The organism is Neisseria gonorrhoeae, assembly GCF_013030075.1.
Lineage (GTDB): Bacteria > Pseudomonadota > Gammaproteobacteria > Burkholderiales > Neisseriaceae > Neisseria > Neisseria gonorrhoeae.
Window position 1 is genome coordinate 913,093 of the sequence record NZ_AP023069.1, and the last position, 230,686, is coordinate 1,143,778.

212 protein-coding genes, 3 tRNA genes, 2 other RNA genes and 32 pseudogenes (2 of these 249 running past the window's edge) are annotated in these 230,686 nt (G+C 51.9%); 110 read left to right on the top strand and 139 right to left on the bottom strand.

The genetic code is table 11. The features are described from left to right. A protein-coding gene (folB, locus tag HT085_RS04685; protein ID WP_003688545.1) for a dihydroneopterin aldolase crosses the window boundary here: on the bottom strand, positions 1 to 77 show its beginning. 280 nt of this gene lie to the left of the window's left edge; 77 of the gene's 357 nt are visible here — the first part of the coding sequence; its start codon is at positions 75 to 77; the stop codon falls past the left edge of the window. 55 nt (positions 78 to 132) lie between these two features. Between folB and plsY the strand changes: the two genes are divergently transcribed. Continuing rightward, entirely contained in the window at positions 133 to 735 is a 603-nt protein-coding gene (gene plsY, locus HT085_RS04690; RefSeq protein WP_003691121.1) for a glycerol-3-phosphate 1-O-acyltransferase PlsY, read from the top strand. Between the two features lie 91 nt (positions 736 to 826). Continuing rightward, positions 827 to 1,672 (top strand): 23S rRNA (adenine(2030)-N(6))-methyltransferase RlmJ, encoded by an 846-nt coding sequence (locus HT085_RS04695; protein ID WP_003691119.1) that lies wholly within the window; start codon positions 827 to 829, stop codon positions 1,670 to 1,672. Positions 1,673 to 1,780: 108 nt separating this feature from the next. On the opposite strand, the gene HT085_RS04700 is transcribed toward HT085_RS04695, so the two are convergent. The 3 genes from HT085_RS04700 to HT085_RS04710 are packed head-to-tail and all read right to left on the bottom strand — an operon-like array spanning position 1,781 to position 2,629. Next, positions 1,781 to 2,113: an NGK_0946 family protein gene (locus HT085_RS04700; protein ID WP_003688540.1), complete on the bottom strand. Its 333-nt coding sequence runs from the start codon at positions 2,111 to 2,113 to the stop codon at positions 1,781 to 1,783. 49 nt (positions 2,114 to 2,162) lie between these two features. Further along, the gene (locus tag HT085_RS04705) at positions 2,163 to 2,411 is read right to left on the bottom strand and encodes a hypothetical protein (protein ID WP_003688538.1); all 249 of its coding nucleotides are present in this window, start codon (positions 2,409 to 2,411) and stop codon (positions 2,163 to 2,165) included. A 56-nt stretch (positions 2,412 to 2,467) separates the two neighbouring features. Further along, positions 2,468 to 2,629 carry a hypothetical protein gene (locus HT085_RS04710; protein ID WP_153707865.1) on the bottom strand — a complete coding sequence of 54 codons (162 nt, stop codon included), beginning with the start codon at positions 2,627 to 2,629 and terminating at the stop codon, positions 2,468 to 2,470. Positions 2,630 to 2,653: 24 nt separating this feature from the next. Between HT085_RS04710 and HT085_RS04715 the strand changes: the two genes are divergently transcribed. Beyond that, positions 2,654 to 3,628 (top strand): class 1 fructose-bisphosphatase, encoded by a 975-nt coding sequence (locus HT085_RS04715; RefSeq protein ID WP_003691115.1) that lies wholly within the window; start codon positions 2,654 to 2,656, stop codon positions 3,626 to 3,628. Between the two features lie 158 nt (positions 3,629 to 3,786). On the opposite strand, the gene HT085_RS04720 is transcribed toward HT085_RS04715, so the two are convergent. Continuing rightward, the gene (locus HT085_RS04720; RefSeq protein ID WP_003688536.1) at positions 3,787 to 4,005 is read right to left on the bottom strand and encodes an HP1242/YdcH family protein; all 219 of its coding nucleotides are present in this window, start codon (positions 4,003 to 4,005) and stop codon (positions 3,787 to 3,789) included. Positions 4,006 to 4,198: 193 nt separating this feature from the next. On the opposite strand from HT085_RS04720, the gene HT085_RS04725 reads away from it, so the two are divergent. From HT085_RS04725 to glyA, 5 genes and pseudogenes are all read left to right on the top strand, one after another. After that, positions 4,199 to 4,462: a glutaredoxin family protein gene (locus HT085_RS04725; RefSeq protein WP_017146830.1), complete on the top strand. Its 264-nt coding sequence runs from the start codon at positions 4,199 to 4,201 to the stop codon at positions 4,460 to 4,462. 167 nt (positions 4,463 to 4,629) lie between these two features. Continuing rightward, positions 4,630 to 6,398: pseudogene (ggt, locus tag HT085_RS04730) on the top strand (gamma-glutamyltransferase). A gap of 63 nt (positions 6,399 to 6,461) precedes the next feature. Continuing rightward, positions 6,462 to 6,626, top strand: a complete 165-nt coding sequence (locus tag HT085_RS04735) for a hypothetical protein (protein ID WP_162098495.1) — start codon at positions 6,462 to 6,464, stop codon at positions 6,624 to 6,626. Further along, a complete protein-coding gene (locus HT085_RS04740; RefSeq protein WP_003704095.1) occupies positions 6,571 to 6,813 on the top strand; it encodes a hypothetical protein in 243 nt (80 codons plus the stop codon). The genes HT085_RS04735 and HT085_RS04740 overlap by 56 nt, the downstream gene beginning before the upstream one ends. A 66-nt stretch (positions 6,814 to 6,879) precedes the next feature. Continuing rightward, a complete protein-coding gene (gene glyA, locus HT085_RS04745) occupies positions 6,880 to 8,130 on the top strand; it encodes a serine hydroxymethyltransferase (RefSeq protein WP_003691112.1) in 1,251 nt (416 codons plus the stop codon). Positions 8,131 to 8,202: 72 nt separating this feature from the next. On the opposite strand, the gene HT085_RS04750 is transcribed toward glyA, so the two are convergent. Then, positions 8,203 to 8,592 carry a helix-turn-helix domain-containing protein gene (locus tag HT085_RS04750; RefSeq protein ID WP_003688532.1) on the bottom strand — a complete coding sequence of 130 codons (390 nt, stop codon included), beginning with the start codon at positions 8,590 to 8,592 and terminating at the stop codon, positions 8,203 to 8,205. Between the two features lie 939 nt (positions 8,593 to 9,531). Here HT085_RS04750 and HT085_RS04755 point away from each other — a divergent pair. The 12 genes and pseudogenes from HT085_RS04755 (at position 9,532) to ssrA (ending at position 21,352) form a co-directional block, all read left to right on the top strand. Beyond that, the gene (locus tag HT085_RS04755; RefSeq protein ID WP_003691110.1) at positions 9,532 to 10,323 is read left to right on the top strand and encodes an outer membrane beta-barrel protein; all 792 of its coding nucleotides are present in this window, start codon (positions 9,532 to 9,534) and stop codon (positions 10,321 to 10,323) included. 150 nt (positions 10,324 to 10,473) lie between these two features. Further along, a complete protein-coding gene (locus tag HT085_RS04760) occupies positions 10,474 to 11,118 on the top strand; it encodes a DedA family protein (protein WP_003688528.1) in 645 nt (214 codons plus the stop codon). 18 nt (positions 11,119 to 11,136) lie between these two features. Beyond that, positions 11,137 to 13,047, top strand: a complete 1,911-nt coding sequence (locus HT085_RS04765; RefSeq protein ID WP_003691108.1) for an ATP-binding cassette domain-containing protein — start codon at positions 11,137 to 11,139, stop codon at positions 13,045 to 13,047. Between the two features lie 21 nt (positions 13,048 to 13,068). Continuing rightward, a pseudogene (locus HT085_RS04770) lies at positions 13,069 to 13,436 on the top strand (hypothetical protein). Between the two features lie 111 nt (positions 13,437 to 13,547). After that, positions 13,548 to 15,023, top strand: a complete 1,476-nt coding sequence (trpE, locus tag HT085_RS04775) for an anthranilate synthase component I (protein WP_010360232.1) — start codon at positions 13,548 to 13,550, stop codon at positions 15,021 to 15,023. Between the two features lie 83 nt (positions 15,024 to 15,106). Next, positions 15,107 to 16,045, top strand: coding sequence for a DNA cytosine methyltransferase (locus HT085_RS04780; RefSeq protein WP_003688521.1), 939 nt, complete (start codon positions 15,107 to 15,109; stop codon positions 16,043 to 16,045). Continuing rightward, positions 16,046 to 16,906: an NgoMIV family type II restriction endonuclease gene (locus HT085_RS04785; protein ID WP_003688519.1), complete on the top strand. Its 861-nt coding sequence runs from the start codon at positions 16,046 to 16,048 to the stop codon at positions 16,904 to 16,906. A 16-nt stretch (positions 16,907 to 16,922) separates the two neighbouring features. After that, positions 16,923 to 18,059, top strand: a complete 1,137-nt coding sequence (locus tag HT085_RS04790; protein ID WP_003691106.1) for a 5-(carboxyamino)imidazole ribonucleotide synthase — start codon at positions 16,923 to 16,925, stop codon at positions 18,057 to 18,059. Positions 18,060 to 18,105: 46 nt separating this feature from the next. Beyond that, positions 18,106 to 18,588, top strand: a complete 483-nt coding sequence (locus tag HT085_RS04795; protein WP_003688513.1) for a GNAT family N-acetyltransferase — start codon at positions 18,106 to 18,108, stop codon at positions 18,586 to 18,588. Positions 18,589 to 18,693: 105 nt separating this feature from the next. Next, positions 18,694 to 19,742, top strand: a pseudogene (locus HT085_RS04800) (sulfate ABC transporter substrate-binding protein). A gap of 579 nt (positions 19,743 to 20,321) precedes the next feature. Continuing rightward, the gene (locus HT085_RS04805; RefSeq protein ID WP_003691104.1) at positions 20,322 to 20,927 is read left to right on the top strand and encodes a Smr/MutS family protein; all 606 of its coding nucleotides are present in this window, start codon (positions 20,322 to 20,324) and stop codon (positions 20,925 to 20,927) included. A gap of 62 nt (positions 20,928 to 20,989) precedes the next feature. Next, positions 20,990 to 21,352: a transfer-messenger RNA gene (gene ssrA / locus HT085_RS04810) on the top strand. A 317-nt stretch (positions 21,353 to 21,669) separates the two neighbouring features. On the opposite strand, the gene HT085_RS12260 is transcribed toward ssrA, so the two are convergent. The 3 genes from HT085_RS12260 to HT085_RS04825 are packed head-to-tail and all read right to left on the bottom strand — an operon-like array spanning position 21,670 to position 22,785. Beyond that, positions 21,670 to 21,852, bottom strand: coding sequence for an integrase core domain-containing protein (locus tag HT085_RS12260; protein WP_017146832.1), 183 nt, complete (start codon positions 21,850 to 21,852; stop codon positions 21,670 to 21,672). A gap of 59 nt (positions 21,853 to 21,911) precedes the next feature. After that, positions 21,912 to 22,490, bottom strand: a complete 579-nt coding sequence (locus HT085_RS04820; protein WP_003688041.1) for an IS3 family transposase — start codon at positions 22,488 to 22,490, stop codon at positions 21,912 to 21,914. 4 nt (positions 22,491 to 22,494) lie between these two features. Further along, complete coding sequence (locus HT085_RS04825) at positions 22,495 to 22,785, bottom strand: helix-turn-helix domain-containing protein (protein WP_041420764.1); 291 nt, start codon at positions 22,783 to 22,785, stop codon at positions 22,495 to 22,497. 240 nt (positions 22,786 to 23,025) lie between these two features. Here HT085_RS04825 and HT085_RS11560 point away from each other — a divergent pair. Continuing rightward, positions 23,026 to 23,567 (top strand): annotated as a pseudogene (locus tag HT085_RS11560) (IS630 transposase-related protein); the annotation flags it as partial. Positions 23,568 to 23,593: 26 nt separating this feature from the next. Here the strand turns inward: HT085_RS11560 and HT085_RS04845 are convergent. The 7 genes from HT085_RS04845 to ffs form a co-directional block, all read right to left on the bottom strand. Then, a complete protein-coding gene (locus HT085_RS04845) occupies positions 23,594 to 23,764 on the bottom strand; it encodes a rubredoxin (protein ID WP_003688501.1) in 171 nt (56 codons plus the stop codon). Positions 23,765 to 23,896: 132 nt separating this feature from the next. Then, on the bottom strand, positions 23,897 to 24,979 hold the full coding sequence (locus HT085_RS04850; protein WP_003691103.1) for an acyl-CoA dehydrogenase family protein: 1,083 nt from the start codon (positions 24,977 to 24,979) through the stop codon (positions 23,897 to 23,899). A gap of 137 nt (positions 24,980 to 25,116) precedes the next feature. Beyond that, the gene (locus tag HT085_RS04855; protein WP_003691101.1) at positions 25,117 to 25,665 is read right to left on the bottom strand and encodes a carboxymuconolactone decarboxylase family protein; all 549 of its coding nucleotides are present in this window, start codon (positions 25,663 to 25,665) and stop codon (positions 25,117 to 25,119) included. A gap of 139 nt (positions 25,666 to 25,804) precedes the next feature. Further along, a complete protein-coding gene (locus HT085_RS04860; RefSeq protein ID WP_003691097.1) occupies positions 25,805 to 26,176 on the bottom strand; it encodes a DUF2628 domain-containing protein in 372 nt (123 codons plus the stop codon). 184 nt (positions 26,177 to 26,360) lie between these two features. Then, positions 26,361 to 28,052 carry a D-lactate dehydrogenase gene (dld, locus tag HT085_RS04865; protein WP_003691095.1) on the bottom strand — a complete coding sequence of 564 codons (1,692 nt, stop codon included), beginning with the start codon at positions 28,050 to 28,052 and terminating at the stop codon, positions 26,361 to 26,363. 96 nt (positions 28,053 to 28,148) lie between these two features. Then, positions 28,149 to 28,568 carry a hypothetical protein gene (locus HT085_RS04870; protein ID WP_003688487.1) on the bottom strand — a complete coding sequence of 140 codons (420 nt, stop codon included), beginning with the start codon at positions 28,566 to 28,568 and terminating at the stop codon, positions 28,149 to 28,151. A gap of 222 nt (positions 28,569 to 28,790) precedes the next feature. Next, an RNA gene (gene ffs, locus HT085_RS04875) (signal recognition particle sRNA small type) lies at positions 28,791 to 28,887 on the bottom strand. Positions 28,888 to 29,147: 260 nt separating this feature from the next. Between ffs and HT085_RS04880 the strand changes: the two genes are divergently transcribed. Continuing rightward, the gene (locus tag HT085_RS04880; protein WP_025455884.1) at positions 29,148 to 32,981 is read left to right on the top strand and encodes a DUF3683 domain-containing protein; all 3,834 of its coding nucleotides are present in this window, start codon (positions 29,148 to 29,150) and stop codon (positions 32,979 to 32,981) included. 76 nt (positions 32,982 to 33,057) lie between these two features. Continuing rightward, on the top strand, positions 33,058 to 34,059 hold the full coding sequence (locus HT085_RS04885; protein WP_003688483.1) for a tRNA dihydrouridine synthase: 1,002 nt from the start codon (positions 33,058 to 33,060) through the stop codon (positions 34,057 to 34,059). A 60-nt stretch (positions 34,060 to 34,119) separates the two neighbouring features. Here HT085_RS04885 and HT085_RS04890 read toward each other — a convergent pair whose 3' ends face one another. The 5 genes and pseudogenes from HT085_RS04890 to HT085_RS12050 all read right to left on the bottom strand — a co-directional run bounded on the left by HT085_RS04890 (position 34,120) and on the right by HT085_RS12050 (position 37,202). After that, positions 34,120 to 34,302 carry a hypothetical protein gene (locus HT085_RS04890; protein WP_003688481.1) on the bottom strand — a complete coding sequence of 61 codons (183 nt, stop codon included), beginning with the start codon at positions 34,300 to 34,302 and terminating at the stop codon, positions 34,120 to 34,122. Positions 34,303 to 34,474: 172 nt separating this feature from the next. Continuing rightward, a complete protein-coding gene (locus tag HT085_RS12045) occupies positions 34,475 to 34,606 on the bottom strand; it encodes a hypothetical protein (RefSeq protein ID WP_003691090.1) in 132 nt (43 codons plus the stop codon). A gap of 258 nt (positions 34,607 to 34,864) precedes the next feature. Continuing rightward, positions 34,865 to 36,009, bottom strand: a pseudogene (locus HT085_RS04895) (porin). Positions 36,010 to 36,333: 324 nt separating this feature from the next. After that, complete coding sequence (gene greA, locus HT085_RS04900; RefSeq protein ID WP_003688476.1) at positions 36,334 to 36,810, bottom strand: transcription elongation factor GreA; 477 nt, start codon at positions 36,808 to 36,810, stop codon at positions 36,334 to 36,336. A 263-nt stretch (positions 36,811 to 37,073) separates the two neighbouring features. Then, the gene (locus HT085_RS12050; protein ID WP_003698358.1) at positions 37,074 to 37,202 is read right to left on the bottom strand and encodes a hypothetical protein; all 129 of its coding nucleotides are present in this window, start codon (positions 37,200 to 37,202) and stop codon (positions 37,074 to 37,076) included. On the opposite strand from HT085_RS12050, the gene aroA reads away from it, so the two are divergent. Next, positions 37,201 to 38,502, top strand: a complete 1,302-nt coding sequence (gene aroA / locus HT085_RS04905) for a 3-phosphoshikimate 1-carboxyvinyltransferase (RefSeq protein ID WP_003691086.1) — start codon at positions 37,201 to 37,203, stop codon at positions 38,500 to 38,502. The two genes, HT085_RS12050 and aroA, sit on opposite strands and share 2 nt — an antisense overlap. A 77-nt stretch (positions 38,503 to 38,579) precedes the next feature. On the opposite strand, the gene HT085_RS04910 is transcribed toward aroA, so the two are convergent. The 3 genes from HT085_RS04910 to HT085_RS04920 form a co-directional block, all read right to left on the bottom strand. Further along, positions 38,580 to 39,113 (bottom strand): C40 family peptidase, encoded by a 534-nt coding sequence (locus HT085_RS04910; RefSeq protein ID WP_010358242.1) that lies wholly within the window; start codon positions 39,111 to 39,113, stop codon positions 38,580 to 38,582. Positions 39,114 to 39,169: 56 nt separating this feature from the next. After that, positions 39,170 to 40,696: a phospholipase D family protein gene (locus tag HT085_RS04915; protein WP_010358244.1), complete on the bottom strand. Its 1,527-nt coding sequence runs from the start codon at positions 40,694 to 40,696 to the stop codon at positions 39,170 to 39,172. Between the two features lie 111 nt (positions 40,697 to 40,807). After that, positions 40,808 to 42,349 (bottom strand): MDR family MFS transporter, encoded by a 1,542-nt coding sequence (locus tag HT085_RS04920; protein ID WP_003701286.1) that lies wholly within the window; start codon positions 42,347 to 42,349, stop codon positions 40,808 to 40,810. A gap of 147 nt (positions 42,350 to 42,496) precedes the next feature. Here HT085_RS04920 and HT085_RS04925 point away from each other — a divergent pair, with 147 nt between their 5' ends. Genes HT085_RS04925 through HT085_RS04935 form a run of 3 tightly spaced genes read left to right on the top strand, consistent with a single transcriptional unit; the run spans position 42,497 to position 45,425 of the window. Further along, complete coding sequence (locus tag HT085_RS04925) at positions 42,497 to 43,276, top strand: (Fe-S)-binding protein (protein WP_003688416.1); 780 nt, start codon at positions 42,497 to 42,499, stop codon at positions 43,274 to 43,276. Further along, the gene (locus HT085_RS04930) at positions 43,273 to 43,974 is read left to right on the top strand and encodes a LutC/YkgG family protein (protein WP_003688414.1); all 702 of its coding nucleotides are present in this window, start codon (positions 43,273 to 43,275) and stop codon (positions 43,972 to 43,974) included. The genes HT085_RS04925 and HT085_RS04930 overlap by 4 nt, the downstream gene beginning before the upstream one ends. After that, positions 43,971 to 45,425, top strand: coding sequence for a LutB/LldF family L-lactate oxidation iron-sulfur protein (locus HT085_RS04935; protein ID WP_003688412.1), 1,455 nt, complete (start codon positions 43,971 to 43,973; stop codon positions 45,423 to 45,425). Before HT085_RS04930 ends, HT085_RS04935 begins: the two co-directional genes overlap by 4 nt. A 148-nt stretch (positions 45,426 to 45,573) precedes the next feature. On the opposite strand, the gene fitB is transcribed toward HT085_RS04935, so the two are convergent. The 5 genes from fitB to HT085_RS04960 all read right to left on the bottom strand — a co-directional run bounded on the left by fitB (position 45,574) and on the right by HT085_RS04960 (position 47,550). Continuing rightward, on the bottom strand, positions 45,574 to 45,993 hold the full coding sequence (fitB, locus tag HT085_RS04940; protein WP_003691083.1) for a type II toxin-antitoxin system toxin FitB: 420 nt from the start codon (positions 45,991 to 45,993) through the stop codon (positions 45,574 to 45,576). After that, positions 45,993 to 46,229 carry a type II toxin-antitoxin system antitoxin FitA gene (fitA, locus tag HT085_RS04945; protein WP_003688410.1) on the bottom strand — a complete coding sequence of 79 codons (237 nt, stop codon included), beginning with the start codon at positions 46,227 to 46,229 and terminating at the stop codon, positions 45,993 to 45,995. Before fitA ends, fitB begins: the two co-directional genes overlap by 1 nt. Before the next feature lie 205 nt (positions 46,230 to 46,434). Continuing rightward, complete coding sequence (locus HT085_RS12265; RefSeq protein ID WP_017146832.1) at positions 46,435 to 46,617, bottom strand: integrase core domain-containing protein; 183 nt, start codon at positions 46,615 to 46,617, stop codon at positions 46,435 to 46,437. A gap of 59 nt (positions 46,618 to 46,676) precedes the next feature. Beyond that, positions 46,677 to 47,255: an IS3 family transposase gene (locus tag HT085_RS04955; protein ID WP_003688041.1), complete on the bottom strand. Its 579-nt coding sequence runs from the start codon at positions 47,253 to 47,255 to the stop codon at positions 46,677 to 46,679. Positions 47,256 to 47,259: 4 nt separating this feature from the next. Beyond that, positions 47,260 to 47,550, bottom strand: coding sequence for a helix-turn-helix domain-containing protein (locus tag HT085_RS04960; protein ID WP_041420764.1), 291 nt, complete (start codon positions 47,548 to 47,550; stop codon positions 47,260 to 47,262). Between the two features lie 349 nt (positions 47,551 to 47,899). Between HT085_RS04960 and HT085_RS04965 the strand changes: the two are divergent. Next, positions 47,900 to 48,295, top strand: a pseudogene (locus HT085_RS04965) (transposase); the annotation flags it as partial. Positions 48,296 to 48,668: 373 nt separating this feature from the next. On the opposite strand, the gene sucD reads toward HT085_RS04965, so the two are convergent. The 16 genes from sucD to metF form a co-directional block, all read right to left on the bottom strand. Then, complete coding sequence (gene sucD / locus HT085_RS04970; protein ID WP_002244992.1) at positions 48,669 to 49,559, bottom strand: succinate--CoA ligase subunit alpha; 891 nt, start codon at positions 49,557 to 49,559, stop codon at positions 48,669 to 48,671. Positions 49,560 to 49,569: 10 nt separating this feature from the next. Then, on the bottom strand, positions 49,570 to 50,736 hold the full coding sequence (gene sucC / locus HT085_RS04975) for an ADP-forming succinate--CoA ligase subunit beta (protein ID WP_003688408.1): 1,167 nt from the start codon (positions 50,734 to 50,736) through the stop codon (positions 49,570 to 49,572). A gap of 71 nt (positions 50,737 to 50,807) precedes the next feature. Next, on the bottom strand, positions 50,808 to 51,095 hold the full coding sequence (locus HT085_RS04980) for a hypothetical protein (protein WP_003688407.1): 288 nt from the start codon (positions 51,093 to 51,095) through the stop codon (positions 50,808 to 50,810). A 119-nt stretch (positions 51,096 to 51,214) separates the two neighbouring features. Further along, complete coding sequence (lpdA, locus tag HT085_RS04985) at positions 51,215 to 52,648, bottom strand: dihydrolipoyl dehydrogenase (protein ID WP_003691082.1); 1,434 nt, start codon at positions 52,646 to 52,648, stop codon at positions 51,215 to 51,217. Between the two features lie 260 nt (positions 52,649 to 52,908). Further along, a complete protein-coding gene (odhB, locus tag HT085_RS04990) occupies positions 52,909 to 54,090 on the bottom strand; it encodes a 2-oxoglutarate dehydrogenase complex dihydrolipoyllysine-residue succinyltransferase (protein ID WP_003691081.1) in 1,182 nt (393 codons plus the stop codon). Positions 54,091 to 54,189: 99 nt separating this feature from the next. Further along, a complete protein-coding gene (locus HT085_RS04995) occupies positions 54,190 to 57,018 on the bottom strand; it encodes a 2-oxoglutarate dehydrogenase E1 component (protein ID WP_003691080.1) in 2,829 nt (942 codons plus the stop codon). 204 nt (positions 57,019 to 57,222) lie between these two features. Then, complete coding sequence (gene gltA, locus HT085_RS05000) at positions 57,223 to 58,506, bottom strand: citrate synthase (RefSeq protein ID WP_003688402.1); 1,284 nt, start codon at positions 58,504 to 58,506, stop codon at positions 57,223 to 57,225. A 111-nt stretch (positions 58,507 to 58,617) separates the two neighbouring features. Continuing rightward, positions 58,618 to 58,866, bottom strand: a complete 249-nt coding sequence (locus tag HT085_RS05005) for an FAD assembly factor SdhE (protein WP_003688400.1) — start codon at positions 58,864 to 58,866, stop codon at positions 58,618 to 58,620. 3 nt (positions 58,867 to 58,869) lie between these two features. Then, positions 58,870 to 59,577 carry a succinate dehydrogenase iron-sulfur subunit gene (locus HT085_RS05010; protein ID WP_003688398.1) on the bottom strand — a complete coding sequence of 236 codons (708 nt, stop codon included), beginning with the start codon at positions 59,575 to 59,577 and terminating at the stop codon, positions 58,870 to 58,872. A gap of 119 nt (positions 59,578 to 59,696) precedes the next feature. Then, the gene (gene sdhA, locus HT085_RS05015; RefSeq protein WP_003688397.1) at positions 59,697 to 61,460 is read right to left on the bottom strand and encodes a succinate dehydrogenase flavoprotein subunit; all 1,764 of its coding nucleotides are present in this window, start codon (positions 61,458 to 61,460) and stop codon (positions 59,697 to 59,699) included. A 2-nt stretch (positions 61,461 to 61,462) separates the two neighbouring features. After that, positions 61,463 to 61,804, bottom strand: a complete 342-nt coding sequence (sdhD, locus tag HT085_RS05020; RefSeq protein ID WP_003688395.1) for a succinate dehydrogenase, hydrophobic membrane anchor protein — start codon at positions 61,802 to 61,804, stop codon at positions 61,463 to 61,465. Then, positions 61,798 to 62,175 (bottom strand): succinate dehydrogenase, cytochrome b556 subunit, encoded by a 378-nt coding sequence (gene sdhC / locus HT085_RS05025; RefSeq protein WP_003688393.1) that lies wholly within the window; start codon positions 62,173 to 62,175, stop codon positions 61,798 to 61,800. The genes sdhD and sdhC overlap by 7 nt, the downstream gene beginning before the upstream one ends. A 286-nt stretch (positions 62,176 to 62,461) precedes the next feature. Next, the gene (locus tag HT085_RS05035) at positions 62,462 to 63,865 is read right to left on the bottom strand and encodes a dihydrolipoyl dehydrogenase (protein WP_003688389.1); all 1,404 of its coding nucleotides are present in this window, start codon (positions 63,863 to 63,865) and stop codon (positions 62,462 to 62,464) included. Between the two features lie 248 nt (positions 63,866 to 64,113). Further along, on the bottom strand, positions 64,114 to 64,851 hold the full coding sequence (locus HT085_RS05040) for a redoxin family protein (protein ID WP_003688387.1): 738 nt from the start codon (positions 64,849 to 64,851) through the stop codon (positions 64,114 to 64,116). A 278-nt stretch (positions 64,852 to 65,129) separates the two neighbouring features. Next, positions 65,130 to 67,406 carry a 5-methyltetrahydropteroyltriglutamate--homocysteine S-methyltransferase gene (metE, locus tag HT085_RS05045; protein WP_003691078.1) on the bottom strand — a complete coding sequence of 759 codons (2,277 nt, stop codon included), beginning with the start codon at positions 67,404 to 67,406 and terminating at the stop codon, positions 65,130 to 65,132. A gap of 135 nt (positions 67,407 to 67,541) precedes the next feature. Next, complete coding sequence (metF, locus tag HT085_RS05050; RefSeq protein ID WP_025455790.1) at positions 67,542 to 68,420, bottom strand: methylenetetrahydrofolate reductase; 879 nt, start codon at positions 68,418 to 68,420, stop codon at positions 67,542 to 67,544. A 196-nt stretch (positions 68,421 to 68,616) separates the two neighbouring features. Between metF and HT085_RS05055 the strand changes: the two genes are divergently transcribed. Both HT085_RS05055 and ykgO read left to right on the top strand, forming a co-directional pair. After that, positions 68,617 to 68,892 (top strand): type B 50S ribosomal protein L31, encoded by a 276-nt coding sequence (locus HT085_RS05055; protein ID WP_003688378.1) that lies wholly within the window; start codon positions 68,617 to 68,619, stop codon positions 68,890 to 68,892. Beyond that, on the top strand, positions 68,892 to 69,017 hold the full coding sequence (ykgO, locus tag HT085_RS05060; RefSeq protein ID WP_003688377.1) for a type B 50S ribosomal protein L36: 126 nt from the start codon (positions 68,892 to 68,894) through the stop codon (positions 69,015 to 69,017). The genes HT085_RS05055 and ykgO overlap by 1 nt, the downstream gene beginning before the upstream one ends. An 85-nt stretch (positions 69,018 to 69,102) precedes the next feature. On the opposite strand, the gene HT085_RS05065 is transcribed toward ykgO, so the two are convergent. Further along, the gene (locus HT085_RS05065; RefSeq protein WP_003695121.1) at positions 69,103 to 69,321 is read right to left on the bottom strand and encodes a protein MIGRI; all 219 of its coding nucleotides are present in this window, start codon (positions 69,319 to 69,321) and stop codon (positions 69,103 to 69,105) included. Between the two features lie 142 nt (positions 69,322 to 69,463). On the opposite strand from HT085_RS05065, the gene metX reads away from it, so the two are divergent. From metX to HT085_RS05085, 3 genes and pseudogenes are all read left to right on the top strand, one after another. After that, positions 69,464 to 70,603 carry a homoserine O-succinyltransferase MetX gene (gene metX, locus HT085_RS05070; protein ID WP_003688373.1) on the top strand — a complete coding sequence of 380 codons (1,140 nt, stop codon included), beginning with the start codon at positions 69,464 to 69,466 and terminating at the stop codon, positions 70,601 to 70,603. Continuing rightward, positions 70,600 to 71,181 carry a methionine biosynthesis protein MetW gene (gene metW / locus HT085_RS05075; RefSeq protein WP_003688371.1) on the top strand — a complete coding sequence of 194 codons (582 nt, stop codon included), beginning with the start codon at positions 70,600 to 70,602 and terminating at the stop codon, positions 71,179 to 71,181. Before metX ends, metW begins: the two co-directional genes overlap by 4 nt. A gap of 116 nt (positions 71,182 to 71,297) precedes the next feature. Continuing rightward, positions 71,298 to 72,095: pseudogene (locus HT085_RS05085) on the top strand (NMB0938 family lipoprotein); the annotation flags it as partial. A gap of 178 nt (positions 72,096 to 72,273) precedes the next feature. On the opposite strand, the gene efp reads toward HT085_RS05085, so the two are convergent. The 3 genes from efp to HT085_RS05105 are packed head-to-tail and all read right to left on the bottom strand — an operon-like array spanning position 72,274 to position 74,325. Further along, positions 72,274 to 72,834: an elongation factor P gene (efp, locus tag HT085_RS05095; protein WP_002219406.1), complete on the bottom strand. Its 561-nt coding sequence runs from the start codon at positions 72,832 to 72,834 to the stop codon at positions 72,274 to 72,276. A gap of 42 nt (positions 72,835 to 72,876) precedes the next feature. Continuing rightward, positions 72,877 to 74,028 carry an elongation factor P maturation arginine rhamnosyltransferase EarP gene (earP, locus tag HT085_RS05100; RefSeq protein WP_003688367.1) on the bottom strand — a complete coding sequence of 384 codons (1,152 nt, stop codon included), beginning with the start codon at positions 74,026 to 74,028 and terminating at the stop codon, positions 72,877 to 72,879. 18 nt (positions 74,029 to 74,046) lie between these two features. Beyond that, positions 74,047 to 74,325 carry a hypothetical protein gene (locus tag HT085_RS05105; protein ID WP_025455789.1) on the bottom strand — a complete coding sequence of 93 codons (279 nt, stop codon included), beginning with the start codon at positions 74,323 to 74,325 and terminating at the stop codon, positions 74,047 to 74,049. A gap of 350 nt (positions 74,326 to 74,675) precedes the next feature. Here HT085_RS05105 and miaA point away from each other — a divergent pair, with 350 nt between their 5' ends. The 4 genes from miaA to rlmB all read left to right on the top strand — a co-directional run bounded on the left by miaA (position 74,676) and on the right by rlmB (position 77,651). Beyond that, positions 74,676 to 75,617: a tRNA (adenosine(37)-N6)-dimethylallyltransferase MiaA gene (gene miaA, locus HT085_RS05110; protein ID WP_003691073.1), complete on the top strand. Its 942-nt coding sequence runs from the start codon at positions 74,676 to 74,678 to the stop codon at positions 75,615 to 75,617. A gap of 3 nt (positions 75,618 to 75,620) precedes the next feature. Further along, the gene (gene tadA, locus HT085_RS05115) at positions 75,621 to 76,340 is read left to right on the top strand and encodes a tRNA adenosine(34) deaminase TadA (RefSeq protein WP_003691072.1); all 720 of its coding nucleotides are present in this window, start codon (positions 75,621 to 75,623) and stop codon (positions 76,338 to 76,340) included. Positions 76,341 to 76,344: 4 nt separating this feature from the next. Beyond that, on the top strand, positions 76,345 to 76,833 hold the full coding sequence (locus tag HT085_RS05120; RefSeq protein ID WP_003691071.1) for a DUF456 domain-containing protein: 489 nt from the start codon (positions 76,345 to 76,347) through the stop codon (positions 76,831 to 76,833). A 65-nt stretch (positions 76,834 to 76,898) separates the two neighbouring features. Then, complete coding sequence (gene rlmB / locus HT085_RS05125; RefSeq protein WP_003691070.1) at positions 76,899 to 77,651, top strand: 23S rRNA (guanosine(2251)-2'-O)-methyltransferase RlmB; 753 nt, start codon at positions 76,899 to 76,901, stop codon at positions 77,649 to 77,651. Positions 77,652 to 77,712: 61 nt separating this feature from the next. Here the strand turns inward: rlmB and HT085_RS05130 are convergent. Further along, positions 77,713 to 79,087, bottom strand: a pseudogene (locus tag HT085_RS05130) (nucleobase:cation symporter-2 family protein). A gap of 379 nt (positions 79,088 to 79,466) precedes the next feature. On the opposite strand from HT085_RS05130, the gene dapA reads away from it, so the two are divergent. Beyond that, positions 79,467 to 80,342, top strand: coding sequence for a 4-hydroxy-tetrahydrodipicolinate synthase (dapA, locus tag HT085_RS05135; protein WP_003691068.1), 876 nt, complete (start codon positions 79,467 to 79,469; stop codon positions 80,340 to 80,342). 8 nt (positions 80,343 to 80,350) lie between these two features. After that, a complete protein-coding gene (gene bamC, locus HT085_RS05140; protein WP_003691066.1) occupies positions 80,351 to 81,547 on the top strand; it encodes an outer membrane protein assembly factor BamC in 1,197 nt (398 codons plus the stop codon). 56 nt (positions 81,548 to 81,603) lie between these two features. On the opposite strand, the gene pip is transcribed toward bamC, so the two are convergent. Beyond that, positions 81,604 to 82,536, bottom strand: coding sequence for a prolyl aminopeptidase (pip, locus tag HT085_RS05145; protein WP_003701265.1), 933 nt, complete (start codon positions 82,534 to 82,536; stop codon positions 81,604 to 81,606). Positions 82,537 to 83,095: 559 nt separating this feature from the next. On the opposite strand from pip, the gene HT085_RS05155 reads away from it, so the two are divergent. From HT085_RS05155 to HT085_RS05170, 3 genes are all read left to right on the top strand, one after another. Next, positions 83,096 to 83,776 carry an opacity family porin gene (locus tag HT085_RS05155; RefSeq protein WP_050172606.1) on the top strand — a complete coding sequence of 227 codons (681 nt, stop codon included), beginning with the start codon at positions 83,096 to 83,098 and terminating at the stop codon, positions 83,774 to 83,776. A gap of 652 nt (positions 83,777 to 84,428) precedes the next feature. After that, on the top strand, positions 84,429 to 87,197 hold the full coding sequence (tdfH, locus tag HT085_RS05165) for a TonB-dependent zinc piracy receptor TdfH (RefSeq protein ID WP_047926489.1): 2,769 nt from the start codon (positions 84,429 to 84,431) through the stop codon (positions 87,195 to 87,197). A gap of 30 nt (positions 87,198 to 87,227) precedes the next feature. After that, the gene (locus tag HT085_RS05170; protein WP_003691062.1) at positions 87,228 to 87,443 is read left to right on the top strand and encodes a hypothetical protein; all 216 of its coding nucleotides are present in this window, start codon (positions 87,228 to 87,230) and stop codon (positions 87,441 to 87,443) included. A 377-nt stretch (positions 87,444 to 87,820) separates the two neighbouring features. On the opposite strand, the pseudogene HT085_RS05175 reads toward HT085_RS05170, so the two are convergent. The 4 genes and pseudogenes from HT085_RS05175 to HT085_RS05190 form a co-directional block, all read right to left on the bottom strand. After that, a pseudogene (locus tag HT085_RS05175) lies at positions 87,821 to 87,997 on the bottom strand (IS110 family transposase); the annotation flags it as partial. A gap of 225 nt (positions 87,998 to 88,222) precedes the next feature. Further along, positions 88,223 to 89,440, bottom strand: a complete 1,218-nt coding sequence (locus HT085_RS05180) for an aspartate kinase (RefSeq protein WP_003688344.1) — start codon at positions 89,438 to 89,440, stop codon at positions 88,223 to 88,225. Positions 89,441 to 89,641: 201 nt separating this feature from the next. Then, positions 89,642 to 90,370 (bottom strand): ribonuclease PH, encoded by a 729-nt coding sequence (gene rph, locus HT085_RS05185; protein ID WP_003688342.1) that lies wholly within the window; start codon positions 90,368 to 90,370, stop codon positions 89,642 to 89,644. Between the two features lie 81 nt (positions 90,371 to 90,451). Further along, positions 90,452 to 90,916 carry a universal stress protein gene (locus HT085_RS05190; protein WP_003688341.1) on the bottom strand — a complete coding sequence of 155 codons (465 nt, stop codon included), beginning with the start codon at positions 90,914 to 90,916 and terminating at the stop codon, positions 90,452 to 90,454. 216 nt (positions 90,917 to 91,132) lie between these two features. Here HT085_RS05190 and HT085_RS05195 point away from each other — a divergent pair, with 216 nt between their 5' ends. The 7 genes from HT085_RS05195 to HT085_RS05220 all read left to right on the top strand — a co-directional run bounded on the left by HT085_RS05195 (position 91,133) and on the right by HT085_RS05220 (position 98,319). Then, positions 91,133 to 91,909 (top strand): tRNA threonylcarbamoyladenosine dehydratase, encoded by a 777-nt coding sequence (locus HT085_RS05195; RefSeq protein WP_003688340.1) that lies wholly within the window; start codon positions 91,133 to 91,135, stop codon positions 91,907 to 91,909. Between the two features lie 3 nt (positions 91,910 to 91,912). Next, complete coding sequence (locus tag HT085_RS12055) at positions 91,913 to 92,044, top strand: hypothetical protein (protein WP_003704139.1); 132 nt, start codon at positions 91,913 to 91,915, stop codon at positions 92,042 to 92,044. Positions 92,045 to 92,153: 109 nt separating this feature from the next. Next, entirely contained in the window at positions 92,154 to 93,008 is an 855-nt protein-coding gene (locus HT085_RS05200; protein WP_003691060.1) for a segregation and condensation protein A, read from the top strand. A 40-nt stretch (positions 93,009 to 93,048) separates the two neighbouring features. After that, complete coding sequence (pncB, locus tag HT085_RS05205; RefSeq protein WP_010358295.1) at positions 93,049 to 94,257, top strand: nicotinate phosphoribosyltransferase; 1,209 nt, start codon at positions 93,049 to 93,051, stop codon at positions 94,255 to 94,257. A 91-nt stretch (positions 94,258 to 94,348) separates the two neighbouring features. Continuing rightward, complete coding sequence (gene argS / locus HT085_RS05210) at positions 94,349 to 96,067, top strand: arginine--tRNA ligase (RefSeq protein ID WP_003688336.1); 1,719 nt, start codon at positions 94,349 to 94,351, stop codon at positions 96,065 to 96,067. Positions 96,068 to 96,634: 567 nt separating this feature from the next. Continuing rightward, positions 96,635 to 98,053: a sulfatase-like hydrolase/transferase gene (locus tag HT085_RS05215; protein WP_025455788.1), complete on the top strand. Its 1,419-nt coding sequence runs from the start codon at positions 96,635 to 96,637 to the stop codon at positions 98,051 to 98,053. A gap of 5 nt (positions 98,054 to 98,058) precedes the next feature. Continuing rightward, positions 98,059 to 98,319, top strand: a complete 261-nt coding sequence (locus HT085_RS05220; protein ID WP_003691056.1) for a hypothetical protein — start codon at positions 98,059 to 98,061, stop codon at positions 98,317 to 98,319. A 186-nt stretch (positions 98,320 to 98,505) separates the two neighbouring features. Here the strand turns inward: HT085_RS05220 and HT085_RS05225 are convergent, their stop codons facing one another. The 10 genes from HT085_RS05225 to HT085_RS05265 all read right to left on the bottom strand — a co-directional run bounded on the left by HT085_RS05225 (position 98,506) and on the right by HT085_RS05265 (position 104,796). Further along, on the bottom strand, positions 98,506 to 99,252 hold the full coding sequence (locus HT085_RS05225; RefSeq protein WP_003688329.1) for an amino acid ABC transporter permease: 747 nt from the start codon (positions 99,250 to 99,252) through the stop codon (positions 98,506 to 98,508). Then, complete coding sequence (locus HT085_RS11750; protein ID WP_002212887.1) at positions 99,236 to 99,415, bottom strand: hypothetical protein; 180 nt, start codon at positions 99,413 to 99,415, stop codon at positions 99,236 to 99,238. The genes HT085_RS05225 and HT085_RS11750 overlap by 17 nt, the downstream gene beginning before the upstream one ends. A 15-nt stretch (positions 99,416 to 99,430) precedes the next feature. Then, on the bottom strand, positions 99,431 to 100,105 hold the full coding sequence (locus HT085_RS05230) for a thermonuclease family protein (RefSeq protein WP_025455787.1): 675 nt from the start codon (positions 100,103 to 100,105) through the stop codon (positions 99,431 to 99,433). A gap of 68 nt (positions 100,106 to 100,173) precedes the next feature. After that, entirely contained in the window at positions 100,174 to 100,845 is a 672-nt protein-coding gene (rpiA, locus tag HT085_RS05235; RefSeq protein ID WP_003688327.1) for a ribose-5-phosphate isomerase RpiA, read from the bottom strand. Between the two features lie 76 nt (positions 100,846 to 100,921). Then, complete coding sequence (ispF, locus tag HT085_RS05240) at positions 100,922 to 101,404, bottom strand: 2-C-methyl-D-erythritol 2,4-cyclodiphosphate synthase (protein ID WP_014581401.1); 483 nt, start codon at positions 101,402 to 101,404, stop codon at positions 100,922 to 100,924. A gap of 31 nt (positions 101,405 to 101,435) precedes the next feature. After that, positions 101,436 to 102,125: a 2-C-methyl-D-erythritol 4-phosphate cytidylyltransferase gene (ispD, locus tag HT085_RS05245; RefSeq protein WP_003691053.1), complete on the bottom strand. Its 690-nt coding sequence runs from the start codon at positions 102,123 to 102,125 to the stop codon at positions 101,436 to 101,438. Then, positions 102,122 to 102,856 carry a DNA polymerase III subunit epsilon gene (dnaQ, locus tag HT085_RS05250; protein ID WP_003688321.1) on the bottom strand — a complete coding sequence of 245 codons (735 nt, stop codon included), beginning with the start codon at positions 102,854 to 102,856 and terminating at the stop codon, positions 102,122 to 102,124. Before dnaQ ends, ispD begins: the two co-directional genes overlap by 4 nt. 155 nt (positions 102,857 to 103,011) lie before the next feature. Beyond that, positions 103,012 to 104,322: an MFS transporter gene (locus HT085_RS05255; protein WP_003691051.1), complete on the bottom strand. Its 1,311-nt coding sequence runs from the start codon at positions 104,320 to 104,322 to the stop codon at positions 103,012 to 103,014. Then, the gene (ccoS, locus tag HT085_RS05260) at positions 104,312 to 104,497 is read right to left on the bottom strand and encodes a cbb3-type cytochrome oxidase assembly protein CcoS (protein WP_003688317.1); all 186 of its coding nucleotides are present in this window, start codon (positions 104,495 to 104,497) and stop codon (positions 104,312 to 104,314) included. The genes HT085_RS05255 and ccoS overlap by 11 nt, the downstream gene beginning before the upstream one ends. Beyond that, positions 104,497 to 104,796 carry an HLGFF motif protein gene (locus HT085_RS05265; RefSeq protein WP_003688314.1) on the bottom strand — a complete coding sequence of 100 codons (300 nt, stop codon included), beginning with the start codon at positions 104,794 to 104,796 and terminating at the stop codon, positions 104,497 to 104,499. Before HT085_RS05265 ends, ccoS begins: the two co-directional genes overlap by 1 nt. Before the next feature lie 350 nt (positions 104,797 to 105,146). On the opposite strand from HT085_RS05265, the gene HT085_RS05270 reads away from it, so the two are divergent. Continuing rightward, positions 105,147 to 106,343 carry an acetate kinase gene (locus tag HT085_RS05270; protein ID WP_017146846.1) on the top strand — a complete coding sequence of 399 codons (1,197 nt, stop codon included), beginning with the start codon at positions 105,147 to 105,149 and terminating at the stop codon, positions 106,341 to 106,343. A gap of 513 nt (positions 106,344 to 106,856) precedes the next feature. Here HT085_RS05270 and HT085_RS05275 read toward each other — a convergent pair. Then, positions 106,857 to 108,698 carry a protein-disulfide reductase DsbD gene (locus tag HT085_RS05275; protein ID WP_003696987.1) on the bottom strand — a complete coding sequence of 614 codons (1,842 nt, stop codon included), beginning with the start codon at positions 108,696 to 108,698 and terminating at the stop codon, positions 106,857 to 106,859. 90 nt (positions 108,699 to 108,788) lie between these two features. Between HT085_RS05275 and HT085_RS05280 the strand changes: the two genes are divergently transcribed. Further along, a complete protein-coding gene (locus HT085_RS05280) occupies positions 108,789 to 109,259 on the top strand; it encodes a DUF1841 family protein (protein ID WP_003688307.1) in 471 nt (156 codons plus the stop codon). 72 nt (positions 109,260 to 109,331) lie between these two features. On the opposite strand, the gene hpnC is transcribed toward HT085_RS05280, so the two are convergent. Continuing rightward, entirely contained in the window at positions 109,332 to 110,144 is an 813-nt protein-coding gene (hpnC, locus tag HT085_RS05285; RefSeq protein WP_020997346.1) for a squalene synthase HpnC, read from the bottom strand. 86 nt (positions 110,145 to 110,230) lie between these two features. After that, entirely contained in the window at positions 110,231 to 110,713 is a 483-nt protein-coding gene (locus HT085_RS05290) for an FKBP-type peptidyl-prolyl cis-trans isomerase (protein WP_003688300.1), read from the bottom strand. 472 nt (positions 110,714 to 111,185) lie between these two features. On the opposite strand from HT085_RS05290, the gene HT085_RS05295 reads away from it, so the two are divergent. The 3 genes from HT085_RS05295 to HT085_RS05305 all read left to right on the top strand — a co-directional run bounded on the left by HT085_RS05295 (position 111,186) and on the right by HT085_RS05305 (position 113,305). After that, the gene (locus HT085_RS05295) at positions 111,186 to 111,482 is read left to right on the top strand and encodes a hypothetical protein (RefSeq protein ID WP_003702577.1); all 297 of its coding nucleotides are present in this window, start codon (positions 111,186 to 111,188) and stop codon (positions 111,480 to 111,482) included. A 109-nt stretch (positions 111,483 to 111,591) separates the two neighbouring features. Continuing rightward, complete coding sequence (locus HT085_RS05300; protein ID WP_003688292.1) at positions 111,592 to 112,959, top strand: FAD-binding oxidoreductase; 1,368 nt, start codon at positions 111,592 to 111,594, stop codon at positions 112,957 to 112,959. Between the two features lie 94 nt (positions 112,960 to 113,053). Further along, positions 113,054 to 113,305, top strand: a complete 252-nt coding sequence (locus tag HT085_RS05305; protein WP_228841304.1) for a hypothetical protein — start codon at positions 113,054 to 113,056, stop codon at positions 113,303 to 113,305. Here the strand turns inward: HT085_RS05305 and HT085_RS05310 are convergent. The 5 genes from HT085_RS05310 to HT085_RS05335 all read right to left on the bottom strand — a co-directional run bounded on the left by HT085_RS05310 (position 113,288) and on the right by HT085_RS05335 (position 118,349). Next, positions 113,288 to 114,631, bottom strand: coding sequence for an autotransporter outer membrane beta-barrel domain-containing protein (locus HT085_RS05310; RefSeq protein ID WP_082295938.1), 1,344 nt, complete (start codon positions 114,629 to 114,631; stop codon positions 113,288 to 113,290). The genes HT085_RS05305 and HT085_RS05310 overlap by 18 nt on opposite strands. 1,057 nt (positions 114,632 to 115,688) lie before the next feature. Then, the gene (smpB, locus tag HT085_RS05320) at positions 115,689 to 116,135 is read right to left on the bottom strand and encodes an SsrA-binding protein SmpB (protein WP_010358325.1); all 447 of its coding nucleotides are present in this window, start codon (positions 116,133 to 116,135) and stop codon (positions 115,689 to 115,691) included. 54 nt (positions 116,136 to 116,189) lie between these two features. After that, positions 116,190 to 117,200, bottom strand: a complete 1,011-nt coding sequence (gene waaF, locus HT085_RS05325) for a lipopolysaccharide heptosyltransferase II (protein WP_003691034.1) — start codon at positions 117,198 to 117,200, stop codon at positions 116,190 to 116,192. 130 nt (positions 117,201 to 117,330) lie between these two features. Beyond that, a tRNA-Asn gene (locus tag HT085_RS05330) sits at positions 117,331 to 117,406 on the bottom strand. 190 nt (positions 117,407 to 117,596) lie between these two features. Further along, positions 117,597 to 118,349 carry a methylated-DNA--[protein]-cysteine S-methyltransferase gene (locus HT085_RS05335; RefSeq protein WP_025455786.1) on the bottom strand — a complete coding sequence of 251 codons (753 nt, stop codon included), beginning with the start codon at positions 118,347 to 118,349 and terminating at the stop codon, positions 117,597 to 117,599. A 349-nt stretch (positions 118,350 to 118,698) separates the two neighbouring features. On the opposite strand from HT085_RS05335, the pseudogene HT085_RS05340 reads away from it, so the two are divergent. After that, positions 118,699 to 119,256 (top strand): annotated as a pseudogene (locus tag HT085_RS05340) (YbhB/YbcL family Raf kinase inhibitor-like protein). Here HT085_RS05340 and HT085_RS05345 read toward each other — a convergent pair. From HT085_RS05345 to HT085_RS05370, 6 genes are all read right to left on the bottom strand, one after another. After that, positions 119,234 to 120,049 carry a helix-turn-helix transcriptional regulator gene (locus HT085_RS05345; RefSeq protein ID WP_003691028.1) on the bottom strand — a complete coding sequence of 272 codons (816 nt, stop codon included), beginning with the start codon at positions 120,047 to 120,049 and terminating at the stop codon, positions 119,234 to 119,236. The pseudogene HT085_RS05340 and the gene HT085_RS05345 sit on opposite strands and share 23 nt — an antisense overlap. Before the next feature lie 419 nt (positions 120,050 to 120,468). Next, a complete protein-coding gene (gene dapE / locus HT085_RS05350; protein WP_003691026.1) occupies positions 120,469 to 121,614 on the bottom strand; it encodes a succinyl-diaminopimelate desuccinylase in 1,146 nt (381 codons plus the stop codon). Positions 121,615 to 121,726: 112 nt separating this feature from the next. Beyond that, positions 121,727 to 122,347: an HI_0552 family protein gene (locus HT085_RS05355; RefSeq protein ID WP_003691023.1), complete on the bottom strand. Its 621-nt coding sequence runs from the start codon at positions 122,345 to 122,347 to the stop codon at positions 121,727 to 121,729. Between the two features lie 33 nt (positions 122,348 to 122,380). Beyond that, complete coding sequence (locus HT085_RS05360; RefSeq protein ID WP_003688276.1) at positions 122,381 to 122,890, bottom strand: hemerythrin domain-containing protein; 510 nt, start codon at positions 122,888 to 122,890, stop codon at positions 122,381 to 122,383. Between the two features lie 94 nt (positions 122,891 to 122,984). Next, complete coding sequence (azu, locus tag HT085_RS05365) at positions 122,985 to 123,536, bottom strand: azurin (RefSeq protein ID WP_003688275.1); 552 nt, start codon at positions 123,534 to 123,536, stop codon at positions 122,985 to 122,987. Positions 123,537 to 123,818: 282 nt separating this feature from the next. Continuing rightward, positions 123,819 to 124,241 carry a DciA family protein gene (locus HT085_RS05370; RefSeq protein ID WP_003688269.1) on the bottom strand — a complete coding sequence of 141 codons (423 nt, stop codon included), beginning with the start codon at positions 124,239 to 124,241 and terminating at the stop codon, positions 123,819 to 123,821. A gap of 131 nt (positions 124,242 to 124,372) precedes the next feature. On the opposite strand from HT085_RS05370, the gene secA reads away from it, so the two are divergent. The 3 genes from secA to rpoD all read left to right on the top strand — a co-directional run bounded on the left by secA (position 124,373) and on the right by rpoD (position 131,155). Next, positions 124,373 to 127,123 carry a preprotein translocase subunit SecA gene (gene secA, locus HT085_RS05375; RefSeq protein ID WP_003688267.1) on the top strand — a complete coding sequence of 917 codons (2,751 nt, stop codon included), beginning with the start codon at positions 124,373 to 124,375 and terminating at the stop codon, positions 127,121 to 127,123. Positions 127,124 to 127,267: 144 nt separating this feature from the next. Next, positions 127,268 to 129,040, top strand: coding sequence for a DNA primase (dnaG, locus tag HT085_RS05380; RefSeq protein WP_003688265.1), 1,773 nt, complete (start codon positions 127,268 to 127,270; stop codon positions 129,038 to 129,040). A gap of 186 nt (positions 129,041 to 129,226) precedes the next feature. Then, on the top strand, positions 129,227 to 131,155 hold the full coding sequence (gene rpoD, locus HT085_RS05385) for an RNA polymerase sigma factor RpoD (RefSeq protein WP_003688264.1): 1,929 nt from the start codon (positions 129,227 to 129,229) through the stop codon (positions 131,153 to 131,155). A gap of 39 nt (positions 131,156 to 131,194) precedes the next feature. Here the strand turns inward: rpoD and HT085_RS05390 are convergent, their stop codons facing one another. From HT085_RS05390 to HT085_RS05480, 18 genes and pseudogenes are all read right to left on the bottom strand, one after another. Further along, complete coding sequence (locus HT085_RS05390; protein ID WP_080281776.1) at positions 131,195 to 131,422, bottom strand: CRISPR-associated protein Cas4; 228 nt, start codon at positions 131,420 to 131,422, stop codon at positions 131,195 to 131,197. A 135-nt stretch (positions 131,423 to 131,557) separates the two neighbouring features. Beyond that, a pseudogene (locus tag HT085_RS05395) lies at positions 131,558 to 131,878 on the bottom strand (CRISPR-associated protein Cas4); the annotation flags it as partial. Then, positions 131,839 to 132,195, bottom strand: a pseudogene (gene cas1 / locus HT085_RS05400) (CRISPR-associated endonuclease Cas1); the annotation flags it as partial. The pseudogenes cas1 and HT085_RS05395, both read right to left, overlap by 40 nt. Positions 132,196 to 132,254: 59 nt before the next feature. Continuing rightward, a complete protein-coding gene (locus HT085_RS05405; RefSeq protein WP_003688258.1) occupies positions 132,255 to 132,878 on the bottom strand; it encodes a hypothetical protein in 624 nt (207 codons plus the stop codon). A gap of 142 nt (positions 132,879 to 133,020) precedes the next feature. Beyond that, positions 133,021 to 133,380 (bottom strand): hypothetical protein, encoded by a 360-nt coding sequence (locus tag HT085_RS05410; protein WP_003691018.1) that lies wholly within the window; start codon positions 133,378 to 133,380, stop codon positions 133,021 to 133,023. Between the two features lie 115 nt (positions 133,381 to 133,495). Beyond that, positions 133,496 to 134,146, bottom strand: a complete 651-nt coding sequence (cas4, locus tag HT085_RS05415) for a CRISPR-associated protein Cas4 (RefSeq protein ID WP_003691017.1) — start codon at positions 134,144 to 134,146, stop codon at positions 133,496 to 133,498. 6 nt (positions 134,147 to 134,152) lie between these two features. After that, complete coding sequence (locus tag HT085_RS05420) at positions 134,153 to 134,521, bottom strand: hypothetical protein (RefSeq protein ID WP_003688254.1); 369 nt, start codon at positions 134,519 to 134,521, stop codon at positions 134,153 to 134,155. 26 nt (positions 134,522 to 134,547) lie between these two features. Beyond that, positions 134,548 to 135,308 (bottom strand): annotated as a pseudogene (gene cas7c, locus HT085_RS05425) (type I-C CRISPR-associated protein Cas7/Csd2); the annotation flags it as partial. Between the two features lie 19 nt (positions 135,309 to 135,327). Then, positions 135,328 to 136,614: pseudogene (gene cas8c, locus HT085_RS05440) on the bottom strand (type I-C CRISPR-associated protein Cas8c/Csd1); the annotation flags it as partial. Next, positions 136,611 to 136,790, bottom strand: a pseudogene (locus HT085_RS05445) (type I-C CRISPR-associated protein Cas5c); the annotation flags it as partial. The pseudogenes cas8c and HT085_RS05445, both read right to left, overlap by 4 nt. Next, positions 136,766 to 137,286 (bottom strand): annotated as a pseudogene (locus HT085_RS11570) (IS630 transposase-related protein); the annotation flags it as partial. The pseudogenes HT085_RS05445 and HT085_RS11570, both read right to left, overlap by 25 nt. A 162-nt stretch (positions 137,287 to 137,448) precedes the next feature. Continuing rightward, a complete protein-coding gene (locus HT085_RS05455) occupies positions 137,449 to 137,658 on the bottom strand; it encodes a TraR/DksA family transcriptional regulator (protein WP_003693377.1) in 210 nt (69 codons plus the stop codon). Continuing rightward, complete coding sequence (locus tag HT085_RS05460; RefSeq protein ID WP_010358352.1) at positions 137,651 to 137,872, bottom strand: hypothetical protein; 222 nt, start codon at positions 137,870 to 137,872, stop codon at positions 137,651 to 137,653. The genes HT085_RS05455 and HT085_RS05460 overlap by 8 nt, the downstream gene beginning before the upstream one ends. Before the next feature lie 73 nt (positions 137,873 to 137,945). After that, positions 137,946 to 138,233: a hypothetical protein gene (locus tag HT085_RS05465; RefSeq protein WP_003688246.1), complete on the bottom strand. Its 288-nt coding sequence runs from the start codon at positions 138,231 to 138,233 to the stop codon at positions 137,946 to 137,948. 119 nt (positions 138,234 to 138,352) lie between these two features. After that, a complete protein-coding gene (locus HT085_RS05470) occupies positions 138,353 to 138,991 on the bottom strand; it encodes a nucleotidyltransferase family protein (RefSeq protein WP_003691011.1) in 639 nt (212 codons plus the stop codon). Continuing rightward, on the bottom strand, positions 138,988 to 139,362 hold the full coding sequence (locus HT085_RS11495) for a nucleotidyltransferase family protein (protein WP_010358353.1): 375 nt from the start codon (positions 139,360 to 139,362) through the stop codon (positions 138,988 to 138,990). Before HT085_RS11495 ends, HT085_RS05470 begins: the two co-directional genes overlap by 4 nt. Next, positions 139,359 to 140,399: a nucleoid-associated protein gene (locus tag HT085_RS05475; protein WP_003691008.1), complete on the bottom strand. Its 1,041-nt coding sequence runs from the start codon at positions 140,397 to 140,399 to the stop codon at positions 139,359 to 139,361. Before HT085_RS05475 ends, HT085_RS11495 begins: the two co-directional genes overlap by 4 nt. Positions 140,400 to 140,632: 233 nt before the next feature. Further along, the gene (locus HT085_RS05480) at positions 140,633 to 141,013 is read right to left on the bottom strand and encodes a helix-turn-helix domain-containing protein (protein WP_003688243.1); all 381 of its coding nucleotides are present in this window, start codon (positions 141,011 to 141,013) and stop codon (positions 140,633 to 140,635) included. A gap of 271 nt (positions 141,014 to 141,284) precedes the next feature. Here HT085_RS05480 and HT085_RS05485 point away from each other — a divergent pair, with 271 nt between their 5' ends. The 4 genes and pseudogenes from HT085_RS05485 to HT085_RS05500 all read left to right on the top strand — a co-directional run bounded on the left by HT085_RS05485 (position 141,285) and on the right by HT085_RS05500 (position 144,455). Further along, the gene (locus HT085_RS05485) at positions 141,285 to 141,515 is read left to right on the top strand and encodes a helix-turn-helix domain-containing protein (protein ID WP_003691006.1); all 231 of its coding nucleotides are present in this window, start codon (positions 141,285 to 141,287) and stop codon (positions 141,513 to 141,515) included. Beyond that, on the top strand, positions 141,502 to 141,786 hold the full coding sequence (locus tag HT085_RS05490) for a winged helix-turn-helix transcriptional regulator (RefSeq protein WP_003706365.1): 285 nt from the start codon (positions 141,502 to 141,504) through the stop codon (positions 141,784 to 141,786). The genes HT085_RS05485 and HT085_RS05490 overlap by 14 nt, the downstream gene beginning before the upstream one ends. Before the next feature lie 36 nt (positions 141,787 to 141,822). After that, positions 141,823 to 142,696 (top strand): annotated as a pseudogene (locus HT085_RS05495) (hypothetical protein). Then, entirely contained in the window at positions 142,689 to 144,455 is a 1,767-nt protein-coding gene (locus HT085_RS05500) for a DDE-type integrase/transposase/recombinase (protein ID WP_003701232.1), read from the top strand. Before HT085_RS05495 ends, HT085_RS05500 begins: the two are co-directional and overlap by 8 nt. A gap of 40 nt (positions 144,456 to 144,495) precedes the next feature. Here the strand turns inward: HT085_RS05500 and HT085_RS05505 are convergent, their stop codons facing one another. Further along, positions 144,496 to 144,684, bottom strand: coding sequence for a hypothetical protein (locus HT085_RS05505; RefSeq protein ID WP_071201060.1), 189 nt, complete (start codon positions 144,682 to 144,684; stop codon positions 144,496 to 144,498). Positions 144,685 to 144,793: 109 nt separating this feature from the next. Then, positions 144,794 to 146,181: pseudogene (locus HT085_RS05510) on the bottom strand (3'-5' exonuclease). A 117-nt stretch (positions 146,182 to 146,298) separates the two neighbouring features. Between HT085_RS05510 and HT085_RS05515 the strand changes: the two are divergent. From HT085_RS05515 to HT085_RS05530, 4 genes and pseudogenes are all read left to right on the top strand, one after another. Next, positions 146,299 to 146,375: transfer RNA gene (locus HT085_RS05515), tRNA-Arg, on the top strand. Positions 146,376 to 146,392: 17 nt separating this feature from the next. Continuing rightward, positions 146,393 to 146,467: transfer RNA gene (locus HT085_RS05520), tRNA-Glu, on the top strand. Between the two features lie 162 nt (positions 146,468 to 146,629). After that, positions 146,630 to 146,746, top strand: a pseudogene (locus tag HT085_RS05525) (IS5/IS1182 family transposase); the annotation flags it as partial. Positions 146,747 to 146,903: 157 nt separating this feature from the next. After that, complete coding sequence (locus tag HT085_RS05530; RefSeq protein ID WP_003691002.1) at positions 146,904 to 148,079, top strand: NAD(P)H-dependent flavin oxidoreductase; 1,176 nt, start codon at positions 146,904 to 146,906, stop codon at positions 148,077 to 148,079. A 341-nt stretch (positions 148,080 to 148,420) separates the two neighbouring features. Here HT085_RS05530 and HT085_RS05535 read toward each other — a convergent pair whose 3' ends face one another. Both HT085_RS05535 and ccoG read right to left on the bottom strand, forming a co-directional pair. Next, the gene (locus HT085_RS05535) at positions 148,421 to 148,969 is read right to left on the bottom strand and encodes a FixH family protein (RefSeq protein WP_003688232.1); all 549 of its coding nucleotides are present in this window, start codon (positions 148,967 to 148,969) and stop codon (positions 148,421 to 148,423) included. A gap of 2 nt (positions 148,970 to 148,971) precedes the next feature. Then, complete coding sequence (gene ccoG / locus HT085_RS05540; protein WP_003688230.1) at positions 148,972 to 150,468, bottom strand: cytochrome c oxidase accessory protein CcoG; 1,497 nt, start codon at positions 150,466 to 150,468, stop codon at positions 148,972 to 148,974. A gap of 533 nt (positions 150,469 to 151,001) precedes the next feature. Between ccoG and tkt the strand changes: the two genes are divergently transcribed. Next, a complete protein-coding gene (tkt, locus tag HT085_RS05545; RefSeq protein WP_003688227.1) occupies positions 151,002 to 152,981 on the top strand; it encodes a transketolase in 1,980 nt (659 codons plus the stop codon). Positions 152,982 to 153,124: 143 nt separating this feature from the next. Continuing rightward, the gene (gene fumC / locus HT085_RS05550; protein ID WP_003691001.1) at positions 153,125 to 154,513 is read left to right on the top strand and encodes a class II fumarate hydratase; all 1,389 of its coding nucleotides are present in this window, start codon (positions 153,125 to 153,127) and stop codon (positions 154,511 to 154,513) included. A gap of 64 nt (positions 154,514 to 154,577) precedes the next feature. Here the strand turns inward: fumC and HT085_RS05555 are convergent, their stop codons facing one another. The 7 genes and pseudogenes from HT085_RS05555 to HT085_RS05585 form a co-directional block, all read right to left on the bottom strand. Continuing rightward, positions 154,578 to 155,501 carry a DMT family transporter gene (locus HT085_RS05555; protein ID WP_003695068.1) on the bottom strand — a complete coding sequence of 308 codons (924 nt, stop codon included), beginning with the start codon at positions 155,499 to 155,501 and terminating at the stop codon, positions 154,578 to 154,580. A gap of 372 nt (positions 155,502 to 155,873) precedes the next feature. After that, complete coding sequence (locus HT085_RS05560; RefSeq protein WP_003688219.1) at positions 155,874 to 156,398, bottom strand: single-stranded DNA-binding protein; 525 nt, start codon at positions 156,396 to 156,398, stop codon at positions 155,874 to 155,876. A 3-nt stretch (positions 156,399 to 156,401) separates the two neighbouring features. After that, a complete protein-coding gene (locus tag HT085_RS05565; protein WP_003688217.1) occupies positions 156,402 to 157,784 on the bottom strand; it encodes an MFS transporter in 1,383 nt (460 codons plus the stop codon). 111 nt (positions 157,785 to 157,895) lie between these two features. Then, entirely contained in the window at positions 157,896 to 158,519 is a 624-nt protein-coding gene (locus HT085_RS05570; protein ID WP_003688215.1) for a lytic transglycosylase domain-containing protein, read from the bottom strand. 501 nt (positions 158,520 to 159,020) lie between these two features. Beyond that, a pseudogene (locus tag HT085_RS05575) lies at positions 159,021 to 159,287 on the bottom strand (transposase); the annotation flags it as partial. A gap of 36 nt (positions 159,288 to 159,323) precedes the next feature. Further along, a pseudogene (locus tag HT085_RS05580) lies at positions 159,324 to 159,814 on the bottom strand (REP-associated tyrosine transposase). A gap of 363 nt (positions 159,815 to 160,177) precedes the next feature. Next, positions 160,178 to 160,870, bottom strand: coding sequence for an opacity family porin (locus HT085_RS05585; protein ID WP_244948133.1), 693 nt, complete (start codon positions 160,868 to 160,870; stop codon positions 160,178 to 160,180). A gap of 364 nt (positions 160,871 to 161,234) precedes the next feature. On the opposite strand from HT085_RS05585, the pseudogene HT085_RS05590 reads away from it, so the two are divergent. Both HT085_RS05590 and HT085_RS05595 read left to right on the top strand, forming a co-directional pair. Beyond that, positions 161,235 to 162,071, top strand: a pseudogene (locus tag HT085_RS05590) (surface lipoprotein assembly modifier); the annotation flags it as partial. Between the two features lie 162 nt (positions 162,072 to 162,233). Continuing rightward, complete coding sequence (locus HT085_RS05595) at positions 162,234 to 163,742, top strand: Ppx/GppA phosphatase family protein (RefSeq protein WP_003690989.1); 1,509 nt, start codon at positions 162,234 to 162,236, stop codon at positions 163,740 to 163,742. Between the two features lie 209 nt (positions 163,743 to 163,951). On the opposite strand, the gene HT085_RS05600 is transcribed toward HT085_RS05595, so the two are convergent. From HT085_RS05600 to trpS, 3 genes are all read right to left on the bottom strand, one after another. After that, on the bottom strand, positions 163,952 to 164,296 hold the full coding sequence (locus HT085_RS05600; RefSeq protein ID WP_010358382.1) for an Ag473 family lipoprotein: 345 nt from the start codon (positions 164,294 to 164,296) through the stop codon (positions 163,952 to 163,954). Between the two features lie 316 nt (positions 164,297 to 164,612). Next, positions 164,613 to 165,158 (bottom strand): hypothetical protein, encoded by a 546-nt coding sequence (locus tag HT085_RS05605; protein ID WP_003690987.1) that lies wholly within the window; start codon positions 165,156 to 165,158, stop codon positions 164,613 to 164,615. Between the two features lie 80 nt (positions 165,159 to 165,238). After that, a complete protein-coding gene (gene trpS / locus HT085_RS05610; protein ID WP_003690986.1) occupies positions 165,239 to 166,249 on the bottom strand; it encodes a tryptophan--tRNA ligase in 1,011 nt (336 codons plus the stop codon). Between the two features lie 259 nt (positions 166,250 to 166,508). Here trpS and clpB point away from each other — a divergent pair, with 259 nt between their 5' ends. After that, positions 166,509 to 169,088 carry an ATP-dependent chaperone ClpB gene (clpB, locus tag HT085_RS05615; RefSeq protein WP_003690985.1) on the top strand — a complete coding sequence of 860 codons (2,580 nt, stop codon included), beginning with the start codon at positions 166,509 to 166,511 and terminating at the stop codon, positions 169,086 to 169,088. A gap of 71 nt (positions 169,089 to 169,159) precedes the next feature. Here the strand turns inward: clpB and HT085_RS05620 are convergent, their stop codons facing one another. Both HT085_RS05620 and HT085_RS05625 read right to left on the bottom strand, forming a co-directional pair. Further along, on the bottom strand, positions 169,160 to 170,374 hold the full coding sequence (locus HT085_RS05620) for a pyridoxal phosphate-dependent aminotransferase (RefSeq protein WP_003690983.1): 1,215 nt from the start codon (positions 170,372 to 170,374) through the stop codon (positions 169,160 to 169,162). A gap of 88 nt (positions 170,375 to 170,462) precedes the next feature. Then, entirely contained in the window at positions 170,463 to 170,672 is a 210-nt protein-coding gene (locus tag HT085_RS05625; RefSeq protein WP_003688192.1) for a tautomerase family protein, read from the bottom strand. Positions 170,673 to 170,863: 191 nt separating this feature from the next. Here HT085_RS05625 and HT085_RS05630 point away from each other — a divergent pair, with 191 nt between their 5' ends. Further along, positions 170,864 to 171,670, top strand: coding sequence for a DUF4198 domain-containing protein (locus HT085_RS05630; RefSeq protein ID WP_003690982.1), 807 nt, complete (start codon positions 170,864 to 170,866; stop codon positions 171,668 to 171,670). Between the two features lie 59 nt (positions 171,671 to 171,729). On the opposite strand, the pseudogene HT085_RS12175 reads toward HT085_RS05630, so the two are convergent. Next, positions 171,730 to 172,949: pseudogene (locus HT085_RS12175) on the bottom strand (Glu/Leu/Phe/Val family dehydrogenase). Positions 172,950 to 173,343: 394 nt separating this feature from the next. Between HT085_RS12175 and HT085_RS05640 the strand changes: the two are divergent. The 4 genes from HT085_RS05640 (at position 173,344) to HT085_RS05655 (ending at position 175,458) form a co-directional block, all read left to right on the top strand. Continuing rightward, positions 173,344 to 174,054 carry a phosphoglycolate phosphatase gene (locus tag HT085_RS05640; RefSeq protein ID WP_003690977.1) on the top strand — a complete coding sequence of 237 codons (711 nt, stop codon included), beginning with the start codon at positions 173,344 to 173,346 and terminating at the stop codon, positions 174,052 to 174,054. Positions 174,055 to 174,126: 72 nt separating this feature from the next. After that, entirely contained in the window at positions 174,127 to 174,588 is a 462-nt protein-coding gene (gene recX / locus HT085_RS05645; protein ID WP_003688187.1) for a recombination regulator RecX, read from the top strand. A 73-nt stretch (positions 174,589 to 174,661) separates the two neighbouring features. Next, positions 174,662 to 174,823, top strand: a complete 162-nt coding sequence (locus tag HT085_RS05650) for a hypothetical protein (protein WP_025455785.1) — start codon at positions 174,662 to 174,664, stop codon at positions 174,821 to 174,823. Between the two features lie 152 nt (positions 174,824 to 174,975). Continuing rightward, positions 174,976 to 175,458 (top strand): acyl-CoA thioesterase, encoded by a 483-nt coding sequence (locus HT085_RS05655; RefSeq protein WP_003688183.1) that lies wholly within the window; start codon positions 174,976 to 174,978, stop codon positions 175,456 to 175,458. A 397-nt stretch (positions 175,459 to 175,855) separates the two neighbouring features. Here HT085_RS05655 and HT085_RS05660 read toward each other — a convergent pair whose 3' ends face one another. The 5 genes from HT085_RS05660 to HT085_RS05680 all read right to left on the bottom strand — a co-directional run bounded on the left by HT085_RS05660 (position 175,856) and on the right by HT085_RS05680 (position 181,942). Next, a complete protein-coding gene (locus tag HT085_RS05660; protein WP_020996850.1) occupies positions 175,856 to 176,869 on the bottom strand; it encodes a peptidoglycan DD-metalloendopeptidase family protein in 1,014 nt (337 codons plus the stop codon). Between the two features lie 101 nt (positions 176,870 to 176,970). Beyond that, complete coding sequence (gene surE / locus HT085_RS05665) at positions 176,971 to 177,717, bottom strand: 5'/3'-nucleotidase SurE (RefSeq protein WP_003690973.1); 747 nt, start codon at positions 177,715 to 177,717, stop codon at positions 176,971 to 176,973. A 16-nt stretch (positions 177,718 to 177,733) separates the two neighbouring features. Further along, entirely contained in the window at positions 177,734 to 179,290 is a 1,557-nt protein-coding gene (locus HT085_RS05670) for a TerC family protein (protein WP_003690972.1), read from the bottom strand. A gap of 367 nt (positions 179,291 to 179,657) precedes the next feature. Further along, complete coding sequence (locus HT085_RS05675; RefSeq protein ID WP_003688173.1) at positions 179,658 to 180,443, bottom strand: fimb protein; 786 nt, start codon at positions 180,441 to 180,443, stop codon at positions 179,658 to 179,660. 110 nt (positions 180,444 to 180,553) lie between these two features. After that, entirely contained in the window at positions 180,554 to 181,942 is a 1,389-nt protein-coding gene (locus HT085_RS05680) for an NAD-dependent succinate-semialdehyde dehydrogenase (RefSeq protein WP_025455784.1), read from the bottom strand. 331 nt (positions 181,943 to 182,273) lie between these two features. Here HT085_RS05680 and HT085_RS05685 point away from each other — a divergent pair. Beyond that, a pseudogene (locus tag HT085_RS05685) lies at positions 182,274 to 182,762 on the top strand (contact-dependent growth inhibition system immunity protein); the annotation flags it as partial. 135 nt (positions 182,763 to 182,897) lie between these two features. On the opposite strand, the gene HT085_RS05690 reads toward HT085_RS05685, so the two are convergent. After that, on the bottom strand, positions 182,898 to 183,278 hold the full coding sequence (locus HT085_RS05690; protein WP_003688168.1) for an MliC family protein: 381 nt from the start codon (positions 183,276 to 183,278) through the stop codon (positions 182,898 to 182,900). A gap of 522 nt (positions 183,279 to 183,800) precedes the next feature. Here HT085_RS05690 and HT085_RS05695 point away from each other — a divergent pair. From HT085_RS05695 to yciA, 27 genes and pseudogenes are all read left to right on the top strand, one after another. Next, a complete protein-coding gene (locus HT085_RS05695) occupies positions 183,801 to 185,882 on the top strand; it encodes a carbon starvation CstA family protein (protein ID WP_003690967.1) in 2,082 nt (693 codons plus the stop codon). Further along, positions 185,872 to 186,066, top strand: coding sequence for a YbdD/YjiX family protein (locus tag HT085_RS05700; RefSeq protein WP_003688166.1), 195 nt, complete (start codon positions 185,872 to 185,874; stop codon positions 186,064 to 186,066). Before HT085_RS05695 ends, HT085_RS05700 begins: the two co-directional genes overlap by 11 nt. A 107-nt stretch (positions 186,067 to 186,173) precedes the next feature. Beyond that, a complete protein-coding gene (locus tag HT085_RS05705; protein WP_010361697.1) occupies positions 186,174 to 186,551 on the top strand; it encodes an IS1595 family transposase in 378 nt (125 codons plus the stop codon). Positions 186,552 to 186,620: 69 nt separating this feature from the next. Continuing rightward, positions 186,621 to 187,583: an adhesin MafA gene (mafA, locus tag HT085_RS05710; RefSeq protein ID WP_003706509.1), complete on the top strand. Its 963-nt coding sequence runs from the start codon at positions 186,621 to 186,623 to the stop codon at positions 187,581 to 187,583. Between the two features lie 39 nt (positions 187,584 to 187,622). Beyond that, complete coding sequence (gene mafB / locus HT085_RS05715) at positions 187,623 to 189,152, top strand: polymorphic toxin MafB class 3 (RefSeq protein ID WP_115067301.1); 1,530 nt, start codon at positions 187,623 to 187,625, stop codon at positions 189,150 to 189,152. Beyond that, positions 189,118 to 189,324 carry a CPCC family cysteine-rich protein gene (locus HT085_RS05720; RefSeq protein ID WP_002235294.1) on the top strand — a complete coding sequence of 69 codons (207 nt, stop codon included), beginning with the start codon at positions 189,118 to 189,120 and terminating at the stop codon, positions 189,322 to 189,324. The genes mafB (HT085_RS05715) and HT085_RS05720 overlap by 35 nt, the downstream gene beginning before the upstream one ends. Before the next feature lie 20 nt (positions 189,325 to 189,344). Then, positions 189,345 to 189,704, top strand: coding sequence for a hypothetical protein (locus HT085_RS05725; protein WP_003690962.1), 360 nt, complete (start codon positions 189,345 to 189,347; stop codon positions 189,702 to 189,704). 230 nt (positions 189,705 to 189,934) lie between these two features. Further along, positions 189,935 to 190,240 (top strand): annotated as a pseudogene (locus HT085_RS11770) (MafB family polymorphic toxin); the annotation flags it as partial. After that, positions 190,232 to 190,684, top strand: a complete 453-nt coding sequence (locus HT085_RS11775) for a hypothetical protein (RefSeq protein ID WP_003706393.1) — start codon at positions 190,232 to 190,234, stop codon at positions 190,682 to 190,684. The pseudogene HT085_RS11770 and the gene HT085_RS11775, both read left to right, overlap by 9 nt. A gap of 3 nt (positions 190,685 to 190,687) precedes the next feature. Next, positions 190,688 to 191,089: a hypothetical protein gene (locus HT085_RS05735; RefSeq protein ID WP_003688156.1), complete on the top strand. Its 402-nt coding sequence runs from the start codon at positions 190,688 to 190,690 to the stop codon at positions 191,087 to 191,089. Positions 191,090 to 191,487: 398 nt separating this feature from the next. After that, positions 191,488 to 191,832: a hypothetical protein gene (locus tag HT085_RS05740; RefSeq protein ID WP_002226827.1), complete on the top strand. Its 345-nt coding sequence runs from the start codon at positions 191,488 to 191,490 to the stop codon at positions 191,830 to 191,832. A 17-nt stretch (positions 191,833 to 191,849) separates the two neighbouring features. Beyond that, positions 191,850 to 192,743 (top strand): annotated as a pseudogene (locus tag HT085_RS05745) (MafB family polymorphic toxin); the annotation flags it as partial. A gap of 3 nt (positions 192,744 to 192,746) precedes the next feature. After that, complete coding sequence (locus tag HT085_RS05750; RefSeq protein ID WP_003690957.1) at positions 192,747 to 193,157, top strand: hypothetical protein; 411 nt, start codon at positions 192,747 to 192,749, stop codon at positions 193,155 to 193,157. 331 nt (positions 193,158 to 193,488) lie between these two features. Beyond that, positions 193,489 to 193,611 (top strand): annotated as a pseudogene (locus HT085_RS05755) (adhesin); the annotation flags it as partial. Positions 193,612 to 193,650: 39 nt separating this feature from the next. Next, complete coding sequence (mafB, locus tag HT085_RS05760; protein ID WP_106274956.1) at positions 193,651 to 195,057, top strand: polymorphic toxin MafB class 3; 1,407 nt, start codon at positions 193,651 to 193,653, stop codon at positions 195,055 to 195,057. 15 nt (positions 195,058 to 195,072) lie between these two features. After that, a complete protein-coding gene (imm40, locus tag HT085_RS05765; RefSeq protein WP_002234414.1) occupies positions 195,073 to 195,375 on the top strand; it encodes an Imm40 family immunity protein in 303 nt (100 codons plus the stop codon). An 83-nt stretch (positions 195,376 to 195,458) separates the two neighbouring features. Then, positions 195,459 to 195,797 (top strand): annotated as a pseudogene (locus tag HT085_RS11780) (MafB family polymorphic toxin); the annotation flags it as partial. Continuing rightward, entirely contained in the window at positions 195,777 to 196,070 is a 294-nt protein-coding gene (locus tag HT085_RS11785; protein ID WP_002254397.1) for a hypothetical protein, read from the top strand. The pseudogene HT085_RS11780 and the gene HT085_RS11785, both read left to right, overlap by 21 nt. Beyond that, positions 196,067 to 196,384, top strand: a complete 318-nt coding sequence (locus HT085_RS05775; RefSeq protein WP_002215112.1) for a hypothetical protein — start codon at positions 196,067 to 196,069, stop codon at positions 196,382 to 196,384. Before HT085_RS11785 ends, HT085_RS05775 begins: the two co-directional genes overlap by 4 nt. Before the next feature lie 69 nt (positions 196,385 to 196,453). After that, a pseudogene (locus HT085_RS05780) lies at positions 196,454 to 196,792 on the top strand (MafB family polymorphic toxin); the annotation flags it as partial. A gap of 67 nt (positions 196,793 to 196,859) precedes the next feature. Continuing rightward, positions 196,860 to 197,048: a hypothetical protein gene (locus tag HT085_RS05785; RefSeq protein ID WP_010358500.1), complete on the top strand. Its 189-nt coding sequence runs from the start codon at positions 196,860 to 196,862 to the stop codon at positions 197,046 to 197,048. A 2-nt stretch (positions 197,049 to 197,050) separates the two neighbouring features. Beyond that, positions 197,051 to 197,374, top strand: a complete 324-nt coding sequence (locus tag HT085_RS05790) for a hypothetical protein (protein ID WP_003688020.1) — start codon at positions 197,051 to 197,053, stop codon at positions 197,372 to 197,374. Between the two features lie 151 nt (positions 197,375 to 197,525). Then, positions 197,526 to 197,902, top strand: a pseudogene (locus HT085_RS05795) (transposase). A 109-nt stretch (positions 197,903 to 198,011) separates the two neighbouring features. Next, positions 198,012 to 201,212 (top strand): annotated as a pseudogene (nalP, locus tag HT085_RS05805) (serine endopeptidase autotransporter NalP). A gap of 380 nt (positions 201,213 to 201,592) precedes the next feature. After that, a complete protein-coding gene (locus HT085_RS12320; protein WP_257736904.1) occupies positions 201,593 to 201,724 on the top strand; it encodes a hypothetical protein in 132 nt (43 codons plus the stop codon). 22 nt (positions 201,725 to 201,746) lie between these two features. Then, a complete protein-coding gene (locus HT085_RS05810) occupies positions 201,747 to 202,433 on the top strand; it encodes an opacity family porin (RefSeq protein ID WP_483406957.1) in 687 nt (228 codons plus the stop codon). A gap of 905 nt (positions 202,434 to 203,338) precedes the next feature. Next, on the top strand, positions 203,339 to 203,785 hold the full coding sequence (gene yciA / locus HT085_RS05820) for an acyl-CoA thioester hydrolase YciA (protein ID WP_002230436.1): 447 nt from the start codon (positions 203,339 to 203,341) through the stop codon (positions 203,783 to 203,785). A gap of 50 nt (positions 203,786 to 203,835) precedes the next feature. Here yciA and HT085_RS05825 read toward each other — a convergent pair whose 3' ends face one another. After that, the gene (locus HT085_RS05825; RefSeq protein WP_003690952.1) at positions 203,836 to 204,657 is read right to left on the bottom strand and encodes an SDR family oxidoreductase; all 822 of its coding nucleotides are present in this window, start codon (positions 204,655 to 204,657) and stop codon (positions 203,836 to 203,838) included. A gap of 118 nt (positions 204,658 to 204,775) precedes the next feature. Between HT085_RS05825 and HT085_RS05830 the strand changes: the two genes are divergently transcribed. Next, a complete protein-coding gene (locus tag HT085_RS05830) occupies positions 204,776 to 205,234 on the top strand; it encodes a c-type cytochrome (RefSeq protein WP_003688008.1) in 459 nt (152 codons plus the stop codon). 142 nt (positions 205,235 to 205,376) lie between these two features. Here HT085_RS05830 and lst read toward each other — a convergent pair whose 3' ends face one another. Then, on the bottom strand, positions 205,377 to 206,513 hold the full coding sequence (lst, locus tag HT085_RS05835) for an N-acetyllactosaminide alpha-2,3-sialyltransferase (protein ID WP_003690950.1): 1,137 nt from the start codon (positions 206,511 to 206,513) through the stop codon (positions 205,377 to 205,379). Positions 206,514 to 206,615: 102 nt separating this feature from the next. Between lst and HT085_RS05840 the strand changes: the two genes are divergently transcribed. The 5 genes from HT085_RS05840 (at position 206,616) to HT085_RS05865 (ending at position 211,841) form a co-directional block, all read left to right on the top strand. Next, positions 206,616 to 206,819, top strand: a complete 204-nt coding sequence (locus HT085_RS05840; RefSeq protein ID WP_003690948.1) for a hypothetical protein — start codon at positions 206,616 to 206,618, stop codon at positions 206,817 to 206,819. Positions 206,820 to 206,885: 66 nt separating this feature from the next. Then, positions 206,886 to 209,111: an NADP-dependent isocitrate dehydrogenase gene (locus HT085_RS05845; RefSeq protein WP_003690946.1), complete on the top strand. Its 2,226-nt coding sequence runs from the start codon at positions 206,886 to 206,888 to the stop codon at positions 209,109 to 209,111. A 296-nt stretch (positions 209,112 to 209,407) separates the two neighbouring features. Further along, positions 209,408 to 209,710, top strand: a complete 303-nt coding sequence (locus tag HT085_RS05855) for a hypothetical protein (protein ID WP_003690944.1) — start codon at positions 209,408 to 209,410, stop codon at positions 209,708 to 209,710. Positions 209,711 to 210,668: 958 nt separating this feature from the next. After that, on the top strand, positions 210,669 to 210,836 hold the full coding sequence (locus HT085_RS05860) for a hypothetical protein (protein ID WP_003688002.1): 168 nt from the start codon (positions 210,669 to 210,671) through the stop codon (positions 210,834 to 210,836). 159 nt (positions 210,837 to 210,995) lie between these two features. Next, a complete protein-coding gene (locus tag HT085_RS05865; RefSeq protein ID WP_003690940.1) occupies positions 210,996 to 211,841 on the top strand; it encodes a BRO-N domain-containing protein in 846 nt (281 codons plus the stop codon). A gap of 36 nt (positions 211,842 to 211,877) precedes the next feature. Here the strand turns inward: HT085_RS05865 and HT085_RS05870 are convergent, their stop codons facing one another. From HT085_RS05870 to HT085_RS11805, 17 genes and pseudogenes are all read right to left on the bottom strand, one after another. Beyond that, positions 211,878 to 212,027 carry a hypothetical protein gene (locus tag HT085_RS05870; protein WP_003706419.1) on the bottom strand — a complete coding sequence of 50 codons (150 nt, stop codon included), beginning with the start codon at positions 212,025 to 212,027 and terminating at the stop codon, positions 211,878 to 211,880. 2 nt (positions 212,028 to 212,029) lie between these two features. Beyond that, the gene (locus HT085_RS05875; RefSeq protein ID WP_003687998.1) at positions 212,030 to 212,704 is read right to left on the bottom strand and encodes a phage adaptor protein; all 675 of its coding nucleotides are present in this window, start codon (positions 212,702 to 212,704) and stop codon (positions 212,030 to 212,032) included. Continuing rightward, positions 212,701 to 213,186 carry a hypothetical protein gene (locus HT085_RS05880; RefSeq protein WP_003687997.1) on the bottom strand — a complete coding sequence of 162 codons (486 nt, stop codon included), beginning with the start codon at positions 213,184 to 213,186 and terminating at the stop codon, positions 212,701 to 212,703. The genes HT085_RS05875 and HT085_RS05880 overlap by 4 nt, the downstream gene beginning before the upstream one ends. Positions 213,187 to 213,191: 5 nt before the next feature. Continuing rightward, positions 213,192 to 213,665 carry a hypothetical protein gene (locus HT085_RS05885; protein WP_003690936.1) on the bottom strand — a complete coding sequence of 158 codons (474 nt, stop codon included), beginning with the start codon at positions 213,663 to 213,665 and terminating at the stop codon, positions 213,192 to 213,194. Between the two features lie 54 nt (positions 213,666 to 213,719). Then, on the bottom strand, positions 213,720 to 215,015 hold the full coding sequence (locus HT085_RS05890) for a phage capsid family protein (protein WP_003690933.1): 1,296 nt from the start codon (positions 215,013 to 215,015) through the stop codon (positions 213,720 to 213,722). A 20-nt stretch (positions 215,016 to 215,035) separates the two neighbouring features. Beyond that, the gene (locus HT085_RS12325) at positions 215,036 to 215,773 is read right to left on the bottom strand and encodes a hypothetical protein (protein WP_003690932.1); all 738 of its coding nucleotides are present in this window, start codon (positions 215,771 to 215,773) and stop codon (positions 215,036 to 215,038) included. Beyond that, positions 215,698 to 222,967, bottom strand: a pseudogene (locus HT085_RS12180) (PLxRFG domain-containing protein); the annotation flags it as partial. The pseudogene HT085_RS12180 and the gene HT085_RS12325, both read right to left, overlap by 76 nt. Beyond that, complete coding sequence (locus HT085_RS05905; RefSeq protein WP_003690925.1) at positions 222,964 to 224,160, bottom strand: hypothetical protein; 1,197 nt, start codon at positions 224,158 to 224,160, stop codon at positions 222,964 to 222,966. The gene HT085_RS05905 and the pseudogene HT085_RS12180, both read right to left, overlap by 4 nt. Before the next feature lie 236 nt (positions 224,161 to 224,396). Then, positions 224,397 to 226,664 (bottom strand): portal protein, encoded by a 2,268-nt coding sequence (locus tag HT085_RS05910; RefSeq protein WP_225577699.1) that lies wholly within the window; start codon positions 226,662 to 226,664, stop codon positions 224,397 to 224,399. After that, entirely contained in the window at positions 226,649 to 227,923 is a 1,275-nt protein-coding gene (locus HT085_RS05915) for a PBSX family phage terminase large subunit (protein WP_014580143.1), read from the bottom strand. The genes HT085_RS05910 and HT085_RS05915 overlap by 16 nt, the downstream gene beginning before the upstream one ends. Continuing rightward, positions 227,904 to 228,443, bottom strand: a complete 540-nt coding sequence (locus HT085_RS11800) for a hypothetical protein (protein ID WP_003690920.1) — start codon at positions 228,441 to 228,443, stop codon at positions 227,904 to 227,906. The genes HT085_RS05915 and HT085_RS11800 overlap by 20 nt, the downstream gene beginning before the upstream one ends. After that, complete coding sequence (locus HT085_RS05930; protein WP_003690919.1) at positions 228,443 to 228,865, bottom strand: hypothetical protein; 423 nt, start codon at positions 228,863 to 228,865, stop codon at positions 228,443 to 228,445. The genes HT085_RS11800 and HT085_RS05930 overlap by 1 nt, the downstream gene beginning before the upstream one ends. A 64-nt stretch (positions 228,866 to 228,929) precedes the next feature. Beyond that, a complete protein-coding gene (locus HT085_RS05935; protein WP_003687984.1) occupies positions 228,930 to 229,448 on the bottom strand; it encodes an HNH endonuclease in 519 nt (172 codons plus the stop codon). Further along, a complete protein-coding gene (locus HT085_RS05940) occupies positions 229,439 to 229,822 on the bottom strand; it encodes a recombination protein NinB (RefSeq protein WP_003690918.1) in 384 nt (127 codons plus the stop codon). Before HT085_RS05940 ends, HT085_RS05935 begins: the two co-directional genes overlap by 10 nt. Continuing rightward, positions 229,819 to 230,124 carry a nuclease domain-containing protein gene (locus HT085_RS05945; RefSeq protein ID WP_003687981.1) on the bottom strand — a complete coding sequence of 102 codons (306 nt, stop codon included), beginning with the start codon at positions 230,122 to 230,124 and terminating at the stop codon, positions 229,819 to 229,821. Before HT085_RS05945 ends, HT085_RS05940 begins: the two co-directional genes overlap by 4 nt. Beyond that, positions 230,117 to 230,554 carry a RusA family crossover junction endodeoxyribonuclease gene (locus tag HT085_RS05950; RefSeq protein WP_017147288.1) on the bottom strand — a complete coding sequence of 146 codons (438 nt, stop codon included), beginning with the start codon at positions 230,552 to 230,554 and terminating at the stop codon, positions 230,117 to 230,119. The genes HT085_RS05945 and HT085_RS05950 overlap by 8 nt, the downstream gene beginning before the upstream one ends. Next, positions 230,545 to 230,686, bottom strand: partial view of a hypothetical protein gene (locus HT085_RS11805; RefSeq protein ID WP_003689109.1) — the 3' portion only. Its footprint extends 140 nt past the window's final position; 142 of the gene's 282 nt are visible here — the last part of the coding sequence; the start codon falls outside the window, past its right edge; its stop codon occupies positions 230,545 to 230,547. The genes HT085_RS05950 and HT085_RS11805 overlap by 10 nt, the downstream gene beginning before the upstream one ends.

Consider the following 230,686-nt stretch of genomic DNA (forward strand, 5'->3'; position numbering starts at 1 on the left):
TGCAACCGTTCGCGTTCCCAGCCGTACACGCCGATAAGCGTATCCGCCTTCATGCCGTGCAAAAAGATTTTATCCATAATCCGCCCCGTTTTTTGCTAAAATAACCGCACCATTCTAAGTAAAGTACCGCAAATGTTCAACATACCGGCCGTCGCCGTTTCCTATTTAATCGGTTCACTTTCTTTCGCCGTCATCGTTTCCAAGTATTACGGGATGGACGACCCGCGCACCTACGGATCGGGCAATCCCGGCGCGACCAATGTTTTACGCAGCGGCAAAAAAAAGGCGGCCGCGCTGACGCTCTTGGGCGATGCCGCCAAAGGTTTGGTTGCCGTTTTGCTTGCACGCGTGCTTCAAGAACCGCTCGGTTTATCCGACAGCGCAATCGCCGCCGTCGCACTCGCCGCGCTGGTCGGGCATATGTGGCCGGTGTTTTTCGGATTTAAGGGCGGCAAAGGCGTGGCAACGGCATTGGGCGTGCTTCTGGCACTCTCTCCTGCAACTGCCTTGGTCTGCGCGTTGATTTGGCTTGTGATGGCATTCGGCTTCAAAGTATCCTCCCTTGCCGCGCTGGTCGCCACAACCGCCGCCCCCCTTGCCGCACTGTTTTTTATGCCGCATACTTCTTGGATTTTCGCAACCCTCGCAATCGCCATATTGGTGTTGCTCCGCCATAAGAGCAACATCCTCAACCTGATTAAAGGCAAAGAAAGCAAAATCGGCGAAAAACGCTGATTCGGCATTTGTTTTCCATTACGTCATGCCGTCTGAAACCATGTTCCCGCGTTCAGACGGCATTTCCGCACAAACGGCTTTCATACATACCATGCTCAGTTACAGACACGCATTTCACGCCGGCAACCACGCCGATATGCTCAAACACTTCACCTTGTTTTTAGTGCTGCAATATTTCAACCGCAAAGACAAGCCCTACTGGTACATCGACACGCACGGCGGCGCGGGTTTGTACAATCTCGAAGGCAGCGAGGCGCAGAAAGTCGGCGAATACCGGCAAGGCATCGCCCTGCTCCGACAGGCGCAAAACCTGCCTGCCGAACTCTCTGACTTTGCCGCGCACATACAAAAAATCCTACCCTCGCCCGAACTTTACTGCGGCTCTCCGTGGCTGGCGCAATCGCTGATCCGCATCGGCGACAAATTGCGCCTGTTTGAGCTGCACCCTGCCGACTTTGTCCATCTGCAAAACAATATGGGCGAAGCGGGATTGGGCAAACGCGGACAAGTGTTGCGCGAAGACGGTTACAAAGGGCTGATTTCCCTGCTGCCGCCCCCGCCGCGACGCGCTGTTATTCTCATCGACCCGCCCTATGAGGAAAAACAGGACTACCGGCGTGTAACGGAAACGCTGAAAGCCGCTTTAAAACGGTTTGAGTCCGGCTGTTATCTCATTTGGTATCCCTGCCTCAGCCGCGAAGAAAGCCGCAAGCTGCCGGAAGAATTGAAAAAACTCCTGCCCGACAACTACCTTTACGCCGAACTGCACGTCCACGCGCCGAAAACCGACGGTTTCGGTATGCACGGCAGCGGAATGTTCGTGATTAATCCCCCTTACCTTTTAGCCGAACAATTGGCGGCAAACCTCCCCGCCCTGACACGGCTGCTGGCGCAAGACGAAGGCGCGCGCTACCTGTTGGACAACAAAATCCGCTGACCCCGATGCCGTCTGAAACCCTTCAGACGGCATCTTCCGTCAAACAAACAAAACCGGGCGATACACACTCCATATCGTCCGGTTCTGCATAAAACCAGTATTCAAAAATCAGAACACGCTTTTCATTACACCCACGGTACCAACCACACCGTTCAGCAGCATCAGACCACCGGCAGCCGTACCCATACCTTGACGGATTGCGTCATGCTTATTGGCACGTTTTTCACGTTCCAAAGCCAACTCCTCAGAAACATTTTTACGTTGACGGCGGTGTTGCGCCAGTTCCGCACGGCTAATTCGCGCTTCGGCACGGTTACGACCAGCCTTGATTACGGCCGAATCGTCGCCGATAGCATAGTTGGCTACAGAATTTTCAGAAGCGCAGGCAGCAAGCAAAACGGCACACACAGCAACAACGGAAATATTTTTCAAGTTTTTCATACCTGTCCTATTATCTCAAAATAAAGAAAAAACTAATCCAACTGGAGTTTTATCGGATAAAATAAATATTGGGTGAATTTTCGTTTGCCTTTTTGATGGCGCGTGCCGCATCCATCATTTCTTCCCGGCGTTCTTTACGGTATTCGGCACGCTCGGCACGCTCGCTTATCTGAATGGCACGACTTTTCGCCTGTATTTCCGCTGCAGATTCTTGAGTTACAAAACGGCGGTCTGCGTAAGTACATGCCGTCACCAACATCGCAGCCACCGACAACAAAATCAGTTTCTTCATTTTCATCTACCTATATTTAAGTTTATTTGTAAAATATGTTATCACTATATATATATATAATGTCAATATTTTTTAAAAATAAATTTGGCATCTTGTACTTCTCGATCCGCCTGCCGCGTTCCGACTTGCCCCGCGCCGTTTTTTTCCACTACAATCCCACGCGATATCCGGCGAAACGCACCAAAGGAACGCCCCGCAGCAATCTGCCGCCTTTCAGACGGCACAAACCTTTCCGAAACGAGCAAACCATGGACACACTGACCCGATTCCTCCCCGAACACCTGCAACAAAACCAACTGCCCGAAGCACTCGGCGGCGTTTTGCTGTCCGTCGTTTCCGCCTGTACCGAAATCAACGCCAAAGTCCGCCTCGGCGCACTTGCCGGCGTATTGGGTATGGCGGGCACGGGCAATATTCAGGGTGAAGACCAGAAAAAACTGGATGTTATCGCCAACAACATTATGATTGACACACTCAAAGCCAACCCTGCCGTTGCCGGTTTGGCAAGCGAGGAAGAAGACACTTTCGTAAGTGCCGGTGAAAACGGACGCTATCTCGTCCTATTCGACCCTTTAGACGGATCGTCCAATATTGATGTCAACATTTCCGTCGGTACGATTTTCTCCATTCTCGCCAAACCCGAAGGCGCATTGGCAACCGAATCATTCCTTCAAACGGGCAGACAGCAGCTTGCCGCAGGCTATGTCCTCTACGGGCCTCAAACCCAGCTCGTATTCACATTCGGACACGGCGTGTACGTATTTACACTCAATGCCGAAAACGAATTTGTGCTGACCAAAGAAAACCCGAAAGTACCCGAAAGTACCAAAGAATTCGCCATCAATATGTCTAACCGCCGCCACTGGCTACCCCCCGTTCAACAATACGTCGACGAGCTCTTGGCGGGCGAAACCGGTACGCGCGGCAAAAACTACAATATGCGCTGGGTAGCCAGTATGGTTGCCGAAATCCACCGCATCCTGATGCGCGGCGGCGTGTTCATGTATCTGCAAGACAAACGCGACCCGTCCAAACCCGGCAAACTGCGCCTGATGTACGAAGCCAACCCTATGGCCCTGATACTCGAACAGGCGGGCGCATCGGCAAGCAACGCATATCAAGCCATGCTCGATATACAGCCCGAAAGCCTGCACCAACGCGTCGCCGTCATTATGGGCAGCAGCGAAGAAGTGGATTACCTCAACCGTCTGCATTCAAAATAGGCAGAGACCGTACTGATAAAGACCGGCGGCAGCGTGAATCCGATACTGCGCCGATATTTCAAGCATACCCTCCGGAAAAACAGAAAACTGCCTTTCCGAACGATAAAAATACCGTCTGAAAAATTTTCAGACGGTATTTTAAAAATTAAAGCTCAAATTTATTTGCCCGCCGCTTTTTGCAGGATGGCGTACAACTCGTCTTTCAGTTTCAATTTGGCTTTTTTCAGCTCATCGATGGTTTCCGCACCGCTGGTAACCGGATTGTTGGCCAGACCGGTAATTTTATCGTCCAGCTCGTTATGCTCGTCGAACAGACGGGCGAAGCGGGAATTTTCCTGTTTCAATTTGGAAATCAAATCACGGTATTCTGGGAACATAATCGCTTTCCTCTCTTGGTTTACGGTTAAAAAGTCAAATTGAATCTTTACATTAATTATAACAAAGATAATATTTTTATCCAGTGTTTTGTTATACACGGCAACACCGTCCGCAGAAAACCGCCCCACCGTCCGATAAAATCGTTGACAATCTTCCGCTTTACGCATAAATTTTCAGCCCTTCCTACTGCATATGAAAGGCACGCCCCAGTTTCCCCAATGTGGATTTTCAGCGCGCGCAGTAGAGGTGCCGACCCAAATTGGCAGACCCTTTGCTTTTGTTAATATCCTAGAAAATCCAGAAATTCGCAGTACTCTACCACTCATCGCCAATTGGCCAACCTTTCCACGGCTTTGGGTTAATGGTGAGTTAATCGGTGGTAGTGATATTATCCTACAAATGTACCAATCAGGTGAGCTAAAACCACTCATTGAAGAGCATAGCCCAAAGGTCTGATTACTTAATATCTTAAAATAAATATCAAAAAAGACTGCTGATGACATTAGCGGTCTTTTTTTGATGGTCAAGATTGATAGTTTGGATTGAATTATTTAGCCATATTACATACAATAATCAGCATGCTTTGTATGAATTATCAATCAAACTCAGGCGAAGGAGTGCTTGTGGCTAAAACATATTTATTGACTGCATTGATAATGTCTATGGTAATCTCCGGATGTCAAGTCATCCATGCCAATCAAGGTAAGGTTAATACTAATTCTGCTGTCATCGCAGGTGCAGACGCTCACACGCCTGAACATGTAACGGGACTGACCGAACAAAAGCAGGTAATTGCAAGTGATTTTATAGTAGCGTCAGCCAATCCATTAGCAACACAAGCTGGCTATGATATCTTAAAGCAAGGCGGTAGCGCTGCAGATGCGATGGTGGCGGTGCAGACGACACTAAGCTTGGTAGAGCCACAGTCGTCAGGCTTGGGCGGTGGTGCATTTGTGTTGTATTGGGACAATACCGCCAAAACATTGACCACATTTGATGGGCGTGAGACGGCACCGATGCGTGCGACGCCAGAATTATTTTTGGATAAAGATGGTTAACCATTGAAATTTATGGAAGCGGTGGTCGCTCGGTAGGTACGCCTGCTATCCCTAAACTGACGGAGACAATACATCAGCGATACGGTGTATTGCCTTGGGGAAAATTATTTGATACGCCGATCCACTTGGCAAAACAAGGCTTTGAGGTGTCGCCAAGGCTTGCCATCTCGGTTGAGCAAAATCAGCAGCATTTGGCACGCTATCCAAAAACAGCCGCTTATTTTTTGCCGAATGGTGTGCCGCTACAAGCAGGCAGCTTGCTGAAAAATTTAGAATTTGCTGACAGTGTTCAGGCGTTAGCAGCTCAAGGTGCAAAAGCTCTGCATACTGGTAAATATGCCCAAAATATTGTTTCAGTTGTCCAAAATGCTAAGGATAACCCCGGTCAATTATCCTTGCAAAATTTATCTGATTATCAAGTGGTGGAACGCCCGCCTGTTTGTGTGACTTATCGTATTTATGAAGTATGCGGTATGGGTGCACCAAGCTCAGGTGGGATTGCTGTGGGTCAGATTTTGGGGATTTTAAATGAATTTTCACCCAATCGGGTGGGGTATGATGCTGAAGGTTTGCGTCTCTTGGGCGATGCTTCTAGGCTTGCGTTTGCGGATCGTGATGTATATTTGGGCGACCCTGATTTTGTACCAGTACCCATTCGCCAGTTGATTTCTAAAGACTACCTAAAACATCGCAGCCAGCTGCTTGAGCAGTCGGATAAGGCATTGCCTAGCGTATCTGCAGGCGATTTTATTCATGAGTGGGCGTCCTCACAAGCGATTGAGTTACCTTCTACCAGTCATATATCAATTGTGGATAAGGCGGGCAATGTGCTATCAATGACGACTTCCATTGAAAATGCGTTTGGCTCAACTTTGATGGCAAATGGCTACCTGCTGAATAATGAGCTGACAGACTTTAGTTTTGAGCCAATAAAGCAGGGCAAACAGGTCGCCAATCGTGTCGAGCCTGGCAAGAGACCACGCTCCTCAATGACACCAACCATCGTATTTAAAGCAGGCAAGCCTTATATGGCAATCGGCTCTCCAGGTGGTAGCCGTATCATTGGCTATGTCGCTAAGACGATTGTGGCACATAGTGACTGGAATATGGATATCCAAGATGCCATCAGTGCACCCAATTTATTAAATCGCTTTGGTAGCTATGAACTAGAAACGGGTACAACCGCCGTCCAGTGGCAACAAACATTAAATGATTTGGGCTATAAGACTGATGTGCGTGAGCTAAATTCAGGTGTTCAAGCCATTATTATCGAGCCAAGCAGGCTGGTTGGTGGTGTCGATCCACGCCGAGAAGGTCGAGTGACGGGTGATTAGAGGTGAAGCTTGTATTTTGTGAATTTGACCGCATTAAGTTAATTATTAAAATAGGGGGAAATTGTGAGTAATCAAACAAAAATACAAGCCATCAAGCAAGCTTCTGAGCAGATCTTGGCAATTTGTGAGACGCCAAACACAGCATTACAAGCCATTCATCTGATTTTAAGACATGGCGGGGCAGGAAGAATTGTCTTGGCAAGTGGTGTATCAGCGGGTTATGGCTGATAAAGATGTGGTTGGTGCTGGTTATTTGATTGATTTTGCACAAACTGCCGAAAATTTACCATTTGATGTATTGCCTTTGATTAGCCTTGTGCTAAACAAAGGTGATGAGACGCTAAAAACCGGCATGTTAAATAAATTACCTGATAATGCCAAAGAAAATTTACGCATTATGGGCTATCTGCCTTAGGTTTTGAAGTATTTTTTTATACGAAAAACGCTCATGATACCCTGATTACACAAAGGAGCCGAGAATATGTTTTCAAAAAGCGTTACCCTCGCACAATATGACCCCGATTTGGCAGCAGCCATTGCCCAAGAAGACCGACGCCAGCAAGACCACGTCGAGCTGATTGCCTCTGAAAACTACGTCAGCTGCGCCGTGATGGAGGCACAAGGTTCGCAATTGACCAACAAATACGCCGAAGGCTATCCCGCAAAACGCTACTACGGCGGCTGCGAATACGTCGATATTGTCGAACAATTGGCAATCGACCGCGTAAAAGAACTGTTTGGCGCAGCCTATGCCAACGTTCAACCGCACTCCGGTTCCCAAGCCAACCAAGCCGTATATGCTTCCGTTTTAAAACCGGGCGACACCATTTTGGGTATGTCTCTGGCGCACGGCGGACACCTGACCCACGGCGCGAGCGTTAATATTTCCGGCAAACTCTACAATGCCGTTACTTATGGCTTGGATGAAAACGAAGTCCTCGATTATGCCGAAGTCGAACGCCTCGCGCTCGAACACAAACCCAAAATGATTGTGGCGGGCGCGTCTGCCTACGCGTTGCAAATCGACTGGGCAAAATTCCGCGAAATCGCCGATAAAGTCGGCGCATACCTCTTTGTCGACATGGCGCACTATGCCGGACTGGTTGCCGGCGGCGAATATCCTAACCCCGTGCCATTCTGCGACTTCGTAACCACTACCACCCACAAAACCCTACGCGGCCCTCGCGGCGGTGTGATTTTGTGCCGTGACAATACCCACGAAAAAGCGCTGAACTCTTCCATCTTCCCAAGCCTGCAAGGCGGTCCGTTGATGCACGTTATCGCCGCCAAAGCCGTAGCGTTTAAAGAAGCGTTGCAACCCGAGTTCAAACAATACGCAAAACAAGTGAAAATCAATGCTGCCGTCATGGCGGAAGAGTTGGTTAAACGCGGTTTGCGCATCGTTTCCGGCCGCACCGAAAGCCACGTTTTCCTCGTCGACCTGCAACCGATGAAAATCACCGGCAAAGCCGCCGAAGCCGCTTTGGGCAAAGCGCACATCACCGTCAACAAAAACGCCATCCCGAACGATCCGGAAAAACCGTTCGTTACCTCCGGCATCCGCATCGGTTCCGCCGCCATGACCACTCGCGGCTTTAACGAAACCGACGCTCGCGTATTGTCGAACTTGGTTGCCGATGTATTGGCTAATCCCGAAGACGAAGCCAACCTCGCCAAAGTCCGCGGACAAGTGACTGCCTTGTGCGACAAATACCCCGTTTACGGAAACTAAACGCCCGATGTTTCCATACAAAATGCCGTCTGAACATTTTCCAGACGGCATTTTTTGTTTTCGGTAACATTGCTATTTTTTCTCTTCCAGCAAAATGACCAACTTTTTCAATACTGCGATTTCACTATCTTTCTGCCTGATCAATTCATCCTTTGCATCCAGCAGCGACCTCAATTTTTCATTTTCAAACACCAGCATTTCATCAGAGCCGATAATATTATGATGGTTATTGGTATTGTCGCCGATAGAGAAGAAAAACGATCGGTTCTGCTCCGCCAGCAGCTCAACCACATCGATATTGAAAATCTGGGCAATCTGGCGCAGCTTGTCGAGATTGATACCGCTTTTCCCGCGTTCTATTTTCGAATACCCGTTAACCGACATTTCCAATTTTTCCGCCATCTCTTCCTGCGTCCACTGATTGACTTCCCTTAACGTCCGAATCTTGTCATGCACTTCCATCCTGCCCTCCAAGGTTAATTTTCACCACTCAAACAACCGTAACCGGTATCTTCAGTTGATGGTCGGATATTTTAAAAATAAATAATATAACACAATAGTATTTTGATAAAAATTTACCTAACGAGGTACAGACATGTATTCAGAAAACAAGCCTAAACGCACCGTAAAAATGAAAAAATACTGGCAGCCTGCACCCTTTCCCTGTCCCTTTCTGCCTGTACTTCGACTCAAGTAACTTCTTTTGTCGAGGGACTCTCCGAGGGACTCGTAGATGTCAGCGAAGCCTTTATCACAACAAAGGCAGAATCATATTCTGCCCCGTCTCTTCAGGATAAGCAAATTTTCATAAATCGCGTCTCAGAACGAGCACAAAAAAATTACAAAGAAAGAAGGAAAAAGAAAGAAGCAGACTTACTAAATTCAGCATCGTCATTAAATGAATCAACATCAGAAGCCCTATCTGCCCTTAAAAACGCTATCGTAATTCCTAAACGCCCTAAACGCTCCTTGGGCAAAAAATATAAAAACGGTTTTCATCCTGTAAATACGTGTGCGGATGTGGAAGCTCGGTGGGCAAACGGAGCAATGAGAGATGTTAGGGACATAGAAAGGCTAATAAGCCGAAACGTCCCTTTACGTCGTATCGGAGACGCCATTCAAAACATGTGCATGGAAACCAATGTGTCCATTAGGATGTATCGCCAGGAGTGCCGTTCAGAATCGTCAGATTTTTATGACGAAATGCTTGAGCATCACGAGAATTTCATAGGATCCTCCAAATCATTCGCATCATCACTTCTTCCCCTTAGCGTTACAAACTTTACAACAGACATGGCGTGTACTCCCGAATTTTAATCTAATCACACTCCACAACTCCCTATCAATATAACTGCTACTTCTCTGAGTAGTATCAACCAACCCTTAACAAAGGACTAAAAAATGAAAAAAGCACTGCTTGCACTGACTATTGCCGCCATCTCCGGTACTGCTATGGCCCAGTTGCCCGACTTTCTGGGTAAAGGCGAATATACCGTCCGTACAGACATCTCCAAACAAACGCTGAAAAATGCCGATTTGAAAGAAAAACACAAAGTACAAAAAAACATCGGTTTCCGTGCCGATATGCCGTTTGACGATATTCACCACGGCATGCGTTTCGAAGTATCACACAGCCGAGACAAAAAAGACATGTACGTTGTGACCGAAAGTACTACTAAACCATTCGGCAAAGACGTTAAAGAAAAACGCACCGACGTGTATGCCGGTTACACCTACACTCAACCGCTCAGTGAAGCCACCAAACTGCGTGCCGGTTTAGGTTTGGGCTATGAAAAATACAAAGATGCGGTAGCTAATGAGAAAGGAACAGTCAGCACCGAGCGCGAAGCCTTCTATACCAAAGCGCACGCCGACCTGACTTCCGATTTGGGCGGCGGCTGGTATCTGAATCCTTGGGCAGAGGTTAAGGTTGACCTGGACGCCAAATTGAAACACAACGCAACTGTAGCCGGTGCCTCAGCCGACATTAACGCAAAAACACGCGGATGGGGCGTGGGCGTAGGTGCGAATATCGGCAAACAAATTACCGATACCGTCGGCATCGAAGCCGGCCCGTTCTACAAACACCGTCACTTCAAAGCATCCGGCAGCTTCGTTTTGGACGGCGGGAACATCCGAGTCGATCCTACCAAAATCAACGAATACGGTGTTCGTGTCGGCGTGAAATTCTAATCGCGGCGATATGCCCCAGACACAAAACCGCAAGCCTTTTGGTTTGCGGTTTTTGATGTTGTAGCAGACCCTAATACCGTCTGAAACTTTTCAGACGGCATTTTTCCAATCGGTTAAAATACCGCCTCGACATTGTGTTTTGGAAAACCCGTGCTTGCTTCTGTGATTGATTTTATCCTGCATATCGACCAACACCTGCTCAGCCTGTCGGCGCAATACGGTGTGTGGATTTATGCGATTCTGTTTTTGATTGTTTTTTGCGAAACCGGTCTGATTGTTACGCCCTTCCTGCCCGGCGATTCGCTCTTGTTTGCCGCCGGCGGGATTGCCGCGCTGGGCGGTATGGATATTCATTTGATGGTTGCATTATTAAGCCTTGCCGCCATACTCGGCGACGCGCTCAATTTTACCGTCGGCAAATATTTCGGCGGCAGGCTGTTCGCCAACCCCGATTCTAAAATCTTCCGGTGCGAATACCTCGGCAAAACCCGCCGTTTTTACGAAAAACACGGCGGCAAAACGATTATCATCGCGCGCTTCGTGCCCATCGTCCGCACCTTCGCCCCCTTCGTCGCCGGTATGGGAAAAATGCACTATGCCAAATTTATCCGCTACAACATCATCGGCGGCTTGTTGTGGGTTATCTTGTTTTCTTACGCGGGCTATTTCTTTGCCAACTTCCCCGTCGTAAAAAACAATCTGGGCTTGGTGATGGGCGGCATCATTATTGTTTCCGTCCTGCCCGGCATCATCGAAATCGCCCGCGCCAAACTTGCGGCAAAATCCGAACGTTAATTGTTGGAAATTGACATTATGAATATATTATCCGTAGAAAACGCTTCCTTTGCCGTCGGACATGTCGCCCTGCTCGACAAAACGTCCTTCCAACTCGACAGCGGCGAAAAAGTCGGCTTGATCGGACGCAACGGCGCAGGCAAGTCTTCGTTTTTAAAAATCCTCACCGGCGTGCAAAAACTCGACGACGGGCAGATTATTGTTCAAAACAATCTCAAAATCGTTTATGTGCCGCAGGAGTCCTTTTTTGATAAGGACGCAACCGTATTTGATACTGTTGCCGAAGGTTTGGGCGAAATTCGCGATTTATTGCGCCGTTATCATCATGTCAGCCATGAGTTGGAAAATGGTTCGAGTGAGCTCTTATTGAAAGAGCTTAACGAATTGCAACTTGAAATCGAAGCGAAGGACGGTTGGAAACTGGATGCGGCAGTCAAGCAGACTTTGGGGGAACTCGGTTTGCCGGAAAACGAAAAAATCGGCAACCTTTCCGGCGGTCAGAAAAAACGCGTCGCCTTAGCGCAGGCTTGGGTACAGAAGCCCGATGTATTGTTACTGGACGAACCGACCAACCATTTGGATATCGACGCGATTATTTGGTTGGAAAACCTGCTCAAAGCGTTTGAAGGCAGCTTGGTCGTGATTACCCACGACCGCCGTTTTTTGGACAATATCGCCACGCGCATTGTCGAACTCGATCGCGGTATTTTGCGCTCCTATCCCGGCTCGTTCTCCAAATACAGCGAGAAAAAAGCGCAAGAGTTGGCGGTTGAAGCCGAACACAACCGCCTCTTCGACAAATTCCACGCGCAGGAAGAGGCGTGGATACGCAAAGGCATCGAAGCGCGCCGTACCCGCAACGAAGGCCGCGTGCGCCGTTTGGAAGAACTGCGCCGCCAGCGTGCCGAACGCCGCAATGTACAAGGACAGGTCAACTTCAAACTCGACAGCGGCAAGAAAAGCGGCAAAATCATCGCCGAACTGGAACACGCTTCGTTTGCCTATGACGACAAAGTTATCATGGATAAATTTTCCGCCATCTTGCAGCGCGGCGACAAAATCGGCTTAATCGGCCCAAACGGTATCGGCAAAACCACCTTCCTTAAGCTGATTTTGGGCGAATTGCAGCCGACCTACGGCAGAATCCGTATCGGCAGCAAGCAGGAAGTCGCCTATTTCGACCAGTTCCGCAGCGCCTTGAATGAAAACGATACTGTGTTTTACACGCTCGGACAGGGCAACGATTACGTCGAAGTCGGCGGCAAGAAAAAGCATGTGATGAGCTATTTGGAAGATTTCCTGTTCCCCCCTGCCCGCGCGCAAAGTCCTGTTTCTTCACTCTCCGGCGGCGAACGCAACCGCCTTTTGCTGGCAAAACTCTTTACTCGTCCCGCCAATATTTTGGTTTTGGACGAACCGACCAACGACTTGGACATCGACACCCAAGAATTGCTTGAAGATCTGTTGCGCGATTACCAAGGCACGGTCTTCCTCGTCTCGCACGACCGTATGTTCCTCGACAATGTAATTACCCAAAGCATTGTTTTCGAAGGACAAGGCCGTCTGAAAGAATACATCGGCGGCTATCAGGACTATATCGACGCAAAATCGCGGGAAAATAAAATTCAGACGGCATCCGCACCCAAAGCATCCGATGTCGAACCCGCCAAAGAAAAACCCAAAGCCAACCGTACGGTCAAACTTTCCTACAAAGAACAGCGCGAACTCGACGCCCTGCCCGACGAAATCGCCGCCTTGGAAACCGAACAGGCAGAAATCAACGCGCAGCTTTCCGATCCCGGAATTTTCAAAGATTACGAAAAAGCAGGAGCATTGCAAAACCGCGCCGAAGAAATCGAAATGCTGCTTTTGGAAAAGCTGGAACGCTGGGAGCTGCTGGAAACCAAACAGAACGGCAATGCCGTCTGAAATCAAACAGGAAGAAAAAAAATGTTCAAACGACCTGAAGAAATCATCGTCCTGATACTTGCCGTCCTCTGGATTGCCGGTACGTATTTTCTCGCCGCCCTGTTTGGAGCGGATGCTTATACCGTGTTAAAAATCACTGCCCTTACCCTGCTTTGGTCTGCCGCATCATTCCTCCTTTGGCAAAAAAAAACCTCAGCCGGCATATCTGGCCGCTGCTGCTCGGCTGCCTGACTGCCTGTTGGTGGCCGTATCTGAATCAATCGGTCGCACCCGGTTCTTTACCTTGGCATGCATCATGGACGTTCAAAACCATCTTAGCCCTGATTCCCGCAACCGCAGGTTATCTGTTTAAATGGAAACAATACCGGCAGCGCAAAACAAAGCCGTAAGCCCGTCTTTTTTCAGACGCCATCTCCGGTCAGACTGTCAACAATTCCGATAAAATGTTATACTCGCGCCCGTTGCCGCGCCGTCCGAAACCGCCTTTTGGGAAAGCAGAAATGATCAGCAAACAAGAATACCAAGCCCAAGCCGCCCAAGGCTACAACCGCATCCCGCTCGTGCAAGAACTCCTTGCCGACTTGGATACGCCGCTTTCCCTCTATCTCAAACTCGCCAACCGCCCCTATACCTACCTGCTCGAATCCGTTGTCGGCGGCGAACGTTTCGGCCGCTATTCCTTTATCGGCCTGCCTTGCAGCCACTATCTCAAAGCCGGCGGCAAACACGTCGATGTTTATCAAAACGGCGAAATCGTCGAACAATACGACGGCAATCCGCTACCCTTTATCGAAGCTTTCCACAACCGTTTCAAAACACCCGAAATCCCAAGCCTGCCGCGCTTTACCGGCGGCTTGGTCGGCTACTTCGGTTACGAAACCGTCTACAATTTCGAACACTTCGCCCACCGCCTGAAAAACACCGCCAAAGCCAACCCGCTCGGCACGCCCGATATTTTGCTGATGCTGTCGCAAGAGTTGGCGGTAATCGACAATTTGAGCGGCAAAATCCACCTCATCGTTTATGCTGATCCCTCGCAGCCCGACAGCTACGAACGCGCCCGCGAACGCCTCGAAGACATCCGCACCCAGTTGCGCCAAAGCTGCGCCATCCCACTTTCCCTCGGCAGCAAACAAACCCAAGCAGTCAGCGAGTTCGGCGAAGAACCTTTCAAAGCCTGCGTCGATAAAATCAAAGACTACATTTTCGCAGGCGACTGTATGCAGGTCGTCCCCAGCCAACGCATGAGCATGGAATTTACCGACAATCCGCTTGCCCTCTACCGCGCCCTGCGCACGCTCAACCCTTCGCCTTACCTCTTTTACTACGATTTCGGCGATTTCCACATCGTCGGTTCCTCGCCCGAAATCCTCGTCCGCCGCGAACGCGACGACGTCATCGTCCGCCCCATCGCCGGCACGCGCCTGCGCGGCAAAACCCCCGCCGAAGACCTTGCCAACGAACAAGATTTGTTAAGCGACGCCAAAGAAATCGCCGAACACGTTATGCTTATCGATTTGGGGCGCAACGATGTCGGACGCATCAGCAAAACAGGCGAAGTCAAAGTCACCGACAAAATGGTGATTGAAAAATACTCCCATGTGATGCACATCGTTTCCAACGTCGAAGGCTGTCTGAAAGAGGGCGTTACCAATATGGACATCCTCGCCGCCACCTTCCCTGCCGGCACACTCTCCGGCGCGCCAAAAGTCCGCGCGATGGAAATCATCGAAGAAATCGAACCGGAGAAACGCGGCATCTACGGCGGCGCCGTCGGCGTATGGGGCTTCAACAACGATATGGATTTGGCAATCGCCATCCGCACCGCCGTGATTAAAAACAATACCCTCTTCATCCAAAGCGGCGCGGGCGTGGTTGCCGACTCCGACCCAACTTCCGAATGGCAGGAAACTCAAAACAAAGCCCGCGCAGTGGTTCGGGCGGCGCAGATGGTGCAGGAAGGGTTGGATAAATAAATTTCAGACAACCTTCGCAGATGAAAAGAAGGTCGTCTGAAAATCACAAAACAACATCAGAGATACTTACATAAAAAATCACAATGCAATTCACATCATTAGAAATTTGTGCCGGAGCAGGCGGACAGGCTTTGGGCTTAGAAAGGGCAGGCTTTTCCCATGTTGCGTTAATCGAAATCGAACCGTCGGCTTGTCAAACCCTACGTTTAAACCGTCCTGATTGGAACGTTATTGAAGGAGATGTCCGCTTGTTTCAGGGCGAAGGATATGACGGTATTGATTTATTGGCCGGCGGCGTGCCTTGCCCTCCTTTTTCCAAAGCTGGAAAACAACTGGGAAAAGATGATGAACGCGATTTATTCCCTGAGGCTATTCGTCTAGCTAAGGAAACTGACCCTAAAGCCATCATGTTAGAAAATGTGCGGGGGTTACTTGACCCAAAATTTGAAAATTATCGCAACCATATTACAGAACAATTTGCCAAGTTGGGTTACCTTGGACAATGGAAACTACTTTATGCTGCCGATTACGGAGTATCGCAACTCAGACCCAGGGTTTTATTTGTTGCGTTGAAAAACGAATACACCAATTTTTTCAAATGGCCTGAACCAAATTCGGAACAACCGAAAACCGTTGGAGAACTGCTTTTTGACTTAATGTCAGAAAATAACTGGCAGGGGGCGCATAACTGGCGTTTGAAGGCCGCGCAGATTGCACCGACCTTGGTCGGCGGTTCAAAAAAACACGGCGGTGCTGACTTGGGGCCTACACGATCCAAACGCGCATGGGCGGAGTTGGGTGTGGATGGTTCAGGTTTGTGGGATAGTGCGCCGCCTGAAGACTTTTCGGGAATGCCTAGATTGACTGTCCGAATGACGGCGCGTATCCAAGGATTTCCTGATAACTGGCAATTTTTTGGTAAAAAAACGCCTATGTACCGCCAAATCGGCAACGCTTTTCCCCCGCCGGTAGCCGAAGCGGTGGGCAGGCAGATTATCAAAGCCTTAAAAAAGGAAAATTGAATGAATCCGCTTTTTACCCAAGAACGCAGGATTTTCCATAAGAAATTATTGGATGGCAATATTCTTGCAACCAACAATAGAGGCGTAGTCAGCAATGCGGATGGGAGCAATACCCGAAGTTTCAATATAGCCAAGGGGATTGCCGACTTACTGCATTCGGAAACGGTTTCGGAAAGATTACCCGGTCAGACATCGGGAAATGCTTTTGAAGCAATATGCAGTGAGTTTGTCCAATCTGCTTTTGAGAAATTGCAGCATATCAGACCCGGCGACTGGAATGTTAAGCAGGTCGGTTCTCGCAACCGTCTGGAAATCGCACGTTATCAGCAATACGCACATCTGACAGCCTTAGCCAAGGCTGCCGAAGAAAACCCCGAATTGGCTGCCGCCTTGGGCAGTGATTACACCATTACTCCCGATATTATCGTTACCAGAAATTTGATTGCAGATGCAGAAATCAACCGTAATGAATTTTTAGTTGATGAAAATATTGCCACATATGCCAGTTTGCGTGCGGGTAATGGCAATATGCCGCTGCTCCACGCCAGTATCTCTTGTAAATGGACGATTCGCAGCGACAGGGCTCAAAATGCCCGTTCTGAAGGATTGAATTTGGTTAGAAACAGAAAAGGCAGACTGCCGCACATTGTTGTCGTAACGGCAGAACCAACGCCAAGCCGCATTTCATCTATTGCCTTGGGTACAGGGGAAATAGATTGCGTTTACCATTTTGCCTTATATGAGCTGGAACAAATTTTACAATCATTGAATTATGAAGACGCTTTGGATTTGTTTTACATCATGGTCAATGGTAAACGATTAAAAGATATTTCCGACCTTCCCTTAGATTTGGCAGTTTAAACAGAATTATTCCACTATGAACACACCCCCCATCCTTCCTCCCGCCATGCTCGGCATCCTCGGCGGCGGACAATTAGGCAGAATGTTTGCCGTTGCCGCTAAAACCATGGGCTACAAAGTAACCGTTCTCGATCCCGACCCGAATGCGCCGGCGGCGGAATTTGCCGACCGCCATTTGTGCGCGCCGTTTGACGACCGGGCCGCGTTGGACGAATTGGCAAAATGCGCGGCGGTTACGACCGAATTTGAAAACGTCAATGCCGACGCGATGCGCTCTCTGGCAAAGCATACCAACGTTTCCCCCAGCGGCGACTGCGTGTCCATTGCACAAAACCGCATTCAGGAAAAAGCGCGGATACGCAAAGCAGGCTTGCAAACCGCGCCGTATCAGGCGGTTTGCAAGGCCGAAGACATTACTGAAGCAAGCGCGCAATTTTTGCCCGGCATCCTGAAAACGGCTACGTTGGGCTACGACGGCAAAGGTCAAATCCGCGTCAAAACGTTGGACGAACTCAAAGCCGCGTTTGCCGAACACGGCGGCGTGGATTGCGTTTTGGAAAAAATGGTGGACTTGCGCGGCGAGATTTCCGTGATCGTATGCCGTCTGAACGATGAAAACGTGCAAACCTTCGACCCCGCCGAAAACATCCACGAAAACGGCATCTTGGCTTATTCCATCGTCCCCGCGCGGCTGAGTGCCGACGTGCAGCAACAGGCGCGGCAGACGGCGCAACGCTTGGCGGACGAATTGGATTATGTCGGCGTATTGGCGGTAGAAATGTTTGTTGTCGGCGACACACATGAATTGCTCGTCAATGAAACCGCCCCGCGCACGCACAATTCCGGCCACCATACGATAGATGCCTGCGCCGCAGACCAGTTCCAACAGCAGGTACGCATTATGTGCAACCTGCCGCCCGCCGACACCAAATTATTATCCCCTTGCTGTATGGCGAATATTTTGGGCGACGTTTGGCAGGAAGATGGCGGCGAACCGGATTGGCTGCCGTTGCAAAGCCGGCCGAATGCACACCTGCACCTATACGGAAAAAAAACCGCACAGAAAGGTCGGAAAATGGGACACTTTACCGTTTTGACCACCGATTCGGACACCGCATTTCAAGAAGCAAAAAAACTGCATCAGTCCCTATAATCCGACCAACGGCACAGATGCCGTCTGAAGCCGCCGACATACCGCCATGAGCCTGCTGACACTGTTACGCCCCGCCACCGTGCAAGACTGCAAAGACATCTTCAAAGTCCACCTGCACTCCGTCCAATACACCTGCATCCTCAGCTACAACGAACACGCCCTAAAAGTATGGGAAGGCTTGTTAAACACAGAAAGCTACCTGCCGACCATTTCCGATCCCGACAAAGCACTTTGGGTTGCCGAATACAAAGGCAACATACAGGGATTTTTCCAAATCGACTGCCAAGAAGCACAACTCGATGCGCTTTACGTCCACCCCCTGTTCCACAATCTCGGACTGGGCACTGCCCTGCTCCGTCAGGCAGAAACCATCGCCCACAAATCCGGTTTGAGCTTTCTGAAACTCTACGCATCTCTCAACTCCGTCCCGTTTTACCTTCTCAACCGCTACGAATCGCTCGGTTCGGCAGTATTGCAGCTTGACCCCAGCATCAAAATCAAATGCGAACTGATGCGCAAACACCTCTAATCCCGCCTTATAACCAAAACTGATAATCTTCAAATCAAACATTATTTCCACAAGCGCAGACAGCCGTATAAAGTTGCCCCATCTACCAACCGACAGGACAAGCATATGAAAACCTACGCACAGGCACTCTATACCGCAGCCCTGCTTACCGCCTGCAGCCCCGCAGCCGATTCAAACCATCCGTCCGGACAAAATGCCCCGGCCAATACCGAATCCGACGGAAAAAACATTACCCTGCTCAATGCCTCATACGATGTGGCACGGTATTTTTACAAAGAATACAACCACTTATTTATCAAAGCATACCAATCCGAACACCCCGGCACATCCGTCAGCATCCAACAATCCCACGGCGGCTTCAGCAAACAGGCATTATCCGTAGCCAACGGCCTTCAAGCCGATGTCGTAACCATGAACCAATCTTCCGACATCGACCTGCTCGAAAAAAAGGACTGGTAGAAAAAGGCTGGCAACAAGCCCTCCCCGATCACGCCGCACCCTACACCAGCACTATGGTTTTCCTTGTCCGAAAAAACAACCCCAAACAGATCCGCGATTGGAACGACCTTGCCAAAGACGGCGCTAACATCGTCATCGCCAAGACCTCGGGCAACGGACGCTACGCCTTCCTCGGCGCATACGGTTACGGTCTGAAAGCCAACAACGGCAACGAGCAGGAAGCCCAAAAACTCGTCGCATCCATCCTCAAAAACACACCCGTTTTTGAAAACGGCGGACGCGCCGCCGCCACCACCTTCACACAACGCAACATCGGCGACGTACTCATCACTTTTGAAAACGAAGCCAACTACGTCAGCAAAAAACTGACCCAAGGACAGTTTGAAATCGTCTATCCGAGCTACACCATTTCCGCCGAAAGCCCCGTTGCCGTCGTCAACAGCGTCGTCGCGAAAAAAGGCACGCAAAAAACCGCCCGCGCCTATCTCGAATACCTTTGGAGCGAACCGGCGCAAGAACTCGCCGCCTCACTCTACCTGCGTCCCCGCAACCCCGAAGTATTGGCACGACACAAAGCCGACTTCCCCGACTTAGACACCTTCCCTCCCGAAGAAAAATTCGGCGGATGGGACAACATCATGAAAACCTACTTCGCCGACGGCGGCGTATTCGACCGCCTGACCGCACAAAAATGACCATTATGCCGTCTGAACCGCCTTTCAGACGGCATTTCACACATCAAAACAGAAAACCGCACCCAAAATCATCATCACAAGACACAACGGCAAACCGGATACAAAACCCAACACCGCCGCCAAAATGCCGTCTGAAGCCGTCGGCGCAACCATCCTTATCTGGGGCGCGCCTCATCAAAGGGGCGCATAACTTTCCTTAACCATCCCTTTTGACAGCCAAATAAACAGTGCTTTTGCCTGTCAGAAACAAAACCAATATTTTGCGGTTCGTATCGGAACATTTATAAAACATCAGATTTCCGTGTTTCGCGTTTCCGGCAATTCAAGATTAGCAAAACCATTAACCTGCTTCGCAAGGCAGGTTTTTAAAACTTTATCAGGCGTTCGAGCATATCGGTTCGACCGACCCGCATTTCCGGCAATCAACACTGCCGACGGTTGCCGCATTTCTTTTTGATATACAATCACACTTTCAAAAAACATACGACGGCAACAAAATCATCCTCCCCCCGCTTGGCAAACATCCGGCAAATTAAAACCCCGCCCGAAACAGCCATCGGACAAATAACAGGAAAAAATATGAATACCGACTTCCAAAAGATCCTCAAACAACTGGGCAAACAGGCCAAAAAAGAAGCGGCAGAAAAACAGGAATCCGAAAAAAACAAGCAAAAACAAGAACATGATTTAGATTTTTCACAAGCAGTCGGACAAGTCTCCCCATTAAAAAACCGGCAGCAATATTATGCGCAGTCCGACAAAACCCCCATCAAAGCCCGTCCCAAAGACAACCGCACCGACGAAGAAAACTACTTCTACATAGGCAGCACATACAACGACCCACCCGCCAGCTTCTGCAAAAACGGACAGGGAAAAAACGACATCCAACGCCTGAAAAACGGATACTATCCCGTCGTTACCGATGTCGACCTGCACGGCTACACCCAAGAAGAAGCACAAAAAGTCCTCAACGAATTCATCGCATTCACCCAAAAACGCGGCGTATGCGGCGAAATCATCCACGGCAGCGGATTAGGTTCCAAAGGCTACAAACCCGTTCTGAAAAACATGACCCGAAACTGGCTGATGCAACACCCCGACGTACTCGCCTACGTCGAACCCCGGGAAGGCAACGACGGCTGCGTCCGCATCCTGCTCAAACGCAAATTAAGGCAGCAAGACTGACAAATTTCTCCGACAGACTTGGCAGCACCGCACAATATCCGTATAATTTGCAAACCATTTCTGGGGGCGACCTTGGTTTCGACGGGGGTTGCGAAGCAGATGCGGGCATACCGGGGTCTCAGATTCCCGTAAAACACTGAATTCAAATAGTCGCAAACGACGAAACTTACGCTTTAGCCGCTTAAGGCTAGCCGTTGCAGCAGTCGGTCAATGGGCTGTGTGGCGAAAGCCACCGCAACGTCATCTTACATTGACTGGTTTCCAGCCGGGTTACTTGGCAGGAAATAAGACTTAAGGTAACTGGTTTCCAAAAGGCCTGTTGGTCGGCATGATGGAAATAAGATTTTCAAATAGACACAACTAAGTATGTAGAACGCTTTGTAGAGGACTTTCGGACGGGGGTTCGATTCCCCCCGCCTCCACCATGCCCTATTTTCAGCAGTATCCTGCAACACAAAAAATCCTTGAACTTCAAAAGTTTCAAGGCTTTTTTATTGCCTTGAATATGATGGCGTATGCTTGAGTTTTCGCAATTTATGGGGTAACTTTTGGGGTAACTTTTCAGGAATCACCCTAAAAAATATCTTAAAAATACAAAAGCCATCACGCATTTTTTAAAAAGGTTACCCAAAACTTAAATGAAGCCTTTATTTATAAGGCTTGCAGCTTTCCAAACAAGTTACCCCCAAACGGATAAAAAATGCCGAAGCTGAACTGCACCCCAAAAAGTCGGACAGTTTAATCAAGCGGCTTTCAGGGACTGAATTCTGTACTGAACAGGGCTCAGTCCTTTTAATTTCAACTTGATTCTATCGTTGTTGTAGTAACGGATATATTCGTGCAGTGCCGCTTCCGATTCGGTAACGGAATCATATTTGCACGTATGGAAACATTCCGATTTCAACGTTCCGAAGAAACTTTCCATTGCCGCATTGTCCAAGCAGTTTCCCTTGCGGGACAGACTCTGAACCAGACCGTTGCCTTTCAACTGCTTTTGATAAAAAACATCTGATATTGCCAACCTTGATCCGAATGCAGCATCGGCTTTTCAGACGGCCCCGGTTTCTCCGGCGCACCTTTCAGTATCTCGCCGGCCAAATCGAAAGTCGGGCGGGTTTGAATACGGTAACTGACGATTTCCCCGTTAAACAAATCCATAATCGGAGAAAGGTATATCTTTTCTCCGCCTACATCGAACTCGGTAACGTCCGTTACCCATTTCTCATTCGGCTTTTCTGAATGGAAACAGCGTTGCAGGATGTTCGGCGCAACTTTGCCGACTTCTCCTTTGAACGAGCGGTATTTGCGCCGCCGTATCACTGCCTTCAGCCCCGTCTTCGCCATCAGACGGCTGACTTTCTTGTGATTGACCGGTATTCCTGCGTGACGGATGGCTGCCGCAATCCTCCGGTAGCCGTATCTTCCCTTATATCGTTGATAAATATCATGGATATGTCGTTTCAAATCGGCATATTTGCCTTCTGCCGATTGGACGGCCAATTGGTAATAGAAGGTGCTGCGTGGCAGTCCGACAATCCCCAACAGCAGTTCAACGGATGGCATTTCCTTAACCCTGCGACGAGTTGCGTTCTTTCTGCCGCACTTCTTTCAAGGCATCGAGCTTTTTTAGGACAGCCGCTTCCGCTTTAAGGTAAGCCAATTCCGCAAACAGTTCTTCCTTGGTTTTCAGATAGTCGGCTTTTTTCGTTTGCGGCGGATACTGTTTTTTCACGGGCTTTCTTCCTTTGGGTTTGGGCTTTAAACCGTTAATACCATTCAAACGGTAGAGGCGCAACCATTGCGGCAAAACGGAGCAGTCGGGCAGATTCAGTTGGTCTGCGGCAGCTTTTTGGGACATTCCCTGCCCCGTCACCGGGCGGATTGCCTCAAGTTTGTATTCGACCGAATATTTTGTCGTATGCTTTCTGCGTTTGATGCCGCTTTCACCGTGTAATCTGTATCTTGCCACCCATTTGCGTACCAATGAATCGGAAATGGAAAAATATAGTGAATTAACAAAAATCAGGACAAGGCGGCGGACCGCAGGCAGTACAAATGGTACGGAACCGGTTCGCCCGGTGCTTCATTACCTTAGGGAATCGTTCCCTTTGGGCCGGGGCGGGGCAACGCCGTACCGGTTTTTGTTAATCCGCTATATTACGGACAATGCAAAAACACCGGCCAAACCGCAGCAACGTTTAACTTGTCAAGAAACACGCTTTACCTGCGGATTCGCCTTAAAAAACAAACAGGCAGCCTAAAACATCAAGTTACCGGCCTAAATGCCGCCAAATCGGATAGGCAAAAACCGGCTCGATATGTCGGGCGGCATCCGGATGCCTGTCTGCATGAAATCGCCAAACATTTTGATTGTACGGCAGCCGCCGTTTGCCATGCGCCCAAACAGATGCGGATGGCGCGCAAAAAAAGACCGCCGCTTACAAAGGACAAGACCCGGCCAAAGTAACGCATTATTTGACACGGCCGGCCGGATTTTCCGACTGCCAACGTGTTTGTCCGGATGAAACAGGATTCGACCGCCGCCTGTTCCGCCCCTATGCCCGCAGCCTGAAAGGGCAAATGGCGAAAGCGCGGATAAGTGGGAAAAGATACCGGCGCTTATCTGCGGAACACGCCGAGGGATTTTCCAAGGGGTGCGGCTGCCGCTATATCACGAAATCCAACAGGTAGAAATCTTCTTTGCCCACGCCGCATTCGGGGCATTTCCAGTCGTCGGGGATGTCTTCAAACTTTGTCCCGGGGGCGATGCCGTGTTCCGGGTCGCCGAGTTCTTCATCGTAAATCCAGCCGCAGGGGCCGCACATATATTGAGCCATTTGTGTTTCCTTGTTTGTACCGTGCTTTTTTGCAGCGGGCCGCCGGGGTTTGGTTCGGATGCCGTCTGAAGCGTGCCGCCGCATCTGTCCCGCCTTGGGCGGTTTGTGCTTCAGACGGCATTTTCCGCCTGTTTATTTTGCGGCTTCGATTGCTGCTATTTCTTTGCAGAGGTGTTTGATTGCGGGGGTTACGATGGCGACAAACATCGCTTCGCCGACGCGCCTTTGGGCGGGACTCCGCATCAGGTAGCCTTTCGCGCCGGAATGCAGGGCGGCGGATTGCGCAGCGGCAAGGGCCAGTACGGCGGCGGCTTCGCGCAGCTTGAGGGTGGCGAGGTTGTCGGGCGTGTTATCCCACGCCAATCCGGCGAGCCGTTCGGTTTCTGCCCACGCGCCGTCCAGCCTTGCTTTGAGGCTGTCGTAGCCGTCGTCGAGATAGCTGTTGACTTCTGCATTGACGATGTTGGCGAGGCGGATGATGCCGAGGCTGCCGTCTATCACGCCCGCGCCGATGCCGATTTGCAGGAGGATAAAGCCTGCTTTGATGCTTTGGATGTAGCCGGCAAACTGTTCGGGCGCGGCGATGATGTCTTCGTCGGGGATAAATACGTCTTTGAAGTTCAGGCTGAAGGTGCGCGTGCCTTCGAGGGCGCAAAATTCGGGGCAGTTTTGCAGGCTTACGCCTTCCCTTTGCCCGCCTGTGATGAACATGACGTAGCCGCCGCCGATTTGGGCGGTATTCGCCCAAATGTGGTCTTCGCCGATGTTGGACACCCACGGCAGCGCGCCGTTGACTTTGTAACCACCGTCCACGCACTCGGCTTGAAGGTTGTGTTTTTCAATGCCGGCAAGGTGTTTGACGGTATTGGACATTCCGGTGCCCGCCAATACTTTGCCTTGCAGGATGTCGGCGAGGTATTTGTCTTTGACGGCTTGGTTGGGCGTTTGGTGCAGATACCACGCGCAAGCCGCCTGACACCACGCGCTGAAGGAGGTCGCGCCGCATTCTTTGCCGATTTCGCGCAAGACGGCGATTCGTGTTGCCAAGCCTAAGCCGTTGCCGCCTTCGGCTTCTATACCGACTGCGCCGATTGCGCCGAGTTCGCGCATAAATGCTTCGGGGTAGTATCCTTTGCGGTCGATGTCGTCGACGAGGGGTTTGAGCTTGGTTTTGACGAGTTCGGCAACGTTGGCAAGCAGGGTTTGGGCGTTCATCTTTGTTCCTTAAGGTTTTTGGGGGGAAATCGGGGGCACGCCTGATGCGCGGCTGCTTTTCCCGCCGCTTGGGCGGCTTGTTTTTGTTTGAGGGGGTGTTTTTGAAAAACCGCCTGCATTCAGGCGGTTTTGTTTGCTTAGGCGTATGCCTGCAATTTGGGGTTGATTTCGGTTTGGGCGAGGTTGTTGGCGTAGTTGCACAAAGTTGCCAAGGCTACGCCCATTACGACTTCGACTGCCTGCTGCCGGTTGTAGCCCGCATCGAAAAATGCTTTGAGTTCGTCGTCGGATACTGCGCCTTTTTTCGCCATTACGGCTTGGGTGAAGGCGGCAAGCGCGCCGAGTTTGGCATCGTCAAATTCACCTGCCGCCAAAGCGCGGGCGGCATTGAGGGATTGCTCGGACAGGAGTTTTTTCAGGGTTGCGAGTTTGGTGTGCCCTGCCACGCAGAAGCCGCATTGGTTGGTGCGTGCGGCAATGATCCGGATGACTTCGACTTCGCCGGCGGTCAGGCTGTTGGCGGCGTTGAGCTTGCCGACTTCTTGGTAAAACGCCAAGGCTTCGGGGGCGTTTGCCAATACGCCGATGAGGTTGGGGATAAAGCCGTTGTTTTTGGGTACGGCCTCTACGCGCGGTTTGGCGGCTTCGGGGGCGGTTTCGAGGGTGTGTACGGTTAAACGTGCCATTTTCTTTCCTTGTTCGCAAATATTGGGGACGGGCGCATGGTACGCATTTCGGAACGGAATAGGAAAGACTGTGCCACAAACAAAAAGTTATAAGAAATGCCGCCTGAAGCCTTTCAGACGGCATTGCCGGGAAACACGCCTACCCGCCCCCGCGTCCGAAATATTGCGCCAATGCGGCTTGGGGGTTGGCGGCTTCGACTGTTTCGGGCAATTCGGTATAGCCGCGCGATAAAAGGTGGCGTGCATAAAGGCTGTTGCCCTTTGCGCCGAACCAGACGGAAACCGCCAAGCCCAATACGTTAAACGCCGAGTCTGTGGCGGGCGTGTCGCCGTAAACCAGTTGGGCAAACACCGCCAACACGAATATCGCGCCCGTCATCCCCAGCCCCAAACCCCACATTCTTTTGAAACACGCCCACAGCGTGCCGAACAAAAGACCCGGCCATGACCAGCCTTGTTTGACGGCTTGGGGCGGCAGGGCGGGATGGGTGTAGATTTTGTATGGTTTCATCGTGTTTCCTTTTCGGTTGAAACCCCGCCCTTTGGGGCGGTAGGATCAGACTTTATTTGTGAGACGCGCGCCCGTGTGCAGACATACGGCTTGAACATGCCCGTCGGGGAAGACAGATCCGACAATGCCGTCTGAACGGTGTTTTGCCTTCAGACGGCATTGCCTGCCTTCAAAGCGGACGCGCTTATTCCGCCCAGTTTTTCTTTTTGCTGGTTTTGCCGATACCCGGGTTGAAGCTGTTGGTCGGGTCGAGTTTGCGGTAAAACTGTTTGAGCGCGGGCTTGGCTTCATACAAATGGCCGACGTTGTGTTCGGCGGGATATTGCGCGCCGCGTTGGTCTAAGAGATGCAGCATTTCGTGTTCCAACGCCATACAGCCGTTGCCTTTTTTGATGATGTAATCCTGATGGAAAACGTGGCACATAAAATGCCCGTAATACAATTTATGGATGATTTTATTGTCGATTTCCGGCGGCAGTTTTTCAAACCAGTCGCGGTCGTCGCGGCGCAGGGCGATATCCAGCGCGACCAAGTCCTCCACTTCGTCGTCGTGCACGGAACGGTAGCGGATAGCGGCGGAAGCGACGGCGAAACGGTGCAGCATCGCGGCTTGGGTTTCTTCGGCGTTGCACTCGAAAAACGCGCCGCCGTGGTGTGAAAAATATTCTTTTAAGAACGCGCGCGCCTCATCCACGCCTTTTCCGCCCATTTTCAGAATCAGGTGGTGTTCGTATTTGTCGCGGTAATCGCGCATGGATTTGGGCAGGTGGTCGGGCAGGAATTTGCTGACGAACTGCATTGCCTTGTCGGAAAAATGTTTGGGCAGGAAGCTGACTTTTTTGCCGAACCTGTCCACGCGCGCCTTCAAGTCAAATAATTTCGGCAGTTGGTGCGTACCGAATTTTTTGATGACGTAGAACGTGTCTTTGCCGTACACGTCGGCAATGTCGAAAGCGTGGCGGTGGATGTATTCGCCGGAAACGGGCAGGCTTTCAAATTCGCCCAAGGCGGCGCGGCGGATGTCGGTCAGCTCGTTGATGTCGTTCGTGCCGATGTAGAACACGGCGGTTTGTTTTTCTTGCGGGAAGGTGTCCAAACGGACGGCAAAAACCATCAGCTTGCCCGCGCAGCCCGAGGCTTCGTAATGGCGGGCGGGGTCGGCATTGAAACGCGCGGCGGTCGGTTCGTCCACTTGGCGGACGTGTTCGCAATAGGCGTGGTCATGTCCTTTGCCCGCGTCTTGTTTGATGTCTTTTTTCTGATAATGATGACCTTGCAGGTTGGTCAGGATTTCTTCGGGCGTGTCGCCCAAGTCTATGCCCAAGTGGTTGACCAGTTCCAACCTGCCCTCTTCGTTGATTTGGGCGAACAACGCCATTTCGGTGTAGGCCGGGCCGCGCTGTACCAACGCGCCGCCGGAGTTGTTGCACACGCCGCCTAAAACGGACGCGCCGATGCAAGAAGAGCCGATGACCGAATGCGGTTCTCGTCCCAAAGGTTTCAGCAGCAGTTCAAGCTGGTTCAGGGTCGAGCCGGGCAGGCAGACGACTTGTTCGTTGTTGTTGATGGTTTGGATGATGTTCATCCGCATGGTGTTCACAATCACGATGTCGCGGTCGTAATCGTTGCCGTCGGGGGTCGAGCCGCCGGTCAGTCCGGTATTCGCCGCCTGCGTAATCACAATCACGTCCGCTTCGACGCAGGCCTGCAGAATTTTCCACATTTCCAAAATGCTTCCCGGGCGCACCACCGCCAACGCCTTGCCTTCGCCGAAACGGTAGCCTTGGCGGTATTGTTCGGTTTTCGCGGGGTCGGTGATGATGTATTTTTCGCCTACGGTTTGGGTCAGGCTGCTGATTAATTGCGAGGCGTTCATAACACTCTCCTATCGGGATAAGCGGCGGCGCAAATCCCGGTACGCCGCCGTATGTTCAATTTGGATATTTTGGTGCGGCAAGTTGCACGCTGCAAATTATTTTTGGTTAAAGAAATAATGTAATTTAATATTTTTGGCATTTGCCGCGTTTTCCAAATCGGCCTTGTCGCTTTCGCTATCGCCCGTCATATAGACACTGACATTATTTCCGACTTTCTTTGCATGGTTTAAGGAATAAAGTGCGGTCGCCTTATTAAACATTTGGCTGCCTCCCGCCACGCCGACGTTGATATTGTCCGCGCCGAGCATTTCAATCATATTTGATGCCGAAGGCGATCCGGATGTTTTAATCATTCCGACAGCCACCGCATCGGAAAGCGGGTTATTCGTCGCGGGAACCTGCACGACAACAGAGCGTTCTCCCTGCGGCATTTCAACCATCAACCGGCCGACATTGACACCTGTTGAACAAGCTGCAAGCATACCGGTGAGGGTTATCATTAGAAGTTTTTTCATTTGCCTACTCCTTTAGTCTTTAATCAAACCGCCCTGTTCGTCATATAACTTGAAATTGAACCATACTTCCATTTTTATGAAGCCGGTTCTTCATTGGCCTGTATGGATACATTGTAATGATGCGTTATGGCAAAGTAAAGGAAATGCCGTCTGAACGGCTTTCAGACGGCATCGGTGCGATACGGGAACGCCGGAACATCGAAGCTCCGGCGTTTCAAATAGGGCGGCGGACCAAACCCCCGGCACTGGCGCATCGGAGTGGGCTGCTGGCTTCCGCCCCTGACCCGGTGTTCCGATTTGCCATGCGGGGAGACCCGCCTCGGAGAAACGGCATTATAACGGGTTTTCTGAAAAACTCAACCGTTTTGATACGGTCATACGCCGGAAACACCGCCTAAAATTTATATTTGATAATATTGTCAACAATTTCTCAAAGCGTTATTTTGTTTCTATAAGGGTATTGCCTGTTTCGGCATTGAAAAATATCAAAAATTGAACTACATTATCGCCTTTTCAAACCCGGCTGAAACCGACTTTTCAAACGGCATTCAAATAAAAACTGCCAAACACGGACACACTATGACCACGACTACCGCCCCGCAGCGTATTCGGGAAATCCCCTACAACTATACTTCCTACACCGACCGCGAAATCGTCATCCGCCTGCTGGGCGACGAGGCGTGGCACATTCTACAGGACTTGCGCGGACAGCGCAAAACCGGGCGTTCGGCACGGATGCTGTTTGAAGTGTTGGGCGATATTTGGGTGGTCGTACGCAATCCGTATCTGGTCGATGATTTGCTGGAGCATCCGAAACGCCGCGCCGCGCTGGTGCGGGAAATGCGCCACAGGTTGAACGAAATCCGCAAACGCCGCGACGATAATCAGCAAGCGGATGTGTTGATTGCGGCGGCGGAAAAGGGAGTGGAGCTTTTTGACGGCAGCTTTGACGAAACGCGCCAAAAGCGGCGGCAGATTTTGGAGCGTTTGAGCAAAATCACCAAGCCGCACAATATTATGTTTGACGGGCTGGCGCGGGTAACACACGTTACCGATGCGACCGACTGGCGCGTCGAATATCCGTTTGTCGTCGTCAATCCCGACACGGAGGCGGAAGTCGCGCCTTTGGTGCGCGCCTTAATCGAGCTGGACTTAGTTATTATCCCGCGCGGCGGCGGTACGGGTTATACCGGCGGCGCGGTACCTTTGGACGCAAACAGCGCAGTCATCAATACCGAAAAACTCGACAAGCATCGCAGCGTCGAATACGTTGAGCTGGCAGGCTTGTACGGCAGACATCCGATTATCCGGTGCGGCGCGGGCGTGGTTACGCGGCGGGTGGAAGAAACCGCGCATCAGGCGGGCTTGGTGTTCGCCGTCGATCCGACTTCCGCCGACGCGTCCTGCGTGGGTGGTAATGTGGCGATGAATGCGGGCGGTAAAAAAGCCGTATTGTGGGGTACTGCCTTGGACAACCTCGCCTACTGGAACATGGTTAACCCTCAAGGCGAATGGCTGCGTATCGAACGCGTGCGCCACAATTTCGGCAAAATCCACGACGAAGAAACTGCCGTGTTCGACGTGCACACGCTGGATTCAGACGGCATCAACATCGTTAAAACCGAACGCTTGGAAATCCCCGGACACAAATTCCGCAAAGTCGGTTTGGGCAAAGACGTTACCGACAAATTTTTGAGCGGACTGCCCGGCGTGCAGAAAGAAGGTACGGACGGCATCATTACCGGCGTTGCCTTCGTATTGCACAAAATGCCGAAATACACGCGCACCGTGTGTATGGAGTTTTTCGGCACGGCCGCCACCGCCACGCCTTCTATCGTCGAAATCCGCGATTTTCTGCTCGCACACGACAGCGTGCGGCTGGCGGGTTTGGAGCATTTGGACTGGCGTTATGTCCGCGCCGTCGGCTACGCCACCAAAGCGGCGGGCAAAGGACGACCGAAAATGGTCTTGCTGGCGGACGTGGTTTCAGACGACGAAGCCGCCGTAGAGGCAGCCGCCGAACACATCTGCGAACTTGCCCGCGCCCGTGACGGCGAAGGCTTTATCGCCGTATCGCCCGAAGCGCGCAAAACCTTTTGGCTCGACCGCAGCCGCACCGCCGCCATCGCCAAACACACCAACGCCTTTAAAATCAACGAAGACGTGGTGATTCCGCTGGAGCGGCTGGGCGAGTATTCGGACGGCATCGAACGCATCAACATCGAGCTTTCCATCCAAAACAAACTCAAACTCTGTGCCGCTTTGGAGCAATATCTTTCGGGCAAACTCCCCATCGACAAAATGGGCACCGACCTGCCGACCGCCGAACTGTTGGGCGAACGCGGCAAACACGCCCTCGCCCACGTTGCCGCCGTCAAAGCGCGTTGGGACTGGCTGCTCGCCCATTTGGATGCGCCGCTTGCCGACTACAAATCACGCTACGGTACAGCCGTCCACGCCGCGCCCGAAGCCAAAGACGATGAAAGCTGCTTCACCGCCTTCCGCGATTTCCGCCTGCGCGTGTCTGTCAAAGCAGACGTAATGAAGCCGCTTGCCGAAATCTTCAGCGGCAAAACCGATACCAAAATTATCCAAGGCTTGGGCAAAATCCACGCCAAAACCGTACGCAGCCGCGTCTTTGTCGCCCTGCATATGCATGCCGGCGACGGTAACGTCCACACCAATATTCCGGTCAACTCAGACGATGCCGAAATGCTTCAGACGGCCTACCGTTCTGTGGAACGCATTATGAAAATCGCCCGTTCGCTCGGCGGCGTGATTTCCGGCGAACACGGCATCGGCATCACCAAGCTCGAATTCCTCACCGATGAAGATTTGCAACCGTTTTGGAACTACAAAAACCAAGTCGACCCCAAGCACACCTTCAACCGCCACAAACTGATGAAAGGTTCGGACTTACGCAACGCCTACACGCCGTCTTTCGAGCTGTTGGGCGCGGAATCGCTGATTATGGAAAAATCAGACCTCGGCACGATTGCCGATTCCGTCAAAGACTGCCTGCGCTGCGGCAAATGTAAACCCGTCTGCTCCACCCACGTTCCGCGCGCCAACCTGCTGTACAGCCCGCGCAACAAAATCCTCGGCGTGGGTTTGCTGACCGAGGCCTTCTTATACGAAGAACAAACCCGGCGCGGCGTTTCCGTCAAACATTTTGAAGAACTGATGGACATCGGCGACCACTGCACCGTGTGCCACCGCTGCGTCAAACCCTGCCCCGTCAACATCGACTTCGGCGACGTTACCGTAGCCGTCCGCAACTACCTTGCCGATTCCGGCCACAAACGCTTTGCGCCTGCGGCTTCAATGGGTATGGCGTTTTTGAACGCCACCGGTCCGAAAACCATCAAAGCCCTGCGCGCCGCGATGATACAGACCGGCTTCCCCGCGCAGAACTTTGCCTACAAAATCGGCAAGCTTCTTCCGATCGGCACGAAAAAGCAAAAAGCCGAACCCAAGGCAACCGTCGGCAAAGCCCCGATTAAAGAACAGGTTATCCATTTCATCAACCGCCCACTGCCCAAAAGCGTACCCGCCAAAACACCGCGCTCCTTATTGGGCATCGAAGACGGCAAAAGCATCCCCATCATCCACAACCCCGCCGCGCCCGAAGATGCCGAAGCCGTGTTCTACTTCCCCGGCTGCGGTTCGGAGCGTTTGTTCAGCCAAATCGGACTCGCCGTCCAAGCCATGCTCTGGCACGTCGGCGTACAAACCGTCCTGCCGCCCGGCTATATGTGTTGCGGCTATCCGCAAGACGCTGGCGGCAACAAGGCAAAAGCCGAAGAAATGAGCACCAACAACCGCGTCGCCTTCCACCGTATGGCGAACACCCTCAACTACCTCGACATCAAAACCGTCGTCGTCAGTTGCGGCACTTGTTACGACCAGCTTGAAAAATACCGCTTCGAGGAAATCTTCCCCGGCTGCCGCATCATCGACATCCACGAATACCTGCTCGAAAAAGGCGTGAAACTCGACGGCGTGAAAGGTCAGCAATACCTCTACCACGACCCCTGCCACACCCCGATTAAAACCATGAACGCCACCCAAATGGCCAGCAGCCTGATGGGGCAGAAAGTCGTTTTAAGCGACCGCTGCTGCGGCGAATCCGGTATGTTCGCCGTCAAACGCCCCGACATCGCCACACAGGTCAAGTTCCGCAAACAAGAGGAAATCGAGAAAAACCTCAAAGAGCTGCCGCAGGGCGAACCCGTCAAAATGCTGACCTCCTGCCCCGCCTGCCTGCAAGGACTGAGCCGCTATTCCGACGACAACAATATGCCTGCCGACTACATCGTCATTGAAATGGCGAAACACATCCTCGGCGAAAACTGGCTGGATGAGTTTGTAAAAAAAGCCAACAACGGCGGCGTAGAGAAAGTGTTGCTATAACAACGGACACGGAAATGCCGTCTGAACGCCGAAAGCCTTCAGACGGCATTGTTTGAATCAAATACCTACCCGAATCATGATTGACGGACAAACAACCGAACCCAAACAAAAAACCAGAATCATACCAGCCCCCATGCGGGGGCTGGTAGACGATGTGATGCGCGACCTGCTGACACGTATCGGCGGCTACGACGAATGCGTCAGCGAATTTGTACGCATTACCCATACCGTGCATTCACGATCCATATGGTTAAAATATGTCCCCGAAATCGCCAACGGAAACAAAACGTTTTCCGGCACGCCCTGCACCGTCCAACTTCTGGGCAGCGATGCGGACAATATGGCGGCAAACGCATTGGAAGCCGTCCGATTCGGCGCGGACAAAATCGATTTGAACTTCGGCTGCCCCGCGCCCACCGTCAACAAACACAAAGGCGGCGCAATTCTTCTGAAAGAGCCGGAACTGATATTCCACATCGTCAAAACGCTGCGCGGACGTTTGCCTGCACATATTCCGCTGACGGGGAAAATGCGGCTAGGCTATGAAGACAAAAGCCCTGCTTTGGAATGCGCCTGTGCGATTGCCGAAGGGGGCGCGTGCGGACTGACCGTGCACGCGCGCACCAAAGCCGAGGGCTACGAACCCCCGGCGCATTGGGAATGGATAAGGAAAATCCACGATACCGTCAATATTCCCGTTACCGCCAACGGCGACGTTTTCAGCCTGCAGGACTATATCGGCATCAAAACAATCAGCGGCTGCAACAGCGTGATGCTCGGTCGCGGTGCGGTCATCCGCCCCGATTTGGCGCGCCAAATCAAGCAATACGAGAACGGCGGACCGGTCAAAGACACGGATTTTGCCGAAGTTTCCACATGGATAGGGCAGTTTTTCGAGCTGTGCCTGACAAAAGAGGCAAACAACAAATACCCGATCGCCCGTCTTAAGCAATGGCTGGGCATGATGAAAAAAACGTTCGACCCGGCGCAAACGCTGTTCGACCGCGTCCGAACGGTTAAAGATGCGGATGAAGTGCGCCGAATCCTGAACGCATTTGAGCATGAGATGGATGTTTGATGTCTCCCGCGCTTCAAAGCAAATGCCGTCTGAAAACCTTTCAGACGGCATTTGTTATCTTTATTGCCGTTTTTCCCCTGCTTTCGGTGTATTTTTGTTTTTCAGTTTCGCCCCCAAACCCAAACGTTTTTCATAATCCGATTGCGGGGTATCGTCTTCCTGCATACCGAACGCGCCGGCATTGACCCACAGCGACAGCAGCGCGACGACAAAGGCGCAAAAGCCGATTACATACCAAAACATTGCCCCTCCAAATTTGTTAAAATCATATCAAATACAGTGCCGAATTTATCACAAGCGCACGAGCAAATAAATCTTCTGACCGCAGTATTTCATTCATTTACCTTGAAAACAAAAAAGGGCACCTGAAAATTTTGCGAAACTTTTCAGATGCCCTGCTTTGCCGAAAAACGTATCAGCCGCAGCAACCGCCTTCGCCGTGTCCGCCTTTTTTGTCGTTATCGACAATGGGCAGTTCGACTTTTTCGTTTGGTTTTTCTGCATTTTCGGGCCGGTCGTTGAGTTTGATTTTCGCGGTTTCGCTCATTTCCTTACCTCATTTGGAAAACGGTTTGAAAGATTCATAAATATAGCATGTTTAATCCGAATCTGAAAAGGGAAGCCGTATGCGAAATCCCGTCTGAAGCCCAATCAGGGCTTCAGACGGGATTTGCTATCTTTATTGCCGCTTTTCTTCCGTATCCGGATTTTTGTTTGGGGCTGAAGCAGATTGGCAGTCAGATTGCAATCGAAGAATGAAGGCAAGCCATCAAAAACAAAGCTATCCGCTTCACCGCCCCGATATTTAGAATTTGTGGCGCAGACCAACGGAGGCGGCATTAATTTGAGTGTAGTTGCCGATGCCGGTATTTCGTTTCAGCCAAGCGGCAGACATGATGGCGGAAGTGCGCTTGGAAAAATCGTAATCGACACCGGCGATGATTTGATCATAGCTGGTATGTTCGCGTTTCTGACTGCGTTCGACAAAGTCGAAACCATGGGCATAGCTGATGCGCGGGACTGTATTACCGAAGCGGTAGGAAGCAGTGGCGGCAATTTCGGTCGTACTGTTTTTGGTTTTGTCGGCATTTTCAGACAAATCCAACTGAGCCGCCAAGGCGAGATTCAAGCCGCCTTCCCCATAGCCGCCCGTCAGGCGGTGTACCTGATGGTTTTTCAATGGATCGGTATCACTCGCTCTGCCGAGCAAGAACAAAAAGAAAGCATCATGCCCCTCATTGGCGTGTTTCGCATATTTAAGGGCATAATTTCCGAAAAAGCCGCCATTTTTGTAATTCAGACCGGCATAATACACATCCGACCCCGGCTTGCCGACAACAGCCGGAACTGGTTTCATCTGATTACTTTCCAGCGTGAAAGTAGCAGGCGTATAGGCGGACTTGCTGTTTTGACTCGGAACAAATTGAATGCTGCCGCTGAAACCGGAAAATCCGGGGGAATCGTAACGCACGGAAACCGGCATACCGTCGTGGCGTTTGAAAATACCCAATTGCGAAGCCACATTATTATTGCTGTCCCAAGGATCAATGGCTTTGCTGGCATCGCCAAACGGATTCGCAACGCGACCGGCGAGCGCCGTGCCGAATTCGCCTGCCAAGCCGATAAAGGATTCCCTGTTACCCCAACGGGTCGCGCCGCCGCCGGCAACGGATACGTCTTGCTCGAGCTGCCAAACAGCCTTCAGCCCGCCGCCCAAATCCCCACCCCCTTAAAGCCGATAAACGAGCCGAAATCACTGACTTTCGTCCTGATGCGGCTTTTGGCCTTAGTAACTGTATTGCCCGTTTGACCTTCTGAGGGTGGCTCGGTCAACTGCAGCCGGATGTTCCTGCCTTCCACACCAGCTTTGACTTCGCCGTACAGGCTGACATCGGCAACTGCCGCAAACGGCAGTGCGGACAATACGAGGGCGGTAAGTTTTTTTCGCATATCGGCTTCCTTTTGTAAATTTGCTAAAAACATCGGGCAAACACCCAATCAGTCTCCAATTACCCCCCGAAAAAAAAACCATTTTTCGGAACAAATTTCGGGTAAATTTTGGAATTTTTATTTTGAAAAATAATATTTCAATATAAAACAATAAATTAACTTTTTTGAAAATGTTGCTTTCCCGCAACATGATTTAAATACAGACCTTGTCAAAGCCGATGCGGCGCAGACCCGGATGCCGTCTCGTTTTTTAAAACACCATAAAAAAACACACGCGGTACTTTAATTTCCTGCGTGTGTCGAGTGTATCGAAATCAAGCCGAATCAAATATACCGGACTTCGATAATATCGTATTCGCGTACGCCGCCCGGTGCCTGAACTTCCGCCGTATCCCCTTCTTCCTTGCCGATCAGGGCGCGGGCAATCGGAGAGCCGACATAGATTTTGCCCTGTTTGATGTCGGCTTCGTCTTCGCCGACAATTTGATAGGTAACGTGTTCTTCCGTTTCCAAATCTTCCAGCGTAACCGTCGTACCGAACACGATTTTGCCTTCGGCGTGGATTTCGGCCGGATTGATGATGTGGGCAACGGAAAGTTTGTGTTCCAACTCGGAAATGCGGCCCTCGATAAAACCTTGGCGTTCTTTGGCGGCTTCGTATTCGGCGTTTTCGGACAAATCGCCGTGCGATCTGGCTTCGGCAATCGCTTCGATCACTTCGGGACGCGCCACGCTTTTGAGCTGCTGCAATTCCTGTTTCAGCAATTCCGCACCGCGTACGGTCAGGGGGATTTTTTGCATCGGTCTTTTTCTCCATATTCCGGCACACCGGTTTGCGGCGGCAAGCATACCGCGTACCGTCTTGTTTTGTGCGTCCGGATATTAAAATAAAAATACAAGCCGCCCGGAAAATCGGCGGCTTGTCTGTCGTTGAACAGCGGCTATTCTACCAAATTCTATGAAATTGGCAATCGTGCCGTGCCGCCGGCAGACGCGCTATGTCCGCAACAAAAGCCGAAAATATGCCGGCAAAAAAATTTTAGAAACAAAAAATTTAAAAAAAATCAATTTTCGGCATAAAAAACCAAATTCACGTACTTTAAAACCGAAAATGCCAAACCTGAGATTTTCCAGACGGCATTTGCACCAGTATAATGCAGGCTGTTTTTATCTTTATATTTACGTTTTGCCATGACCGAATCCGTCCGCCTCCCCGCCGCCTCGCTCAAACCTTCCACCGTCGCCCTGCCCGGCTCCAAAAGCATCAGCAACCGCACCCTGCTGCTCGCCGCCCTGTCCGACAATGTTTGCGAAATCCATTCCCTGCTCAAATCCGACGATACCGACCGTATGCTCGAAGCACTCGATAAACTCGGCGTTCAAATCGAACATCTTGCCGAAGGCCGTCTGAAAGTACACGGCACGGGCGGACGCTTCCCCAACCGCTCTGCCGATTTGTTTTTGGGCAACGCGGGCACGGCGTTCCGTCCGCTGACCGCCGCGCTGGCCGTTTTGGGCGGCGATTATCATCTGCACGGCGTGCCTCGTATGCACGAACGCCCCATCGGCGATTTGGTCGATGCGTTGCGGATTGCCGGCGCCGATGTCGAATATCTCGGCAACGAACACTATCCGCCGCTTCATATCGGCAAACGTCAAGACTGCGGCGAGCGCGTGATTCCTATTAAAGGCAATGTGTCCAGCCAGTTTCTGACCGCCCTTTTGATGGCGTTGCCGCTGACCGGGCAGGCGTTTGAAATCCGTATGGTCGGCGAGTTGATTTCCAAGCCCTATATCGACATTACTTTGAAACTGATGGCGCAATTCGGCGTACAGGTTGCCAATGAAGGCTACCGCGTTTTCAAAATCCCTGCCGATGCGCACTATCACGCACCCGAACACTTGCACGTCGAAGGCGATGCCTCCGGCGCGTCCTACTTCCTCGCAGCCGGTTTGATTGCCGCCACGCCCGTCCGCGTTACCGGCATCGGCGCAAACAGCATACAGGGCGATGTCGCCTTTGCCCGCGAACTGGAAAAAATCGGTGCGGACGTGGTTTGGGGCGAAAACTTCGTCGAAGTCTCGCGCCCGAAAGGACGCGCCGTCCAAGCCTTTGATTTGGATGCGAACCATATCCCCGATGCCGCGATGACCCTCGCCATCGTCGCGCTTGCCACAAGGCAAACCTGCACGCTTCGCAACATCGGTTCGTGGCGCGTTAAGGAAACCGACCGCATCGCCGCAATGGCGAACGAGTTGCGCAAACTCGGTGCAAAAGTCGTCGAAGAAGCCGAAGCGATTCACATTACCCCGCCCGAAACGCCGACACCCGATGCCGTCATCGACACTTACGACGACCACCGCATGGCGATGTGTTTCTCGCTGATTTCGCTGTTGGGAGTACCCGTCGTCATCAACGACCCGAAATGCACCCATAAAACCTTCCCGACTTATTTTGAAGTGTTCTCATCACTGACCGAAACAGCGGAATAAGGCGGAAAAATGCCGTCTGAAACCCGAAAACAGGGCTTCAGACGGCATTTTGCCGCGATTCCGGCGCGGCGGGCGGCTCATTCTGTAAAAAACGTATGCGCTCCAAGGTAGTTTTTGGCGTAAAACGGTGTGGAGAGTTTTTCGGTTTTGATGGTTTTGCCGCTGCCGGGGGCATGGATGAATTCGCCGTTGCCGATGTAGAGTCCGACGTGTGAGTAGCGGTGTGCGCCGCCGGTGTTGAAGAATACGAGGTCGCCGGCCTTGAGGCGGCTGTCGGGGATTTTGCGGCTTGCCGCCGCCATGTCGCGGGCGGTGCGCGGCAGCTTGACGTTGAGGGCGTTTTTGTAAACGAATTGAATCATGCCGCTGCAGTCGAAGCCGGTTGCGGTGCTGCTGCCGCCCCATTTGTAGGGCGTGCCGATGAGTCCGAGGCTGTGGAGCATGAGTTCCTGCGAGCCTTGTGTGCGGCCGATGTGGCTGATGCGGACGGCTTGGATTTGCCGGACTGTCTGTTTGGGTTTCGGTTGGCGGTGTTTGCCGGAGGTCGTGCCGCATGAGGCGAGGAGCAGTGCGCCGAGACAGAGGAAAAGGGTTTTGTCGGGGGAAAACATGGTTTTTTCCTTTGCGGGTTCGGATATGCCGTCTGAAGGTGTTTCAGACGGCATTTCTATAATAAACCTTCGATGGGCAGCAGGGATAGGATTTTTGCGGCGATGCGTTTCCAAAGTTTGGCTTCGGGTTCGTTCGGGTAGGTTTTTCGGGTGGCGGGATCGTGCCATTGCAGGCGGTTGTGTTTGTCGAGGGTAACGCGGTAGGCGTATTCGGGTGTGGTATCGGCGAGGGTGCGCTCCATCTGTTCTGCGATTTTGGGGCTTTCGATGACGACGCCCATTTCGGTATTGAGCCGTGCGGAACGGGGGTCGAGGTTGAATGAGCCGATGAAGATGCGTTTGCCGTCCACAATGAAGGTTTTGGCATGCAGGCTGGTTACGGAGCTGCCGGTCAGGCCTTTGTCTTTTGTGGCGGGGACGGCATGGTTGGGTTGCAGCTCGTAGAGTTTGATGCCGGCTTTGAGCAGCGGTTTTCGGTATTTGACGTAGCCGGAATGGACGGCGGCAACGTCGGTCGCCTGTAGCGAGTTGGTCAGGACGGTAACGTCTATGCCGTCCTGCACCAGTTTTGCCAGTGCGTCTGTGCCGGATTTTGTAGGGACGAAATAGGGTGAAACCAGATAGACGCTTTTTTCGGGCTGTTTGAGCGCGTCTTGCAGCCTCCCGGCAATCGGCGGTTTGCGGCGGTCGCGGTCGAGTCCTTTTGCAGGGTTGTCGCTGATCAGGCGGGTTTGGACGCTCTGCCAGTCGATGCGTCCCGTCTGTATTTTTTGGTAGAGGGGCGACTGTTCGACGGTTTCGCGGTAGCGCAGGAGCGCGTGTCTGGATGTTTCGTCGTTGTATCCGAGTGCTTGAAGACCCTTGCCGATGTTGCCGCTGCGGATGATGCGCGTGGCGTTGTGGGCGGAATGGCTTGCCCAGTAGCGGTCGAAGTCGTGCGATACTTCGCCGACGACGCTGCCGGTGGCGAGGATGTCCAGGTCGGCGAAAACGGTGTCCTCACCGACTTTGAAGTATTCGTCGCCGATATTGCGTCCGCCGAGTATGGTGGCGCGGTTGTCGGCGGTAAAGGATTTGTTGTGCATGCGGCGGTTGAGGCGGGGGAAGTCGGTCAGGTAGCCGAGTGCGCGCCATTTGCGTAGGACGAAGGGGTTGAACAGGCGCACTTCGATATTGGGATGGCTGTCGAGGGCGAGCAGGAGATCGTCCAACCCGCGCGTGTTGTTGTCGTCCAACAGCAGGCGTACGCGCACGCCGCGTTCTGCGGCAAGGTACATGAGGTTGAACAGCAGCCTGCCGGAAATGTCGTTGCGCCAAATGTAGTATTGCAAATCGAGGCTGTGTTCGGCAGATTCGATAAGGGCGGCGCGGGCGGCAAAGGCTTCGTGGGGGTCGTCGAGCAGGTAGATGTCGGATAGCCCGTTGTTATGAGGGGTGTGCCGGATTTGCAGGATGTTGTCCAGGAGGACAGGTTTGGAAGTATTGAAATGACGGCTTTCCGTCCGTTCTTCCAGTGGGGGCAACCATGAAGAACATGAACAGAGAAGGAGGCATAAAAGGGAAATGAGGCTGCGTGTTTTCATCGGGGATATAGTTTCAGACGGCATTGCCTGTATTTTGGGGTCTGTATGCATTGAAATGAAGCATCATAATCTAAAGGTTGGAATGGGTAAAAGTTTTGTCGGGATGCGGGGTTAAGGCCGCGTGCCTCTTGTCAGGTTTGCACCGTCTGAAACGTGCAGACGCTTAAAAACCAACGACGAGGCAAGGGTGATGCCGCCGATACTGAGCAGGGTCATACGGAAGGCGAAATGCAGGCCTGAAGAAGCCGGTATCAGAAATGTCCAGTTTTTAAGGATTAATGCGCCGGCAACAATGCCCACGCTGATGGCAAGCTGTTGGTTGACCGCCATCAGGCTGTTGCCGCTGCCGGTCTGTTGCGGGCGCAAATCGGCGAGGGTCAGTGTGTTCATGGCAGAAAACTGTAGGGAGTTGCATGCGCCGATCGCCAGCGAGAGGAAAATCCAAATCCACAGCGGCGAGTTTCCGTCAGGCAGGGCGAGCAGCATGATGAAGGCGGCAAGCAGCTTGGTGTTCCAAAGCAGTACCGTGCGGTAGCCGAAACGTTTCATGAGCGGTGCAATCAGCGGTTTGACCAGCAGCGAAGACAGGGCGACGGGTGCGACCAGCCAGCCCGACAGGCTTGCGCCGAAGCCGAAAGCGACTTGAAACATCAGGGGCATCAGAAAAGGAATCGAGCTGATGCCGAGACGGCTGAACAGATTGCCCGCCAGTCCCAAACGGAAGGTGCGTATCAGAAACAGGTCGGCGGAATAAATCGGTTTGGACGCGGTTTTCATATGTCGGAAATAACGGCGTGCAAACAGCAGTCCGCCGCACAGCGGTAACAGTGCAAAATACGGAGGCAGCGCGTGCGACAGGCTTTCTGCCGCAAGCAGCAGCAGGCAGGCGGCAACGGAAAAGGTCAGATAGCCTTTGAAATCCAGAGCGGTATCGTTGCCTTTGACATCGGGCATGATGTTGCGTCCCAATATGAAACCCAGCAGACCGATGGGCAGGTTGAGCAGGAAAATCCAGTGCCACGAAGCGTATTCGACCAGATAACCGCCCGCCAGAGGTCCCAACGCAGGGCCGATCAGTGCAGGCATGACCGCATAATTGATGGCGTTGAGCAGCTTCGATTTTTCATATACACGCAAGATGGTCAGACGCGGTATCGGAACCAGCATCGAACCGCCGATCCCCTGAACGACACGGGAAAGCGTCAATTCAAACAGCGAACCCGATGCGGCGCACAATGCCGATCCGAGCATAAAAACGGCAATCGAACCGAAAAAGACTTTTTTCGTTCCGAACTTGTCCGCCAAATAACTGCTCAAAGGAATCAGCAGGGCAACCGTCAGCGTATAGGCAACGACTGCCTGTTGCATATCCGGAGGCGATTCGTTCAGGTCGGCGGCAATTTCGGGCAGTGCGGTATTTAAAATGGTCGCATCCAACATCTGCATAAAAATGGCAATTGCCAGCAGAAGCGGCAGCCAAGGGGATGGTGCGCGGGCGGACAGGGTGTTTTTTTCCATAGGGTGATTGTACCCCATCCTTGTGCCGTTATTGTTTTCAGATGCTGTCTGAATGCCGGCAGAGTCGGCATCCTGAATGTTCACAAGCAAACGAATCGGCATTGCATTGTAATGATAATTATTATCGAAAATCATCAGAGTAAGGTACAGTAAGCGTTATGGGGCAGTTTGTAAGAAAAACCGGATTATTTTTTAAAATTAGACTTGACCCGCAACGGTCAATTACTTAAAGTAAACGCTTACCTTTCTACAGAAAAAACGGGTTTCCCGTTATCAAAAAATATGAGCGCAACCATTCCCCCAAAAATCATCCGATACGACAGCAATCCGACAGATGTCTATTTTTTCGGCACTTGCGTCCTTGATCTTTTTATGCCCGAAGCAGGCATGGATGCCATTGCCCTAATCGAGCAGCAGGGCATACGCGTCCATTTCCCGATGGCGCAAAGCTGCTGCGGTCAGCCTGCCTATTCATCCGGCCATCCGACCGAAGCCTTCGATGTCGCCAAAGCGCAACTCGACCTTTTCCCCGAAAACTGGCCGATTGTCGTACCGTCCGGCTCATGCGGCGGCATGATGAAACATCACTGGCCTACCCTGTTTAAAAATACAGAATACGAATCCAAAGCGGTTGATTGTGCCAACCGTATCATTGAGTTTACTCATTTCTTGCTTGCCATCGGCTACAAGCCTGAAGACAAAGGCGAGCCAGTCAAAGTCGCCGTTCACACTTCCTGTGCCGCCCGCCGAGAAATGAATGTCCATCTTTCAGGCTGGCAGTTGATTGACGGTATGGAAAACGTCGAACGCATCGTCCACGACCACGAAAGCGAGTGTTGCGGCTTCGGCGGCACATTCTCCGTCAAACAAGCCGATATTTCCGGCGCGATGGTAACCGACAAAGTTGCCGCGCTGAAAGAAACCGGCGCAACCGAAATCATCAGCGCGGACTGCGGCTGTATGATGAACATCGGAGGCAAAATCGCCAAGGACGAGCCGGATATGCCGCGTCCGAAGCATATCGCATCCTTCTTGTTGGAACGCACCGGAGGCAAAGTATGAGCGCGCGCGAAAATATTTTGGCAAAACTGAAAAAAGCCGGCGCATTGCCGATGGAAGAGCCTGCGGTTTTTGATTATTACCGCGAAAAGGGCGTTTCTTGGGACAGCGAAGCCGAGCGTCTGAAACATTGGGCTGCCGCCATGCGCGCGGTCAAAACCGAAATCTATTGGGTGACGAAAAGCAATTGGATGCAGGTTTTCCGCGAAGCGGCAGAAGGCAAGGGTTTAAAAAACATCCTGCTGCCCTTGGCGACCGAACACGGACAAATTGCCCGTGCCGCATTGGCGGGCAGCAATATCGACCCGATTGCCTTCGAGCGCGAAATCGATACTTGGAAAACCGAGTTTTTCACGAACATCGATGCAGGCTTCAGCGGCGCGCAATGCGGCATCGCCCGCACCGGCACGCTGATGCTGTTTTCCAGCCCTGAAGAACCGCGTACTTTGAGCCTCGTTCCGCCCGTGCATTTCTGCCTGTTCGATACGTCCAAGATGTACAACGAGTTTCACAACGCCGTCGAAGGCGAAAAACTGGTGGAAAACGGTATGCCGACCAATGTATTCCTGATTTCCGGCCCGTCCAAAACCGCAGACATCCAGTTGACGCTCGCTTACGGTGCGCACGGTCCGCGTGATTTGGTCATCCTCGCCATTTTGCCCGACCACATTTCCCCTGCCGATTTGGAGGAAAACGCATGACTACGCAAACCATCAAGTTCCACATGAAGCCGGAAACTTTCAAACAAAACGCCGCAATTTCCCTTCAAGACAAGCCCTTGCGTAAAAGCCTGCGTACCGCGATGGATATGCTGATGACCAAGCGCAAAGCCGTTTTGACCGACGAAGAAGAGTTGCAAAGCCTGCGCGATTTGTGCGAACACATCCGTCAGCGTTCCCTCTCCAAATTACCCGCGCTGCTGGAGCAGTTGGAAGAAAACCTGACTAAGTTGGGCGTGAAAGTACACTGGGCGGAAACCCCTGCCGAAGCCTGCCAAATTATCCACGACATCATCACAGCCAAAAACGGCAAGCTGATGGTCAAAGGCAAATCCATGGTCAGCGAAGAAATCGAGCTGAACCATTATCTTGAAGCAAAAGGCATTAAGGCGGTGGAAAGCGACTTGGGCGAGTTTATCGTCCAAATGGCAGGCGAAAAACCGACCCATATCGTGATGCCCGCAATCCATAAAACCAAAGAACAGGTCAGCGAACTGTTCCACCAAAACCTCGGCACACCGCTTACAGACGACGTGGACCAACTGACCGGATTCGCCCGCAAAGCCCTGCGCGATATTTACAGCACTGCCGATGTCGGCTTGAGCGGCGTAAACTTCGCCGTTGCCGAAACGGGCACGCTGTGTCTGGTCGAAAACGAAGGCAACGGCCGCTTGAGTACTACCGTTCCGCCCGTACATATCGTCATTACGGGTATTGAAAAAGTTGTCGCCAAGCTGTCTGATGTTCCGCCTTTGTACAGTCTGCTGCCGCGTTCCGCCATCGGTCAGAACATTACCACTTATTTCAATATGATTACCGGCCCGCGCCGCAGTGAAGAATTAGACGGTCCGCAGGAAATGCACTTGGTTTTGCTCGACAACGGCCGCAGCCAAGCTTATGCCGAAGACCAAATGCGCCGCACCCTGCAATGTATCCGTTGCGGCGCGTGTATGAACCATTGCCCGGTTTATACACGCATCGGCGGCGCGGCATACGGCACAACCTATCCCGGTCCGATTGGCGAGATTATTTCCCCGCACCTGTTGGGTCTTGATGCCACCCGCGACCTGCCGACTGCCTGCACGATGTGCGGCGCGTGCGTGGAAGTTTGTCCGGTACGCATCCCGATTACCGAACAAATGCAACGTTTGCGCGTTGAAGCACAACGTTCGCCGACCGAAACCGTGCCGCACCCCATCCGAGGGCAAGGCGCATCGCATACCTTCGGCGAACAAATGGCGTGGCGCACATTCAACGGTATTTTCAGCGGTAGCAAAACCTACCGCGCCTTCGGTTGGGCAGCCACCAAGTTCCGCAATCTGACCCCGCGCAAACAGTTGGGTTGGACGCAAAACCGCGTACCGATGAAACCGGCGAAGAAAACCCTGCACGAACTGATGGCGGAAAAAATGCGCCAAAAAGAACAGGCATAAAAAGTTGTTCGCAAAAATACCGTCTGAAACCCGAAAACAGGGCTTCAGACGGCCTGAAAAGCAGCCTGAACGCGCAAAAATAAATAATGAAACGGAATGCTAAGACGCTTTCAGGCAGCCTGACATTAAGGCTGCTTAAAAGCGTCTTTTAATCGTGCCACGGATTGAACACCGCGACATCGGCCGCAAAAAATGAGCCGGTATCACGCGTAGCAACTGTCAAACTGTGCTGTTTTGCAGTGGCGGCAATATAGCCGTCTGCGGCAGCAATCTCTTTGCCATGTGTTTTGGCATAGGAACGAATTTGCGCATAGATTGCGGCAACCGGTTCATCAAAAGGCAGAATCCGCCCCGCAAATAAAGGCAAAATGGATTGTTCCAAACGTTCGTGCAGCACATTCTTTTTCTTGCCATTGAGCAACAACGCCACACCCAAACGCAATTCTGCAACAGTAATGGCAGACAAATACACATCTTCCAATATCAAACTATCCAACCATGCCACCACACGTTCATTGGGTTGTGGGCGCAAAGGTTCGGAAATCACATTCGTGTCCAGCAAAATCATCACAAAGAAACCTCGTTATCAGTATTACGACCGCGTACGTCTTCCAGCTCAACACCTCCGATTTCCTGCCCTATTGATGCCAACATTGACCCCAAACGTACAGTTTGTTGTGCTTTGGCGATGTTATCCAAAATTAAGCGGATTTCTGCTTCGGTACTGCGCCCTGCGGCTCGCGCACGGAATTTGATTGCGTTGTGCGTGGCCTCGGATAAATTTCTAATCACAACAGAAGCCATTGCCTTTCCTTCCTGAAAAAAGTTTTTCAAATGCTATCAAAATAAAAAAAATGATAGCAATCTATTTTTTAACGCCTGCGGATGCCTGAAAATTCAGGTGGCCGCAGGCGTTTTTTTACATCTAAAAAAACGTCTCCCCTCCCTCTTTCTGATAAATAAAAAACAGTCGCTCTTGAACTGCACCCCAAAAAGTCGGACAGTTTAATCAAGCGGCTTTCAGGGACTGAATTCTGTACTGAACAGGGCTCAGTCCTTTTAATTTCAACTTGATTCTATCGTTGTTGTAGTAACGGATATATTCGTGCAGTGCCGCTTCCGATTCGGTAACGGAATCATATTTGCACGTATGGAAACATTCCGATTTCAACGTTCCGAAGAAACTTTCCATTGCCGCATTGTCCAAGCAGTTTCCCTTGCGGGACAGACTCTGAACCAGACCGTTGCCTTTCAACTGCTTTTGATAAAAAACATCTGATATTGCCAACCTTGATCCGAATGCAGCATCGGCTTTTCAGACGGCCCCGGTTTCTCCGGCGCACCTTTCAGTATCTCGCCGGCCAAATCGAAAGTCGGGCGGGTTTGAATACGGTAACTGACGATTTCCCCGTTAAACAAATCCATAATCGGAGAAAGGTATATCTTTTCTCCGCCTACATCGAACTCGGTAACGTCCGTTACCCATTTCTCATTCGGCTTTTCTGAATGGAAACAGCGTTGCAGGATGTTCGGCGCAACTTTGCCGACTTCTCCTTTGAACGAGCGGTATTTGCGCCGCCGTATCACTGCCTTCAGCCCCGTCTTCGCCATCAGACGGCTGACTTTCTTGTGATTGACCGGTATTCCTGCGTGACGGATGGCTGCCGCAATCCTCCGGTAGCCGTATCTTCCCTTATATCGTTGATAAATATCATGGATATGTCGTTTCAAATCGGCATATTTGCCTTCTGCCGATTGGACGGCCAATTGGTAATAGAAGGTGCTGCGTGGCAGTCCGACAATCCCCAACAGCAGTTCAACGGATGGCATTTCCTTAACCCTGCGACGAGTTGCGTTCTTTCTGCCGCACTTCTTTCAAGGCATCGAGCTTTTTTAGGACAGCCGCTTCCGCTTTAAGGTAAGCCAATTCCGCAAACAGTTCTTCCTTGGTTTTCAGATAGTCGGCTTTTTTCGTTTGCGGCGGATACTGTTTTTTCACGGGCTTTCTTCCTTTGGGTTTGGGCTTTAAACCGTTAATACCATTCAAACGGTAGAGGCGCAACCATTGCGGCAAAACGGAGCAGTCGGGCAGATTCAGTTGGTCTGCGGCAGCTTTTTGGGACATTCCCTGCCCCGTCACCGGGCGGATTGCCTCAAGTTTGTATTCGACCGAATATTTTGTCGTATGCTTTCTGCGTTTGATGCCGCTTTCACCGTGTAATCTGTATCTTGCCACCCATTTGCGTACCAATGAATCGGAAATGGAAAAATATAGTGAATTAACAAAAATCAGGACAAGGCGGCGGGCCGCAGGCAGTACAAATGGTACGGAACCGATCCGCCCGGCGCTCCATCACCTTAGGGAATCGTTCCCTTTGAGCCGGGGCGGGGCAACGCCGTACCGGTTTTTGTTAATTCACTATATATAGAAGGTATATATCCTAGTAGGCGTAATGGCAGCTATTACAAAATGTCTGCATCAGGTTCACGAAACGCAAGTCGAAAGCGTCAAACAACTGATTGCCCGTTTTGACCGGCTGATTGACGAATCGGACAAACAAATCGACAACCACACCCGCACGCATTTTGACGGCAAAGCCCAAGTGGCGGAGCAAATCAAAGGCATCGGTTCGATAACGACGGCTACGCTGATGGCGATGCTGCCCGAATTGGGGCGGCTGTCGCACAAACGGATAGCGGGTTTGGTCGGCATTGCCCCGCACCCGAGGGAGAGCGGGGAAACCAAATTCAAAAGCCGCTGCTTCGGCGGAAGGTCTGCGGTGCGTAAGGCGCTGTATATGGCTGCCGCGGCAGCGACACGTTTTGAACCGCTTATTCGGGATTTCCACCAACGCCTGCTGTATAGCGGATTAACAAAAACCGGTACGGCGTTGCCCCGCCCCGGCTCAAAGGGAACGATTCCCTAAGGTGATGAAGCACCGGGCGGATCGGTTCCGTACCATTTGTACCGTCTGCGGCTCGCCGCCTTGTCCTGATTTTTGTTAATCCGCTATGGTTTAAAGCTTTGTTTCTTAAGTCCGCAGAGTATGCCATGGTTAGACCTTCAACGTTGAGTGTTGTACTATTTTGTTTTTAATCCACTATATTCTGACTGCCTCAAAGGGCAAAAATAATGTGAGTATGTTGAGGCTGCCTCTTTTTGAAATGACAAACAAAATGCCGTCTGAAACCCGATTTCCGGTTTCAGACGGCATTTGATGTTCAATCAGTTGTCAAACCTGATTATGCCAAACCTTTTGCTTTCAACACTTCCAGCATCGTCGTGCCCAACTCGGCAGGGCTGCGGGTGTAGGCGATACCGGCTTTTTCAAACGCGGCGAATTTTTCTTCGGCAGTACCTTTACCGCCGGAGATAATCGCACCGGCGTGGCCCATGCGTTTGCCTTTAGGAGCGGTAACACCGGCGATGTAACCGACAACAGGTTTGGTTACGTTGGATTGGATGTATTCGGCTGCTTCTTCTTCCGCAGTACCACCGATTTCACCAATCATGATGATGGCATCGGTATCTGGGTCTTCTTGGAAGAGTTTCAGTGCGTCGATTTGGTTCATACCAGGAATCGGGTCGCCGCCGATACCGATACAGGTTGATTGACCCAAGCCCAGTTTGGTGGTTTGTGCCACGGCTTCGTAAGTCAATGTACCGGAACGGGAAATAATACCGATGCGGCCCGGAGTGTGGATGTGGCCCGGCATAATGCCGATTTTGCACTCGCCCGGAGTAATCACGCCCGGGCAGTTAGGGCCGACCAAACGGGTACCGTTGCCGTTGGTTTCCAAGTAACGTTTGGCTTTGAGCATGTCCAGAGTTGGAACGCCTTCGGTAATCACAACGACCAAGCCTACGCCTGAATCAACGGCTTCAACGATAGAATCCAACACAAACGGAGCGGGAACGTAAATCACGGATGCGTCAGCGCCGGTTTCTTTAACGGCTTCTTTCATGGTGTTGAATACAGGCAGGTCTAGGTGGGTTTGACCGCCTTTGCCTGGGGTAACGCCGCCGACAACTTTAGTGCCGTAAGCCAGAGCTTGTTCGGAGTGGAAAGTACCGTTTTTACCGGTGAAACCTTGAACCAATACTTTGGTGTCTTTATTAATCAATACGCTCATTCTTTTCTCCTTAGGCGTTTACGGCTGCAACAATTTTTTCGGCTGCGTCATTCAGACCGTCTGCAGAAGTCAGTTTCAGACCTGATTCGTTCAGGATTTTCGCGCCGAGTTCGGCGTTGTTGCCTTCCAAACGAACAACGACAGGAACGTTGACGTTGATTTCTTTAACGGCTGCCACGATGGCTTCCGCAATCATGTCGCAACGTACGATACCGCCGAAGATGTTGATCAATACGCCTTTAACGGATTTGTCTTCCAAAATCAGTTTGAACGCTTCAACCACGCGGTCTTTGGTTGCGCCGCCGCCAACGTCCAAGAAGTTGGCAGGTTGGCCGCCTTTGAGTTTGATGATGTCCATGGTGGCCATCGCCAAACCGGCACCGTTAACCATACAGCCGATATTACCTTCCAGGGCAACATAGTTCAGGTCGAATTCAGAAGCTTTCAGTTCACGTTCGTTTTCTTGAGATTTGTCGCGCAATTCAGCGATTTTTGGCAGGCGGTAGAGCGCGTTGCTGTCGATGCCGATTTTGCCGTCCACGCAAGCCAGTGCGCCGTTTTCGCGAACTGCCAGCGGGTTGACTTCAAACAGGGCGAAGTCGTTTTCGACAAACGCTTTGTACGCGCCGGTCATCAGTTTGGCGAACTCGTTGATTTGTTTGTCTTTCAAGCCCAGTTGGAAGGCAACTTCGCGAGCTTGGCAAGGTTGCAGGCCGACCAGCGGATCAACGGTTACTTTGAAGATTTTTTCTGGAGTTTCAGCAGCAACTTTTTCGATTTCCACGCCGCCTTCGGTAGAAGCCATGAATGTAACGCGGCGGGTAGAACGGTCAACCACTGCGCCCAAGTACAGCTCGGTTTGAACAGGATACATGTCTTCGCAAACCAAAACGCTGTTGACAGGTTGGCCGTTGGCATCGGTTTGGTAAGTTACCAAGTTGGTGCCAATCAGGCTTTCAGCCACTTCTTTGGCTTTTTCGCGGCTTTTAACGACTTTTACGCCGCCCGCTTTACCGCGGCCGCCGGCGTGTACCTGTGCTTTGACAACAGCGAATTTGCCGCCCAATTTGTCGTAAGCTGCAGCGGCTTCTTCGCCGTTGTGCGCCAAAATACCGCCTTGTACGGGCAAACCGTAGCTAGCCAGCAGTTCTTTAGCCTGATACTCGTGTAAATTCATGGATTTCTCCTTAAGGTGAGTGGGTTTTAGGAATCGCCCTGCGGCCAATCCCATATTTTCAGACGGTCCTACTATTTACTGAAGGGCAACCACATCCGCGCCAGCAGATACATGACTGCACCGCCTCCCCCGAGAATAAAAAAGACGATGCCTTTTTTACGCGAATTCGGACAGAGCAGATAAACGGCAAGGCTGAAACTGATAAACAACAATGCCACGCGCCAAACCAATTCTTTATCTTTGAAACGGTTGAGCGTATAAGTTTCGGTCATCATCACATACATCTGCCACAATGCGGCCATACACATGCTGATGATGCCCATCGGTATAAAGAAAATACCGACTATTTCTTTGTTCATAATGAATGTAAATGCTGTTTGTCTGACGGAATTATAAATCAGAAAACGAAGCTCTCGGAACATTCAATTTGCCGGAGGCCTTAAGGCCGTCTGAAAATTTCAGACGGCCTTAATGTCTATCAACCGTGCAAAGCGCGTTTGTCGGCCGCCAATGCAGCTTCGTGAACCACTTCGGACAAGGTTGGGTGGGCATGGATAATACGGGCGATATCTTCGCTGCTGGCGAAGAATTCGAGCGCAGTCACGCCTTCGGTAACCAATTCGCTGACAACCGGGCCGATCATGTGTACGCCCAAGATACGGTCGGTTTTGGCATCTGCCAACACTTTAACCGTACCTTTGGCTTTGCCCATTGCCAATGCACGGCCGTTTGCACCGAAACCTGAAGTACCTTTTTTGTACTCCACGCCTTCGGCTTTGAGCTGCTCTTCGGTTTTACCCACCCAAGCGATTTCAGGGTCGGTGTAAATCACAAACGGTACGTTGTTGAAGTCGATATGCGGTTTTTGACCGGCAATGCGCTCGGCAACGGCAACGCCTTCGTCGCTGGCTTTGTGTGCCAACATCGGGCCGCGAACCACGTCGCCGATTGCCCATACGTTAGGCAGGTTGGTACGGCATTCGCCATCCACTTTGATAAAGCCGCGCTCGTCTTTTTCCAAGCCTACGGCTTCCGCGTTCAGGCCTTTGGTGTTTGGAATACGGCCGATGGCAACGATCAGTTTGTCGAATACTTCGGTTTTGGCTTCGCCGGCAGCAGTTTCGTAAGCAACGGAAACACCTTTGCCTTCAGACTTGATGTCGCCGATTTTCGCACCCAATTCGATGCTCAGACCTTGCTCTTTGGTGAAGTATTTGAAGGCTTCTTTGGCGATTTGTTGGTCGGCGGCAGCCAGGAAGGTCGGCGCGGCTTCAAGAATGGTAACTTCCGCACCCACGCGGTTCCATACGGAACCCATTTCCAAACCAATCACACCGGAACCGATTACGCCGAGTTTGGCAGGTACTTCGGTCAGGTTCAATGCGCCTTCGTTGTCCAATACGTTCACGTTGTCGATAGCGACTTGCGGCAACGGACGCGGTACGGAACCGGTTGCTACGATGACGTGTTTGGCTTCGATAACGGTTTTCTCGCCTTTGTTATCGACTTCAATTTGGTAAGCATCGCCATTTTTACCGGCAAAGGAAGCAGTACCGAACAGGCTGGTTACTTTGTTTTTTTGGAACAGGAATTTCACGCCGCCGGTCAGTTTGGTCACGATGGCATCTTTGCGCTCAATCATTTTGGCCGCGTCAAATTTTACGTCGCCGACAGTGATACCGTGTTCGGCAAAATCGTGTTGCGCAGCGTGGAAATGTTCGCTGGATTGCAACAGGGCTTTAGAAGGGATACAGCCTACGTTCAAGCAAGTACCGCCCAATGCAGGGGCATTGCCTGCTTTGTTAACGCCTGCATCGACACAGGCAGTTTTGAAACCCAGTTGTGCGGCACGGATGGCGGCAACGTATCCGCCCGGACCTGCACCAATCACTACTACATCATATTGAGACATCGTGTCATCCTTTGCTTTTAGCAGTATCTCAAAATAAAAACGATACTTTTCGTTTCTTTTTTTATTTTGAATGACTGCGTTTTGATGGTTTTAAGAAAAAGCCGTCTGAAAGTCCATATCTGCCGATTCATTCGAATCAAATGTTTCAGACGGCCTCAATCGTTCGTTGAGCCTATTGTAGCACGATACTACATTACGCTACATCTAAATAAAAATTCAGACGGCCTTTTCATTAACAAATAAAAAGCCGTCTGAAACGATTACAGATCCAACAACAGGCGGACCGGGTCTTCCAACGCGTCTTTAATGGCTACCAAGGTCAATACAGCTTCGCGGCCGTCAATGATACGGTGGTCGTAAGACAGAGCCAGATACATCATTGGACGGACAACAACTTGGCCGTTTTCAACCACAGCGCGCTCTTTAGTGGCATGCATACCCAAAATCGCAGATTGAGGCGGGTTGATGATCGGGGTGGACATCATAGAACCGAAAGTACCGCCGTTGGTAATACTGAATGTACCGCCGGTCAGGTCTTCGATAGCGATTTTGCCGTCTTTGGCTTTTTTCGCGTAATCAACAATTGCTTGTTCGATGTCGGCAATGCTCATTTGGTCGGCATCGCGCAGGATTGGTACAACCAAACCGCGTGGGCTGCCAATTGCGATACCGATGTCGAAGTAGCCGTGGTACACAATGTCTTTGCCGTCAACAGAAGCATTCACAACCGGGTATTTTTTCAGGGCTGTAACAGCGGCTTTAACGAAGAAGGACATAAAGCCCAGTTTTACGCCATGTTCTTTCTCGAATTTTTCTTTGTACTTCGCACGCAAGTCCATGATCGGTTTCATGTTGACTTCGTTGAATGTAGTCAGAATGGCGTTTTCTTGTTGAGAAGCCAAGAGGCGTTCTGCAACACGGGCACGCAGGCGGCTCATTGGTACGCGTTCTTCAGGACGTGCGCCGGCAGGAAGTGCAACGGCAGGGGCCACGGCTGCGGCAGGTTTGGCAGCGGCATTTTGTACGTCTTCTTTCAATACGCGACCGTCACGGCCGGAACCTTGCAATACGTTCACGTCAACACCGGTCTCGGCAGCCAGTTTTGCAGCGGCAGGCATGGCGGCGTTGTTTTGTGCAGCAGCAGGAACGGCAGCCGGGGCAGCTTCGGCAGGAGCGGCTGCAGGTGCTTCAGCAGCGACAGTAGCAGCTGTATCGATACGGGCCAAAACTTGGTCGGCAACAACGGTTTCACCGTCTTGCGCTACGATTTCAACCAATACGCCGGCTTGTGGAGAAGGTACTTCCAAAACCACTTTGTCCGTTTCGATATCGATCAGGATTTCGTCACGGGCAACTGCTTCGCCAACTTTTTTCTTCCATTCCAAGAGTGTGCCTTCAGATACGCTTTCAGACAGCATAGGTACTTTTACATCAATAATCATTTTGTGTCTCCAATGGCCCTTTCAGACGGCCTGTTGTGTGTTTTTAATTCTGCATATGGGCATTCCGCCTGAGCAGACTCAGACGGAATGCTACTTGGTTTATAACGCCAAAGCGTCTTCAACCAATTGTTTCAATTGAGCAATGTGTTTGCTTGAGTAGCCCACTGCAGGCGATGCGCTGCTTGGACGGCCGGCATAAGACAGTTTTTGCTCTTCGCTGATAACGTCTTCGATGCGGTGGCGGATTTGGTAGAACGCGCCTTGGTTTTTCGGCTCTTCTTGCGCCCAAACCACAGATTTTGCGTTCGGATATTTCGCCAGTTCGGCTTTAACCTCGTCGTATGGGAACGGATACAGCTGCTCAACGCGGACGATAGCGACATCATCTTCCAGTTTACGTTCGGCTCGACCGGCTTCCAAGTCATAGTAAACCTGACCGGCACACAATACCACGCGTTTCACGCTGTCGTTGCTTGCGCGTTCGGCGGTATCACCAATAACCGGACGGAAAGTCGAACCTTCGGTGAAGTTTTCCAGCGGGCTCATTGCACCTTTGAAGCGCAACAGGCGTTTGGACATGAAAATCACCAGCGGTTTGCGGTATGAACCCAAGACTTGGCGTTGCAAGAGATGGAACATTTGCGACGCTTCAGACGGCATGATGACTTGCATATTGTTCTCAGAACACAGTTGCAACCAACGTTCTACGCGTGCAGAAGAGTGTTCAGGGCCTTGACCGTCGTAGCCGTGCGGCAGGATGGTGGTCAGACCGCACAAGCGACCCCACTTGGTTTCGCCTGAAGACAGGAATTGATCAATAGTTACTTGCGCGCCGTTGGCGAAGTCACCGAATTGAGCTTCCCAAATGGTCAGCTTGTCAGGAGCGGAGCAGGCAAAGCCGTACTCGAACGCCATCACGGCTTCTTCGTTCAAGATAGAGTCGATAACCAGGAACTCGCCCAAGCCTTCGCCCATGTTGCGAAGAGGAACATAAGTACCGTCGTCCCATTTTTCGCGTTTTTGATCGTGCAGAACGGCATGACGGTGTGAGAATGTACCGCGGCCGGAGTCCTCACCGGAGATACGCACGCCATGACCTTTGGTCAGCAGGCTTGCGTATGCGAGGGTTTCGGCCATACCCCAGTCGATGGCTTGTTTGCCGGATGCCATGGCTTTACGCGCTTCGATCACACGTTTTGCAGTCGGATGCAGGGCAAAGCCTTCCGGCACAGCGGTGAATTTCTCAGTAAGACGCTCAATGTCGGCGGCAGGCAAACCGGTTTCGATTTTTTCGCGCCAATCTTTACCTTGGTATTTGCTCCAGTCGATTTGTGTGCGTTGGAAGTTGCTCAACGTTGTTTGCTCAACATGTTCGCCTTTGTCCAAAGCATCACGGTAGGCTTGGATGTAACCGTCGGCCTCAACTTGAGTTACCACGCCTTCGGCAATCAGTTGCTCGGTGTACAAAGCACGCGCACCCGGATGTTGCGATACTTTTTTGTACATCATCGGTTGGGTCAAAGTCGGATCATCGCCCTCGTTGTGACCCCATTTACGGTAGCAGACAACGTCGATTACGATGTCTTTATGGAATTTTTTGCGGTAATCCAAAGCGGCTTGAATGGCAAAGCAAACGCGTTCGGGATCATCGCCGTTCACATGGATAACCGGAGCGGAAACCATTTTTGCGATATCGGTACAGTGTACGGTTGAACGGGTATCGCGGATATCGGAAGTGGTAAAGCCGATTTGGTTGTTGATGACGATATGGACCGTACCGCCTGTGGTATAACCGCGCGTTTTAGACAGGTTGAATGTTGCTTGGTTGACACCCAAACCGATAAATGCGGAATCGCCGTGAATCAATACCGGCAAGACTTTATCGCGGCCGTTTTCGCCCAAACGTTTTTGTTTGGCGCGTGCAGAACCTTCCACTACCGGATTGACGATTTCCAAGTGTGACGGGTTGAACGCCAAAGAAACGTGCATCGGGCCGTGAGGGGTGGCAATATCGGAGCTGAAGCCCATATGGTATTTCACGTCGCCACTAGGCAGTTTGATTTCGGCACGGCCTTCAAATTCGGCAAACAAATCGCCGGGTTTTTTGCCCAAAATGTTCACCAAAACATTCAGACGGCCACGGTGCGCCATACCGATGATGACTTCTTCCACGCCGTCCTTACCGGCGTTTTGAATCAGGTAGTTCAAACCGGCAATCGCGCTTTCGCCGCCTTCGACACCGAAACGTTTCTGACCGACATATTTGGTATGCAGATAACGTTCCAAAGTCTCGGCAGCGGTCATCTCTTTCAAGATACGGCGTTTTTGATCGGCATTGTAATGCGGTGTGGACAATACGCTTTCAAAATAGTTGCGTACCCAACGGCGCTCTTCGGTATTGGGAATATAGATATATTCCAATGCGATGTGGCCGCAGTAGGTTTGTTTGAGGTTGCTGATGATTTGGGACAAGGGCAGTTTGCCGCGATTGGCAAAATCACCCTCGCCCATATTGAATCGAAGCGCCATATCGGCATCTGACAGACCGTGGAATTTCGGATCGAGGGCTTCAATATCGCGCGGAGGGATACGTTTGAGCGGATCAAGTTGGGCCGCACCCACGCCTTGGATACGATAGGCAGAAATCAGCCGTAAAACGCTGACTTGCTTTTTCAGCATTGCCTCATCCGCACCGCCCGCAACGGCAGATGCAATTTTCTTTTTCGCCAAAGTAACAAATGATTCGCGAATCGGTGTGTGTGCGACATCGACAGCAACCGTCCCCGGCTGTTTGCTCAAATCGGTGAAATACTGCTTCCATTTTTCATCAACCGCATCGGGGTTTTCCAAAAAAGCCTCGTACAATTCCTCAATGTAGGGTGCGTTCGAACCGAACAGATAAGAGAAATTGAGTTTTTCGTCCATCATGGCGTGCGCTCTTTTCTTTAAAATATAAACAAAGGGTAGAAGTCCGCGTCCTGACGGCTGAACTGATGCCGTCTGAAAAGACATTTTATTCTACCCTATTTTAAACCGGATTGCTTGTCTTGATTTCATCCGACTACAATCAGACGGATTCAGGAAACAATCCGGTTCTCTGATATTGCCTGTTTGACAATATATTAATGTATGTTACCTCTCGCCTGCCGGCACATAATCGCGGCGTTCCGAACCGGTATAAAGCTGGCGCGGGCGGCCGATTTTCAGCGAAGGATCGCTAATCATCTCGTGCCAGTGCGAAATCCAGCCCACGCTGCGCGACAGGGCGAAGATGACGGTAAACATTTCGGTCGGGATGCCCAGCGCGGACAGGACGATGCCGGAATAGAAATCGACATTGGGATACAGTTTGCGTTCGATAAAGAACGGGTCTTTCAGCGCAATCTGTTCCAATTCCATCGCCAGTTTGAATTTCGGACTGTCTTCCAAGCCCAATTCCTTCAAAACTTCATAGCAGGTTTCGCGCATAATGCTGGCACGCGGATCCATATTGCGGTATACCCGGTGTCCGAAGCCCATCAGGCGGTATTTGCGCTGTTTCACGCCTTCCATGTATGCGGCAACATTGGACACATCGCCGATTTCATCCAGCATTTTCAACACGGCTTCGTTCGCACCGCCGTGCGAAGCACCCCACAGGCAGGCGATACCGGCAGCAATACAGGCAAACGGGTTCGCACCCGAAGAGCCTGCCAGACGGACGGTTGAAGTTGAGGCGTTTTGCTCGTGGTCGGCATGCAAAATAAAGATGCGGTCGAGTGCGCGTGCCAAAACGGGATTAGGTTTGTAGTCTTCACACGGTGTGGCAAACATCATATGAAGGAAGTTTTCGGAATAAGAAAGATTATTCTTCGGATAATTGAACGGCAGACCGTTTGAATAGCGGTAACACATTGCCGCAATGGTCGGAATTTTGGAAATAAGGCGGTAAATCGCGATTTTGCGGTGTTCGGGATTAGTAATGTCCAAGCTGTCTTGGTAGAACGCAGACAGCGCGCCGACCACGCCGACCATCATCGCCATCGGATGCGCGTCGCGGCGGAAACCCCGGAAGAACCAAGTCAGCTGTTCATGCACCATCGTGTGGCGGCGGACTGTATTGTCAAATTCTGCCTTTTGCTCGGGAGTCGGCAGTTCGCCGTAAATCAACAGGTAGCAGACTTCCAAATAATCGGACTTTTCGGCCAGCTGCTCGATGGGGTATCCGCGATAATAAAGCAAGCCTTGATCGCCGTCGATGTAAGTAATTTTAGACTCACAGCTTGCGGTTGAAACAAATCCGGGGTCGAAGGCAAACAAACCTGTATTTTTTGTCAGCCCCCGAATGTCAACCACATCATGCCCGATGCTGGCTTCCAATACCGGCAGCTCCAAACCTGCCCGACCCGGTACGTTGAGTTTGATTGATTTGGACATATTATCGCTCCTTTGCAAGTTATAACCCACGTTACTGCATCCGCAGCACGTTCTTTGCTTTCAGACGGCCTTTGCATTTTGAAATCTGCCCTCAGACAAATTTCAGATGCCTCATGCCCGTCTGATTTTTTCAAGCATCGGGATAAGGTGCCCTTTGTCCGTTTCCGAATGCCCGTGAATCAAGGCAAGCAATTCTTGATCTTGAAATTCAAGGATTTCGGAAAACTCGGACAGCTCTTTATCGCTCAAATGCTCGAATTCTTTTTCCATAAACCTGCCGAAGATTAAATCTAGTTCCAACAATCCCCGGCGGGTTTGAAAACGGATTTTCCGTTTGGCAATGTCGTCAAAAACCATCATTTCTTAAACAACCCGTTTCAACATAATCTCTTTAATCTTACCGATGGCCCGGGTCGGATTCAAGTGTTTGGGACATACGTCCACGCAGTTCATAATGGTGTGGCAGCGGAACAAACGGTACGGATCGTTCAAATTATCCAAACGCTCATTAGTGATGGTATCTCGGCTGTCCGCAATGAAGCGGTAGGCGTTCAGCAAGCCGGACGGACCGACGAATTTGTCGGGATTCCACCAGAATGACGGACAGGCGGTCGAACAGCAGGCGCACAAAATACATTCGTACAAACCATCCAACTCTTTGCGCTCTTCCTGAGTTTGCAGACGCTCTTTGTCCGCATCAATCGGATTGTCGTTAACAACATAAGGTTTGACGGAATGGTATTGTTTGAAGAACTGGGTCATATCCACAATCAGGTCGCGGATGACGGGCAGACCGGGCAGCGGGCGGATTTTGACAGGCTGTTTCAAGCTGCGTAAATCGGTCAGACACGCCAAGCCGTTTTTGCCGTTGATGTTCATACCGTCCGATCCGCAAATCCCTTCGCGGCAGGAGCGGCGGAAAGACAAGGTATCGTCTTGTGCTTTCAGGCGTACCAAAGCGTCCAAAAGTTTCACGTCGGTCGGTTCCAATTCCAACTCGTAACGCTGCATATAAGGCTTGGCATCAACGTCCGGGTTGTAACGGTAAATTTCAAAACTCATTTTTTCCATGAGAAGTGTTCCTTTTCTCATCAACTGCCCAATGATTTTGTATTATAAATTCAAGCAGTTCAATGTGGGTATGGTTAGGTTTCAGACGACCTTTGAGGCGAAGACCGTCTGAAAACGCATCAATAAACGCGTTTGGCCGGTTTGATGTATTCCACGCTCAAAGGCTTGGTGTGTACCGGTTTGTAAGACAAGGTATTGGTGTCCGAATGATACAGGGTGTGTTTCATCCAATTTTCGTCATCGCGCTCAGGATGGTCGTCTGAAGCGTGCGCACCGCGTGATTCTTTACGTGCTTCGGCAGACACCAAAGTCGCTTTCGCCACTTCAATCAGGTTATCCAATTCCAAAGCTTCGATACGCGCGGTATTCCACACTTTGCTCTTGTCTTTGATTTCGGTACGTTTCACACGCTCGGCAATCGCCATGATTTCTTGAACGCCTTTGCTCAGAATCTCATCGGTACGGAACACGCCGGCGTGCAGTTGTACGGAGCGTTGCAGTTCGCGACGCAATGCATCAACGTTTTCACCATCGGTTTGACTGTCCAAACGCTCGATACGTTGGCGGGTCAACTCACCGGCATTAGCAGGCAGAGGTTTCCAATCGCTTTGCTCTTTGATGAATTTAATCATGCTGTCACCGGCAGCTTTGCCGAACACCACCAAGTCCAGCAGGGAGTTCGTACCCAAACGGTTCGCACCGTGTACGGAAGCACAGGCGCACTCACCTGCGGCATACAGGCCTTTTACAGGTACTTCGTACTCGTCGCCTTGCGGAACAACAACTTCACCGTGATAATTGGTCGGAATGCCGCCCATCATATAGTGGGTAGTCGGCACAACCGGAATCGGGTCTTTAATCGGATCGATACCGGCAAACTGAATGGAAATCTCGCGGATGCCCGGCAGTTTTTCCATAATTTTTTCTGCACCGATATGGTCGATTTTCAGTAAGACGTGGTCTTTGTTTTTACCACAGCCGCGACCTTCATAGATTTCCATCGCCATCGCGCGTGAAACCACGTCGCGAGAAGCCAAGTCTTTTACGGTCGGCGCATAGCGTTCCATAAAGCGTTCGCCGTCGGCGTTCAACAGAATACCGCCCTCGCCGCGTACGCCTTCGGTAATCAACACGCCCGCACCCGCCACGCCGGTCGGGTGGAATTGCCAGAATTCCATATCTTCCAACGGAATGCCCGCACGGGCGCAAATGCCCAAACCGTCACCGGTATTCATATAAGCATTGGTAGAAGAAGCATAAATACGACCGCCGCCACCGGTAGCAAACATCACGGCCTTGGCGTGGAAAATATAAACTTCGCCCGTTTCCATTTCCATGGCGGTTACGCCGACGACATCGCCGTTTTCATCACGAATCAAATCTTGCGCCGTCCATTCCACAAAGAATTGTGTATTGGCACGGACGTTTTGTTGGTACAAAGTATGCAACATCGCATGACCGGTACGGTCGGCAACCGCACATGCACGTTCTACCGCACGTTTACCATGTTCGGCAGTATGTCCGCCGAAAGGACGCTGATAAATTTTGCCGCTTTCAACGCGGTCAAAAGGCATACCCATGTGTTCCAACTCAATCACCGCTTCAGGCGCAGCGCGACACATAAACTCAATCGCATCTTGGTCACCCAGCCAGTCGGAACCTTTCACGGTATCGTACATGTGCCAGTCCCAACGGTCCTCCTGCACATTACCCAGAGAGGCGGAAATACCGCCCTGCGCCGCTACGGTATGCGAGCGGGTCGGGAACACTTTAGACAAAACGGCACAATTCAAACCGGATTTGGATAATTGGAGGGCTGCACGTAAACCTGCACCGCCACCGCCGACAATCACGGCATCAAACTTGCGAACAGGAAAACCCATACTTACCCCCAAATCACTTTAACTGAATACACGAGGCAGCCGACCAGCCAGACAATGGTGGCAACCTGCAAAAACAAACGCACGCCGAAGGGTTTGATATAGTCCATCCACAAATCGCGGATACCCACCCAAGCGTGCAAGAATACGGCGATAAAGCTCACTTGGGTAAATACTTTTACCCAAGCTTGACTAAAAAATGCCTGCCATGCCGGATATTCTTTAGGCAGGGCAAATAGAACCACTAAAAGTGCAACGGTATAAATCAACATAATAACCGCAGTCGCACGCTGCATTACCCAATCGCGCAAACCGTAATGGGCACCGGTCAATTTACGTTCTACCATAACAACGCTCCCAAAACGACAGTCAAAACCAATGCAGAAGCAAATACGGCTTTAGCGGTATTGCGCGCAGTATTCAGCTCAAGGCCTTTGTGCGCATCCAAAAATAAAAAGCGGATACCGGCGAGAGAATGGTGCAGATAAGCCCACAATATACCGATTAAAACCAGCTTGACCAAAGGATGGGAAACAATGGCACGGTAAGTTTCAAATGCAGACTCTTGACTCAGGGTACCGGACAGAAAATACAGCAGGAAAGGCAGCATAATAAACAGCCCGACCCCGCTAATGCGGTGAAGGATGGAAACTATCCCGGGTATCGGCAGACGGATGTTCGGCAAATCCAGATAAACAGGACGCAGTTTGACAGACATAGTCAATTCCTCTGTAGTTATATATCGACTCAAAAACCGTAAACCCATTGCTACACTGGGTTACATCAACGTTAATTTACCTGTTTTATCCCATTTTGAACAGTGTATTTTAAAAACAAACTGATAGATTTTGACAAACACGCGTGGAAACAGCAGATTAAAAGAAAGATTTTTAGTTTTGCCGCTCCCTTCCCGACACGGTATCAGCATCCGACCCCCAACCCCATCCCCAAAAATAAAATGCCGTCTGAAAAAAATTTCAGGCGGCATTGTTTTGCCATATCGGTCAGGCTTTCAATTTCGCATCGGCATCGCGCAACGCGGTACGCAGACCTTCCTCGATAACAGGATGGTAGAACGGCATATCCAGCATTTGCGGAACGGTCATCTTCATTTGATGCGCCCATGCCAACAAGTGAGCCAAATGTTCGGCGGCAGGGCCTACGATTTCCGCGCCGATAAAGCGGCCGGTGGCTTTTTCGGCATACAGGCGCATATGGCCTTTGTTTACCAGCATCACGCGGCTGCGACCTTGATTTTTGAACGATACTTCGCCGATGACAAATTCGTCGGCTTGGTATTGCGCGGCAACCTGCGCGTATTTCAAACCGACAAAGCCGATTTGCGGACTGGTAAACACCACGCCAATGGTGCTGCGGCGCAAACCGCTGCCGATATTCGGGTAGCGGCCCGCGTTATCGCCGGCAATCTTACCTTGGTCGGCGGCTTCATGCAGCAGGGGCAGTTGGTTGGACGCGTCGCCCGCAATAAAGATATGCGGAATGCTGGTCTGCATGGTCAGCGGATCGGCAACGGGTACGCCGCGCGCGTCTTTGTCGATATTGATGTTTTCCAAACCGATATTGTCAACGTTCGGACGGCGACCTACGGCTGCCAACATATATTCGGCAACAAATACGCCTTTTTCGCCATCCTGCTCCCAATGGACTTCTACATTGCCGTCTGCGTCGAGTTTGACCTCGGTTTTAGCATCCAGATGCAGTTTCAATTCTTCTCCGAACACGGCTTTCGCCTCGTCTGAAACAACGGGGTCGGAAATGCCGCCGATGATTCCGCCCAAACCGAAAATTTCAACTTTCACACCCAAACGGTGCAATGCCTGACCCAGTTCCAAACCGATAACGCCCGGCCCGAACACGGCAACGCGCTTAGGCAGCGTATCCCACGAGAAAACGTCGTCGTTGATAATCAAACGGTCGCCCAAAGACTGCCACTGCGGCAGGATGACGGGACGCGAACCGGTAGCAATCACGAAACTTTTTGCCGCAATTTGGATATGGTCGTCGATTTGGACGGTATGCTCGTCGATGAATTTAGCCGAGCCCATGATGCGCTTGTCGGCAGGCCATTCTTCCACATCGGTAACGACAAAGCCGACAAAACGGTCGCGCTCGGATTTGACGCGCCGCATAACCTCTTCTCCGTTGACGACGATGCTGTCTTTGTCCAAATGCACGCCGAAGGGGTCGGTATGCAATGCGTGGTGACGCGCTTCTGCGGCGGCAATCAAGAGTTTGGAAGGCATACAGCCCACGCGCGCGCAGGTTGTGCCGAACACATTGTTTTCAATCAGGTAAACATTATCCGAATGTAAACGGGCATTGCGAAACGCACCCATACCGGCAGTACCGCCGCCGATTACGACGATATCCGCTTGAATTTTTTTCATAATCTTTGTCCTTCCGTTTTCGTCTGAAACATTGCCGACACAGAACATATCGGTTTCAGACAGCATTTAAATATCTTCCCAATCAAAAACATTATTCAGATAAATAAAAACAAAATTTCGATTGAGTGCGACAATATCCAAATCTTCTTGTAAATATAGAGTTATTCGGAGCGGCAGTATAGAACCGCCCGAATAACTCTATCCGGTATATCAGACAGTTTAATCAAACTGCCTTAAGCAAACAGCTATCAGTTTTTAGCCAAGTAAGCTTCCAAATCTTCGCTGCCGCCGATGTATTTGCCGCCGATGAAGACTTGAGGGGCAGTCATCTTGCCGGTAATAGCGCGAACGGAAGTAACGGTTGCATCTTTGCCCAATACGATTTCTTCGTAAGACAAACCTTTGTCTTGCAAAGCTTGTTTGACTTTGGCACAGAATTGGCAACCTGGTTTAGTGAAAATTGCCACAGACTCTTGAGCCTTCCAATCGGGAGCAACGAATTTCAGCATAGTATCTGCATCGGATACTTTGAAAGGATCGCCCGGTTCTTCAGGTTCGATGAACATTTTTTCAACCACGCCGTCGTTAACCAGCATGGAGTAACGCCAAGAGCGTTTGCCGAAGCCCAAGTCTTCTTTACCGACCAGCATACCCATACCTTCGGTAAATTCGCCGTTGCCGTCAGGAATCATGTAGATGTTGTCTGATTCTTCTTCGGCAGCCCAAGCGTTCATTACGAAAGTATCGTTTACAGATACGCAGCAGATTGCGTCAACGCCGTTTTCTTTGAACGCGCCGAATAATTCGTTGTAACGCGGCAGGTGTGAAGAAGAACAAGTCGGGGTAAATGCACCGGGCAGGGAGAATACGACTACTTTTTTGCCTTTGAACAAATCATCGGTAGACACATCTTTCCAAGTGTCGCCGACGCGGGTGCGGAATACTACGGAAGGTACTTTTTGACCGGTACGATCTTGCAAAGCCATTTTGAGCTCCTTAATAGATTGGTTTGAGAAATAATTGTGAATCGCCGCGCATTCTACCCCATGCAAAATGATTTGTATAATTTATAGTTTAAATAATATAAATTATTTAAAACTATCAAATACAACTCCGATTTGCCTGTTCCCCACATATAAAGCCGAATTAGAGAAAAACAAGCTGCAATGAAAAGATTTTCCGGCAACTGCTCCCCTGCGCCGCAACTCAGGACAAAATGCCGTCTGAAAGGCTTTCAGACGGCATTTGTTCATACGGTCTCGGCTTATTTCGCCAATTCGGCACGCAGTTTGCGGGTTACGTTCATCATTACTTGAAGCTGTTCCAGAGTTTCTTTCCAGCCGCGTGTTTTCAGGCCGCAGTCCGGGTTAACCCACAGACGCTCAACCGGAACAACCTCAATGGCTTTGCGCAACAGGTGTTCCACTTCGGCTTCTGTCGGTACGCGCGGGCTGTGGATGTCGTAAACGCCCGGGCCGATGTCGTTCGGGTATTTGAATTCGCCGAACGCAGCCAAGAGTTCCATGTCGGAACGTGAAGTCTCAATGGTGATCACGTCCGCATCCATTGCAGCAATCGCAGGCAGGATGTCGTTGAACTCAGAGTAGCACATATGAGTGTGGATTTGAGTGCTGTCTTCGCAACCTGCAGAGGATAGGCGGAAGGATTCGCCCGCCCAGTTCAGGTAGGCATCCCAATCGGCACGTTTCAAAGGAAGACCTTCGCGGATGGCAGGTTCGTCAATTTGGATGACTTTAATGCCGGCTTTTTCCAGATCCAATACTTCGTCGTTCAGAGCCAGTGCGATTTGTTTGCACACGGTAGCGCGCGGAATATCGTTGCGGACGAAAGACCATTGCAGAATGGTTACAGGACCGGTCAACATACCTTTCATCGGGCGTTTGGTCAGGTTTTGTGCGTAAGTAGACCAAGCGACAGTCATAGCTTCAGGACGGCTTACGTCACCGAAGATGATAGGTGGTTTAACGCAGCGTGAGCCGTAGCTTTGCACCCAGCCGTATTGGGTGAATGCAAAACCGCTCAACAGTTCGCCGAAGTATTCGACCATGTCGTTACGCTCGGCTTCGCCGTGCACCAGTACGTCCAAGTCCAGTTTTTCTTGCTCTTCAACCACCAAGGCGATTTCTTTTTTCATTGCGGCTTCGTAATCGGAGGCAGACAGTTCGCCTTTTTTGAAGGCTGCGCGTGCTTGGCGGATTTCGGTAGTTTGCGGGAAAGAACCAATGTTGGTCGTCGGCAGCAGAGGCAGGTTCAACCATGCTTGTTGCGCTTTGATACGGTCGGCAAACGGTGATTTGCGTTGGCCTGCGTTGACAGGCAGGTCGGCCAAGCGTTTGGCAACGTCTGCACGGTGGATTTCACTGCTGTTGGCACGGGAGTCGGCAGCAGCTTGGCTGGCGGCCAGTTCTTCGGCAACAGAATCACGGCCTTCATTCAATGCGGCTTTCAGAACACGCAATTCTTGGGTTTTTTGCAGAGTGAATGCCAACCAAGAGTACAGGTCGGGTTTGTTGGCTTTCAGTTTTTCTTCGATTGACAAGTCAAACGGAGTGTGCAGCAGCGAGCAAGAGCTGGAAATCCACAAACGCTCGCCCAGTTTGGCTTGCAGAGGCCCGACGGTTTCCAAAACTTTGTTCAGGTTGGCGCGCCAAATGTTGCGGCCGTCAATCACGCCGGCAGACAGGACTTTGTCGTAGCCGGCGAACGCGTCCAGTTGCTCGGGTGCGCGTACCAAGTCGATGTGCAGGCCGTCAACAGGCAGGGATTTCAACAATGCGGCGTGTTCGGCAACAGAACCGAAGTAAGTGCCCAACAGGATTTTGGCGCTTACTTTGTTCAAAGTAGCGTAAACGTCTTTGTATGCTTCTACCCATTCTTTAGGCAGATCGACAGCCAAAGCAGGCTCGTCGATTTGAATCCACTCGGCACCGGCTTCAACCAAAGCAGTCAGGATTTCAACGTAAACAGGCAACAGTTTAGGCAACAGGCTCAGACGGTCGAATTCAACGGAGCCTTTTTCTTTACCCACCCACAGGAAAGTCAAAGGACCGACAACGGTCGGTTTGGCTTTCAAGCCCAAAGTTTGGGCTTCTTGCAGTTGTTGAACGTAGTGTTTGGCGTTGGCTTTGAATTCGGTATCGGCATGGAATTCAGGCACCAGGTAGTGGTAGTTGGTGTCGAACCATTTGGTCATTTCGATGGCGAATTGGTCTTTGTTGCCGCGCGCCAGTTGGAAGAATTGTTCCAAAGGCAGGTTTTGGCTATCGAAGCCGAAACGGGCGGGAATCGCGCCGGTGGCAACTTGCAGGTCGAGGATGTGATCGTAGAAAGTGAAATCACCTACAGCAACGTAATCAGCGTTGGCAGCAGCTTGGTGTTTCCAGTTTTTCTCGCGCAGGTCTTTGGCAACGTCGAGCAGCTCTTGTTCACTGATCTCTTTGCGCCAGTATTTTTCTTGGGCGAATTTCAATTCACGGAAGGCGCCGACACGCGGGAAGCCTGAGAAATGTAATGTTGTCATGTTGAACTCTCCAGTTGGATTTTGTAAGGACCGGTTCAATCCGAATCGGCCGGTATTGTAAATCAGAATGGCTCGGATAGGGCGGCGTTTTGCTTTTCAGACGGCCTCGGATGCTGTCTGAAGCCGTTTTCGGCTTTAAGGGCGCGCGCCTAAAATATGGCAGATGGCGTAAGTCAGCTCGCTGCGGTTGAGCGTGTAGAAGTGGAAATCTTTCACGCCTTCGCGGGACAGGACTTTAACCATATCGATGGCGATACTGGCGGCGACGAGGTTGCGCGTGCCTTGGTCGTCGTCCAAGCCTTCATACATTTGCGACAGCCATTTCGGGATTTTGACGTTGGTTACTTGTGCCATTTTGCCGAGTTGCTTGAAGTTGGTAACAGGCAGGATGCCGGGAACGATTTCGACGTCGATGCCCAACATCACGCAGCGGTCGCGGAAGCGCAGGTAGCGTTCCACATCGAAGAAGAATTGGGTGATGACGTGGTTCGCGCCCGCATCGATTTTGCGCTTCAGATTAATCAGGTCGGCTTGTGCGGATTTCGCTTCGGGATGTACTTCGGGGTATGCCGCTACAGAGATGTCGAAGTCGGCGACGGAGCGTAATAGCTTAACCAAGTCTTCGGCGTAAAACGGTTTTTTCTCATAACCGGCCGGCTCGTCGCCACGCAGGGCAACGATGCGGCGGATACCGCTGTCCCAATAGTCTTTGGCGATTTGGCGCAATTCGTCGTAGGATGCATCGATGCCGGTCAGGTGCGGAGCTGCTTCCAAACCGGTTTCCTGTTTGATGCGTTTGACGATGCCGTGCGTGCGGTCGCGTTCGCCGGAGTTTGCGCCGTAAGTTACGGATACGAACTTGGGATGCAGGGTTTGCAGACGGTGGATGGAATCCCACAGCATCGTTTCCATTTGTTCGTTTTTCGGCGGGAAAAATTCAAACGAAACGTTGATGTTGCCTTTCAAATCGGAAAGGCTGTTGTTTAACGCATTGATTTCTTTTGCATAATTTATCTGCATACCTTCGTTATCTTTTACATGATGTTTCAGGCGGTATGATAAGGTTGCACCGAATATGAGTCAATTTCAAAATTTTCAGGTTTATGATGAAAATTTTTAATATTTAGCAAAAACTATACGCTTTTCTTGTACAAGCCTTCTAAATTATGATAAAGTTTGTTATGTTATAACACTTCAATCAAGGCAATATATGAAACCGAATATTCATCCTGACAATTATCGAACCGTCCTTTTTTTCGACAGCAGTGCCAATGAAGGCTGGCTGATTCGTTCTTGCGCCGGAACGCACGGAAAAACAATGGTTTGGACAGACGGCAAAGAATATCCGCTCTTTTCCTTAGATACTTCCTCTTCCTCACATCCCGTCTATACCGGCAAACAGCGTAACGTCAATACCGAAGGCCGTGCCAGCAAGTTCAACCAACGTTTCCAATCCGTCATGTCATCGTTTAGAAAGGACAAATAATGCAGGTTCTGTCTTCGCTCAAAACCGCCAAACAACGCCACCGCGACTGCCAAATCGTCAGACGCAGGGGCAAAGTGTACGTCATCTGCAAAAGCAATCCGCGTTTTAAATCGCGCCAACGCTGACCCCCTGCCCTTCCTGCTTCGGTTGTAAAGCCCCTCCTACCGCAAGCCCTTTTCAAATATGCCGTCTGAAACAGAAAAATGCGTTTCAGACGGCATTTTTCCGTCGATACGAATCCGGAATGTGTTTGAAATACAGCATAAACAGATACCAAAACAGCGTCGCGGCGGCTGCACCGAGCAGTACCCATGCGCTGATTTCGGCGACTTCGCGCAGGACACGTTTCTGCCTGCGGCTAAAGAGGCGGTTGATAATCAGCGCGGCAAGTGCGAAAAAGAAAAAAATACGGAAAAGTCTGCCTATCATGTCGGGAAGCGAAAAGTATGGTTCGGGCGCGGCGGCATGGGAAAGGATGTTTCAGCGCGTCAGGCTGCTTGTCCGACCGTGTCAAAAAGTCATGCCGTTTGCGATATAATAACGCTTTTCGCCGCATTTGTTGGAACAGGATATGAGTCAAAATACCTCGGTGGGCATTGTAACGCCCCAAAAAATTCCGTTTGAAATGCCGCTGGTTTTGGAAAACGGTAAAACTTTGCCGCGTTTCGATCTGATGATTGAAACCTACGGCGAGCTGAATGCTGAAAAAAACAATGCGGTTTTAATCTGCCACGCGCTGTCGGGCAACCATCACGTTGCGGGCAGGCATTCGGCGGAGGATAAATATACGGGCTGGTGGGACAATATGGTCGGTCCCGGAAAACCGATTGATACGGAACGTTTTTTCGTGGTCGGGTTGAACAATCTGGGCGGCTGCGACGGCAGCAGCGGGCCTTTGTCGATCAATCCTGAAACGGGCAGGGAATACGGCGCGGATTTTCCGATGGTTACGGTGAAGGACTGGGTAAAATCACAAGCCGCGCTTGCCGATTATCTCGGCATCGAACAATGGGCGGCGGTTGTCGGCGGCAGCTTGGGCGGCATGCAGGCTTTGCAGTGGGCGATTTCCTATCCCGAACGTGTGCGCCACGCCTTGGTGATTGCGTCTGCGCCGAAACTGTCCACGCAAAATATCGCGTTTAATGATGTAGCACGTCAGGCGATTTTGACCGACCCCGATTTCAATGAAGGACATTACCGCAGCCACAACACCGTTCCCGCGCGCGGTTTGCGGATTGCCCGTATGATGGGACACATTACGTATCTTGCCGAAGACGGTTTGGGCAAAAAATTCGGACGCGATTTGCGTTCCAACGGCTATCAATACGGCTATAGCGTTGAATTTGAAGTAGAATCCTATCTCCGCTATCAAGGCGACAAATTCGTCGGGCGGTTTGATGCTAATACATATTTGCTGATGACCAAAGCTTTGGACTATTTCGATCCGGCGGCGGATTTCGGCAACAGCCTGACCCGCGCCGTGCAGGATGTGCAGGCAAAATTCTTTGTCGCCAGCTTCAGCACCGACTGGCGTTTCGCGCCCGAACGTTCGCACGAACTGGTCAAGGCACTGATTGCCGCCCAAAAATCCGTGCAGTATATCGAAGTCAAGTCCGCACACGGGCACGATGCCTTTTTAATGGAAGACGAAGCCTATATGCGCGCCGTAACGGCTTATATGAACAATGTTGACAAGGATTGCCGATTATGAACCTGCGCGATGATTTGCAACTGATTTACGACCGGATACCCGAAGGCAGCCGCGTCTTAGACTTGGGCTGCGGCGACGGCGAATTGCTGGCGGCTTTGGCGGAACACAAAAAATGCAGCGGCTACGGCATCGAAATCGACACCGACAACGTGATTGCTGCGATGTCGCGCGGCGTAAATGTTATCCAAGCCGATTTGGAAGAAGGGTTGACCGCATTCAACGATCAAAGTTTTGATGTGATTGTTTTGAGCCAAACCATCCAAGCGATGCAGAATACCGAAAAAATCCTGCGCTGCCTGATGCGCCTCGCCAAACAGGCAATCGTCAGTTTCCCGAATTTCGGCTACTGGCGCAACCGCGTCCAAATCGCACTCGGCGGACATATGCCGGTTTCCGAACGTATGCCCTACCATTGGTACGACACGCCCAATATCCATTGGTGCACGCTCAAAGACTTTGATTTGTTGTGCGCCAAAAACAATATCCGCGTCCTCGAACGCGCCGTGATGACGGGCAACAGACAGGTCAAACATTTCCCCAACCTTTTGGGCAGCCTTGCGTTTTACCGCGTCGGGTAAGACAGGTTGAAAACCTTGTCGGCAATAACGGGTTTCTCGGTTCTATTAACAACAGTCCGTCTGAAAAATGAAACGGCAGGTTTTCAGACGGCCTTTTCAATATTGGAAACAATAGAATGAAAAACAAAACGTCATCACTTCCCTTATGGCTTGCCGCAATCATGCTGGCCGCGCGTTCCCCGAGCAAAGAAGATAAAACGAAAGAAAACGGCGCATCCGCCGCTTCGTCTTCCGCGTCCCAATCCGATTTGCAACCGGCCGCATCCGCCCCTGATAACGTCAAGCAGGCAGAAAGCGCGCCACTGTGAAATTGCACCGGCCTGCACCCCGCCGCCGGCATTGGCGATCTCATACAGCAAATCGCCGAACACATCGACTCGGACTGTCTGTTTGCCCTTTCCCATAACGAACTGGAAACCCGTTTCGGCTTACCCGGCGGCGGCTATGACAACATACAGCGGCTGCTGTTTCCCGACATCCGCCCTGAAGATCCCGACTACCATCAGAAAATCATACAGGCAATTGAAGACTTGCGTTACGGAACGCGCACCATCAGCCGGCAGGCACAAGATGCCATGATGGAACAGGAACGCCGCCTCCGAGAAGCGACGCTGCTGCTGACACAAGGCAGTCAAGAAACCCGCGGACAAGGCGAGGAACCGAAACGCGCACGTTATTTTGAAGTTTCGGCAACATCTGCCTATTTGAACCGGCACAACAACGGACTCGGCGGCAATTTCCAATACATCGGCCAATTGCCCGGCTATCTGAAAATACACGGAGAAATGCTTGAAAACCAATCACTCTTCCGGCTGTCCAACCGTGAACGCAATCCCGACAAACCGTTTTTAGACATCCATTTTGACGAAAATGGCAAAATCACGCGTATTGTCGTTTACGAAAAAAATATCTATAGTGGATTAACAAAAATCAGGACAAGGCGACGAAGCCGAAGACAGTACAGATAGTACGGCAAGGCGAGGCAACGCTGTACTGGTTTAAATTTAATCCACTATACTTCAATCCAAACACGGGGCGAATATAAAAAATGCCGTCTGAAAGCCTTTCAGACGGCATTTTTCAAGTAGGATATCAGGCGCGTTTGCGGAATTCGCCGGTACGGGTATCGATTTCGACTTTGTCGCCGTTTTCGATGTAAGACATCACTTGGATTTCGGTGCCGCCGACCAGACGCGCGGTTTTCATCACTTTGCCGGAAGTATCGCCTTTGACGGCAGGCTCGGTGTACTCGACTTCGCGCACGATGATGGTGGGCAGTTCGACAGAAATGGGATTGCCTTCATAGAAGGTAACTTCGCATTGGTCTTCCATACCGTCAACGATGAATTTCAACGCGTCGCCGATGTTGTCGGCTTCGATTTCGTATTGGTTGAATTCTTCGTCCATAAAGACGTACATCGGGTCGGCAAAATAGCTGTACGTACAGTTTTTGCGGGACAGGATGACCACGTCGAATTTGTCGTCGGCTTTGTAAATGGTTTCGGAAGCAGCGCCGGTCAGCAGGTTTTTCAGTTTCATGCTGACTTTGGCGGAAGAGCGGCCGCCTTTGATGTATTCGGTTTTTTGAACGACCATAGGATCGTTGCCGACCATAAATACATTGCCGGCGCGCAGTTCTTGTGCTGTTTTCATTGTGATTTTCCAATCAAATCGGTTGTCGTAAAACGCGCTATTCTAGCGTATTTTTTGATGCTTTGAAACAAAGGCGGCGAGTTTTTCGGATGCGGAAGGCTGCCCGAAAAGATAACGGCTCCAATCCTCCGCGCCTTGCCGCCAGCCGTTTTGATGTTGTTGCAGGGTTTGCCAACATTCGAGGCGTTGTGTTGCGGATAAAGCCTCTCCGCCGTTGAGGTCGTCCGAAAGGAGGCGGTGCACCGATGCGGTTTCGGGCGTGTAGAAGCCGTATGCCTTATCCCAAAAGGCGTGGAGTTTGTCGAGATGGACGTTTTCATCTTGCGGGTAGATGTGCCAAAAGAAAGGTTTTCCGGCAAGCTGGGTACGCACGAAACTGTCTTCGCCGCGTATCACGGCGCAGTCGGCGAGGTGCAGCAATTTGTCGAAGTCCTGTTGCGGCACGAACGGGATTTTGACAAGGCGGACGGATGCCGTCTGAAAGACACCGCCGTCATTTTGCAGGGCGTTTTGCGGAATAACGCCGCTTTGTTTGAGGCTGTCGATAATTTGCGCCCCCGCCAGCAGTAGGGTCATCAGGCTGCCTGCCTGTTGCCACATGTCCAGCCACTTTGCCCAAACATCGCCCCGATAGCCGAAAAGCAGCCATTCGGGGGCGTTTTTTTCGGGCAACACCAGCCGCCGGCGCAGGGCTTCGGTATCGAAACGGACGGCTTCGCGGTAATCGCGTTCGCGTATCAACCCGCCGCTTTTTTCGCTGAAACCCATAAACCAAAAATATTTTTGAACGCCCTCCTGCGGCGAAGGCATCAGGTGCAGCCTTTCATTGCTTTCCTCCGCGCTCAAATATTCCCAATTCAGCCAAAGCGGTTTGTGTCGGCGGATGATGTTCAGCACATTTTCGGGCAGGTCGCAGGCAAAAGTTTCGATAACGGCATCGGGAACGGGCGCGGTATCAATGTCTGCCGCATCGGAATGCCAAGTGCGGACATGAATATCCTGATGAACGAAGGGAACATCGGGCAAATCGGGACAAAGCGCGCGCAAGGCGGACACGTCGTCCGTCCACAAATGCACCTGCCAACCGAGTTCGCGGTGCAAAACACGGGCGAGCCGCCACGAAACGCCGATGTCGCCGAAATTGTCGATGACCTTGCAAAAAATCCAACAGACAGGAAAAGCGTATGTATTCATAACCATCGGGAAAACAAGCTAAAACGCGCCGAAATAGTGGAACAAATACACAACCAGCAAAACAATCGGAATAAACAGAAACATGGTTTGACGTTTCAAATCAAACCCTTGTTTAAGATGATGCTTGATGGTTTCAAAGAGGACGAATTTAAACAAAAACGTCGCTTCGCAGGCAAGGATGATGCCGTTGATCAGATGCTGGGGTTTGTCTTCGGGCGGATTGGCGGCGAAAACGGCAAGCGTCGCCAAGGGGATGAGGCAGACGGCGAGCCAGCGGACAAGCAGGTTTCGGGACATTGCAAGGCTTTCAAAAAAGCAAAACGCCATTATCGCCTCAAGAACGCACCTTGTCTAACGGACGCGCCGGAGATGCCGTCTGAAGCCTTGCCGCCGGAAAACGCCGCACCGCCGAACCTTTAAATATACCCGGGACGGGCGTTCCCCGAGAAATCGGACGCTGCCGCCGATGCCTGCGGACAAGGCGGCATCGGGCGCGGGCATATTGAAAACCCGACGCATCGGTTTGAACGCATTTTATAAAGGCGTACGGCAAACCCGCCCCTTGCCGTCGGCGTGCTTCCGCAAAGCAAAATATAAGGGCGGCGCGCTTTCCGCTATAATCCGCATTTTTCCAAACCTGAAACATTATGCCGACCCCGAAAGCCTTTACCCTGCTCGGGCCGACCGCCTGCGGCAAAACCGCGCTCGCCCTCAAAATCGCCGAAACCCTTCCGGTCGAAATCATCAGCCTCGATTCTGCACTGCTCTATACCGGTATGGACATCGGCACGGCGAAACCGTCCGCCTCCGAACGCGCCTTTGTCCCGCACCACCTTATCGACATCATTACGCCCGTTCAGACATACAGTGCCGCCCGTTTTGTCGAAGACTGCACGCGTCTGACCGGCGAAATCACGGCGCGTGGGAAATGTCCGCTGATTGTCGGCGGCACAATGATGTATTTCCGCGCCCTGACCCAAGGTTTGAACGATTTGCCCGAAGCCGATGCCTGCCTGCGTGCCGACTTGGACGAACAAAAACAGATGTACGGTTTGGATTTCCTCTACCGCACCCTGCAAAAAGTCGACCCTGAAACAGCATGCCGTCTGAAACCGAACGACAGCCAGCGCATCGGACGCGCCCTTGAAGTCTATTACCTGACCGGCAGGCCGATGAGCGCGCACCTGAACGGACAGCCCGAACACACCCTGCCCTTCGAACTCTACACCGCCGCCCTGATTCCCGAAAACCGCGCCCGACTGCACGAAAACATCGCCCTGCGTTTCCACCTGATGCTTGAACAGGGCTTTATCGGCGAAGTAGAAAACCTGCGCCGCCGCTATCCCGGCCTGACCGCCGACTCCCCCGCCATCCGCTGCGTCGGCTACCGTCAGGCGTGGGAACACCTCGACGGTGCAACCGACAGACAAACCTTCATCGAAAAAGGCATTGCCGCCACGCGCCAACTTGCCAAACGCCAACTGACTTGGTTACGCAAAACACCTTTAGACTGCGTTGCCGACCCGTTTTCAGACGGCACTTCAGGCACGCGCCTGATTGAGGCGGCAAAACGGTTTTTCGGCGAATAAACCATGCTGGCCACGCCGCCGCTCGCCCCCAAAACCGTCGCCGCCCTGCACAGGCTCGGTATCCGTACGCTCGAAGAACTGCGGCAAAACGGTTCGGTCAAAGCCTTTCTGCTGCTCAAAGCATCGGGTTTGACCCTCACGAAAAGCACGCTGTGGCAACTCGAGTCGCTGCTGAACGGCACGCCGCCGCAAGAAATGTCCCAAGCGCATAAAGACTGCCTGCTTGCCGAGTTGAAAAACCATCCGCCCGTCGCCGCCTTTCCGCCGCAGGAAGAAATGGGATACTTCATGCGCGAAGCACTGCGCCAAGCAGAACAATCCGCCGCCGACGGCGAAATACCCGTCGGGGCAGTCATCGTTTCAGACGGCAAAATCATCGCATCGGCACACAACACCTGCATTGCCGACTGCAATGTCAGCCGACACGCCGAAATCAACGCCTTGGCACAGGCAGGCAGCGAAATGCAAAACTACCGCCTTGACGGATGCGACATCTACATCACCCTCGAACCCTGCGCCATGTGCGCGTCCGCACTGATACAGGCACGAATCAGGCGCGTGATCTACGGTGCGGCAGAACCCAAAACCGGCGCGGCAGGCAGCATCGTCAACCTGTTTGCCGACAAACGCCTCAATACGCACACCGCCATACGGGGCGGAATCCTGCAAGAAGAATGCCGCGCCGTATTAAGCCGTTTTTTCCAAAACAAAAGAAAAGGTTGAACCCATGACCGCCCTACTCGTCATCCTCGCCCTCGCCCTGATAGCCGTCGGCACGGCAGGCATCGTCTATCCCGCCCTGCCCGGCTTGGCATTGATGTTTGCCGGAACATGGCTGCTTGCCTATGCCGGCGGCTATCAAATCTACGGCGCAGGCATCTTGTGGACGGTCGGACTCATCAGCCTTGGCGGCATACTGGCGGACTATATGGCAGGCATGTTGGGGGTAAAATACACTGGGGCAGGCAAACTCGCCGTCCGAGGTGCATTGGCCGGCAGCATCATCGGCATATTTTTCTCCCTGCCCGGGCTGATACTCGGCCCCTTTATCGGCGCGGCGGCAGGCGAACTGATCGATCGGCGCAATATGCTTCAGGCAGGTAAAGCGGGCTTGGGTACGCTGTTGGGGCTTGTCGTGGGCACGGCGTTCAAAATCGGCTGCGCCGTATCCATCTTGCTTATCCTGTTGGTGAAATACATCGCCTACCTGTTTTAACCCCTTCAGACGGCATACCGGCAAATTGCTATAATGCCGTCTGAAACCTTTTGACAAACACCATTATGGCAAACCAAAGACCCATCTACGGCTTCCACGCCGTCAACGCCCGATTGTGGCAAAACCCCAAATCGATTACCGAACTCTATATCCAAGAAGGCAAATCCGACGCACGCACGCGCGAAGTGCTGGAAAAGGCGGCAAACGAAAACATCCGCGTATATTTTGCCGATGCCGACCGCCTCAACGCCATCAGCAAAGGCGCGCGCCATCAGGGCGTGGTCGGATTTATCGATGCCTCCAAAAACCACGTCCACCTCGAAGACGTATTGGAAAACTTGAGCGAACCGCCGCTGCTGCTGATACTCGACGGCATCACCGATCCGCACAACCTCGGCGCGTGCCTGCGTACCGCCGACGCAATGGGCGTACACGCCGTCATCGCGCCGAAAGACAAAAGCGCGGGACTGAACGCCACCGTCAGCAAAGTCGCCTGCGGCGCGGCGGAAACCGTCCCCTACATCACCGTAACCAACCTCGCCCGCACCCTGCGCGAATTGAAAGAATACGGCATCTGGATTATCGGCACCGACATAGGCGGCAACGCCGACCTTTACCATTGCAATCTGCCCGACAGCGCGGCATGGGTGATGGGCAACGAAGGCGACGGTATGCGCCGCCTCACGCGCGAACATTGCGACATGCTGGTGTCCATACCCATGTTCGGCACGGTCGAAAGCATGAACGTCTCCGTGTCCGCAGGAATGGTATTAAGCGAAACCCGCCGGCAACGCGTATTGAAAAACAAAAAAGCGTAAGCCTCAAAAACAATGCCGTCTGAAACAGGGATTCCGTTTCAGACGGCATTCGTTTTCAAAATCAGTGTTCCAAATGGTCGGTATCAAACTTGACCGCCGCCTCGGTTTTATCTTCCGGCAAGACCAAATTCAGCAAGACTGCCGTAATGCCGCCGCCGGAAATAGAGTTTTGGAACAAGACGGGCAGGTTTTTAAACACTTCCGGCTCAAACCCCACGCCCAAGCCCAAACCGACCAACGTTGCCGCAATCACCGCCTCGCGCCTGCGGATGCCGTGGCCGACCAAAATCCGCACGCCCGCAATCGCAATCAGGCCGAACATCAAAACCATCGCGCCGCCCAACACCGGACTCGGAATCGTCGTAAACGCGCGTCCGACAACGGGGAACAGACCCAACAGCACCAAAATCACGGCAATATATTTGCCCACGTGGCGCGAAGCCACTCCGGTCATCTGAATCACGCCGTTGTTTTGCGCAAACGTCGTCAGCGGCAGCGAACCCAAAGCCGTCGCAATCACCGATACCAAGCCGTCAGCCAACACGCCGCCGCGCAGGCGTTTGGTGTATTCTTCGCCTTCAATCGGCTGGTCGGACACCATTGCCGTTGCCGTCAAATCGCCGACCGCCTCAAACACGCCCAACAAGAAAATCGCACCCGCCGCAATAAATGCGTGCCAGTCAAAAGCAAAACCATATTTAAACGGTACGGGCAGCGTAACCGGCGGCAGGTTTTGCAGTGCGGAAAAATCCACCTTGCCCAAAAACAGCGCGACAATGTAGCCGGCAATCAGACCGACCGCAATGCCGCTCATCCGCAGCAGCGGATTTTTCATGCAGTTGAACACCAGCACAATCAGCAGCACCAGCGAAGCCAGCCCCAAGTTTTCCATCGAGCCGAACGTGCCGTCCGCCTTCGCGCCGAAGCCGCCGCCGAAATCGGCAATACCGACGTGTACCAAACTCAGACCAATCAGCATCACGACCACGCCGCTGACCGTCGGCGTAATCACTTTTTTCAAATACGGCAAAAGCCACGCCGAGAAACACACCAAAAACGCACCGGCAAACGATACGCCCAAGAGCGTCGAAACCATCGCCCCCTCACTCAAACCGCCCTCTTTCATCCCCGCGCCGAGCGCAATCATGACGGTAACGCTGGATGGACAGCATCCCCGAGCCGACCGGCCCGAAGCGGTTGACCTGCAAATAAGTGCCGATGCCGGAAGCCACCATCGCCATCGACACGAGATACGCCGTCATTTCCACCGGTAGTTCCAGCGCGCCGCCCACAATCAGCGCGGGCGTAATCATCGGCACGAAAATCGCCAAAAGATGGGTAACCGCGCTCAAGAGCGCATTACCGAACGGTGGCCTGTCTTCCAAACCGTACACCAAATCAGGCGAATCCGCCTGTTTTTTCATTGTTTCAGCCATTGGAGTCTTTCTATCCGTTGCCAAACGTTAAAAAATTTTAAGAACGAAATTGTAACGAATCAAAGATTCCTTATCAATTCAAATCCTCATGTGCAAAAACACCACCGGTTGTCCGAATTCAAATTTCTTTGAATTTCCACACCGGACAGTCCTTCATTTCCAGAGAGCCTTCATGCGCTTAACACATTTTAATCCTCAACGGCGCATCCACTGCTTAAACCCAATAATTTCATGATTATAAAAAAAATATTATTTATTAAGATATGATGGGACTTAAGCCTTGGAACCAACCGTGCGGCCGATATGTTTCACACAAACAACAAAGTAAGCTACAATCCGAAGCATAATCGACCTCACTCAATGAATAAAAGGTTTCCGTATGTTACAAGGTAGCTTGGTTGCCCTGATTACCCCGATGAATCAAGACGGCAGCATCCATTACGACCAACTCCGCCAATTAATCGACTGGCACATCGAAAACGGCACGGACGGCATCGTCGCTGTCGGCACGACAGGCGAATCCGCCACCCTCTCCGTCGAAGAACATTTAAGCGTAATCGAAGAAACGGTCAAACACGTTGCCAAACGCGTCCCCGTCATCGCCGGCACAGGGGCGAACAACACCGTCGAAGCCATCGCCCTTTCCCAAGCCGCCGAAAAAGCCGGCGCGGACTACACCCTCTCCGTCGTCCCCTATTACAACAAACCTTCCCAAGAAGGCATGTACCGCCATTTCAAAGCCGTTGCCGAAGCCGCCGCGGTTCCGATGATACTCTACAACGTGCCCGGCAGAACCGTCGTCAGCATGAACAACGAAACCATCCTGCGCCTTGCCGAAATCCCCAACATCGTCGGCGTTAAAGAAGCAAGCGGCAACGTCGGCAGCAACATCGAACTCATCAACCGCGCGCCCGAAGGCTTCGTCGTCCTTTCCGGCGACGACCACACCGCCCTGCCGTTCATGCTCTGCGGCGGACACGGCGTTATTACCGTAGCCGCCAACGCCGCCCCGAAACTCTTTGCCGATATGTGCCGTGCCGCGCTGCAAGGCGACATTGCCCTTGCACGCGAACTCAACGACCGGCTGATTCCGATTTACGACACCATGTTCTGCGAACCCAGCCCCGCCGCACCGAAATGGGCGGTATCCGCCTTGGGCAGATGCGGACCGCACGTCCGCCTGCCGCTCGTTCCGCTGACGGAAGGCGGACAGGTAAAAGTCCGCGCCGCCCTGAAAGCCTCAGGACAACTTTAAATATAGCCATGCCGTCCGAACCGTTCGGACGGCATAACATGACAAACACTTTAATATCCATGAAACAGGATGACACGATGACCCATATCAAACCCGTCATTGCCGCGCTCGCACTCATCGGGCTTGCCGCCTGCTCCGGCAGCAAAACCGAACAGCCCAAGCTCGACTACCAAAGCCGGTCGCACCGCCTGATCAAACTCGAAGTCCCGCCTGATTTGAACAACCCCGACCAAGGCAACCTCTACCGCCTGCCTGCCGGTTCGGGAGCCGTCCGCGCCAGCGATTTGGAAAAACGCCGCACACCCGCCGTCCAACAGCCAGCCGATGCCGAAGTATTGAAAAGCGTCAAAGGCGTCCGCCTCGAGCGCGACGGCAGCCAACGCTGGCTTGTCGTTGACGGCAAATCCCCCGCCGAAATCTGGCCGCTTCTGAAAGCCTTTTGGCAGGAAAACGGCTTCGACATCGAATCCGAAGAACCCGCCATCGGACAAATGGAAACCGAGTGGGCGGAAAACCGTGCCAAAATCCCCCAAGACAGCTTGCGCCGCCTATTCGACACAGTCGGTTTGGGCGGCATCTACTCCACCGGCGAGCGCGACAAATTCATCGTCCGTATCGAACAGGGCAAAAACGGCGTTTCCGACATCTTCTTCGCCCACAAAGCGATGAAAGAAGTGTATGGCGACAAAAACAAAGACACGACCATGTGGCAGCCTTCCGCTTCCGACCCCAACCTTGAGGCCGCTTTCCTGACGCGCTTTATGCAATATTTGGGCGTTGACGGACGGCAGGCGGAAAACGCATTGGCAAAAAAACCGACCCTTCCCGCCGCCAACGAAATGGCGCGTATCGAAGGCAAAAGCCTGATTGTCTTTGGCGACTACGGCAGAAACTGGCGGCGCACCGGCCTTGCCCTCGACCGCATCGGACTGACCGTCGTCGGTCAAAACACCGAACGCCACGCCTTCCTGGTTCAAAAAGCCCCGAACGAAAGCAATGCAGTTACCGAACAAAAACCGGGGCTGTTCAAACGCCTACTGGGCAAAGGCAAAGCGGAGAAACCTGCCGAACAGCCGGAACTGATTGTCTATGCCGAGCCTGTCGCCGACGGTTCGCGCATCGTCCTGCTCAACAAAGACGGCAGCGCATATGCCGGCAAAGACGCATCCGCACTGTTAGGCAAACTCCATTCCGAACTGCGTTAAACCGTTCAAAACAAAAGCAGCTTCCAAACAGAAGCTGCTTTTTTGTGCGGAACTTTTTACAACAAACGGGGCAAAATATCCTCAACCGCCTGAACCAACGCATCCGCCAAAGGCGGATCGAACGCACAATGCCCCGCCTGGACCACCCTCAATTCCGCTTCGGGAAAGGCTTTCGACAGCTCCCACGCACTCTGCATAGGCGTACACAAATCATACCGCCCCTGCACGATAACGGTCGGGATATGCCGTATTTTGCCGATATTGTTCAAAATCGCCTTATCACCCTGCAACCAACCGCCGTTGACAAAATAATGGTTTTCCAAACGCGCGATTGCCAGTGAGGCATAAGCATCTTCATCCACTCCCTCCGGCTCGAAACGAATCAGATAGCTTTCCCAATCCGCCCAAGCCTTCGCGGCAGACAGGCACACTTCTTCATCTTGATGAAACAGCAACCCGTGATACGCCTCAATCAGCCGGCTCCGCCGATTTTCAGCAATCGGCGCGACAAATTTTTGCCATTGTTCCGGATAAATCCGGCTCACGCCGCCCGCCTCGTTCAGCCACGCCGTTTCAGACGGCCTGCACAAAAATATCCCGCGCAACACCAATCCCTTTACCCGTTCGGGATGGGTTTGGGCATAAGCCAGCGACAAAGTGCTGCCCCACGAACCGCCGAACACCAGCCATTTCCCGATACCCAGCATTTCACGGACTTTTTCAATATCCGCCACCAAATCCCAAGTCGTATTGTCTTCCGCACAAGCATACGGGTGCGAACGTCCGCAACCGCGCTGGTCGATGATGACGATGCGGAACACATCAGGATTGAAAAAACCCCGACATTCAGGCGAAGCCCCCGCGCCCGGCCCGCCGTGTAAAAAAATGACCGGCACACCGTCGGGATTGCCCGACTCTTCCCAATAAATTTGATGAATTTCAGACACCTGCAAGTATCCGCTATGAAAAGGCTGTTTTATTTCATACATCATCTTCTCCCATATTGCTTCTGACAATCCGAACATCCCGACACGCGACATCCCGCACGAAACACAAGCCGCCCCGAAAGGCAAATGCCGAAAAATCGCGATAAAAACCATCAATCGGAAAATATTGCATAAACAGGCGAAAATATATCATTGAAAAGAAAACCCATACAATGTCTGACAGAAACAAGCCGCTTTGCCATTGTTTCCTAACAGTTAAACCCCGCCCTTCAAGGCGGCGGGGCAGGGCTTGATTCAAAATGGCGCAAGCCCCTGCCCTCAAATCCAACACGCAGGATTAAACCATAATAGCGGCTTTCTTATTATTTCTTATTGAAACACCGCCCGGAACCCGATATAATCCGCCTTTCAACATCAGTGAAAATCTTTTTTTAACCGGTCAAACCGAATAAGGAGCCGAAAATGAATCCAGCCCGCAAAAAACCTTCTCTTCTCTTCTCTTCTCTTCTCTTCTCTTCTCTTCTCTTCTCTTCTCTTCTCTTCTCTTCTCTTCCCTTCCGCAGCGCAGGCGGCAAGTGAAGGCAATGGCCGCGGCCCGTATGTGCAGGCGGATTTAGCCTACGCCGCCGAACGCATTACCCACGATTATCCGGAACCAACCGGTACAAAAAAAGGCACAATAAGCACGGTAAGCGATTATTTCAGAAACATCCGTACGCATTCCGTCCACCCCAGGGTGTCGGTCGGCTACGACTTCGGCGGCTGGAGGATAGCGGCAGATTACGCCCGTTACAGAAAATGGAACAACAATAAATATTCCGTCAACATAGAAAGGGTGCAAGAAGCCCATAGCAACAGGATAGACCTGAAGGCGGAAAATCAGGAAAACGGTACGTTCCACGCCGTCTCCTCGCTCGGTTTGTCCGCCGTTTACGATTTCAAACTCAACGATAAATTCAAACCCTATATCGGTGCGCGCGTCGCCTACGGACACGTCAGACACAGCATCGATTCGACCAAAAAAACAACAAAGATTCTTACCTCCTTCTATGGTGTTGCCACAAAACCTACAACTTATGATATTGGTCCAAAGACGCAAGACGCCCATCAAGAAAGCAACAGCATCCGCCGCGTGGGTCTCGGCGTCATCGCCGGCGTCGGTTTCGACATCACGCCCAAGCTGACCCTGGACACCGGCTACCGCTACCACTATTGGGGACGCCTGGAAAACACCCGCTTCAAAACCCACGAAGCCTCGTTGGGCGTGCGCTACCGCTTCTGATTCCCCGATACCGATGCCGTCTGAACCTTCAGACGGCATTTTTGACGCACCTGCCGTTTACGGGCGCGGGGCGGGCGCAGTAAAATACCCGAACCGTCATTCCCGACAACACCGTAATCTCGAAACCCGTCATTCCCGCGCAGGCGGAAATCCGGACCCCCGACGCGGCGGGAATCTATCGGAAATGACTGAAACCCCGCGTCCTAGATTCCCACTTCCGTGGGAATGACGGTTCGGTTGCGTAGGGCCGGGTGGTCGAAAGGGCGGATTCGATGGATTCGATGAAAACGGTAGACATGTTGGGTTGATGGGAATGGCGGACTGAAGCCCACCGATTCATCGACTCCAACGTTTACGATGCTTCCAACGGTTTCAGACGGCATTTTTTACACAATTCCCGCCATTTTCCATCATTCCCGACAACACCGCAATCTCGAAACCCGTCATTCCCGCGCAGGCGGGAATCCGGACCCCTGACGCGGCGGGAATCTATCGGAAATAACTGAAACCCCGCGTCCTAGATTCCCACTTCCGTGGGAATGACGGTTCGGTTGCGTAGGGCCGGGTGGTCGAAAGGGCGGATTCGATGGATTCGATGGATTCGATGAAAACGGTAGACATGTTGGATTGATTGTTTATTGTTGAGGAAAATATAAGATCTTCTTTCCGGTTGAAGCCGATTTGTTTTTATCTTATGGGTGTTATGCTATATCATCATAGTTATGCAGAAGATGCAGGGCGCGCGGGCAGCGAGGCGCAGATACAGGTTTTGGAAGACGTGCACGTCAAGGCGAAGCGCGTACCGAAAGACAAAAAAGTGTTTACCGATGCGCGTGCCGTATCGACCCGTCAGGATGTGTTCAAATCCAGCGAAAACCTCGACAACATCGTACGCAGCATACCCGGTGCGTTTACACAGCAAGATAAAAGCTCGGGCATTGTGTCTTTGAATATTCGCGGCGACAGCGGGTTCGGGCGGGTCAATACGATGGTGGACGGCATCACGCAGACCTTTTATTCGACTTCTACCGATGCGGGCAGGGCAGGCGGTTCATCTCAATTCGGTGCATCTGTCGACAGCAATTTTATTGCCGGACTGGATGTCGTCAAAGGCAGCTTCAGCGGCTCGGCAGGCATCAACAGCCTTGCCGGTTCGGCGAATCTGCGGACTTTAGGCGTGGATGACGTCGTTCAGGGCAATAATACCTACGGCCTGCTGCTAAAAGGTCTGACCGGCACCAATTCAAACAAAGGCAATGCGATGGCGGCGATAGGTGCGCGCAAATGGCTGGAAAGCGGAGCATCTGTCGGTGTGCTTTACGGGCACAGCAGGCGCGGCGTGGCGCAAAATTACCGCGTGGGCGGCGGCGGGCAGCACATCGGAAATTTTGGCGCGGAATATCTGGAACGGCGCAAGCAGCGATATTTTGTACAAGAAGGCGGGTTGAAATTCAATTCCAACAGCGGAAAATGGGAGCGGGATTTCCAAAGGCCGTACTGGAAAACCAAGTGGTATCAAAAATACAATGACCCCCAAGAACTGCAAAAATACATCGAAGGTCATGACAAAAGCTGGCGGGAAAACCTGGCGCCGCAATACGACATCACCCCCATCGATCCGTCCGGCCTGAAGCAGCAGTCGGCAGGTAATCTGTTTAAATTGGAATACGACGGCGTATTCAATAAATACACGGCGCAATTTCGCGATTTAAACACCAGAATCGGCAGCCGCAAAATCATCAACCGCAATTATCAATTCAATTACGGTTTGTCTTTGAACCCGTATACCAACCTCAATCTGACCGCAGCCTACAATTCGGGCAGGCAGAAATATCCGAAAGGGTCGAAGTTTACAGGCTGGGGGCTTTTAAAGGATTTTGAAACCTACAACAACGCGAAAATCCTCGACCTCAACAACACCGCCACCTTCCGGCTGCCCCGCGAAACCGAGTTGCAAACCACTTTGGGCTTCAATTATTTCCACAACGAATACGGCAAAAACCGCTTTCCTGAAGAATTGGGGCTGTTTTTCGACGGTCCGGATCAGGACAACGGGCTTTATTCCTATTTGGGGCGGTTTAAGGGCGATAAAGGGCTGCTGCCCCAAAAATCAACCATCGTCCAACCGGCCGGCAGTCAATATTTCAACACGTTCTACTTCGATGCCGCGCTCAAAAAAGACATTTACCGCTTAAACTACAGCACCAATGCAATCAACTACCGTTTCGGCGGCGAATATACGGGCTATTACGGCTCGGAAAACGAATTTAAGCGGGCATTCGGAGAAAACTCGCCGGCATACAAGGAACATTGCGACCCGAGCTGCGGGCTTTATGAACCCGTATTGAAAAAATACGGCAAAAAGCGCGCCAACAACCATTCGGTCAGCATTAGTGCGGACTTCGGCGATTATTTCATGCCGTTCGCCGGCTATTCGCGCACACACCGTATGCCCAACATCCAAGAAATGTATTTTTCCCAAATCGGCGACTCCGGCGTTCACACCGCCTTAAAACCAGAGCGCGCAAACACTTGGCAATTTGGCTTCAATACCTATAAAAAAGGATTGTTAAAACAAGATGATATATTAGGATTGAAACTGGTCGGCTACCGCAGCCGCATTGACAACTACATCCACAACGTTTACGGGAAATGGTGGGATTTGAACGGGGATATTCCGAGCTGGGTCGGCAGCACCGGGCTTGCCTACACCATCCGACACCGCAATTTCAAAGACAAAGTGCACAAACACGGTTTTGAGCTGGAGCTGAATTACGATTATGGGCGTTTTTTCACCAACCTTTCTTACGCCTATCAAAAAAGCACGCAACCGACCAATTTCAGCGATGCGAGCGAATCGCCCAACAATGCCTCCAAAGAAGACCAACTCAAACAAGGTTATGGGCTGAGCAGGGTTTCCGCCCTGCCGCGAGATTACGGACGTTTGGAAGTCGGTACGCGCTGGTTGGGCAACAAACTGACTTTGGGCGGCGCGATGCGCTATTTCGGCAAGAGCATCCGCGCGACGGCTGAAGAACGCTATATCGACGGCACCAACGGGGGAAATACCAGCAATGTCCGGCAACTGGGCAAGCGTTCCATCAAACAAACCGAAACCCTTGCCCGACAGCCTTTGATTTTTGATTTTTACGCCGCTTACGAGCCGAAGAAAAACCTTATTTTCCGCGCCGAAGTCAAAAACCTGTTCGACAGGCGTTATATCGATCCGCTCGATGCGGGCAATGATGCGGCAACGCAGCGTTATTACAGCTCGTTCGACCCGAAAGACAAGGACGAAGACGTAACGTGTAATGCTGATAAAACGTTGTGCAACGGCAAATACGGCGGCACAAGCAAAAGCGTATTGACCAATTTCGCACGCGGACGCACCTTCTTGATGACGATGAGCTACAAGTTTTAAAGGCAGCCCGCGTTTTGTGGAAAAACTGCAATGCCGTCTGAAAGCCCTTCAGACGGCATTTGTTTCCCCAAACGCATCATCCTGCCGCAAGCCTATGCCAATCCGTTTTATCGCATCGGCAACTCAAAGAAAAATCCATTTCATTCCCACGCAGGGAAGCCGGTTTTTGATTTCGGTTATTTTTGGTTGTTTCGGGTAATTTATGAGTCGTCATTCCCGCAAAAGCGGGAATCAGTTTTTTTATAGTGGATTAACAAAAACAGGTACGGCGTTGCCTCGCCTTGCCGTACTATTTGTACTGTCTGCAGCTTCGTCGCCTTGTCCTGATTTTTGTTAATCCACTATAAATTTCAGCCATTTCCGATAAATTCCTGTGGCTTTAGCTTTCCGGATTCCCACTTTCGTGAGAATGGCGGCGGAGAGGTTTCTGTTTTTCCGATAAATCCCACAACCTAAAATCTCATCATTACCGCGCAGATGATATGTTGCCCGTCAACACCAAATAAAAATAAAACCGTAATAAATTGATTTATGTTGTTATTTTTTATTTACTGTATGCAAATGCACGGTTACAAAGATATATTTGCATAACTGTTTAATTTTATTGAATTTTATTGATTCAATCAGTGTCTTTCCGCATCGTAAGGCTGCCCGGTTTTAACAATGTAATAGGCGGGCTTCGCCAGTTTGCGCATGATGGCAACGATGATTACCATCTTTGGCTTACCCGCTTTTTTCAGATTATTTATTAATTTCGGAAATGCGTTAAAACGGTAAGCACAAAGGGCGGGCATATACAGCGGGAATCCGTTTTTTGAGTTTCGCTTAAGTTCAATAAATCCTGAAACTTTAATCTCGCCGTGAAAATGAATTTTCTATTTCAATTTGTCATATATAGTTAATTTTTTTAGGGTATTTTATTTTTTGTTCCAAAGTCAAAATATGCCGTCCGAACGTTCGGGCGGCAGACAAAACGGCACTGCCCGATAAAGGCAGTGCCGTTGTCCGTTTTAAACCGTGAAACATCAGCCCAAATCAAAGGCTTTATGCAATACCCTGGTTGCCAGTTCCATGTATTTTTCGTCAATCAATACGGAAACTTTGATTTCGGAGGTGGAAATCATTTGGATGTTGATGCCCTCTTCGGCGAGCGTGCGGAAGATTTTGGCGGCTACGCCGACGTGCGAACGCATACCCAAACCGACTGCGGAGACTTTGCACACGGTGTCGTCGCCGTCGATAGAAGCTGCGCCGATACTGTCTTTACGTTCCGACAGGATTTCCAAAGTCTGTTTGTAATCGCCGCGCGGTACGGTGAAAGAAAAATCGGTTGTGCCTTCGCTGCCGACATTTTGGATAATCATATCGACTTCGATGTTGGCATCTGCGACCGCGCCCAAAATCTGATAGGCGACGCCGGGCTTATCGGGCACACCGCGCACGTTGATGCGGGCTTGGTTTTTATCGAATGCGATACCGGTTACGGCAGCTCTTTCCATGTTGTCGTCCTCTTCAAAGGTAATTAAGGTGCCGTTGCCGCCGTCTTGCAGGCTGCTCAGTACGCGCAGGCGCACTTTGTATTTTCCGGCGAATTCTACTGAACGGATTTGCAAAACTTTCGAACCGAGGCTGGCCAGTTCGATCATTTCTTCAAATGTAACCGTATCCATACGGCGCGCTTCGGGTACGACGCGGGGGTCGGTGGTGTAAACGCCGTCTACGTCGGTATAGATTTGGCATTCGTCCGCTTTGAGGGCTGCGGCAAGCGCAACGGCGGAAGTGTCGGAACCGCCGCGTCCTAGCGTGGAAATATTGCCTTCACTGCTGATGCCTTGGAAGCCGGCAACGATGACGACTTTGCCGGCGGCGAGGTCGGCGCGCATTTTTTCGTCATCAATGCTTTCTATGCGGGCTTTGGTGTGGGCGGTATCGGTTTTGAGGGAGACCTGCCAGCCTGTGTAGCTTTTGGCATCCACGCCGATATCCTTCAATGCCATTGCCAAAAGGCCGATGGTTACTTGTTCGCCGGTAGCTAAGACGACGTCCAGCTCGCGCGGATCGGGATGCTCCTGCATTTCGTGCGCCAACGCAACCAGACGGTTGGTTTCGCCGCTCATGGCGGATACGACGACGACGATATCGTGTCCTTCGGCGCGGGCTTTAGCGACACGTTTGGCCACGTTTTTAATGCGCTCGGGCGAGCCTACGGATGTGCCGCCGTATTTATGTACGATTAACGCCATGTTTCATGCTTTCTTGTGTGGGATTGGTCGGGCAGCATGGTTTGCTGGAAAAGCGGCTATTATTACTATTTTTTACATGAAGTTCAAGAACGGACTGCGCTTTCCCGCCTGCCGTTTGACAGCGGTCAGCGAAAAACCTGTTCTTTCAGATTTTTGACAAAATGCCGTCTGAACGGTTTTCAGACGGCATACGGACAGTAATTAAGCAACGGACAACGCATTTTGCTGATAACGCAGCAGTTCGCCTATGCCTTTTTGCGCCAGTGCAACCAGTTTGCCCAACTCGTCCAAACTGAATGGCGCGCCTTCCGCCGTTCCCTGTATTTCGATGATTTTCCCCGATGCGGTCATGACGATGTTCACATCACTGTCGCAGCCGGAGTCTTCGGGATAATCCAAATCCAAAAGCGGCACGCCGTTCACTACGCCCGCTGATACGGCGGCAACAGCTTCAAGGATGGGGTTTTCACTCAAAATGCCGTCTGAAACCAGTTTGCCGACGGCGATTTGCAGCGCGACAAACGCACCGGTAATCGAAGCCGTACGCGTGCCGCCGTCCGCCTGAATCACATCGCAATCAATCAGGATTTGTCGTTCGCCGAGTTTTTCCATATCCACGACCGCGCGCAGCGAACGCCCGATCAAGCGTTGGATTTCTTGTGTGCGTCCCGACTGTTTGCCCGCCGAAGCTTCGCGGCGCATACGCAAAGCGGTTGAGGCAGGCAGCATACCGTATTCCGCCGTTACCCAGCCTTGGTTTTTGCCGTGCAGAAACGGTGGGGCATTTTCGTCCACGGAAGCGGTACAAATCACTTTGGTATTACCGCATTCAATAAGGCACGAACCGTCCGTATGCGGCAGGAAATGAGGGGTGATTTTGATATCGCGCAGGCTGTCGGCGGCGCGTGAGGTGCGGATATAATCAGGCATACTGCCCTCCCGTTAAAAACAGATAAATTAAAAAGCCTTAAATATGAAAAATCACATTTAAGGCCTTCAAACTGAAAATTTCTACGCCTCTTCGGCTTTGCTACGGATAATCAAAAGCGGCAGGTGGCTTTGGCGCATTACCGTTTCGGCGAAACTGCCCATCAAAAGGTGCATCAGCCCGGTGCGCCCGTGCGTGCCCAACACCAGCAGGCCGGCACCGTTTTCATCGGCATAATCGACCAAATCCTGCGCCATTTCGCGCGCACCCTTATTGGCAACCAGCAGGTGTTTGACGGTATTTCCCACACCCAGTTCCCGGGCGGTGCGCTCGGCGGCATCCAAAACCTCGTTGCCTTGCGCGACGGCGGCGGCCTCGTAACTTTCGTGTTGCAAAAATTCGGGGGCGAGCGCCATATATTCGGCAGGGTTGGCAACGTGTACCAAAGTCAGACGCGCACCGTTGACCCCGGCAAGCTCGGCGGCGTGTTTCAGGGCATTGATGGACGTTTCACTGCCGTCAACGGCAACGACCAGATGTTTGTACATATCGTATTCTCCTTTTGCACCGTCTCACGGTGCCGTCTCTTCAGGTTTGCGCAAAGGCAGTCTGCGCCGTTTCATTATAGACCCGCCGTCGGGCTTTATACAACAGCCGAACAGCCTGACTGCTTTCCAGTATAATATGCCGCTTTCGTGCAGTCAGGCATTTTTTGCCGGCTTTCGTTCACTTTTTGATTTGACGCAATCTTGCAGGATTCGACCATGTCCGACAACGCTTTGACCTCTTCGCGACGCTTCGGCGGCATCGCCAGACTCTACGGAGACTCTGCCTTGACGCACTTTTCACAGGCACACGTCTGCGTGGTCGGCGTGGGCGGGGTCGGCTCGTGGGCGGTCGAGGCTTTGGCGCGCACGGGCATCGGGCGTTTGACTTTGATTGATTTGGACAACGTTGCCGAATCGAATGTCAACCGCCAGCTGCACGCCCTGACCGGCGACTTCGGCAAAGCAAAAGTTACCGCCTTGCGCGAACGTATTACACAAATCAATCCGCAATGCGAAGTATTTGAAATTGAAGATTTCGTTACCGAAGACAATTTGCCGGAATACTTCGGAAAAGGTTTTGATTTCGTCATCGACGCGATCGACCAAGTGCGCGTCAAAGCGGCAATGGCGGCTTATTTTGTGGAACGCAAACAACCGTTTGTCCTCAGCGGCGGCGCGGGCGGACAGAAAAATCCCGCCCTGATTCAAACCGCCGATTTAAGCCGCGTAACCCACGACCCGCTGCTTGCCAACCTGCGCTACACCTTGCGGAAACGCTACGGCTTCAGCCGCGATACTAAGGAAAAAATGCGCGTGCCGTGCGTGTATTCGACCGAAAATATCATGCCGCCGCAATCGGGCGCAGCGTGTTCTGCCGATGCCGCGCCGCAGGGCTTGTCATGCGCCGGCTATGGCGCAAGTATGCTCGTTACCGCTTCGTTCGGACTGTATTGCGCACAGGCGGCGGTGGAACACATCGCGGGCAAAAAATAAGCAATGCCGTCTGAAACAGGATTCAGACGGCATTTGAACAAACGCGGCAATCAAGCTGTCGGTTCAGAAAAACCAACATCGGCACGCCTAAAACCGTATTCACAATCTACTCCTTTTCAAAATATTTGCATTTAAAAGCCGTTATAATGCCGTCCGAACATCTGCCCGACCACATTATGCGTGAATGCCGGCAGATTGTTTTCTTTTGTAAACTTATATTAAAATTCACTTACCAATTCACGCCATGCCGCCCATCCCTGCCCTATCCGCACCATCCGAGCACACTGTCGCATGGGTATTCGGCCAACCCGTTACCGATTTGCCGCAGGATTTGTTTATCCCGCCCGACGCGTTGAAAATCGTGTTGGGCAGCTTCCAAGGCCCTTTGGATCTGCTGCTCTACCTTATCCGCAAGCAGAACATCGATGTTCTCGATATTCCGATGGTGGAAATTACCGGGCAGTATCTGCACTATATTGCCCAAATGGAAGCCTATCAGTTTGATTTGGCGGCGGAATATCTTTTGATGGCGGCAATGCTGATTGAAATCAAATCGCGCCTGCTGCTGCCGCGTACCGAAGCCGTCGAAGACGAAGAGGCCGACCCGCGTGCCGAGTTGGTGCGCCGTCTGCTTGCCTACGAGCAAATGAAACTGGCGGCGCAGGGTTTGGACGCGCTGCCGCGTGCGGGACGGGATTTCGCGTGGGCTTACCTGCCGCTGGAAATTGCAGCCGAGACGAAGCTGCCCGAGGTTTACATCGCCGATTTGATGCAGGCATGGTTGGGCATTCTTTCTCGGGCAAAACATACGCGCAGCCACGAAGTAATCCAAGAAACCCTTTCCGTGCGCGCGCAAATGACGGCAATCCTGCGCCGTTTGAACGAACACGGGATATGCAGGTTTCACGCCCTGTTCAATCCCGAACAGGGCGCGGCTTACGTGATCGTCAACTTCATCGCCCTGTTGGAGCTTGCCAAAGAAGGATTGGTCGGAATCGTACAGGAAGACGGTTTCGGAGAAATCCGAATCAGCCTCAATCATGAGGGGGCGCATTCAGACGGCATTTTCGGCACACGGGGCGGGCGCGATGTGTTCTAATACGCCCCAAGCCGCCACCAGAAATCGGGAGACACGCCATATGACCGGCATCATACATTCGCTGCTCGACACTGACCTCTACAAATTCACTATGCTGCAAGTAGTCCTGCACCAGTTTCCGCAGACGCACAGCCTTTACGAATTCCGCTGCCGCAACGTCTCGACCGTCTATCCGCTTGCCGACATCAGGGAAGACTTGGAAGCCGAACTCGACGCGCTCTGCCGGCTGCGCTTCACCCACGACGAACTCGGCTATCTGCGCTCCCTGCGTTTCATCAAAAGCGACTTTGTCGATTATCTCGAACTCTTCCAGCTCCAACGCCGCTTTGTCGAAGTCGGCACAGACGATAAAGGCCGTCTGAACATCCGTATCGAAGGCCCGATGATACAGGCGATGTTTTTTGAAATCTTCATCCTCGCCATTGTCAACGAACTTTACTTCCGCCGGCTGGAAACCCCTGCCGTTATCGAAGAAGGCGAACGCCGGCTTCAAGCCAAAGCCGCGCGCCTGAAAGAAATCGCCGCCGCACAGAATCCGGACGAACCGCCCTTCCTGATTTCCGACTTCGGCACGCGCCGCCGCTACAAGCTCGCGTGGCAGGAACACGTCATCCGCACCCTGCTCGAAGCCGCCCCAAGCATCGTGCGCGGCACAAGCAACGTTTACCTCGCCAAAAAACTCGGCATCACCCCCATCGGCACCATGGCGCACGAATTCCTCCAAGCCTTCCAAGCCCTCGACGTGCGCCTGCGTAATTTCCAAAAGGCCGCGCTCGAAAGCTGGGTGCACGAATACCGGGGCGATTTGGGCGTCGCCCTGACCGACGTGGTCGGTATGGATGCCTTCCTGCGCGATTTCGACCTCTATTTCGCCAAACTCTTCGACGGGCTGCGCCACGACAGCGGCGACCCTTACGTTTGGGGCGACAAAGCCTACGCCCACTATCAAAAGCTCAAAATCGACAGCCGCACCAAAATGCTGACCTTCTCCGACGGGCTGGACATCGAACGCTCTTGGGCATTGCACCAATATTTCAAAGGCCGCTTCAAAACCGGCTTCGGCATCGGCACCAACCTCACCAACGATATGGGGCATACGCCCTTGAATATCGTGTTGAAACTGGTCGAATGCAACGGGCAGTCCGTCGCCAAGCTCTCCGACTCGCCGGGCAAAACCATGACCAACAACAGCACCTTCCTCGCCTACCTGCGCCAAGTGTTCGGCATACCCGAACCTAGAACGCCGTAAACCGGCAGAAAAAGCGTACAATTCCTGTTTCCGCCGCATAAAATCTTTTAAAATACCGCCTGATTTGAATTTAACCGAAAGACCGAACTTCATGAACCTACATCAAACCGTCGAACACGAAGCCGCCGCCGCCTTTGCCGCCGCAGGCATCGCCGGCAGCCCCGTTGTCTTGCAGCCGACCAAAAATGCCGAACACGGCGATTTCCAAATCAACGGCGTGATGGGTGCGGCGAAAAAAGCCAAACAAAATCCGCGCGAACTGGCGCAAAAGGTCGCCGACGCATTGGCGGGCAACGCCGTCATCGAAAGCGCGGAAGTGGCCGGACCCGGCTTTATCAACCTGCGCCTGCGCCACGAATTTCTCGCTCAAAACATTCATGCGGCTTTGAACGACGCGCGTTTCGGCGTAGCGAAAACTGCCCAACCGCAAACCGTCGTTATCGACTATTCTTCGCCTAATCTGGCGAAGGAAATGCACGTCGGCCATCTGCGCTCCAGCATCATTGGCGACAGCATTTCACGCGTGTTGGAATTTACGGGCAACACCGTCATCCGCCAAAACCATGTCGGCGACTGGGGTACGCAGTTCGGCATGTTGGTCGCTTATTTGGTCGAGCAGCAAAAAGACAATGCCGCGTTCGAGCTGGCGGATTTGGAGCAGTTTTACCGCGCCGCCAAAGTACGTTTTGACGAAGACCCTGCCTTTGCCGACACCGCGCGCGAATACGTTGTGAAGCTGCAAGGCGGCGATGAAACCGTGTTGGCATTGTGGAAACAGTTTGTCGATATTTCGCTCTCGCACGCCCAAGCCGTTTACGACACGCTGGGCTTGAAGCTGCGCCCCGAAGATGTGGCGGGCGAATCGAAATACAACGACGATTTGCAGCCCGTAGCCGATGATTTGGTTCAAAAAGGCCTGGCGGTTGAGGACGACGGCGCGAAAGTCGTGTTCTTGGACGAGTTCAAAAACAAAGAGGGCGAACCCGCCGCATTTATCGTGCAAAAACAAGGCGGCGGCTTCCTTTATGCTTCCACCGATTTGGCGTGCCTGCGCTACCGCATAGGCCGTCTGAAAGCCGGCCGCCTGCTGTACGTCGTCGACCACCGCCAAGCCCTGCACTTCGAGCAACTCTTTACCACTTCCCGCAAAGCAGGCTATCTGCCTGAAAATGCAAAAGCCGAGTTTATCGGCTTCGGCACCATGATGGGCAAAGACGGCAAACCGTTCAAAACGCGCAGCGGCGACACCGTAAAACTGGTTGACCTGCTGACCGAAGCCGTCGAGCGCGCCACCGCTTTGGTGAAAGAAAAAAATCCCGAATTGGGCGCGGATGAAGCCGCCAAAATCGGCAAGACCGTCGGCATCGGCGCAGTCAAATACGCCGATTTAAGCAAAAACCGCACCAGCGATTATGTGTTCGACTGGGACGCCATGCTCTCATTTGAAGGCAACACCGCCCCCTACCTGCAATACGCCTACACCCGCGTGCAAAGCGTGTTCCGCAAAGCCGGAGAATGGGACGCAACCGCACCGACCGTTTTGACCGAACCACTGGAAAAACAGCTTGCCGCCGAGCTTCTGAAATTTGAAAACGTGCTGCAAAGCGTGGCGGACACCGCGTATCCGCACTACCTCGCCGCCTACCTTTACCAAGCCGCCACCCTGTTCAGCCGCTTCTACGAAGCTTGCCCGATTTTGAAAGCCGAAGGCGCAAGCCGCAACAGCCGCCTGCAACTGGCAAAACTCACCGGCAACACGCTGAAACAAGGCTTGGATTTGCTGGGCATCGATGTGTTGGACGTAATGTAAAACCGCACCGCCCGATTGCGGACAACAGCCCTGCAATCAACCGGCGGACCATCCTCATCCGAATCTGAAAAAAGCGGCGCGATACACCGTATCCGCCGCCCCTCCCAAAATGCGAAACAGACAAACGCCAAGCAAGCAAGCAAGCAAGCAAGCAAGCAAGCAAGCAAGCAAGCAAAAAATTATAACCCCCCTTCCTGCCGACGCACGCACTTTCCGCGCGGCTTATTCCCCTTTTCCCGCCCCTCAAACCCGCCTTTTCTTCAGGCAGGGTTTCAGCCCGCCTCCTTTCCCTGTTTTCCTTCCCTCAACACGCGTGCGCGCCCCTGCCGCACCGTGCCGCGCTTTTGCGCCCGGACGGCATCGTTCCGCCATCCGGTTCTCTGTTTCAAATACCCCTGTTTCAGAAAGAAATGCAGATGTTTCAACACACAGGACGACATATAAAGTACCGCCCTATGTGTCGTCCTGATTTGGAAGGGGTTGCGCCCCTTCCTAAATATAGTCTGATCCTGCCGCCCCGAAGGACAGATGTCCGAGTGGCGGGGTTTCAACCGAAAAGGAAATACGATGAATATTCACGCCCTGCTCTCCGAACAATGGACGCTGCCGCCATTCCTGCCGAAACGGCTGCTGCTGTCCCTGCTGATACTGCTGGTCCCCAATGCGGTGTTTTGGGTTTTGGCACTGCTGACCGCCACCGCCCGCCCGATTGTCAATTTGGACTACCTTCCCGCCGCGCTGCTGATCGCCCTGCCTTGGCGTTTCGTCAAAATTGCCGGCGTATTGGCGTTTTGGCCGGCGGTTTTGTTTGACGGGCTGATGATGGTGATCCAACTCTTCCCTTTTATGGACCTCATCGGCGCCATCAACCTCGTCCCCTTCATCCTGACCGCCCCCGCCCCTTATCAGATAATGACCGGGCTGTTGCTGCTGTATATGCTGGCGATGCCGTTTGTGTTGCAAAAAGCCGCCGTCAAAACCGACTTCCGACACATTGCCGTCTGTGCCGCCGTTGTGGCGGCAGCCGGCTATTTCACCGGCCATTTGAGTTACTACGACCGGGGGCGGATGGCCAATATCTTCGGCGCAAACAACTTCTATTACGCCAAAAGTCAGGCGATGCTCTACACCGTCAGCCAGAATGCCGACTTTATTACCGCCGGCCTGGTCGACCCCGTCTTCCTCCCCTTGGGCAATCAGCAGCGTGCCGCCACGCGGCTGAGTGAGCCGAAATCTCAAAAAATCCTCTTTATCGTCGCCGAATCTTGGGGGCTGCCGGGCAATCCCGAGCTTCAAAACGCCACTTTTGCCAAACTGCTGGCGCAAAAAGACCGTTTTTCGGTTTGGGAAAGCGGCAGTTTTCCCTTCATCGGCGCGACGGTCGAAGGCGAAATGCGCGAATTGTGCGCCTACGGCGGTTTGCGCGGGTTCGCACTGCGCCGCGCGCCCGACGAAAAATTTGCCCGCTGCCTCCCCAACCGTTTGAAACAAGAAGGTTACGCCACCTTTGCGATGCACGGCGCGGGTAGTTCGCTTTACGACCGCTTCAGCTGGTATCCGAGGGCGGGCTTTCAAAAAATCAAAACCGCCGAAAACCTGATCGGTAAAAAAACCTGCGCCATTTTCGGCGGCGTGTGCGACAGCGAGCTGTTCGGCGAAGTGTCGGCATTTTTCAAAAAACACGACAAGGGACTGTTTTACTGGATGACGCTGACCAGCCACGCCGACTATCCCGAATCCGACATTTTCAACCACAGGCTCAAATGCACCGAATACGGCCTGCCCGCCGAAACCGACCTCTGCCGCAATTTCAGCCTGCACACCCAATTCTTCGACCAACTGGCGGATTTGATCCGACGCCCCGAAATGAAAGGCACGGAAGTCATCATCGTCGGCGACCATCCGCCGCCCGTCGGCAACCTCAATGAAACCTTCCGCTACCTCAAACAGGGACACGTCGCCTGGCTGCACTTCAAAATCAAATAACAACAATGCCGTCTGAACGCACCAACAGCCTTCAGACGGCATTTTGCAGACAGACCGACCTCCTCAGGCCCACTTTTTTCATCATCTCCGATAAATTGCTTTGTAAGAATCCAAAAATCCAAAATCACAGGAAGTTATCAAAAAAACAGAAACCATCCGCCGTCGTTCCCGCGAAAGCGGGAATCCAGACCCGGAAACCGCAGAAATTTATCGGAAAAACCGAAACTCGAAAACAACGGACAGAATTCCCGCCTGCGCAGGAATGACGGCTCATACATCACCCAAAAAAAATTGAAACCAAACAGCTGGGATTCCCTCTTGCGTGAGGCTGACAGATGCCGTCTGAAAGACTTTCAGACGGCATAGGGCGTTTTCTCTTTGAATTTAAATTTTGCCACAAAAAAGCCGCCCCAAATGAATACCCGGGCAGCTTTTTGTTGATATGACTCCAATCAGCGGTGTTGCGGATTGTAACGTTTTTCCAAACGCAGGAATATCCAGCCTAAGAAAGTCGTCATCAACAGATAAATCAGGGCGGCGGTGTAAAGCGGTTCTTCATAAACCGAATACCGGCCCGTAATCGTATTCTGAACATACGCCAACTCCGCCACAGCAATGACCGACAGCAGCGAGCTGTCTTTCAAGAGCGTGATGAACTCGCTCGCCAAAGGCGGCAGCATACGGCGCAATGCCTGCGGCAGAATCACATAGCGCATCGCCTGCGGATAGGTCAGTCCCAAAGAACACGCCGCCTCCATCTGTCCTTTGTCTATAGACTGGATGCCCGCGCGGAAAATCTCACAGATATACGCCCCCGAGTTGGCGATCAGTGCCAAAGAACCGGCAATCAGCGGCCCGTATCCGCGACGCAGCGCGATTGCCGCCTCGCCGCTGACCAAAATGCCGTCTGAAGGATGGACGAAAAACGGAAACCACACATACGCCCAAATCACAATCTGCACAAACAGCGGCGTACCCCGGAACAGGGTAACGTACAGCAGCGAAACCTTACGCAACGCCCACGCCAGCACGCGCATCGGCGCACCGGCTTTTTCCAAGTGAATCAGGCGCGCCAACGCCAACAACAGACCCAATACCGAACCGCCCGCCGTCGCCACGACCGTCAGCCCCAAGGTCGTCAGTGCGCCGTAAAGAAACATCCAGCGGTATTCGTAAATAATGTCAAAACGAAAATCCATAAACCGTCCGTATCAAAAACCGGCGGAACTGCCGCCGTTGCAAAATAATCCGCCATTTTACCGTAAAAACCGCCGCCTGAACTTTTTTATCGCGGCAGACGGCGGTTGCGCGTCTCCGCAAAAATGCAGGGCGCGCGGTTTTCAGACGGCATTTGCCGTTCAAGGCCGTGCGGTGTCTTTACCAAATGCCCAACCATTCGCCCACGGAATCCATCCAATCCTTATTGCCCCCGCCGCTCCTGCCTGCCCGGCGGTACGCCCACGGCGCTTGCGGATTTTTAGCTTTCCACAATCCTTTGCGTTCCCTTTCCGCCTGAATTTGAGCGTCGGCATAGTCGGCAAAATCCGCCTTATCCTGCTGTTCTTTAGCATAACTTTTATAATGCCACGCCGCCCCGTCCTGCACCTGCATCAGGTTCAAATCGGTTTTGCCGGCGGATACCTGCGCCACTTCGCGCTGATAGCGGTCGGTTTCAAACACACGTACACTGACTTTCCTACCCTCCGCCGCCGCGCGCAGGTTGTCGCGCGAACGTGTACCGTAAGCCTGTTTCATCTCCGGTGCGTCGATATACGCCATCCGAATTTTATGTTTCGCGCCGTCGCCGTCGATGACGTGAAGGGTATCGCCGTCATAGACTTTGGACACCGTGCCTGTGTAGCTGTGGCCGGATTTCGCCGATGCCCGGCGGCGAACGGGTGTTTCGTACCTACCCGCACTCTCCTCTACACCCAATTCATTCAGTACGGCAATACCGGTACGGACAAGCTCGCTGTCGTATCCCGTATAACCCAACGCGCCCAAAAGCGACAGGGCGACGGGAAGCCATTTCATGATTTTTTTAATCTGCATATTTTTCAAATGCCGATGCCGTCTGAACATCTCTGAACCGGATTTCAGACGGCATCTTAACGTCAGGATTACCCTTGGCAGGGATAGATGACTTTCGCACCCTCTTCCGTCCCCAAAATCAACACATCGGCGGCATCGCGGGCGAATATGCCGTTTTCGAGTACGCCGGTGATTTTGTTGATTTCATCTTCCATCGTCAGCGGCTGATCGATATTCAAGCCGTGGACATCGACGATTTGGTTGCCGTAAAACGTGGTGTAGCCGATACGCAGTTCGGGCTGTCCGCCCATGGCAAGCAGTTTGCGCGAAACAAGGGAGCGCGCGCTTTCGACGGCTTCCACGGGCAGTGGGAATTTGCCCAGCCGGGAAACATATTTGCTTTCGTCCGCAATGCAGACGAATTTTTCTGATGCGCTGGCGACGATTTTTTCGTTGAGGTGCGCGCCGCCGCCGCCCTTAATCATTTGCAGGGCGTGGTTCACTTCGTCCGCACCGTCGATATAGACCGCCAAACCGGACACTTCGTTCAGGGACACGACGGGAATGTCGTACCGGGCAAGCAGTTCGCCGGATTTTTTGGAGGTTGAAACCGCGCCTTTGATTTTTTTACCGCTTTTGCCCAAGGCTTCGATGAAGAAATTGATGGTCGAACCGGTACCGATGCCGATGTATTCGTTTTCGGGTACGAATTCGACTGCTTTTTCGGCGGCGATGCGCTTGAGTTCGTCTTGTGTCGTCATATTTTTATCCTTTGGGAAACCGTATCAACAAACAGCCGCCATCTTAACATTTTTTTGCACGTCCTGCCCGCCGCGTTCAAATCCGTACCAGCAATACCGCCGCCTGCGCCTCTATGCCTTCCATCCGCCCGAGATAGCCGAGTTTTTCGTTGGTTTTGCCTTTGATATTGACGCACGAAATATCGATACCCAAATCGGCGGCGATGTTGGCACGCATTTGCGGAATGTGCGGTGCGAGTTTGGGTTTCTGTGCAATCACGGTCGTATCGACATTGACCGCCTGCCAACCCTGCGCCTGAACGCTTTGATACGCCGCACGCAAAAGGACGCGGCTGTCCGCATCTTTGAACTCTGCGGCGGTGTCGGGAAAATGGCTGCCGATGTCGCCCAAACCTGCCGCACCGAGCAGCGCGTCGGTAACGGCGTGCAGCAGCGCGTCGGCATCGGAATGCCCGAGCAGCCCTTTTTCAAATGGGATTTCAACTCCGCCAAGTATCAGCTTTCTGCCTTCGATCAATTGGTGGACATCGTAGCCCTGTCCGATACGGATATTCGTCATCGTTTGTGTTCCTGATGTTTTGAATTGAATTTCAGACGGCATTGAGCAGCAGCCTGACGATGTATGCGTCCTGCGGCTGCGTCAGTTTCAAATTGCGCGCGTCGCCCTGTATCAGTAGCGGACGCACACCCAGTTTTTCCACGGCGGACGCTTCATCGGTAATGCCGTCCAAGTTTTCCGCAGCCAATGCGCGGTGCAGCAAACCCGCTTGAAAAAGCTGCGGCGTTTGCGCCTGCCAAAGCCCCGAACGGTCGACAGTTGCACTGATTTGTCCGCTTTCTGCGCGCTTGAGCGTATCGGCAACGGGAACTGCCAAAATCCCGCCTTCGGCGGCGTTGCCCGCCTGTTCTATCAACCGCGTCAGAGCTTCAGACGGCAGGCAGCAGCGGGCGGCATCGTGTACCAGAATATTGTCGGTTTCCGCCGCCAAACCGGTTTCCAACAGTTTTGCCACACCGTTGCGGACAGTTTCGGCGCGGGTCTGTCCACCGTTTTTCCACACCCGAACCTGTGGAAATGCCGTCTGAACCTTATCGGCAAACGTGTCTTCGGGCGAGACGACAACGACGGTCAAATCGACGGCCTCATGCCGTTCAAAAATCCCAAGTACATGTTCTAAAACGGTTTTGCTTCCGATTTCGACATATTGCTTGGGTTTGTCCGCACCGAAACGCACCCCGATGCCGGCGGCGGGAATCAGCGCGATATTTTTGCGTTTCATGCGTTTTCCCCGCCGTTTTCAGACGGCACGGCTTCCTTACGCCAAATACAGGCTTCGCCCAAGCCGTCAAGATATTCTTCGTGCGCCGCCAGTTCGGCTTCATCCGCCTTAATCACTTTCAGTTTGGCACCGAGTTTCATTTCGGCAGATGCAACAGGTTTGGCTGTCGGTTCTTCCTCCTCGGTCTCCCCCATCAAGTCGAATTGCCGCCGCGTCATCGCCAGATAGACTTCGCCCAAAAGTTCGCAGTCGATCAATGCGCCGTGCAGGACGCGCTTGCTGCGGTCGACGGAAAAACGGTTGCACAGGGCATCCAGACTGGCTTTCTGCCCGGGGAACATTTCGCGCGCCATCGCCAGGGTATCGGTAACGGTGCAGCCGAGTTCCTCGACGGTCGGCAGCCCCATCCGGCGGAACTCCATATTGAGGAAGCCCACATCGAATTTGGCATTGTGGATAATCAGTTCCGCACCGCGCAGAAAATCGGCAATCTGCCTGCCGACCTCTGCAAACGGCGGCGCGTTTTTCTCTTCCAAAACCTGTATCGTCAAGCCGTGGACGCGTGCCGCCTCTTCGGGCATATCGCGCTCGGGGTGGACATAGAGGTGCAGGTTTTTGTCGGTCATTTGGCGGTTGACCATTTCCAGACCGGCAAACTCGACCAGACGGTCGCCGCCGTCGGCATACAGGCCGGTGGTTTCGGTATCGAGGATGATTTGGCGTGTCATCATATCGGTGTCTTTCTTCTGTCTTCGTAAATTGATTATTTTTTAAGCAATGTATTTTTCTGTTTTCATTTCAATGCACAAACCCACTTATTCACAGTGTGTTCACAACATTGGGCAGGCGGATTGTGTATTTTGGGGACAATTTTTTCAGACGGCATTCAAGGTTTTTTCCTGATTGCCGCCGCGCCTAAAAACCGCCTTTCGCGCTTAATCAAAAATACCGCCAACGGAATATTGCCCAAGGCGACAATCAGATACAGCAGGGAAATGCTGTCAAACAAAAACAGCAATACCGCGCTCAAAACGGCGGCGGAAACCATAAAGATGCCGTTAACGATATTGTTGGCGGCAACGGCGCGGGCGCGGAAAGTCTCGCTGCTGGCGGTTTGCAGCCAGGTATAGAGCGGAACGGAGAAAAATCCGCCGAAAAAGCCGATCAGCGTCATCACCGCCATCACGGAGTATGCCCATCCTTGCGATAAAAACCAAAAAATGCCGTTCAGCCCTTCAAAACGGTGTCCGTGCGTCAGCCACACCAAAACCAGGCCGCAAACCGTCAAACCCAACGCACCAACCGTTACCCAAGCCAACATCAGCCGTTCCCTGCCGAACTTGGCACACAGTACCGAACCGGCGGCAATACCGATGGAAAACAAAGCAAGCATCAGGTTAAAAACATTATCGTTGCCGCCCAAATGGATTTGGGTAAAGGTCGGCAGTTGCGTGGTATAAACCGCGCCGACAAACCAAAACCACGAGATGCCGATAATGGCGGTAAAAACGGGATTGTGCCGCACCGTTTCACGCAGCAGGGATTTTGTACCACGGACAATATTCCACTCGATTTGGGTATCGGCAGCCTTGGCGGGTACGGACGGCATAAACAGGCTGCCGGCCGTTCCTCCGACGGCGACCAGCAAAACCAGTATCCCGACAATATAAGGCGGCGCGCCGGCAACCGCCGTTCCCAAAATCTGACCAAACAGGATGGCGACAAACGTACCGGATTCAATCAGGCTGTTGCCCATCATCAGCTCGTTGTCGTCGAGATAATCGGGCAGAATGGCATATTTAAGCGGGCCGAACAGCGTCGATTGCGCGCCCATGCAAAACAGGCAGAGCAAGAGCAGCGGGGCTGACCGGATATAAAACCCGTATGCCGCCACCGCCATAATGATGATTTCCAGCACCTTGACCCAACGCGCCAAAACGGCCTTGTCGAATTTGTTACCCAACTGCCCCGACAGCGCGGAAAACAGGAAATACGGCAAAATAAACAGCAGTGCGCCCAAGTTCAACATCTGTCCGGCAGGCAGAACGCCGTTTTGCCCCAAACCGTAAAACCCGATCATCACAAACAGCGCGGTTTTGAACACATTGTCATTGAACGCGCCGAGAAACTGCGTAGCGAAAAGAGGCCCGAAACGGCGGCTTTTAACCAGTCCCAAACCGCCTTTTTTAGCGTCCATCGTTTTCCTTCTCTTTTTCAATCAGTTTACTTGTCGAATCATCATCCATCAAAATGCGGTGCGCCGGTCCTTCCAAATCGTCAAACTGTCCGTTTTTGCCCGACCACCAGAAAAACCAGCCGATGACAAATGCCAAAATAATGCTGATGGGCACCAGAATAAACATACTTTCCATCACATATTCCCTATCAAATCGTTCAAAACAAAAGTCTGCCCTGACACGGTCAGATATTCGTTACGCAAAGTTCCGACGGGGGCTTCGTCAAAAAACAGCTCGATACGGTCTTTGACCACGCGCCAATATTGGGGAATTTCCGTCTGACCGAACGGCGACAGGACATGGTTGCCCGTCCCATCTTCCAATTTAACGGCAAAACGCCCGCTCTGCAGCCGTGCTTCCGATTCGTCGTCGGCAAGAAGGATGAAAAAGCCTATATGCCGTCCCGATTGGTCATGAATACTGAAATAATGCATAAATTCCCCACCCGCCTTTTTTCAGAGGGCATCAACTAAAAACAGGGCGAATGTACCAGTTTGGACGGGAAAAATGCAAAGAAATTCTCCCTCCCCCAGCCGAAAACACCGGCAAACCGCATATCCCCCTTTTTTCCGTCAAAATACCCGACTTCCGCCATTTTCACGCAAACGCCCGATTAAGCCAAGCAATTGCAAAGATTTTTTGCTAGAATAGCCTGCTTCTTTTATCAACCGTTTCAGACGGCTCCACTACTTTCCCGTCAAGGAAAGCAAAGCGGATTCGGCACGAATCCGATTAGTATCCGTGTCCGATTCCAATGCCGTCTGAAACTTTCCGGAGTAAGAAAATGTCCCAAAAATTGATCTTGGTTTTGAACTGCGGCAGCTCGTCCCTCAAAGGCGCGGTCCTGGATAACGGCAGCGGCGAAGTCCTGCTGAGCTGCCTTGCCGAAAAACTCAACCTGCCCGATGCCTACATTACATTCAAAGTAAACGGCGAAAAACACAAAGTCGATCTGTCCGCACACCCCGACCACACCGGCGCGGTCGAAGCCCTGATGGAAGAACTCGAAGCCCACGGCCTCGACAGCCGCATCGGCGCCATCGGCCACCGCGTCGTCAGCGGCGGCGAACTGTACAACGAATCCATCCTCGTTGACGACGAAGTCATCGCCGGCATCGAAAAATGCATCCCGCTGGCTCCTCTGCACAATCCCGCCCACCTCTTGGGCCTGCGTGCCGCGCAAAGCATTTTCAAAGGCCTGCCCAACGTCGTCGTATTCGATACCTCCTTCCACCAAACCATGCCCGAAGTCGCCTACAAATACGCCGTTCCGCAGGAGTTGTATGAAAAATACGGCCTGCGCCGCTACGGCGCGCACGGTACCAGCTACCGCTTCGTTGCCGACGAAACCGCGCACTTCCTCGGCAAAGACAAAAAAGACCTGCGTATGGTCATTGCCCACTTGGGCAACGGCGCATCCATCACCGCCGTCGCCAACGGAGAATCGCGCGACACCAGTATGGGCCTGACCCCGCTGGAAGGGCTGGTAATGGGTACGCGCAGCGGCGACATCGATCCTTCCGTATTCGGCTTCCTCGCCGAAAACGCCAATATGACCATTGCCCAAATCACCGACATGCTGAACAAAAAATCCGGCCTGCTCGGCATTTCCGGCCTGTCCAACGACTGCCGCACCATTGAAGAAGAAGCCGCCAAGGGGCATAAAGGCGCGAAATTGGCCTTGGATATGTTTATCTACCGCCTTGCCAAATACATCGGCAGTATGGCGGTTGCCGCAGGCGGCTTGGACGCACTGGTCTTTACCGGCGGTATCGGCGAAAACTCCGACATCATCCGCGAACGCGTAATCGGCTACTTGGGCTTCCTCGGTCTGAACATCGACCAAGAAGCCAACCTGAAAGCCCGCTTCGGCAACGCCGGCGTGATTACCACTGCCGACAGCAAAGCCGTTGCCGTGGTCATTCCGACCAACGAAGAGCTGATGATTGCCCACGATACCGCCCGTTTGAGCGGTCTGTAAGGTTTTATCCTCACGCGAACTGCCTCCGGAAACGGAGGCAGTTTTTTTATAGTGGATTAAATTTAAACCGGTACAGCGTTGCCTCGCCTTGCCGTACTATTTGTACTGTCTGCGGCTTCGTCGCCTTGTCCTGATTTTTGTTAATCCACTATATCCGGCTTTCCATGCTTAAACAGCACTACCTCTTTTCAGACATTGACGGTTGCAGCCGCCTACCTGAACCTTAATGATTGACTATTTTTTAATCATGTTATTATTTTCCATAAAATACATGGCATTAAGATGTTTTTCCACAAAAGATACACACACCGGCAAACACCGGCTGTGTTTATCTTTTCTTATGCCTATTTTTTAATCATCGTATTTTTATCTTTTAATTTCAATACGCAAACCGACTTATACACACGGTTTTCACATCTTTGGACTGCTTCCGTGTGTATAGCGGATATTGCCGTTTTCCTGTCTGACAAAAATGCCGTCTGAGAACTTCAGACGGCATTTGAAACATCGGAATCAGCGGTTTTGTTCATACCACTCGATAAACTTGTCTGCTTTGACAAAACCCAGCAGCGGCTCGCTGCGGCTGCCGTCGGCGCGGACGACAAACACGCCCGGCGGCCCGAACAGACCGTATTCTTTCAACAACGCCTGATGTTCGGGCGTGTTGGCGGTTACGTCGATCTGGAAAAAGCGTTCCATATCGACTGCCTGATGCACTTCCGGCTGATTGAGCGTGTAAACCGCCATTTCTTTGCAGGAAATGCACCAGTCGGCATAAAAATCCAAAACGACAGGTTTGTCGGGATGTTCTTTCAACGCCGTATCCATCGCTGCCTTCAGCGCGGCAGTATCGGCAAACATTTTGCCGTGTTCCGAAAATTTGCCTGCTTCGGCCGGCGGATTGAGGGTCAAGAAATGGTGCAGCGCGGTCGTTTTGCCGTTTGCGCCCTGCCAGCCGAACCACGCGCCGCCTATCAGCAATATGCTGCCCAATGCGAATGCCACAGCTTTCGGACGGCGTTTCTGCCTGCGTCCGTTGACCAGCAGCATAAAGGCAGGAACCAGCATCAGCAGCGTGTACAGCGCGACGACGAGATAATAGGGCAAATGCGGCGTGGCGAGGTAAACGGCGACGGCAAGCAGGATAAAGCCGAAAGCGTATTTGACGGCATTCATCCAATCGCCCGCCTTAGGCAGGATATGTCCTCCGAACGTGCCGATGGCAATCAGCGGCACGCCGGTGCCCAACGCCAAAGTGTAAAGTGCCAAACCGCCCAAAACCGCATCGCCCGTCTGACCGATATAGCCCAAGGCAAACGCCAGCGGCGGGGCGACGCACGGTCCGACAATCAGTGCGGACAGAATGCCCATAATAAAGACGGAAACGATTTTACCGCCGGAGAGCCTGCTGCTCTGGTTTTGGAAATATGACTGTACGGCGTTGGGAAGCTGGATGTTGAACAGCCCGAACATAGACAGCGCCAAGACGACCATCAAAGCCGATGCCGCCAACACGACCCAAGCCTGCTGCAACCATACGGTCAGCAGCGCGCCCGTCAGTCCGGCAACAATGCCGACCAGCGTATAAGTCAGAGCCAAACCCTGAACATAAACGACGGACAGCACAAACGCCCGCGCCTTGCCCGCCTTTTTGTCACCGACCACGATACTGGACACAATCGGCAGCAGGGGATACATACAAGCGGTAAAACTCAGGCCCAAACCGGCGAGAAAAAACGCCAAAAGATTGGCGTTGAGCGTATCCCAAGACAGCTTGAAACGGCCGTCGCCGCCCTCGTCCCCCTTCGGGGGCGGCAACGCCCCGCTGCCGTTTTGAGAGGAAGGCTGCAAAAAACGGTCTTTGGCGGATGCCGGTTCGTCGGTTTGCGGATGGTAAGTGCCGTTGCCGGAAATATCAAACTCGGTATCCACGGGCGGATAGCACACGCCGGCTTCGGCACAGCCCTGATAGGTCAAAACCAATTTATACGGTTCGCCGACAGCCTTTGCATAAGGAAAGGCAACCTGCGCCTCGTGATGGTGAACCGTCTGCCTGCCGAAAAACTCGTCTTCCTTCTCTTCGCCCTTACTGAAAGAAGGCTGTCCCAACAAATCCGCCGGATCGGTCTTGCCGACGATTTTCGCCTGATACATATAGTATCCGTCGGCAATCCTGAAACGGACGTTCACGCCGTCGTCGGCAACAGTAAGCTCCGGCACGAATGCCTTTTCCGGCGGCAGCAGATCGTTCGCATCCAGCGCGAAAGCCCGTCCGCACAACATCAAAAATACGGCGAACAGGCAAATCAGTTTTTTCATAATCGAATCCGTTTCAGACAAATAATTTGTCCGCATTATAAATGGTAAGGTTGACGGTAGGATTTAATTTATGTAAAACCCGCCATTATCCGAACCTATTTCCATAAACATCTTATCGGACCCGCCATGTACGATGTCAATACCCACGATGTCCGCCGCTTTTTCGCCCGCGTGTGGCAGCAGCGGCTCAATCCGCTGCAATTGGGCGCGTTGGAACAGAAAGCCCTCCGCATTGTCGAAGCCCATCCCGAATACCACCGTTATCTCGAACGCATCGAAGACCATCTGGACACCGACTGGCTGCCCGAAAACGGCGAAAGCAACCCCTTCCTGCATATGTCGCTGCATTTGTCCGTCCAAGAACAGGCGGGCATAGACCAGCCGCACGGCATACGCGCCATCCACGACACCCTGTGCGCCAAACGCGGCTGGCCGGAAGCCGAACACGAAATGATGGAGGCACTGGCGGAAACACTGTGGACGGCGCAACGCTACGGCACCGGTTTGGATGTCAATTTCTACATGACCCGACTGCGCAAACTCATCGGCTTGGGTGCAGAGGATCAAGCCAGGTTAAACCCGCATGAAATCGCCTGACCATACCGACCGCCTGCAAAATGCCGTCTGAAGCGGAACAACCCCTTTCAGACGGCATTCATTTTCCCCCAATCATTTCCACAACGCGCGTTTCAACATAATCAACCAATCCTTCTTATCCAAAACGGGGCGTTGTGCAAACACATCGTATCGGCACGCGTCCAGTTTCTGCAAAATCAACTGCGCCCCCAACACAATCATACGGAGTTCCAAACCGATACGCCCTTTCAATTCGCGCGCCAAAGGCGAACCCGCCTTCAGCATACGGAATGCACGCCGGCACTCATACGCCATCAGCCGCTGAAACGCCGCATCCGCCCGTCCTGCTGCGATCTGTTCCTCAGAAACACCGAATTTCAACAAATCGTCCTGCGGGATATAAACCCTGCCCTTTTGCCAATCCACAGCTACATCCTGCCAAAAATTCACCAGTTGCAAAGCCGTACAAATACCGTCGCTTTGCGCTACGCACACCGCATCCGTTTTCCCGTATAAAGCCAGCATAATGCGTCCGACAGGGTTGGCGGAACGCCGGCAATAATCGGTCAGATCGCCGAAATGCGCGTACCGCGTTTTAACCACATCCTGCGAAAACGCCGAGAGCAGATCATAAAACGGCTGCAAATCCAAACCGAACGGCACAACCGCCTCGGCATCCAATCGTGCAATCAAAGGATGCGCCGACCGGCCGCCCGATGCCAACACGTCCAACTCGCGCCGCAAACCCTCCAACCCCGACAACCTGGCTTCAGACGGCATACTGCCCTCGTCCGCCATATCGTCCGCCGTCCGTGCAAACGCATACACCGCATGAACCGGCTTCCTCAACCTGCGCGGCAAAACCAGCGAACCGACGGGAAAATTCTCATAATGCCCAACCGACATACCTTCTCCATCCATCAAACAAAATGCCGTCTGAAACGGAACAAACCCTTTTCAGACGGCATCAGATACCTCCAAGCTGCCGGCAATCAGTGGTGGTAATGACCGTGCGAACCGTGGACATGACCGTGTGCGATTTCCTCATCGGATGCATCGCGCACGCTTTCAACCGTAGCTTTAAAGCGGATTTTCATGCCTGCCAAAGGATGGTTGCCGTCCACCACCGCCTTGCCGTCGGCAACATCGGTTACACGATAGACGACAACATCGCCGGTTTCAGGATCGTCGGCTTCAAACATCATGCCGACTTCGACTTCAACAGGGAACGCGCCCGCATCTTCAATACGGACCAACTCCGAATCCTGCTCGCCGAACGCATCGTCGGACGAAAGCGCCACATCGACCGTATCGCCGGCATCCTTACCGTGCAACGCCTCTTCCACCAAAGGGAAAATGCCGTCGTAACCGCCGTGCAGATACGCAATCGGTTCTTCGGTTTTATCCAAAAGCTGATTGTTGGCATCATACATCTCATAATGCAGCGAAACCACGGAATTTTTTGCAATAGCCATATTTGTCCTTTCAGGAACAGCAGATTGATTACAGGCGCATTCTAACACAACCGCCGCGCCGGCCGATTACCGTTAACCTGTTCATAAACTGTACGGCACATATTTCAATGTAAATTTTTGTTATTTTATTGCAGTGTAAATTTTTTACAACACTCTCAAAAACCATTCCGACCCATCTGCCGACTTCCCCAATCTGCCTTAATAAATCATACAAGATACTGAATTATATTAATCTCTATAATATTTATCCCTATCGGATTTTTAACAGCAAAACCGTTTTACAGGATTTATCAATCCGCCCGCCAGAAAACTTTTCATTCAAACCTTTTTCCCATCTGTACGACATTGCAATCCCTTATTCCATGGTGCATAATTACGCAAATTCAGCGATGAATTTCCAACCCGGTTTGTAGTATGGTCGAAAAAGACCTATTTGTTTCAATAATTTAAATTGATTTTAAAGGTTACTAAAATGAAAAAATCCCTGTTTGCCGCTGCTTTGTTGTCTTTGGCTTTGGCTGCCTGCGGCGGAGAAAAAGCCGCTGAAGCTCCTGCTGCTGAGGCTTCCTCTACCGAGGCACCTGCTGCCGAAGCACCTGCCGCCGAAGCACCTGCCGCCGAAGCTCCCGCCGCCGAAGCACCTGCCGCCGAAGCTCCCGCTGCTGAAGCTCCTGCCGCCGAAGCTGCTGCTACCGAAGCACCTGCCGCCGAAGCTGCTGCTACCGAAGCACCTGCCGCTGAAGCTCCTGCTGCCGAAGCTGCAAAATAAGCATTTTCCGCTTGCAAAAAAGCAGGATACGTTCAGTATCCTGCTTTTTTGATTTTTCAGACGGCATCAGATTCCCTTCCTCAATCTTCTCCCTACCCTTCCGACAAACATGCCTGACCTTCATACCGAATTTTCCCGACTCCTGCCGGCAGATGAAATTGCCGAACCTTCTCCGACGCTTTTAAAAGATCAGCGCAACCGCTTTACGTCTGCACCAGACATCATTTTGCAGCCGCGCAGCGTTGAAAGCGTGCAAACCATTATGCGTTTTTGTTACGAACACCGCATTCCGGTTACGCCGCAAGGCGGCAATACCGGTTTGTGCGGCGCGGCAGTATCGGAAAACGGCGTATTGCTGAACCTTTCCAAACTCAACCGCATCCGCAGCATCAATTTGTCAGACAACTGCATAACCGTCGAAGCAGGTTCCGTACTCCAAACCGTCCAACAGGCAGCCGAAGCCTCAAACAGGCTGTTCCCACTCAGTCTCGCCAGCGAAGGCTCGTGCCAAATCGGCGGCAACATCGCCTGCAATGCCGGAGGTTTGAACGTATTGCGTTACGGCACGATGCGCGACCTGGTTATCGGTTTGGAAGTCGTCCTCCCCAACGGCGAACTGGTTTCCCATCTCCATCCCCTGCATAAAAACACCACCGGCTACGACCTGCGCCATCTGTTTATCGGCAGCGAAGGCACACTGGGCATCATCACTGCCGCCACGCTCAAGCTTTTTGCCCGTCCCTCGGACAAGGCAACGGCATGGGTCGGCATTCCCGACATCGAATCCGCCGTCCGCCTGCTGACCGAAACCCAAGCGCACTTTGCCGAACGCTTATGCAGTTTTGAACTGATCGGCCGTTTTGCCGCCGAGTTGTCTTCCGAATTCAGCAAACTCCCCCTGCCGACACATTCAGAATGGCATATTTTACTTGAGTTGACCGACTCATTACCCGACAGCAATCTTGATGATCGGCTTGTCGAATTTCTTTATAAAAAAGGATTTACCGACAGCGTATTGGCGCAAAGCGAACAAGAACGTATCCATATGTGGGCGTTGCGCGAAAACATCTCCGCCTCCCAACGCAAACTGGGCACCAGCATCAAACACGATATTGCCGTTCCTATCGGGCGCGTTGCCGACTTTGTCCGCCGGTGCGCCAAAGATTTGGAACAGAATTTTAAAGGCATACAAATCGTCTGCTTCGGACATCTGGGCGACGGCAGCCTGCACTACAATACTTTTCCGCCCGAAATCCTCAGCAATGAAGTTTACCGTTACGAAAACGACATCAACAGCACAGTCTATCGCAACGTCCTTGCCCGCAACGGCACGATTGCCGCCGAACACGGCATAGGTATCATCAAAAAACAATGGCTGCCCGCTGTCCGCACGCCCTCTGAAATTGCCCTGATGAAAAGCATCAAACAACACCTTGATCCATATAACATTATGAATCCTGGCAAACTGCTTCCGTAACCGGCATTTCTGATTTGCATACACAACAAAGAAAAGGACAATAGATCCGATTGTCGGTTTAGCGCGAGCTCGTGGACGTGGCGAGTTAGACCGTATTGAGCAAATGGATTTAGATTTTTTCCATCGCACTCGAGCACGCTATTTAGAATTAGTAAAAGATAATCCAAAAGCAGTCGTAATTAATGCAGAGCAGACTATTGAACTTGTTCAAGCTGAAATTGAAAGTGCGGTAAAAATTGGTGGAAATTACACGAAAAATGACCGCACTTTTAAAATAATAAAATCGGCAGTGAATTTCCCTGCCGATTTTATTTTGTTACAATTTAACTTAAAACGTCCACTGTAAATTCAACGCACCTTGTTTAGCGTGATGATGTTTGCTTGTTTGGCGGTTGAATGAGGCTTGCAAGGTTAAGTGAGATTTGATTTTCGCTGCTACACCTAATTGAGTTTCAATTACCGTCTTATTGTTTATCACTCGACGATCCCCGTCTATTTCCACACCGAAAGGTTTTTGTTGGTAGATTGAATTGACAGCAACAAATGGTTGGAAAGTGACGCCATTAGTGAAAGCAAATTGCGCTTTAGCTTGAACGCCCACTCGGCTTTGTAATTGGCGGGAGCCAAGCAAATTCACTTGGGCATTTTCGCTATCGCTGAATTTTCCGTTTACCCCCAAATAAGTCAATTGCGCCTGTGGTTGTAGGTAAACACGAAGGCTGTTGCCCTTTTTAGTGAAGTGTTCCGCCAATAACGCATTGTAACCCGCTTCAATTGAGGCAGTAATACCTTTTGAAGTAAAACGTTCTGTAGCATATTCAGTGTTAATGCGGTGGCGGAAACGTTGATATTGCATCCAGCTATCAACATACGCACCTGTCTGTTTGTCCTGAAGCTGATGCCAAGTGGCGTAAACGCCCGCACCAAAGCCTTTCACATTTCCCGTTGTAAGATTGTCTGTATCCGGATTGCGGAAAGTGCTGCGTTGTTCTGCTTGTCCGCCCATTAAGCCAATAGAAAGTTGATTACTTTCGTTTTGCCATGTGAACACCTCGCCGCCGAGTTGCACACCTTTTCGATAGCCTTCTACAGGTGCTGTTTTGCCTTGCACCCATTGGTTGGAATGTCCGTCAATCACACGCAACCACAAGCCTTTGCGTGGTAAAGTGCGGTCGAAAATATCACTGTTTTTGTCGTTCAAACGCAAGGCGAATAAGGTATTGGCGGCTTGAGCCTGTTGTGCATAAATCGCAATATCATCGCGTTCTTGCACTTTGGTAAAAAAGCCCTCTGGGCGTTGTTGTAAAGAGAGCGTATAAATTCCCTTTCGGTATTTACTGGAAAGTCTAAAGGCATCTTTATCTGCGGTGTCATTTACTTTGACAATTTGATGCCCGTCTAGGTGTTTCAAATTATCCAACGCTTTTCCCTCAAAAATAATATCTGATGTGCCAGTTATATTTTTTTCAAAAGTTAAAACTGGTATTTCAGGGACTTTATCTTTTAGATCGTAAGCAAAACGAAAACGAGCTCCGCCAGCATAATCTTCTTTTACGAGTAAACTTTCATTTTTAGTGTTGAAACGAATTTCAGCATTTTTTGTTATTAAATAATCAATATTAGAGTTCCAACGGGGTTCCCATAGAGAATTTGTTAATTCTAATGCTCCCAAATCAATCGTTTGTCCGATAACGTGCGAGTTGTCTGTAACCTCAATATAGTGGAATGGATCTAAACCAGCATATAGATGCTCTTGCCAACCAGTAAGCTTATTAAGTGTTGGGCGAAGCCATTCGATATAATTACCTACAGATAAAATTTCGCTGTTGATATGGCTATTTTTTATTTGTGATGCTAAGGCGAAAATATCGCTCTTTATTAATATTGGGCCATAGTTTCCGAAGGATGAAATTTTACAATTATCATTATTGGAATTCTCAGTATTTACACAGTCCTTAAAATATTGCCGGAGTGGTTTTTCTTCTTCCCCATTTCTTTTTTCAACCCCGAAACCTCGGGCGAAGCCAACAAGGTAATCTTCAGTGTATTCCTTGTCATAAAAAGAAATCTTTTTTGAGTTGTTGATGTTTTCGAATGGATCGAAAGGATGTTTAGGGAATAATGCGGGAATGTTTGGATAAGTTCGCCCGTTACTTTTTATGTGATAAGTTTCTTCTTTCCAATATTCACTATTTCTATCGCGGAGTTTTTTTTAAGCGGATAATTTCATCATCAGTGAGCTTGGTTTTGTCGTAAACATAATCAACAGCCAAAAGCGGAGAGGTATTAAAGAATAGAAAAAAATAGACTTATAATAAATGATTTTTTAAACTTCTGCTTGCTTGCTTCGAGTTTCATAATAAATTTTCCTTTGTCAAGTAAAAATAAATAGGGCGTGGATTTTAGCATAAAACTGAACAAAAAATGTCATTTAGTTCAAATTTTCTCTATTTATTTCTTATTTATTAAAAGTAAACGTTTGCTTTTTGCTATTTTGTCAAGCCGGTTTGAAAATGTGTATAATTGCCCTCGTTATTTACAAAAATTTCAGGAAAAATGACCGCACTTTACCCTTGGCTAATGCCAATTTATCATCAAATTGCTCAAACCTTTGACGAAGGTTTGGGGCATCATGCCGTGCTGATTAAAGCGGATGCTGGTTTAGGTGTAGAACGTTTACGCATCAGGCGGCAGCCTTGCCCGTACCGTCTGAAGCATTGTTTCCACAATCAGCGCGTATGCTTAATCAACCGCTGTTTCTCGCGTTTCCAGTCGGCTTCCTTCATACTTTGTCGTTTATCGTGCTGTTTCTTACCTTTTGCCAAACCGATTTCCATCTTGATTTTTCCGCGTGAAAAATGCAAATCCAGCGGCACGATGGTGTAACCTGCACGTTCGGTTTTTCCGATTAACTTATTGATTTCCGACTGTTTTAATAACAGTTTGCGCGGACGTACGGCATCCGGTTTGATGTGTGTCGAAGCCGTAGGCAAAGCCGTAATATGGCAGCCGACCAGATAAAACGCATCTTTTTTCCAATAGATATAACTCTCTTTAAGCTGTACGCGCGCGGCGCGGATTGCTTTGACTTCCCAGCCTTCCAAGACCAAACCGGCTTCAATCCGGTCTTCAATGAAAAAATCGTGAAATGCTTTTTTATTGTTCGCAATAGCCATAAACATCCTATCAATATCCGCCGTCAGACGGTATAAATCCGAAAACAGAAGCCATCATACCGCCTCTTCAACCGCCTGCACAATCTTCTCGGGATACAGCCTGTTGAGGCAGTCGGTATGCCCCAACGGGCATTCACGTTTGAAACAGGGCGAACATTCCAAGTGCAGGCTGACGATTTTCGCCCTGTCGCTCAAAGGCGGCGTATGCGTCGGGCTGGAAGAACCGTAAACCGCCACTACCTTCCTGCCCAAAGCAGCCGCCAAATGCATCAGCCCGCTGTCGTTGCACACGACCGTGTCCGCCAACGACAGCAAATCCATTGCCTGCGACAAATCGGTTTTGCCGCACAAATTGACACACATGCCGTCTGAAAGGCAGTTGATTTCTTCGGCGATTTCATTATCTTTTTGCGAACCGAACAACCAAACCTGCCAACCCGCCTCCGAATAGTGTTTGCCCAACTCGGCAAAATGCCTTGCCGGCCAACGCTTTGCCGGCCCGAATTCCGCACCCGGGCAAAAAGCCAGAACAGGCTTTCCAAGATTCAAACCGAAAGTTTCAATAGAAATTTCCCGCCGCCGTTCATCAATGGAAAACTCGGGGAATCCCGAATGCCCGTCAAAATCTTCCTGACTCTGATGCGCGAGAGCCGTATATCGGTCCACCATCAAAGGCAGACGTTCCTTATCCAGCCTGCGTATATCGTTCAACAGAAAATAACGGCTTTCGCCGACATAACCCGTTCTTTTTCCGATGCCCGTTGCCAGCGCGATGACTGCCGACTTCAAAGAACCCGGCAACACGATAACCCTGTCGTATCCGCGCCGTCCCAACTCCCTGCCGACCCGCCAACGGCGTTTCAGCTCCAACGCACCGTGTCCGAACGGATTTTCAAGAATCTCATTCACTTCCGGCATACGCTCGAACACCGCCATCGACCACTTCGGTGCGAACACATCAATCGTGCAACCGGGATGAAGTTTCTTCAAACGGCGGAACAAGGGCTGGGTCATCACGCAGTCGCCTATCCAACTGGGAGAAATAATCAGGATTTTGATAGACATAAAACGAAACCGAAATCAGACAGGCAGAATTTTACCGCGAAACCGTTGGAAAACCTATCTCGCCGCATTCCGAGCGCCGGACGTGCAAATGTGAAAAAGCCCGAACATTCAAGTTTGGGCTTCAAAATTCTGGCTCCCCGACCTGGGCTCGAACCAGGGACCTGCGGATTAACAGTCCGTCGCTCTACCGACTGAGCTATCGGGGAATGGGGCGTATTATAGCGTCCGGAAAAAATGTGTCAATCCTTAATTTTGGAAAAATGGGCGACAAAACGACAAGCATATGAATCAGAAAGACATTAAGACCGATGCCTTAAAAGGATTGCCGTTGTATGAATTTTCACAGCCGTCATCACACCATATTTAAGCCCGATGAGCCGTTCTGCATTTCCCCGCTTAAAACAATGCCGTCTGAACTTCGCCGCGTTCCAAAGCCAGTAAAAACTGTTTGCGGTTCAACCCGCCCGCGTAGCCGGTCAGTTTGCCGTCGCTGCCAATGACGCGGTGGCAGGGAATCATGACAGACACCTTGTTCTGCCCGTTGGCGGCGGCAACGGCGCGGACGGCTTTGGGGTTGCCCAAACGCTGCGCCTGCTCCTTATAACTGCGCGTTTCGCCGTAAGGAATCGCCAAAAGCACGTCCCACGCCTGTTTTTGAAACGCCGTACCAATCATTTCCAAGGGCGTGGCAAAGGTTTTCAGACGGCATTGGAAATACAAATCCAATTCCTGACGCAAAAATTGCATCCGCCCGTCTTCCCGAAACACAAACCGTCCGCGCAAGGCTTTTTGGACGGCGGCAATTTCCTGTTCCAAATACTTCTGTCCGACAAACTCCAGCAGGCACAATCCCTTAACGCCGAACACCGCCAACATCTCGCCCAAAGGCGTGGCAATGGCGGCACACACCAGCTCGTTCAAGCTGTCGGGATAACGTAATTCCAACAGACGGATGGCGCGGCGGATACGGACATATTCTTCAGGCGCGTAGCCGATATTGTCCCAAAAATCCCGCTCGAACTGCCCGGCTTCGCATTCCGTCAGATTGGGATACGGCATAACGCCGCACTCAAAAACCCGGGTTTCGAGGCAATGGCGGATTTCATCCCATTTTGACGGCAGATTGTTTAAGGAAGGCAGGGTAATCATTCGTTTGCTCCGTATCCCTATCATAAATTTGACGGCGAAATCCCCGATTTCCGCCATTCCCGCACGCCGGTACAGGAACAGGCTGCGGCGGAAACCTTGAGGGTCTGGTTGCGGCAATGCCTAAATATACAATATTTCCAAAGCATCAGGGAAAGGAATGTTTCAACACACAGGACGACACATAAAGCGTCGCCCTATGAAAAATTTCAGACGGCCTTCAAAGGGTCGTCTGAAACCACGATTTTTGCATTTGCGCATTCCGGCACATCATCCAACCGTTTCGGCACATTCCTGCCGCCGTTGACAGCCTATAATGAATCCGCTTATTCATCAAGCAAAGGAATCATCTATGCAAACCCGCATCCTCTCCGCCGTACTGCTGGCTTTTTCAACCGCTGCCTTTGCCGGGGGCGCATTCACGCTGCAATTCGACAACCCGTCCGAAGACGGCGGCTTCACGCAAAACCAGCTTTTGAGCGCGCCTTACGGCTTCGGCTGTTCGGGCGGCAATGCTTCGCCCGCGCTGTCGTGGAAAAACCCGCCCGCAGGGACAAAAAGTTTCGTCCTGACCGTTTACGATAAAGACGCGCCGATCGGTCTGGACCGGATGCACTGGGTGGTCGCCGACATTCCCGCCGATGTCCGCCGCCTGCCCGCAGGCATTACCGCACAATGAGGCAGGCCGCCCAAAGGCGCGCTGCAAACCCGCACGGACTTCGGCGCGCCGGGCTACGGCGGCGCGTGTCCTCCCGAAGGCAGGAAACACCGCTACGAATTCACGCTTACCGCGCTGAAAGTCGCCAAGCTGCCGAACATCACCGCCGAATCCACACCCGTGCTGGTCGGTTTCTCCACTAAGGCAAACAGCTTGGGCGAAGCGAAATTCACGGTCGAACACCGACGCTGACCTGCCCCGTGCGCCGATATGCCGCCGGCTCCGCTTCCGAGCGGACCACCGACGGTACGCAACCGAACAGCTCTTTGAAGCGCGCGCTGAAACGGGACGGGCAGTCATAGCCAACCGCGCCGGCAATCTGCGCTACCGACCATTGCGTAACCTGCAACAGCGTCAGCGCGCGCATCATGCGTACATCCGTCAGCAGCGTACGGAAATTCGTGTCCTGCCGCGCCAACCGCCGCCGCAACGCGGCCTCGCTGCAATTAAGCCGCTGCGCCAGCATTGCCGACGACCAGTCCGCAGCCATATCGGCAGTAATCAGTTTGCGGATTTGCCGCATCAGGTTGACGCCTCCGTACACGGCAAAACCGATGCCGTCATGCTGCAACCACGCCAACACGCCGCAAAGCGCGGCCTCCGCCGCATTGTGCGGCACTTCTTCATCCGCCAGTACCGCAGCCGCATAATCAAACGCCGCGCCCATACGCCCGGGGTGCGGCAGCTTCACCGCATCGCACACTGCCTGCGCCGTCCCGTATTGTGCGGCGAACCTTTCTACGGTTTCCTGTTCGAAAGCAATCCATTGCGCCTGATAGAGGCCGTCTGAATCGGGAATATTGATGACGTCAAACGTCTGCCCGCCTGCCAAGCCGACAGCCTCACCCGCCGCAATCCTCAATTCGCGCCCCGCCCACCGCAGCTTCTTGCATCCGCGCCGCACGATAACCACGGTCGGTTCATATACCGCCACGCTGCGGTACAAGGCGGTATGATGTTGCACGATGCCGCCTAAAGCACCCAATCGTTCACGCGTATGAAAGTAATTTGACGGCACGGTTATATTCCTCAATGTTTCAACACACAGGGCCGCACATAAGGCGCAGCCCTGTTTACCCTGATTTGGAAGGGGTTACTTCCCAAAAAATAAACCAAAATTCTACTGCCCTGAAGGGCAGGGTTTCAACCATATTCCGTCGGTGTGCCTGCAACTTAGCTCCCTCCCCTGTGGGGAGGGTCGGAGGGAGGGTAAAACGTGGCAGATACAGACAATATTTCCGTTGCCGTCCCAATGCCCTCTCCCTAACCCTCTCCCACGGGAGAGGGAATGGATTACCGTTCAAATAAATCGCTCTACATAAAAATCAATGCGTTATCTCAAACTCATGTTGGGTCTAATCAGATTGTCGGACATCCATATCCGACAACCAGCCCATCTTCTTTTCAGACGGCCTTTTCAGCCAACAACCGCGCCAATATCCTCTCATACACCGCCGACAGCTTCGGAATATCGTCCAGCCGCACATTTTCGTTGATTTGGTGGATGGTGGCATTGGACGGGCCTAATTCGATGAGTTCTTTCGCAATGGCTTTAATGAAGCGTCCGTCCGAAGTGCCGCCGGTGGTGGACAATTCGGCCTCAACGCCGCAGGTTTCGGCAATGGCGGTGCGTGCCACGTCGGTCAGTTTGCCCGCGTGGGTCAGGAAGGGCTGTCCCGAACACGACCACTGCAAATCGTATTGCACGCCGTGTTTGTCCAAAATGGCGTGGACGCGTTGTTTCAGCCCTGTTTCGGTGGACTCTGTGGAGAAGCGGAAATTGAATTTGACGTTCAGCTCGCCCGGAATGACGTTGGTCGCGCCTGTGCCGCCGTTGATATTGGAAATTTGAAAGCTGGTCGGCGGGAAGTATTCGTTGCCTTCGTCCCAAACTTCCTGCGTCAACTCTAACAAGGCCGGGGCAAAAGTATGCACGGGATTCACCGCCAAATGCGGATAGGCGATATGCCCTTGCTTGCCTTTGACGGTCAGATTGCCCGACAGCGAACCGCGCCGGCCGTTTTTAATCATATCGCCCAATTTGTCCACGGCGGTCGGTTCGCCGACGATGCAGTAGTCAATCAACTCTCCGCGTGCTTTCAACACATCGACGACTTTGGTCGTGCCGTCCAGTGCATCGCCCTCTTCGTCGGAAGTAATCAAGAGTGCAATGCTGCCTTGATGGTCGGGATGTTCGGCAACAAAGCGTTCGCAGGCGGTAACGAAACAGGCGATGCTGGTTTTCATGTCCGCCGCGCCGCGCCCGTATAATCTTCCGTCGCGCTCGGTCGGTTCGAACGGGGGCGAATCCCATTTTTCAACAGGACCTGTCGGCACAACGTCGGTATGCCCTGCAAAACAGACGACAGGAGCTTTCGTGCCGCGTCGCAACCAGATGTTTTTGGTGTCGCCGAAATGGAGTTCTTCAGCCGCAAAACCGATTTTGTGCAGGCGTTCGGCAAGCAGTTTTTGGCAATCTCGGTCGTCGGGGGTAACGGACGGGCGGGAAATCAACGCTTTGGCGAGTTCTAGGGATTGGGTTTCGGTCATTTTGTTCACTTTGGAAATCAGGTCGTCTGAAATGTCCTGAAGCTGATTTTCAGACGACCTCCGGGTTGGATTGGTGTATAAGACGGGCATTCGTACCCGTCAGTTTTCTGAATCATTTGCCGTGACAGGCTTCGTAAAGCGGCAGTAAATCTTCCACCATTTCGGCTATCCATTTTGCTACATCCTGCTTGCCCAAATCGTCGCGCTCAATGTGTTTGCCGATGCAGAAAAAGTCTTCGTCGTTTTGCAACCTTCGGTCGGATTCGCTTTGTTGTGCGACGGTGCGGTAGTCGTCATATTCGCTTTCCGCGCCGTGCCACATATCGAATGCGGCGTATTTTTCGGTATCGAAATCATCCAGCCAGCGGTTGTACTCGGGCAGCGCAATCGGCGACACGTCGGCTTTGTAGCAATGCCAGTCCAAGCTGACGCTCAGGCGGCGGCGGTTGAGCAGTATCGACAGGATGGCGGCGGAATTTTTGTATTGGGCGTATTTGAAGTAGGCGAAGAAATGGGCGCGAACCTGCCAGCCGTTACACCAGCGTTCGATATGCGGCGGGGCGAAAGGTTCGCTCAAATCTGCGGCGACCTGCTGTATCAACTGCTGCCATATCTGCCAGTTTTCCTTGTAGTCGGCTTTGATTTGCGGAATGCTCTCGGGCTGGTATTTTTTGAGCTGGGCAAACTGGAAAAACGGGATATTGAACAAATCGCAGCTTTTGGGCGTCAGCATAATATATCCTTGAGACGATTGTTTCAGACGGCATTATTTGCACCGGCGCGCCGCCATGATTTCGCCGATTTCGGTCAGCTTCTCTTCGGGGATAAACGTTTTGCCCATGTCGAACAAAGGCTCTTCAATCGCCAGATGCACATCATATCCCTCCACAAAGCGTTTGAACGCTTCCGCATCGGGGATATAAGCGTTGTCTGCTTCGAGTTTGGCAAATTCGGCGGAAACAGCCGCCCAGTTGTCGTACAGCCCGATATGTTGGCGCAACAGCTCGTCCACGCCTTCACGGGCTTGCGGCGCGTATTGCAGCAGCAGCGGGAAAAAGTTTTCTTCTTCGTCCTCATGGTGCAGCGGCGCGGCAACGTTGAAATACCGGGAGATTTGGCGGATGGTTTGCAAAACAAGCTGATTGCAGCCGTTTTCGGCGATATAGCCCGACAACATAGCAATCTGGCCGCAAAAACGGCGCACTTTGCCGTGGCAGGCATACAGCATTTCAATCGGTTCGGCAAAGGTAACGCTTTGGGTTTCAAACGGATTCATGTTTTCGTTCTCAACGGGGACTTTTCAAGCAGTCATTTTATAATAAAACAGCCTGCACAAAGCAGGCTGTCTGTCTTTTGAAACTTTAAGCGGATTAATCGACCAAAGTCACTTTGCCGTTCATCAAAGCACCGTGACCCGGGAAGGTGCAGGCAAATTTGTAGTCGCCGTCAGCCAATTTGGCAGGATCCAAAGTCAGGGAAGACTCTTCGCCGCCGCCGATCAGTTTGGTGTGGGCAACAACGCGCGCATCGTCAGGTTTGACATAGTCGGTATCGGCAGCACCTACGCCGTCTTTAAATACGCCGTCCATGTCTTCAGCTTTGGCAATCACAAGGTTGTGACCCATGCTGGCTTTGGGTTGCGTACCGGTATGTTTCAGAGTGATGGTGAACTCTTTACATGCTTTGCTGACTTGGATGTCTTTGGTGTTGAACTGCATATTGTCGTTGGATTCGACAGTTGCCGCACAGTTGCCGGCAGCAGGGGCTTCGGCAGCATCTGCAGGAGCAGCTTCGGCGGCAGGCGCTTCGGAAGCGGGTGCTTCACCGGCAGGAGTTGCCTCGGCAGCAGGCGCGGCAGGTTCTTGAGAGCAGGCAGCCAAACCGATAACGGCGGCAGAAATCAGAGCCAGATAAGCTTTCATGGTAAATCTCCAATCGATAAAATAATATTCGGTTTTACGGAAATCAAAGTGCAACCGCCATTAACAAAACCTTGAAAAAGATTCCGCCGTGTTGCACAAACAGATGTTTCGGGGCGGCATTTTGCTACAAACTTCATTTGAAATCAAAGCCTGTTTGCAAGTTTACAATCGTTTACCCAAAAAAAGGGCAATCTTACCCCGAACCTATTTCTTTAATATTAGGGCAGCCGTCCCCCGCCGCGCAAATATTAACGGATATTTACAACATCCCTGCCGGCCGCCTTATGCCCCGTACTTCCTGACCAGCTCCTCCAGTGCCTCCGCCAATTCGGGATGCCGTTCTTCCAACTTTGCCGCCGCCGAATCGAAACTCTCCAACGCAGCCTTACTCAAATGCAGGGTATTGGTTTTCGGCGGTTTTTCCGGTTTTGGAACCAGCCTGACCGAAACAGACCGTATCGAAGCATCAAGCCCTGCCAGCTGCGGCAATACCGACGGGGCAATCATCTTCAAACGCGATGCCGCCATATTGTTTGCCGCCAAAAGGACAAGCCTGCCGTCTTCGATACATGCCGTCTGAAAGTGGGGGTGCAGGTTGGCAGGCAGCAGTTTTTTCACGGCAGCATCCAACCGCCGCCACTGTCCCGCCTGTTTCAAAAGTCCGGAAAGCAGCGCGTCCCGCCTGCCCAACTGTTCCAAATTCATAAAACATACACCCCAAAAGATTGAAATACCGCAAACGCGCCTTTATTTCAGACGGCATTAGCACTTTGCACAAACGCTTGTGTTAAAATCGCGTTTTCGCCCCACTATTATATCAGGCGCAGGAATTATTCATGCTGACAAACATTGCCAAGAAAATCTTCGGCAGCCGCAACGACCGCTTGCTGAAACAATACCGTAAATCCGTTGCCAGAATCAACGCGCTCGAAGAACAGATGCAAGCCCTAAGCGATGCTGATCTGCAAGCCAAAACTGCCGAATTCAAACAACGCCTCGCCGACGGTCAGACTTTGGACGGCATTTTGCCCGAAGCCTTCGCCGTCTGCCGCGAAGCGTCCCGCCGCGTACTCGGTATGCGCCACTTCGACGTGCAGCTTATCGGCGGTATGGTGCTGCACGACGGCAAAATCGCCGAAATGCGTACCGGCGAAGGCAAAACCCTGGTCGCCACCCTCGCCGTCTATCTCAACGCGCTGGCCGGCAAAGGCGTGCACGTCGTTACCGTCAACGACTACCTCGCCTCGCGCGACGCAGGCATTATGGAGCCGCTCTACAATTTCCTCGGTCTGACCGTCGGCGTGATTATTTCAGATATGCAGCCGTTCGACCGTCAAAACGCCTACGCTGCCGACATTACCTACGGCACGAACAACGAATTCGGCTTCGACTACCTGCGCGACAATATGGTAACCGACCAATACGACAAAGTGCAGCGCGAATTGAATTTTGCCGTTGTCGATGAAGTGGACTCCATCTTGATTGACGAAGCGCGCACCCCGCTGATTATCTCCGGTCAGGCAGACGACAACATCCAGCTCTACCAAATCATGAACACCGTTCCGCCCCACCTCGTCCGTCAAGAGACAGAAGAAGGCGAAGGCGACTATTGGGTCGACGAAAAGGCACATCAGGTCATCCTGAGCGAAACAGGTCACGAACACGCCGAACAAATCCTGACCCAAATGGGGCTGCTGGCAGAAAACGACTCGCTGTACTCGGCGGCAAATATCTCCCTGATGCACCACCTTATGGCAGCATTACGCGCGCACTCGCTGTTCCACAAAGACCAACATTACGTTATCCAAGACGGCGAAATCGTCATCGTTGACGAATTTACAGGCCGTCTGATGTCCGGCCGCCGCTGGTCCGAAGGCCTGCATCAAGCCGTAGAAGCCAAAGAAGGCGTGGAAATCAAACGCGAAAACCAAACCCTCGCCTCCATCACCTTCCAAAACTATTTCCGCCTGTACACCAAGCTCTCCGGTATGACCGGTACGGCAGATACCGAGGCTTTCGAGTTCCAAAGCATCTACAACCTCGAAACCGTCATCATCCCGACCAACCGCCCCGTACAGCGCAAAGACTTCAACGACCAGATTTTCCGTTCCGCCGAAGAAAAATTCGAAGCCGTCGTCAAAGACATCGAGGAATGCCACAAACGCGGGCAGCCCGTCCTCGTCGGTACGACCAGCATCGAAAACTCCGAACTGGTCTCCCGCCTTCTGCAAAAAGCCGGACTGCCGCACAACGTCCTCAACGCCAAAGAACACGAACGCGAAGCCCTGATTGTCGCCCAAGCCGGCAAAGTCGGCGCAATTACCGTCGCCACCAATATGGCGGGACGCGGTACGGACATCGTTTTAGGCGGCAACCTGAAGCACCAAACCGATGCCATCCGCGCCGACGAAACCTTGAGCGACGAAGAGAAACAGGCACAAATCGCCGCACTCGAAAACGGCTGGCAGGCAGAACACGATAAAGTGATGGAAGCAGGCGGTTTGCACATCATCGGTACGGAACGCCACGAAAGCCGCCGTATCGACAACCAGTTGCGCGGACGTTCCGGCCGTCAGGGCGACCCCGGATCCAGCCGTTTCTACCTCTCGTTTGAAGACCCGCTGTTGCGCCTCTTCGCACTCGACCGCGCCGCCGCCATCCTCAACCGCCTCGCCCCCGAACGCGGCGTTGCCATCGAGCACAACCTGCTGACGCGCCAAATCGAAGGGGCGCAACGCAAAGTCGAAGGCAGAAACTTCGATATGCGCAAACAGGTTTTGGAATACGACGACGTTGCCAACGAACAGCGCAAAGTCATTTACAGCCAGCGCAACGAAATTCTGACCAGCAAAGACATCGGCGACCTGATGCAGGAAATCCGTTCTGATGCCGTCAGCGACCTCGTGGATACCTATATGCCGCCCGACAGCATGGAAGAACAATGGGACATCCCGACACTGGAAAACCGCCTGGCTGCCGAATTCAGGCTTCAGGAAGACATCCAATCCTGGCTGAAGGCGGACAATGCGATTGACGGTCAAGACATCAAAGAGCGCCTGATCGAACGTATCGAAAACGAATATGCCGCCAAAACCGAACTGGTCGGCAAGCAGGCAATGGCTGATTTCGAGCGCAACGTGATGTTGCAGGCCATCGACAACCAATGGCGCGAACATCTTGCCGCCATGGACTACCTGCGACAAGGCATACACCTGCGCAGCTATGCCCAGAAAAATCCGAAGCAGGAATATAAACGCGAAGCCTTTACCATGTTCCAAGACCTGTGGAACGGCATCAAATTCCATATCGCCTCCCTGCTTACTTCGGTTCAAATCGAACAAAACCCTGTCGCGGCGGTTGAAGAGCAACCCGTCGGCAACATCCAGTCCATCCATTCCGAATCGCCCGATATAGAAGAACTTTTGGGTCAGTCGCAAACCGATCTGGTTACCGAAGCCTTTAATCCCGATGGGACGGATTTCAGCCCCGAAGCCTTGGAAGCGCGGGGACAAATCGTCCACCGCAACGACCCCTGCCCCTGCGGCAGCGGTTTGAAATACAAACAATGCCACGGCAAATTGGCTTAAGCGTTTGAACGCAAATGCCGTCTGAACATCCGGTTTCCGGCTTCAGACGGCATTTTGCCTGAACCGCCACATCCGACCGCCATTCCGAAAAATCCCGATTTCGTACCGTCCGTACCGAAAACAGACATCCCGTCCCCCCACATCATGATTCCATCCGACTTCATTGACGAGCTTCTGGCCAAAACCGATATTGTCGGCATCATCGACGAGCAGGTTCCGCTGAAAAAAGGCGGGGCGAACTATATGGCGTGTTGCCCGTTCCACAAGGAAAAAACACCGTCGTTTTCGGTCAGTCCGACCAAGCAGTTTTATCATTGTTTCAGTTGCGGGGCGCATGGTTCGGCGATTGGTTTTGTGATGGAACATCAGGGACTGTCGTTTCCGGAGGCGGTTCAGTTCCTTGCCGACCGCGTAGGTATGATTGTGCCTAAAGTGCGCGGGCAGAACGATAATCCCGAAGTCCGTGCCGAGCGCAAGAAAAAACAGCAGACGCTGGAAGAAACGACGGCGGCGGCAGCTGATTTTTACGCGCAGCAGCTGAAATTCAATCCGGCTGCGAAAGCTTATTTGGACAAACGCGGCTTGAGCGCGGAAGTCATCGCGCATTATGGTTTGGGCTACGCGCCCGACGGCTGGCAGCCTTTGGCGCAAGTGTTCCAACCGTATCCGAATACCGCGTTGGTGGATACGGGGATGGTGATTGACAATGAGGGGCGGCATTACGACCGCTTCCGCCATCGGATTATGTTCCCCATCCGCAATCCGCGCGGGCAGGTCATCGGTTTCGGCGGCAGGGTGCTGGACGACTCGAAACCGAAATATTTGAATTCGCCCGATACGCCTTTGTTCGATAAGGGGAAAAACCTTTACGGCTTGTATGAGGGGCGTGCTGCTGTAAAAGAGGCAGAACGGATTTTGGTGGTCGAAGGCTATATGGACGTGGTCGCGCTGGCACAGTTCGGCGTGGGCTACGGTGTGGCGGCCTTGGGCACGGCGACGACGGCGGAACACGTCAAAATCCTGATGCGGCAGGCGGACAGTATTTATTTCTGTTTCGACGGCGACAGCGCGGGGCGAAAAGCGGCTTGGCGCGCGCTGGAAAACGCGCTGCCGCAGTTGAAAGACGACAAATCGCTGCATTTTTTATTCCTGCCGGAAGAACACGACCCCGACAGCTACATCCGCGCCTACGGCAAAGCGCAATTTGAAGACGCGCTTCTGAATCAAAGCAAGCCTTTGTCGGAATATTTCTGGGAACACCTTTCAGACGGCATTCATCTCAATACGCAGGAAGGCAAGGCGGAATTGGTGAAAACCAGTTCGCCGCTTTTGGTGCAGATTACCGCACCGGCATTGGCTTATTTGTTAAAACAACGGCTTAGCGAGCTGGTCGGCATCGACCCCGACAACCTCGCGCAACTGCTCGGACAGGAAGCGCCAAAGCGGCACGTCAAACAAAAAAACTACAAACTGCCTCCGATTTCCGTCAAACAGCCCGTTATGCCGACATTGGTGCAACGGCAAATCCGCAGCCTCTTGATAAATCCGGATTGGGCTGCATATATAGACCTGCCCGATTATCTGGCGTTGGACGGCGATTTCGCCTGCCTTGCCAACCTCGCCGAAACCATTAAAAACCATCCTTCCGTGCCGGCAACCGCACAGGTTTTGGAACATATGCGCGGTTCGCCCTACGAAGAAACAATCGACCGCATCTTCCGGTCGGCCCTTCAATCGGAAGAAATGGAAGGCGGCGGCGAAGAAGATTGCGAAAACTTCCAAATCGGCATCAAAAAACTGCTCAATGAGTTAAAATACAGCCAAATTGAAACATTAAAACAAAAAAGCCTGCAATCCGGCTTAAATGAAAGCGAGAAAAAACTTTTGCTGTCGCTGCTGACCGCAAAACAAAATTGACCGGCGGATTCCGCCATCTGTAAACCGTTATGCCGTCTGAAAAGCATTCACCCCGGCTGCAACAACGACACCTGCAGAACACCCATCCCAAAAAGCCTTCAGACGGCATCAGAGTACCCTACTTTGCCACGCCTTCAGGTGCGTCCAAACGCAAACCGTCGGCATCTTGCCAACAGAAAGCAGACAATGTCCAAAAACCAAAATCACGAAGAATACCAAGACGATGCCCGCCCCCTGACGATTGAGGAACAACGTGCGCGCCTGCGCCAACTCATCATTATGGGCAAAGAACGCGGCTACATCACCTACTCCGAAATCAACGACGCACTGCCCGACGATATGTCCGATGCCGATCAAATCGACAACATCGTCAGTATGATTTCCGGTTTGGGTATCCAAGTTACCGAACACGCCCCTGATGCGGAAGACATATTGTTAAGCGACAATGCCGCCGTTACCGACGATGATGCCGTCGAAGAAGCCGAGGCCGCCCTTTCCAGCGCAGATTCCGAGTTCGGCAGGACGACCGACCCCGTCCGTATGTATATGCGCGAAATGGGACAGGTCGACCTGCTGACCCGCGAAGACGAAATCATCATCGCCAAAAAAATCGAAAACGCCCTGAAAAATATGGTTCAGGCCATCTCCGCCTGCCCGGGTTCCATTGCGGAAATCTTAGAACTCATCGAAAAAATCTGCAAAGACGAAATCCGCGTCGACGAAGTCGTAGAAGCCATTATCGACCCGAATGAAGTATTGCTCAACGAATTGGGCTTGGGGCACTTGGAAACCACAGCACCCGAGAAACCTTCCAACGACAATTCGGACGAAAACGAAGACGACGAAGAATCGGAAGAAGATGCGGATGAAGTCTCGGCAGCCAATCTCGCCGAATTGAAACAAAAAGTCATCGGCCACTTTGCCCAAATCGAAAAAGACTACAAAAAAATGATCGGCTGTTTGGAAAAACACCACAGCCGGCACAAAGACTATCTCGCCTACCGCGACGCGATTGCCAACAAACTGCTGGAAGTCCGTTTCGCCACCCGGCAAATCGACAGCCTCAGCAGCAGCCTGCGCGGAAAAGTAGAAAACATCCGCAAACTCGAACGCGAAATCCGCGACATCTGCCTCGACCGCGTCCATATGGAACGCGACTACTTCATCCAAAACTTCCTGCCCGAAATCACCAATCTGCAATGGATTGAAGAAGAAATCGCCAAAGGCAGGGTTTGGAGCAACGCACTCGACCGCTTCCGCCACGCCATCCTCGAAAAACAAACCGAGTTGGCGGATATGGAAAAAGAAACCCGCATTTCCATCGAAGAGTTGAAAGAAATCAACAAAAATATGGTGTCGAGCGAAAAAGAAACCGCAGCCGCCAAACAGGAAATGATTCAGGCAAACTTGCGCCTCGTCATTTCCATTGCCAAAAAATACACCAACCGTGGCTTGCAGTTCCTTGATTTGATTCAGGAAGGCAACATCGGCCTGATGAAGGCGGTCGACAAGTTCGAATACCGCCGGGGCTACAAATTCTCCACCTACGCAACCTGGTGGATCCGCCAGGCAATTACCCGCTCGATTGCCGATCAGGCGCGTACCATCCGTATTCCGGTACATATGATTGAAACCATCAACAAGATGAACCGCATCTCGCGCCAACACCTTCAAGAAACCGGCGAAGAACCCGATTCCGCCAAACTTGCCGAACTGATGCAGATGCCCGAAGACAAAATCCGCAAAATCATGAAAATCGCCAAAGAGCCGATTTCGATGGAAACCCCCATCGGCGACGACGACGATTCGCACTTGGGCGACTTCATCGAAGATGCCAACAATGTTGCGCCGGCCGATGCGGCAATGTACACCAGCCTGCACGAAGTAACCAAAGAAATCCTCGAAAGCCTGACACCGCGTGAGGCAAAAGTCCTGCGTATGCGTTTCGGCATCGATATGAACACCGACCACACGCTGGAAGAAGTCGGCAGACAGTTTGACGTAACGCGCGAACGCATCCGTCAAATCGAGGCAAAAGCACTCCGCAAGCTGCGGCATCCGACAAGAAGCGACCGTTTGAGAAGTTTCTTGGACAGCGAAGACAGCAAGCTGTAAACCAAAAAACCGCAGGTTTCAAATACCTGCGGTTTTTTCTTACACAATAAACAACGCTTCCACATATCCCACACTCCCATCCCGTTTCTCCAACAACTCCGGCTGACAGACTTCCACCAGAGAGCAGGCTTTGCAGCGTTTGCCGTAGTCGGGCGGCGGGGTTTGTCCGCTGTTTAAGAGTTCGCGGACGGCGGCTATAGTTGCGAGGGTTTGGGCGCGTAGGCCGAGACCTTTGCAAAAATAGTCTGTTAACGAAATTTGACGCATAAAAATGCGCCAAAAAATTTTCAATTGCCTAAAACCTTCCTAATATTGAGCAAAAAGTAGGAAAAATCAGAAAAGTTTTGCATTTTGAAAATGAGATTGAGCATAAAATTTTAGTAACCTATGTTATTGCAAAGGTCTCAGGCCGTCTGAAAACACGACGGGGACACGGTGGCGGGTTTGCATATACCACAGCGCGCCCTCAGAGACGGTTTGCCCCGTCATTTCTTCCAAGCACAAGCCTTGGGCGCAAAGCTGGATTTCATCCACCGGGTCAGGTTTGGGCTTGCCTCGTTTGTATTCCACAGGTTTCAGACGGCCTGTTTTTGTATCCATTTCCACCAAATCCAATATGCCGCTGATGCCCGGTTTTTCCGCCGAAACGTGTACCGTCCGCTCAAAACGCACGCCCTTGCACGTTTCCGGATCGCCCGAATCTTTGCCGCAATGATATTGCACGCAATCGGCATGGGACTTTGCTCCGACACCCGATACTGCGCCCGACGCAACAGCACATTGCCGTTCTGCCGCCCCTGAAGCCGTCCCAAATAACACCCGTTTTCGGTAAAAAACGCCAAATTCACATTATTTTCGCCGCAAAACCCCAACAGAAACGGCGACACAAGCACATTCCCAAAACAGAAAATATGCCCGATGGAATGCACCGGTAACTGCGCCACCTTCTTACGCTCCTGCTCCACCACCAGTGTCTCCCGCTCCTTATGCAGATAGCTGCCTTGGGTGGTGATGTAGAGTGTGTTTTGCAGTTTGCGCATGGGAAAACTCCTTAGGTTTTGACCGTGCTTTTGGGGTTAAACGAGGGGCTAGCTAAAAATTAGATTTTATCTTCTGCCGGATCAACTTTATACCAATGCTCACGATTTCTTTTACACTCTAATGCTGGTGTAGTTCTTGTTACCCTTCTTTTCTTGCTACCATCAGAATAACGTATATTCTCCCACTCGATTGGCTTATTATAATATTTCATTTCTCCACCGCACTGTGGACATTGAGAAATACTAATTTTCTCTAGACTTAAACGATGCCCCATACCGCTAATAGCATAATTAAAAACTAATGGGTATCTAGTTTGATACTTAGTAATTCTGCGTAATGTAATAGTGATAAGAAATAATACAGCAATAGCTATTAAAATAAATATATAAGTATTATTTATTTCACTTTGTATCATAGTTTTACCATTTACTAAATATAATATGGGTTTAACTATACAATTATAAATAGGTAATAGCCCTGCTAAAGAAATCAGAAAACTAGCCCATGTCAGCCAAGCCATCGTAATGGGGCTTCTCCAAATTGGTTCCGGGGTGTATGTGGCTATTTCGTTTTCATTTATTGAATTTGGTGTATTTTGAGTATGTACATTATGAACATCACCATTAACTATTTGAGTATTCCCATAAAAATTAGCATTTTTAAAATCATTTTTTTGTGTCATGTTTTTCCTTAGATATCTTGAAACTTCAATAGAATATTATTCAGAATTAAATAATATTAAATATGCCCTGAGGTTAGCTGGTTGGGTAAAACAGCATAACCCAACCTGTATGTATTGAATCTATTCTATGACAACAAGTATACTAATCGTCTTCTAAACCCAGTCTTTCTCTTTCTTCTCGTATTTCCTCTAAATCATCTTCACTAAGCTCTCGTTCAAGGTGATAGAATATTATATTTGCATTATCCAGTATTTTATCAATTTCATCTGAATATCTATCTGCAAAATCACCTTCTTCAAGCTCGTCGATATGTTTCGACAATAAGTCTTGTGGCAAACCGCTTTTTAACCCGAGAAAGTCATCATGAAAAGTATAAACTCGGTCATCATGTCCAATATCCACTAAAATATCTACGACATTCTCTACAGTAGGATTTTCTAACTCTAGTTTTTCACCAACATCAGATAGATTGCTAAATTGATGTTCTATATTTCTTGTCATTTACGACTCCTTAAAATGTGTAATTACAATTGAGCATGATTGCTCGTTTTCAGAAATTGCGATTAATTTGGAAGATTCAAGTTAATTAACGTAATAATTTTTTTCAAATAAAATATTACTCCCCAAACAACCCCTTCACATATCCCACACTCCTATCCCGTTTTCCCAGCAACTCCGGCTGGCAAATCTCCGCCAGCGAGCAGGCTTTGCAGCGTTTGCCGTAGTCGGGCGGCGGGGTTTGGCCGCTGTTTAGGAGTTTGCACACAGCGGCGATGGTGGCGAGGGTTTGGGCGCGCAGACCGTCTGAAAACACAACGGGGACGCGGTGGCGGGTTTGCATATACCACAGCGCGCCCTCTGAAACGGTTTGCCCCGTCATTTCTTCCAAACACAAACCTTGGGCGCAAAGCTGGATTTCATCCCCCGGGTCAGGTTTGGGCTTGCCTCGTTTGTATTCCACAGGTTTCAGACGGCCTGTTTTCGTATCCGCTTCCACCAAATCCAATATGCCGCTGATGCCCGGTTTTTCTACCGAAACGTGTACCGTCCGCTCAAAACGTACGCCCTTGCGCGTTTCCGGCTCGTCCGAATCCACCCGCTCATGTAACGCTTTGCCTTGCGCGGTCAAATAGTTCTCCGCCCACGCCTGTTCGTTGTGAATCAAAGCACATTGACGCGGGCAGAAGGCGTAGTGTTGCAGGGCGGAAAGGGGAATCAGGCGCGTATCCTGATTTTCCCTTTGGGTTTCGGTTAAAAGTGCGGTCATCTTTTGCTACAAACAAAAAATTTTTTCTATCCATTCATCTTTATCATATGGATCATGAATACTTTTAAAGCATCCTCTACTTTCAACATTTCTATCTAAATTTTTAACTATCCAATCAACGACACAGATAATTTTGTTCGTTTCAGAAATAACCCCCTTAACGATTCCAATATGTAAAATCTTAATTTCAGACGATCCTTGACCTTTCATGCGTTTGATTGCAATTCGATCACCTACTTGGATTTTTTCTCCTTTTGCAAATTGATCTGGTTGTTGAGAGGATTCCCACTCCAAAACCCAGTAACCATTTTCAACAAAAAATTGATCTTGATGCCCCTGCCCTCCCCAAGAGGCTCCAACTAGCCAATATTTCATATCGTTACTCCTGATTTATTGAAAACTTACAAATACTCTTCCACACTCACGCCATTTAGCCCGTCTGAAACCACGCTGATTTTGTAATCGCCAAAACCGCTTGCGGGCGTACCTGATTCGCCGTTTACGCGTTCGACTTTCACGGCGTCAAACAGTTTATGTGCAGGCTGGCTGCCGAGTGCGCTGTCGTGTTTGAAAACAACCAGTTTGCGTGCCGCCATTTCGCCACGGGCGGCGGAGCGGTCGTGTTCAAACATCAACGTCAGGGCTTGCCAGAGTTTGGCTAAGTCGTCGTCTGAAAAACCGGTTTTGGCGGCAAGGTTGGCGGAGATAAAGCCATGCACGCGGTAGAGCGCGTAAGGGACGATGTATTTGCGCCCCATGGTGCGTTCTTTTTCCAAGTCTTTTTCATTGGTTACCGCCATGCGGGTGATGGAAACTTCCGGCGGCACAATCGGGTCGATGGATTGGGCAAACGCCAGTTGTACCGGGCCGCGCACTTGTCCGCTGTTGACTTCGGTGGTCATCACGGCGCCGAAGGTGCGGATGTCAAAGAAGTTTTTACACATCCAAGCGGTAATATCACGGGCTTTGGCTTCGTCCTTCGGCAGTTTTTGGCTTCCGACTCAATGCCAAGCGCCTCATAAGCGCGTTTGTTTTGCAGGTTCAGCACGCTTTTTTCTTTGACGTAGATTTCGTAACCGGCTTCGTTTTCGCTGCTGATTTCGACAAAATTACGGATTTTGCGTTTCAGGCAGACATCGGTTACCAAGCCTTTGGATGTTTTCGCTTTTGCCCAGCACGGCAGTTTGCAACAAGAGCCGCCAAATAGACGGCGGCGTTTTCCACGCACAAGGCTCAAGGGCTAAATCTTGCCAATGATGCGCCAAGTTTTCCGCCAGCTGCCCAAATGTGGTGTCCAGCCAAAACCGAACAGAAATCCGCGCAGCATTGGGGGCAAGCCCCAAGATGTAAAAACGGGTATTGGGAGAGAGTTCAGGCGCAATTTCTTGCAGCGGACGACCTTTGCCGATTTGTTCCAATACGTTGAAAATTTTGGCGCTTTCTTGTTCGTCATCCGACGGCGTAAACACTTGCGCGAAGAAGCCTTCGGCAGCCTGCGCCGTGGCGTTATAGTGGATTAAATTTAAACCGGTACGGCGTTGCCTCGCCTTGCCGTACTATTTGTACTGTCTGCGGTTTCGTCGCCTTGTCCTGATTTAAATTTAATCCACTATATCATCCGCTTCCGCCCAAAAGACCGTGCTGGCATCGCCTATGGTCAGGCAGTGATTATTTTCGCGGCGCAAGAGATAGTTCAGCGCGGTGGTGTAGGCAAAGGCGGATTGTTCGGAAACAGGCGCATTTGCGCCTTGCTCTTTTCCGAAAGAGGAAAAGGCTTCTTTATTAAACGAAATAATCGAACCGCCGGAGCTTTGCCCGCCAAACACGCCTTTAATCGCCGGATGCAGCCGTGCAATCGGCGCGGTGTCGCCGCTAATCAGGTATAAGCTTTCGAGTGCTTCATCACTTTTCAGGCAGCCTGCCCACAAGGTTTGCGCGGCTTCGCGTTTATGGATAAGAGCGGTCGGTTTTTCAAGAGAAAATGCGGTGTTGGAATCAAGCATTTCGGCAGGCAGGTTTTCGGCAGCGAAATGTGCAGGCTGCCAGTTTTGCAGAAAACGGCATAAGGCTTGTAAACCTTCGTCTTCGCTGTTTTGCAGTAAATCGAGATGGTATTGCTTGAAGGCTTCAAAGGTTTTTTCAGACGGCGTAAACGGTTTTTCTTTGGCTTCGGCTTTGTTTTTATTGGCTTCCACGCCAAGCGCGTAGGCGGTTTTATCCCACAAAAAATTCGGTTTGATACCCGACGTGCGTTTTTCAGGGCGCGGCACACTCATCAGCTTCGGCTGCGGCTTTTTATCGGCAGTCAGATTCGGCACAACGGTTTTCAGACGACCTTCTTTATCCAACACCAAAATCCAGCCGATTTTCTCCTCGCTAAAACCATAAGACGGCACTTTCGGGTTGCCCGTTTCATCGGTTTCCGTTGCCAAACGGCGGTAATAGCGGACAAGGGACGCAAGAATCATGCTTTCACCTCCTCGGCGTAAAACGGCGGCACATCAATCAAGCCGTCTTTCATTTGCGTGCGGAAAAAATGCGGCGTGTTGCCGTGATCAAAATCAATATCGTGCAGCATCCAGCCCAAATCGCGGTTTGCCTCGCTTTCCGATAACGCCGACGGCGGCAGCGGTTCACCCTTATCCGCGCTTTCGCCATTTGCCCTTTCAGGCTGCGGGCATAGGGGCGGAACAGGCGGCGGTCGAATCCTGTTTCATCCGGACAAACGCGTTGGCAGTCGGAAAATCCGGCCGGCCGTGTCAAATAATGCGTTACTTTGGCCGGGTCTTGTTCTTTGTAAGCGGCGGTCTTTTTTTGCGCGCCATCCGCATCTGTTTGGGCGCATGGCAAACGGCGGCTGCCGTACAATCAAAATGTTTGGCGATTTCATGCAGACAGGCATCCGGATGCCGCCCGACATATCGAGCCGGTTTTTGCCTATCCGATTTGGCGGCATTTAGGCCGGTAACTTGATGTTTTAGGCTGCCTGTTTGTTTTTTAAGGCGAATCCGCAGGTAAAGCGTGTTTCTTGACAAGTTAAACGTTGCTGCGGTTTGGCCGGTGTTTTTGCATTGTCCGTAATATAGCGGATTAACAAAAACCGGTACGGCGTTGCCCCGCCCCGGCTCGAAGAGGACGATTCCCTAAGGTAATGAAGCGCCGGGCGGATCGGTTCCGTACCATTCGTACTGCCTGCGGCCCGCCGCCTTGTCCTGATTTTTGTTAATCCGCTATGGTTTAAGGCTTTGTTTCTTAAGTCCGCAGAGTATGCCATGGTTAGACCTTCAACGTCGAGTGTTGTACTATTTTGTTTTTAATTGACTATATTCGTGGCAGACAACACAGCGCGTACAGCCTCGGACGGCTTTTCGCTTTGCTTCCGGTATCGGGTCGCCGCAGTCTTCGCAATGGCTGAAGCCGGCGGTGTTTTCAGACGGCGGTTGGTGTTTCGCCAAGGCTTCCACCAGAAATTCGGCTTCGCGTTCGGATGCGCGGTCGGCAAAATCAGTCATGTTTCAGACGGCCTTTCGTGTGCCAGTTCTGCCAGCCCTCAATTTGGATTTCGAGCTTTCGGTAGTATCCGCCATAGCGGACGGCGTGGTTTAAAAGTTGTTCGGGAGAGCCGCCGGCCGGACGCTCGGGGCGTTCGTATTCGACCAGCAGTCCGGAAGGAACGGGCGGAATTTCCGCGACGGCAACGGTTTTAATCGGGGTATCCGAAGGCACGGTTGTAGAGGTGCAGGCTGTTCGTGCCAAGGCCGTTAAAACGGTTGCCGTCTTTGTCTGCCGCTTCACGGGTTTACTCCTGTAAGGTGTTGCGCGTTTTGTCCAATTCGCTCAGGGCGGCCGCCAAATCCGTGCTTTGTTTTTGGGAAAAGTCGTACCACCGCTGCCTTTCGTCCTGCGCTTTTTTAAGCTGCAAGGCGTATTGTTCCGCCGCAACCATAGAAGAATGCCGATAGGCGGCAATCAGGGCGGTTTGTTCCGCTTCGGCCTTGTCGGCAGCGTACCGGTAGCCGCACGCCCACGCAAGCAAAAGTACAAATGCCCAAAGCAGCCGTTTTTTGGCTCGGACAAATTCAATCATTGCCGCCCCCTTCCTGATTTGCGGATTTTTTGATTTCCGCCAGCTGCGGAACTGCCGCTATGCCGCGTTTGATTAAGGCATAATTAGGAAAGGCCGTCTGAATGGGCTTTTAAAGGGGGTTAAAAGAGTTCATGGGATGGTTGCTTATCCAAATCAGTACAAATGAATTTCAGGTTTTTGTTGTATGCAGGCAAAGGCCATTTTTTCCATACTTCATCTGCACCAACTTTCTCAATCAGCCAATAGACCAACAAAGCTGCTGGCTGACTGAAAAAATACATTTCTTCAGCATTTTCTTTTATCCGCTTGGCAATATATTTCTTCTCATTCAAAAGTGAACGGATGTCAGAAAGAATACTTGATTGGGAAATGCTGGATTGAAATGTTTCTAGAAAAATCATATTGGTTTTTTTATCAACTTCAGGAACAAGCCCTATTTCCTTTTGATAAAGCTGTGATAATTGGGGAAGAAGCTCTTCTTGTGGTTGATTTGCTTCTTTCAAAATTGCCAGAGTACGACTAAATAAGTCATCTGTAGTTTCCATCAAAGCCATGCTCTTCGCGACTTCGCGCTCTGCTTGCTTTGGAACATTGCCGTCAGGCTTGTATATATTGTCATGAACCAGCTCTGCATAAGCATGTTGGAGTAAAGAACGCACCTGAACTTCACAGCACAAATCAGCAGGGATGCTGACATTTTCGGGTGTAATGAATGCTTGTTTAGGACGAATCTCGTAATGTTTGGATTGTATAGTCAAATTGCTTTGGGATTTTGCTGAATTTCATCTGCAAAATCTTTCGAAACTTTAGCATTCCACTGAGATGAGGATTCAATGATTTCACAAACTATTTGAATATGTTCCGCAAGCAATGCCACAAAACGTACGCCGACCAAGTCAGTCATTTGAGTTTGAGGTGAAGTGTAATTTTTTCGGCCAATCTTGGCTAGAGCTGAAGAAATCTCTTTGACTCCAGGCTTTGCTTCAATTTTTAGAAAATTGGCAACCGGAACAGGAGAAATGACATTGGATAATTGATTTTGAATTTCTTCAGCCACAAATCTACCCCAAGCGGAAAATGCCGCTTGGTGGCTTTCTAAATAGCTTTTGAAATCATCAATATCACTCATTTTTGTTGTTGTAACTGTCCTTTAATTAGGACAACAGTATATTCCCCATCTTCCGTTGGCGCAATTTCCATATAGTCCTGAGTATGCTCGGGAGGAGTCAAGATAACTACACCGTTACTAAATCCGTAAGACCTCCGTTTGCGTAAACGAGTTTTAATATATTCAATATCTTTACTTACGGCATTTTGAGGAAAATCCTTTTCCACCATAAATTCTGTATAAGTTGTTCGTTTTTCTTGAGGTAAATGATTTTGGGCAAAATTATTTACACTAATGGTTGCTTCCGCACTTTTCAATGTAACGCGCAATGCTTCATGCGCATCTAATTTTGCATCATCACTTAAATCAGAGTTATCGATAAAATTGCGTGTCCACTCAAAAAAATCCTGCGTCAATTTACGGGAAGAAGCAGCTATACTCATACCCAAGAATACTTGATAGAAATAGGAAGCTGCCGGTCTAGTTTCCGTTTGTGTCATCAGATGGTCATACAAAAAAGCTCGATAATTCCCAGATTGTATTTGCTCTAGCGGCCTTACTGTTTCAGCCACCAAAAAACCTATCTTGAATAATCTTGCTGAATCGGTCAGTAATAATTCTTCTAAGAATTCAATCGTGATAAAGTCATCCTCTTCTTTGGTTCGGAACCCATCTTGAGGTTCAGCCTTAATTACACATAAAAACGGCTTACCGGTATCTCCAACCCTACCTTTTAAAACCAACAAAATACCACCCGGTGCATTTGTATTCAGTTGTGCATCGGTCAACATGTGGGCAAATTGTGCGGAATCCTCAATAAACTCTGCTTCCTCTTTGAGTTGTATGGCTGCCGCTATCTGAAAAAAACTATTTTCAGCCGTATTGACAACAGACATTTCAATGCCATGAGATTTATTACCCAAAGCTTTGGTCAGCCTGGTTTCCAATGTTCTTCTTGCCGTAATAGGCAAATCAATCAAATGTGTACTGATTTTAGGTTCTACACGCTCTCTATTTTCATTTTTCGGATAAATACGATGGGTAATAATTTTTTTCAATTACCAGCCCTTCAAAAGAGTAATTCGTTTCTGTCATCATTTTTCCTATTGTAAGTTAATTAAGGTCTTTTGAAATCTGAACCACTTGGCCGATGACCTGAATATCGGGGTGGTTTTTAATACGCTTTAAAATGCACGGCCGCTCCTATTGCTTAATATCTGTTTCAGAACACCGGAGCAGCCCGACTGTCAGAGTGTCCCAAATGCCGTCTGAAATCTTCAGACGGCATTTTTTATCCGTTGCTCACTTTACCAAGCGCAGTTTGGGCTTTTTTCTCTACCACCAGCTTAAAGGCGGCGTAGTCAGCAAGCTCTTTGCGGCTGCCGCTGCCGAGCTGACGGAACAGGGCAAGCAGTTCTTTTTCTTCAGCACTCAAGGATTCAGACGGCATGGCGGCTGTTTCGCCGCGTCTGCCGTGCATGACGTAATCAATATCGATGCCGATTTTAGAAAAAGAGAATAATTTTTCACTTGATGGGCGATTTTCACCACGCTCCCACTTTCCCCACATCTCACGAGAAAAACCACATTTTTCAGCAGCTTCTGCTTGGTTCAAGCCTAATTTAATTCTTTCTTCTTTCAATCGCTTACCAAAAAGAGAAGTTTTTTCCACTTAAATTTCCTTGAAAAGAGAAATATTTTTCTCATAATTCACACATCAAGACATGAAACACCCTAAATCATCACGAAAAAGGACGAAAAAATGAACACTTTGAAGGCTCATGCGCGACAGCTCATGATGGATCACATACACCCGGCTACGGGAAAAAGCTTGTTTATTTTAAAACAAGCCAAGACCCTGCTGCTGCACAACAGACCGGATGTTTATCGTGCAAAGAGGCCTAAAACTAAACACATTATACCACACGAAAGGCATAAATAATATGGAAAAACCTTTAAATTTCAAGCCTATTCCCTATCCGCAAACGCGCGGCAGCACGGCCGTGTGGTTTAAGCGCAACGGCGTGTGCAAGACGCACCGGGCGAAACATTTCAATTTGGAGCGCACCGCGGTGGAACACCCCTTGCGCGGCAAGCTGAAAGGCAATTTCGGCAAAAGCCACGAAGCGGCGGTAAAATTTGGGCTGAAGGAGGATGCGGATGGCGACGAGTAAAAAGGCGCAGCGGCTGTTGCGGGTGTTTTTGGCGATGGACGCGCATCCGGTAATCGGCATCAGCAATAAGGAGCTTTCAGACGGCCTGGGGCTGACGCCATCACAAGTCAGCAGGGATATTGATGATTTGGTTGCATCGGGATTGGTCATCAAGCTTGAAAACGGCAACTACGCCTACGGCATCAAAACCCTACAAATCGCAGAGCGGTTCAGAAAACAGCAAGAGCGGCTGAATGCGCGCTTGCAAGAATTGGAAAACCGAATTTACTAAATGCGACGACGACGTCGCATTTGAGGAGCAAAAGAAATGGCAACAGAAATTTTAGGACATACGGTCGGCGTAACGGCAAACGAATTGGCTATCCACAGTATGGAGGTTATGGACAAGTTTTCAGGCGGCGAGGCCTACAACGAGACGGTATGGATTGAGCGCGGACGATTTGCGGACGCCAAACGATGGAAGGGATGTTTGAGCCGGGACGCGCGCTGATCATCATCAAAGAGCATACGCCGCATGGGCGGTTTGCCGAAATCGCTGAAAAAGAGTTGGCCTCGGACGGCGGGAATCCCAAAGACTGATGAATGCCACCCTCCGTTTTATCGACCCGAAAATGAAACAAGCGCAGCCTAAGCTGATGACGTTGGGCAAATCCAAACTGCTCGAGCTGCTGGTCGAAGACGACGACACTTTGTTGGAGCTTGCCGAAGGCGGTGAGGTCAACGGCAACACTTTTGACGATGTCGACCGTATGACTATTAAGGAGCTGCGCGTCGCCCTGCGCGAAAGCCGTGAAACGGCGGAAGCGAAAGATAAGGTGATTGCCGATAAAAATAAAAAGGTCGATGAGCTGGCGGAAAAGCTGTCGAAAAAGCAGACGGGTGTCAAAGAGCCTAAACCTGCGGATGTGGGCATCGAGCTGACGATGCAGCTTGGCAGCTTGGAAGTCGGTATCCGCTCGCAAATCAGCCGATTGCGCGATATGTTCGAGCAGATGGCGGCGCACGGCGAGGCGCATGGATTTGACCACCGCGCGAAGATGGTCGGCACGCTCAATCAAATTATTTTGGACTGCGAGCAACTGCGCGAAAGCTATGCCCTACCGACCGAAGCACCGGCAGACAATGTGCCGGAATGGTTGGGCGGTGAAACGGGAGAAGGCGATGAATCCGGCAATGATTGAGCGTCTTAAAGCAGTCGAAAATCAGGCGGAAGCAATGGGGCGCGGCGCACGCTCTGCATATCTTAAGCAGCAGGCGCAGGAATTGGGCATCAGCCTTGCCACGCTATACCGCAAGCTGGAGGCGGTCAGCGTCAAGCCGACGCGCAAACGGCGCAGCGATGCGGGCAAGACGGAGCTTAAACCGGAAGAAGCCAAATTGATTTCGGCGGTTTTGGCGGAGGCGATGAGGCGCAACGGCAAGCGGTTGATGCCGGTGCGGCAGGCGGTGGAAATGCTGCGCGCCAACGGGAAAATCGAGGCGGCGCGGATTGACGGGGAAACCGGGGAAGTCATCCCCCTTTCTGAAAACACCATTACCCGGGCTTTACGGGAATACAAGCTGCATTCCGACCAGCTTTTGCAGCCCGACCCCGTCAGCCGCATGAAATCGGAACACCCGAACCATTGTTGGCAAATCGACCCGAGTTTGTGCGTTTTGTATTTCCTGCCGCGTCAGGGCAAGGATACGGGGCTGCGGGTGATGAAGGAAGAGGAGTTTTATAAAAACAAGCCGAAAAACGTCGTCAAAATCGAAAACGACCGCGTTTGGCGGTACACGGGGACAGACCATGCCTCCGGCACGATTTCGGTGCGTTATTACTTCGGCGGCGAAACCAGCGCGAACCTCTGTGATTTTTTCATCTACATGATGCAGGCGAAAAAAGACATCGGCAAAGACCCGTTCCGGACCGTACCGCGCATGGTCATGCTTGACCCGGGCAGCGCGAATACTTCGGCGGCGTTTAAAAATTTGTGCAAGCCCTTGGATGTGCATGTGCAAATCAACAAGCCGGGCAATCCGCGTGCCAAGGGGCAAGTGGAAAAAGCCAACGATATTGTGGAAACGGCATTTGAGAGCGGGTTGCGCTTTACCGAGGTACACGACATCGACCAGCTCAATGCTTTATCGGAACGCTGGATGCGTTACTACAACGGTACGCAAAAACACAGCCGCCACGGCATGACCCGCTATCAGGCGTGGAACAAAATCAAACCCGAGCAGCTCATCCTGCCGCCGCCTGCCGAATATTGCCGAGAGCTTGCCGTCAGCGCGCCGAAAGAGGCGAAAGTCTCGGCGGATTTGGAAATCCGCTTTGGCGGACGGGTATATAGCGTAAAAGGCATCAAGGGGATTTTGGTCGGTAAGAAAGTTTTGGTCGGTAAGAATCCTTGGGAGGCAAACGGGGCGCGGGTCGCCACTTATGACGCGGAGGGTAACGAGGTTTGGGTATCCGTACCCGAAGTAGTTTTTGACGAGATGGGCTTCAAGGCTGATGCCGCGGTCATCGGGGCGGAATACAAAGCCCCGGCCGATACAGACGCGCAACGGCATCGCAAAGAGCTGGACAAGCTGGCGATGGGTGCGGAAACGCTGGAGGCGGCAGCCGCCAAACGCAAAGGCAAGGCAGTCCCGTTCGGCGGCAAAATCGACCCGTACAAACATCAAGAAGATACGCTTGCCGCAAGCAATACGCTCTTTATGCCCAAACAGGGGCAACAGATGGATTACAACAAGATGGAGGTCGCCGAGCAGGTATTGAGCAAGGTCGAAATCGCCAAACGCTTAAAACCCCGCGTCGAGGCAGACGGCGGCGACTGGAAACAGGCAGTGTCGGTCATCCTCAAACACTACCCGGAAGGTGTGACCGAGGGCAGGCTGGAAGAGGCGTTTGAACGCACCCGGACAAGATGCCGTCTGAAACTTTTGAAAACCGGTTAGGTTTCAACCGAAAACAGCTTTTATAGTGGATTAACAAAAATCAGGACAAGGCGGCGAAGCCGCAGACAGTACAAATAGTACGGCAAGGCGAGGCAACGCCGTACCGGTTTAAATTTAATCCACTATAAAAACCACCCTGCTTGTCCGATGCCTCGGGACGGACGGGCAAACCGACACGGCACGCAAACCGCGTCGGCAAAAATGCCGTCTGAAAAAATTCAGACGGCATCTTCAGACACATTACCTGCAAACGGCAACACATTCCAATCCAAACCGATCAGGCAATCAATACGAACGGCTGTTTACATACTTACCAGCTTTCACCAACCGGTATCGATTTAACCGATTTCCTTAATATTTTTCCTGTCCGTTTTAAACTTCGCCTTAAACACATCCGGTAAATCTTTATCGAAATACCAAAGCCCGTCATCCATTTCCAATGCGCCGCCCATTCCATGCAGAACGACTTTTCCCCCGTTAAAGGATCGGTTTCGGTAATTTCCACCTCATGCATTTTTCCCCAATCCAAAACAGGCAACTTGTGTGCAAACGCCAAAACTTGTTCGTCAGAACGGCCGCACGCCTTATCGCATCGGCCTGAAACATATACGGGACAAGGCTCATCCTCTGCATAACCGTCCGGAAGGATACCGGCTGAGGCAGGACACAATCCGTATGTTTCCGCCCACGACGACAAAGCCCGTCTCGCCGCCTTTTTATTGGCAAATAATCCGGTAGGCGGATTATCCGTCACACCGTTTTTCAAAGCCGCTGTTTTCGCATTCAACATGCCGTCTGAACCTTTTTCAAACCTGACGGTCGTAAATGTTTTAAGCAGATTTTTGGCAGATACATAACAACCCGAATGATAACGTCCGACCAATTCCGCTTTAATCTTATATGCATGCAGGCTGCCCAATGCGGGAAAAAAAAACGGACTTCCTCCGTATTGCACCAATCAAACGGGGGCTTTTCCGGAATCCAACAAAGCCGCAACCTCGCCATATGCCCGTTCAAACGTACCGATATAATTTACTTTTCCCCCGCCGTCGAAACAGGCAAGCACACCTGTACCGTCGGGCAAACCGTACAGCCGTTCCCTCAACCGTTCGGGAAGCGCGGCAGGAAAAAGTTTCGGATTCGTCAAACGGAAACACTGCCTGCTCCACTCCTCAAGCCCGTGTGCCGACAGGCTGTATTCCAAATAATCACACAACGCCGATACATCCGCCATCGCACGATGCCTGTCTTCCACAACAATCCCCAACCTTTCGATGATACCGTCCAGGCTGTGCTTGTAAAACTGCGGATACAGCCGACGCGAAAGCTGCACACTGCACAAAGCAGGCGATGAAAATCCGATACCCGCACGATGAAACTCATGCTTTAAAAACGTATAGTCGAAACGGCTGTTGTGCGCCACCAGCACGCACCCCTTCAATACCGAAAACAACCCGCCGGCAATTTCAGCAAACACCGGCGCGTCGGCAACCATGCCGTCTGAAATCCCCGTCAGTTCCGCCACAAACTTCGGAATCGGTTTTTGAGGATTGACCAGCCATTCATACCTCTCCGCCCTTCCCTGCCCAAACTTGACCAAAGCCACTTCGGTTACCCTGTCTTCATACAGATTGCCGCCCGTCGATTCCAAATCAACCACGGCAACAGGCATTCCAAACCGTAAAAACGCCTTTTCCAGCAAGGGCCAGCGGGAAACAACAATCATTTTATTCTCTTTAAATTCAAACAACAAACCGATATTTTACACTTTTAAGGCATTTCATCCAACAAAATAATTGACAGAATCCGATGATTACCATAAAATTCAAAAATTTATTGCAGCGCACCCGTAGCTCAGTTGGATAGAGTATCTGGCTACGAACCAGAGGGTCGGGCGTTCGAATCGCTCCGGGTGCGCCAGTAAGAAAATACAATACGCGCCCATCGTCTAGCGGTTAGGACATTGCCCTTTCACGGCGGTAACCGGGGTTCGATTCCCCGTGGGCGTGCCAGATTCCAAATCCCCGAAATAATCCCTCGGGGATTTTTATTGCCTCGGCAATTCGTTACCATATCTTTACCTACCCACTTCATCAGAATCTCAGACGTAATCGAATCATATTCAAACTTTTGCCATGCAAACCGATATCCCATAACCGGATGCGGTGTCCGTTCAATATAGTGGATTAAATTTAAATCAGGACAATGCGACGAAGCCCCAGACAGTACAAATAGTACGGCAAGGCGAGGCAACGCCGTACCGGTTGAAATTTAATCCACTATATTTTGTCCGATTGGTACAGATATAACAGCATATTCCAAAGCTCCTTCTGCTTTTCTGTTTACCACTGCAATATTTAGAGTATAATACCAAATTTGAGTAATGGTTCTAAAACAATTAAAACCATTTTTCATGAGCCTGACTGATTCGTATATTCGGAGAAACTGATGCAGAATATTTTTGACCCTTTGATTATTCGTGGAAAATCCCTTATTCCCATCGTGCAAGGCGGTATGGGGGTCGGTGTTTCCGCATCGGGTTTATCCAGCGCGGTGGCGCGTGAAAACGGCATCGGAACGATTGCCAGTGTAGATTTGCGCCACCTTCACGAAGACCTGCTCGCCGAATCCCAAATCAATCCGAGTGAAGAGAAATATACGTCTTTGAACTGTACCGCATTAGACAGGGAAATCCAAAAAGCCAAAAGTGCTTCAGAGGGAAAAGGACTGATTGCGGTCAACGTGATGAAGGCGGTCAAAGACCACGCCGCGTATGTCCGCCAGGCTTGCGAATCAGGGGCGGATGCGGTCGTGATGGGTGCCGGCCTGCCTTTAGACCTGCCGGAAATGACCGAGGGCTATCATAAGGATGTCGCGCTGCTGCCGATTCTGTCCGAATCGCGCGGTATTAATATCGTCTTGAAACGTTGGATGAAAAAAGGCATATTGCCCGATGCGATTGTAGTCGAACATCCTGCCCATGCGGCCGGACATTTGGGTGCATCAACCGTTGAAGGCGTAAACGATGCCAAATTCGACTTCAAACGCGTGATTGAGGAAACGTTTGAAGTGTTTAAAAATTTGGGGCTGGAGGGAGAAAAAATCCCGCTTATTCTTGCGGGAGGCATGGCAAATTTTGAAAAAGTCAAAACCGCCCTAAAGAACTGGGGAGCCTCCGCCGTTCAAATCGGTACGGCTTTTGCCGTTACCGAAGAAGGAGATGCACACCTCAACTTTAAAAAAACGCTCGCCAGTGCGGAAACTGAAAAAGTAGTCGAATTTATGTCTGTTGCCGGTTTGCCGGCGCGCGGTATCCGCACCAAATTCCTAGACAGCTATATCAGGCGCGAAGGCAAACTTCAGGCAAACGCCAAAGCCGACCCGCGCCGCTGTACCCAAGGTTTAAACTGCCTGACCAGCTGCGGTCTGCGCGACGGGCTTTCCAAAGCAGGGCAATTCTGTATTGATATCCAGCTTGCTGCCGCATTCCGTGGAGAAGTTGATAAGGGGTTGTTTTTCAGGGGAAAAGACCAGCTTCCCTTCGGTAATGCCATCCGCACCGTCCGCGAAACGATACAATATCTGCTGACGGGGAGCGAACCTGTTGCAACGCTCGGACGCTGACATCAGGTAGGATTTGATTTGCAAACAAAATGCCGTCCGAAGGGCTTTCAGACGGCGTTTTTCAGGTTGTGTTCCGGAACAGTGTCGAAAAAACGGAGAGAAATAAAAACGTTTTTATGTGAACAAAATGCCTTCCGCATTATGTCGGACATACAACACAAATGCCGTCTGAAGCCTTTCAGACGGCATTTTTCAGGCTGCCTTTCGGAATGATGTTAAAAAATAAACGGGATGAGATACATTTATTTTCGTCCGACAAATCAGACCATCACGCCGAATAATCAAACAATGCCTGCCCGACATTGCATATAACAAACCAATGCAATGAAAACACGGCTTTTTTATTTGCTTCCTGCATTATTGAAAAGTTTGTCCATCGGGGTCAAATCGACCGCATTGCCCTGGCTGGTAATCCATTTGTTCTCGACGCGCCACACGCCTGCCGCGTCCTCCACGCGCACATACCAGTGGTTGGCCGGCGGAAGGGTTTTGAACACCGCCTCATATTCCGCCCTGCCGTTCTGCGCGCTGCCGACGGGCTTGAGGGCGACGGTTTGATCGTCCGCCTTGCGGGTCGGGTGCATCAGCAGCAGGTTCAAAGGCTGTTTGCCGTCAAACTCGCCGCCGACAAACACTTTTGCCGCATTCATATCGGGAGAAATGAGGACCTGCACCCCGATATGCCGTCTGACGGCTTCTTCATCCCGATGAAGCTGGATGTCGATATGCTTGCCATCCTTATAATAATCGTCCGTAACCAAATCTGTCGCGTGCTGCTGCGCGACAAAAAACATAGCGACGCTGGCGATGACGACAAAAATCGGCCCCGCCATCAAGACCCACGGCCAGACGTGTTTGTACCAAGGCTTGATTGGATTGTTTTGAGACACGGTTATTCTCCGATAAAGGTTGCGTCTTCTTCCAAAACAACCGGCTTGCCGTCTGATGCACCGCTTTCCCGGTATTGGAAGATAAACTCGATAGGATGACTGCCTTTGTCCGCGTATTCCGGAATGGTGGACACTTGGACGGGAAGGGTTATTGTTTCGCGCGGAGCCACTTTTATACCGCCTTCAGGCAGCCCGGTCAGGGCGATTTCGTCAAATCCTTTGACACTTGCGGTAATCAGCTGTTCTTTTTCGCTGTTGTTGATGATACGCAGGCTATATGCGTTTTCCAGCCAACCTTTGGCGTTTTCGCGCACCATTACGCCACGGTCTTTCAGAATATCGACTTCGACCATTTTGCGCGTGGACAAACCGACCAGGAAGGCGGCGACAACCACTGCCAACACCGCGCCGTAACCTGCCACGCGCGGTCTGAGCAGCCGTTTTTTAATGTCTTTTTCGGCATATTCGTGTTCCAGCGCGCTTTCGGTCGTATAGCGTATCAAACCGCTCGGATAACCCATTTTGTCCATAATCTCATCGCACGCGTCGATACAGGCGGCGCAGCCGATACATTGGTATTGCAGGCCGTTGCGGATGTCGATGCCGACGGGGCAGACTTGGACGCACATCGCACAGTTGATGCAGTCGCCCAAACCCGCCTCTTCCTTGTTGACCGTTTTCTTGCGGGCGCCGCGCGGTTCGCCGCGCTCCGCGTCATAAGAAACAATCAGCGTGTCCTTATCGAACATCGCGCTTTGGAAACGTGCGTACGGACACATATGCAGGCACACTTTTTCGCGCATAATATGGGCGAAGAAGAAGGTCATAAAGCCGTAAAACGCTGCGGCAAACATCGCGCCGCCGCCTGCTGCTCCGGTGAATAAATCGGGAACAAACTGGCGGATGGGGACAAACCAGCCGGCAAACGTGATGCCCGTCCACGCGCAGACAAGGAAAATCAACAGGTATTTGGTGGCTTTGATGCGGATTTTGGTGAAATTCCACGGCGATTTTTCCAGCTTCAGGCGTTTGTTTCTATCGCCTTCGACCAGGTTGTCGATCCACAGCATAATTTCGGTGTAAACCGTTTGCGGGCAGGAATAGCCGCACCACAAACGGCCGGCAATCGTCGTCCACCAAAACAGCCCGAAGGCGCAAATCATCAGCAGCAGGGCAAGGTAAATCAAATCGCCCACCCCCAACGACAATCCGAAAATGAAGAAATGCCGTTCGGGGATATTGAAAACGACGGCCTGCCTTCCGCTCCAATTGAACCACGGAATGACGTAAAACACAAACTGGGTCGCCAATACGGCGGCGATACGCAGTTTGGCGAACCGTCCTTCCGCCTTTTTGGGATGGATGCGTTCGCCTTCGGGATGGATTTGAATCACGCTGGCACGCGGATCGAACGTTTTTTTCACTTTCGGCGCGGCTTTTGTTTGTTCGGACGTGCCGATTCCGGATGCCGGACTGCCGGCTTGGTTTTCCGTGGTCATTCTGCATTCCTTAGATTTTTGATTGATGGTTTGCCCGTTACCGCCGCCGTTTTGCTTTTCAGACGTCATTTTTCTTGTTTTTTTAAGGCATTGTGTTTCAAGTTTTGAGAAAATCCGCTTTTCCCAAAATATATTCCCGCTATTGTACAACTTTATGTGCCGTCCGGATGTATTGGGCGAATACATTTCCCATCCGCATCAAAACGCCCTGATTTTACCGCACCGCCCGAACAAAATTAAAATACTCTTAAAAAACAAAGACTAAAAAAACAGACACCCCCTTATCGGCAGAACCGCCGGCGCAAGCTCATAAACAAACGCTATCAACAATCCGGCACACAATCTATAACGTTTTATTTCAAAAGGAATAATGGCAGGCTTCGCCCGCAAATCGAAAATCCTTCCCCACCGCCCACCCCCTGCCGCCGCCTTCCCCCGCGTCCGCCCTTTTCTTGAAAGCATAAGCGAATCGGGCGATAATCAACGCCTTCCGATTATCCACTTATCCGAAACACCAGCAAGGAAAATACAAAATGTCTCAACTGGCAAACGTAATCCGCTTCCTCTCGGCCGATGCCGTTCAAAAAGCCAATTCCGGCCACCCCGGCGCGCCTATGGGTATGGCGGAAATGGCGGAAACATTGTGGACGAAATTCCTCAATCACAATCCCGCCAATCCCAAATTCTACAACCGCGACCGCTTCGTCCTCTCCAACGGTCATGCGTCTATGCTGTTGTACAGCCTGCTGCACCTGACCGGCTACAACCTGAGCATTGAAGATCTGAAAAACTTCCGCCAGCTGCACAGCAAAACCCCCGGCCATCCCGAATACGGCTACACCGACGGCGTGGAAACCACGACCGGCCCGTTGGGGCAAGGTATTGCCAACGCAGTGGGCATGGCATTGGCAGAAAAAATCCTTGCCGCCGAATTTAATAAAGACGGTTTGAACATCGTCGATCACTACACTTACGTCTTTATGGGCGACGGCTGCCTGATGGAAGGCGTATCGCACGAAGCCTGCTCACTCGCCGGCACCTTGGGCTTGGGCAAACTGATTGTTTTGTATGACGATAACAATATCTCCATCGACGGCAAAGTGGACGGCTGGTTTACCGAAAACATCCCGCAACGCTTTGAAAGCTACGGCTGGCACGTCGTTCCCAACGTAAACGGCCACGACACCGCCGCCATTCAGACGGCCATCGAAGCCGCCCGCGCCGAAACCGGCAAGCCGTCCATCATCTGCTGCAAAACCTTAATCGGCAAAGGCAGCGCCAACAAAGAAGGCAGCCACAAAACCCACGGCGCGCCTTTGGGTGCGGACGAAATCGAAGCCACGCGCAAACATTTGGGTTGGGCTTATCCTGCGTTTGAAATCCCGCAAGAAATTTACGATGCGTGGAATGCCAAAGAAAAAGGCGCGAAACTGGAAGCCGGATGGAACGAACTGTTCGCGCAATATCAAGCCAAATATCCTGCCGAAGCCGCAGAATTCGTGCGCCGCATGGATAAAAAGCTGCCGGAAAACTTTGACGAGTACGTTCAGACGGCATTGAAAGAAGTGTGCGCCAAAGCGGAAACCGTCGCCACCCGCAAAGCCAGCCAAAACAGCATCGAAATCTTGGCAAAAGAGCTGCCCGAACTGGTGGGCGGTTCTGCCGACCTGACCCCGTCCAACCTGACCGACTGGTCAAACAGCGTCTCCGTTACCCGCGACAAAGGCGGCAACTACATCCACTACGGCGTGCGCGAGTTCGGTATGGGTGCGATTATGAACGGTTTGGTATTGCACGGCGGTGTAAAACCCTTCGGCGCGACTTTCCTGATGTTCAGCGAATACGAACGCAACGCCTTACGCATGGCGGCACTGATGAAAATCAACCCCGTCTTCGTATTCACCCACGATTCCATCGGTTTGGGCGAGGACGGCCCAACCCACCAGCCTATCGAGCAAACCGCCACCCTGCGCCTGATTCCGAATATGGACGTATGGCGGCCGTGCGACACCGCAGAATCTCTGGTCGCTTGGGCAGAAGCGGCAAAAGCCGAAGACCACCCGTCCTGCCTGATTTTCAGCCGTCAAAACCTGAAATTCCAAGCACGCAGCGAGCAACAACTGAACGACATCAAACGCGGTGCTTACGTAATCAGTGAAGCCCAAGGCAACGCCCAAGCCGTCATCATTGCCACCGGTTCCGAGGTAGGATTGGCTGTAGAAGCGCAAAAAGTATTGGCAGGACAAGGTATTGCCGTGCGCGTCGTTTCCATGCCGTCCACCAGCGTCTTCGACCGGCAAGACGCCGCCTATCAAGCCGCCGTCCTACCGGAAGGCCTGCCGCGCATCGCCGTAGAAGCCGGACACACCAACGGCTGGTACAAATATGTCGGACTGAACGGCGCAGTCGTCGGCATCAACCGCTTCGGCGAATCCGCCCCTGCCGATCTGCTGTTCAAAGCATTCGGCTTTACCGTGGACAATGTGGTTGATACGGTGAAATCCGTGCTGTAAACCTCAGCCGCCGCATCAAATGCCGTCTGAATGCTTTTCAGACGGCATTTTTTTGCCCTCCCGCCTTGATGCTTCCTCATTCCGCCAATCTCCATTATAATATTTGCGAATCACTCTTATTCACATTTCAAAAGGAGAAACGTATGAACACCCGCACCGAACACGACACGATGGGCAATGTCGAAGTCCCGTCCGAAGCCTATTGGGGCGCGCAGACCCAGCGCAGCCGCAACAATTTCAAAATCGGCGGCGAAACCCTGCCGCAGCCGCTGATTTACGCTTTGGCGTTGGTGAAAAAAGCCGCCGCCGCGACCAATGTTTCCCTCGGCAGGATTAAGCCCGAACAGGCGGATTTGATTACGCAGGCGGCGGATGATGTACTGAACGGCAGGCTCGACGGGCAGTTCCCCTTAGTGGTTTGGCAGACCGGCTCCGGTACGCAGTCCAATATGAACATGAACGAAGTGCTGGCAAACCGCGCCAACGAAATTGCAGGTACGGGTTTGGCGGCGTACCGGCCCGTCCACCCCAACGACCATGTGAACCACGCGCAATCGACCAACGACGCGTTCCCGACCGCCATCCACGTCGCCGCCGCGATTGAAATCAACCGCCACCTTATTCCGGCGGTAAAAGCCTTGCGCGATACATTGGACAAAAAAGCCCAAGCCTTCGCCCCCATCGTCAAAATCGGCCGTACCCACTTGCAGGATGCGACGCCGCTGACTTTGGGACAAGAATTTTCCGGCTACGTTTCCCAACTCGACCACAGCTTAGGCCGTCTGAACGACGCGCTCAAAGGTTTGTACGAACTCGCCTTGGGTGGAACGGCGGTCGGTACGGGTTTGAACAGCCATCCCGAATACGCTGAAATAGCCGCCGCCAAACTCGCCGAACTGTCCGGCCTGCCGTTTGTCAGCGCGCCGAACAAATTTGAAGCCTTGGGCGGACGCGATGCCGCCGTTGCCGCTTCGGGCGCATTGAAAACGCTGGCGGCAAGCCTGAACAAAATCGCCAACGACATCCGCTGGCTGGCAAGCGGCCCGCGCTGCGGCTTGGGCGAAATCAAAATCCCCGAAAACGAACCGGGTTCGTCCATTATGCCGGGCAAAGTCAACCCGACCCAATGCGAAGCGATGACGATGGTGTGCTGCCAAGTGTTCGGCAACGACGTTACCATCGGTATGGCGGGCGCGTCGGGCAATTTCGAGCTGAACGTCTATATGCCCGTCATCGCCTACAACCTCTTGCAATCCATCCGCCTCTTGGGCGACGCGTGCAACAGCTTCAACGAAAACTGCGCCGCCGGCATCGAACCCGTACCGGAAAAAATCGACTATTTCCTGCACCATTCCCTGATGCTGGTTACTGCGTTAAACCGCAAAATCGGCTACGAAAACGCCGCCAAAGTCGCCAAAACCGCCTACAAAAACGATAAATCGCTGCGCGAAACTGCCGTTGGGTTGGGCTTGCTGACGGGCGAAGAGTTTGACGAACTGGTCGTCCCTGCCGATATGGTTCATCCGCGCTAATCCTTCCCTCAAATAAAATGCCGTCTGAAGCCTCGTTCAGACGGCATTTTCCGTTGCCTGCGAACTAGCGGCGTTTGAACAGCCTGTCCCCCACCGCCGCCGTAACCGCACCCCCGACCACGACGAGTGCGCCGACATAACCCAAACCGTTCATATCCGGCGCGGCAAAAGTATCAGGCATCACATAATGCCCGAGCAAAGAAAATATTACGGTAAACACGGGGAGCAAGGTTGTTACCGCGCTGACTTTGGAAGCCTCCCAATGTTTCAACGCCTCGCCGAACGAGCCGTAACCGATTAACGTATTCAAGCAGCAATACACAAAACAAACCCACGCCAACGTACCGTCCAAACTTCCGATGTGTGCCGGTTCGGCAAACGGCAGGAACACGGCGGCACTTGCCGCATAAATCAACAGCAGAATCTGTTGCGGCCCGAATTGCGCCGACAGCAGCTTTTGCGCCACGGCATAACACACCCAGGCCATACTGCCTGCCGCACACAGCAACACGCCCTTCGCATACGCGCCCAAACCCGACAACTCGCCGAATTTGTCGTTAAAAAACATAAGCAAACCGACAAGCAGCAAAACCAAACCGATTTTCTGCGCGGCAGTCATCCGGTCTTTAAACACCAACACGCCGACAACAATCATCGTAAACGGCGAAATCTGCCACAAAACCTGCGTCGTGGTCGGCGAAATATAATGCAGCCCTTGGGCAATCAGCACAAAGTTTGCCGAAATGCCCGTCACGCCGAGCAGCAGCAGCCTGAATGAATGCCAAGAAAAATCCCGCCGCTTCGGCAGCCGCCCGCCCAATGCCAGCAAAACAAACAATACCGCCGCCGCCACTGTAAAACGCACCCACACCAGCGTCGGCGCATCGACAAACTTCAATACCTGCCGCACGGCAATCGGCAGCATCCCCCACGTCATCGCCGCCAAAAGTGCCAACGCGAAGCCTAGGAGCGGCCTTTGGTTTTCCATCCTGATTTCCCTATTTTTAAACAACCGTATTGCCGGACGATGCCGGTTTGCCGCATCGGGCAATGATGGTTCAAGCGTTTGGCGTTTGATTCCAACCCTTTGATTTCAAACAAACTGGCTGAAGCCCGACTATTGCTTCGCACTATTTGAAAACACCGCCTCAATTTTAAAATGCCGTCTGAAAACAGCGGGGGAGTGCGGCAGGCATCGCTTGCCTCAAAACGCCCGAACGGCGCAATCGCAACGTTACGCCCAACGCAGGGGGCGGCAACAAGCCGGCCCAAATGCAAAAAAGAGAAACCTTGCCCCGTAAGGTTTAAGGTTTTTCCGTCCTTTATGACTTCCCTCCGCGAGGATGTCCGGCCGTAAAATTCAGAACGGGATGTCGTCGTCAATGTCCTCGACCGGGGCGGCGGCCGGCACGGGTTGGCGGCGCGGCGCGGCGGGTGCTTCTTGGGGATGGGACGGCGCGTCGGGAGCGGGCTGCCGGCTTTGCTGAGCGGGGCGTTGGTAAGCCTCCTGATTCTGACCGTAACCTTCATCGTAAGGCGCGCCGCCGCTGTTTTCATTGCGCCCGCCCAACATTTTCATTTCATTGGCGACAATATCGTAAGCGGTGCGTTCGATGCCGTCTTTGCCTTGGTATTTGCGGCTTTGGATTCTGCCTTCCAGATAAACCAGCCCGCCTTTTTTGAGGTATTGCCCGGCAATTTCCGCCAGTTTGCGGTACATCGTGATGTTGTGCCATTCGGTGCGCTCTACGCGCTGGCCGTTGCGGTCGTTCCAAGTTTCGCTGGTGGCGACGCTGAAATTACACACTGCCTCGCCGTTGGGCATATAGCGCACTTCGGGATCGCGTCCGAGGCGGCCGATAAGGATGACTTTGTTCAATGACATTTTTTAAACTCCTGTAATGATTTTTTCAGCGGCAGCCTGATCGAAACCCTTCTGCAACACTTTAAGATAGACGGTCTGCCCGTCGAAACTGAAACCGATGTCTTCCACGCCTTCCAACTGCAACAGGGCGCGTTGCAAACCGTCCCGATTGCCCTGCCACACGCCGCCGACAGGGTAACTGAGGTTTTTGACGGGCTTGGGCGCGGGCGATAAAACGGCAATCACCAGCCACAGCAGCATCAATATGCTGCAAAAGGCAAACACGCCGGCAAAGCCGTATTTTTGAAACAGCAAGCCTCCTGCCGCGCCGCCGGCAAACAGTCCGAGCGACTGCATCGTGTTGTACACGCCCATCGCCGTACCCTTCAGGTCGGACGGCGCGATTTTGGAAACCATAGACGGCAGGCTCGCTTCCAACACATTAAAACCGATAAAGTAAACAACCAGATAAGCGGTAATCAGCCAAATCGAGTGCATTCCGGACAGCAAACCAAGCTGCGCCGCCGCGATGCAGACGATGCCCAAAACAAAAACCTGTTTGAGCTTGTTGCGCGTTTCGCCGACGATAATCAGCGGAACCATCACCACCAAGCCCGTAATGGTCGAGGGCAGATATACTTTCCAATGCTGGATTTTTTCCAAACCGAGCCGGGTCATCGCGAAAGGCAGCGCGGTAAACAATGCCATTTGCGCGGCGTGCAGGGCGAAAATGCCGAAATCGAGCGTCAGCAGCCTACGGTTTTTCAAAACTTCGCCTATGCGCGAAGGCTGCGCCTGCGTGTCCTCATGCAGCTTGGAAACTTCGGGATCAGGAGTCATCCACGCCACTACGCCGATGCTGATGACGGTCAGAATGCCGGTCAGCATAAACAGTCCGCGAACGCCGGCCACATCGGCAATCATCGGCGCAACCACCAGGCTGACCGAAAACGTCAGACCGATACTCAAACCGATCATCGCCATCGCGCGGGTACGCACGCCGTCGCGCGTCAAGTCGGCAAGCAGCGCGGTTACGGCAGCACTGACCGCCCCCGCGCCCTGTATGGCGCGCGCGGCAACCAGCATGGGCAGCGTATCGGCGGCGGCGGCAAGGAAGCTGCCGGCGGCAAACACGACCAGCCCGACATAAATGGTTTTCTTGCGCCCGAACTTGTCGGAAGCGATACCCAAAGGCAGTTGCAGCAATGCCTGCGTCAGCCCGTAAATGCCCATTGCCAGCCCGACCAGCGTTTTATTGTCTTCCGCACCGGGCAGCGAGGCGGCATATATTGCCAAAACGGGCAGCACGAGGAACATACCCAGCATACGCAGCGCGTACACGCCGGAAAGCGTCGTACTGGCGCGCCATTCGTGCGGAAACATTTGGATGCGGTTGTCTCTTGCCATAAATAATTTTTCAGACGGCATCAACAGTTGCAATGCCGTCTGAACTTCCAGTGAACAGATTTTCGGATTATACAGGATTCGCCGTATTTCGGTTGCGGCACGGGTTCAAAATCAACGCCACTGCCAGCGGTTGCGCCACGCGCCCAAAACGGCGTTCGGATATTTATTGCTGCCGAGGCTGCCGTTGAAGCGGGCAAGTGCGCGGACGATGTCGCCCTTTTCAAGGTTTCGGTAATGGCGCAGGATGGTGCAGCCGTAACGCAGGTTGGTACGGATATCGAACAGGTTGTGCGCCGGTTTGCCGATGTAGTTTTTCCAAAACGGCATAACCTGCATCAGACCGCGCGCGCCGACCCCGCTTATCGCATACTGCCGGAACGCGCTTTCCACTTCAATCAGCCCCAACACAATCTGCGTATCCAAACCGGCCCGGCTGCTTTCGTATTGGATATTGACCAGCAGCCTGCGCCGCTCCCCCTCGTCGGGGACGAATCTTGCCAAACGTGCCGACATCGCGGACAACCAACGTTCGCCCTCTTTCGGATTGTCGAACACCAGCCTCGGCGGATTGACGCTGCCGACAGAACTCCTCATCACGGAAGCCACATCGTCGGCAAGCGTTTCTTCACGTTGCGCGCCGGCGTGCGCCAGCGGGCTGATCAACAGCGCGCCGGCGGCACACAGCAGGCGGCGGCGTTGCAGATTGACGGGTAGGGTATCGGTCGGTTTTTTCATAAGGAACGGGGGTGCGTCCGGACGTTTCAGACGGCATTAAATATTCAAACAGACATGATTGCTTCCAACGCGAAAAACCGCGCGCAAAATCCAAGCGCGGCATATCGCCCTGCCCTTTTCGGGCAAACCTTGATTTTACCGCCCTCAAGAATGCTTGTCCAAACAGGCACAGACGACACCGCCCGGGCATTTCCCGTTTTCACCGGTTATCCGCCGTCCGGATTGTGCAGCAGCACCATCAGCGCATTACGCTTTTCGGGCGGCAGCAGGCGGAAATATAGTGGATTAAATTTAAACCGGTACGGCGTTGCCTCGCCTTGCCGTACCGGTTTAAATTTAATCCACTATATCTTGAGACCTTTGCAAAATTCCCTTCCCTCCCGACAGCTGAAACCCTGACACAGATTTTCGGCTGTTTCCGCCACCAATCACTCCTAACTCTACCCAAATACCCCCTTAATCCCCCTTGAATACCCGATAATCAGGCATCCGGGCCGCCTTTTAGGCGGCAGCGGGCGCACTTAGCCTGTTGGCCGCTTTCAACAGGTTCAAACACATCGCCTTCAGGTGGCTTTGCGCACTCACTTTAATCAGTCCGAAATAGGCTGCCCGCGCATAGCGGAACTTACGGTGCAGCGTACCGAAGCTTTGTTCGACCACATAACGGGTCTTCGACAAATATCGGTTGCGTTTGGTTTGCGCCTCCGTCAGCGGGCGGTTGCGGCGGGCTTTGCGCATAATGCCGTCCAGCAGCCGATGCTCTTTCAGTTTTCCGTAGGTCGGATTCTCGAATCCGACATTACTTCAATCGTATTCAATAGAAAAGTCCGCATTGCCGCCACCCCAATTATGCGGATAAATACCCTGTTTGACATAACGGTGAAACGTAGAAAACCGCCAATCGGAAATTTGTCCTACATAGCCATGTTTGACCGGATTGAAATGCAGATAATCAAAATGGCAGGCAAAATCGGCCTTACCGCGAATAGTATGTTCCCAAAAGCGTTTTGCCAAAGCCTGAGATTGCCGCCGATTAAATATTGGCTGTGCCGCTTGATTTGCCGCCAGCGTTCCGAATAAGCAGAATCATTGTCCGGCAGCCGCCATATGGTATGCAGATGATCGGGCATCAACACCCATGCCAAAATTTCAAACGGATTCCGTTCGCGCACCGCCATTACCGCCTGCCGTAAAGCCAAACGCACCGCATCATCGGTCAAAATCTTCTGCCGTTTATTGGTTACAACCGTAAAAAAGTAAGTGCCGCCATTGCGGTAAAAACGACGGTATTTCATAGTATTATGCTCGGAATGATTTTGTAGGCCGGATTCTTGAATTCGACATTTTGGACATTGCTGCAATGGATTGCAATGATGGGAATGTTAAAGGTTTTGTCGGATACAAGTATCCGACCTACGCTTGCTGAACCGTCATTCCCACGGAAGTGGGAATCTAGGACGCGGGGTTTCAGTCATTTCCGATAGATTCCCGCCGCGTCGGGGGTCCGGATTTCCGCCTGCGCGGGAATGACGAATTTCGAGATTGCGGTGTTGTCGGGAATGACGGTTCGGGTATTTTACTGCGCCCGCCCCGCGCCTGTAAACGGCGGGCGATTAAAAATGCCGTCTGAAGGTTCAGACGGCATCGGTATCGGGGAATCAGAAGCGGTAGCGCACGCCCAACGAGGCTTCGTGGGTTTTGAAGCGGGTGTTTTCCAGGCGTCCCCAATAGTGGTAGCGGTAGCCGGCGTCCAAGGTCAGGCCGGGCGCGACGTCTATGCCCACGCCCGCCATCGCGCCGAAGCCCAAGCGGCGGCTGCTGCGGTTTTCGTGATAGGCAGGTTTGGGGGGCATTTCTGATGGAACAGAAGTTTTCGCACTACCGTCGCTTGGGTAAGTGGTAACAGCAATGGTTTCTTGTTGAACCGAACGAACCTGATGTCTGACGTGTCCGTAGGCGACGCGCATGCCGATATAGGGTTTGAAGCGGGAACCGGTATCGAAATCGTAAATGGTTGACAAGCCGAGAGAAGAAACGGCGTGGAACGTACCGTTTTCCTGATGTTCCGTCTTCAAGGTTTGCTCGTTGCGAAGCCTTTCATCACCTCCTATTTTCACCAGTTTTGTGTTGACGGAATATTTATTGTTGTTCCATTTTCTGTAACGGGCGTAATCTGCCGCTATCCTCCAGCCGCCGAAGTCGTAGCCGACCGACACCCTGGGGTGGACGGAATGCGTACGGATGTTTCTGAAATAATCGCTTACCGTGCTTATTGTGCCTTTTTTTGTACCGGTTGGTTCCGGATAATCGTGGGTAATGCGTTCGGCGGCGTAGGCTAAATCCGCCTGCACATACGGGCCGCGGCCATTGCCTTCACTTGCCGCCTGCGCTGCGGAAGGGAAGAGAAGAGAAGAGAAGAGAAGAGAAGAGAAGAGAAGAGAAGAGAAGGTTTTTTGCGGGCTGGATTCATTTTCGGCTCCTTATTCGGTTTGACCGGTTAAAAAAAGATTTTCACTGATGTTGAAAGGCGGATTATATCGGGTTCCGGGCGGTGTTTCAACACAATATGGCGGATGAACAAAAACCGGTACGGGTTGCCCCGCCCCGGCTCAAAGGGAACGGTTCCCTAAGGTGATGAAGCACCGGGCGGATCGGTTCCGTACCATTTGTACTGCCTGCGGCCCGCCGCCTTGTCCTGATTTTTGTTAATCCGCTATAAACAACGCTTCGTCCGAAAAAACGATTGAATTTGCGGGCAGAAGCTGGACGAAAACCGCCGACAGCCTGCCGCAAAAGGCACACGGTTTGCGCTACGGCTTGGGCGTGTCGCGCGAAATCAATGCGGGCGGGCATCATTTCCTCTACGGCGGCATCAGCCGCGGCGTGCATTATTGGGATAACAAAGATTTCAGCGAACAGAGCCTGCGCCTGTCGTTCGGCCATCAAAACCGTTCGGTAACGCGCTCGTTCGGCACCGTGCCGTTTGTCGGGCAAAACCTCTTGGGCGGCAGCCGATACAATTTCGCCGGCGGCTTCAATGCCGATTTCTCCCGACGCTTGGGCGAACGCTGGCGGCTGACGCTGAACGCGGGCAATATGTGGAAGCATTATCAGGAAGACCGCACCGCCGCCCGATACGGCAGCCATATGCCGCTGGCGGGCGCGACGCTGATGTATTCCGCGCCGAAAGACCGGCTGCTTTACGGCGGTGCGGACTGGCCGCACGACATGACGAAAGAGGCGGAACAGGCTTCCGTCCGCAAGGGTTTGCGTGTCGGCGCGGTCAAAACGTTCGACGGCGGCTTGGGGCTGCGGGCAAACCTGCGCTATACCCGCAGGACTTTTGATGCACCCGGGACAATTGTGTACCGCTTCCCGCGCAAAGACCACGAATATCAGGCAAACCTGTCGTTGCGGCACGACAAAATCTCTTGGAAGGGCTTTACGCCGCAACTCAATTTCCGCTATCTGAAAATCGACAGCAATATGAAAAGTTTTTACACACGCAAAAATACGCAGATTTTCATGAGCGTGGAAAAGGATTTCAAATAAGCGCAAAAAATGCCGTCCGAACGTTTTTCAGACGGCATTTTTTGCTGTCGGAAACATACCGTCGGCAACATCCGTGAGCAGAATCAAAAACAGCCGCATCATTTATTGTCAACGCCTGCGCCGTCAGAGTAACATTGCGTTTTTCCCCCACCGGTATCCGCCATGACCACCAATCCCGCAAACGTCCTCGCCTCCGTCGATTTGGGTTCCAACAGTTTCCGCCTCCAGATTTGCGAAAACAACAACGGACAATTAAAAGTCATCGATTCCTTCAAACAGATGGTCCGTTTTGCCGCCGGTCTGGACGAACAGAAAAACCTCAGCACATCCTCGCAGGAACAGGCTTTGGACTGCCTGGCAAAATTCGGCGAACGCCTGCGCGGCTTCCGCCCCGAGCAGGTGCGCGCCGTGGCAACCAATACATTCCGCGTCGCCAAAAACATCGCAGATTTCCTTCCCAAGGCCGAAGCGGCACTGGGTTTCCCCATCGAAATCATCGCCGGGCGCGAAGAGGCGCGGCTGATTTATACCGGCGTGATCCACACCCTCCCCCCCTGCGGGGGCAAAATGCTGGTTATCGACATCGGCGGCAGTTCGACAGAATTTGTCATCGGTTCGACGCTGAATCCCGACATTACCGAAAGCCTGCCCTTGGGCTGCGTAACCTACAGCCTGCGCTTCTTCCAAAACAAAATCACCGCCAAAGACTTCCAAGCCGCCATTTCCGCCGCCCGCAACGAAATCCAGCGCATCAGCAAAAATATGAGGCGCGAAGGTTGGGATTTCGCCGTCGGCACATCGGGTTCGGCAAAATCCATCCGCGACGTGCTTGCCGCCGAAATGCCCCAAGAGGCGGACATTACCTACAAGGGAATGCGCGCCCTCGCCGAACGCATCATCGAAGCCGGTTCGGTCAAAAAAGCCAAATTTGAAAACCTGAAACCGGAACGCATCGAAGTTTTTGCCGGCGGACTTGCCGTGATGATGGCGGCGTTTGAGGAAATGAAACTCGACAGGATGACCGTAACCGAAGCCGCCCTGCGCGACGGCGTGTTTTACGATTTGATCGGGCGCGGCTTAAACGAAGATATGCGCGGACAAACGGTTGCCGAGTTCCAACACCGCTACCACGTCAGCCTCAATCAGGCGAAACGCACCGCCGAGACCGCGCAAACCTTTATGGACAGCCTCTGTCATGCCAAAAACGTTACGGTTCAAGAACTTGCCTTGTGGCAACAGTATCTCGGACGCGCCGCCGCGCTGCATGAAATCGGTTTGGACATCGCCCACACCGGCTATCACAAGCATTCCGCCTACATCCTCGAAAACGCCGATATGCCGGGTTTTTCACGCAAGGAACAGACCATACTTGCCCAACTGGTCATCGGTCATCGCGGCGATATGAAAAAAATGGGCGGCATTATCGGCGGCAACGAAATGTTGTGGTATGCCGTTTTGTCCCTGCGCCTTGCCGCCCTGTTCTGCCGTTCGCGCCAAGATCTGGGTTTCCCGAAAAATATGCAGTTGCGTACGGATACGGAAAGCTGCGGCTTCATCCTGCGTATTGACAGGAAATGGCTGGAACGCCACCCCCTGATTGCCGACGCATTGGAATATGAAAGCGTCCAATGGCAAAAAATCAATATGCCGTTCAAAGTTGAAGCCGTCTGAACCTTGACAAACCAAATGCCGTCTAAATGATGTTCAGACGGCATTTCCCTGTCCGCAATATCCCGATATGCGCGGCACATCCTCCCTGCACGGTCATGCAGGCGTAAAAAACAAGGGGCATACAACTCAAAAACCGCCTGAAAATCTTCAGGCGGTTTCATTTGGGTTGCCGGCAGGCGGCATCTCGTCATTTTTGCCAAGGCAACAAATTATTTGGCGGCGTCTTTCATTTTGTCTGCCGCTTCCTGAGCCGCGTCGGCAGCTTTGTTCAAAGTGTCTTTAGCCGCTTCGCTTACCGCTTCTTTGGTTTCGGCTGCCGCGTCTTTGGCTTCAGTTACAGCTTCCTCGGCACTTGCCTTTGCATCAGCCGCAGCATCTTTGACTTGGCCTTTCGCTTCTTCGACGGCAGAAGCGGCAGACTCGGCGGCAGAAGCCGCAGTGTCTTTAACATCGGACTCAACGGCTTGGGCCGCTTCTTTAACCTCCTGTTTGGCTTCTTGCGAACAAGCTGCCAAGGCAGCCGCCATCATTGCGGCAATCAATAATTTTTTCATGTCTTATCCTTCTTGAGTTGTTGATTAAGGTTTTGCTTAAAAACCGGACCGTGTTCCATCAATCGGCTGATTTTGCCCATCGGCCGGAGAGAAAACGGTTTCCCGTTTAGTTAAAACCCATTATATTAAATATAAAGGGTTTTTTCTCGAACAACAAGGCGGCATCAATGCCATATTGAAACACGTCCGAAAACTATTTTATGAAAACAGTTCGGAAAATTGTAACACACATCCCCTCCTTTTGAGTTTCCCGGCGGCGCGGACTTTTTCCGCAAGGTTTGAAAAATCCAAATATATTCCGTGATGTCCGAATAACTCAATAATGGCGGCGGCGGAAATAAAACGCCCCCTCGCTGTCGATTTCCAGCACATAGCGTCCGTTCTGCACGGCGGCATAGCCGCTTTTGCCTGCCTGATAGGGTTGCAGGGCGGAATGCGAAATCAGGTAATCCGTCAGTTTGCCGCCGTCTTCGGCGATATTGCCCACCAGTTTGGCAAACAAGGTATGGCACACGCCGTTTTCCGCCCAGCCCGAAGGCGCGTCCTTTCCGTCGGTTTCCATACATTTGCCGACGACGGCTTCCAAGTCGTTGGGATGCTTTCCGGTCAGCCGGACGGCGTTTTGTTCCGGCAAGCCTTTAATCGGATAACTGATTTGTTTTTTGCCGTCGTTGGTTTTGCCTTCGCTACTTTGTCCCAAAGCCAAACCGGCAATCGCCGTATTGTCGATGTATTTGACTTTGAAAACCGGTTTCGGCGCGCTTTGTGCCGCATTTTGCGGCTGTTCCGCCGTATTTTCGGATTTGCCGCAGGCGGCAAGCAGCAGGCAGCCGCCCAACACGGCAAAAGGTATTTTCAGCATTCCGCACTCCTGATGGTTTCAAAATGCCGTCTGAAATGCCGTCTGAAACGTGGCAGGCGGAGGTTCGGACGGCATTGGGTTTATTTCAACGGGCGGATGCCGACCGCATCGCGTACTTTATCCAACAATTCGCGCGCTTCTTTGCGCGCTTTTTGCGCGCCTGCCTGCAAAATCTCTTCGATTTGCGAAGGATTAGAGGTCAATGCGTTGTAGCGTTCGCGCAGTTCTGCCAGTTCGGCGTTGATTTTCGCCGCCGAAAGTTTTTTCGCCTCGCCCCAAGCCAAGCCGTCGGCAAGCATTTGCGTAAATTCCGCCGTTTCAGACGGCGTGGAGAAGGCTTTATAGATTTCAAACAAAGGGCTTTCGTCGGGCTGTTTCGGCTCGCCCGGCTCTTTCATGTTGGTAATGATTTTGTTGACCGATTTTTGGGTTTTTTTGTCGTTTTCCCAAAGCGGAATGGTATTGCCGTAGGATTTGGACATTTTGCGTCCGTCCAAACCGACCAAGAGTTCGACGTTTTCGTCGATTTTCACTTCGGGCAGGGTGAAGAGTTCTTGGAAACGGTGGTTGAAGCGGCCGGCAATGTCGCGCGCCATTTCGACGTGTTGGATTTGGTCGCGCCCGACGGGGACTTCGTTGGCGTTGAACATCAAAATGTCGGCAGTCATCAGAATCGGATAACTGAACAAACCCATTTCCACACCGAAATCGGGGTCTTCCTGCCCGTTTTCCGCATTGGCTTGAACGGCGGCTTTGTAGGCGTGGGCGCGGTTCATCAAACCCTTGGCGGTGATGCAGGTCAGAATCCAGTTCAACTCCATCACTTCGGGAATGTCGCTTTGGCGGTAGAAGGTGGTGCGCTCGGGGTCGAGTCCGCAGGCAAGCCAAGTGGCGGCAACGGCTTGGGTGGATTGGTGAATCATCTCCTGCTCGTGGCATTTGATGATGCCGTGGTAATCGGCGAGGAAGAGGAAGGATTCGGTATCGGGGTTTTGCGCCGCGCGGACGGCGGGGCGGATGGCGCCGACGTAGTTGCCCAGATGCGGGGTGCCGGTGGTGGTTACGCCGGTCAGAACTCGTTTTTTGCTCATAAAAATGTCCTTACGGCAGCAATGCCGTCTGAAAGGGAAAAGATGCGCCGATTATACCCGATTTGCCACATACATCCAGCCGACAACAGACTTTTCCATATTAAGAAGATATAGTTATACATATTATCATACATTTCTATATACTTTAAATTCAACAATATATCGAATTAAATATAGAAAAACAGAAAACAACACTTGAGTTATCCACAGTCATGCACATATAGGCTTCGACAGCGGACATTTTGAAAAGGAAACGAAAATGCGATACGACAAATTAACCGCCAAATTCCAACAAGCCCTTGCAGAAGCTCAGAGTTTGGCGTTGGCTGCGGACAGCAGCTATCTGGAAGCAGGTTTCGTACTGAAAGCCCTGCTTGACGACCAAAACAGCGGAGCTGCCGCGCTCTTGGCTCATGCGGGCGTGAACGTGCCGCAGGTTAAACAGCGTTTGCAGCAGCATTTGAATAGCCTGCCGAAAGTGTCCGGACAAGGTGGTGAGATTCTGCCCAGCCGCGAATTGCAGGCGGTGTTGAACCTGATGGACAAAGCGGCAACCAAACGCGGCGATGCCTATATCGCCAGCGAACTTTTCCTGCTCGCCTTGGTGCAGCAGAACGATGCGGCCGGCAAAATCTTGAAAGAAGCCGGTGCGACCGAACAAAACATCAATGCCGCGATCGATGCGGTACGAGGCGGACAAAACGTGAACGATGCGAATGCCGAAGACCAACGCGATGCTTTGAAAAAATACACGCTCGATCTGACCCAACGCGCCCGAGACGGTAAGCTCGACCCCGTTATCGGTCGTGATGATGAAATCCGCCGCGCGATTCAGGTGCTGCAACGCCGCACCAAAAACAACCCCGTGCTGATTGGCGAACCCGGTGTGGGTAAAACCGCCATCGTCGAAGGTTTGGCGCAACGCATCGTCAACGGCGAAGTACCTGAATCCCTGCGTAACAAACGCCTGCTGGTTTTGGATTTGGCGGCTTTGATTGCCGGTGCGAAATACCGTGGCGAATTTGAAGAACGCTTGAAAGGCGTATTGAACGATTTGGCGAAAGACGACGGCAACACCCTGATTTTCATCGATGAAATCCATACTTTGGTCGGCGCGGGCAAAACCGACGGCGCGATGGACGCGGGCAATATGTTGAAACCGGCCTTGGCGCGGGGCGAACTGCACTGTATCGGTGCGACTACTTTGGACGAATACCGCCAATACATCGAAAAAGACGCGGCACTCGAACGCCGTTTCCAAAAAGTATTGGTCGGCGAACCCAGCGTGGAAGACACCATCGCTATCCTGCGCGGTTTGCAGGAACGCTATGAAATCCACCACGGCATCGATATTACCGACCCCGCCATTGTTGCCGCAGCGGAGTTGAGCGACCGCTACATTACCGACCGCTTTTTGCCCGACAAGGCGATTGATTTGATTGACGAAGCTGCCAGCCGTGTCAAGATGGAAAAAGAAACCAAACCGGAAGCTATGGACAAAATCGACCGCCGTTTGATTCAGCTTCGGATGGAAAAGGCGCACGTTGAAAAAGAAAAAGACGATGCCAGCAAAAAACGTTTGGAACTGATAGACGAGGAAATCGACGGCTTGCAAAAAGAATACGCCGATTTGGACGAAATCTGGAAAGCCGAAAAAGCGATTTCAGACGGTGCTGCCAATATTAAGAAACAAATTGACGAAGTCAAAATTAAAATCGAACAGGCAAAACGGCAAGGCGATTTGGCACTGGCTTCAAAATTGATGTATGAAGATTTGGAGCATTTGGAAAAACAGCGTGCAGCCGCCGAACGGGCAGATACGGACAGCACAAAACCGGCAAACAAACTCTTGCGTAATAATGTCGGCGCGGATGAAGTGGCCGAAATCGTTTCCCGTATGACCGGCATTCCCGTATCCAAAATGATGGAAGGCGAACGCGATAAATTGTTGAAAATGGAAGAAGTGTTGCACCGCCGCGTAGTCGGTCAAAACGAAGCCGTGCGCGCCGTGTCCGATGCCATCCGCCGCAGCCGCTCCGGCCTTGCCGATCCGAACAAACCTTACGGCAGCTTCCTGTTCTTAGGCCCGACCGGTGTGGGTAAGACCGAGTTGTGCAAAGCTTTGGCAGGCTTCCTGTTCGACAGCGAAGACCACCTCATCCGCATCGACATGTCCGAATACATGGAAAAACACGCCGTTGCCCGCTTAATCGGCGCGCCTCCGGGTTATGTCGGATACGAAGAGGGCGGCTACCTGACCGAACAAGTCCGCCGCAAACCGTACAGCGTGATTCTTTTGGACGAAGTGGAAAAAGCCCATCCCGACGTATTCAACATCCTGCTGCAAGTATTGGATGACGGTCGTTTGACCGACGGACAAGGCAGGACGGTAGATTTTAAAAATACCGTGATTGTGATGACTTCCAACATCGGCAGCCAGCACATCCAACAAATGGGCACGCAGGACTACGAAGCGGTGAAAGAAGTTGTGATGGAGGATGTGAAAGAACATTTCCGTCCGGAAATGATCAACCGCATCGACGAAGTGGTCGTGTTCCATGGCTTGGATCAGGCCAATATCCGCAGTATTGCGAAAATCCAGCTCAAAGGTTTGGAAAAACGTTTGGAAAAACAAAACCTGCGCCTGACTGTTTCCGATGCCGCTCTGGACATCATCGCCAAAGCCGGTTTCGACCCGATTTACGGCGCACGTCCGCTCAAACGCGCGATCCAATCGGAAATCGAAAACCCGCTGGCCAAAGCCCTGCTTGCCGGAAACTATGCGCCCGAAAGCGAAATCAAGGTAGAAGCCGACGGCGACAGACTGAAATTTGCCTGATTTGTTCCTGCTGTTGAAAATGCCGTCTGAAACGGGAATCTCCGTTCCAGACGGCATTTTTTATCAGAATCCTACTGATGGTAGGTTTGCAGGAATCTTGCCAACCTGCCCATCGCCTCTTCAATCTGATGGACGTAAGGCAGCGTAACAATGCGGAAATGGTCGGGTTTGATCCAATTAAACCCCGTTCCCTGTACCAGCAGGACTTTTTCGCGCACCAGCAAATCGTAAACGAATTTCATATCATCGCGGATGCGGTACATTTCGGTATCGATTTTCGGGAACATATACATCGCGCCCATCGGTTTGACGCAGGACACGCCGGGAATCTGGTTGACCAGTTCCCACGCTCTGTTGCGCTGTTCCAAAAGCCGTCCGCCGGGCAAGATGAATTCGTTAATGCTCTGATAACCGCCCAATGCCGTCTGAATCGCGTGCTGCATCGGCGTATTGGCACACAAGCGCATGGACGAGAGCATATCCAAACCCTCGATATAACCTTTTGCGTGATGTTTCGGCCCGTTTAGCACCATCCAGCCTTGGCGGAACCCGGCTACACGGTAGGCTTTGGACAAACCGTTGAACGTTACCGTCAAAAGGTCGGGGGCGAGCGCGGCGATGTGGCAGTGAACCGCGCCATCATAAAGGATTTTGTCGTAAATCTCGTCGGCGAAAATAATCAAACCATGCTTGCGCGCCAGTTCGGCAATTTCCAGCAGGATTTCCTTGCTGTACACCGCTCCTGTCGGGTTATTGGGGTTGATGACGACGATGGCTTTGGTTTTGGACGTGATTTTGGCTTCCATATCGGCAAGGTTGGGAAACCAGCCGTTTTCTTCGTCGCACAGATAATGGCGTACCGTACCGCCCGCAAGCGTTGCCGCCGCCGTCCACAAAGGGTAGTCGGGCGCGGGAATCAGGATTTCGTCGCCGTCGTTGAGCAACGCCTGCATAGACATCGCAATCAGCTCGGACACGCCGTTGCCGATATAGACATCGTTTACCGTAATATCGCGCAAACCTTTGTTCTGATAGTAGTGAACAATGGCTTTGCGTGCGGAATACAACCCCTTCGAATCGCAATAGCCTTGCGAAGTCGGCAGGTTGCGGATGACATCGACTAAGATTTCATCAGGTGCTTCAAAGCCGAACGGCGCAGGGTTGCCGATATTGAGCTTGAGGATTTTGTTGCCCTCCTCTTCCAACTGAAGGGCTTTTTTGTGAACCGGCCCGCGTATGTCGTAGCAGACGTGGTCGAGCTTTGCAGACTTGGGAAATTTATCCATAATGTGTTCCGTAAATTTTGGGCAATGGGTGGGAATGTACTCTTTTTCACGCGAAATTTAAAGCATCAGGGCGGGGTTTTCAGGCTTTTTACCTGCCCTCTTTGCGCCGTTCGCTGACGCTTTTGCCGCCTATATCCCAGTTATCGGTATCCACTTCGTCAATCACGACAACCGTTGTTTCGGGATTTTTACCCAGCACGCGTGCCAGCAATTCGATTACGCCGCCGATCAGTTCCGCTTTTTGCGCGGCAGTCGGTGCTTCCTTGCCGCCGGTTACTTTAATATTGACATAAGGCATGATATTTCTCCGTTTTGAAATATTGCTATCTTATCAAACAAGTTGCCTCCGCCCAAACGTCCGCTTCATTTTCTGAAAAATTCAAATCGATACAAAAAGACAGTTTTCAGGCGGCAAATCCGTCTTCACACGATACATATTTTGTTATAGCATAACAAAATTTTTAACCCGCACGATATAAAGGCTGCACCATGAAGAAAACATTGACACTGCTCGCCGTTTCCGCACTATTTGCCACATCCGCACACGCCCACCGCGTCTGGGTCGAAACCGCCCACACGCACGGCGGCGAATACCTTAAAGCCGACTTGGGCTACGGCGAATTCCCCGAACTCGAACCCATCGCCAAAGACCGCCTGCACATCTTCAGCAAACCGATGCAGCTGGTTACCGAAAAAGGTAAGGAAAACATGATTCAACGCGGCACATACAACTACCAATACCGCAGCAACCGTCCCGTCAAAGACGGCAGCTACCTCGTTACCGCCGAATATCAGCCTACTTTCCGGTCAAAAAACAAAGCAGGCTGGAAACAGGCTGGCATCAAAGAAATGCCTGACGCAAGCTATTGCGAACAAACCCGTATGTTCGGTAAAAACATTGTCAACGTGGGACACGAAAGCGCGGACACCGCCATCATCACCAAACCGGTCGGACAAAACTTGGAAATCGTCCCGCTGGACAATCCCGCCAACATTCACGTAGGCGAACGCTTCAAAGTCCGCGTTCTGTTCCGTGGCGAACCGCTGCCCAATGCCACCGTTACCGCTACATTTGACGGCTTCGACACCAGCGACCGCAGCAAAACGCACAAAACCGAAGCCCAAGCCTTCTCCGACACCACCGACGGCAAAGGCGAAGTGGACATCATCCCCTTGCGCCAAGGCTTTTGGAAAGCGAGTGTCGAATACAAAGCCGATTTCCCCGATCAAAGCCTGTGCCAAAAACAGGCGAACTACACAACTTTAACCTTCCAAATCGGCCATTCTCACCATTAATTCCGTCCAAACAAAAATGCCGTCTGAAATGGTTTCAGACGGCATCCTTTGTTCAAACATCAATACCAGCCGCGCAGCTTCATCGCTTTTTCAACACGGCGGATACTCATCATATAAGACGCGGTACGCAAATCGACATCATACTCTTGCGCCAAGTTCCAAATATCGCGGAACGCGCGGCGCAGGACGACGATTTCTTTTTCCTGAACTTCGTCAAACTCCCAATAATAGCCTTGCAGGTTTTGCACCCACTCGAAATAGGAAACGACCACGCCGCCGCAGTTTGCCAAAATATCGGGCACGACCAATACGCCGTTTTGACGCAGGATAACGTCGGCTTCGGGCGTAGTCGGGCCGTTTGCGCCTTCAACCACGATTTTCGCGCGGACTTTACCGGCGTTTTCGGAAGTCAGCTGGTTTTCCAATGCGCAAGGGGCGAGTACGTCCATATCCAAAGCCAAAAGTTCGGCGTTGGTAATTTCTTTGCCGTAACCGGCTTTGTTGGTGATGAAGCCTTTTTCTTGGAACTCTTTAAACAGCGCTTCCATATCCAAGCCGTTTTCATTGTAGATAGCAACGTCAACAGTAGATACGGTAACGACTTTCGCGCCGGATTGATGCGCGTAATAGCCGGTGTGGTAGCCCACATTGCCGAAACCTTGAATGGCGTAGGTTGCGCCTTTCACATCTTTGCCCAGTTTTTCCAAAGCTTGGACGGCGGCGAGGTTCACGCCGTAACCGGTAGCCTCGGTACGCGCCAAAGAGCCGCCGAACTCAACCGGTTTGCCGGTAAATACGCCCGGCGCGGAATGTTTCACCACGTTTTCATAGGCATCCACCATCCACGACATAATTTTGCCGTTGGTGTTCACATCGGGGGCGGGAATATCGATTTTTTTCGCCGATCAGCGGGGCAATCGCTTCGGCATAAGCTCGGGCGATGCGTTCCAGTTCCGCCTCGGAATAATCGCGCGGATCCAAGGTAACGCCGCCTTTGCCGCCGCCGTAAGGAATGCCTGCAACGCAGCATTTGATGGTCATCCAAATCGACAGTGCCTTGACTTCGTCCAGATTCACACCGGGATGGGAACGCACGCGAACGGTAACCGGTAAAGGTTTTGACCGTGCCGTCGTCGAGTTTGACTTCCAACACGCGGGTCGGACTCTTCAGGATTTCATAAACGGCCGGATCGGTTTTCAGCCGGTCGCAGGCGGTTTTGACCTGTTTTCGCGCGATTTCAAACGGATTGAGGGTTTCTTTTGCAACGGCATCAGACATTTTGCTTCCTTTTCGCAAAAAGATTTTCAGGGGCGTGCATTTCGCTCATTACTATAACCAATTTCCCGACAAAACGTAATAGCATGTAGTCGACATAAGCCCGATTTTATTAATCTATATATGATTTTATTTTTCAAGCCGCACAGCATCCGTCTGAAAAAAGCAGCGCGCATCCGAAAAGCAAATGTCCAATTAAATAAAGATATAGTCATCATTTTATTTTTTAAAAATTTAATTGGAACATCGCCGGGATTTCAAACCCTTGCCAGACCCCGCCATAAAATCCGAAAACACCGCCCGAAAAACCTGTTGCGATTGTTAATAATCTATACATTAGAAGCCCTGTGCAAACGATGTTAAAATAAACCCTTTCAACCCGACAGGAAACCGGATTATGAATGCAGCCATCGAACACGTCCAAGCCGTCGCCTTCGATTTGGACGGCACACTGTGCGATTCCGTCCCCGACCTTGCCGCCGCCGCAGAAGCGATGTTGGAACAACTCGGTATGAAACCGCTGCCCGCCAAAGTGGTCGAAAGCTACGTCGGCGACGGCATCGGCAAACTGGTTCACCGCGTCCTCACCAACGACCGCGACCGCGAAGCCGATTCCGAACTGTGGGAAAAAGGTTTCGTGTCCTATATGAAATACTACCGCGACCATTTGAGCGTCTTCACCCGCCCCTATCCCGAAACCGAAGCCGGGCTGGCATTGCTCAAATCCTTGGGCATTCCGCTGGTAATCATTACCAACAAAAACGAAATCCTTGCCGCCGAGCTTCTAAAACAACTGGGACTCGCCGACTACTTCAGCCTGATACTCGGCGGAGACAGCCTGCCCGAAAAAAAACCCAGCCCGCTGCCGCTGCGGCACGCCGCCGAAGTTTTGGGTATCGATGCCGCCAATATGCTTATGGTCGGCGACTCGCGCAACGACATCATCGCCGCCAAAGCCGCCGGCTGCCTGAGTGTCGGCGTTACCTTCGGTTACGGCGATATGACGCTGCTCTCGCAAGACGATACGACCCGCCCCGACCGGATTATCGGCGCGCTGCCCGAAATTTACGAAAACCTGCGACCGCAGAAAAACAAAGACGAAGAATAAAACAATCTGTTCAGACGGCATCGGAATCCGTTTCCCATACCGTCTGAATCTTTCCGTGCCGAAACCGCCGCCATGAAACCGCAAAAATCCCTACGCGCCCGCGCGATGGACATCCTCTCGCGCCAAGAAGTCAGCCGCATCGGTCTGAAACGCAAACTTGCACCGCACGCCGAAAGCGAAGAGGAGTTGGAAAACGTGTTAAACGAATTTGCCGAACGCAACTGGCAGTCGGATTTGCGCTACGCCGAAGCCTATATCCGCAGCAAAAGCCGCAAACACGGTTCATTGAGGCTGAAACAGGCTTTGGCGCAACAGGGCATAGATGAAAAAACCAGCCGCAACCTGCTTCCCGACCGCTCAAGCGAAAAGCAAGCCGCCATAGCCGTGTTGCGTAAAAAATTCAAACACCCCGCCGCCAACCTCAAAGAAAAACAAAAACAGGCGCGTTTCCTCGCCTATCGCGGTTTTGATGCCGATACCGTTCAGACGGCATTGAAACACGCTTGGGACGAAAATTGGGAAGACAGCTGCTGACCTTCCTTCTTAAATCTTTTTGCACGGCAGCGTAACCTTACGCCCGTTTCCAACTTTTCCGATTGAGAACAAAATGTCCGAACAACCCGAAAAACACCACGCCTCCCCCATCGAAGACGAACGCAAAAAACCGGTTTACCGTATGGGACGGGCGGTTGCCGGATTCATGCTCGCCGTTTGGGCGGGCGTGCTGGCACTCGTGTTTTTCTTGGTTTTCCGTTTTTGGCTTTCCTGAACAAAATGCCGTCTGAAGGCTTCAGACGGCATCGGCGGCCCATTTCGGCAGACTATCCCTCCATAGCTTTTTTTAGCTTGAATTCCACTTCCCCATTCCCTAAAATTTTCCCGCACCCATTTCAAAACACCCTTTCTTAAAACAGGTACACCATGACACAACAACGCCAACTGCCTTCCCACGAACTCATTATGTCCGAACTGATGATGCCGGACACCGCCAATTTCAGCGGCAACGTACACGGCGGCGAACTCCTGCTCCTGCTCGACCAGGTTGCCTATTCCTGCGCCAGCCGTTACAGCGGCAATTATTGCGTTACCCTTTCGGTTGACAAAGTCCTGTTTAAAGAACCCATCCACATCGGCGATTTGGTTACCTTTTACGCCGCTGTCAACTACACGGGACGCACCTCGATGGAAATCGGCATCCGTGTCGAAGCACAAAACATCCGCACCGGCGAAATCCGCCATACCAACAGCTGCTACTTCACGATGGTTGCGGTCAAAGACGGCAAACCCGTCCCCGTCCCTCCGCTGGAAATCCTGACCGACCGCCAACGCTGCCGCTACGAAAAAGCCAAAAAACGCAGAGAAATCAGCCTCCAAGCCTCCGGAGACGTGTCCTGCGGCTGCTGACGGCGGCCTATGCCGTCTGAAAGACAGGACAAGCATTGTTCCGACATTCGGTGTAATGGTTTGATTTATTGAAGTAAAATCGGCTGATTCTGGCTCATCCGTTTTTCAACGCCATTTTGGAACACAGCCGTGAGACTAAGCGGTTGTGTTTTCATATTCCCTTGATGCAGCCCTAATCAGTCGGACAAAATGCCTTTTATCCGATAAAACCGCCCTCCGAACGGAAATAAGCGGCTTTTCCATTGCAAACGGATGAAATCAAGCAAATACCCAAACACAGTCAAACAAATTTATACGCCCCGTCCCTTCGGAATGATTTGAAAACACAGCCGCCAAAACAAAAATGCCGTCTGAAGACCTTTCAGACGGCATTTTTAACCTGATTGCAAACGGAAAGTCAGAACGCGATATAGCTGTTCGGGTTAACCGGTTTGCCGTTTTGACGCACCTCGAAATGAAGCTGCGTTCTGGAAGCATCGGTATTGCCCATCAAAGCAACCTGCTGACCGCGTTTTACCTGCTGACCTTCGCCGACCAGCAATTTTTGGTTGTGCCCGTACGCGGTCAGGAAAGAGGAATTGTGCTGGATGATGACCAAGTTTCCGTATCCCCTCAAACCTGAACCGGCATAAACCACTTTGCCGTCAGCCGCCGCCAAAACGGGTTGTCCGGCATTGCCGGCAATATCGACACCCTTGTTGCCGCCGCCGAAATCGGCAACCACTTTACCTTGGGTCGGACGCTGCCAAACAATGCCGCCGACCGAACGCGTGCCGGAAGGCGAAGCGGCAGGAGATTGCGGGGCGGGCGCGGGGGCGGGAACCGCTTTATTTTCCGCAGCGGGCGCGGCAGGTTGCGGCGCGGACTGAACGGGCGGTTGCGCGGCGGGTTTCACAGGGGTTTGCGCGGCAGCCGGTACGGCGGGCCTGCTTTCTACGGCTGCGGTTTTCGGTGCGGCATATCCTGCCGGTTTGACTTTAACAATCTGACCGATGCTCAACGTATTGTCGGTCATGCCGTTCCACGCACGGAAATCGTCTTGAGAGATATGGTAGCGTTTGGAAATGTTGTACACCGTGTCGCCACGCACAATAGTATGCGTCGCCGCGTTGATGTCGACGGGTGCGTAAGAAGGAACATATGTACCCGAAACGGCAGGTGCAGACGGCGGAACATAAGCAGGAGGCGAATAAACCGGCGCAGTTTGCACGGGCGGCACATACGGCGCATCGTTGGCGGCAGGAGCGGCATTGTACGGCGTTGCGCCATAAGGATTGTAAACCGGCGCAGACGATACGGTCTGCATACCTGAATTGCCTGCAATGACAGGAGCAGGCTGTTGGGTGGCGCAACCGCCCAACAGAGCGGCAACGGCGGTACAAGCTGCCAAAAGTGTCGTTTGTTTCAACATAAGATAACCTTCATGTTCCGATATATAGCCTGAATGCGGTATATCATAATAAAAATGCGCGTTCTTCTCAAGCGCAAAACCCGACGGTATTTGAAAAACGGTCAGTCCGTATGCCAAAAGGCCGCCGTCTCCGCCATGTCCGGATAGGCGGTCAAATCGATTTGCAGCGGCGTTACGGTAATAAAACCTGCGCCGCATTCACCAAAATCCGTCCCCTCTTCCCGATCGGAAACTTCGCCGACCGGCCCTATCCAATAAATCTGTTCGCCGCGCGGATTGCGGGACGGGACGATGTTCTGCTCATGATGCCGTCTGCCCAAACGGGTAATCTTGATTCCCCTGACATCTTCCGGTGCGACAGCAGGGATGTTGACATTCCACAAGACGGGCGCGGACGGCGGTTTTTTAAAAAAATGCGCCAACAATGTCCACAGTGCCTTTTCTGCGGTTGCCCAATAGCGTCCGGAAGCATCGTTTAAAGAAAACGCCACAGCAGGCATACCCATCAGATAGGCTTCGGTCGCCGCCGCAACCGTCCCCGAATAAAGCGTATCGTCGCCCATATTTGCGCCACGGTTGATACCTGAAAACACGACATCGGGCTTAAAATCGGGCAGGGCAAACTGGCCGACATGGATGCAGTCGGTCGGCGTGCCGTTGACGTAGCAGAAGCCGTTTTGCGCCTGTTTCAGCTGCAAAGGACGGTCGAGCGTCAGCGAATTGCTGACCCCGCTCCTGTCCCGCTCGGGCGCGACCACCCTGACATTGGCAAATTCCGACGCAACCCGCGCCAGAATGGCAATGCCTTCTGCCAGATAGCCGTCGTCGTTGGAAATCAAAACGTTCATTTTTTATCCTGGATGCTTATTCTTCGGGCAATTTGGTGATTTTGACCCGCTCGATGCGCTGCCCTTCTTTTTCGACCACTTCAAACCGCCAGCCGTGAAAATCGGCAAAATCGCCGACATCGGGGATGGTTTGCAATTCTTCCATAATCAGCCCGGCAACGGTATGGAAATCGGTATCTTCCTCCTGCTGCGGCAGGTTGAGTTGGGATGCCAGCTCCACATATTCCAACGCGCCTTCCACCGTCAGGCTTTCATCGGGATTCCCCTGAACGGCGGGTTCTTCTTCGCGCTCGAATTCTTCGGGGAACTCGCCTGCGATGGCTTCCAACAGGTCTTTCATCGTCACCATACCCAACACCGCGCCGAACTCGTCCACCACCAAAGCGTAATCCGCGCTGCTTTGGCGGAAGAGTTCGAGCGCGCCCAAGGCGGTCGTGCCGTCGGGCAGGACGAGCGGCTGGCGCAATGCCGTCTGAATGTCGAGACCGCCTGTTTCCAGCAGTTGGGACAGCAGGTCTTTTTTGTTGATGTAGCCCAACGGTTCGTCCACGCCCGCCTTTCCGACAACGAGCAGGCGGCTGTAAGGCGTGTTTTGCAGTTGGGCATACTGTTCTTCGCGGCTTTGGGAAATGTCCAGCCGTTCGATGTCGCGGCGTGGAATCATCACCCCCATAATCGGGCGTTCGGCAAGCGTCAGCACGCTGCGTATCATCGATTTTTCGTTTTCTTCAAAATGCGCGTCATCCACGGATTCGCCGCCCGCGTCAGCAAGCACGCTTTCGCGTATGCCCATCATACCCAAAACGTTTTCGGCGGTGCGCTTGCGCCACGAGCTGCCGATGTAGTCGTTTTTGCGGCTGTTGCGTTGCGAAATCTGGTTAAACAGTTCGATTAAAATCGAGAAGCCGATGGCGGCGTAGAGGTAGCCTTTGGGAATGTGGAAATGGAAGGCTTCCGCAATCAGGCTGAAACCGATCATCAACAAAAAACCAAGGCAGAGCATCACGACGGTGGGATGCCTGTCCACAAATTCGGTCAAGAGTTTGCTGGCGGAAATCATGACAACCATTGCGACGACGACCGCGCCCATCGCCACGACGATGTGATCGACCATCGCCACGGCGGTGATGACCGAATCGATGGAAAACACGGCATCCAGTATCAGGATTTGCGCGACCACGCCCCAAAACGGCGCGTGTTTTTTTTGGTTGTCGGCAACGGTAAAACGGTTGTGCCCTTCGAGGCGTTCATGCAGTTCGGTGGTGGCTTTGTAAAGCAGGAAAATACCGCCCGCGAGCATAATCATGTCCTTGCCGGAAACGGCGAGGCCGCCGATTTGGAACAGCGGCTCGGTCAGCGTGATGATGTGCGCCATAAAAGCAAGCATAATGATGCGGATGACGACTGCCAGCCCCAGCCCGATAATCCGTGCGCGGTCGCGCCGTGCGGGCTGGACCTTGTTTGCCAAAATCGCCACAAAGACAAGGTTGTCTATCCCCAATACGACTTCCAACACCAAAAGCGTGGCAAAACCTATCCAGGTATGCGGTTCTGCCAACCAACTGAAATCCATGATTTTCGTGTTCCTCAAGTTCAAACGCAAAAAGGCAGCCTGAAACGCTCAAGCTGCCTGAACAGACGGTACGCACAAAAAACGGCGGGCGGGCTTACTGCTCTGCTCGGGGTCTTTCATGTGCGTGTACCTTCGGTCGAAATAATTTAAACAGTTTAACAGCTTATCGGGGCAATGGCAAAACGCCATGCCGTCTGAAAGGATGTTCGGACGGCATGGGCTTATTTTGAAATGTTTCAATACACGGACGGCACATAAAGCGTCTCCCTATGTGTTGCCCTGATTGAGGGGTTGCGCCCCTCTCAAATACAGTCTGATTCTACCGCCGCGAAGAACGGATGTTCGAGTGCGGGCGGAATCCCAATGGTTAAGGGATGATGAAGCCGTCTATCGGCGCGTAGCCTTTGGTGTTGCCCTCTTTATCGGTAATGACTATCCACTCTTTCTGCCTGCTGCTGGTAAACGGCAGGTAATACAGCTCCTCCCCTTCGGCGAGACCTGCCTGTTTCAGAATGTCCGCAACCGTCGTTTTTCTCGCATCCGCCAAGACTTTCAGCGGTTTCAGATGTTTGCGGATTTTTTCTGCTTCCTTGTCGGAATACGGCAGCCACCGGTCGGGACGCATACTCGGCTCGATACCTTTCAGGGACAAATCCAGCGTCTTGTTCTTCTCATCCGCATCCTCAGGTTCTTTCAATGCAATGCGGCGGATGCCGAACCACGACAGGCTTTGCAGCCCTTCGGGGGCTTTGTGCAAATCTTCGACCACGACTTCCGCCGCCGTAACAATGGTCATGCGGTCCTGTTCAAACGCTTCCACCACGGGACGCGCCAGCGAAACGCTGTGCAAACCGTACGCCAAAGCCGCCAGCTGGATGATGCCGACCATGGAAAAATCGACCATGCGTGCCTTTGTCTTTTTCTTCGGGCTTGCCAAAATTAAAGTCAGCAGCGGGCCGCATACGATATCGACCGCCACCACCAGCTGATAAAGCGACAGACCGCCCGTCAGCTCGGCATAAGGATAAGGATACCAAACCTTAAAAACCAGCAAGGCCGCCAGCCCTGCAACCAATAAGCTGATTAAGAGGTGCCAGCCCGCACTTTTCAAGGCAAAACGCCATCTCGGGAATGTTTTTCCGTTTTCCATCATATCTTACATTCAAATCAAAAATAACCGTAAAAACAGGGCGCATTGTACAACAGATAGAGACTGCTTAAAATGCGACACCGTCTGAAACCCTGCCATTCAGACGGCATCCGTCACCCGGCATCAATGCACAAATATTTCAATTCTAGATATTCGTCCGCACCGTATTTGCTGCCTTCACGTCCCAAACCGCTGCGTTTCACCCCGCCGAACGGTGCCGCTTCATTACTGATTAAGCCCGTATTGATGCCGACCATGCCGTATTCCAAGACTTCGCCGACGCGCCATTGACGGGCGGTGTCGGAGGTGAAAAGGTAAGCTGCCAAACCGTATTCCGTATTGTTCGCAGCCTCGATGACTTCGGCTTCGGTTTCAAAACGGAACACCGGACACAAAGGCCCGAAGGTTTCCTCGCGAGCTACCGCCATTTGCGCCGTAACGCCGCTTAAGACAGTCGGCTCAAAAAACGTTCCGCCCAACGCGCTGCGTTTGCCGCCGGTCAGACAGACCGCGCCTTTGGAGAGTGCGTCGGCGATGTGCTGTTCGACTTTTTCTACCGCTTTTTCCTCAATCAGCGGTCCTTGGTTCACACCTTCGTCCAAGCCGTCGCCCAATTTGAGCGCGGCTGCCTTTTCACTCAATTTGCGGCAAAATACGTCGTAAATGCCCGATTGGACGTAAACGCGGTTGGTGCAGACGCAGGTCTGACCGCTGTTGCGGAACTTGCTCGCCAGCGCGCCTTCGACGGCTTTGTCCAAATCGGCATCGTCAAACACGATAAACGGCGCGTTGCCGCCCAGTTCCAAACTGAGTTTTTTAATGTCCGCCGCGCTGCCGGCAAAAATTTTCGCGCCGACTTCGGTCGAGCCGGTGAAGCTGATTTTGCGCACGGTCGGGTTCGTGGCAAATTCATGGCTGATTTCCGAAGCGCGGCCGCTGACGACGGGAAGCAAATCCTGCGGCACGCCCGCTTCGTAGGCCAGTACAGCCAACGCATACGCACTCAAAGGCGTGAGCGATGCAGGTTTGACTATCATCGCGGACGGGAAATTCCACGGCGTAATCGCAGCGGTAACGCCGACGGGCTGTTTCAACACAACCAGTTTTTGCGACGCTTTCACACTCGTCAGCACATCGCCGTCAATCCGCCGCGCCTCTTCGGCAAACCAGCGCACAAACGAAGCCGCATAATCGATTTCGCCGCGCGCCTCGGTCAGGCTTTTGCCCTGCTCCATCGTCATGAGACGCGCCAGTGCTTCTTTGTTTTCTTTAACTAAAAAATACCAACGCCACAATATGTCGGCGCGTTCCAAGGCGGTTTTCGCCGCCCATAATTTTTGCGCTGCCGCCGCCTTTTGAATCAGGTTTTTCAGCTTGTCCGAACCCGTGTTGCGGACATACGCCAAAATTTCGCCCGTCGCCGGATTGCCGACCCCGATGCCGTCTGAAATCGGGGAAAGGGAAATATCGGGATGCTTGATTAATTGGGAATATTCGTTCATTTCGTATCCTCCGGTATACGGGATAACCGCTTTCAAATGCCGTCAATCTCGCGGACATTATCATCTTCATATTCCAAAACTGCAAACCCTTCCGATGCCGTCTGAAGCATCCGATCGGGCAGCGCAACATCCGGGCGGTGTTTGAATATGGCACGGGCGCATCCCTGTCGTTTAAGAAAAATACTTTTTATGCGATAGTAATCTTTAGAAAGAAAAGTAATGCAGCCCTTTGATAGGGTACAATATATAAGAAGCAAAGATTGCAGTTACAACGCGTGGTAGAGTATGGCAAAAGTCAAAACATTACAGTCAAAATTACGGAGATTAAATAATGATTTTTAAACAGGATCAATTATTGGGCAGTTTTTTATGCTAATGAAGAAGCTCTGATTGTTCAAACATGTTCAGGTTTGGGGTTAACGGCAATAGACCACCTATATCCCCCCATATCCTGCCATTGGATACCGACAATGAAACTTTAGGCACGACGGTCTTGCAAGCGTTGGCAAACAGCAGGACTTTCGTTTATGACAGTTCGGAAGACCAAGATTTTTTTGATACCGAAAAATTTCGGCAACGCTATGAGGATTGGGTTGCCAACCTATGCGGGAACTTGGGCTATAAAACCAGACGCGCCCTATTTAAAAACATGATGAGCGGGGATATTTGGCTGCACAACGGCTGCCTGAAAATCAGCCCGAGCCGCCATGTCAAGCCGGAAGCGTGGGATGCCATTGATGCAGACGATGTAATTTTATCATTGGATAACAGCCCTGAAGAAATCGGAGCAGGTTTAAAGTTGGCATTGAGCCGCTGCCGACAGGATAAACCCAGAACGAAACGAAAAATAATCCGCCACGCCCGAAAACCGCCGGAACCAGCCGACGGCCAAAACAAAACCGGCATAAAAAACCGCCCGAAAAATCCGGACGGCGGTTCAAACAGGCTGCCCCGTTTAACGGGCGCGGCAGGAAGTTTCGACCGAATTGCCGTAGGCATCGGTAAAGCCGAAAAAGGCTTCGCCGCCTTTCTGGTGCCACTCGGTTCCGTTTCCGAACAAACCGTGTTCGGCGGTATAGCGTTCGCCGGATGCGGCAACGTCGGAAGAGAGGACGGCACGCCTGCCGTCCAGCCGCAACGCGATTTTGCCGCCGTCCAAATTGCGGACGCGCACAGACAAACCGTTCTCGCATGAAAACGCTCGAAAATCGTCCGGGCCGGCTTGGTTTTGAACAGGCGGCATATACCCGCGTCCGCCGCCATCATACGCTTCCGGCACGGCACAGGCCGCCAAAGACAAAACCGATACGGTCAGCGCGAAAAACCTGATATTCATAAAAGCTCCCCAATAAAAAGAAAATATGTTTCAACACACAGGACGACACATTAAAGCACCGCCCTATGTGCCGTCCTGATTCGGAAGGGGTTGCGCCCCTCCCAAATAAAGTCTGATTTTACCGCCCCAAAGGGCTGAGGTTCAACCGAAAAGGAAACACGATAAATCAATAATCCGGATTGCGCGCCCCTTCTTTACCCGTCTTCCGACACCGCCTTTTGCCTGACGATGCCGTCTGAACCTGCCTGCCCGCCCGGAGGAATGTAAATTTTTCCAAATTCCAAGTAAAAACCGCTATCAGTGTGCTAATTTGCGTTAAAATTCTATTCGGCGTTTAACGTTTGTGCGCGTACATTCCTGCACTGTTTGATGCGGGCATAAGGCACAAGTCCCGACAAGCGCACTGTTTCATACTTCGTCAATCATTCAAACTCCGGTTTGTGTCGGCATCGGATTACGGGTAGCCAACCGTTGCCTGTCCGCTCCGACATATTCCGACAGTGTGAGATAAGGATTTATTCGATGAAATCACTCAAAACCTTCCTCATTTGGGGCATAGTGGTACTGGTCGGCTTAGCATCCTTTACCACTCTGGCCCTCAGCCGAGGCGAACAGGTCAGCGCGGTATGGATGGTTACCGCCGCCATATCCGTTTACTGTATCGCCTACCGTTTTTACAGCCTCTACATCGCCAACCGCGTGATGCGGCTCGATCCGAACCGTCTCACGCCCGCCGAGCGGCACAACGACGGCTTGGACTACGTTCCGACGCACAAAGGCGTATTGTTCGGACACCACTTTGCCGCGATTGCCGGCGCGGGCCCTTTGGTCGGTCCGGTTTTGGCGGCGCAAATGGGTTATCTACCCGGTACTTTGTGGATTATCTTCGGCGTGGTATTTGCCGGCGCGGTACAGGATATGACGGTCTTGTTCGTCTCTATGCGCCGCGACGGTAAGTCTTTGGGCGATATTGTGAAACAGGAACTCGGCACTGTCCCCGGCGTGATTGCCTCCATCGGTATTTTGATGATTATGGTCATCATTATGGCGGTTTTGGCGTTGATTGTCGTAAAAGCATTGGTTCACAGCCCTTGGGGTACGTTCACCATTGCCGCAACGATGCCGATTGCGCTGTTTATGGGTATTTACACGCGCCATATCCGTCCGGGCAAAATCGGCGAGATTTCCATCGTCGGCTTTATTTTGCTGATGTTGGCGGTAATTTACGGCGAAGATGTGGCGAAAAGCTCCATCGGGCATTGGTTTGACCTTGACGGCATCCAGCTCACTTGGGCGATTATGATTTACGGTTTCGTGGCTTCGGTTTTGCCGGTCTGGCTCTTGCTGACCCCGCGCGACTATCTCTCCACCTTCCTGAAAATCGGTACGATTGCGGCCTTGGCTTTGGGTATCGTCATCGTCAATCCCGCTTTGCAAATGCCTGCGGTTACCCACTTTATCGACGGTTCGGGCCCGGTATTCTCAGGCGCATTGTTCCCGTTCTTGTTCATTACCATCGCCTGCGGTGCGGTTTCGGGCTTCCACGCACTGATTTCTTCCGGCACCACGCCGAAAATGCTGGAAAACGAAACCCACGTCCGTATGATCGGTTACGGCGGTATGTTGATGGAAAGTTTCGTGGCGATTATGGCGCTTGCCGCCGCCGCATCGCTCGATCCCGGCGTGTATTTCGCGATGAACAGCCCCGCCGCACTGATCGGTACGGATGCCAACACCGCCGCCGAAGTAATTACCACCAAGCTGAACTTCCCTGTCGATGCCGCAACCCTGTTGCACACCGCTAAGGAAGTGGGCGAAAACACCATCCTGTCCCGCACAGGCGGTGCGCCTACCCTCGCAGTCGGTATGGCGCACATTATGAGCCGTCTGATTCCGGGCGAGGCGATGATGGCATTCTGGTATCACTTCGCCCTGTTGTTTGAAGCCTTGTTCATCCTGACCGCCGTCGATGCCGGTACGCGCGTCGCACGTTTTATGATTCAAGACTTGGGCAGCATCTTCTACAAACCTTTCGGCAACACCGACTCCATCCCCGCCAACCTGATTGCGACCTTCTTCGCCGTGGCATTGTGGGGCTACTTCCTCTACACCGGCGTAACCGACCCGCTGGGCGGCATCAACTCGCTCTGGCCTTTATTCGGCATCGCCAACCAAATGCTGGCAGGCGTAGCCTTGATTATGTGTGCCGTTGTGCTGATTAAGATGAAACGCGACCGTTATGTCTGGGTGGCACTCGTTCCTGCCGTCGGCGTACTGCTTGTAACCTGCTACGCCGGTCTGCAAAAACTGTTCCACAACGACCCGCGCGCCAGCTTCCTTGCCCACGCAGGCAAATACAGCGACGCATTGGCTAAAAACGAAGTCCTTGCGCCCGCTAAAGACATCGGCGAAATGGCGCAAATCATCTTCAACGACAAGATTAATGCCGGTCTGACCATCCTCTTCTTGTCGGTTGTCGTGACTGTTGCCGCGTACGGTTTGCGTACCGCCCTCAAAGCACGCAAAGTCGGCTGGCCGACCGCCAAAGAAATCCCGGCGGTGTACCGCGACGGCAAACAACCGGAGGAACAAAGTGAAGCATAAGCTCGCGTCTTGGTGGAAAACCATCAAGCTGACGGCAAACTTGATGGCAGGCGTGCCCGATTATGAAAACTACGTTGCACAACAACGTAAACATAATCCCAACGCCCCCGTGATGAACAAGCTGCAATTTCAAGACTATTGCCGCAAACGCCGCTGCGGCGCAAACGGCGGACGCTGCTGTTAGCCCCGCTTGAAACAAATGCCGTCTGAACGCCACTTCAGACGGTATTTTTATAATAAGGCGCTGTCCTAGATAACTAGGGAAATTCAAATTAAGTTAGAATTATCCCTATGAGAAAAAGCCGTCTAAGCCGGTATAAACAAAATAAACTCATTGAACTGTTTGTCGCAGGCGTAACTGCAAGAACAGCAGCAGAGCCTGACAGCATTGTTTATACGGATTGTTATCGTCGCTATGATGTATTGGATGCAGGCGAATTTAGCCATTTCCGTATCAATCACAGCACACATTTTGCCGAACGACAAAACCATATTAATGGAATTGGGAACTTTTGGAACCGGGCAAAACGTCATTTACGCAAGTTTGACGGCATTCCCAAAGAGCATTTTGAGCCGTATTTAAAGGAGTGCGAACGGCGTTTTAACAACAGTGAGATAAAAGTTCAAATTTCCATTTTAAAACAATTAGTAAAATCGAGTTTATCCTAGTTGTCCAGGACGGCCCCTAATTTATTTACAATTTTGATACAATTTGTTTTTCATCAAAGGAGAAAATCTATGCGGGCACGGCTGCTGATACCTATTCTTTTTTCAGTTTTTATTTTATCCGCCTGCGGGACACTGACAGGTATTCCATCGCATGGCGGAGGCAAACGCTTCGCGGTCGAACAAGAACTTGTGGCCGCTTCTGCCAGAGCTGCCGTTAAAGACATGGATTTACAGGCATTACACGGACGAAAAGTTGCATTGTACATTGCAACTATGGGCGACCAAGGTTCAGGCAGTTTGACAGGGGGTCGCTACTCCATTGATGCACTGATTCGCGGCGAATACATAAACAGCCCTGCCGTCCGCACCGATTACACCTATCCGCGTTACGAAACCACCGCTGAAACAACATCAGGCGGTTTGACGGGTTTAACCACTTCTTTATCTACACTTAATGCCCCTGCACTCTCGCGCACCCAATCAGACGGTAGCGGAAGTAGGAGCAGTCTGGGCTTAAATATTGGCGGGATGGGGGATTATCGAAATGAAACCTTGACGACCAACCCGCGCGACACCGCCTTTCTTTCCCACTTGGTACAGACCGTATTTTTCCTGCGCGGCATAGACGTTGTTTCTCCTGCCAATGCCGATACAGATGTGTTTATTAACATCGACGTATTCGGAACGATACGCAACAGAACCGAAATGCACCTATACAATGCCGAAACACTGAAAGCCCAAACAAAACTGGAATATTTCGCAGTAGACAGAACCAATAAAAAATTGCTCATCAAACCCAAAACCAATGCGTTTGAAGCTGCCTATAAAGAAAATTACGCATTGTGGATGGGGCCGTATAAAGTAAGCAAAGGAATCAAACCGACGGAAGGATTGATGGTCGATTTCTCCGATATCCGGCCATACGGCAATCATACGGGTAACTCCGCCCCATCCGTAGAGGCTGATAACAGTCATGAGGGGTATGGATACAGCGATGAAGCAGTGCGACAACATAGACAAGGGCAACCTTGATTCACACTGCCATAACCGCTTGCTGCCAAGGAAAACAAAATGAATTTGCCTATTCAAAAATTCATGATGCTGTTTGCAGCGGCAATATCGTTGCTGCAAATCCCCATTAGTCATGCGAACGGTTTGGATGCCCGTTTGCGCGATGATATGCAGGCAAAACACTACGAACCGGGTGGCAAATACCATCTGTTCGGTAATGGTCGCGGCAGTGTTAAAAATCGGGTTTGCGCCGTCCAAACATTTGATGCAACTGCGGTCGGCCCCATACTGCCTATTACACACGAACGGACAGGGTTTGAAGGCATTATCGGTTATGAAACCCATTTTTCAGGGCACGGACACGAAGTACACAGTCCGTTCGATAATCATGATTCAAAAAGCACTTCTGATTTCAGCGGCGGTGTAGACGGCGGTTTTACCGTTTACCAACTTCATCGGACAGGGTCGGAAATCCATCCGGAGGATGGATATGACGGGCCGCGAGGCGGCGGTTATCCGCCCCCCGGAGGAGCAAGGGATATATACAGCTACCATATCAAAGGAACTTCTACAAAAACAAAGATAAACACTGTTCCGCAAGCCCCTTTTTCAGACCGCTGGCTAAAAGAAAATGCCGGTGCCGCTTCCGGTTTTCTCAGCCGTGCGGATGAAGCAGGAAAACTGATATGGGAAAACGACCCCGATAAAAATTGGCGGGCTAACCGTATGGATGATATTCGCGGCATCGTCCAAGGTGCGGTTAATCCTTTTTTAACGGGTTTTCAGGGATTGGGAGTTGGGGCAATTACAGACAGTGCGGTAAACCCGGTAACCTATGCGGCAGCACGGAAAACTTTACAGGGTATTCACAATTTAGGAAATTTAAGTCCGGAAGCACAACTTGCCGCCGCGAGCCTATTACAGGACAGTGCCTTTGCGGTAAAAGACGGCATCAATTCCGCCAGACAATGGGCTGATGCCCATCCGAATATAACAGCAACAGCCCAAACTGCCCTTGCCGTAGCAGAGGCCGCAACTACGGTTTGGGGAGGTAAAAAAGTAGAACTTAACCCGACCAAATGGGATTGGGTTAAAAATACCGGCTATAAAAAACCTGCTGCCCGCCATATGCAGACTGTAGACGGGGAAATGGCCGGGAAAAATAAGCCACCGAAACCAAGTACGCAGCAACACTCTACACACTCTGATAACAATATCGGCTTACCTGCCCCATATGTTAAACCTGATACATCTATTTCTCCGACAGGAACAATTCAAGACCGCATCAGATGGACAAAATCCAAGTTTCCTACTGAGAAATCTTTAAATGGACATTTCAAAGCTCATGGAAAAGAATTTGGCGATATAACCATTGAAGACTACCAAAAAATGGCGTCTGATTTGTTATCAAAACAGACATCGGACAAGATATTAGGTTATCAGACGGAACATAGACGAGTGCGCTATGATATCAATAACAATATCTATGTTTTGGCCAATCCAAAAACATTCAAAATCAAAACAATGTTTAAACCAGACTTAGGAAAGGAGTATTATGATGGAGAATTCAAAAAAGACATGGGAAATTGACGGAGAAATATGGCTACATTGTCCTGTTTGCGGAACTGAAGTTATGGACTATGATATCTGTGACGTTTGTCAGTGGCAAAATACAGGAGAAACTAATATAGATGGTGGTCCTAATGAAATGACACTTGCGGAGGCGAAAGAAGCTTACGCAAAAGGCTTACCAATCAGATAAATAAGCACCTAGAGAAACCAATGATGACGGAACCCCATGGTTACCCATCAAATAATTTACCTGTTAAAATCATAAATGATATTATTTATGCAACCCAGTTAGTCGAAGATTTGGTTTTAGGAAAAATAAAAATTGTTGATTTTTTAAAATCATATAACAATTTTTATTATTGGCTTGGTTTTGATGAGTTACCTCAATCTGAGAAAATAAAATTTCTAAACTATCTCAATATATTAAGTATTCATAAGGAAATACAAGATAAAACTGTGAATAGGGTTTATACCGATTGTTTTGATATTGATAAATTACATTCGCTTGACAGAATTACAACTAATGAATGTATTAATGGTATAAAAAAATCTATCAAAAAAACAAATTAGAATTTGACAATATACTCAAATAACTAGCCTATGTTTTGTAAAATAAAAATATTCTTGCTGAGTGTAGAGCCAGAGATAAAAAGATTTGATAGTAGTTTGCAGTTGTAGAATTATATAAACAAGAAAATAGTCAGCAGCCGTAGGTCGGATTCTCGAATCCGACATTTTCCAACAGCGGCATTTCGGAAACGATAGATGCGTCAAATATTTTTGTCGGATACAAATATCCGACCTACATCTCTGCGCAGCAAACTTTACAAGATATTAATGAATTAGGAAATTTAAGTCCGGAAGCACAACTTGCTGCCGCGAGCCTATTACAGGACAGTGCTTTTGCGGTAAAAGACGGCATCAATTCCGCCAGACAATGGGCTGATGCCCATCCGAATATAACAGCAACAGCCCAAACTGCCCTTGCCGTAGCAGAGGCTGCAGGTACGGTTTGGGGCGGTAAAAAAGTAGAACTTAACCCGGCCAAATGGGATTGGGTTAAAAATAACGGTTATAAAAAACCTACTGCCCGCCATATGCAGACTAAGGCGTTAGGTACGGTAGATGAAATTGGCAATACAGTACAGCAGGTTGGGAAACAGACTAGCGGACAAAAAACCAGCGGTGGTAATCCTGCGATTGATAGCGACCCCTATAGCCCGAGTAGTGTGTCAGCTCGTATAGAAGCCGGTAAGGTGCGCAGTGATTTACAAATCAAAGACATTTTGAGCAATACTACTCAAAGGAGTAAAACAAAAGGTCCCGCTGTTCAGTATGATAAAGTGGGGGATTACAATGACGCACTAAATGATTTTAATAGTCTGAATGTTCGAAATGTACAAACACGTCCTAATGGAACGATAACGGGCAATTTACCTGATGGGCGTGCGGTTAATGTTCGTAATGATAGCAGTGGTGGAGAACCAACACTTGAAATAACAATTAGTAATAACCGAAAAATAAAAATCAGATATGGAAATACACGATAAATTATGAAATTAAAAAGCTTAGATTTCCCAACTGGCTATTTCTATTTTGATAATGCAGCAATAAACTTTGATAAAGTAGAAGTTATAGCAGTTGGTTATAGAAATACGGGTAAAACCATAAAAATTTCTATTGAGGATGTTATTCATTTTAGGGTTGTTGATGAATCGTATTTTATAGATACTTTTATGGATTTAATTTCGGAAGATGCAGATAGAGCTTTGCTTCATGAAAATGGTGGTCAATCTTTTTTCGAACTTCTTGATGAGCGTTATGCGGCATGGATATCGAAAGAAAGTTATTTTCCTTTGAATAGAGAATTCTTTAAATACTATATTTTTATGTTTGAGCAAACATTCATAGAAATAATTGGTTCTAGTGCAACGTATTCAATTATTGAGAGCTAGCGTAAGATGAGTAATAAGTTGCCTATCTTTCTTTCAGGCAGCCTGAAAATAAAATTACTCGTGTAATGAACCACGCACTTTAAACAGCACAGGTATTTTGATGAGAATGGCATGGCAATTAAGTATATTGGTTTCTACATTCCGTCCGCAATATTCGCGCCTTCCGCATTGAACAATGGTCAGACTTTACGGATATAGCCGTAGGTTGGATTCTCGAATCCGACATTTTCTAACAGCGGCATTTCGGAAACGATAAACGCGTCAAATATTTTTGTCGGATACAAATATCCGACCTACATCTCTGCGATGGGGTACCTGTATCAGTGAAGGGAAATTTTGTTGATGGTAAATTTCGCATTGGTACGGCAACAATGAAATCATTTTAAATTGAGCTAGAAATGAATCTAGAAAATTATGAAAACATTTTAATAAAATTACTTTTTCATCATAACAACTTAGTAAATGAATATTCTTATTTTATTGAGAATAAAAACTTATTTAAAATAGTATCTCGAACTAAAACGAGTAAGGGCTTTTTTTTCACTATAGAAAAACCATTAAATTTTCTAAGCAAAAAAACTTATTTTGAGTTTAATTTTAAATATTTACACTCAGGGAAAGAACGCTTTGGTTCGTTTATGTGCTGGATAAATACTAATTTAATGGAATTTGAGGGAGTTTTTTTTAACGACCCGCTCCCTGATAATATGATAATAAATAACTTTTTTGAAATAAATGATTAACGATATACCAATAAACCAATAAAAATTGGTGGGGTAACCGTATGGATGATATTCGCGGCATCGTCCAAGGTGCGGTTAATCCTTTTTTAACGGGTTTTCAAGGATTGGGAGTTGGGGCAATTACAGACAGTGCGGTAAACCCGGTAACCTATGCGGCAGCACGGAAAACTTTACAGGGTATTCACAATTTAGGAAATTTAAGTCCGGAAGCACAACTTGCCGCCGCGAGCCTATTACAGGACAGTGCTTTTGCGGTAAAAGACGGCATCAATTCCGCCAGACAATGGGCTGATGCCCATCCGAATATAACAGCAACAGCCCAAACTGCCCTTGCCGTAGCAGAGGCCGCAACTACGGTTTGGAGAGGTAAAAAAGTAGAACTTAACCCGACTAAATGGGATTGGGTTAAAAATACCGGCTATAAAAAACCTGCTGCCCGCCATATGCAGACTTTAGATGGGGAGATGGCAGGTGGGAATAAGCCAGCGAAGCAAGCTACTCCTAATGGCAAAGCTGGCGTTTCTACACAACAATCTTTGCAAAATAGTCTCGTTCCACAAAAAAATTATACGCATACTACCTATAATGGTGGATCAGCTATTACAGATGGCAAATATATTACTGACCCTCTCAGTATGGTACGACACAAACCTGATGCATCTAGTCTAGACAAGATAGATAGCAAAAGTTTATTTAAATCAGATGTTGATGCGGAAAAAGCTACATTAGATGCTGCTAGATATGCAGATAAACATAATTTATGGGATAGTCAAAATAAGGCAAAAGTTCCAACGAACGACGTAGTTGGCTATACAGACGGAAAACCGACACATATAATTAACATTTATCGTAGAAAGCCGAATAAAGATGGGATTAGACCTGTGCATGGAACACCAGGTAAGGAACGTTGATTTATGAAAATTTATAACTTAGATAATATTATAACTTCATCAGCATTGAGTCTGTATAAATCCACTTGGGTTAAGTTAGATTTAATATCTTGTGCTAAATTTATCATAGAAGGAACGAATTTTACTTTTGATTGGGATGAAGGAATTGAAAATTGGATAGTTTTTTTTCATAAAAACAAAGTTATTGGTTATTTGTGTGCAAAATTACCTTTTGCTATATTAGACAACGAACAATTAAAAAATCAGCTATATCACAAATATCCTCATGTATTAACCTTACAAATTAAAAATATTGAAACTGAAAAAATATCTTTAAATGTAAACATTTGTAGATTAACGTTATGCCCATCATTTCATGATGAACATGATACGCTTGTTTGTTCAGTGCAAGATTTTTATGTAAATACTGTTTAACTAGCAAGCGCAGGCTGGATTAAAACCTAAATCATTGATAAAAAACATAAAACAAGCATCCTGAAATTTTTCAGGCTGCTTTTTTGTTGGGTTTGGTAACCCAATCTACTCGCTGAAAATTAGCAGAGGACGTAAATGGCTATTTATGATTTAAACGAAATCGTAACCCGTGCTGCATTAGGTATATATAAAGGAAAATGGCGAAACATGGATTTTGAGCAAGTTCTACAAAACATTGTTCAGCAACCGTAGGTCGGATTCTCGAATCCGACATTTTCCAACAGCGGCATTTCGGAAACGATAGACGCGTCAAATATTTTTGTCGGATACAAGTATCCAACCATACGGCAATCATACGGGTAACTCCGCCCCATCCGTAGAGGCTGATAACAGTCATGAGGGGTATGGATACAGCGATGAAGCAGTGCGACAACATAGACAAGGGCAACCTTGATTCACACTGCCATAACCGCTTGCTGCCAAGGAAAACAAAATGAATTTGCCTATTCAAAAATTCATGATGCTGTTTGCAGCGGCAATATCGTTGCTGCAAATCCCCATTAGTCATGCGAACGGTTTGGATGCCCGTTTGCGCGATGATATGCAGGCAAAACACTACGAACCGGGTGGCAAATACCATCTGTTCGGTAATGGTCGCGGCAGTGTTAAAAATCGGGTTTGCGCCGTCCAAACATTTGATGCAACTGCGGTCGGCCCCATACTGCCTATTACACACGAACGGACAGGGTTTGAAGGCATTATCGGTTATGAAACCCATTTTTCAGGACACGGACACGAAGTACACAGTCCGTTCGATAATCATGATTCAAAAAGCACTTCTGATTTCAGCGGCAGCGTAGACGGCGGTTTTACCGTTTACCAACTTCATCGGACAGGGTCGGAAATACATCCCGCAGACGGATATGACGGGCCTCAAGGCGGCGGTTATCCGGAACCACAAGGGGCAAGGGATATATACAGTTACCATATCAAAGGAACTTCTACAAAAACAAAGATAAACACTGTTCCGCAAGCCCCTTTTTCAGACCGCTGGCTAAAAGAAAATGCCGGTGCCGCTTCCGGTTTTCTCAGCCGTGCGGATGAAGCAGGAAAACTGATATGGGAAAACGACCCCGATAAAAATTGGCGGGCTAACCGTATGGATGATATTCGCGGCATCGTCCAAGGTGCGGTTAATCCTTTTTTAACGGGTTTTCAGGGATTGGGAGTTGGGGCAATTACAGACAGTGCGGTAAACCCGGTAACCTATGCGGCAGCACGGAAAACTTTACAGGGTATTCACAATTTAGGAAATTTAAGTCCGGAAGCACAACTTGCCGCCGCGAGCCTATTACAGGACAGTGCTTTTGCGGTAAAAGACGGCATCAATTCCGCCAGACAATGGGCTGATGCCCATCCGAATATAACAGCAACAGCCCAAACTGCCCTTGCCGTAGCAGAGGCCGCAACTACGGTTTGGGGAGGTAAAAAAGTAGAACTTAACCCGACCAAATGGGATTGGGTTAAAAATACCGGCTATAAAAAACCTGCTGCCCGCCATATGCAGACTGTAGATGGGGAGATGGCAGGGGGGAATAGACCGCTGGAATCAAAAAATACTGTAACAACGAATAATTTTTTTGAAAATACCGGTTATACAGAGAAAGTATTAAGGCAAGCATCGAATGGTGATTATCATGGTTTTCCGCAATCAGTAGATGCTTTTTCTGAAAATGGAACAGTAATACAAATAGTTGGCGGAGATAATATTGTAAGGCATAAACTTTATATCCCTGGATCTTATAAAGGAAAAGATGGAAATTTTGAATATATCAGAGAAGCAGATGGAAAAATTAATCATAGATTATTTGTCCCTAACCAACAACTTCCTGAAAAATAGTAGATAGAGATTAATATGTTAAATGAAATTTTTGAAATTTATTCGAGACAAGGGGAATCTTTGATAGGAATTGGAATTAGAGAAGCCGCATTACCCGTCCCCACTGCAATAGATATATTAAATTTATTTATAAATGAAAGAATACTTGTATTGGGGGGAGATATTTATATCAAGAAAGATAATTATTTTTATCAAACATATGATAATTGGTATTACGAGGGAAGTAATTTATTTAACAGTATCAACAAAGCAATGCATTATTTATCTCAAATAAAATTAGAGAATGCATACGTGTCTTTTGTTTTGAAATTTATCTAACAAAGGAAGCACAAGAATAGGTTTATAGTAAAACATCAAGATGTTGAAAATGCTGGGTTTTAACCTAACCTACGCTGACCGGATCAGATACAGCCGCTCAGCAGACTCTACAAGGTATTAATGATTTAGGAAATTTAAGTCCGGAAGCACAACTTGCCGCCGCGAGCCTATTACAGGACAGTGCCTTTGCGGTAAAAGACGGCATCAATTCCGCCAGACAATGGGCTGATGCCCATCCGAATATAACAGCAACAGCCCAAACTGCCCTTGCCGTAGCAGAGGCCGCAGGTACGGTTTGGAGAGGTAAAAAAGTAGAACTTAACCCGACTAAATGGGATTGGGTTAAAAATACCGGCTATAAAAAACCTGCTGCCCGCCATATGCAGACTTTAGATGGGGAGATGGCAGGAGGAAACAAGCCAGTTGTTAAATCTATTAGACCAACTACGCGAGATGAATTACGTCAAGCATTGCAAGAACAAGGTTTTAGACGTACTGGTTCAGATGCGGCTCAATATGAAACATGGAAAGGTCCTGATGGCGTGAAAATAGATATTCGTCCAAATGGAGAGGTTATAAGAACCCAAAGAGTGCCGCGAACCGATGGTGTACAGGGAAAATATCCGCAACGACAAGATTATGAAGGCAATCCATTGCCAAATAATCATCATCATTCTGGATATTTTGTCAAATGAAAAAAAATATTTTTCACAATGTAAGCCTTTATGAAATAATCTTTTCCGATAATGGAAATACCCTTACATTATCTTTTACAGATACAATTGAAGGTAATTATTTCGGATATATCAAATGCAGTAATATTTTGAATTTTAAATTAGATACAAATAATTTCGTAGATTATGAGGATAAGGAAGATAGCTTGTTTCCCTTGTTTATACCCGAAATAGAGCTATATAAATACCAATTTTATAGTGAAATTATTATTGATGTAGGGATTATTATAAAAATATCTGCTGAAACAATTAATTTTGAGCCACTGGGAAAATAGTAACTGCTTTCCCAGCAGCCGTAGCAACTGTATTTTTACCCGACGGGGTAAAAATACAGTTGCTACATCTCTGCGCAGCAGACTCTACAAGGTATTAATAATTCAGGAAAATTAAGTCCGGAAGCACAACTTGCCGCCGTGAGCCTATTACAGGACAGTGCTTTTGCGGTAAAAGACGGTATCAACTCTGCCAGACAATGGGCTGATGCCCATCCGAACATTACAGCTACTGCCCAAACTGCCCTTGCCGTAGCAGAGGCCGCAGGTACGGTTTGGAGAGGTAAAAAAGTAGAACTTAACCCGACTAAATGGGATTGAGTTAAAGATACCGGCTATGAAAAACCTACTGCCCGCCATATGCAGACTGTAGACAGGGAAATGGCTGGGGGGAAACAAATCATTAAAAATAGGGACACAATCTGTTGAAAAATCAACCGGTCGTACAATACCTAATAATTTAAAGGAACAATTAGCAATGGAAGAAGTTAAGGCAAACCCACAGGGCAAAACTCCTGCGAGAATACCTCCTATGTCCGATACTAAAAATGGTTGGTTGGCAAAAGACGGCTGGGTTAAGCGCGTTCAAAATATAAACAAAGTTGAGATACATTACATTGAAAATACAAGAACCGGTGAGAAAACAGATTTCAAGTTTAAGGATTAGCCATGTTTTTAGATGATGTAAATGTTTTTTTAGATGATTTAAATACCAATCCAATCACTGACGAATGGTATATGTCCAATTTTGCCGATAAACATATTAAAATTTTGGAAAGTTACGAAGCCTTTGATATTCTAAAACAATTTGTTGATTACATGATTGAAGAACATGATGAAAAATCAGAATATGAAATCATGGAAATATTGAGACAATTAAAATATCAAGCAGATACCAACGAAAAATTTTATACAAATACACAGAAACAGAAAATTGTAGAATTATATAAACAAGAAATTAGTCAGGATATTTTAAATGAAATCTTTAGATAAACTATCAATATAGAAGAAAATCCTTGGAAAAAATAAAATGATAATCAAACATAATGGAAATATACATAAAATAGCCAGAATGACTGGAAATAAAAATAATGGGGCTGTCCTAGATAACTAGGGAAATTCAAATTAAGTTAGAATTATCCCTATGAGAAAAAGCCGTCTAAGCCGGTATAAACAAAATAAACTCATTGAACTGTTTGTCGCAGGCGTAACTGCAAGAACAGCAGCAGAGCCTGACAGCATTGTTTATACGGATTGTTATCGTAGCTATGATGTATTGGATGCGGGCGAATTTAGCCATTTCCGTATCAATCACAGCACACATTTTGCCGAACGACAAAACCATATTAATGGAATTGGGAACTTTTGGAACCGGGCAAAACGTCATTTACGCAAGTTTGACGGCATTCCCAAAGAGCATTTTGAGCCGTATTTAAAGGAGTGCGAACGGCGTTTTAACAACAGTGAGATAAAAGTTCTTGTTCCATTTTAAAACAATTAGTAAAATCGAGTTTATCCTAGTTGTCCAGGACAGATATAATTCAAAATATAAAAATGGGTTACATCTGGACATTACGAAATTTTTATTCCTTCGCCTGAATTCTATTGTCAGATTCAAAGAGACCTCATCATGCGAACCACCTCAACCTTCCCTACAAAAACTTTCAAACCGGCTGCCATGGCGTTAGCTGTTGCAACAACACTTTCTGCCTGCTTAGGCGGCGGCGGAGGCGGCACTTCTGCTCCCGACTTCAATGCAGGCGGCACCGGTATCGGCAGCAACAGCAGGGCAACGATAGCGGAATCAGCAGCAGTATCTTACGCCGGTATAAAAAACGAAATGTGCAAAGACAGAAGCATGCTCTGTGCCGATCGGGATGACGTTGCGGTTACAGACAGGGATGCCAAAATCAAAGCCCCCCGAATCTGCATACCGGAGACTTTTCAAACCCAAATGACCAATATTAAGAATATGATCAACCTCAAACCTGCAATTGAAGCAGGCTATACAGGACGCGGGGTAGAGGTAGGTATCGTCGATACAGGCGAATCCGTCGGCAGCATATCCTTTCCCGAACTGTATGGCAGAAAAGAACACGGCTATAACGAAAATTACAAAAACAAATTACAAAAACTATACGGCGTATATGCGGAAGGAAGCGCCTGAAGACAGAGGCGGTAAAGACATTGAAGCTTCTTTGGACAATGAGGCCGTTATAGAGACTGAAGCAAAGCCGACGGATATCCGCCATGTAAAAGAAATCGGACACATCGATGTGGTCTCCCATATTATTGGCGGGCGTTCCGTGGACGGCAGACCTGCAGGCGGTATTGCGCCCGATGCGACGCTACACATAATGAATACGCATGATGGAACCAAGAACGAGAAATAATGTCTGCAGCCATCCGCAATGCATGGGTCAAGCTGGGCGAACGTGGCGTGCGCATCGTCAATAACAGTTTTGGAACAACATCGAGGGCAGGCACTGCCGACCATTTCCAAATAGCCAATTCGGAGGAGCAGTACCGCCAAACGTTGCTCGACTATTCCGGCGGTGATAAAACAGATGAGGGTATCCGCCTGATGCAACAGAGCGATTAGGGCAACCTGTCCTACCACATCCGTAATAAAAACATCCTTTTCATCTTTTCGACAGGCAATGACACACAAGCTCAGCCCAACACACTGACCCTATTGCCATTTTATGAAAAGACGCTCAAAAAGGCATTATCACAGTCGCAGGCGTAGACCGCAGTGGAGAAAAGTTCAATGGCTCCAACCATTGCGGAATTACTGCCATGTGGCGCCTGTCGGCATCCTATGAAGCAACCGTCCATTTCACCCGTACAAGACCGATTCAAGTTGCCGGAACATCCTTTTCCGCACCCATCGTAACCGGCACGGCGGCTCTGCTGCAGAGATACCCGTGGATGAGCAACGACAACCTGCGTACCACGCTGCTGACGACGGCTCAGGACATCGGTGCAGTCGGAGTGGACAGCAAGTTCGGCTGGGGGCTGCTGGATGCGGGTAAGGCCATGAACGGACCCGCGTCCTTTCCGTTCGGCGACTTTACCGCCGATACGAAAGGTACATCCGATATTGCCTACTCCTTCCGTAACGACATTTCAGGCACGGGCGGTCTGATCAAAAAAGGCGGCAGCCAACTGCAACTGCACGGCAACAACACCTATACGGGCAAAACCGTTATCGAAGGCGGTTCGCTGGTGTTATCGGATATGCACGTCAAAACCAAAGGTGCACTGATTTATAACGGGGCGGCATCCGGCGGCAGCCTGAACAGCCACGGCATTGTCTATCTGGCAGATACCGACCAATCCGGCGCAAACGAAACCGTACACATCAAAAGGCGGTCTGCAGCTGGGCGACAAAGGTACGCTGTACACACGTTTGGGCAAACTGCTGAAAGTGGACGGTACGGCGATTACCGACGGCAAGCTGTACATGTCGGCACGCGGCAAGGGGGCAGGCTATCTCAACAGTACCGGACGACATGTTCCCTTCCTGAGTGCCGCCAAAATCGGGCAGGATTATTCTTTCTTCAAAAATATCGAAACCGACGGCGGTCTGCTGGCTTCCCTCGACAGCGTCGAAAAAACAGCGGGCAGTGAAGGCGACACGCCGTCCTATTATGTCCGTCGCGGCAATGCGGCACGGACTGCTTCGGCAGCGGCACATTCCGCGCCCGCCGGTCTGAAACACGCCGTAGAACAGGGCGGCAGCAATCTGGAAAACCTGATGGTCGAGCTGGATGCCTCCGAATCATCCGCAACACCCGAGACGGTTGAAACTGCGGTCGCCGACCGCACAGATATGCCGGGCATCCGCCTACGGCGCACAACTTTCCGCGCAGCGGCAGCCGTACAGCATGCGAATACCGCCGACGGCGTACGCATCTTCAACAGTCTCGCCGCTACCGTCTATGCCGACAGTGCCGCCGCCCATGCCGATATGCAGGGACGCCGCCTGAAAGCCGTATCGGACGGGTTGGACCACAACGGTACGGGTCTGCGCGTCATCGCGCAAACCCAACAGGACGGTGGAACGTGGGAACAGGGCGGTGTCGAAGGCAAAATGCGCGGCAGTACCCAAACTATCGGCATTGCCGCGAAAACCGGCGAAAATACGACAGCAGCCGCCACACTGGGCATAGGACGCAGCACATGGAGCGAAAACAGTGCAAATGCAAAAACCGACAGCATTAGTCTGTTTGCAGGCATACGGCACGATGTGGGCGATATCGGCTATCTCAAAGGCCTGTTCTCCTACGGACGCTACAAAAACAGCATCAGCCGCAGCACCGGTGCGGATGAATATGCGGAAGGCAGCGTCAACGGCACGCTGATGCAGCTGGGCGCACTGGGTGGTGTCAACGTTCCGTTTGCCGCAACGGGAGATTTGACGGTTGAAGGCGGTCTGCGCCACGACCTGCTCAAACAGGATGCATTCGCCGAAAAAGGCAGTGCTTTGGGCTGGAGCGGCAACAGCCTCACTGAAGGCACACTGGTCGGACTCGCGGGTCTGAAGCTGTCGCAACCCTTGAGCGATAAAGCCGTCCTGTCTGCGACGGCGGGCGTGGAACGCGACCTGAACGGACGCGACTACGCGGTAACGGGCGGCTTTACCGGCGCGGCTGCAGCAACCGGCAAGACGGGTGCACGCAATATGCCGCACACCCGCCGGGTTGCCGGTCTGGGGGTGGATGTCGAATTCGGCAACGGCTGGAACGGCTTGGCACGTTACAGCTACACCGGTTCCAAACAGTACGGCAACCACAGCGGACAAATCGGCGTAGGCTACCGGTTCTGACGGACAGAAAACAGACAGCCGCAAAGATCACGGTCTTTGTGGCTGTTTCTTATGAAAAGAAAACCCTATTCCAATTGCCTGCTTCTATTGTTTCAAGACTTCTTCCAAAGATTCGGCATCAATCAGACGTATAGCGGATTAACAAAAATCAGGACAAGGCGGCGGGCCGCAGGCAGTACGGATGGTACGGAACCGATCCGCCCGGCGCTCCATCACCTTAGGGAACCGTTCCCTTTGAGCCGGGGCGGGGCAACGCCGTACCGGTTTTTGTTCATCCGCCATATTGTGTTGAAACACCGCCCGGAACCCGATATAATCCGCCCTTCAACATCAGTGAAAATCTTTTTTTTAACCGGTCAAACCGATATAAGGAGCCGAAAATGAATCCAGCCCGCAAAAAACCTTCTCTTCTCTTCTCTTCTCTTCTCTTCTCTTCTCTTCTCTTCTCTTCTCTTCTCTTCTCTTCTCTTCTCTTCTCTTCTCTTCTCTTCCGCAGCGCAGGCGGCAAGTGAAGACGGCGGCCGCGGCCCGTATGTGCAGGCGGATTTAGCCTACGCCGCCGAACGCATTACCCACGATTATCCGGAACCAACCGGTACAAGAAAAGACAAAATAAGCACGGTAAGCGATTATTTCAGAAACATCCGTACGCATTCCATCCACCCCAGGGTGTCGGTCGGCTACGACTTCGGCGGCTGGAGGATAGCGGCAGATTATGCCCGTTACAGAAAATGGAACAACAATAAATATTCCGTCAACATAGAAAATGTGCGGATACGTAAAGACAATGGCAACAGGCAAGATCTGAAGACGGAAAATCAGGAAAACGGTACGTTCCACGCCGTCTCCTCGCTCGGTTTGTCAGCCGTTTACGACTTCAAACTCAACGATAAATTCAAACCCTATATCGGCGCGCGCGTCAGCTACGGACACGTCAGACACAGCATCGATTCGACCAAAAAAACAATAAAGGTTACTACCGTCCCCAGCACTGCTCCTAACGGAGCAGTTACAACTTATAATACTGATCCAAAGACGCAAAACGATTACCAAAGCAACAGCATCCGCCGCGTGGGTCTCGGTGTCATCGCCGGTATCGGTTTCGACATCACGCCCAACCTGACCCTGGACGCCGGCTACCGCTACCACAACTGGGGACGCTTGGAAAACACCCGCTTCAAAACCCACGAAGCCTCGTTGGGCGTGCGCTACCGCTTCTGATTCCCCGATACCGATGCCGTCTGAACCTTCAGACGGCATTTTTGACGCGCCCGCCGTTTACAGGCGCGGGGCGGGCGCAGTAAAATACCCGAACCGTCATTCCCGACAACACCGCAATCTCGAAACCCGTCATTCCCGCGCAGGCGGGAATCCGGACCCCCGACGCGGCGGGAATCTATCGGAAATGACTGAAACCCCGAGATTCTAGATTCCCACTTCCGTGGGAATGACGGTTCGGTTGCGTTCCGACAACACCGTAGTCTCGAAACCCGTCCGACAACACCGCAATCTTAAAACCCGTCATTCCCGCGCAGGCGGGAATCCGGACCTGTCCGCACGGAAACTTATCGGATAAAACGGTTGCCCAAACCCCGCGTCCTAGATTCCCACTTCCGTGGGAATGACGGTTCGGTTGCGTTCCGACAACACCGCAATCTCGAAACCCGTCATTCCCGCGCAGGCGGGAATCCGGACCCCCGACGCGGCGGGAATCTATCGGAAATGACTGAAACCCCGCGTCCTAGATTCCCACTTCCGTGGGAATGACGGTTCGGTTGCGTTCCGACAACACCGTAGTCTCGAAACCCGTCATTCCCGCGCAGGCGGGAATCTAGGATGCGGAATCTAGAGAAACCTTTTAACCGATAAGTTTCCGTGCGGACAGGTCTGGATTCCCGCCTGCGCGGGAATGACGGTTCAGTTGCTTAGGGTAGGATTTGGCGGGATTGGTGGGCTGAAGCCCACCCTACGGCCCGCCCTACGCATCCGCCCTACAATACTCCTTGCGCATCCGTCCCTCGCCCGCCCTTGTATGTCTCAAATGGGTTAAACTACGCACTTCCCGACTTCCCGTTTCGGGCAGGGGTGCAGGTCCGATTTATATTTCAATAAAACAAGGAAACTTTATGCAGCACGAAGAAGGCAACCGCCAACGCCCTCAAGGCGAACTGCTCCTGCGTACCGTCGCTATGCCGCGCGATACCAATCCCAACCAAGACATTTTCGGCGGCTGGATTATGTCGCAAATGGATTTGGGCGGCGGCATATTGGCGGCGGAAATCGCGCGGGGGCGCATCGTTACCGTCGCCGTTCAGGAAATGAACTTCATCCGCCCGGTCAAGGTCGGCAACGTCGTCTGCTGCTACGGGCATTGCGTCCGCGTGGGCAATACTTCCCTCCAGCTTAAAGTCGAAGTCTGGGTGAAAACTTTGATGAACGATTGCGTTACCGAAGACCGCCATCTCGTAACCGAGGCGGTGTTCACTTATGTCGCCATCGATGCGGAAGGCAATCCGCGCCCGATTCCGAAAGAAGGCAACCCCAAATTGTCGGGCTTATTGCCCACCCCGTAAAAATACCCGTAAAAATGCCGTCTGAAACTGTCTTCAGACGGCATTCCGTATCATTTGAACCAAGACCTGATGCGGGAAAACAGCGACATACTCTGTTTTTCAAAGTCTTCCCGCACTTCGGGCACGGCTGTTTTTATGACCTTCATTCCTGCAAAAGTCTGCGCCACAGGCATAATTTCAATCGTGTTCACATTCATATGCGCCGGCCGGCGGTACAGCCACAATGCGGTTTCCGCAATATCTTCGGGGCGGATAAATTCCACACCCTCATACACGCCCGCCACCCTCTCGTTATCGCCTTTGAAGCGCACGTTGGAAAACTCCGTATTGCCGCACAAACCCGGCTCGATATTGGTAACGCGGATGTTCTTATCCGCCAGCTCTGCGCGCAAATTCAGGCTAAACTGGCGCACAAACGCCTTGGTCGCCCCGTAAACGTTGCTGCCGGCATAAGCATAATTGCCTGCAATCGAACCCAAATTCATCACATAACCGCCGCCGCGTTCCACCATTTGCGGCAAAATCTTGCGCGTCAGGAACGTCAAACCCAAAACATTGGTTTGAATCATTGTTTCCCAATCTTCAAAATCCGCCTTGTCCGCCGTGTCCAAACCCAAAGCCAGCCCGGCATTGTTGATGAGGCAGTCGATGTCGGAAAATTCATCGGGGATGCCGTTCAAGGCGTTTTCCACCGACTCGCGGCACGACACGTCCATTTCCAAAGGGTAAAACAAAGCACCCAATTCATCCGCCAAAGCCTGAAGCCTGTCCGCACGGCGCGCCGCACCGATAACGCGGTATCCCGCCCCGACAAACCTGCGGCACATCGCTTCGCCGAAGCCTGCCGAAGCACCGGTAATTAAAACAGCCATTGTTTTTCCTTTCTTTCTCGTTTCCCAAACCTGTTTCAGGTATCATAACACCCTTCAGACGGCATCGCGCCGGCTGAAAACGACAACAACCGTACCACCACGACAGGACACATTCAACATGAAAACCCAAATCAGCCTTGCCGCAACCGCCCTCGCCCTATTCCTTTCCGCCTGCGGAAACGGCGGCGCGCCCGCACAGCCCAAAGGCGAAATTTCCGAAAACCGCACCGCCGCGTTCAAATCTATGATGCCCGACTTCTCGCGTATGGGCAAAATGGTCAAAGGCGAAGAGCCTTACGATGTCGAAAAATTCAAACAGGCGGCGGCGGCGTTTGCCGAAAGCAGCAAAAAACCGTTCACACTTTTTGAGTCCGATCCGCAAGGCAACGGCCGCGCCCTGCCTGCCGTTTGGTCGGATGGTGCAAAATTTGAAGCCGAAAAAACAAAATTCGCCGCCGCCGTCGAAAAACTCAACGCCGCCGCCCAAACCGGCAAACTGGACGAAATCAAAGCCGCCTACGGCGAAACCGGCGCAAGCTGCAAATCCTGCCACGACAGTTTCCGCGCGCCCGAATAACATCCGAAACAGAACAATGCCGTCTGAATCCTTCAGACGGCATTTTCTTTGTCATTTCGCCACGCGCAAAGCAATCGGAAATTATCTTCAATTCAAAAAATACGCCATATCCTGATTTTTGCCTTACTTACTCCGCCATTTTCTATTTTGATTTACCATGCGATTGATTTTTATCGTCAAATGCCAAAATCGGAATGTCGGCCTGACGGAACAGCGCATAAACGGGCTTGAGCCAATAATCTTCCGGAAGGGAAGCCGGTTTCAATGCGTAAACGTGCACATTGGGAAAATCCTTCATCGTCAACGCCGCACCGCTGAAAAAGGTATAAATTTCATACCTCGTATGCGGGTTTTTCTTAATTTCGCGCAAAATATAGTCTTCGATGACATAGGGCGAATTTAACGCGGTTACGCCGGAAAGCCCGTAGGTCTGGCGGGGATGCGGCGCGACATATTGTATGTTGAAATTTTTTGCCGCCTTTTCCGAAATTTCCTTCATCTCTTTGTCGGGCGAACCCAAAAGTATCCGCACCGTGCCGCCCGTTTCGTCCCCCGCCTTCAGTTCGGACGCATCGAACAGCGGCAGGTAAGTCATCTTGCGGCGGCCGTCATCCATAATGTTTTTCAAACCCTTGAATATCGTGTAATGCTCGTCGGAAGCATTGCGGGTTTTGGCGATGCTCCAATCCCCGACCATCATTCGGGCAAAATTCCGCTTAATCGCCCCGTTTACGGCAAACTCGCCGCCCAAATAGCTGCTCTCCCGTATCAGGTTGTTTGTGCCGTCGTCAAAGGTTTTGATTTCCGCATCCGGGTAAGTACTCAAAAAGGCGGCAATACTGACTTTTTCCAAACTCGCCAAATAAATCCGCTTGACCTTCGGCAGCAGCATCGACTTCACCTTCAGCTCCGCCATCGTCGGAATGAAATTAAACGATTTGTTCAAACCGTAGGGCAGGTAGAAAAAATACGCCCGCTCCGCCTTATCCTTTATCTGATTGAAATAATAATCGTATTTTTCATTCCTGTTTTCAGACATCAGCACCACATAAAACCGCTCCCCCGGATGCTGCGCCATAATCCTTTCTGCCACCTTCATCTGCAATATGGTATAGCAGAAAATCAGATTGACGGGTTTCCCCTCTTCATTGAAGAGTTTGTCCTTCAGCAGGGAAACCGCGTTCCTTTCCCCCTGATTTACCCGGTCAAACGTATAAAATATCCCGAAGCAAAAAACAATCAGGCACAACACGGTCAAACAGACTTTTTTCAACCCCATATCCCTAAAAACTCCATTCCGACAAATTGAACATACGCCCCGAGTGTCCCGGTGCGGAAACCCGGTGCGGAAAATGCGGAATTTTAGCAGATATTCCGACAGTTGCCGAATATTAAAATCAATTTTACCGAAAATGTGCCGCCGCACATCAGGCACAACGCCGCCGACGCCGCCGCCAAACGCGGGAAAGCCATTTCCCCCTTCCTTTCCCGCCGCCGCGTTATTTCCCCTTTCCTTTCCCGCCGCCGCGTTCAAACACGCCAAGATCGAACAAAGCGCGAACAAAGCCGCCAAAATATGCCATAATAGCCGCGCACATTCCCCGCGCAATGTGTTTCAAAAGAAAAAACCAACCTACAAGAGAATAATCCTATGACTCAAAAATCCACCATTGTTTATACCCATACCGACGAAGCCCCCGCGCTGGCGACCCAATCGCTGCTGCCGATTGTGCAGGCGTTTGCCCGCCACGCCGATATTGATGTCAAAACTGCCGACATTTCCCTGTCCGGCCGCATTTTGGCGGCATTCCCCGAATATCTGACCGAAGCGCAGCGCGTACCCGACGCGCTTGCCGAATTGGGCGAACTGGTGAAACAACCCGGTGCAAACGTAATCAAACTGCCGAACATCAGCGCATCCGTACCTCAACTGACCGCCGCGATTAAAGAATTGCAGTCTAAAGGCTTTGCCGTTCCCGACTATCCTGCCGACCCTCAAACCGATGAAGAAAAAGCCGTACGCGAACGCTACGACCGCATCAAAGGCAGCGCGGTAAACCCTGTCCTGCGCGAAGGCAACTCCGACCGCCGCGCGCCTAAAGCGGTGAAAAACTTTGCCAAAAAAAATCCGCACAGCATGGGCGCGTGGGCGAAAGACTCCAAAACCCACGTTGCCACCATGCAAAGCGGCGACTTTTTCCATAACGAACAATCCGTTACCGTACCCGATGCGACTTCCGTATCCATCGTGTTCACCGACAAACAAGGCAATAAAAAAGAGCTGCGCGAGCCTGTTGCCCTGAAAGCCGGCGAAATCATTGACGCGGCCGTAATGAGCAAAAAAGCCCTGCTCGCCTTCCTTGCCGAACAAGTGAAAGACGCAAAAGCTAAAGGCGTATTGTTCTCGCTGCATATGAAAGCCACGATGATGAAAGTGTCCGACCCGATTATCTTCGGACACGCCGTCAAAGTGTTCTTCGCGCCTGTATTTGAAAAATTCGGCGGCAAACTGGCTGCCGCAGGCGTCAACGTCAACAACGGCTTCGGCAACCTGATTGCCAATCTGGACAAGCTGGATGCGGACACCCGCGCCGCCGTCGAAGCTGAAATCGCCGCCGTTTACGCCGCCAACCCTGATTTGGCGATGGTCGATTCCGACAAAGGCATCACCAACCTGCACGTTCCCAGCGATGTCATCGTTGATGCTTCTATGCCTGCGATGATCCGCAATTCCGGCCGTATGTGGGACAAAAACGGCAAAGCGCAAGACACCAAAGCCGTGATTCCCGACAGCAGCTATGCCGGTGTTTACCAAGCAACCATCGATTTCTGCCGCGAACACGGCGCATTCGATCCGACAACAATGGGTACTGTGCCCAACGTCGGACTGATGGCGCAAGCGGCGGAAGAATACGGCTCACACAACAAAACCTTTGAAATCGAAGCCGACGGTCAGGTTCAAGTGATTGATGCGGCGGGCAATGTCCTGATGCAGCACGACGTTGAGGCAGGCGGCATCTGGCGCATGTGCCAAACCAAAGACGCTCCCGTCAAAGACTGGGTACAACTCGCCGTCAACCGCGCCCGCCTGAGCAACACGCCCGCCGTGTTCTGGCTCGACGAAAACCGTCCGCACGACAAGAGTCTGCTCGCCAAAGTCAAAGCCTACCTTGCCGAATTGGATACCAACGGCCTCGACATCCGCGTCCTCGCGCCCGAAGAAGCCGCTAAATTCAGCTTGGGCCGTCTGAAAAACGGCGAAGACACCATTTCCGTAACCGGCAACGTCCTGCGCGATTATCTGACCGACTTGTTCCCGATTTTGGAACTGGGTACCAGCGCGAAAATGCTGTCCATCGTTCCATTGATGAACGGCGGCGGTATGTTTGAAACCGGCGCGGGCGGTTCTGCACCGAAACACGTCCAACAGTTCCTCGAAGAAAACCACCTGCGTTGGGACTCATTGGGCGAATTCCTCGCGCTTGCCGTATCGTTTGAACATCTGGCGCAAAAAACCGGCAACGCCAAAGCCCAAGTCCTCGCCGACACTTTGGATGCCGCCACCGAAAAACTGCTGTTGAACGACAAATCGCCCAAACGCAAAGCGGGCGAACTCGACAACCGCGGCAGCCATTTCTACCTCACCCTCTACTGGGCGCAAGAATTGGCGGCGCAAGACAAAGATGCCGAACTGAAAGCCGCATTTGCTCCATTGGCAGCCGCTTTGACTGCCGACGAAGCCAAAATCGTTGAAGAACTCTCTGCCGTACAAGGCAAAGCGGTCGACATCGGCGGCTACTACGCAGCCAATCCTGAAAAAGCCGCACAAGCGATGCGTCCGAGCGCAACCTTTAATCAAGTACTAAACGCCTTATAAGCACAAAGGCAAAAATGCCGTCTGAACATTCGTCGTTCAGACGGCATTAGTTATCCCTATCTGCCTGATTATGATTAAACGCCGCACCCATTGGATATATAGTGGATTAACAAAAACCAGTACGGCGTTGCCCCGCCTTAGCTCAAAGAGAACGATTCTCTAAGGTGCTGAAGCACCAAGCGAACCGGTTCCGTACTATTTGTACTGTCTGCGGCTTCGTCACCTTGTCCTGATTTTTGTTAATCCACTATAAATCATATAATCTTTAGTTTTTTACCCTACGGAAAGACAATAATATGAAAACTGTTCCAACCATCCTGACCGGCATCCTTTTGGCAACCGCCCTTCCCGCATCCGCACACGGTATGCATAAGAGCAAACCCCTGGCTATGGACGAGCTGCCGCCGATTTGCCAACAATATTTCAAACGCGCCGAAACCTGTTACAACAAAGCCGGAAACAAAGCAGATTTCGCACGCAACAACACCAAATTCCTATTCCAAGCCCTACCTGCCGCCGATTTGGGACAGCGTAAGCAAATGTGCCAAATCGCTATGGATTCGTTTGCAGAAAAAACCCGCAATCTGAATTGCGAATAAAGCCGCATCAGCAATAGCAATGCCGTCTGAAACAAAGGTTCAGACGGCATTCTCACATCAAAACGTACCGGCTGATAAAACCCGCCTTCCCCGCATCCCTGACCCGAACAGGATTAAACGGAGTAACGGTTTCGGCCATTATGGCAAGTCCCCATCCCAAAAATGACCATATAAATTAATACCATAAAACATTGATAAAAAGCGTCTGCCGGTTGCGGTTTGTTGCAGGGCGTTACGGAAAATCATCGTAAACCGATGATTTTTATATAGTAATTGACACAACCTGAACAAAAAAGAACCGCCCTGAATCAGGGCGGTTTTGCTTTGCGGCGGAAACGGCAGGATTCGACTAAATTTTATTTTATTGATTTAAATACATTTATTTCTTATAAAAATTTAATTTACCATAAAAACAGCCATATACAAAAATCTTGGAGTAACTACTGCATTACACTATTAGAAGGATGCAGGGTCATGTAATATTTAATTAAATTAATATATAAATTAAATATTTGAATTATATTTATAAAAAAAGGTGCAAATAAGGTGCAAATAAAATTAGTTTTTCCCAATGGGTTAAAGAACAAATCCGAAAAGAGTTCTTAAAATAGCCCGACCGCCGCCAAGCCGCAAACTTGGCGGCTTCTTTATGCCGTCCGAAAGCCCTTCAGACGGCATTTTTCTTTGATTTTGTTGGGGGAATGGTTGACTTTGAACGTGTCCACGTTTATAATTCAATTCATCGGCGCATCGGGTGCCGATACGGGAAAAGCCCCACCGAAGCGGGGCTTGTACAGGGAGTAGGAAAATGAAGCTCATCCTTCAAATTCTCATCCTGGTTTTAATCTTGATGCTGGCAGGCGATACGCCTATTAGCGGATAAAACCGGCTGGGGCGGTAGCCGCCGCCCCAGTCCCTATCTTACAAAAGGCAGTTCAAAAAATCAAGGAGTTTGCCTATGGTTAATGAAAAACTGGCAGAAAACCGAAAGCGTTACGAGCAAAAACGAGTCATTAAAAAAGTCTCGTTTAATGCGGAAACAGAAAAAGAGCTTTTGGAATATGCCCAAAATCTCGATTTTTCCCAATGGGTTAAATCAATCATAAAAGAAAAAATCAAAAAGTAATTGACTTTGAACGTGTCCACGTTTATTATTCTTACAACGGCACAGCCGTTAATGGAAAACCGAACCAAGCGGGAACTTGGTTCGGTTAAGTGAAAAGCAGTTCTAGGAAAACTCTTTTCGCGTCTTTTAAATAACCTCTAAAAGAAAGACTATTCTATCATGAATGCTGTCCAAGTTTTAAACTTTCAACAAAACTCCGTCCGTACTGTTGCCGATAACAAAGGCGAGTTGTGGTTTTTGGCAAACGATGTTTGCGAGATTTTAGGCTACACCAACCCTCGCCGAACGGTTGACCTGCACTGCAAAAGCAGGGGCGTAACAAAACGGTACACCCCCACCGCCAGCGGCGAACAGGAGATGACCTATATTAACGAGCCGAATCTCTACCGCTTGATTATCAAATCCCGCAAGCCTGCCGCAGAAGCGTTTGAAGAATGGGTAATGGAAACCGTCCTGCCCGCCATCCGCAAAACAGGCGGCTACCAAATTACTCCCAAAACCACCGCCGACGACCGTACCGGATTGCGCCAAGCTGTTGCCGCGCTTGTCGGACGCAAAGGTATAGACTACTCCTCCGCGTACAGTATGATACACCAACGCTTCAACGTCGAATCCGTCGAAGACCTCCCTGCCGGGAAGCTGCCCGAAGCCGTCGCCTACGTCCACGCATTGACACTGCACACGGGCTTGACAGGCGAAGTGTTGGACGCACCGCCCAAAGCCGAGCCGAAACTGCCCATCGACGGCAACTCTTTAGCCGACATTGCCGCTATGGTTTATTACGGCACATGGATGATTGAATCGGGCAAAGACATCTCCGCGCCGCTGAAGCAGCTCGGCTGCAGGCAGGCGGTTACGATGTGGACGGTTTGGCACGAAACCCGTTCAATCCTGAAAAGATCCGCCGCGGCCCTCGAAGTGTTGCGGGGATATGCGGACAAAGACGCCTCCGACCGCATAGCCGCATGTCTTGAAGGCATTTACGGCAAGGCTACGGTAAGGTAAACGGAAAATGCCGCCCGAATCTTCGGACGGCATTTTTCACGCGGCATAGCGTTTCAACATTTCCCGATAATCCGCCGGTTCCCGTCCGGCGAACTCAAAGGCCTTCAAATCGGCGTTATCTGATGCCTTGCGGCTCTCGTTCAGCCAATAGGCGATCTGTTTCCTGCAAAACTCTTCAGCACTCATCGTCAAATCCAAAAATGCCTGTTCAGGTGCGGCGCATCCTCACGCGTGATACGGCGCAAATCACTGTCGGCCGGCAGGCCGAAATACAGCTCGAAACGCCTCCTTGCCGATTCCGAACGCTGCGGGTCGAAAGTCTCCGCATCCGGGATACTGAAAGCCTCCGCCAAAGCCCAATAAACCAAATTCCGATGATGTATGGAATTGATTTCCGGCTCGTCCCCGTCCCCCGCCATATCCCGCGGCAGGCAATACCCCCCGGCAAACAACCTGCCGTCACGGTCCGGCGCAGGCGCAAGCGTCAGCTTCCCGTCGCCCTGCACCGCATAAACCGGCAGCCCCGTTTGCGCCCCGTCGCGCCAACCCGGGGCGCAAACATCCGCCGCCTCCGGCGAAACCAACTTCAGGCACACCGGCTTGCCGTCGGACACAAAACGGATACTGTCGATTTCATACGCATAACCCGCCGCAAACCCCCCTGCCGCATAAGCATAAAGCGGCCGCCCTTTTTCCACATCCGTTACAAACGCATCGTCCGAATGCAGCAGCCGGCCGCGCAGGCACGCCTCGTGAACCGCATCGTTCAACCATCCCGACACCTCTTCGTCGCTCCAAAAATACGGCTCGGCCTTATCATTGGCAAGCACGCGGAAACGCGCAATCAAAGCCTTCAAATTCATTGCGCGATACCGAACTGACGAACCATCCGAACCACGTCCCCGCGCAAATTCTCCGCCGATTTGCGCTTATCCAAACCCTGGCCGTAATTCGCCTTCGCATACAGTTCAAGCTCGTCCTTGCCCATCCGGTTGATTTGCAGGATCACATCCTGCACCGCGTCAAACGCCGCCGTTTCCCGTTCGAGTTCCGAAGCGCCCGCCTTTTCCAAAGCCTCCGTATCATCCGCCTTTTCCACGCGTTTGCCCGGGACGGCGGCAAACACATCGCCGTGGCGCAACAACTTTGCCGCAGCCCCGGCCGACACCTCGCGCACCTGGCCGTCTTCGAAAACCAAGCCCGTATGATAGATACGGTCGCGCCACACGGCACGCCCGCCGATATACTTGATAAAAACCTTATCCATCCAACCCCCCGCCGCCGTCCGGACGGCATTGTCAAATACAGCAACGCCGCAAAGGCAAATCCCCGGGCGGCGTTTCATTCCGCTTACAACTGGCCGAACTTCTCGCCGTAAATCAAAATATCGATATCGGCGGCCTTCTTATTTTCCGCCCCTTTAAGCGTAACCGTCAGCAAAGCCTGCTTGGGCAGCGTAACCAGTTTGGCAGACTGGCAGCGGATACGCCCGGCAGACGCAAAATCCGCGCCCGAAGCAAAATAAGCCGCATCCTGAGGCACGTGCGCATCATCCGCACCGTCCGCATACGCAAAGCCGACATCGGCAGTGATACCGGAAGACATCGCCGTCTTCACAATAATCTGCGCGTCATCCAAACGGAAACCCTGTTCCAAGACACCCAGCGCCAACACATCGCCATCCTTGGGCGGCCCGTAGGCATCCGCCCCCAAGATTGCACCGTCCTGCTTCGCAACGATACGGTAATGCTCCGCCGCCAGATTGCCGTAAGGCACGCCGCCGAAACGGTTGCCGCCATTGTTTCTCACATAAATCTCAGCCATAAAAAACCTCAACCCAACAAATAGGAAAAGCCGCCCTTTCAAGCGGCATTCGAATCAGCGGATACCGCCGTGCAAAGGAACCACCGTATCCACAACCGTGACACCGTAGTCGGTAATTTCCTTCGCGCCCCCGCCGACATCCACGGCAAAGCGCGTTTTCGCCACACCGCGTATCGTACCGACGAGCGTTTCCACACGGTTGCCGTGGTCAAGCTCCTTCTCAGACCAAAAGAAAGGCATACCGCCGTGTTTGCCGGTATTCGCAAACGCCTCCAACACCGCCTGGCCGCCCAAAATAACCGAACGGTCGACCGCAAACTTGTCCGCAAACGAAGCCGGGATTTTCAAGCCCGATTCCGCCTCGCTGAACTTATCGGCGCAATACTTCATCTCATCGCCCGCATAGAAACGGATGGGGCGCGGCATTTTCACCAGGATAAAGCCGTTCCACAAACCCGCATCGCCCAAAAACAGCGGATTTTGATTTGCCTGGGAGGCGCGCGCGATTGCCGAAGCCTGAAGCTGGCGGAATTTCGGATCGGCGGCAAAACGGTTGTACTGCGCCGGGGAAAGCAGCCACACGCGCAAAGGCGAATCACCCGCCGCCTTGTCGCCCTCAAACTTCACAATCGGCGGCGGCAGCGGAATCTGGTCGAGCACGGTACGCATACTGTCCACCGTATCCATCGTAAACAAATCGGTAGAGGCAATCTTCAACTCGCCGCCGTCCTGCCCAACGCCCGTTACCGCATCGCCCGAAGCCGTAAAATGGCGGTTTTTGGACGGGGCTTTGACCGGATTGACCGCATAATCATTGAATTTCGGGTCGCCCGCCAAAGGCACGCCCCATTCGATATTGTCATGAAAACCGCGCGCGCCCGCCATATGCACCAACAGCGTCTGGTCGGCATAACGGTCCATCAGGCTTTGCGCCGCCGGACGAATCAGCGCGCGATAATCGGCAGGGCTGCGCTGATTCGTCATCGTACCGCCGCCGTCAACGGGGAAACGCGCCTGATTCACACGCAAACCCGCCTCCGACAGGCTCATCCCCACGCCCCTGCCTTCCGCCGTGTTGTCGCCCATAATCGGCAGGGCGGAAACAGGGTTGACCAAATTGAAACGGATTTCGTCACCCATGCCGCGCGTCAAATCCTGACAGCGCACGACCGGCATATGCTGGGTCGTCTGTTTGCGCAAAGTCGCCTCCGCACCCGCGGTACCGGCAGGCATCTTGCCCGCCAAACGGTTCAGCGTACTGTTGCGCTGCATATGCATCGCAAACAGCCCCGCCGCCTGCCTCATCATCGCCTGCGGGTCGCCGTAGGCCGTATTCGTCTTTTGTGCCATAAAGAGCCTCCCTCAAAAACTCAAGAATTTAAAAACTTCTCAACCTGCTCTTCCGTCATGGAAGCCAGTTTTTCCGCCAGCGCGTTGCCGCTCAAATAATCCGGCGGGCCGTCCGAAGCCGTATGGTCGCGCCCCGCCGGAATATCCGACAGCGTATTGGGCGTATTCTTCCCGGCAGGCGGCTTTTCGGCGGGCTTTTCCGGTTCGGCGGCGGATTTTGCCGCCTTAAACATATCGAACGCCCCGATGACCTCGGCGGCAGTCCCGTCCTTAAGCGCGTCATTAAACGCCTTGCGGACAAGCGGGTTCTGCCCGGCCAGCCACTCCTCCAGCTCGCGGCTTTCCACAATCGAATCCGCATCGGGGTGCGCCGTATAGATTTCGCGGTAATGCGCCTTTGCCGCCTCCTGCCGCTTCATGTCCGCCTCATAACCCGCCAGCTTCTCCTGAATCAGCTTTTCCACGCCCTTTTTCACATCCTCGTCGGAAAAATCCCCGAACAACGAATTATCGGAACCGTCAGCCGTTTCCACTCCGGGTTTTTCCGCCCCCTTCTCAAGCTGGGCAATGCGCTCCCTCAAGGCTTGGGCTTCGGCTTTCGCCGACTTTTCCGCCTCGCGCGCCTCTACCAGCTTTTCATAAGGGATAGTGTGTTTGCCGTCCTTGGCACGGATGACCTTGTCCGCACGCCGTCCGCCGCGCCGATACCCGCGCCGACCACCGCGCCCGTACTGCCGACCACCAGCGATTCCGCCCACTTCTTACCCTCCAAACCGTCTTGGATATCGGGGAAAACCAACTGGTCCAAACCCAAACGCCCCGACACGTCCAGCGGCGTCAGGCGGCTGAAGCCCTTGGCCAACACCTCGCCCGCCTTATCCCCGAAAGTGTCCGCCAACATATTGCGCAACGCCGCTTCCGCATCCCACGGGTCATCGTCGTCACTGCCCAACATCGAAGCCACCGCAAGCAGCGTCGACACAAACGGCAGCCCCAAGATGCCCGAAGCCATCGCATGCGAGACCAACAGCCCCGCCAGCGTCTTACGCGCCTCCTTATCCCCCTTAAACGCAAGGTACGCATTGCGCCCCAGCGCATACAGGATATTCTGCGAATACTGCTTGAACAGGAAGACCACCTTCGCCGCATTGCCCATCATAAAGCGCGGACGGTTTTGCGCCGCATAGTCAAAATGCCCGTCGTACGTCGCCTTTTTCGCCTGTTCGAAAGCCGCCTCACTGTCCGCCCCCGCCCGTTTCGCCAAACGGTAGGCCGCGACAAACGTAACCTGGCGGTTAAACTTCTCCGCATGATGGAACAGCCAGGCCGCCTTATCCATCACCTTCTGCCAAGCCGACCCCGCCAACCCCGGGTCGCCGTTGGCCACCCCCGCCAAATCATGCGCCTGCGACAAATCGATCACACCGTAATCCGCCGCCTTTCGGAACGCCGCCTTCTCATCCCCGTTCAAACTGTCCTCAATCGTATTGAACTTCTCCCCGAACCTCAGCCCGATCTGTTTTGAAGCCCGCAGCAATTCCCGCGCCGCACCGGCATAACCCCACTTCGCCGCCATCACCGGATAAGCCACCATTGCCGTCTGCGACAGGTTCACAACCGCAGAAGCGGGCGACATCCCCATCATCCACAAAAAGCCGAAGCCCGTCAAAGCCTGCGCCAGCTTGGAAGGATTCGGATTCATCACCGCCTCGTGGCGTTTCCTCATCTCATCCGCCACACGCTGCAACTGACGCTGGTCGAAACCCTCCTCATATTTGCGCCCGTCCACAAAATCCTGCATCACATCCAACTGTTCCGCCATACGGTCCGCATAGCGCAACTTCGCCAGATAATTCGCACCGCTGCCCATATTCTGCGCATATGCGCGCCTCGCATCATCGCTGAAGCCCGGCACGCCCTTGCGGTGGATGCCGTGTTTCGCCCAAGACGTATCGGGCAGGGAGTTCAAATAAAGCTGCGTCAGCGTATCGTTCAATCGGGCCCGTTGCGCCGGATCCAAATCCATCCTGCCGACAGCCTCGCCCAGCTCCTTCATAAATCCGCTGCCGACCGCATCGCGGCTTCGGATATAATCCCGGGACTTCATCACGGGCGAAACCTTAAACCCCGGCCCGAAATCAGCCTTCAGCGCATCGCGCAGCTTCTCCGCCTCGCTCAAAGTTTCCGCGCGGGACACATTCGCACTATTCCCGTCCGCATCCTTGACCACCACCAGATAATCGCCGAAACGCGCCAAAGGGAAATACACACCGCCCAGCTCGTTGTCAAAACGCTCCTTCAGGCGGCGCACCGTTTCCGCATCCTGCCCCGCACGCGCCAACCGTTCGGCAAGCGCATCGCGCACCTGCCCGAAATGCGCCCTATAATCATCCCGCGCCTTGCGGTACACCCTCTGCGCCGCATCAGGCAGCCCGGCAAAACGGCGGTTCAGCAAAGCAAGCCCCTCCAAAGCCTTTTGCGCCCCAACCTCATCCTTTTCCAAACGCTTCACATCCGCGCGCGCCTGCTCCAACATCCGTACCGCATCCGTTTTAGCCCGGCTTTCCGCCGCCGCATCCGCCCCGGCGCGCCTCAACGCCCGCTTCGCCTCCGAATCCGCATAAAACAGACGGCGCAGGCGCATATCCGCCTCATCCGCCAAAATTTCCCGACCGTGTTTTTCCTGCGCCTTCTCCAGCGCATAAGCCGCCTTATCCGCCGCCCGTTGCGCCTTATTGTAAGCAGCATCCGCACGCGCGGTACGCGCACCGGCGGAAGCAACGGCCGCCCGCGCCTTCGCGATTTTACCGTCCGCAATATCCAAAGCCGTCCGGATGCCGTCCAAACGCCCCCGGGCATCCTTTCGCATCAGCGGGTCGGCATCCACCTTCGCCAGCGTCGCATCGTGCATCAGATCCGCAAGCGCTTTCGCATCCTCCTCCTTCAACCTGCCCCATTCCCTGACAACCTTGTCCGCCTCCGTAACCGCCTTGTTCGCATCCGCGCCGAAGAGTTCCGACAAACGCCCGTATTCCTTCAGGCCGTCCAAAACGCCGCCGTAAATGTCCTCGATCTGCCGCCTGCCCAAAAACTGGAGCTGAATCCCCTTGGAAGCATCCCAGCGGTCTTTCAGCGCGTTTCTCAAATCGGATTTTTTACCCGTTATACGGCTGATTGCGGCCCCGATGTTCGCCGCACGGGAAAAACGCACCGCCTCCGTGTCAAAATCGGCAATGCCGCCCTTGCCCGCATCTTTGTCTTGCAAAATCTGCAACAGGCGTTTATCATCAATGCCCGATAAAGGCGATTTGCTTTCAGAGGCTCCCGTAGTTGATACGCGGTCAAGTAATGAAAGCAAGTTGCCTTTTTCTATTTTCGTCAGCTTATGGTCGTAATAGCGGTTACCGTTCCTGCTAACCGCGACGGCAGCCCTTACCGTGTAATCCGCACCGCCGACATTCAGTCCCGAAACATAATATTCATAACCCTGAATATCGCCGTTCTTAGCCAAATCCTCGTTCGGCAGCGTATCGATATACACCGCATTCTCAATAATCTGCGGAATTGCCGCGATACTCTGCAAATGTTCCGCGTCCTTATAGTCGTGACGCAATATTTCAGTGATGCCCGAACGTCCCAAACTGATTTCACGCCCCGTGTCCTTATTCACATAAGGCCCGCGCAAAGATTTGCCGTATTCCAGCGCATTGCGCTTATATTCGCGCAAATTGCCGCCTTCCGGAACCTCCCTGCCCGAGATACGGATGGTTTCCGCACGGCGCAGCTTCTCAAGGCTTTCCGACTTGGAACGTTCCGCCGCACCGTCTTCAGCCCGCGCGAACATCACTGCACGATGATTGCCGTCCCAAGGCGCATCCCGCGCCCCTTCCACATTCCCGTGCAAATCCGCCAGCATCGCAAACACATCCGCGTCCGACATCGCACCGCCGGCCTTGCCCGCCAGGCGTTGCAGCACACGGCGCAACAGGGCGCCGATACGCGCCAACACGCCCGCAATGCCGCGTTTCAAACCGTTGCCGACCTTCACGCCGTAACGGTTTTCAATGCCCGCCCAACCGCCGGTACGCTGCGCCGCATAAAGCTCCGCGACCGCCTCTTCCACCGCGGCGGAGCGCACCGAGGCCGCCGCATCGCCCGTGCCTTCGCGCCCTTCCTGCACCGCGTCCGCAATGCGCCGTATCAGGCCGTTGCCGTCCGCACGTTCCAATTCTTCACGGTACTTGGCGAAACCATCCGCCGCAAAGCCCCTGTGCCCCAGCTCGTGCCACGCCGCCCATACCGCGCGTTCGGGCGTAAGGTTTTCCGCCACCAGCGTGATTTTGCCCGTCCTGCCGTCAAACCAGCCCTCCACACGCTGCGACAACAGCATCTGCGCCTTGTCCGGCGCCGTTTCGGACACGGCGGCGACATCCACCCGTTCCGCCAGTCCGCCTATGCTTTCGGCGAGGCGTTTTTTGATATTTTCGGCGTGCTCGCGCAATGCCTTAAAACCTTGCGGCGCCTGACGCTCTTTCACCGTATAAACAGGCCCTCCCTGCAACACACGCGCCTTGCGCCGTGCCTCTTCCGGATTGTCCGAAGCCGTTTTCGCAAACGTTTCAGGCTTGGCAGCCTTATCCGAAGACGGCTTTTCGGTTGCCGCGCCTTGTGCGGCGGCCGACTTGCCCTTTCCGCCATCGAAGTGGGATTTTCCCGATTCGATATTTCGCACCTTATCCGAAGACGGCTTTTCGGTTGCCGCATTTTTTGCAGCAGCCGCCTTGCCCGCAACAGGCGTATCTTTTGCCCGGGCAGGCTGCGCCCTGCCCGCCGGTTTGCCGTCGGCGGCGGCATCGCGCGGCCGCGCCATCACCCTGGCCGGCGCCCTTGCTTCCTGCGTCGGACGATAATCCCGGCCCGGCTCGGACGGCACGGCTTCCGACAAACCGCCCGCCCGCAAGGTTTCCGCCTCCCGCCCCTTCAAATAACGGCGGCCGTCGGAGACAAGGCCGTCAGAGTTGGAAGGACCGGCCATATCGGCAAACTCCTCCGGCATCCCGCCTTTGCCCGGCCTGCCCGGCACGCCCGCAAGCGCATCAATATGCCTGCGGTCCGTATGCTCGAAACGGTATTCGCCGCCCCCCAAAGGCACACCCGCCTTTTCCGGCCTGCGCCTGTCCGCCGCCGCATCCGCCATCCGTTTCTTAGGCGATACCCTGCCCGCCGAAGCCGCAACCTGCGGATTCAATACCGGCAACACCGTATCGGGGCGTTTGCCCGCAACAGGCGCACGTTTCCCGCCGTCCGTCCCGGCAAGGTTTTCAGACGCGGACAGGCCGGGCGCGGCACCTTCCGCGCGCGCCCGAACCTGTAAGTTTTGCCGACGGGCCGGCGCATTGCCGGACGCAACGGCGGCGGACCCTGGCAAACCCTGCAAGGCAGCCGCATTTGCATCCGCCCCCGCATCAGGGGTCAAACCCCTGCCGCCTTGGGTCAAACCCTGCCGCACATCCTGCCGCACATCCTGCGCCAAACCCTTATCTTCCGTGGGTAAAGCCCGGGTCAAACCCCTGCCGCCGCCGACAACGGCCTCAGACGCGCCGTCATCCGGCAACGCCGTCCGAACCCCCTGCAAACGCTCCCCCTCGCGGCTCAACAGCGGCACGCTCCAACCGTTGTTGCGGCGGTAACCGTAAACCGCACGGTTAAGCCTGTCCAACACATCCGCCGATTCCGGATGTTCCGCACGGTAAGCGCGTACAGCCCCGGCCGATTCCGCCAAACCCTCAGGATAATGTCCGCGCATATCCGCCATACCCGCCTCCCGGCGCATAATCCCGTCCGCCGTATAGTCCGCCACCGTCTGCGCATGACGGCGCACCCCTTCCGGCAGCGCGTCAAACCGCCTGCGCGATTCCTTATCCAACGCATCGGCAGGGACGGAAAACCCTTTTTTAGGAACAGGCACGGCATCCGCCATACGCACGGGCGGCGGCAGGTAACCCTGTTTGGCTTCGGAAGCCGCCTGATAATCCGCCTCAATCCGCGCGTGATACGCCTGCTCGATTTTTCGGCGCACAGGCGCGGCGATTTGCCCGAAATCCGCAACACCCTTAATATCAAGGCCCGCCTCCTTCGCCAAAGCCTTGCGCCCGCGCGTATCCAAGCCGTCGAAATATTGGCCCGCAGGCAGCGGCGAGACCCGCGCAATCCCGCCCGAAGCAGCGGCGGCAGAACCGCCCGGCGCAACCGAAGCCGCACCGCGCGGCGCACCGCCGGGGCGCACATTGCCGTAAGCGGACGGAACACCGCCCCTGTCCGCATCCGCCGACCGTCCGGACGGCGCATCATCCGCAACCGACCGGGCTTCCATATCGTCAGACACCGCAGACGGCACAGCCGCGCCCGAATCCGCCGCCAAAGCAGCGGCCGCAGAAACCGCACCGTCATCCGGATCAATCCCCACCGCCTCCGACGGCTTGGCCCGGTATTTAGCCGCCATGTCCGCATACTGACGCGCCAAACCGTCCGGCATCACGCCCGTATCCAAAAATTCCGCCCCGTCCTCCGACGGGATACCCGAAACATCCGGCTGTTTTTCCGTCCCGCGCGCCAATTCCTCCGCGTGCGGCGTATTGCCGTCGGCAGGGCCGCTGAAAAACCGCCCCGCCTCCTCCTGCTTCGTACGGTCCGCAAACTGCCGCAAAGCCGGATGCGACTGATCGTGATGCGCCGTATCAAAACCCGCGCCGCCCTGTTCCGCGCCGCCGTCCGCAGCCGCCTGTGCCGCCGTCCGCAGCCGCCTGTGCCGCCGCACGCAACGCCTGCGCCCCTTCCGGGGCCGGCCTGCCCGCCTTCCTGTTGCCCCCGATACCCCCCTGCGCACCCGCCTTCCGTCCGGCCGGCGGCCTGAGCGGGTCAGTTACCGCCGCATAAGCCTTCGTTCCGGCAAACCCCACCGCAGAATGCCCCAAAGAAGAGAAAGCCTCCAAAGCCGCCCCCTTCTCGTCCCATTCCCCGTTTGCCAGCCCCGTACCCAAATACTCGCCCGCAAACTCACCGGCCGATTCCGTCGCATAAGCCGCCGCGTGCCGTGCCGCACCGCCCAAACCGCCCTTGGCAGACTCCTTCGCCAGCGCCGCAAATTCAGGCGTTCCCTTAGCCGCCGCAACCGCCGCCTTATCCGCCGCCGCAACACCCATTTTCTCCAATGCGGCTTTCCCGGCGGCCTTCTTGCCCATATTCAAAATACTGCCGCCAAGTTTCATCGCCGCCATATCCGCCGCGCCGACCACCGCGCCCTTGACCGCCGCATTTTTCAACGCACCCGGCGCACCTCGGCCGATAAACGCCATCACCGCATCCTTGTCCGCAGGGTCGACGCCCGCCGCCTCTGCCGCCCTGTCCAGCTGCCCGCCGTATTCCATCAGCGTATTGCCCAAGGTCGCGCCCGCATAGGCGCCGACAGCCGCGTTACCGCCCGCCAAAGCGCCCAATATGCCGCCGGCGGTTGTCGTAGCAATAGGGACAAGCGCATTGGGCGCCTGCTCCAGCACCGCGCCCCCCATCTCGCCCACATCTTCCAAGGCGCCGTCCAAACCCTTCTCGCGCCAGTCCTTCTTAAGCTCCCCCCACACATTCGACAGGCCGCCGCCGACACCCCCGCCCTTTTCCCAAGCCTCGCCCAGCTCCCTGCGCGCTTGGGATTTGCGCCCCTCCTGAATCTTCCGATAATCCATATCCTCGGCCTTGAGCCGGCCCAGTTCCTCTTTGTCGCCCGTAAGGGCATTCCACCCCATACGCGCCGAACGCATAGAATTTTTAAACCCGCGCGTCAACGCCGTATCGTCGGCGGCCGCCCGCGCATCCTTTTGCGTAAAGCCGCGGTACTCCTTCAAACCCCCGGCAAGCCGCCCGTGTTCCAACGGATCGTATCTGACCAAATCACTCATTGCTCAACCCTCTTCTCACCCTTCTCATTCTCATAAATGATTTTACCGCCGGCCGTTTTCTGACCGTTCGGCTTAAAGCCCAACTGCGCATAACGCTTCTCGCGCTCTCCCGCAAACTCCACATCCAAAGGCTTGCCCGTCCGCAAATCGACAATCCCCTCGCGCTTCGCCGTCAAGCCCGTATCCGGGTCGGCAACCTCATAACTGATAGTCTTGAACACATTCGGGTCAAAGCCCTTCTCCCCTTGCCGCTCAAACTTCCCGTTAAGCGCATCAATCTGCCGCGCAATCTCCCCGCGCTGCCCGTCCGACTTCGCAAAACCATAAGCCCGCGTCAAATCGGCGATGCGCTTCCTATCCTCAAGCTCCAGCGCATCCGCCTCACGCTTCATCTCAAACCCCTGCCGCTTCATCCCCAGCTCGGCCTGCTGCACATCAAACGCCCTGTCCGCATTCCTCTGCGCCATCTCGCGGTTCAACGCACCCTCGTTCGCCTTAACCGCCGCATCAAACCGCCCCTCCTGCAACACCGCCTCACGGTTCGCCGCATTCTCCGCCGCAGCCGCCGCCAGCCTTTCCCTGCCCAATTCCCTGACCGCCGCATTTTTATTATGTTCCGCCACAATCCCGCGCGCCGCATTAAGCTGCGCCGCCGTCAACTGACCGTTCAAGGCCCCCGCATGAGGCGTAGTCGCCCTCCTGTAAAGCTCCCGCTCCTCAGGCGACAGCGCATCCGGCCCGGCAGACACCAAAGGACGCTGCGCGTCAAAATCACGCACCGGTTTGCCGTCCCGATACACATTCCCGTCAAATCCCAAAGGCGGCGGCGTCCGTCCGCCCGCATCCGTCGGGCGCGTATCGCGCCGCGCGAAATCCGCCCCGGCCCGCGCATCGGGGGAAAGCGCCTTATCGCCGCCCGAAAACCCCAAACCGGCATCCGCACCCCGTTCGAAAGCACCCGCCCGGCGCAACCGCCGCGCCCCATCCTCAATATTGTTACGGCTCAAATCCATCACATTCCGATAACGCGCCGGCCCGGCCTCATAATTCGCAACGGTACGCCGCACCGCATCGGCACGGTGCGCCTGTGCCGCCGCCCGCTCCCGCTCCTCCGCCCCCTTCCGGGCCTTCTCTTTTTTCTCCTTTTCCTTCATCTCCCAAAAATCCCCGGCAGACGGCTCAAACAAACCCATCGCAAACCCTCCGAACAAATAAAGCCCAAAATAAGCAAAAACCCAAACCCAATCAAACGCCTAAAGTTAAGAACAAACAAAAATCGCAACCACAAACCAATTAATAAACAACAAGTTACACAAAAAAACACACCGACGGGCCATTTCCGGGGGCAAATAAAAACCGCCTTCGTGCAAGGCGGTTGCAAAAAAGCCTTTCATTTAACGAAAGGCTTTTTGCCGCCCGCGTACCGCGTTCAGAGGTTGTCCGACACCGTCGGCGTTTCCATGCCTGTTTGGGCGTGATTCGCACTCTTTGGCGGCACGGCCGTCATCGGGCCGGTATCCGCGCCGTAGGCTTCAGGGATGCCTTCGGGCGGTATTTGCGTTTCAGGCGGCATGGCGGGGACGGGGAAGCCGGGATCGTCGCCCCGCGCCGGCCTGACATATCCCGCGCCCTGCATGACCGCGTCGGCAACGGGGGCGATTTGCGGCATGGCGGCTATCTGCCCGCCCGCCTGCATGGCCGCATAAGCCGCCTGCACGCCGATTTGTACCGCCCGCGCTTCGATTTCCTTGATTTCGCTCGCGGTACGTTGTTCCTTGAGCGCCAATTCCCGCCGTTTGATGTCGTTGCCGGATTTTGCCAATGCGTCCTGCACCGCCTGCGCGATACGCGCCTCGATTTGTTCGGGCGTTTCCTGCACTCGGACTTCTTTGATTTTTTCAATCACTTTGTCTTTAAACGGGATGTCCATCAGGGACACCATAAACGGCAGCACCGCCGCCTGATATTCGGGCGGCAGGGATTTGACCGCCTCGCTCATCGCACCCAGCTGCTGGCTGCGGTAGGAGTTGGTGCTGGGCACGTCTTCCAAAGCCACTTTCAGCCGTATGTTTTGCAGGTCGTTGGACAAATAAGCCTTGCCGGTTACGGGGTCGGTTTCAGGCCTGTTGATGACGACCGTCCGCCCTTGCGTGATTGCGTCCCCTTCTATGACGACGGTTTGCTCGTCCGAGCCCAAATCCTCGATAATCATCGCAAGCAGCAACTCGCCGACCAATGAGCGGCTCTGGCGGAAGTTGTCCATAACCAGCCCCAGCGACTGGTTGGACTGCTCGACTTGGATGCTTTCCTGCCTGCCGCTGGTGGCGTTGCCCCGGTTGCCCATAAATGACGGGGTAATCCCGCTGATTTGCCGTATGGTCGCGCGGCTGTCTTGAAGCATCTGCCAATGCTGTGCCGACAATTCGAAATCGCGGCTGACGTCGAAACGCGCGCCCGGCTGGGCGGCCTCTATTTTGTTCAGCACGATGTCCGCGTCCACCCGTGCGATATTGCGGCGGAACTGTTCGTCCGACATATCGACTATGCCTTTGGTGCGTACCGTGCGTATTGCCGACAAACCCCATCGTAATTTGCTGTTGGTGCTGTTGAGGTTGTCCTGCGCGTATTTCATATTGCGGACATATCCGTAGGGGATGCCGGTGTTGTCCTCGCGGAATCCGAAAAACGGGACGTAAGGGAACTTTTGATGCGGATACGGGGTCGGCTCGTCGCGGACGACCAAATCCCCCACGACAAAGGCGCGGCGCATACGCGGGACGGAAGCGGCAAACAATACCGCGCCGTTTGCCGCCATCTCCCGATGGTTTGGGTTTGCGCCGTCAAACTCCACCGTGCGCCCTGTTTTTTTGTCGCGCAGGCAGTCTGCCGTTACCCACCGCCTGTACCATACTTCCGCCACCGCCAGTTCGCGCGTGGTTTCATTGAACCAAAACTCTTCGCTGACGGTGTTGCGCCCCGAAATACCCCAAGCGTCCGCCAGTCCGGTATTGCCGCCGCCGTCAAGCATTTCCCCGCTGATGCGCCAGTCCGAACCGCCGCGCCCCATCGCTTTGAAGTGTCCGGCATATTCAGGGAAGAATTGCGCCAGGCGTTCCGGCAGCAGCCAGCGGCGGCGTATCAGCCAGCGGGCATCGGACAGGTCGTATTTGTAAGATTTCATATCCCAATGGATGGCGTTGCGGTGGATGACGCCGCACTCATAAGGAAACTCGAAAGGGTTGGGGTTGCGTGTAACCTCCACCCAGCCGATGCCGCAGGCTATCTGCCCCCTGAACGCGTCCGAACAAGCCTTGTCGGCACGGCTTTGCCGTTCCGCGCGGTTGAGTTTGAAGTTCAATGCGTCCGCCACGTCCCGCCCGCCGGTTTCGCCGTCCGCCGTCACGCGCCAGTCCGTCCGTATCGTCGCCTCATATCCCTGTACCGACAGCAGGGTCGGGGTAATCAGGTTTTCAACGGCGGGGGGCAGGCCCAACTCGCGCTGTTTCTGTAAAAGCTCGTTGTCAAGCTGCCTGCCGTCGGCGTAGTCCATTTCCTTGTCGGCAACGGCACGCCATGCAGGTTGGTTCATCATTTCACCGACAAACAGCCGGTATTCCCCGATAGTCAGCGGTTCGCCGTTTTTATCGGGCAATACGCCTGTTTCCGGTACGTCCGTCCCCATCAATAAAGCCTCCAATCCGAAACGGGCGTTTCCGTGTATCCCGTATTGCTGCCTGTATCCATTAAATCAACCGCCTGCGCCAGGTAGCGGAACATATCCGCGCCGTGCGAATATTCGTCGTGCAGCGGCCCCATTGCCACGCCTGTTTTCGCATGTATTTGGCGGCCGTACCGTTTCAGGCATTCCAAAAGCCGCGCTGTTTTGTCTTTATCGAAGTACACTTTGGGAAACAGCATCCGCGCCGCCCTGATGCCTTCTTCGATACCGGTCGCGTTTTGCACGAAAACCGACTTGCGCCCCAGTCCGGTCAAAATCTCCATCGTACTTTTGCCTGTTTGGAAGTTGCGCGTCCTGCCGTCGTGCGGCAGGAAGTCCGTCCCCCACCGGTAGGGCAGCTTTTCCAATTCGGCAACATACCAGTCCAACGTCCGGTGCGTGTCTTCGATGTAGCCGATGATGCGCACGCTCATCAAATCGCGCTGCACCAGCCCGATGGTCATGGCATCGTTCCAGCCCAAATCCCAAACCGTATGCACGGGCAAAGAAGAATCATAAGGGACGAGTGTAACGCGTCCGGAATGAAAAGCGTCCTGTATTTCATGCCGGTAAACCGCCCCCTCCGATACCATGCGCGGCCTGCCTTCCCAAATATTCCCGTAGTCCTCTTTATTCATCGAACGCTGTGCTTTGAGCCGCTCCCGGTTCAATGCTTCGGGAAACCACGGATTGTCGCGCCAGTTGATTTCGCACAACCAAGTGTCTTCGGACGGCATAGCGATAAAACGCCGGTAGGTTTCGTCCGTCTCCATATCGGGATTGAGGGTAATCCAAATTTCCGAACCTTCTTTGCGTATGGTCGGCGTGAGCACGTCCCAGCTTTTTTTACTGACGCCGTGCCCTTCCTCAACCCATACGATGTCGATACCTTCAAACGATTTGATGCTGTCCACGGTATGCGACTGCAGGCCCGAAAACACGAACAGCGTGCCGTTTGCGCCGCGTATCTCGAAGTCGGTTATTTCGTAGAAATGCCCCAAACCCAACTGCGCCACTTTGTCTTTCAACAGGCGGTGTACGGTATCGCGCATCGATTTTTGAATTTCGCGCACGCATAAAATACGCAAAGGGCGTTGCGCCCCCAGCGCCAGCAGTGCGGATGCCGCGCCGTGCGATTTGCCGCCGCCGCGCCCGCCGTACATAACCTTGTACCGGCAAGGCTTGAACAGCCCGTCCAGTTTTGCGGGCAATTTCAAATCAACCGTCTTTCCCGTCATCTTCAGGCCCTACAAATTCGATACGGATGCCCGCCGTCTTGGCGGATTCCGAAATCTTCGATTCCGCGGTATCCATACCGTATGATTTACGCTCGATTTCCACCAAAACCTTAAACCCCGCCGCCACCGTTTGGAACATACGCGCCTTTGTGAATGTGTCCTCCGGGCTTCCGTACAATTCCGCGACAATCTGCTCCGCGCTTTTGGACAGGTTTTCCGCCAAATTCCGATGCCTGCGCTGTACGGCGGCAACCCGTTTCGCTTCCGCGTCCGTTACTTGTTTAAGGTTGAAATCCGCATAATCCGGCGCATTGCCGTTTTTGTCCGCGGACAGCACCATCGCCCGCGCCTTTGCCTGTACCTCGTCATTCAAATCGCGCGTCCACACGCGTTCTTTGGCAACCCTGCCGACGTGTTGCGCCGAAACATTGTATTTGCGGCCGATTTCGGCAATGCTCAAAACCCCGCGCCGGTAATCCAGCTCGACTTTGCGCCAATCTTCATCTGACAATCTCGGCATTAAAGGTCCAACCTCCCGTTTTTGGCGGAACATTCCAGATAATTCCGCAATACTGAAAACTCGCGCCCCATCTGAATACTGGAAAACTGCTGCCCGAACCCCGACATCAAAGCCCCCAACGAGCGCATTTCCTGCGGGTTGAGGTGCAATACCGTATCGCCTATTTCCAATACGCCCATCCCCGAATCCAATACCGATACGCTGACGGGGCGCGTCTCGCCAAACCCTATGGCGGGCTTGAAAATCCCCCTTGTCACGCGGTAGATTTTGCCGTGCTCGACCAGCAGCTTGGTAAATTTAGTGATTTCCGACATTTTCAGGCCTGTCGTTTCCGCCAAAGCCTCGCGGCTGACCACCTGCTCCGCGTTGTGCAAATCCACAACCCCCTGGTACACCTTGTCAATATCCGACAATCCCGACATCAAATCAAACTCCTAAACATCCCAAACGATTCCAAACTCCGCCGCCGCCCGCGATTGCAGGCGGTTACACTACAAAGCCAAAATCTTTAGATGCTGCCTCTCTCGCTTTCACTGCATCTTCAATATGTTCAAATAAACCTAATATTTTATTTTTTCTATTAACCATAATCCTAGCTTGCCATTTCTTAGACGGCTTATGGAAATAAACCCCAGTATGCCCGCTAGTATTATTTTTAAACTTCCCTCTATTTTTCATATTTTCAGCATGTGTAACATCTCTCAAATTAGATATTCTATTATCTGTCTTATCCCTATTGATATGGTCTATTGAAGAAGCGTGTTTCCCATAAACAAAAAGCCAAATTAATCTATGTGCATTATATTGTTTCTTAAATATTTTTAACTTCAAATACCCCAACCTGCCTTTGTATAAGAAAACCTCCTTGCCGGAAAATCCGGTATTCCAAGATTTGTAATGCAAACCGCTATTGAAATACTTTCTTGGACGCTCCGCCCAATATAACTTTCCCGTATTGTCATCATATCTTAATAATTCTTTTAAAACCTCTTGTGTTAATCCCATAAAACACCATGCTCCATAGATGCCCAAGATATAATCTTTTCTTGATATTCAGACATTTCCCGAACTGATAATTTTGTCGTTGATATACCCATTAATTGCCCGTTAGGCATTTCAATACATCCAATAAATTTTCTTTTTAAAAATTCATGCCATACATCTTGACTAAACCTTCTCCCATCGATAAAAACTTTTTCTGAAATTTCACGATACAAAAACCATAGCCGCCTGTTCTGCTCGACGCTCCGTTTTGACTTGCGCGGGCGGATTGTGATTTCAAGGTTGCCGTTTTCAAACCACCCGTCCGGGCTGTCCCAAATCGACCGCATAACCTGCTTTTTGTTTTGGGGCGTCAGTGTAAATTCCGCCCCGTTCATTTCAGACGGCCTTTCACGCCGACAACCCCCAATGCTTCAAGGCGGCGTATCGTGCGCAATTGCGAACGGCGCATATAAAACTCTTTGTCTTCGCGGCTTAGGCCTGCGCCCCTGCCGTCGATCGCGCCGCGGCGGCAACCGCACCCGAAACCCGCGCCCAAACCGCCGCTTTTCAATCCCGCCCCGTGCGTCTCGCCCGGGAAACGGCACAACACGACCGTTTCAGGGTTGTCATTGCACACGCCCGCGATGTTCGGCGTGCATTGCCCGCCTTTGGCGGCTTTGCGTATCGCGCTAGACATCCCAACCCTCCTGTCCGATGAAATCCCAACCCTCGTCTGCCGCATCCGTCTGTTCCATCTCCAACTCCCCCACCTCCACCGCCAAACCGCCGCCTGCGACCGGCTCGTCGGCGTAATCGGCGGCAATGCGCCGCACCTGCCTGTCGTTGTGATAGGCAACGCCTTGAAGCGCGTCCAGCGCAACCTTCAGGGCGTTGTCCAAATCGATCACCGTCTTGTTTGCGCCGCCGTCTTTGTTCGCTTTGGGTATCAGCCGCACATATACGGCAACCGCGCCTTCGGACGGCATCGCGCCCGCTTCTTGCGCGATACGGCGGACGACGGACTTATACGCCGCCGCCTCCGCGCTCCTGACCGCCCTGTTGCGCCAAATCCGCCAATATCGGTTTGCCGATACGGGGTAAGGCAGGATAAGGCGTATCACGCGCATTCCCCTGCCGGTTGCGTCCACAGGCCGGCGCCCAATATCGGGCAGGCGGCGTGCGCGGCGCGGATGTATCCGTGCAGCCTTGCCGCCGTCATCGCGCCGGCTCCCGCCGCCGCGCGTTTTTCCGCGCGCTTT

Coding starts and splice junctions, on each gene's coding strand:
- lst (WP_003690950.1), bottom strand. CDS start 206,513: ATGGGGTTGAAAAAAGTCTGTTTGACCGTGTTGTGCCTGATTGTTTTT.
- dld (WP_003691095.1), bottom strand. CDS start 28,052: ATGAACGCCTCGCAATTAATCAGCAGCCTGACCCAAACCGTAGGCGAA.
- miaA (WP_003691073.1), top strand. CDS start 74,676: ATGCCGACCCCGAAAGCCTTTACCCTGCTCGGGCCGACCGCCTGCGGC.
- dnaQ (WP_003688321.1), bottom strand. CDS start 102,856: ATGATGACACGCCAAATCATCCTCGATACCGAAACCACCGGCCTGTAT.
- HT085_RS05455 (WP_003693377.1), bottom strand. CDS start 137,658: ATGACTGATTTTGCCGACCGCGCATCCGAACGCGAAGCCGAATTTCTG.
- HT085_RS05230 (WP_025455787.1), bottom strand. CDS start 100,105: ATGCAGATTAAAAAAATCATGAAATGGCTTCCCGTCGCCCTGTCGCTT.
- HT085_RS04885 (WP_003688483.1), top strand. CDS start 33,058: ATGATTGACGGACAAACAACCGAACCCAAACAAAAAACCAGAATCATA.
- HT085_RS04695 (WP_003691119.1), top strand. CDS start 827: ATGCTCAGTTACAGACACGCATTTCACGCCGGCAACCACGCCGATATG.
- HT085_RS05490 (WP_003706365.1), top strand. CDS start 141,502: ATGGCGACGAGTAAAAAGGCGCAGCGGCTGTTGCGGGTGTTTTTGGCG.
- HT085_RS05370 (WP_003688269.1), bottom strand. CDS start 124,241: ATGAATTTGGAACAGTTGGGCAGGCGGGACGCGCTGCTTTCCGGACTT.
- sucC (WP_003688408.1), bottom strand. CDS start 50,736: ATGAATTTACACGAGTATCAGGCTAAAGAACTGCTGGCTAGCTACGGT.
- HT085_RS05935 (WP_003687984.1), bottom strand. CDS start 229,448: ATGGGATTAACACAAGAGGTTTTAAAAGAATTATTAAGATATGATGAC.
- tadA (WP_003691072.1), top strand. CDS start 75,621: ATGCTGGCCACGCCGCCGCTCGCCCCCAAAACCGTCGCCGCCCTGCAC.
- ispF (WP_014581401.1), bottom strand. CDS start 101,404: ATGACGAATATCCGTATCGGACAGGGCTACGATGTCCACCAATTGATC.
- rpiA (WP_003688327.1), bottom strand. CDS start 100,845: ATGACGACACAAGACGAACTCAAGCGCATCGCCGCCGAAAAAGCAGTC.
- HT085_RS04780 (WP_003688521.1), top strand. CDS start 15,107: ATGCAATTCACATCATTAGAAATTTGTGCCGGAGCAGGCGGACAGGCT.
- bamC (WP_003691066.1), top strand. CDS start 80,351: ATGCCGTCCGAACCGTTCGGACGGCATAACATGACAAACACTTTAATA.
- HT085_RS05670 (WP_003690972.1), bottom strand. CDS start 179,290: ATGGATTTCAGTTGGTTGGCAGAACCGCATACCTGGATAGGTTTTGCC.
- HT085_RS05065 (WP_003695121.1), bottom strand. CDS start 69,321: ATGATAGGCAGACTTTTCCGTATTTTTTTCTTTTTCGCACTTGCCGCG.
- mafA (WP_003706509.1), top strand. CDS start 186,621: ATGCGGGCACGGCTGCTGATACCTATTCTTTTTTCAGTTTTTATTTTA.
- HT085_RS05360 (WP_003688276.1), bottom strand. CDS start 122,890: ATGAATCCGTTTGAAACCCAAAGCGTTACCTTTGCCGAACCGATTGAA.
- HT085_RS04825 (WP_041420764.1), bottom strand. CDS start 22,785: ATGTCCCAAAAAGCTGCCGCAGACCAACTGAATCTGCCCGACTGCTCC.
- HT085_RS05680 (WP_025455784.1), bottom strand. CDS start 181,942: ATGAACGAATATTCCCAATTAATCAAGCATCCCGATATTTCCCTTTCC.
- HT085_RS05595 (WP_003690989.1), top strand. CDS start 162,234: ATGACCACCAATCCCGCAAACGTCCTCGCCTCCGTCGATTTGGGTTCC.
- HT085_RS05625 (WP_003688192.1), bottom strand. CDS start 170,672: ATGCCTTATGTCAATATTAAAGTAACCGGCGGCAAGGAAGCACCGACT.
- HT085_RS05885 (WP_003690936.1), bottom strand. CDS start 213,665: ATGGCTGAGATTTATGTGAGAAACAATGGCGGCAACCGTTTCGGCGGC.
- fitA (WP_003688410.1), bottom strand. CDS start 46,229: ATGGCTTCTGTTGTGATTAGAAATTTATCCGAGGCCACGCACAACGCA.
- HT085_RS05930 (WP_003690919.1), bottom strand. CDS start 228,865: ATGTCGGGATTGTCGGATATTGACAAGGTGTACCAGGGGGTTGTGGAT.
- HT085_RS05825 (WP_003690952.1), bottom strand. CDS start 204,657: ATGGCTGTTTTAATTACCGGTGCTTCGGCAGGCTTCGGCGAAGCGATG.
- pip (WP_003701265.1), bottom strand. CDS start 82,536: ATGTATGAAATAAAACAGCCTTTTCATAGCGGATACTTGCAGGTGTCT.
- HT085_RS05485 (WP_003691006.1), top strand. CDS start 141,285: ATGGAAAAACCTTTAAATTTCAAGCCTATTCCCTATCCGCAAACGCGC.
- HT085_RS04920 (WP_003701286.1), bottom strand. CDS start 42,349: ATGATTTTCGATAATAATTATCATTACAATGCAATGCCGATTCGTTTG.
- HT085_RS05010 (WP_003688398.1), bottom strand. CDS start 59,577: ATGGAAAAAATGAGTTTTGAAATTTACCGTTACAACCCGGACGTTGAT.
- HT085_RS04870 (WP_003688487.1), bottom strand. CDS start 28,568: ATGAAAAAACTTCTAATGATAACCCTCACCGGTATGCTTGCAGCTTGT.
- secA (WP_003688267.1), top strand. CDS start 124,373: ATGCTGACAAACATTGCCAAGAAAATCTTCGGCAGCCGCAACGACCGC.
- HT085_RS04765 (WP_003691108.1), top strand. CDS start 11,137: ATGAATATATTATCCGTAGAAAACGCTTCCTTTGCCGTCGGACATGTC.
- HT085_RS05055 (WP_003688378.1), top strand. CDS start 68,617: ATGAAACCGAATATTCATCCTGACAATTATCGAACCGTCCTTTTTTTC.
- HT085_RS05660 (WP_020996850.1), bottom strand. CDS start 176,869: ATGTTGAAACAAACGACACTTTTGGCAGCTTGTACCGCCGTTGCCGCT.
- HT085_RS12050 (WP_003698358.1), bottom strand. CDS start 37,202: ATGGCAAAACGTAAATATAAAGATAAAAACAGCCTGCATTATACTGGT.
- HT085_RS05565 (WP_003688217.1), bottom strand. CDS start 157,784: ATGGCAAGAGACAACCGCATCCAAATGTTTCCGCACGAATGGCGCGCC.
- HT085_RS05905 (WP_003690925.1), bottom strand. CDS start 224,160: ATGGGTTTGTTTGAGCCGTCTGCCGGGGATTTTTGGGAGATGAAGGAA.
- HT085_RS04935 (WP_003688412.1), top strand. CDS start 43,971: ATGACTACGCAAACCATCAAGTTCCACATGAAGCCGGAAACTTTCAAA.
- recX (WP_003688187.1), top strand. CDS start 174,127: ATGAAACCGCAAAAATCCCTACGCGCCCGCGCGATGGACATCCTCTCG.
- HT085_RS04795 (WP_003688513.1), top strand. CDS start 18,106: ATGAGCCTGCTGACACTGTTACGCCCCGCCACCGTGCAAGACTGCAAA.
- HT085_RS04790 (WP_003691106.1), top strand. CDS start 16,923: ATGAACACACCCCCCATCCTTCCTCCCGCCATGCTCGGCATCCTCGGC.
- HT085_RS04845 (WP_003688501.1), bottom strand. CDS start 23,764: ATGGCTCAATATATGTGCGGCCCCTGCGGCTGGATTTACGATGAAGAA.
- dapE (WP_003691026.1), bottom strand. CDS start 121,614: ATGACCGAAACCCAATCCCTAGAACTCGCCAAAGCGTTGATTTCCCGC.
- HT085_RS05555 (WP_003695068.1), bottom strand. CDS start 155,501: ATGGAAAACCAAAGGCCGCTCCTAGGCTTCGCGTTGGCACTTTTGGCG.
- imm40 (WP_002234414.1), top strand. CDS start 195,073: ATGTTAAATGAAATTTTTGAAATTTATTCGAGACAAGGGGAATCTTTG.
- HT085_RS05830 (WP_003688008.1), top strand. CDS start 204,776: ATGAAAACCCAAATCAGCCTTGCCGCAACCGCCCTCGCCCTATTCCTT.
- HT085_RS04960 (WP_041420764.1), bottom strand. CDS start 47,550: ATGTCCCAAAAAGCTGCCGCAGACCAACTGAATCTGCCCGACTGCTCC.
- HT085_RS04930 (WP_003688414.1), top strand. CDS start 43,273: ATGAGCGCGCGCGAAAATATTTTGGCAAAACTGAAAAAAGCCGGCGCA.
- HT085_RS05420 (WP_003688254.1), bottom strand. CDS start 134,521: ATGAAATATTGGCTAGTTGGAGCCTCTTGGGGAGGGCAGGGGCATCAA.
- yciA (WP_002230436.1), top strand. CDS start 203,339: ATGCAGCACGAAGAAGGCAACCGCCAACGCCCTCAAGGCGAACTGCTC.
- HT085_RS05860 (WP_003688002.1), top strand. CDS start 210,669: ATGGTTAATGAAAAACTGGCAGAAAACCGAAAGCGTTACGAGCAAAAA.
- HT085_RS05225 (WP_003688329.1), bottom strand. CDS start 99,252: ATGGATTTTCGTTTTGACATTATTTACGAATACCGCTGGATGTTTCTT.
- efp (WP_002219406.1), bottom strand. CDS start 72,834: ATGAAAACAGCACAAGAACTGCGCGCCGGCAATGTATTTATGGTCGGC.
- HT085_RS05180 (WP_003688344.1), bottom strand. CDS start 89,440: ATGGCGTTAATCGTACATAAATACGGCGGCACATCCGTAGGCTCGCCC.
- sdhD (WP_003688395.1), bottom strand. CDS start 61,804: ATGGTAGAACGTAAATTGACCGGTGCCCATTACGGTTTGCGCGATTGG.
- ccoS (WP_003688317.1), bottom strand. CDS start 104,497: ATGGAAAGTATGTTTATTCTGGTGCCCATCAGCATTATTTTGGCATTT.
- HT085_RS04980 (WP_003688407.1), bottom strand. CDS start 51,095: ATGAACAAAGAAATAGTCGGTATTTTCTTTATACCGATGGGCATCATC.
- ykgO (WP_003688377.1), top strand. CDS start 68,892: ATGCAGGTTCTGTCTTCGCTCAAAACCGCCAAACAACGCCACCGCGAC.
- HT085_RS05640 (WP_003690977.1), top strand. CDS start 173,344: ATGAATGCAGCCATCGAACACGTCCAAGCCGTCGCCTTCGATTTGGAC.
- HT085_RS05280 (WP_003688307.1), top strand. CDS start 108,789: ATGTACGATGTCAATACCCACGATGTCCGCCGCTTTTTCGCCCGCGTG.
- HT085_RS05170 (WP_003691062.1), top strand. CDS start 87,228: ATGCCGTCTGAAAGCCCTTCAGACGGCATTTGTTTCCCCAAACGCATC.
- HT085_RS05620 (WP_003690983.1), bottom strand. CDS start 170,374: ATGGATAAATTTCCCAAGTCTGCAAAGCTCGACCACGTCTGCTACGAC.
- HT085_RS04850 (WP_003691103.1), bottom strand. CDS start 24,979: ATGAACGCCCAAACCCTGCTTGCCAACGTTGCCGAACTCGTCAAAACC.
- HT085_RS05290 (WP_003688300.1), bottom strand. CDS start 110,713: ATGGCTATTGCAAAAAATTCCGTGGTTTCGCTGCATTATGAGATGTAT.
- HT085_RS05945 (WP_003687981.1), bottom strand. CDS start 230,124: ATGTCTAGCGCGATACGCAAAGCCGCCAAAGGCGGGCAATGCACGCCG.
- HT085_RS04755 (WP_003691110.1), top strand. CDS start 9,532: ATGAAAAAAGCACTGCTTGCACTGACTATTGCCGCCATCTCCGGTACT.
- HT085_RS04910 (WP_010358242.1), bottom strand. CDS start 39,113: ATGTTTTCCCCCGACAAAACCCTTTTCCTCTGTCTCGGCGCACTGCTC.
- HT085_RS05355 (WP_003691023.1), bottom strand. CDS start 122,347: ATGCTGACGCCCAAAAGCTGCGATTTGTTCAATATCCCGTTTTTCCAG.
- trpS (WP_003690986.1), bottom strand. CDS start 166,249: ATGAGCAAAAAACGAGTTCTGACCGGCGTAACCACCACCGGCACCCCG.
- HT085_RS05270 (WP_017146846.1), top strand. CDS start 105,147: ATGTCCCAAAAATTGATCTTGGTTTTGAACTGCGGCAGCTCGTCCCTC.
- HT085_RS04860 (WP_003691097.1), bottom strand. CDS start 26,176: ATGAAACCATACAAAATCTACACCCATCCCGCCCTGCCGCCCCAAGCC.
- HT085_RS05465 (WP_003688246.1), bottom strand. CDS start 138,233: ATGATTGAATTTGTCCGAGCCAAAAAACGGCTGCTTTGGGCATTTGTA.
- HT085_RS11775 (WP_003706393.1), top strand. CDS start 190,232: ATGCAGACTAAGGCGTTAGGTACGGTAGATGAAATTGGCAATACAGTA.
- HT085_RS05855 (WP_003690944.1), top strand. CDS start 209,408: ATGAAAACTGTTCCAACCATCCTGACCGGCATCCTTTTGGCAACCGCC.
- HT085_RS05790 (WP_003688020.1), top strand. CDS start 197,051: ATGTTTTTAGATGATGTAAATGTTTTTTTAGATGATTTAAATACCAAT.
- HT085_RS05705 (WP_010361697.1), top strand. CDS start 186,174: ATGAGAAAAAGCCGTCTAAGCCGGTATAAACAAAATAAACTCATTGAA.
- HT085_RS05300 (WP_003688292.1), top strand. CDS start 111,592: ATGCCTGACCTTCATACCGAATTTTCCCGACTCCTGCCGGCAGATGAA.
- HT085_RS05690 (WP_003688168.1), bottom strand. CDS start 183,278: ATGAATATCAGGTTTTTCGCGCTGACCGTATCGGTTTTGTCTTTGGCG.
- metW (WP_003688371.1), top strand. CDS start 70,600: ATGAACCTGCGCGATGATTTGCAACTGATTTACGACCGGATACCCGAA.
- HT085_RS05570 (WP_003688215.1), bottom strand. CDS start 158,519: ATGAAAAAACCGACCGATACCCTACCCGTCAATCTGCAACGCCGCCGC.
- metX (WP_003688373.1), top strand. CDS start 69,464: ATGAGTCAAAATACCTCGGTGGGCATTGTAACGCCCCAAAAAATTCCG.
- trpE (WP_010360232.1), top strand. CDS start 13,548: ATGATCAGCAAACAAGAATACCAAGCCCAAGCCGCCCAAGGCTACAAC.
- metE (WP_003691078.1), bottom strand. CDS start 67,406: ATGACAACATTACATTTCTCAGGCTTCCCGCGTGTCGGCGCCTTCCGT.
- glyA (WP_003691112.1), top strand. CDS start 6,880: ATGTTTTCAAAAAGCGTTACCCTCGCACAATATGACCCCGATTTGGCA.
- HT085_RS05255 (WP_003691051.1), bottom strand. CDS start 104,322: ATGGACGCTAAAAAAGGCGGTTTGGGACTGGTTAAAAGCCGCCGTTTC.
- rpoD (WP_003688264.1), top strand. CDS start 129,227: ATGTCCAAAAACCAAAATCACGAAGAATACCAAGACGATGCCCGCCCC.
- HT085_RS04705 (WP_003688538.1), bottom strand. CDS start 2,411: ATGAAAATGAAGAAACTGATTTTGTTGTCGGTGGCTGCGATGTTGGTG.
- hpnC (WP_020997346.1), bottom strand. CDS start 110,144: ATGTCGGTTGGGCATTATGAGAATTTTCCCGTCGGTTCGCTGGTTTTG.
- gltA (WP_003688402.1), bottom strand. CDS start 58,506: ATGTCCAAATCAATCAAACTCAACGTACCGGGTCGGGCAGGTTTGGAG.
- HT085_RS12265 (WP_017146832.1), bottom strand. CDS start 46,617: ATGGAAAGTTTCTTCGGAACGTTGAAATCGGAATGTTTCCATACGTGC.
- HT085_RS04820 (WP_003688041.1), bottom strand. CDS start 22,490: ATGCCATCCGTTGAACTGCTGTTGGGGATTGTCGGACTGCCACGCAGC.
- HT085_RS05630 (WP_003690982.1), top strand. CDS start 170,864: ATGAAGAAAACATTGACACTGCTCGCCGTTTCCGCACTATTTGCCACA.
- HT085_RS05845 (WP_003690946.1), top strand. CDS start 206,886: ATGACTCAAAAATCCACCATTGTTTATACCCATACCGACGAAGCCCCC.
- HT085_RS05390 (WP_080281776.1), bottom strand. CDS start 131,422: ATGCGTCAAATTTCGTTAACAGACTATTTTTGCAAAGGTCTCGGCCTA.
- ispD (WP_003691053.1), bottom strand. CDS start 102,125: ATGAAACGCAAAAATATCGCGCTGATTCCCGCCGCCGGCATCGGGGTG.
- waaF (WP_003691034.1), bottom strand. CDS start 117,200: ATGTCTATCAAAATCCTGATTATTTCTCCCAGTTGGATAGGCGACTGC.
- sucD (WP_002244992.1), bottom strand. CDS start 49,559: ATGAGCGTATTGATTAATAAAGACACCAAAGTATTGGTTCAAGGTTTC.
- rph (WP_003688342.1), bottom strand. CDS start 90,370: ATGCCTGATTATATCCGCACCTCACGCGCCGCCGACAGCCTGCGCGAT.
- HT085_RS05005 (WP_003688400.1), bottom strand. CDS start 58,866: ATGATGGTTTTTGACGACATTGCCAAACGGAAAATCCGTTTTCAAACC.
- HT085_RS05105 (WP_025455789.1), bottom strand. CDS start 74,325: ATGTCCCGAAACCTGCTTGTCCGCTGGCTCGCCGTCTGCCTCATCCCC.
- HT085_RS05530 (WP_003691002.1), top strand. CDS start 146,904: ATGCAGAATATTTTTGACCCTTTGATTATTCGTGGAAAATCCCTTATT.
- HT085_RS05720 (WP_002235294.1), top strand. CDS start 189,118: ATGATGGAGAATTCAAAAAAGACATGGGAAATTGACGGAGAAATATGG.
- HT085_RS05275 (WP_003696987.1), bottom strand. CDS start 108,698: ATGCGGACAAATTATTTGTCTGAAACGGATTCGATTATGAAAAAACTG.
- HT085_RS05215 (WP_025455788.1), top strand. CDS start 96,635: ATGAATATTCACGCCCTGCTCTCCGAACAATGGACGCTGCCGCCATTC.
- HT085_RS05775 (WP_002215112.1), top strand. CDS start 196,067: ATGAAAAAAAATATTTTTCACAATGTAAGCCTTTATGAAATAATCTTT.
- HT085_RS04880 (WP_025455884.1), top strand. CDS start 29,148: ATGACCACGACTACCGCCCCGCAGCGTATTCGGGAAATCCCCTACAAC.
- aroA (WP_003691086.1), top strand. CDS start 37,201: ATGACCGAATCCGTCCGCCTCCCCGCCGCCTCGCTCAAACCTTCCACC.
- sdhC (WP_003688393.1), bottom strand. CDS start 62,175: ATGTCTGTCAAACTGCGTCCTGTTTATCTGGATTTGCCGAACATCCGT.
- HT085_RS05650 (WP_025455785.1), top strand. CDS start 174,662: ATGTCCGAACAACCCGAAAAACACCACGCCTCCCCCATCGAAGACGAA.
- HT085_RS05750 (WP_003690957.1), top strand. CDS start 192,747: ATGAAAATTTATAACTTAGATAATATTATAACTTCATCAGCATTGAGT.
- pncB (WP_010358295.1), top strand. CDS start 93,049: ATGACCGGCATCATACATTCGCTGCTCGACACTGACCTCTACAAATTC.
- dapA (WP_003691068.1), top strand. CDS start 79,467: ATGTTACAAGGTAGCTTGGTTGCCCTGATTACCCCGATGAATCAAGAC.
- HT085_RS05560 (WP_003688219.1), bottom strand. CDS start 156,398: ATGTCATTGAACAAAGTCATCCTTATCGGCCGCCTCGGACGCGATCCC.
- HT085_RS05295 (WP_003702577.1), top strand. CDS start 111,186: ATGAAAAAATCCCTGTTTGCCGCTGCTTTGTTGTCTTTGGCTTTGGCT.
- tkt (WP_003688227.1), top strand. CDS start 151,002: ATGTCTCAACTGGCAAACGTAATCCGCTTCCTCTCGGCCGATGCCGTT.
- HT085_RS05265 (WP_003688314.1), bottom strand. CDS start 104,796: ATGCATTATTTCAGTATTCATGACCAATCGGGACGGCATATAGGCTTT.
- HT085_RS05335 (WP_025455786.1), bottom strand. CDS start 118,349: ATGATTACCCTGCCTTCCTTAAACAATCTGCCGTCAAAATGGGATGAA.
- HT085_RS04925 (WP_003688416.1), top strand. CDS start 42,497: ATGAGCGCAACCATTCCCCCAAAAATCATCCGATACGACAGCAATCCG.
- HT085_RS05940 (WP_003690918.1), bottom strand. CDS start 229,822: ATGAACGGGGCGGAATTTACACTGACGCCCCAAAACAAAAAGCAGGTT.
- clpB (WP_003690985.1), top strand. CDS start 166,509: ATGCGATACGACAAATTAACCGCCAAATTCCAACAAGCCCTTGCAGAA.
- HT085_RS04890 (WP_003688481.1), bottom strand. CDS start 34,302: ATGTTTTGGTATGTAATCGGCTTTTGCGCCTTTGTCGTCGCGCTGCTG.
- cas4 (WP_003691017.1), bottom strand. CDS start 134,146: ATGACCGCACTTTTAACCGAAACCCAAAGGGAAAATCAGGATACGCGC.
- HT085_RS05695 (WP_003690967.1), top strand. CDS start 183,801: ATGAAATCACTCAAAACCTTCCTCATTTGGGGCATAGTGGTACTGGTC.
- HT085_RS04715 (WP_003691115.1), top strand. CDS start 2,654: ATGGACACACTGACCCGATTCCTCCCCGAACACCTGCAACAAAACCAA.
- dnaG (WP_003688265.1), top strand. CDS start 127,268: ATGATTCCATCCGACTTCATTGACGAGCTTCTGGCCAAAACCGATATT.
- HT085_RS05735 (WP_003688156.1), top strand. CDS start 190,688: ATGAAATTAAAAAGCTTAGATTTCCCAACTGGCTATTTCTATTTTGAT.
- HT085_RS04995 (WP_003691080.1), bottom strand. CDS start 57,018: ATGATGGACGAAAAACTCAATTTCTCTTATCTGTTCGGTTCGAACGCA.
- HT085_RS05200 (WP_003691060.1), top strand. CDS start 92,154: ATGCCGCCCATCCCTGCCCTATCCGCACCATCCGAGCACACTGTCGCA.
- HT085_RS05605 (WP_003690987.1), bottom strand. CDS start 165,158: ATGCTGAAAATACCTTTTGCCGTGTTGGGCGGCTGCCTGCTGCTTGCC.
- HT085_RS05040 (WP_003688387.1), bottom strand. CDS start 64,851: ATGGCTTTGCAAGATCGTACCGGTCAAAAAGTACCTTCCGTAGTATTC.
- HT085_RS05950 (WP_017147288.1), bottom strand. CDS start 230,554: ATGCGCGTGATACGCCTTATCCTGCCTTACCCCGTATCGGCAAACCGA.
- azu (WP_003688275.1), bottom strand. CDS start 123,536: ATGAAAGCTTATCTGGCTCTGATTTCTGCCGCCGTTATCGGTTTGGCT.
- lpdA (WP_003691082.1), bottom strand. CDS start 52,648: ATGTCTCAATATGATGTAGTAGTGATTGGTGCAGGTCCGGGCGGATAC.
- HT085_RS12260 (WP_017146832.1), bottom strand. CDS start 21,852: ATGGAAAGTTTCTTCGGAACGTTGAAATCGGAATGTTTCCATACGTGC.
- HT085_RS12045 (WP_003691090.1), bottom strand. CDS start 34,606: ATGAGCGAAACCGCGAAAATCAAACTCAACGACCGGCCCGAAAATGCA.
- HT085_RS11495 (WP_010358353.1), bottom strand. CDS start 139,362: ATGAGTGATATTGATGATTTCAAAAGCTATTTAGAAAGCCACCAAGCG.
- HT085_RS04740 (WP_003704095.1), top strand. CDS start 6,571: ATGGCGGGGCAGGAAGAATTGTCTTGGCAAGTGGTGTATCAGCGGGTT.
- HT085_RS04700 (WP_003688540.1), bottom strand. CDS start 2,113: ATGAAAAACTTGAAAAATATTTCCGTTGTTGCTGTGTGTGCCGTTTTG.
- HT085_RS05035 (WP_003688389.1), bottom strand. CDS start 63,865: ATGAAAAAAATTCAAGCGGATATCGTCGTAATCGGCGGCGGTACTGCC.
- odhB (WP_003691081.1), bottom strand. CDS start 54,090: ATGATTATTGATGTAAAAGTACCTATGCTGTCTGAAAGCGTATCTGAA.
- HT085_RS05725 (WP_003690962.1), top strand. CDS start 189,345: ATGATGACGGAACCCCATGGTTACCCATCAAATAATTTACCTGTTAAA.
- HT085_RS05195 (WP_003688340.1), top strand. CDS start 91,133: ATGTCCGACAACGCTTTGACCTCTTCGCGACGCTTCGGCGGCATCGCC.
- HT085_RS11785 (WP_002254397.1), top strand. CDS start 195,777: ATGGCAGGAGGAAACAAGCCAGTTGTTAAATCTATTAGACCAACTACG.
- HT085_RS05410 (WP_003691018.1), bottom strand. CDS start 133,380: ATGACAAGAAATATAGAACATCAATTTAGCAATCTATCTGATGTTGGT.
- HT085_RS05505 (WP_071201060.1), bottom strand. CDS start 144,684: ATGCCGTCTGAATTTTTTCAGACGGCATTTTTGCCGACGCGGTTTGCG.
- smpB (WP_010358325.1), bottom strand. CDS start 116,135: ATGGCTATTGCGAACAATAAAAAAGCATTTCACGATTTTTTCATTGAA.
- HT085_RS05915 (WP_014580143.1), bottom strand. CDS start 227,923: ATGACGGGAAAGACGGTTGATTTGAAATTGCCCGCAAAACTGGACGGG.
- HT085_RS05870 (WP_003706419.1), bottom strand. CDS start 212,027: ATGAGTGCTGAAGAGTTTTGCAGGAAACAGATCGCCTATTGGCTGAAC.
- HT085_RS05655 (WP_003688183.1), top strand. CDS start 174,976: ATGACACAACAACGCCAACTGCCTTCCCACGAACTCATTATGTCCGAA.
- argS (WP_003688336.1), top strand. CDS start 94,349: ATGAACCTACATCAAACCGTCGAACACGAAGCCGCCGCCGCCTTTGCC.
- HT085_RS04805 (WP_003691104.1), top strand. CDS start 20,322: ATGAATACCGACTTCCAAAAGATCCTCAAACAACTGGGCAAACAGGCC.
- sdhA (WP_003688397.1), bottom strand. CDS start 61,460: ATGGGTTTTCCTGTTCGCAAGTTTGATGCCGTGATTGTCGGCGGTGGC.
- HT085_RS05120 (WP_003691071.1), top strand. CDS start 76,345: ATGACCGCCCTACTCGTCATCCTCGCCCTCGCCCTGATAGCCGTCGGC.
- HT085_RS12320 (WP_257736904.1), top strand. CDS start 201,593: ATGAATCCAGCCCGCAAAAAACCTTCTCTTCTCTTCTCTTCTCTTCTC.
- fitB (WP_003691083.1), bottom strand. CDS start 45,993: ATGATTTTGCTGGACACGAATGTGATTTCCGAACCTTTGCGCCCACAA.
- HT085_RS05405 (WP_003688258.1), bottom strand. CDS start 132,878: ATGACACAAAAAAATGATTTTAAAAATGCTAATTTTTATGGGAATACT.
- HT085_RS05500 (WP_003701232.1), top strand. CDS start 142,689: ATGATTGAGCGTCTTAAAGCAGTCGAAAATCAGGCGGAAGCAATGGGG.
- HT085_RS05675 (WP_003688173.1), bottom strand. CDS start 180,443: ATGATGGAAAACGGAAAAACATTCCCGAGATGGCGTTTTGCCTTGAAA.
- HT085_RS04725 (WP_017146830.1), top strand. CDS start 4,199: ATGAAAGGCACGCCCCAGTTTCCCCAATGTGGATTTTCAGCGCGCGCA.
- HT085_RS11800 (WP_003690920.1), bottom strand. CDS start 228,443: ATGCCGAGATTGTCAGATGAAGATTGGCGCAAAGTCGAGCTGGATTAC.
- fumC (WP_003691001.1), top strand. CDS start 153,125: ATGAACACCCGCACCGAACACGACACGATGGGCAATGTCGAAGTCCCG.
- HT085_RS05865 (WP_003690940.1), top strand. CDS start 210,996: ATGAATGCTGTCCAAGTTTTAAACTTTCAACAAAACTCCGTCCGTACT.
- HT085_RS04915 (WP_010358244.1), bottom strand. CDS start 40,696: ATGAAAACACGCAGCCTCATTTCCCTTTTATGCCTCCTTCTCTGTTCA.
- surE (WP_003690973.1), bottom strand. CDS start 177,717: ATGAACGTTTTGATTTCCAACGACGACGGCTATCTGGCAGAAGGCATT.
- HT085_RS05880 (WP_003687997.1), bottom strand. CDS start 213,186: ATGAAACGCCGCCCGGGGATTTGCCTTTGCGGCGTTGCTGTATTTGAC.
- HT085_RS04855 (WP_003691101.1), bottom strand. CDS start 25,665: ATGGCACGTTTAACCGTACACACCCTCGAAACCGCCCCCGAAGCCGCC.
- plsY (WP_003691121.1), top strand. CDS start 133: ATGTTCAACATACCGGCCGTCGCCGTTTCCTATTTAATCGGTTCACTT.
- HT085_RS04750 (WP_003688532.1), bottom strand. CDS start 8,592: ATGGAAGTGCATGACAAGATTCGGACGTTAAGGGAAGTCAATCAGTGG.
- HT085_RS05785 (WP_010358500.1), top strand. CDS start 196,860: ATGGAAGAAGTTAAGGCAAACCCACAGGGCAAAACTCCTGCGAGAATA.
- greA (WP_003688476.1), bottom strand. CDS start 36,810: ATGCAAAAAATCCCCCTGACCGTACGCGGTGCGGAATTGCTGAAACAG.
- HT085_RS05875 (WP_003687998.1), bottom strand. CDS start 212,704: ATGAATTTGAAGGCTTTGATTGCGCGTTTCCGCGTGCTTGCCAATGAT.
- HT085_RS04955 (WP_003688041.1), bottom strand. CDS start 47,255: ATGCCATCCGTTGAACTGCTGTTGGGGATTGTCGGACTGCCACGCAGC.
- mafB (WP_106274956.1), top strand. CDS start 193,651: ATGAATTTGCCTATTCAAAAATTCATGATGCTGTTTGCAGCGGCAATA.
- HT085_RS05600 (WP_010358382.1), bottom strand. CDS start 164,296: ATGAAAAAATTATTGATTGCCGCAATGATGGCGGCTGCCTTGGCAGCT.
- HT085_RS05190 (WP_003688341.1), bottom strand. CDS start 90,916: ATGTACAAACATCTGGTCGTTGCCGTTGACGGCAGTGAAACGTCCATC.
- HT085_RS12055 (WP_003704139.1), top strand. CDS start 91,913: ATGCCGTCTGAAACAGGATTCAGACGGCATTTGAACAAACGCGGCAAT.
- mafB (WP_115067301.1), top strand. CDS start 187,623: ATGAATTTGCCTATTCAAAAATTCATGATGCTGTTTGCAGCGGCAATA.
- HT085_RS04720 (WP_003688536.1), bottom strand. CDS start 4,005: ATGTTCCCAGAATACCGTGATTTGATTTCCAAATTGAAACAGGAAAAT.
- earP (WP_003688367.1), bottom strand. CDS start 74,028: ATGAATACATACGCTTTTCCTGTCTGTTGGATTTTTTGCAAGGTCATC.
- HT085_RS05220 (WP_003691056.1), top strand. CDS start 98,059: ATGCCGTCTGAACGCACCAACAGCCTTCAGACGGCATTTTGCAGACAG.
- HT085_RS05740 (WP_002226827.1), top strand. CDS start 191,488: ATGAATCTAGAAAATTATGAAAACATTTTAATAAAATTACTTTTTCAT.
- ccoG (WP_003688230.1), bottom strand. CDS start 150,468: ATGACCACGGAAAACCAAGCCGGCAGTCCGGCATCCGGAATCGGCACG.
- HT085_RS04785 (WP_003688519.1), top strand. CDS start 16,046: ATGAATCCGCTTTTTACCCAAGAACGCAGGATTTTCCATAAGAAATTA.
- rlmB (WP_003691070.1), top strand. CDS start 76,899: ATGGCAAACCAAAGACCCATCTACGGCTTCCACGCCGTCAACGCCCGA.
- HT085_RS05890 (WP_003690933.1), bottom strand. CDS start 215,015: ATGGCACAAAAGACGAATACGGCCTACGGCGACCCGCAGGCGATGATG.